Origin of the sequence: Gracilimonas sp. (genome assembly GCF_040218225.1) — a bacterium.
Lineage (GTDB): Bacteria > Bacteroidota > Rhodothermia > Balneolales > Balneolaceae > Gracilimonas.
In genome coordinates, this window is sequence record NZ_JAVJQO010000006.1 from 288,357 (window position 1) to 519,042 (window position 230,686).

Annotated in this window: 216 protein-coding genes, 1 tRNA gene and 2 pseudogenes (2 of these 219 only partly in view); 122 read left to right on the forward strand and 97 right to left on the reverse strand. The window is 40.6% G+C overall.

The genetic code is table 11. From position 1 onward, the window contains the following. Positions 1 to 29 carry the end of an NAD(P)/FAD-dependent oxidoreductase gene (locus tag RIB15_RS08455; protein WP_350201710.1) on the forward strand. 1,249 nt of this gene lie to the left of the window's left edge, so only the last 29 of its 1,278 coding nucleotides appear in the window; the start codon falls outside the window, past its left edge; the stop codon is at positions 27 to 29. Here the strand turns inward: RIB15_RS08455 and RIB15_RS08460 are convergent. Then, complete coding sequence (locus RIB15_RS08460; protein WP_350201711.1) at positions 26 to 931, reverse strand: LysR family transcriptional regulator; 906 nt, start codon at positions 929 to 931, stop codon at positions 26 to 28. The two genes, RIB15_RS08455 and RIB15_RS08460, sit on opposite strands and share 4 nt — an antisense overlap. 100 nt (positions 932 to 1,031) lie before the next feature. On the opposite strand from RIB15_RS08460, the gene RIB15_RS08465 reads away from it, so the two are divergent. From RIB15_RS08465 to RIB15_RS08495, 7 genes and pseudogenes are all read left to right on the forward strand, one after another. Next, positions 1,032 to 1,697, forward strand: coding sequence for a DsbA family oxidoreductase (locus RIB15_RS08465; RefSeq protein ID WP_350201712.1), 666 nt, complete (start codon positions 1,032 to 1,034; stop codon positions 1,695 to 1,697). A gap of 2 nt (positions 1,698 to 1,699) precedes the next feature. Beyond that, entirely contained in the window at positions 1,700 to 2,830 is a 1,131-nt protein-coding gene (locus tag RIB15_RS08470; RefSeq protein WP_350201713.1) for an FAD binding domain-containing protein, read from the forward strand. A gap of 57 nt (positions 2,831 to 2,887) precedes the next feature. Beyond that, on the forward strand, positions 2,888 to 4,465 hold the full coding sequence (locus RIB15_RS08475) for a cation:proton antiporter domain-containing protein (RefSeq protein WP_350201714.1): 1,578 nt from the start codon (positions 2,888 to 2,890) through the stop codon (positions 4,463 to 4,465). Further along, positions 4,462 to 4,989: pseudogene (locus RIB15_RS08480) on the forward strand (DsbA family protein). Before RIB15_RS08475 ends, RIB15_RS08480 begins: the two are co-directional and overlap by 4 nt. 81 nt (positions 4,990 to 5,070) lie before the next feature. Then, a pseudogene (locus tag RIB15_RS08485) lies at positions 5,071 to 5,262 on the forward strand (UBP-type zinc finger domain-containing protein); the annotation flags it as partial. Positions 5,263 to 5,469: 207 nt separating this feature from the next. Further along, a complete protein-coding gene (locus RIB15_RS08490; RefSeq protein ID WP_350201716.1) occupies positions 5,470 to 5,709 on the forward strand; it encodes a hypothetical protein in 240 nt (79 codons plus the stop codon). Between the two features lie 276 nt (positions 5,710 to 5,985). Continuing rightward, entirely contained in the window at positions 5,986 to 7,266 is a 1,281-nt protein-coding gene (locus tag RIB15_RS08495) for a site-specific integrase (protein ID WP_350201717.1), read from the forward strand. A gap of 55 nt (positions 7,267 to 7,321) precedes the next feature. On the opposite strand, the gene RIB15_RS08500 is transcribed toward RIB15_RS08495, so the two are convergent. The 3 genes from RIB15_RS08500 to RIB15_RS08510 are packed head-to-tail and all read right to left on the reverse strand — an operon-like array spanning position 7,322 to position 11,686. Further along, entirely contained in the window at positions 7,322 to 9,184 is a 1,863-nt protein-coding gene (locus RIB15_RS08500) for a UvrD-helicase domain-containing protein (RefSeq protein WP_350201718.1), read from the reverse strand. Beyond that, entirely contained in the window at positions 9,171 to 11,399 is a 2,229-nt protein-coding gene (locus tag RIB15_RS08505; protein WP_350201719.1) for an ATP-dependent endonuclease, read from the reverse strand. The genes RIB15_RS08500 and RIB15_RS08505 overlap by 14 nt, the downstream gene beginning before the upstream one ends. Continuing rightward, positions 11,390 to 11,686, reverse strand: a complete 297-nt coding sequence (locus RIB15_RS08510; RefSeq protein WP_350201720.1) for a helix-turn-helix transcriptional regulator — start codon at positions 11,684 to 11,686, stop codon at positions 11,390 to 11,392. Before RIB15_RS08510 ends, RIB15_RS08505 begins: the two co-directional genes overlap by 10 nt. A gap of 163 nt (positions 11,687 to 11,849) precedes the next feature. Between RIB15_RS08510 and RIB15_RS08515 the strand changes: the two genes are divergently transcribed. From RIB15_RS08515 to RIB15_RS08540, 6 genes are all read left to right on the forward strand, one after another. After that, positions 11,850 to 12,464, forward strand: coding sequence for a LysE family translocator (locus RIB15_RS08515; protein ID WP_350201721.1), 615 nt, complete (start codon positions 11,850 to 11,852; stop codon positions 12,462 to 12,464). Between the two features lie 4 nt (positions 12,465 to 12,468). Continuing rightward, on the forward strand, positions 12,469 to 12,981 hold the full coding sequence (locus tag RIB15_RS08520) for an NUDIX domain-containing protein (RefSeq protein ID WP_350201722.1): 513 nt from the start codon (positions 12,469 to 12,471) through the stop codon (positions 12,979 to 12,981). 2 nt (positions 12,982 to 12,983) lie between these two features. After that, entirely contained in the window at positions 12,984 to 13,910 is a 927-nt protein-coding gene (locus RIB15_RS08525) for an alpha/beta hydrolase (RefSeq protein WP_350201723.1), read from the forward strand. Positions 13,911 to 13,916: 6 nt separating this feature from the next. Beyond that, positions 13,917 to 14,246 (forward strand): hypothetical protein, encoded by a 330-nt coding sequence (locus RIB15_RS08530; protein WP_350201724.1) that lies wholly within the window; start codon positions 13,917 to 13,919, stop codon positions 14,244 to 14,246. A 6-nt stretch (positions 14,247 to 14,252) separates the two neighbouring features. Then, positions 14,253 to 14,555: a hypothetical protein gene (locus RIB15_RS08535; RefSeq protein WP_350201725.1), complete on the forward strand. Its 303-nt coding sequence runs from the start codon at positions 14,253 to 14,255 to the stop codon at positions 14,553 to 14,555. 491 nt (positions 14,556 to 15,046) lie between these two features. Continuing rightward, the gene (locus tag RIB15_RS08540; RefSeq protein WP_350201726.1) at positions 15,047 to 15,388 is read left to right on the forward strand and encodes a helix-turn-helix domain-containing protein; all 342 of its coding nucleotides are present in this window, start codon (positions 15,047 to 15,049) and stop codon (positions 15,386 to 15,388) included. A 168-nt stretch (positions 15,389 to 15,556) separates the two neighbouring features. On the opposite strand, the gene RIB15_RS08545 is transcribed toward RIB15_RS08540, so the two are convergent. Then, positions 15,557 to 16,420 carry an NmrA family NAD(P)-binding protein gene (locus RIB15_RS08545; protein WP_350201727.1) on the reverse strand — a complete coding sequence of 288 codons (864 nt, stop codon included), beginning with the start codon at positions 16,418 to 16,420 and terminating at the stop codon, positions 15,557 to 15,559. A 148-nt stretch (positions 16,421 to 16,568) separates the two neighbouring features. Between RIB15_RS08545 and RIB15_RS08550 the strand changes: the two genes are divergently transcribed. The 3 genes from RIB15_RS08550 (at position 16,569) to RIB15_RS08560 (ending at position 19,540) form a co-directional block, all read left to right on the forward strand. Next, positions 16,569 to 16,889 (forward strand): winged helix-turn-helix transcriptional regulator, encoded by a 321-nt coding sequence (locus tag RIB15_RS08550; RefSeq protein ID WP_350201728.1) that lies wholly within the window; start codon positions 16,569 to 16,571, stop codon positions 16,887 to 16,889. A gap of 75 nt (positions 16,890 to 16,964) precedes the next feature. After that, complete coding sequence (locus tag RIB15_RS08555; protein ID WP_350201729.1) at positions 16,965 to 18,347, forward strand: NAD(P)-binding domain-containing protein; 1,383 nt, start codon at positions 16,965 to 16,967, stop codon at positions 18,345 to 18,347. 35 nt (positions 18,348 to 18,382) lie between these two features. Continuing rightward, positions 18,383 to 19,540: an MFS transporter gene (locus RIB15_RS08560; protein ID WP_350201730.1), complete on the forward strand. Its 1,158-nt coding sequence runs from the start codon at positions 18,383 to 18,385 to the stop codon at positions 19,538 to 19,540. 9 nt (positions 19,541 to 19,549) lie between these two features. Here RIB15_RS08560 and RIB15_RS08565 read toward each other — a convergent pair whose 3' ends face one another. Beyond that, positions 19,550 to 20,107: a sigma-70 family RNA polymerase sigma factor gene (locus tag RIB15_RS08565; RefSeq protein WP_350201731.1), complete on the reverse strand. Its 558-nt coding sequence runs from the start codon at positions 20,105 to 20,107 to the stop codon at positions 19,550 to 19,552. Between the two features lie 200 nt (positions 20,108 to 20,307). On the opposite strand from RIB15_RS08565, the gene RIB15_RS08570 reads away from it, so the two are divergent. The 4 genes from RIB15_RS08570 to RIB15_RS08585 all read left to right on the forward strand — a co-directional run bounded on the left by RIB15_RS08570 (position 20,308) and on the right by RIB15_RS08585 (position 22,353). Next, a complete protein-coding gene (locus RIB15_RS08570; protein WP_350201732.1) occupies positions 20,308 to 20,709 on the forward strand; it encodes a rhodanese-like domain-containing protein in 402 nt (133 codons plus the stop codon). Positions 20,710 to 20,830: 121 nt separating this feature from the next. Continuing rightward, positions 20,831 to 21,181: a cupin domain-containing protein gene (locus RIB15_RS08575; protein ID WP_350201733.1), complete on the forward strand. Its 351-nt coding sequence runs from the start codon at positions 20,831 to 20,833 to the stop codon at positions 21,179 to 21,181. A gap of 5 nt (positions 21,182 to 21,186) precedes the next feature. Then, positions 21,187 to 21,939: an MBL fold metallo-hydrolase gene (locus tag RIB15_RS08580; RefSeq protein ID WP_350201734.1), complete on the forward strand. Its 753-nt coding sequence runs from the start codon at positions 21,187 to 21,189 to the stop codon at positions 21,937 to 21,939. Between the two features lie 6 nt (positions 21,940 to 21,945). Then, positions 21,946 to 22,353 (forward strand): hypothetical protein, encoded by a 408-nt coding sequence (locus RIB15_RS08585; RefSeq protein WP_350201735.1) that lies wholly within the window; start codon positions 21,946 to 21,948, stop codon positions 22,351 to 22,353. Between the two features lie 15 nt (positions 22,354 to 22,368). On the opposite strand, the gene RIB15_RS08590 is transcribed toward RIB15_RS08585, so the two are convergent. From RIB15_RS08590 to RIB15_RS08650, 13 genes are read right to left on the reverse strand one after another with little or no spacing between them, the layout of a single operon-like run. Beyond that, on the reverse strand, positions 22,369 to 23,091 hold the full coding sequence (locus RIB15_RS08590; protein WP_350201736.1) for a carbon-nitrogen hydrolase family protein: 723 nt from the start codon (positions 23,089 to 23,091) through the stop codon (positions 22,369 to 22,371). Between the two features lie 35 nt (positions 23,092 to 23,126). Beyond that, on the reverse strand, positions 23,127 to 23,591 hold the full coding sequence (locus tag RIB15_RS08595) for a GNAT family N-acetyltransferase (RefSeq protein ID WP_350201737.1): 465 nt from the start codon (positions 23,589 to 23,591) through the stop codon (positions 23,127 to 23,129). Continuing rightward, entirely contained in the window at positions 23,569 to 24,468 is a 900-nt protein-coding gene (locus RIB15_RS08600; protein WP_350201738.1) for a LysR family transcriptional regulator, read from the reverse strand. The genes RIB15_RS08595 and RIB15_RS08600 overlap by 23 nt, the downstream gene beginning before the upstream one ends. A gap of 10 nt (positions 24,469 to 24,478) precedes the next feature. Beyond that, a complete protein-coding gene (locus RIB15_RS08605) occupies positions 24,479 to 25,489 on the reverse strand; it encodes a zinc-dependent alcohol dehydrogenase family protein (RefSeq protein WP_350201739.1) in 1,011 nt (336 codons plus the stop codon). Between the two features lie 17 nt (positions 25,490 to 25,506). Next, positions 25,507 to 26,172 carry an RBBP9/YdeN family alpha/beta hydrolase gene (locus RIB15_RS08610; RefSeq protein WP_350201740.1) on the reverse strand — a complete coding sequence of 222 codons (666 nt, stop codon included), beginning with the start codon at positions 26,170 to 26,172 and terminating at the stop codon, positions 25,507 to 25,509. A 1-nt stretch (position 26,173) separates the two neighbouring features. After that, complete coding sequence (locus RIB15_RS08615) at positions 26,174 to 26,683, reverse strand: GNAT family N-acetyltransferase (protein ID WP_350201741.1); 510 nt, start codon at positions 26,681 to 26,683, stop codon at positions 26,174 to 26,176. 44 nt (positions 26,684 to 26,727) lie between these two features. Then, complete coding sequence (locus RIB15_RS08620) at positions 26,728 to 27,591, reverse strand: alpha/beta hydrolase (protein WP_350201742.1); 864 nt, start codon at positions 27,589 to 27,591, stop codon at positions 26,728 to 26,730. After that, positions 27,591 to 30,635: an efflux RND transporter permease subunit gene (locus tag RIB15_RS08625; RefSeq protein ID WP_350201743.1), complete on the reverse strand. Its 3,045-nt coding sequence runs from the start codon at positions 30,633 to 30,635 to the stop codon at positions 27,591 to 27,593. The genes RIB15_RS08620 and RIB15_RS08625 overlap by 1 nt, the downstream gene beginning before the upstream one ends. Before the next feature lies 1 nt (position 30,636). After that, positions 30,637 to 31,695, reverse strand: coding sequence for an efflux RND transporter periplasmic adaptor subunit (locus RIB15_RS08630; RefSeq protein ID WP_350201744.1), 1,059 nt, complete (start codon positions 31,693 to 31,695; stop codon positions 30,637 to 30,639). Between the two features lie 9 nt (positions 31,696 to 31,704). Further along, the gene (locus tag RIB15_RS08635) at positions 31,705 to 33,105 is read right to left on the reverse strand and encodes a TolC family protein (protein ID WP_350201745.1); all 1,401 of its coding nucleotides are present in this window, start codon (positions 33,103 to 33,105) and stop codon (positions 31,705 to 31,707) included. After that, positions 33,086 to 33,685 carry a TetR/AcrR family transcriptional regulator gene (locus tag RIB15_RS08640; RefSeq protein ID WP_350201746.1) on the reverse strand — a complete coding sequence of 200 codons (600 nt, stop codon included), beginning with the start codon at positions 33,683 to 33,685 and terminating at the stop codon, positions 33,086 to 33,088. Before RIB15_RS08640 ends, RIB15_RS08635 begins: the two co-directional genes overlap by 20 nt. A 60-nt stretch (positions 33,686 to 33,745) precedes the next feature. Beyond that, positions 33,746 to 34,717 (reverse strand): threonine ammonia-lyase, encoded by a 972-nt coding sequence (locus RIB15_RS08645; RefSeq protein ID WP_350201747.1) that lies wholly within the window; start codon positions 34,715 to 34,717, stop codon positions 33,746 to 33,748. Positions 34,718 to 34,720: 3 nt separating this feature from the next. Then, positions 34,721 to 35,215, reverse strand: a complete 495-nt coding sequence (locus RIB15_RS08650; RefSeq protein ID WP_350201748.1) for a DinB family protein — start codon at positions 35,213 to 35,215, stop codon at positions 34,721 to 34,723. A gap of 146 nt (positions 35,216 to 35,361) precedes the next feature. Between RIB15_RS08650 and RIB15_RS08655 the strand changes: the two genes are divergently transcribed. The 9 genes from RIB15_RS08655 (at position 35,362) to RIB15_RS08695 (ending at position 42,282) form a co-directional block, all read left to right on the forward strand. Continuing rightward, positions 35,362 to 36,288 carry an AraC family transcriptional regulator gene (locus tag RIB15_RS08655; protein WP_350201749.1) on the forward strand — a complete coding sequence of 309 codons (927 nt, stop codon included), beginning with the start codon at positions 35,362 to 35,364 and terminating at the stop codon, positions 36,286 to 36,288. Positions 36,289 to 36,390: 102 nt separating this feature from the next. Continuing rightward, positions 36,391 to 37,509: an alkene reductase gene (locus tag RIB15_RS08660; protein WP_350202053.1), complete on the forward strand. Its 1,119-nt coding sequence runs from the start codon at positions 36,391 to 36,393 to the stop codon at positions 37,507 to 37,509. A 1-nt stretch (position 37,510) separates the two neighbouring features. Then, complete coding sequence (locus RIB15_RS08665; protein WP_350201750.1) at positions 37,511 to 38,302, forward strand: SDR family NAD(P)-dependent oxidoreductase; 792 nt, start codon at positions 37,511 to 37,513, stop codon at positions 38,300 to 38,302. Between the two features lie 16 nt (positions 38,303 to 38,318). After that, positions 38,319 to 39,635 (forward strand): serine hydrolase domain-containing protein, encoded by a 1,317-nt coding sequence (locus tag RIB15_RS08670; RefSeq protein WP_350201751.1) that lies wholly within the window; start codon positions 38,319 to 38,321, stop codon positions 39,633 to 39,635. Between the two features lie 87 nt (positions 39,636 to 39,722). Next, positions 39,723 to 40,400, forward strand: a complete 678-nt coding sequence (locus RIB15_RS08675; RefSeq protein WP_350201752.1) for an FMN-dependent NADH-azoreductase — start codon at positions 39,723 to 39,725, stop codon at positions 40,398 to 40,400. Continuing rightward, positions 40,400 to 40,822: a nuclear transport factor 2 family protein gene (locus tag RIB15_RS08680; RefSeq protein ID WP_350201753.1), complete on the forward strand. Its 423-nt coding sequence runs from the start codon at positions 40,400 to 40,402 to the stop codon at positions 40,820 to 40,822. The genes RIB15_RS08675 and RIB15_RS08680 overlap by 1 nt, the downstream gene beginning before the upstream one ends. A 90-nt stretch (positions 40,823 to 40,912) precedes the next feature. Then, positions 40,913 to 41,488, forward strand: coding sequence for a GNAT family N-acetyltransferase (locus RIB15_RS08685; protein ID WP_350201754.1), 576 nt, complete (start codon positions 40,913 to 40,915; stop codon positions 41,486 to 41,488). Continuing rightward, entirely contained in the window at positions 41,478 to 41,771 is a 294-nt protein-coding gene (locus tag RIB15_RS08690; protein ID WP_350201755.1) for a hypothetical protein, read from the forward strand. The genes RIB15_RS08685 and RIB15_RS08690 overlap by 11 nt, the downstream gene beginning before the upstream one ends. Further along, positions 41,725 to 42,282 carry a lycopene cyclase domain-containing protein gene (locus RIB15_RS08695; protein ID WP_350201756.1) on the forward strand — a complete coding sequence of 186 codons (558 nt, stop codon included), beginning with the start codon at positions 41,725 to 41,727 and terminating at the stop codon, positions 42,280 to 42,282. Before RIB15_RS08690 ends, RIB15_RS08695 begins: the two co-directional genes overlap by 47 nt. A gap of 181 nt (positions 42,283 to 42,463) precedes the next feature. Here RIB15_RS08695 and RIB15_RS08700 read toward each other — a convergent pair whose 3' ends face one another. The 4 genes from RIB15_RS08700 to RIB15_RS08715 all read right to left on the reverse strand — a co-directional run bounded on the left by RIB15_RS08700 (position 42,464) and on the right by RIB15_RS08715 (position 43,919). Continuing rightward, positions 42,464 to 42,925: a JAB domain-containing protein gene (locus RIB15_RS08700; protein ID WP_350201757.1), complete on the reverse strand. Its 462-nt coding sequence runs from the start codon at positions 42,923 to 42,925 to the stop codon at positions 42,464 to 42,466. 125 nt (positions 42,926 to 43,050) lie between these two features. Next, positions 43,051 to 43,314, reverse strand: a complete 264-nt coding sequence (locus RIB15_RS08705) for a DUF3892 domain-containing protein (protein WP_350201758.1) — start codon at positions 43,312 to 43,314, stop codon at positions 43,051 to 43,053. An 18-nt stretch (positions 43,315 to 43,332) separates the two neighbouring features. Beyond that, positions 43,333 to 43,503, reverse strand: coding sequence for a hypothetical protein (locus RIB15_RS08710; protein WP_350201759.1), 171 nt, complete (start codon positions 43,501 to 43,503; stop codon positions 43,333 to 43,335). 11 nt (positions 43,504 to 43,514) lie between these two features. Then, positions 43,515 to 43,919 carry a lecithin retinol acyltransferase family protein gene (locus tag RIB15_RS08715; RefSeq protein WP_350201760.1) on the reverse strand — a complete coding sequence of 135 codons (405 nt, stop codon included), beginning with the start codon at positions 43,917 to 43,919 and terminating at the stop codon, positions 43,515 to 43,517. 143 nt (positions 43,920 to 44,062) lie between these two features. Between RIB15_RS08715 and RIB15_RS08720 the strand changes: the two genes are divergently transcribed. Next, the gene (locus RIB15_RS08720; protein ID WP_350201761.1) at positions 44,063 to 44,413 is read left to right on the forward strand and encodes a helix-turn-helix domain-containing protein; all 351 of its coding nucleotides are present in this window, start codon (positions 44,063 to 44,065) and stop codon (positions 44,411 to 44,413) included. A 26-nt stretch (positions 44,414 to 44,439) separates the two neighbouring features. Beyond that, positions 44,440 to 45,018, forward strand: coding sequence for an ImmA/IrrE family metallo-endopeptidase (locus RIB15_RS08725; RefSeq protein ID WP_350201762.1), 579 nt, complete (start codon positions 44,440 to 44,442; stop codon positions 45,016 to 45,018). A 297-nt stretch (positions 45,019 to 45,315) separates the two neighbouring features. Here the strand turns inward: RIB15_RS08725 and RIB15_RS08730 are convergent, their stop codons facing one another. The 5 genes from RIB15_RS08730 to RIB15_RS08750 form a co-directional block, all read right to left on the reverse strand. Next, positions 45,316 to 45,822 carry a hypothetical protein gene (locus tag RIB15_RS08730; RefSeq protein ID WP_350201763.1) on the reverse strand — a complete coding sequence of 169 codons (507 nt, stop codon included), beginning with the start codon at positions 45,820 to 45,822 and terminating at the stop codon, positions 45,316 to 45,318. A gap of 9 nt (positions 45,823 to 45,831) precedes the next feature. Beyond that, the gene (locus tag RIB15_RS08735) at positions 45,832 to 46,812 is read right to left on the reverse strand and encodes a toll/interleukin-1 receptor domain-containing protein (RefSeq protein ID WP_350201764.1); all 981 of its coding nucleotides are present in this window, start codon (positions 46,810 to 46,812) and stop codon (positions 45,832 to 45,834) included. Between the two features lie 76 nt (positions 46,813 to 46,888). Beyond that, positions 46,889 to 47,470: a mobile mystery protein B gene (locus RIB15_RS08740; protein ID WP_350201765.1), complete on the reverse strand. Its 582-nt coding sequence runs from the start codon at positions 47,468 to 47,470 to the stop codon at positions 46,889 to 46,891. Positions 47,471 to 47,473: 3 nt separating this feature from the next. Further along, entirely contained in the window at positions 47,474 to 47,935 is a 462-nt protein-coding gene (locus RIB15_RS08745) for a mobile mystery protein A (protein WP_350201766.1), read from the reverse strand. A gap of 300 nt (positions 47,936 to 48,235) precedes the next feature. Further along, positions 48,236 to 48,308, reverse strand: a tRNA-Met gene (locus RIB15_RS08750). A gap of 116 nt (positions 48,309 to 48,424) precedes the next feature. On the opposite strand from RIB15_RS08750, the gene rocD reads away from it, so the two are divergent. After that, positions 48,425 to 49,687, forward strand: coding sequence for an ornithine--oxo-acid transaminase (gene rocD / locus RIB15_RS08755; protein ID WP_350201767.1), 1,263 nt, complete (start codon positions 48,425 to 48,427; stop codon positions 49,685 to 49,687). A 5-nt stretch (positions 49,688 to 49,692) separates the two neighbouring features. Here the strand turns inward: rocD and RIB15_RS08760 are convergent, their stop codons facing one another. Genes RIB15_RS08760 through RIB15_RS08770 form a run of 3 tightly spaced genes read right to left on the reverse strand, consistent with a single transcriptional unit; the run spans position 49,693 to position 52,675 of the window. After that, positions 49,693 to 50,445 (reverse strand): LytR/AlgR family response regulator transcription factor, encoded by a 753-nt coding sequence (locus RIB15_RS08760; protein ID WP_350201768.1) that lies wholly within the window; start codon positions 50,443 to 50,445, stop codon positions 49,693 to 49,695. Further along, on the reverse strand, positions 50,442 to 51,473 hold the full coding sequence (locus tag RIB15_RS08765; RefSeq protein WP_350201769.1) for a sensor histidine kinase: 1,032 nt from the start codon (positions 51,471 to 51,473) through the stop codon (positions 50,442 to 50,444). The genes RIB15_RS08760 and RIB15_RS08765 overlap by 4 nt, the downstream gene beginning before the upstream one ends. Further along, positions 51,473 to 52,675, reverse strand: coding sequence for a hypothetical protein (locus tag RIB15_RS08770; RefSeq protein WP_350201770.1), 1,203 nt, complete (start codon positions 52,673 to 52,675; stop codon positions 51,473 to 51,475). The genes RIB15_RS08765 and RIB15_RS08770 overlap by 1 nt, the downstream gene beginning before the upstream one ends. A gap of 267 nt (positions 52,676 to 52,942) precedes the next feature. Here RIB15_RS08770 and RIB15_RS08775 point away from each other — a divergent pair, with 267 nt between their 5' ends. Next, positions 52,943 to 54,058, forward strand: a complete 1,116-nt coding sequence (locus tag RIB15_RS08775) for an alpha/beta hydrolase (protein ID WP_350201772.1) — start codon at positions 52,943 to 52,945, stop codon at positions 54,056 to 54,058. A 133-nt stretch (positions 54,059 to 54,191) separates the two neighbouring features. Beyond that, positions 54,192 to 55,541, forward strand: a complete 1,350-nt coding sequence (gene lat / locus RIB15_RS08780; protein ID WP_350201773.1) for an L-lysine 6-transaminase — start codon at positions 54,192 to 54,194, stop codon at positions 55,539 to 55,541. On the opposite strand, the gene RIB15_RS08785 is transcribed toward lat, so the two are convergent. The 6 genes from RIB15_RS08785 to RIB15_RS08810 all read right to left on the reverse strand — a co-directional run bounded on the left by RIB15_RS08785 (position 55,538) and on the right by RIB15_RS08810 (position 61,047). Next, on the reverse strand, positions 55,538 to 56,413 hold the full coding sequence (locus tag RIB15_RS08785; RefSeq protein WP_350201774.1) for a hypothetical protein: 876 nt from the start codon (positions 56,411 to 56,413) through the stop codon (positions 55,538 to 55,540). The two genes, lat and RIB15_RS08785, sit on opposite strands and share 4 nt — an antisense overlap. Further along, positions 56,410 to 57,564 carry an alpha/beta hydrolase-fold protein gene (locus RIB15_RS08790; RefSeq protein ID WP_350201775.1) on the reverse strand — a complete coding sequence of 385 codons (1,155 nt, stop codon included), beginning with the start codon at positions 57,562 to 57,564 and terminating at the stop codon, positions 56,410 to 56,412. Before RIB15_RS08790 ends, RIB15_RS08785 begins: the two co-directional genes overlap by 4 nt. Before the next feature lie 415 nt (positions 57,565 to 57,979). Next, a complete protein-coding gene (locus RIB15_RS08795) occupies positions 57,980 to 58,837 on the reverse strand; it encodes a DUF5694 domain-containing protein (RefSeq protein WP_350201776.1) in 858 nt (285 codons plus the stop codon). Positions 58,838 to 58,988: 151 nt separating this feature from the next. Next, a complete protein-coding gene (locus RIB15_RS08800) occupies positions 58,989 to 59,708 on the reverse strand; it encodes an SDR family oxidoreductase (protein ID WP_350201777.1) in 720 nt (239 codons plus the stop codon). Positions 59,709 to 59,773: 65 nt separating this feature from the next. Beyond that, a complete protein-coding gene (locus tag RIB15_RS08805; RefSeq protein WP_350201778.1) occupies positions 59,774 to 60,511 on the reverse strand; it encodes a hypothetical protein in 738 nt (245 codons plus the stop codon). 14 nt (positions 60,512 to 60,525) lie between these two features. After that, the gene (locus RIB15_RS08810) at positions 60,526 to 61,047 is read right to left on the reverse strand and encodes a hypothetical protein (protein WP_350201779.1); all 522 of its coding nucleotides are present in this window, start codon (positions 61,045 to 61,047) and stop codon (positions 60,526 to 60,528) included. A gap of 140 nt (positions 61,048 to 61,187) precedes the next feature. Here RIB15_RS08810 and RIB15_RS08815 point away from each other — a divergent pair, with 140 nt between their 5' ends. After that, positions 61,188 to 62,030 (forward strand): helix-turn-helix domain-containing protein, encoded by an 843-nt coding sequence (locus RIB15_RS08815; RefSeq protein WP_350201780.1) that lies wholly within the window; start codon positions 61,188 to 61,190, stop codon positions 62,028 to 62,030. 9 nt (positions 62,031 to 62,039) lie between these two features. Here RIB15_RS08815 and purL read toward each other — a convergent pair whose 3' ends face one another. Both purL and RIB15_RS08825 read right to left on the reverse strand, forming a co-directional pair. Next, on the reverse strand, positions 62,040 to 64,277 hold the full coding sequence (purL, locus tag RIB15_RS08820; RefSeq protein ID WP_350201781.1) for a phosphoribosylformylglycinamidine synthase subunit PurL: 2,238 nt from the start codon (positions 64,275 to 64,277) through the stop codon (positions 62,040 to 62,042). A gap of 87 nt (positions 64,278 to 64,364) precedes the next feature. Beyond that, the gene (locus tag RIB15_RS08825) at positions 64,365 to 65,639 is read right to left on the reverse strand and encodes an acetyl-CoA hydrolase/transferase family protein (protein ID WP_350201782.1); all 1,275 of its coding nucleotides are present in this window, start codon (positions 65,637 to 65,639) and stop codon (positions 64,365 to 64,367) included. A gap of 184 nt (positions 65,640 to 65,823) precedes the next feature. Here RIB15_RS08825 and RIB15_RS08830 point away from each other — a divergent pair, with 184 nt between their 5' ends. The 9 genes from RIB15_RS08830 to RIB15_RS08870 all read left to right on the forward strand — a co-directional run bounded on the left by RIB15_RS08830 (position 65,824) and on the right by RIB15_RS08870 (position 74,681). Beyond that, complete coding sequence (locus tag RIB15_RS08830; protein ID WP_350201783.1) at positions 65,824 to 66,288, forward strand: RrF2 family transcriptional regulator; 465 nt, start codon at positions 65,824 to 65,826, stop codon at positions 66,286 to 66,288. Beyond that, a complete protein-coding gene (locus RIB15_RS08835) occupies positions 66,288 to 68,750 on the forward strand; it encodes a heavy metal translocating P-type ATPase (protein ID WP_350201784.1) in 2,463 nt (820 codons plus the stop codon). The genes RIB15_RS08830 and RIB15_RS08835 overlap by 1 nt, the downstream gene beginning before the upstream one ends. After that, positions 68,741 to 68,923 carry a cbb3-type cytochrome oxidase assembly protein CcoS gene (gene ccoS / locus RIB15_RS08840; RefSeq protein WP_255132812.1) on the forward strand — a complete coding sequence of 61 codons (183 nt, stop codon included), beginning with the start codon at positions 68,741 to 68,743 and terminating at the stop codon, positions 68,921 to 68,923. The genes RIB15_RS08835 and ccoS overlap by 10 nt, the downstream gene beginning before the upstream one ends. Then, positions 68,923 to 71,121 (forward strand): cytochrome-c oxidase, cbb3-type subunit I, encoded by a 2,199-nt coding sequence (gene ccoN, locus RIB15_RS08845; RefSeq protein ID WP_350201785.1) that lies wholly within the window; start codon positions 68,923 to 68,925, stop codon positions 71,119 to 71,121. The genes ccoS and ccoN overlap by 1 nt, the downstream gene beginning before the upstream one ends. Positions 71,122 to 71,123: 2 nt before the next feature. Further along, the gene (locus tag RIB15_RS08850) at positions 71,124 to 71,312 is read left to right on the forward strand and encodes a cbb3-type cytochrome oxidase subunit 3 (protein ID WP_350201786.1); all 189 of its coding nucleotides are present in this window, start codon (positions 71,124 to 71,126) and stop codon (positions 71,310 to 71,312) included. After that, positions 71,309 to 71,914 carry a cbb3-type cytochrome c oxidase N-terminal domain-containing protein gene (locus RIB15_RS08855; RefSeq protein ID WP_350201787.1) on the forward strand — a complete coding sequence of 202 codons (606 nt, stop codon included), beginning with the start codon at positions 71,309 to 71,311 and terminating at the stop codon, positions 71,912 to 71,914. Before RIB15_RS08850 ends, RIB15_RS08855 begins: the two co-directional genes overlap by 4 nt. Before the next feature lie 164 nt (positions 71,915 to 72,078). Next, positions 72,079 to 73,548 (forward strand): cytochrome c oxidase accessory protein CcoG, encoded by a 1,470-nt coding sequence (ccoG, locus tag RIB15_RS08860; protein WP_350201788.1) that lies wholly within the window; start codon positions 72,079 to 72,081, stop codon positions 73,546 to 73,548. Positions 73,549 to 73,552: 4 nt separating this feature from the next. Further along, a complete protein-coding gene (locus RIB15_RS08865; RefSeq protein WP_350201789.1) occupies positions 73,553 to 74,002 on the forward strand; it encodes a FixH family protein in 450 nt (149 codons plus the stop codon). Positions 74,003 to 74,009: 7 nt separating this feature from the next. Beyond that, positions 74,010 to 74,681: a sulfite exporter TauE/SafE family protein gene (locus RIB15_RS08870; RefSeq protein ID WP_350201790.1), complete on the forward strand. Its 672-nt coding sequence runs from the start codon at positions 74,010 to 74,012 to the stop codon at positions 74,679 to 74,681. Here RIB15_RS08870 and RIB15_RS08875 read toward each other — a convergent pair whose 3' ends face one another. Beyond that, complete coding sequence (locus RIB15_RS08875) at positions 74,682 to 75,383, reverse strand: HAD family hydrolase (protein WP_350201791.1); 702 nt, start codon at positions 75,381 to 75,383, stop codon at positions 74,682 to 74,684. Between the two features lie 91 nt (positions 75,384 to 75,474). Here RIB15_RS08875 and RIB15_RS08880 point away from each other — a divergent pair, with 91 nt between their 5' ends. The 3 genes from RIB15_RS08880 (at position 75,475) to RIB15_RS08890 (ending at position 77,352) form a co-directional block, all read left to right on the forward strand. Continuing rightward, complete coding sequence (locus RIB15_RS08880) at positions 75,475 to 76,065, forward strand: LemA family protein (protein WP_350201792.1); 591 nt, start codon at positions 75,475 to 75,477, stop codon at positions 76,063 to 76,065. Between the two features lie 74 nt (positions 76,066 to 76,139). Further along, positions 76,140 to 76,601: a TPM domain-containing protein gene (locus RIB15_RS08885; RefSeq protein ID WP_350201793.1), complete on the forward strand. Its 462-nt coding sequence runs from the start codon at positions 76,140 to 76,142 to the stop codon at positions 76,599 to 76,601. Further along, positions 76,594 to 77,352 carry a TPM domain-containing protein gene (locus tag RIB15_RS08890; protein ID WP_350201794.1) on the forward strand — a complete coding sequence of 253 codons (759 nt, stop codon included), beginning with the start codon at positions 76,594 to 76,596 and terminating at the stop codon, positions 77,350 to 77,352. The genes RIB15_RS08885 and RIB15_RS08890 overlap by 8 nt, the downstream gene beginning before the upstream one ends. 75 nt (positions 77,353 to 77,427) lie before the next feature. Here RIB15_RS08890 and RIB15_RS08895 read toward each other — a convergent pair whose 3' ends face one another. The 4 genes from RIB15_RS08895 to xrtX all read right to left on the reverse strand — a co-directional run bounded on the left by RIB15_RS08895 (position 77,428) and on the right by xrtX (position 81,175). Continuing rightward, the gene (locus RIB15_RS08895; RefSeq protein WP_350201795.1) at positions 77,428 to 78,654 is read right to left on the reverse strand and encodes a trans-sulfuration enzyme family protein; all 1,227 of its coding nucleotides are present in this window, start codon (positions 78,652 to 78,654) and stop codon (positions 77,428 to 77,430) included. Beyond that, positions 78,638 to 79,123, reverse strand: coding sequence for an Lrp/AsnC family transcriptional regulator (locus tag RIB15_RS08900; RefSeq protein WP_350201796.1), 486 nt, complete (start codon positions 79,121 to 79,123; stop codon positions 78,638 to 78,640). The genes RIB15_RS08895 and RIB15_RS08900 overlap by 17 nt, the downstream gene beginning before the upstream one ends. Positions 79,124 to 79,318: 195 nt before the next feature. Beyond that, the gene (locus RIB15_RS08905) at positions 79,319 to 80,611 is read right to left on the reverse strand and encodes a glycerate kinase type-2 family protein (protein WP_350201797.1); all 1,293 of its coding nucleotides are present in this window, start codon (positions 80,609 to 80,611) and stop codon (positions 79,319 to 79,321) included. Positions 80,612 to 80,656: 45 nt separating this feature from the next. Further along, positions 80,657 to 81,175, reverse strand: coding sequence for an exosortase X (xrtX, locus tag RIB15_RS08910; protein ID WP_350201798.1), 519 nt, complete (start codon positions 81,173 to 81,175; stop codon positions 80,657 to 80,659). 213 nt (positions 81,176 to 81,388) lie between these two features. Here xrtX and RIB15_RS08915 point away from each other — a divergent pair, with 213 nt between their 5' ends. The 7 genes from RIB15_RS08915 (at position 81,389) to RIB15_RS08945 (ending at position 86,993) form a co-directional block, all read left to right on the forward strand. Continuing rightward, positions 81,389 to 82,561, forward strand: coding sequence for an acyl-CoA dehydrogenase family protein (locus RIB15_RS08915; RefSeq protein ID WP_350201799.1), 1,173 nt, complete (start codon positions 81,389 to 81,391; stop codon positions 82,559 to 82,561). 149 nt (positions 82,562 to 82,710) lie between these two features. Further along, positions 82,711 to 83,919 (forward strand): acyl-CoA dehydrogenase, encoded by a 1,209-nt coding sequence (locus tag RIB15_RS08920; RefSeq protein WP_350201800.1) that lies wholly within the window; start codon positions 82,711 to 82,713, stop codon positions 83,917 to 83,919. 2 nt (positions 83,920 to 83,921) lie between these two features. After that, complete coding sequence (locus RIB15_RS08925; protein WP_350201801.1) at positions 83,922 to 84,296, forward strand: YccF domain-containing protein; 375 nt, start codon at positions 83,922 to 83,924, stop codon at positions 84,294 to 84,296. 87 nt (positions 84,297 to 84,383) lie between these two features. Then, positions 84,384 to 84,860: a heme-binding domain-containing protein gene (locus tag RIB15_RS08930; protein WP_350201802.1), complete on the forward strand. Its 477-nt coding sequence runs from the start codon at positions 84,384 to 84,386 to the stop codon at positions 84,858 to 84,860. An 86-nt stretch (positions 84,861 to 84,946) separates the two neighbouring features. Continuing rightward, positions 84,947 to 85,447, forward strand: a complete 501-nt coding sequence (locus RIB15_RS08935) for a DinB family protein (protein ID WP_350201803.1) — start codon at positions 84,947 to 84,949, stop codon at positions 85,445 to 85,447. Beyond that, positions 85,444 to 86,457 (forward strand): alpha/beta hydrolase family protein, encoded by a 1,014-nt coding sequence (locus RIB15_RS08940; RefSeq protein ID WP_350201804.1) that lies wholly within the window; start codon positions 85,444 to 85,446, stop codon positions 86,455 to 86,457. Before RIB15_RS08935 ends, RIB15_RS08940 begins: the two co-directional genes overlap by 4 nt. Positions 86,458 to 86,537: 80 nt before the next feature. Continuing rightward, positions 86,538 to 86,993, forward strand: coding sequence for a hypothetical protein (locus tag RIB15_RS08945; protein ID WP_350201805.1), 456 nt, complete (start codon positions 86,538 to 86,540; stop codon positions 86,991 to 86,993). On the opposite strand, the gene RIB15_RS08950 is transcribed toward RIB15_RS08945, so the two are convergent. After that, positions 86,990 to 89,032: a peptidylprolyl isomerase gene (locus RIB15_RS08950; RefSeq protein ID WP_350201806.1), complete on the reverse strand. Its 2,043-nt coding sequence runs from the start codon at positions 89,030 to 89,032 to the stop codon at positions 86,990 to 86,992. The two genes, RIB15_RS08945 and RIB15_RS08950, sit on opposite strands and share 4 nt — an antisense overlap. 50 nt (positions 89,033 to 89,082) lie before the next feature. Between RIB15_RS08950 and lexA the strand changes: the two genes are divergently transcribed. Next, complete coding sequence (gene lexA / locus RIB15_RS08955; RefSeq protein WP_350201807.1) at positions 89,083 to 89,739, forward strand: transcriptional repressor LexA; 657 nt, start codon at positions 89,083 to 89,085, stop codon at positions 89,737 to 89,739. On the opposite strand, the gene RIB15_RS08960 is transcribed toward lexA, so the two are convergent. Further along, positions 89,736 to 89,972: a hypothetical protein gene (locus RIB15_RS08960; protein WP_350201808.1), complete on the reverse strand. Its 237-nt coding sequence runs from the start codon at positions 89,970 to 89,972 to the stop codon at positions 89,736 to 89,738. The two genes, lexA and RIB15_RS08960, sit on opposite strands and share 4 nt — an antisense overlap. 138 nt (positions 89,973 to 90,110) lie before the next feature. Between RIB15_RS08960 and rplU the strand changes: the two genes are divergently transcribed. The 4 genes from rplU (at position 90,111) to RIB15_RS08980 (ending at position 93,445) form a co-directional block, all read left to right on the forward strand. Next, entirely contained in the window at positions 90,111 to 90,626 is a 516-nt protein-coding gene (rplU, locus tag RIB15_RS08965; RefSeq protein WP_350201809.1) for a 50S ribosomal protein L21, read from the forward strand. A gap of 26 nt (positions 90,627 to 90,652) precedes the next feature. Then, positions 90,653 to 90,910 carry a 50S ribosomal protein L27 gene (gene rpmA, locus RIB15_RS08970; RefSeq protein WP_255132860.1) on the forward strand — a complete coding sequence of 86 codons (258 nt, stop codon included), beginning with the start codon at positions 90,653 to 90,655 and terminating at the stop codon, positions 90,908 to 90,910. A gap of 69 nt (positions 90,911 to 90,979) precedes the next feature. Then, complete coding sequence (locus RIB15_RS08975; RefSeq protein WP_350201810.1) at positions 90,980 to 91,633, forward strand: fumarylacetoacetate hydrolase family protein; 654 nt, start codon at positions 90,980 to 90,982, stop codon at positions 91,631 to 91,633. 3 nt (positions 91,634 to 91,636) lie between these two features. Continuing rightward, on the forward strand, positions 91,637 to 93,445 hold the full coding sequence (locus tag RIB15_RS08980) for a M23 family metallopeptidase (protein WP_350201811.1): 1,809 nt from the start codon (positions 91,637 to 91,639) through the stop codon (positions 93,443 to 93,445). A gap of 29 nt (positions 93,446 to 93,474) precedes the next feature. Here RIB15_RS08980 and RIB15_RS08985 read toward each other — a convergent pair whose 3' ends face one another. Continuing rightward, positions 93,475 to 93,852, reverse strand: coding sequence for a RidA family protein (locus RIB15_RS08985; protein WP_350201812.1), 378 nt, complete (start codon positions 93,850 to 93,852; stop codon positions 93,475 to 93,477). A 139-nt stretch (positions 93,853 to 93,991) separates the two neighbouring features. Between RIB15_RS08985 and RIB15_RS08990 the strand changes: the two genes are divergently transcribed. The 14 genes from RIB15_RS08990 to RIB15_RS09055 all read left to right on the forward strand — a co-directional run bounded on the left by RIB15_RS08990 (position 93,992) and on the right by RIB15_RS09055 (position 116,128). After that, complete coding sequence (locus RIB15_RS08990; RefSeq protein ID WP_350201813.1) at positions 93,992 to 95,305, forward strand: tetratricopeptide repeat protein; 1,314 nt, start codon at positions 93,992 to 93,994, stop codon at positions 95,303 to 95,305. Between the two features lie 23 nt (positions 95,306 to 95,328). After that, a complete protein-coding gene (locus RIB15_RS08995; RefSeq protein WP_350201814.1) occupies positions 95,329 to 96,519 on the forward strand; it encodes a tetratricopeptide repeat protein in 1,191 nt (396 codons plus the stop codon). A 2-nt stretch (positions 96,520 to 96,521) separates the two neighbouring features. After that, positions 96,522 to 97,658, forward strand: a complete 1,137-nt coding sequence (locus RIB15_RS09000) for a cystathionine gamma-synthase (protein ID WP_350201815.1) — start codon at positions 96,522 to 96,524, stop codon at positions 97,656 to 97,658. A gap of 84 nt (positions 97,659 to 97,742) precedes the next feature. After that, positions 97,743 to 98,921: an acetyl-CoA C-acyltransferase gene (locus RIB15_RS09005; RefSeq protein ID WP_350201816.1), complete on the forward strand. Its 1,179-nt coding sequence runs from the start codon at positions 97,743 to 97,745 to the stop codon at positions 98,919 to 98,921. A 269-nt stretch (positions 98,922 to 99,190) separates the two neighbouring features. Further along, positions 99,191 to 103,111, forward strand: a complete 3,921-nt coding sequence (gene porU, locus RIB15_RS09010) for a type IX secretion system sortase PorU (protein WP_350201817.1) — start codon at positions 99,191 to 99,193, stop codon at positions 103,109 to 103,111. A 54-nt stretch (positions 103,112 to 103,165) separates the two neighbouring features. After that, positions 103,166 to 104,323 (forward strand): type IX secretion system outer membrane channel protein PorV, encoded by a 1,158-nt coding sequence (gene porV / locus RIB15_RS09015; protein ID WP_350201818.1) that lies wholly within the window; start codon positions 103,166 to 103,168, stop codon positions 104,321 to 104,323. A 3-nt stretch (positions 104,324 to 104,326) separates the two neighbouring features. Next, on the forward strand, positions 104,327 to 107,521 hold the full coding sequence (locus RIB15_RS09020; RefSeq protein ID WP_502881343.1) for a T9SS-dependent M6-like inactivated metalloprotease: 3,195 nt from the start codon (positions 104,327 to 104,329) through the stop codon (positions 107,519 to 107,521). Continuing rightward, a complete protein-coding gene (locus tag RIB15_RS09025) occupies positions 107,521 to 110,883 on the forward strand; it encodes a hypothetical protein (RefSeq protein ID WP_350201820.1) in 3,363 nt (1,120 codons plus the stop codon). The genes RIB15_RS09020 and RIB15_RS09025 overlap by 1 nt, the downstream gene beginning before the upstream one ends. Beyond that, positions 110,880 to 111,848: a DUF5683 domain-containing protein gene (locus RIB15_RS09030; protein ID WP_350201821.1), complete on the forward strand. Its 969-nt coding sequence runs from the start codon at positions 110,880 to 110,882 to the stop codon at positions 111,846 to 111,848. The genes RIB15_RS09025 and RIB15_RS09030 overlap by 4 nt, the downstream gene beginning before the upstream one ends. A 23-nt stretch (positions 111,849 to 111,871) precedes the next feature. Then, positions 111,872 to 112,729 carry a PASTA domain-containing protein gene (locus RIB15_RS09035; protein ID WP_350201822.1) on the forward strand — a complete coding sequence of 286 codons (858 nt, stop codon included), beginning with the start codon at positions 111,872 to 111,874 and terminating at the stop codon, positions 112,727 to 112,729. After that, entirely contained in the window at positions 112,726 to 113,394 is a 669-nt protein-coding gene (gene rpe / locus RIB15_RS09040; RefSeq protein ID WP_350201823.1) for a ribulose-phosphate 3-epimerase, read from the forward strand. The genes RIB15_RS09035 and rpe overlap by 4 nt, the downstream gene beginning before the upstream one ends. 161 nt (positions 113,395 to 113,555) lie before the next feature. Then, entirely contained in the window at positions 113,556 to 114,515 is a 960-nt protein-coding gene (locus RIB15_RS09045; RefSeq protein WP_350202054.1) for a PhoH family protein, read from the forward strand. Between the two features lie 34 nt (positions 114,516 to 114,549). Beyond that, a complete protein-coding gene (locus RIB15_RS09050) occupies positions 114,550 to 115,350 on the forward strand; it encodes an MBL fold metallo-hydrolase (RefSeq protein WP_350201824.1) in 801 nt (266 codons plus the stop codon). Further along, on the forward strand, positions 115,337 to 116,128 hold the full coding sequence (locus RIB15_RS09055; protein ID WP_350201825.1) for a purine-nucleoside phosphorylase: 792 nt from the start codon (positions 115,337 to 115,339) through the stop codon (positions 116,126 to 116,128). Before RIB15_RS09050 ends, RIB15_RS09055 begins: the two co-directional genes overlap by 14 nt. Before the next feature lie 20 nt (positions 116,129 to 116,148). On the opposite strand, the gene RIB15_RS09060 is transcribed toward RIB15_RS09055, so the two are convergent. From RIB15_RS09060 to RIB15_RS09070, 3 genes are all read right to left on the reverse strand, one after another. Continuing rightward, complete coding sequence (locus tag RIB15_RS09060; RefSeq protein ID WP_350201826.1) at positions 116,149 to 117,018, reverse strand: hypothetical protein; 870 nt, start codon at positions 117,016 to 117,018, stop codon at positions 116,149 to 116,151. A gap of 153 nt (positions 117,019 to 117,171) precedes the next feature. Then, complete coding sequence (locus tag RIB15_RS09065) at positions 117,172 to 118,722, reverse strand: acyl-CoA carboxylase subunit beta (protein ID WP_350201827.1); 1,551 nt, start codon at positions 118,720 to 118,722, stop codon at positions 117,172 to 117,174. Positions 118,723 to 118,736: 14 nt separating this feature from the next. Next, a complete protein-coding gene (locus tag RIB15_RS09070) occupies positions 118,737 to 120,389 on the reverse strand; it encodes a DUF8457 domain-containing protein (RefSeq protein ID WP_350201828.1) in 1,653 nt (550 codons plus the stop codon). A gap of 139 nt (positions 120,390 to 120,528) precedes the next feature. Here RIB15_RS09070 and RIB15_RS09075 point away from each other — a divergent pair, with 139 nt between their 5' ends. The 3 genes from RIB15_RS09075 to RIB15_RS09085 all read left to right on the forward strand — a co-directional run bounded on the left by RIB15_RS09075 (position 120,529) and on the right by RIB15_RS09085 (position 122,795). After that, entirely contained in the window at positions 120,529 to 121,146 is a 618-nt protein-coding gene (locus tag RIB15_RS09075) for an ABC transporter ATP-binding protein (RefSeq protein ID WP_350201829.1), read from the forward strand. A gap of 105 nt (positions 121,147 to 121,251) precedes the next feature. Continuing rightward, positions 121,252 to 122,352 (forward strand): aminopeptidase, encoded by a 1,101-nt coding sequence (locus RIB15_RS09080; protein ID WP_350201830.1) that lies wholly within the window; start codon positions 121,252 to 121,254, stop codon positions 122,350 to 122,352. A gap of 17 nt (positions 122,353 to 122,369) precedes the next feature. Further along, positions 122,370 to 122,795 (forward strand): response regulator transcription factor, encoded by a 426-nt coding sequence (locus tag RIB15_RS09085; RefSeq protein ID WP_350201831.1) that lies wholly within the window; start codon positions 122,370 to 122,372, stop codon positions 122,793 to 122,795. 69 nt (positions 122,796 to 122,864) lie between these two features. On the opposite strand, the gene pckA is transcribed toward RIB15_RS09085, so the two are convergent. After that, positions 122,865 to 124,469, reverse strand: a complete 1,605-nt coding sequence (gene pckA / locus RIB15_RS09090) for a phosphoenolpyruvate carboxykinase (ATP) (protein ID WP_350201832.1) — start codon at positions 124,467 to 124,469, stop codon at positions 122,865 to 122,867. A 241-nt stretch (positions 124,470 to 124,710) separates the two neighbouring features. On the opposite strand from pckA, the gene RIB15_RS09095 reads away from it, so the two are divergent. Genes RIB15_RS09095 through RIB15_RS09110 form a run of 4 tightly spaced genes read left to right on the forward strand, consistent with a single transcriptional unit; the run spans position 124,711 to position 126,551 of the window. Next, complete coding sequence (locus RIB15_RS09095; protein ID WP_350201833.1) at positions 124,711 to 125,271, forward strand: DUF4199 domain-containing protein; 561 nt, start codon at positions 124,711 to 124,713, stop codon at positions 125,269 to 125,271. 17 nt (positions 125,272 to 125,288) lie between these two features. Next, positions 125,289 to 125,744 (forward strand): DUF1801 domain-containing protein, encoded by a 456-nt coding sequence (locus tag RIB15_RS09100; RefSeq protein ID WP_350201834.1) that lies wholly within the window; start codon positions 125,289 to 125,291, stop codon positions 125,742 to 125,744. 15 nt (positions 125,745 to 125,759) lie between these two features. Beyond that, a complete protein-coding gene (locus tag RIB15_RS09105; protein WP_350201835.1) occupies positions 125,760 to 126,110 on the forward strand; it encodes a VOC family protein in 351 nt (116 codons plus the stop codon). A gap of 18 nt (positions 126,111 to 126,128) precedes the next feature. Then, the gene (locus RIB15_RS09110; protein WP_350201836.1) at positions 126,129 to 126,551 is read left to right on the forward strand and encodes a VOC family protein; all 423 of its coding nucleotides are present in this window, start codon (positions 126,129 to 126,131) and stop codon (positions 126,549 to 126,551) included. Positions 126,552 to 126,640: 89 nt separating this feature from the next. Here RIB15_RS09110 and clpB read toward each other — a convergent pair whose 3' ends face one another. The 4 genes from clpB to RIB15_RS09130 all read right to left on the reverse strand — a co-directional run bounded on the left by clpB (position 126,641) and on the right by RIB15_RS09130 (position 133,545). Further along, a complete protein-coding gene (clpB, locus tag RIB15_RS09115; protein ID WP_350201837.1) occupies positions 126,641 to 129,280 on the reverse strand; it encodes an ATP-dependent chaperone ClpB in 2,640 nt (879 codons plus the stop codon). 527 nt (positions 129,281 to 129,807) lie between these two features. After that, complete coding sequence (locus RIB15_RS09120; protein ID WP_350201838.1) at positions 129,808 to 131,292, reverse strand: Do family serine endopeptidase; 1,485 nt, start codon at positions 131,290 to 131,292, stop codon at positions 129,808 to 129,810. A 162-nt stretch (positions 131,293 to 131,454) separates the two neighbouring features. Beyond that, a complete protein-coding gene (locus RIB15_RS09125) occupies positions 131,455 to 131,883 on the reverse strand; it encodes an Hsp20/alpha crystallin family protein (RefSeq protein ID WP_350201839.1) in 429 nt (142 codons plus the stop codon). 303 nt (positions 131,884 to 132,186) lie between these two features. Further along, positions 132,187 to 133,545 (reverse strand): class II 3-deoxy-7-phosphoheptulonate synthase, encoded by a 1,359-nt coding sequence (locus RIB15_RS09130; protein ID WP_350201840.1) that lies wholly within the window; start codon positions 133,543 to 133,545, stop codon positions 132,187 to 132,189. A 119-nt stretch (positions 133,546 to 133,664) separates the two neighbouring features. Between RIB15_RS09130 and RIB15_RS09135 the strand changes: the two genes are divergently transcribed. Then, positions 133,665 to 134,969, forward strand: a complete 1,305-nt coding sequence (locus tag RIB15_RS09135; protein ID WP_350201841.1) for an adenylate/guanylate cyclase domain-containing protein — start codon at positions 133,665 to 133,667, stop codon at positions 134,967 to 134,969. A 1-nt stretch (position 134,970) separates the two neighbouring features. On the opposite strand, the gene RIB15_RS09140 is transcribed toward RIB15_RS09135, so the two are convergent. After that, the gene (locus RIB15_RS09140) at positions 134,971 to 135,312 is read right to left on the reverse strand and encodes a cupin domain-containing protein (RefSeq protein WP_350201842.1); all 342 of its coding nucleotides are present in this window, start codon (positions 135,310 to 135,312) and stop codon (positions 134,971 to 134,973) included. 159 nt (positions 135,313 to 135,471) lie between these two features. Here RIB15_RS09140 and uvrA point away from each other — a divergent pair, with 159 nt between their 5' ends. The 8 genes from uvrA (at position 135,472) to RIB15_RS09180 (ending at position 146,473) form a co-directional block, all read left to right on the forward strand. Further along, the gene (uvrA, locus tag RIB15_RS09145) at positions 135,472 to 138,306 is read left to right on the forward strand and encodes an excinuclease ABC subunit UvrA (RefSeq protein ID WP_350201843.1); all 2,835 of its coding nucleotides are present in this window, start codon (positions 135,472 to 135,474) and stop codon (positions 138,304 to 138,306) included. A 68-nt stretch (positions 138,307 to 138,374) separates the two neighbouring features. Continuing rightward, positions 138,375 to 139,802 carry an SEFIR domain-containing protein gene (locus RIB15_RS09150; protein WP_350201844.1) on the forward strand — a complete coding sequence of 476 codons (1,428 nt, stop codon included), beginning with the start codon at positions 138,375 to 138,377 and terminating at the stop codon, positions 139,800 to 139,802. Further along, the gene (locus RIB15_RS09155; protein ID WP_350201845.1) at positions 139,799 to 141,211 is read left to right on the forward strand and encodes an argonaute/piwi family protein; all 1,413 of its coding nucleotides are present in this window, start codon (positions 139,799 to 139,801) and stop codon (positions 141,209 to 141,211) included. Before RIB15_RS09150 ends, RIB15_RS09155 begins: the two co-directional genes overlap by 4 nt. A 93-nt stretch (positions 141,212 to 141,304) precedes the next feature. Next, positions 141,305 to 141,859, forward strand: a complete 555-nt coding sequence (locus RIB15_RS09160) for a hypothetical protein (RefSeq protein ID WP_350201846.1) — start codon at positions 141,305 to 141,307, stop codon at positions 141,857 to 141,859. Between the two features lie 148 nt (positions 141,860 to 142,007). Then, on the forward strand, positions 142,008 to 143,822 hold the full coding sequence (gene secD / locus RIB15_RS09165; RefSeq protein WP_350201847.1) for a protein translocase subunit SecD: 1,815 nt from the start codon (positions 142,008 to 142,010) through the stop codon (positions 143,820 to 143,822). Between the two features lie 40 nt (positions 143,823 to 143,862). Further along, complete coding sequence (secF, locus tag RIB15_RS09170; RefSeq protein WP_350201848.1) at positions 143,863 to 144,774, forward strand: protein translocase subunit SecF; 912 nt, start codon at positions 143,863 to 143,865, stop codon at positions 144,772 to 144,774. Positions 144,775 to 144,795: 21 nt separating this feature from the next. Next, complete coding sequence (locus RIB15_RS09175; protein ID WP_255132945.1) at positions 144,796 to 145,137, forward strand: STAS domain-containing protein; 342 nt, start codon at positions 144,796 to 144,798, stop codon at positions 145,135 to 145,137. A gap of 61 nt (positions 145,138 to 145,198) precedes the next feature. Then, positions 145,199 to 146,473 (forward strand): adenylosuccinate synthase, encoded by a 1,275-nt coding sequence (locus RIB15_RS09180; protein ID WP_350201849.1) that lies wholly within the window; start codon positions 145,199 to 145,201, stop codon positions 146,471 to 146,473. Positions 146,474 to 146,543: 70 nt separating this feature from the next. Here RIB15_RS09180 and RIB15_RS09185 read toward each other — a convergent pair whose 3' ends face one another. The 11 genes from RIB15_RS09185 to RIB15_RS09235 form a co-directional block, all read right to left on the reverse strand. After that, a complete protein-coding gene (locus tag RIB15_RS09185) occupies positions 146,544 to 147,272 on the reverse strand; it encodes a sulfotransferase-like domain-containing protein (RefSeq protein ID WP_350201850.1) in 729 nt (242 codons plus the stop codon). Positions 147,273 to 147,354: 82 nt separating this feature from the next. Further along, complete coding sequence (locus tag RIB15_RS09190; protein WP_350201851.1) at positions 147,355 to 148,278, reverse strand: aminotransferase class IV; 924 nt, start codon at positions 148,276 to 148,278, stop codon at positions 147,355 to 147,357. Between the two features lie 93 nt (positions 148,279 to 148,371). Next, a complete protein-coding gene (locus RIB15_RS09195) occupies positions 148,372 to 149,670 on the reverse strand; it encodes a pyridoxal phosphate-dependent aminotransferase (RefSeq protein ID WP_350201852.1) in 1,299 nt (432 codons plus the stop codon). Between the two features lie 77 nt (positions 149,671 to 149,747). Next, positions 149,748 to 150,422: an FAD-binding oxidoreductase gene (locus tag RIB15_RS09200; protein ID WP_350201853.1), complete on the reverse strand. Its 675-nt coding sequence runs from the start codon at positions 150,420 to 150,422 to the stop codon at positions 149,748 to 149,750. Between the two features lie 64 nt (positions 150,423 to 150,486). Continuing rightward, on the reverse strand, positions 150,487 to 150,954 hold the full coding sequence (locus RIB15_RS09205; protein WP_350201854.1) for a nuclear transport factor 2 family protein: 468 nt from the start codon (positions 150,952 to 150,954) through the stop codon (positions 150,487 to 150,489). Further along, positions 150,947 to 152,473: a sodium:solute symporter gene (locus tag RIB15_RS09210; RefSeq protein ID WP_350201855.1), complete on the reverse strand. Its 1,527-nt coding sequence runs from the start codon at positions 152,471 to 152,473 to the stop codon at positions 150,947 to 150,949. Before RIB15_RS09210 ends, RIB15_RS09205 begins: the two co-directional genes overlap by 8 nt. 5 nt (positions 152,474 to 152,478) lie before the next feature. Continuing rightward, positions 152,479 to 153,441, reverse strand: a complete 963-nt coding sequence (locus RIB15_RS09215) for an isoaspartyl peptidase/L-asparaginase family protein (RefSeq protein WP_350201856.1) — start codon at positions 153,439 to 153,441, stop codon at positions 152,479 to 152,481. Between the two features lie 67 nt (positions 153,442 to 153,508). Next, positions 153,509 to 154,093, reverse strand: a complete 585-nt coding sequence (gene rdgB / locus RIB15_RS09220; protein ID WP_350201857.1) for an RdgB/HAM1 family non-canonical purine NTP pyrophosphatase — start codon at positions 154,091 to 154,093, stop codon at positions 153,509 to 153,511. Further along, positions 154,090 to 154,350 (reverse strand): PQ-loop domain-containing transporter, encoded by a 261-nt coding sequence (locus tag RIB15_RS09225; protein WP_350201858.1) that lies wholly within the window; start codon positions 154,348 to 154,350, stop codon positions 154,090 to 154,092. Before RIB15_RS09225 ends, rdgB begins: the two co-directional genes overlap by 4 nt. A 12-nt stretch (positions 154,351 to 154,362) precedes the next feature. Beyond that, the gene (locus tag RIB15_RS09230) at positions 154,363 to 155,358 is read right to left on the reverse strand and encodes an adenosine kinase (protein ID WP_350201859.1); all 996 of its coding nucleotides are present in this window, start codon (positions 155,356 to 155,358) and stop codon (positions 154,363 to 154,365) included. Between the two features lie 132 nt (positions 155,359 to 155,490). Then, positions 155,491 to 155,991, reverse strand: coding sequence for a hypothetical protein (locus RIB15_RS09235; RefSeq protein ID WP_350201860.1), 501 nt, complete (start codon positions 155,989 to 155,991; stop codon positions 155,491 to 155,493). Between the two features lie 93 nt (positions 155,992 to 156,084). Between RIB15_RS09235 and RIB15_RS09240 the strand changes: the two genes are divergently transcribed. Then, on the forward strand, positions 156,085 to 156,723 hold the full coding sequence (locus RIB15_RS09240) for an NUDIX hydrolase (RefSeq protein ID WP_350201861.1): 639 nt from the start codon (positions 156,085 to 156,087) through the stop codon (positions 156,721 to 156,723). A gap of 54 nt (positions 156,724 to 156,777) precedes the next feature. Continuing rightward, positions 156,778 to 157,707, forward strand: coding sequence for a 2-hydroxyacid dehydrogenase (locus RIB15_RS09245; RefSeq protein WP_350201862.1), 930 nt, complete (start codon positions 156,778 to 156,780; stop codon positions 157,705 to 157,707). On the opposite strand, the gene crcB is transcribed toward RIB15_RS09245, so the two are convergent. The 3 genes from crcB to ppc form a co-directional block, all read right to left on the reverse strand. Continuing rightward, a complete protein-coding gene (crcB, locus tag RIB15_RS09250) occupies positions 157,704 to 158,093 on the reverse strand; it encodes a fluoride efflux transporter CrcB (RefSeq protein WP_350201863.1) in 390 nt (129 codons plus the stop codon). The genes RIB15_RS09245 and crcB overlap by 4 nt on opposite strands. A 1-nt stretch (position 158,094) precedes the next feature. Continuing rightward, positions 158,095 to 159,186, reverse strand: a complete 1,092-nt coding sequence (locus tag RIB15_RS09255; protein ID WP_350201864.1) for a branched-chain amino acid aminotransferase — start codon at positions 159,184 to 159,186, stop codon at positions 158,095 to 158,097. A 68-nt stretch (positions 159,187 to 159,254) separates the two neighbouring features. Continuing rightward, positions 159,255 to 162,056 (reverse strand): phosphoenolpyruvate carboxylase, encoded by a 2,802-nt coding sequence (gene ppc, locus RIB15_RS09260; RefSeq protein WP_350201865.1) that lies wholly within the window; start codon positions 162,054 to 162,056, stop codon positions 159,255 to 159,257. A gap of 112 nt (positions 162,057 to 162,168) precedes the next feature. Here ppc and RIB15_RS09265 point away from each other — a divergent pair, with 112 nt between their 5' ends. Further along, entirely contained in the window at positions 162,169 to 162,738 is a 570-nt protein-coding gene (locus RIB15_RS09265) for a DNA-3-methyladenine glycosylase I (RefSeq protein WP_350201866.1), read from the forward strand. 96 nt (positions 162,739 to 162,834) lie between these two features. Here the strand turns inward: RIB15_RS09265 and RIB15_RS09270 are convergent, their stop codons facing one another. From RIB15_RS09270 to RIB15_RS09290, 5 genes are read right to left on the reverse strand one after another with little or no spacing between them, the layout of a single operon-like run. Further along, on the reverse strand, positions 162,835 to 163,233 hold the full coding sequence (locus RIB15_RS09270) for a rhodanese-like domain-containing protein (RefSeq protein WP_350201867.1): 399 nt from the start codon (positions 163,231 to 163,233) through the stop codon (positions 162,835 to 162,837). A gap of 18 nt (positions 163,234 to 163,251) precedes the next feature. Next, complete coding sequence (locus RIB15_RS09275) at positions 163,252 to 164,004, reverse strand: sulfite exporter TauE/SafE family protein (RefSeq protein ID WP_350201868.1); 753 nt, start codon at positions 164,002 to 164,004, stop codon at positions 163,252 to 163,254. Then, positions 164,004 to 165,434: a rhodanese-like domain-containing protein gene (locus tag RIB15_RS09280; RefSeq protein WP_350201869.1), complete on the reverse strand. Its 1,431-nt coding sequence runs from the start codon at positions 165,432 to 165,434 to the stop codon at positions 164,004 to 164,006. The genes RIB15_RS09275 and RIB15_RS09280 overlap by 1 nt, the downstream gene beginning before the upstream one ends. A gap of 15 nt (positions 165,435 to 165,449) precedes the next feature. Further along, the gene (locus RIB15_RS09285; protein ID WP_350201870.1) at positions 165,450 to 165,857 is read right to left on the reverse strand and encodes a DUF6691 family protein; all 408 of its coding nucleotides are present in this window, start codon (positions 165,855 to 165,857) and stop codon (positions 165,450 to 165,452) included. Positions 165,858 to 165,867: 10 nt separating this feature from the next. Continuing rightward, on the reverse strand, positions 165,868 to 166,431 hold the full coding sequence (locus tag RIB15_RS09290) for a YeeE/YedE family protein (protein ID WP_350201871.1): 564 nt from the start codon (positions 166,429 to 166,431) through the stop codon (positions 165,868 to 165,870). A 120-nt stretch (positions 166,432 to 166,551) separates the two neighbouring features. On the opposite strand from RIB15_RS09290, the gene RIB15_RS09295 reads away from it, so the two are divergent. From RIB15_RS09295 to RIB15_RS09315, 5 genes are all read left to right on the forward strand, one after another. Next, a complete protein-coding gene (locus RIB15_RS09295) occupies positions 166,552 to 167,337 on the forward strand; it encodes a GntR family transcriptional regulator (RefSeq protein ID WP_350201872.1) in 786 nt (261 codons plus the stop codon). Between the two features lie 96 nt (positions 167,338 to 167,433). Beyond that, entirely contained in the window at positions 167,434 to 168,924 is a 1,491-nt protein-coding gene (locus RIB15_RS09300; RefSeq protein WP_350201873.1) for a M16 family metallopeptidase, read from the forward strand. A 43-nt stretch (positions 168,925 to 168,967) separates the two neighbouring features. Then, positions 168,968 to 171,040 (forward strand): M16 family metallopeptidase, encoded by a 2,073-nt coding sequence (locus tag RIB15_RS09305; protein ID WP_350201874.1) that lies wholly within the window; start codon positions 168,968 to 168,970, stop codon positions 171,038 to 171,040. A 122-nt stretch (positions 171,041 to 171,162) separates the two neighbouring features. Continuing rightward, positions 171,163 to 171,690 carry a DinB family protein gene (locus RIB15_RS09310; protein WP_350201875.1) on the forward strand — a complete coding sequence of 176 codons (528 nt, stop codon included), beginning with the start codon at positions 171,163 to 171,165 and terminating at the stop codon, positions 171,688 to 171,690. A 94-nt stretch (positions 171,691 to 171,784) separates the two neighbouring features. Beyond that, positions 171,785 to 173,065 (forward strand): erythromycin esterase family protein, encoded by a 1,281-nt coding sequence (locus RIB15_RS09315; RefSeq protein ID WP_350201876.1) that lies wholly within the window; start codon positions 171,785 to 171,787, stop codon positions 173,063 to 173,065. A gap of 24 nt (positions 173,066 to 173,089) precedes the next feature. Here RIB15_RS09315 and RIB15_RS09320 read toward each other — a convergent pair whose 3' ends face one another. The 4 genes from RIB15_RS09320 to RIB15_RS09335 all read right to left on the reverse strand — a co-directional run bounded on the left by RIB15_RS09320 (position 173,090) and on the right by RIB15_RS09335 (position 176,646). Then, a complete protein-coding gene (locus RIB15_RS09320; protein WP_350201877.1) occupies positions 173,090 to 174,106 on the reverse strand; it encodes a hypothetical protein in 1,017 nt (338 codons plus the stop codon). Between the two features lie 61 nt (positions 174,107 to 174,167). Next, complete coding sequence (locus tag RIB15_RS09325) at positions 174,168 to 174,608, reverse strand: hypothetical protein (protein WP_350201878.1); 441 nt, start codon at positions 174,606 to 174,608, stop codon at positions 174,168 to 174,170. Positions 174,609 to 174,769: 161 nt separating this feature from the next. Further along, positions 174,770 to 175,834 (reverse strand): glycosyltransferase family protein, encoded by a 1,065-nt coding sequence (locus RIB15_RS09330; RefSeq protein WP_350201879.1) that lies wholly within the window; start codon positions 175,832 to 175,834, stop codon positions 174,770 to 174,772. Beyond that, entirely contained in the window at positions 175,831 to 176,646 is an 816-nt protein-coding gene (locus tag RIB15_RS09335) for a UDP-2,3-diacylglucosamine diphosphatase (protein WP_350201880.1), read from the reverse strand. The genes RIB15_RS09330 and RIB15_RS09335 overlap by 4 nt, the downstream gene beginning before the upstream one ends. A 251-nt stretch (positions 176,647 to 176,897) precedes the next feature. Here RIB15_RS09335 and RIB15_RS09340 point away from each other — a divergent pair, with 251 nt between their 5' ends. Then, positions 176,898 to 177,350, forward strand: a complete 453-nt coding sequence (locus RIB15_RS09340) for an OsmC family protein (RefSeq protein WP_350201881.1) — start codon at positions 176,898 to 176,900, stop codon at positions 177,348 to 177,350. Here the strand turns inward: RIB15_RS09340 and RIB15_RS09345 are convergent. The 3 genes from RIB15_RS09345 to gcvP all read right to left on the reverse strand — a co-directional run bounded on the left by RIB15_RS09345 (position 177,347) and on the right by gcvP (position 182,603). Then, the gene (locus RIB15_RS09345; protein ID WP_350201882.1) at positions 177,347 to 178,747 is read right to left on the reverse strand and encodes a hypothetical protein; all 1,401 of its coding nucleotides are present in this window, start codon (positions 178,745 to 178,747) and stop codon (positions 177,347 to 177,349) included. The two genes, RIB15_RS09340 and RIB15_RS09345, sit on opposite strands and share 4 nt — an antisense overlap. Before the next feature lie 333 nt (positions 178,748 to 179,080). Continuing rightward, entirely contained in the window at positions 179,081 to 179,644 is a 564-nt protein-coding gene (locus RIB15_RS09350; RefSeq protein WP_350201883.1) for a hypothetical protein, read from the reverse strand. 64 nt (positions 179,645 to 179,708) lie between these two features. Continuing rightward, positions 179,709 to 182,603 carry an aminomethyl-transferring glycine dehydrogenase gene (gcvP, locus tag RIB15_RS09355; RefSeq protein ID WP_350201884.1) on the reverse strand — a complete coding sequence of 965 codons (2,895 nt, stop codon included), beginning with the start codon at positions 182,601 to 182,603 and terminating at the stop codon, positions 179,709 to 179,711. Positions 182,604 to 182,820: 217 nt separating this feature from the next. Between gcvP and RIB15_RS09360 the strand changes: the two genes are divergently transcribed. Next, positions 182,821 to 184,809 carry an LVIVD repeat-containing protein gene (locus tag RIB15_RS09360; RefSeq protein WP_350201885.1) on the forward strand — a complete coding sequence of 663 codons (1,989 nt, stop codon included), beginning with the start codon at positions 182,821 to 182,823 and terminating at the stop codon, positions 184,807 to 184,809. 14 nt (positions 184,810 to 184,823) lie between these two features. Beyond that, on the forward strand, positions 184,824 to 185,960 hold the full coding sequence (locus tag RIB15_RS09365) for a YncE family protein (protein WP_350201886.1): 1,137 nt from the start codon (positions 184,824 to 184,826) through the stop codon (positions 185,958 to 185,960). A gap of 54 nt (positions 185,961 to 186,014) precedes the next feature. On the opposite strand, the gene RIB15_RS09370 is transcribed toward RIB15_RS09365, so the two are convergent. Both RIB15_RS09370 and RIB15_RS09375 read right to left on the reverse strand, forming a co-directional pair. Continuing rightward, complete coding sequence (locus RIB15_RS09370; protein ID WP_350201887.1) at positions 186,015 to 186,734, reverse strand: hypothetical protein; 720 nt, start codon at positions 186,732 to 186,734, stop codon at positions 186,015 to 186,017. A 59-nt stretch (positions 186,735 to 186,793) separates the two neighbouring features. After that, positions 186,794 to 188,773 (reverse strand): pectinesterase family protein, encoded by a 1,980-nt coding sequence (locus RIB15_RS09375; protein WP_350201888.1) that lies wholly within the window; start codon positions 188,771 to 188,773, stop codon positions 186,794 to 186,796. 223 nt (positions 188,774 to 188,996) lie between these two features. On the opposite strand from RIB15_RS09375, the gene RIB15_RS09380 reads away from it, so the two are divergent. From RIB15_RS09380 to RIB15_RS09390, 3 genes are all read left to right on the forward strand, one after another. Continuing rightward, positions 188,997 to 189,827, forward strand: coding sequence for a ZIP family metal transporter (locus tag RIB15_RS09380; RefSeq protein ID WP_350201889.1), 831 nt, complete (start codon positions 188,997 to 188,999; stop codon positions 189,825 to 189,827). A 160-nt stretch (positions 189,828 to 189,987) separates the two neighbouring features. Then, positions 189,988 to 191,664: an energy-dependent translational throttle protein EttA gene (gene ettA / locus RIB15_RS09385; protein WP_350202055.1), complete on the forward strand. Its 1,677-nt coding sequence runs from the start codon at positions 189,988 to 189,990 to the stop codon at positions 191,662 to 191,664. A 65-nt stretch (positions 191,665 to 191,729) separates the two neighbouring features. After that, a complete protein-coding gene (locus RIB15_RS09390; RefSeq protein WP_350201890.1) occupies positions 191,730 to 193,478 on the forward strand; it encodes a sensor histidine kinase in 1,749 nt (582 codons plus the stop codon). Here the strand turns inward: RIB15_RS09390 and RIB15_RS09395 are convergent. The 4 genes from RIB15_RS09395 to RIB15_RS09410 form a co-directional block, all read right to left on the reverse strand. Then, positions 193,450 to 194,919: a PH domain-containing protein gene (locus tag RIB15_RS09395; protein ID WP_350201891.1), complete on the reverse strand. Its 1,470-nt coding sequence runs from the start codon at positions 194,917 to 194,919 to the stop codon at positions 193,450 to 193,452. The two genes, RIB15_RS09390 and RIB15_RS09395, sit on opposite strands and share 29 nt — an antisense overlap. Continuing rightward, positions 194,912 to 195,421 (reverse strand): PH domain-containing protein, encoded by a 510-nt coding sequence (locus tag RIB15_RS09400; RefSeq protein ID WP_350201892.1) that lies wholly within the window; start codon positions 195,419 to 195,421, stop codon positions 194,912 to 194,914. The genes RIB15_RS09395 and RIB15_RS09400 overlap by 8 nt, the downstream gene beginning before the upstream one ends. Before the next feature lie 121 nt (positions 195,422 to 195,542). Beyond that, entirely contained in the window at positions 195,543 to 195,719 is a 177-nt protein-coding gene (locus tag RIB15_RS09405; RefSeq protein ID WP_350201893.1) for a BF3379 family histone-like protein, read from the reverse strand. Positions 195,720 to 195,864: 145 nt separating this feature from the next. After that, complete coding sequence (locus RIB15_RS09410) at positions 195,865 to 197,157, reverse strand: MFS transporter (RefSeq protein ID WP_350201894.1); 1,293 nt, start codon at positions 197,155 to 197,157, stop codon at positions 195,865 to 195,867. Positions 197,158 to 197,336: 179 nt separating this feature from the next. Here RIB15_RS09410 and RIB15_RS09415 point away from each other — a divergent pair, with 179 nt between their 5' ends. Then, entirely contained in the window at positions 197,337 to 198,320 is a 984-nt protein-coding gene (locus tag RIB15_RS09415; RefSeq protein WP_350201895.1) for an endonuclease/exonuclease/phosphatase family protein, read from the forward strand. On the opposite strand, the gene hemG is transcribed toward RIB15_RS09415, so the two are convergent. Together hemG and hemH are read right to left on the reverse strand one after the other, a co-directional pair. Then, positions 198,315 to 199,661: a protoporphyrinogen oxidase gene (hemG, locus tag RIB15_RS09420; RefSeq protein ID WP_350201896.1), complete on the reverse strand. Its 1,347-nt coding sequence runs from the start codon at positions 199,659 to 199,661 to the stop codon at positions 198,315 to 198,317. The genes RIB15_RS09415 and hemG overlap by 6 nt on opposite strands. Next, on the reverse strand, positions 199,658 to 200,725 hold the full coding sequence (hemH, locus tag RIB15_RS09425; RefSeq protein ID WP_350201897.1) for a ferrochelatase: 1,068 nt from the start codon (positions 200,723 to 200,725) through the stop codon (positions 199,658 to 199,660). Before hemH ends, hemG begins: the two co-directional genes overlap by 4 nt. A 63-nt stretch (positions 200,726 to 200,788) precedes the next feature. Between hemH and RIB15_RS09430 the strand changes: the two genes are divergently transcribed. Continuing rightward, positions 200,789 to 201,601, forward strand: a complete 813-nt coding sequence (locus RIB15_RS09430; RefSeq protein ID WP_350201898.1) for a Rossmann-fold NAD(P)-binding domain-containing protein — start codon at positions 200,789 to 200,791, stop codon at positions 201,599 to 201,601. A 5-nt stretch (positions 201,602 to 201,606) separates the two neighbouring features. Here the strand turns inward: RIB15_RS09430 and RIB15_RS09435 are convergent, their stop codons facing one another. After that, a complete protein-coding gene (locus tag RIB15_RS09435) occupies positions 201,607 to 201,969 on the reverse strand; it encodes a carboxymuconolactone decarboxylase family protein (RefSeq protein WP_350201899.1) in 363 nt (120 codons plus the stop codon). Between the two features lie 106 nt (positions 201,970 to 202,075). Between RIB15_RS09435 and RIB15_RS09440 the strand changes: the two genes are divergently transcribed. Beyond that, positions 202,076 to 203,581, forward strand: coding sequence for a hypothetical protein (locus RIB15_RS09440; protein WP_350201900.1), 1,506 nt, complete (start codon positions 202,076 to 202,078; stop codon positions 203,579 to 203,581). On the opposite strand, the gene RIB15_RS09445 is transcribed toward RIB15_RS09440, so the two are convergent. Beyond that, on the reverse strand, positions 203,582 to 204,013 hold the full coding sequence (locus RIB15_RS09445; protein WP_350201901.1) for a sll1863 family stress response protein: 432 nt from the start codon (positions 204,011 to 204,013) through the stop codon (positions 203,582 to 203,584). A 181-nt stretch (positions 204,014 to 204,194) separates the two neighbouring features. Here RIB15_RS09445 and RIB15_RS09450 point away from each other — a divergent pair, with 181 nt between their 5' ends. The 15 genes from RIB15_RS09450 to RIB15_RS09525 all read left to right on the forward strand — a co-directional run bounded on the left by RIB15_RS09450 (position 204,195) and on the right by RIB15_RS09525 (position 225,081). Continuing rightward, a complete protein-coding gene (locus RIB15_RS09450) occupies positions 204,195 to 205,412 on the forward strand; it encodes a DUF4856 domain-containing protein (RefSeq protein WP_350201902.1) in 1,218 nt (405 codons plus the stop codon). 73 nt (positions 205,413 to 205,485) lie between these two features. Then, positions 205,486 to 206,598: an imelysin family protein gene (locus RIB15_RS09455; RefSeq protein ID WP_350201903.1), complete on the forward strand. Its 1,113-nt coding sequence runs from the start codon at positions 205,486 to 205,488 to the stop codon at positions 206,596 to 206,598. A 3-nt stretch (positions 206,599 to 206,601) separates the two neighbouring features. Further along, a complete protein-coding gene (locus RIB15_RS09460; protein ID WP_350201904.1) occupies positions 206,602 to 207,975 on the forward strand; it encodes an HTTM domain-containing protein in 1,374 nt (457 codons plus the stop codon). Further along, a complete protein-coding gene (locus RIB15_RS09465; RefSeq protein ID WP_350201905.1) occupies positions 207,953 to 210,439 on the forward strand; it encodes a TonB-dependent receptor domain-containing protein in 2,487 nt (828 codons plus the stop codon). Before RIB15_RS09460 ends, RIB15_RS09465 begins: the two co-directional genes overlap by 23 nt. 336 nt (positions 210,440 to 210,775) lie before the next feature. Then, positions 210,776 to 211,078, forward strand: coding sequence for a hypothetical protein (locus tag RIB15_RS09475; protein ID WP_350202057.1), 303 nt, complete (start codon positions 210,776 to 210,778; stop codon positions 211,076 to 211,078). Positions 211,079 to 211,097: 19 nt separating this feature from the next. Then, the gene (locus RIB15_RS09480) at positions 211,098 to 212,183 is read left to right on the forward strand and encodes a TolB family protein (RefSeq protein WP_350201906.1); all 1,086 of its coding nucleotides are present in this window, start codon (positions 211,098 to 211,100) and stop codon (positions 212,181 to 212,183) included. A 117-nt stretch (positions 212,184 to 212,300) separates the two neighbouring features. Next, positions 212,301 to 212,945 (forward strand): hypothetical protein, encoded by a 645-nt coding sequence (locus RIB15_RS09485; protein ID WP_350201907.1) that lies wholly within the window; start codon positions 212,301 to 212,303, stop codon positions 212,943 to 212,945. Positions 212,946 to 213,020: 75 nt separating this feature from the next. Further along, a complete protein-coding gene (locus tag RIB15_RS09490; RefSeq protein WP_350201908.1) occupies positions 213,021 to 213,911 on the forward strand; it encodes an ABC transporter ATP-binding protein in 891 nt (296 codons plus the stop codon). An 18-nt stretch (positions 213,912 to 213,929) separates the two neighbouring features. Further along, the gene (locus tag RIB15_RS09495; RefSeq protein ID WP_350201909.1) at positions 213,930 to 217,598 is read left to right on the forward strand and encodes an ABC transporter permease/M1 family aminopeptidase; all 3,669 of its coding nucleotides are present in this window, start codon (positions 213,930 to 213,932) and stop codon (positions 217,596 to 217,598) included. A gap of 543 nt (positions 217,599 to 218,141) precedes the next feature. Then, the gene (locus RIB15_RS09500; RefSeq protein WP_350201910.1) at positions 218,142 to 218,621 is read left to right on the forward strand and encodes a TlpA family protein disulfide reductase; all 480 of its coding nucleotides are present in this window, start codon (positions 218,142 to 218,144) and stop codon (positions 218,619 to 218,621) included. Beyond that, the gene (locus tag RIB15_RS09505; protein WP_350201911.1) at positions 218,618 to 220,126 is read left to right on the forward strand and encodes a hypothetical protein; all 1,509 of its coding nucleotides are present in this window, start codon (positions 218,618 to 218,620) and stop codon (positions 220,124 to 220,126) included. The genes RIB15_RS09500 and RIB15_RS09505 overlap by 4 nt, the downstream gene beginning before the upstream one ends. Positions 220,127 to 220,138: 12 nt before the next feature. Continuing rightward, positions 220,139 to 220,951 (forward strand): redoxin family protein, encoded by an 813-nt coding sequence (locus RIB15_RS09510; RefSeq protein ID WP_350201912.1) that lies wholly within the window; start codon positions 220,139 to 220,141, stop codon positions 220,949 to 220,951. Positions 220,952 to 221,732: 781 nt separating this feature from the next. Beyond that, entirely contained in the window at positions 221,733 to 222,545 is an 813-nt protein-coding gene (locus RIB15_RS09515; RefSeq protein WP_350201913.1) for a helix-turn-helix domain-containing protein, read from the forward strand. An 84-nt stretch (positions 222,546 to 222,629) separates the two neighbouring features. Beyond that, the gene (locus RIB15_RS09520) at positions 222,630 to 224,363 is read left to right on the forward strand and encodes an erythromycin esterase family protein (protein WP_350201914.1); all 1,734 of its coding nucleotides are present in this window, start codon (positions 222,630 to 222,632) and stop codon (positions 224,361 to 224,363) included. A 142-nt stretch (positions 224,364 to 224,505) separates the two neighbouring features. Beyond that, on the forward strand, positions 224,506 to 225,081 hold the full coding sequence (locus RIB15_RS09525; protein WP_350201915.1) for a YdeI/OmpD-associated family protein: 576 nt from the start codon (positions 224,506 to 224,508) through the stop codon (positions 225,079 to 225,081). Positions 225,082 to 225,121: 40 nt separating this feature from the next. Here the strand turns inward: RIB15_RS09525 and RIB15_RS09530 are convergent, their stop codons facing one another. From RIB15_RS09530 to RIB15_RS09550, 5 genes are all read right to left on the reverse strand, one after another. After that, the gene (locus tag RIB15_RS09530; RefSeq protein WP_350201916.1) at positions 225,122 to 225,601 is read right to left on the reverse strand and encodes a thioredoxin family protein; all 480 of its coding nucleotides are present in this window, start codon (positions 225,599 to 225,601) and stop codon (positions 225,122 to 225,124) included. Next, positions 225,602 to 227,833, reverse strand: a complete 2,232-nt coding sequence (locus RIB15_RS09535) for a TonB-dependent receptor (RefSeq protein WP_350201917.1) — start codon at positions 227,831 to 227,833, stop codon at positions 225,602 to 225,604. Between the two features lie 417 nt (positions 227,834 to 228,250). Further along, the gene (locus tag RIB15_RS09540; protein WP_350201918.1) at positions 228,251 to 229,480 is read right to left on the reverse strand and encodes a hypothetical protein; all 1,230 of its coding nucleotides are present in this window, start codon (positions 229,478 to 229,480) and stop codon (positions 228,251 to 228,253) included. After that, the gene (locus RIB15_RS09545; protein ID WP_350201919.1) at positions 229,477 to 230,160 is read right to left on the reverse strand and encodes an ABC transporter ATP-binding protein; all 684 of its coding nucleotides are present in this window, start codon (positions 230,158 to 230,160) and stop codon (positions 229,477 to 229,479) included. The genes RIB15_RS09540 and RIB15_RS09545 overlap by 4 nt, the downstream gene beginning before the upstream one ends. A gap of 7 nt (positions 230,161 to 230,167) precedes the next feature. Continuing rightward, on the reverse strand, positions 230,168 to 230,686 hold the final stretch of the coding sequence (locus RIB15_RS09550; RefSeq protein WP_350201920.1) for an ABC transporter permease. It continues 705 nt past the right edge of the window; the window shows 519 of its 1,224 coding nt (coding positions 706–1,224); its start codon lies off the right edge, out of view; the stop codon is at positions 230,168 to 230,170.

Genomic DNA, 230,686 nt, shown 5'->3' on the forward strand with positions numbered 1-230,686 from the left:
TACACAAATATCTTCAAGAAGCTTATTAGTGACCAAATTTTGAAAATAATTCATTTAGGAAATCAAGAAACACTTCAACCTTTTTCAAGCTTTTTCTGTTTTCTAAGTAGACCGCATAAATGCACGAATCTTCACGACCTTTATGAAAAACATGATCCGACATAACTGTTGTTAGTTTCTTTTTTTCTAAACTTGGTTTGATAAGCCAATCTGGTAATAAAGCAATGCCAAGACCATGTTCAGCTGCCTCTAATATGACTTCTGCATTATTTACTTGAAAGGAGCCCTTAATCTCAATTTTATGATTTTTATTTTTTTTCTTGATAAACCACTCTTCACACCCATTTTCACTAGAAAAGATTAAACAGTTATGATTTTGTATGTCTTCCGCAGAATTAGGTGCTGGATGATCTGCAAAATATTTTGGTGATCCAACTAATTGAAATTTCTGTTCTGCAAGTTTAGTGCCTTTTAGATCAGATGTAATGTTCTCATTAATCATAACGACTACATCAGCATTGCTCTTTACCAGATTTACTGGTTCATCTGTAAGTCGGGCTTCTATTTGAATATCTGGGTATTCATCTAGGAAATGGCAAAGTACAGGTGCTATACATAGTCTCCCGATTGCAACTGGCATATATAGTTTTAATTCACCTCTAGGAATAGAATCCAGGTTTTTGACGTGATAATCTGCCTCTATGATCTCTTGCAAAATTCTCTTTGCTTGAGGATAGTAAATTTCTCCTGCAGCTGTTAGTGAAACTTCTCTTGTTGTCCGGTTGAAAAGCGTAACATCTAATTCTTCCTCCAATTGGTTTACTAGTCTTGTAATTGTAGACGTAGCAACCCCTTCCTTTCGTGCAGCCGAAGAGAAGCCAGATGATTCGACAACATTAACAAATGCATGAAGAGCTGAAAGCTTATCCATCTATTGTTGCGTTTTTTGCAATTAAGTATATCATATATTTGGTATTGTTGTAATTTATAAAATAATGTAAGTTTACAGAAACGAACATATAAGGTTTAAAATGAGCCAAGTAACTATTCAAATTACATCCGACTTCATCTGCCCGTGGTGCTTTGTAGCAGAGAGAAGACTTTCTCATATAATAAAAAAACTCACTAAGACTATTTCATTTGAAATAATAGCACAACCATATGAATTAAATCCAACCCTAAGTACAAAAGGTTTAAATAGGAAAATTTATAGAAGCCAAAAATTTGGCAGTTGGGAAAATTCAATACTTTTAGACAAAAAGGTAATATTAGCATCTACTGAAGATGACACAAATTTTAATTTTGAGAAAATTACAGTAACACCCAACACTAACAAAGCACACCGCCTTATTTGGTATATACAACAAGAAAGAAAAGCAGAACAATTAAAAGCTCTTGGTGCAATTTTTTCAGGGTACTTTACGGATGGGCGTGATATTGGCCAAACAGAAGTGCTTGCTGATATAATTTCACCATTAGGATTCAAAAAAGACAAGCTTATTAATTTTCTGAATAGCAATGAGGGAAAAGAAGAGGTAGCTGCACAAGAAAAAAAAGCAAACTCGCTCGGAATAAAAGGCGTGCCTCATATAGAGATCAATGGTCAATCAACCTATGGTGCACAACCGCAAAGAATTTATGAACAACTTATTACAAAAACTGCAAAGAACTCAGAAACGAATAAATTGGTACGATAATAATGGAACAGCCAAAGGGGATTATTATCGGTGGGTCTTTGAGTGGTCTTTTTTTGGGTACACTTCTCAAAAATATTGGATGGGAAATAGAAATCTATGAAAGATCAGAGCATGATTTAGATAGTCGAGGTGGTGGTATTGTACTGCAACCGGATATACTTCAACTATTTCAAAGAGTTGGAATTAAACTAGGATTTGACTTAGGAGTAGATTCTAAAGACCGGATTGTATTTAATCCTGATGGCAGTGTAAGATCTCTCAAACATATACCTCAAACACAAACTTCTTGGAGCCTTATATATTCCAGAATAAAAAAGGCTTTTGGAGAAGAAAACTACTTTAAAGGAAAAAGACTTATTGATTTAAAACAAGATCAAGATTCAGTACAAGCTTTTTTTGAAGATGGAACGATGAAAACTGGACATTTTCTATTTGGGTGTGATGGTTTTCAGTCAACTGTTCGTGAAATAGTCAATCCAGATGTTAAACCTTTATATTCAGGTTATATAGCTTGGCGCGGTTTAATTCGCGAAAAAGAACTGCCAGAGGTAGCGCAAAAGTGGTTAGTCGGACAATTTGGGTTTGCAAATAATAAACATTCCCATGTACTTGGTTATTTAGTTCCTGGTGACAACAATAATGTATCCAAAGGCTCTAGGTACTATAACTGGGTATGGTATCGGGTGGTTGATGAACATGACCAACTCCCCAGTATTATGACTGATAAGAACAACTATCAAAGAAAGTTTTCTTTGCCAGAAGGGTCTATGAAAGATGAGTGGAAGCAGCATATTAATGAAGAGGCTGACCTTTTATTACCCCCACAGTTTAGCGAGACTATAAAAGCAACACAAGAACCATTCGCTCAGGCCATTGTTGATGTAACAGTATCAAAGATGGTTTATAATCGCGTAATACTAGTAGGTGATGCAGCATTTACGCCAAGGCCACACACTGCAGCAAGTACCGCCAAAGCTGCAATAAATGCATTACTTCTTGAAAACTCATTAGTTGAAAATTCAGGTGATATTAGTAGTGCAATAAAAGCTTGGGAATCATCCCAAGTAATTTATGGCCACCGTCTTCACAAGCAAGGAGTTCAGACAGGAAATTATCTTTTATACAATAGGTGAAGGAATATTGCTTGATGACTTCATCAGCTTCAATATTGCTTTAGGTCTGATAACTAAATGGAAATTCTATCGATTGGATTAGCATATATATTAGGGATGGTCGTATCGATTATACGACTTCCTCCTTTAGTCGGCTATTTAGGAGCCGGTTTTCTACTTTCGATTTTGGGTTATAGTGGTGGAGAAACACTTAATGAAATAGGTCACCTTGGCGTGCTATTTCTATTATTTACTGTTGGATTACATTTAAGATTTAAGAACCTCTGGCGAGCTGAGGTTATCGGGGTGGGTGCCCTCCATCTTCTTATATCTAGTTTTGTTTTCTTTATGATTGCATTGGGTTTTAGATATACTTTTACAAGCTCAGTAATTATTGCTGTTTTATTAGGATTTTCAAGCACGGTCATCACGGCAAAATCATTGGAGAGTCGGGGCGAACTCGGAGCTTATCATGGAAGGGTGGCAATTGGAATTCTTATAATGCAAGATATAATTGCAATATCTCTTCTTGCAATAACTGCGGGTAGGACCCCATCGATTTGGGTATTTTCATTAATAGCTCTTCCTTTATTAAGACCTATTCTTATTAAAGCATTACAACTTAGCAAAGTAGATGAGTTATTACTTTTATATGGCCTTTTGCTTGCTATAGGAGGAAGCATAATTTTTGATTTTCTTGGTTTATCGTCAGAACTGGGAGCACTTACGGCTGGTGCATTAATAGCTGGTCACAAGGAAACTGAAGATCTTTCAAAAAAGCTATGGGGTTTGAAGGAAGCATTCTTGGTTGGCTTTTTTTTGGAGGTGGGTTTAGCAGGCTTACCATCAATGAATGAGTTAACCTTTTTTGTTACAGTAATCCTGCTTCTTCCGGTAAAAGCAATTCTATTTTTTGCCTTATTTATTGCGTTCAAATTACGTGCCCGAACAGCATTTATGAGTGCAATATCCTTGTCATCTTATAGTGAGTTTATATTGATAGCAGGAGTAGCAGCTGCTAGTACTGGTTTTATTCCAAACTCCATTGTTGTCTTATTCGCACTTTTGGTGTCAGCTTCATATGCTTTAAATGCACCTATAATTACAAGAGTTGAACAGATTTGGGAAAGATGGGAAAAGAAGCTTTTAAAATTTGAAAGAGATGTTAAACACCCAGATCAACAAGTTATTTCTTTAGGAGGTGCTCAATTTTTGGTAGTAGGCATGGGTAGTGCAGGAAAAGCCGCATACGATTATCTCAAAGAGAAGAATTTACATGCAGTAGGCTTAGATATTGACCCAGGACGTATTGAGGCAAATATTCAAGATGGTCGAAGGGTTGTTTATGGAGATGCTCAAGATCCTGAGCTTTGGAAAAATGTGAATATGCAACCAATAAAAGCTGTAATTCTAACCATAACTAATGCTGATCCTAAAATCTTAGCAACAAAACTGCTGCGTAAATACGGTTATTCTGGGGAAATAAATACACTAACCATGAAGTATGATGAATTTCAATTACTTCAGGGAGCAGGAGCTAATGCTGTATGTTTACCTATTATGCAGGCCGGGCAAAAGCTAGCGGAATTAAGTACAGATAATAATCTTGATATCTCTCATACCTCCATAAGATTAGAGTTCGACGCTCAGATATGAAAGAATTGACAGTGAAAATAGGAGATACAGATTACTCGAAAGGTGAAAAAGGCGCCATACTACAATTAGTGGAATATGGAGATTATGAATGCCCTTTTAGCCAACTTGGATATAGGTTAGCCTTAATATTAATGCGAAATACTAATTTTTCAATACGATTTACCATCAGAAATTTTCCTTTAAAAAAGCATCCTAATGCTCAGTTAAGTGCTGAAGCTGCCTTAGCAGCTGGGTCTCAAGGATTATTTTGGGAAATGCACGATTTGCTATTCGACAATTACCAAAACCTAAACAAATCAAGACTCACTGGACTTGCAAATGATGTAGGCTTAGATATAAAACTTTTCAGTGAGGACTTAGATCAAAGAAAATTTTGAGAGCGTGTCTATAAGCAACTTAAAAGTGGTATAAATCTGGGAGTAAGTGATACACCTACATTCTTCGCAAATGGTAAAAAGTTTAGGGGTAAATTGAGTTATAAAAGGCTAGAAGAATTTCTTAAAAAGTTAAACATCAAATACTAAATGGAAGCTGTCAATCATGATTTGTTCACAAACAAACAAGATAAACATAGAAGAAACTGATATTTCAGTTGTCAAGATTGTCTTGACAAAGGAGATAGTTGGGTTCAGCTTAGATTATGTATGGTTTGTGGTTATGTTGGTTGTTGTAATTCTTCAAAGAACAAACATTCCTTCAAGCATCATCATAGAAGTAAACACCCTTTAGTTAAATCACTTAAATTTAACGAAAACTGGATGTATTGCTACATAGATAACATTTATCTAGATATTTAAAATATCGGGTGGATTATGCAGACTTTTAAATGTTTGACATGAGTAACCATGTAATTCTTTTTTCATGAAATCAGTTTATGCACTTTTTTGCAAAAGCTATCCACTATTACGGTGTATTCTTTTTCTAAATAAAGTTCGCTTTTCCTCTAAATTTGTGCGTAGCACACCTTCGTTTAATTCCATAACATTCCCGAAAATGGAGTAGTTATGGAAGAGTTATGTCTTAAACATATTTATAGATTAGAGCATATCCCCAAGCGATGTGCTCCTATCAGTGATTCAGATGTCACATTAGAATTGGCTGAAAAATGCCAAAAGATAGTTGCGAAGCTAGTTGTAGAAGAAGGCGAAAAATACTTACCACTTTTTGAAAGAGTGAACCACGAATTTGAATCCCTGAAAAAACAAAAAAGTCTTATAAACTTTGCTCACCAAGTAGCTTCTTAAAAAATCAAAAACTGGGTTACAAACTGGGTTACATACTGGGATACAAAAATTTCCAACTTCACAAATAACATAATTATTTCAATGCTTTATAATGCTAAAAATTCCAGTTTCAATCTCGTACGGGGCACCATTAATTTCAAATTTTCACACATCAAAAAGACCGCAAACCATTGAAATAGATAATTTTTATCATTTCAGTGGACACTAGTGGTGCGTTGTGTATACTCTAACTGGGTTACAAAATGGGTTACATTTTGGGTTACAAAGGAGAGTAGAATGCAATACCTGATGAAGCGTGGAAATAGATATTATTATTACAGACGAGTACCGAACGCCGTTTCGGATCTTGTGGATTCTAAGTTTTTCAAACTCTCCCTAAAAACCGACTCCAAGGAATTAGCAAAAAGGAAATGTGTTCAGGTCAATGCTGAAATTGAAAGTTACTGGGAGTCTCTTTTGAGTTCAAAAGAAACACATACTAAATCTAAGTTTGATGAAGCCGTAGATGTAGCAAAAATAATTGGCTTTAACTACCTACCTATTCAACGCCTTTCTTCTGAAGTTTCCAGAAATGAAATATATGAACGTATTCTCTTGGCAGACGAAAATAAAGAGCATCCTATCATTCGGAGTGCCATTTTAGGTACTGTCGAAGCCCCCGAAATAACGGTTTCAAAAGCTTTGGAAACTTTCTGGACGATATCCAAAGATAAACTCATCAATAAATCTGAGAAACAGATTCGTAAGTGGAAGAACCCACGCAAGAAAGCTATCAGGAACTTCATTAACATATGCGATGACTTACCGATTGAGAAAATCGAACGACATCATCTGGTTAAATTTAAAAACTGGTGGGTAGAACGTATAGAAACTGAAGGGCGAAGTCCAAATACTGTTAATAAGGAGATCATCAACCTAAAGAATATCATCCAATCAGTTGCTTTACATTATGACCTCAAGCAAGACTTCCAGAAGCTATTTAGAAAATTAACTTTAAAAGAGAGACAAGAACAGCTCCGCAAACCATTTGATAGTACCTTTATCAAAGAAGAAATTCTTCACCCGAACGCATTTAGTGATTTAAATGACGAAGCAAAGAATATCGTATTTGCTCTTATAAATACCGGAGCAAGACCTTCAGAGATTATTGGACTTTCTGAAGACGATATCAAACTAGATTATGAGATACCTCATGTTTTAATTCGCCCGAATAAGTTTCGTAACCTTAAAACACCACAAAGTACACGTGTAATGCCTTTACTGGGTTGTTCTTTGGAAGCTTTAAAAAAATATCCAACTGGATTTTTACGATACCGAGGAAAACCTGACAGCTTTTCAAGTCTGGTGAACAAATATTTCAGGAATAACGACTTACTCCCATCAAAGAAGCATAGTTTGTATTCACTGAGACATGGCTTTCAGGATCGTTTAACCAGGTCTAATGTTAATGATCGGATGCAAGCAGAACTAATGGGACATAAGTTTAACCGTCCGCTTTATGGAGATGGGCCTACTTTAGAGCAAAAGCAAAAGTGCCTTATAAAAATATCGCTATAGATTTTAATCCTACAACTGGTAAAACTATAGCCCTTTTTTGAAGAAACTAATTTTACTATATCAGAATAACTTCTTCGTCCTCAAACCAACCTTCATTAATAACAAAATCATGAACAGCGTCAGGATTAGCTGTATAAGCTACAACAGCTAAACTTTCCTCAGCTCTACTACAAGTCACATAAAAAAGTCTTCTCGTTCTCTGAATACTGGTCTCCTTTCCTTCTTCACGATTTTTTTTATCTGTTTTTGTCGGCGCTTTAGCTGCGAATAATTTTTCATAGCTGAACAGAAATCCTCTAGATTCTTCATCATCCATGATTACCATAACCCTTGGATATTCTAAACCTTTAACACCTTGATGCGTGCCAAATGTAGCTTCATCATTTATGTATAAATGATATTTCTCAACTTGTGAAAATGGTGCTTCGATTGCTTCCTTGAAAGAAATTATTGTATCAACATTTTCATATTCATCAGCTACATCATTGCTGTCTAAACTCCAATCTAATGACTTTTCTAAAAGATCTGGGATAGTCAGTAATTCTGACTCCTTTAGTTCTTTAAGTATTTCTGCGATTATAGGATCATTATTATTGTCCCATAATCTCAATAATGATTCAGTTTTTTCGTCAACATTTTCCAATAACTCAATTTGCTTATCTTTGTCTTTTAGATTCTCTTTCGACAAAAAGGGTGAATTCCTTGTAATTATTTTTGAAATCGTAAATTCATCACCTTTCCTATAAGCTACAACTATTGGCAATATTACATTGGTTAAGAATCTCATCTCAGGCATTGATCCATCAAGTAAACTCGTTGAAAGTCGGGAGTTCTTATATAATGGCTCGAATAGTTCTAAAAAACCCATTCTACTTGCTGCCATATGATGTTCTAAAATTAATGATTTAACATCTGAACCCTCTCCAAACCACAATTTATCACCCGTTTCTTCGGCCATTCTTTTTCTAATATCTGCTTCTGTCTTTTCCTTATCATCAGTTCCTTTGACTATAAATAATCTTGCATATCCTTCTGGCTTATCATCTCGTGGCTCTTGTTTATGTTCATCATCATAACTTCTGATTTTGTTGATCAATCTGATGACTCTCTTGGGTGATCTATGATTTATAACTTTACTAGGCTTTTCCCAATCCTCCGGTAAGTCTCTTCCTAGGTTTTCTTTACCATCGGCGTAAATTCGTTGCATCATATCTCCAAAAAGCCCTAGAGAAAACTTCTCTTTTTTTTCTTGTTGGACTTCAAATAAGGCGTTTATTAGATGCTTATTGGTATCCTGACTCTCATCAATTAACAGGATTGGAAATTTTTGAACTAAAATTTCCTTCATAGTGTCATTTTCAGATAGAAAATCTGAGCACATTAAAATCACTTCACTATGATTGACTGATTCTCTTGAGTAATTATCTCCATTCGGGTTGTAGGTAAACTTTCTAATATGAGATAAATTTTCCAGTCTTTTACTTTTGGATTCTAATTTCTTGATTCTATTAGCATGTGCTTGAGTACCTGCCCGGCCATTTTTATGCTTCTCTTCAATCTCATGTATTCTTTTTTTTGTATCTGTTTCAAGCCAATCTCGCATATCATCTTGGTAAGGCTTGATTAGCTCCCAAGAAAAGCTGTGAATAGTTCGAACAAAAAATAGATTATCATGTTCAAGACGGGCTATGATTTCATCACAAGCGGCATTTGTATAGGTAATAACCGCTACTCTTTGGCCTCTTAAAGAAAGCTTTTTTTTAGACTCTTCTTTTATCTTTTTTAGGACATTTACTAGCGACCTTGTCTTACCAGACCCAGCACCGGAAAAAAGAAAAAAGCTTTTTGGTGCATTGAGATTCAAAAAACCATATAACTCTTTATCTAACTTTGGAATATCTTCTTTAATCGTTTTCATCGGCCCCATCTGCTATTACTTTGTCAGTCATAAATTTCTGATTATTCAATTCCTCTTCAAGCCACTTCAATCCAACTTTGATGTACTCAGGAACCCTCAGTTCCGATGGGTCTTTCAAAAAAAGCAGATCAAGAGCTAACTTAGCTTTTTGCCCTTTTCGTAAGTCTTTAAACAATTGTGTCGCACATTCTTCCAAATCATCTAACTTAAAAGCTTCTTTAAATTTTGTAATTAGACCAACTCCATCCAGTGAATTGAATAAATCAATATTTTCATAGGCTAAAGCATCTTCGAAAGTATAGGGAACCACTTTTTGAGCATCTTCATTTAATTTGATACTTACAGGTACCTGAAAAGCAGCCATGATTTTTTTATCATCAGATAGTTTAGCTTCTTGTTCAAGTTCAATCAAATCATCAAGTCCTTCTTTTTTTGGCAGCCAATCTTTAATGGTTTTATTACCTGTTATCTGACCGTCACCTACTTTTGGGACAACAGCACTTCCATCTTTAGAGGCATCCAAATCTGTAATAATCAATGTTATTATCCCGAGATTTTCTATAAGAGGTCTCAGTCTGTGGGCATGACTTCCACCAATTTCTAACAATGAAATATAGCTAGTATTCAAGTTTGGGAAATTTTGTTCAATAAAGTGTGGCAGAAGCATTTTCTCAGCAGACCCCTCAACCATTATGACGGCATCCGCAAAAAACAAATCACAATGTGTAGTCTTTAAATACCTAACAGCAAATTTTCTTGTTTCGTCTTCAGTTCCAAATGCCCTTGAAATATCAATTACGACTGAAGTAGGAACTGATTTTTCATCTTTAGCAAGTATTCTTTTAAAATATCTCAGTGCTCCAAAATCACTTTCATGAGCAATATGGTTTGAGTGAGTGCTGACAATTAATTGAGTTGAAAACTGTGTTTTTTTACCCAAATTCTCATCATTTCGGAGCACCTCAAAAGCCTTCCTTATAAAGACTTGCTGAACCTGGGCATGAAGGTGAGCTTCAGGCTCTTCAACTAAGACTAAATGTAATGGTTCATAGGTTATTTCATCTGCAGTATCAAACTCTGTAGTCTCTGCTTTACCGGTTTTCATCCATTCGTCTCTAAAACGTATGAGTTTAAATACCATCGAAATAAGATTCTGGTAACCTAACCCATTGTAGACTTCTGGTAAACTAAGAGGATCATCATCTTGTTCCCCCTCTTTAAGCAAACTAAATTGTACAGCAGAATTATGATCTAAAGAATCAATTGGTTTTATCAGAGTAGATATAGTAATACTTGGGTTCCCGAAACCTGGATAATTTAATCCTTCTAGTTCATCAAGGGATTTGTGAAAGCTAGTTTTAAGAGTTTCATCAAAAACATCTTTAGCTTCTTCAATAGCTTCCAAGGCTTTAAGATCTGATTCTGTTGGTTGATCAGTAGGGTTTAAATGTTTTGAAAAATAATCCCGTAATTGTTTGGAAAGACTCCCATAATTTGCAAAAGTATCATTAGGGTCGGAAAATCCTCTTTGAGCATTGACTATATCAATCTTAATCAAACCATGAAAAGGATTTCCCTCTATTGGTTCCATATCCTCTTGAATTGATTGTAACTGAGCTACTCCTTGATCCGGTTCCTCAATAGCACCAGGATTTAGTTTATAGGCTTTTATGGTAAATAGACTTTCAAATTTTTTCTTTTCCAAAAAATCCCACATTGAATACGGCCATAGTTTCAACTTTTTCTGCGAAGCCTCTTTAGTCTCTTTAGCTTTTAGATAATTAGAACGAAAGTCTTTGAAGAACTTTTCCAGATCTTTTGGCTCATAAATTAATCTAACTCCTAATAGTCCACCTCTCCATTTCAATGTGGGAATCAATTCATTGACATGATGGATTTCATCGTCTTCAACATGTAACCAGATATCCATTTTAGGGAGTAGATTTCGCCATTTATCTATCGATAAATTTGGCTCATCTTCCTCATCTTGTTTTACCCAAGAATTTCCAATTGCATTGATTTCACCCCAATTGCTTAGTGTAATATCTTTCGTTTTAAATCTAGATTTATCTTTTAAAAAAGTTATTAGTGCATCCATAGCTGATGTCTTACCGCTATTATTTGCACCAACAAAAATTGTTTCTTTTTCGGAAAAGCTAATTCTGCACGATTTTAACTTTCTGAAATTCTCAATCTCTAGAAATTCTATTCGCATTTTTTATAAGCCTTATTATCTAGTTTGTCTCTTTTTTTGTATGTAGTTGGGGATTTCAACCACTTAATAATATCCTCTACCCGATAAGCTTTTCTTCTTTCAGAAGACGTTAACTCTACCGGCTCTGGAAATTGCCCCTTTCGTCTTTGACGATATTGAGTCGTCTTATCCAGTGTAGTTATTATCTCAGCATCTTCAATCGATATAAAGCCGTTGATCTGAATCATTAATTCTGCTAGTGGTGATGATTCACTATTACCCAACAATTCAATGTTGTCATCTTCCATGTATTTTCTCCTTTAAATTGCTAAAAGACACATGGATGGTATTAAATACTCAAGCGGTTTGACACGCACAATACTAAATATTTTCTCTTACTTCATGTCGAATTTTTACAAAGCATGACGATACCTATTCTACTATAATTATGCTTCTGCTAGAGATTATTCTATGAACACGATACACTTTTGGGAAACTTTTGTACTATTGATTGGACTGCACTTTAGTGCCGGACCTGCCAATATTTTGATGGCCACTAGCGTCACCCGACAAGGCATTAAAGGCACATTGCCTGTTTTTCTTGGCCTATGGGTTCCCATTATTATATATACCCTGTTGACAGGGTTTGTATTAAAAGAATTCATAAAAGAGTTTATCCTTTATATAAACCTTGTCTCAATTTTGGGGGCTGTTTATATAATTTATCTGAGTTATAAGCTTTTCACTTCACCGATTGAAGGCGATAAAGCAACTAAAAATGAAAACCATTTCACATTCAAAGATGGTTTTATTTTAAATGCACTCAATGGAAAGTTATTTGTCTCTTTGGCTTTGGTATTTTCTGTTGGTCTTACCACAGAATCCTCGTCAACCGGGGTGATAATTATTATTGCAACCTTTATTGTATTAGGACTTTTAGCAAATGCTAGCTGGGGAGTTGGTGGTAAGTTATTATCAACCGTTGCAGGTAATCACCACCAGCAGAAGCTCAACATCATATACAGTCTACTTTTACTTGGTGTTGGACTCTGGATATTATTTGATGTTTTAATGATTATTATTTGATTACATGAACTTTTTTGAAAAAAAACTATTAGCCTCCGGATTTAAGCACATTTCTGTGAATTGCGTAATAGAGTATAATTCCAAGTTATTACTTATAGAAAGGGCTAATAATCCACACAGGGGTAAATTCTGTCCAATTGGAGGAAAGTTAAATGCTTATGAGGCTCCTAGTGAAGGTTTAATACGTGAAGTTAACGAAGAAACAGGCATAAATTTAAAATCTTTCAAGCTATTCGGAATTATGGTCGAAAGTTCCCCTAATGAACACAATTGGGTTAATTTTATATACTATTCGTCTTTTAAAAGCCTACCCGAATTAGAAACCATGAATACAATCGAAGGTAGACTCAATTGGGTAAGTTGGTATGATTTAGAAAATATACCTCTACCAGAAACTGATATTCATATATATAGAAATATAAGAAGGGGCCAACCATTTATTTTTGATGTCAGCTTTGATGCGAACAACAAAATAAAAAAAATGGGAAATGTTCTTATGGAACAAATTGAAGTTTAAATATGGAAGAGATTGACGAAAAATTAAGGTATTTGATAAACACTACGAACAATAATAGTACCGGTTTTGATGTAAATAGTATTCGGCTTTATGATGATCAAATTAAAGAACTTCAAATCCGGCAAAGTGAGATCCCAGATGTTATACAATTTGAAGTGACAATACCTGGCTTTAAACCTTCACTTACTCTATATCGACCAAGCCACATCGCCCCACCACTATCAACTTTGTTGTATATGCCCGGTGGTGGATTTGTTATTGATGCTAAAAACTACGCATCACCGCTTTCATTACTTTCAAAGCAATCAGGATTCCAAATTTGTGTGATTAATTATCCTTTAGCGCCGGAAAATAAATTTCCAACAGCTCATGATCATTGCATTGAAATAACTAAAAAGATACTCGATAATCCGTCCCTTATTGGTGCTTCGGAAACTAAATTATCGATTGCCGGTGATAGCTCGGGTGGCAATATTGTTGCTATTATCCTAAATGAATTAACCTCTGATTATATAGAGAAAATCAACAGTCAGACACTCATTTACCCAATGCTTGATGCTACATTGTCTCATGACTCAATTAGCATTTATGGGAAAGGATTTGGATTTACGAAAGAAAAAATTGAGTGGTATTTTTCTCAATACCTGGAAAAGAATTCTAACTTGAAAGATCCTAAAGTATCGCCTTTTTTTACACCAAAATTACGAAGTGATATGCCGCCAACTTTCATTGCTTCGGCATCCCATGATCCATTAATTGATGAAGCTCTGGCGTATGGTGAAAAATTTAAAGTTAAATCATTACCTGTGGAAACTAAGATTTATCCCGGTGTGATCCATGGCTTTTTCCAGATGACAGCACTTTTGAGCCAGAGTCAAAAGCTTATTGAAGATATTTCAACATTCATAACTACTCATAACTCTAAATAAATAATTATGGCAGAAACACCTACAGTTACGATTAACGAAAGAACTTTTAATGCTTATAAACTTGAAGGAACTACATTTAATAATATTGCTGCCATATATGTAATCATATGTGTCGACAATCAAGGTAAATGGTTTATAGTTGATGTTGGAGAAACCGGTGAACTCGGTGATAGAATAGAAAACCATGATCGAAGAGATTGCTGGGCTAAAAACTGTGACCACACATTATGGGTTTGTGTTTTGAGCACCCCAAGCAAACAATACACTCAAAAAGATCGCTTATTGATAGAGGCTGAAATCCGGGATCAGCACAATCCGCCTTGTGGTCAAAAGTAAATAACTATGATTGACTCTACTGATCTTAAACTTATTGATACAGTAAGGGATGAGATAGGTAAAATCTATGATTTGGAAAATAAGTACTCCCCAGAATTTATTATTCAGAATGAGCCAGGAGAGCATTTAAAACTTCTAGATTCATCTAAGTCAGTTTATAAATCTATTTACTATAAAGATAAGTTTATTGGTTTCATATTGCTCATTAAGGATGGGGATCAAATCAGTGTAGAATTCAGACGGATAGTTATTGATCTACAAAATCAATGTATCGGGAAACTTGTTTTGAGGAGAGTGGATAGAATTTGACAAAAGCAGTTGCAACGGAATCGAATTTAGCTTGATGTTTTCTCTTCCAATACGAGAGCTCAAGCTGTATATGAAGCCAGCAGTTACAAGCGATTCGGCGAATCATCACTAAATGGTCGGTCTCTATTCTTGTACGAGAAACTACTTTAATTTGAGGATTCGCAGGATTTTGTGTCCGATTTTACACAGAATATGACCTTAAAGTCTTAAAACTTCTATTGCACTGCACAAGTGACCTCTTTTCCTTTTAAATCAATGGGTTAATAGTACCTTATTATGACAAATGAATTGCAATTTTTATCCCTAAAAACGCTACAGTTCCCATAAATACTGGACTCGGAGTATATTCCATGTATAATTCTCTCAAATTCTACCAAGTAATGTTATGTAAATACATTAAGGACCTGTACTGAATGTGCGTAGAATAAATTAAGAACAAGTACAAAGGTTGCATTGGGACATCGAGAATTAACTAAACAAGGAGAAGAGAGATGAAAAACCCTGAAGTAGTATATAAAACAAAAACTAGAGATGACTTCCTTATGGATGTTGTAGGTGATTTAATAAAGCTCCGACATAGAAAGGGTATGACACAAGAAGAATTAAATCATAGAATTGGTGTAGCCGATCGCTTGGTAAGTAAGTGGGAGTGTGGAATGAGAACACCAACTTCATTTAATCTTTATTGCTGGGCTGATGCATTAGATGGTAAGCTAATAGTTATACCTAATCTTGATCGACCCTCAAAATCATCTGAGGGACACCAAGGTGTAGTAGATTATGATGATCAGGTGGGAGAATCTGTTGAAAGGTATCTTGCCAAGGCAGCATAACAACCATTATCCAAATTAAAAAAGGTGGGAGCCACGTCACTGGCACCCACCTATTTGGGGTACAATAATGGTTCATGAGTCAAGGTCTAAATTATGAGGGGAATCACCCACTTTGCACAAACCCGTGCGGAAAAGTGGGGATACGTAATTTAGCTTGTATAACCTTGACTACTCTTCTGGTATAAAGTGATTTGAGTTATTTTTGATATATGTGTTGAAATAATGGGGACCTCGACCAAGAATTTTCATGACATGATCGGTATTTATATCGACCTTACCCTCTTTACATTTCTTATTAAACTGCATAAAAACCTCAACCATCCATTCAGGCATACCAGAATCAAGCATAGATTCTTCTGCTACATCTTCCGGAACATCAACGTAAAATATCTCTTTACCTAAGACATTGGTAAATATTGAAGCTATTTCATTTTTTGTGTAGCTATGCCCTGTCAACTGATACATATCTGTATCGAAGGACTTTTTTGTTAAAAGAAAAGATACAACCTCAGCTAAATCTTCGACATCAATTAGGTTTACTTTAGCATTTCCATGGGGTAGATAAAAGGCACCATCGTGGCGGATCGTCTCACCGTAGAAATTTTGAAAATTTTGCATGAAATTGGCCGATCTTAAAAAAAGATGCTCTATACCTGATTCCACGATAAGATCTTCAGAAATACCATGCCATTTCCACAAATTGACCTCACTTTTGGAGTCCGCATTAAGAACGGAAAGCTTTATAATACGTTTCACCCCAACATCTAAGGCTGCTTTCACAAAATTTTCGGTCATTTGTTCCATATCCGGAGATAAAGGAACATTAAAGAAGACCGTATCTACACCCTCTAAAGCCATCTTTAATTTTTGAAGATCTAAGAAATCGGCAGATCTAAAATTGTCCTTCTGAATATTTTCTGGTTTATTTCTACTTATAGCAACAAAAGGCACACCATTGTCATAAAGTCTATTTTGCACTTTTGTTCCAAGAGTGCCGGTTGCAGCTGTAATTGCTATATTTGGGTAATTCATCATGAAGTATTTGAGTTATTAATTCATCTCGAATCTCAAAATTAAATTATTCATTAACAATAACTTACAGTATAGAAAGAAACTTACCATTTGGTTAGAAAAAGGCTTTCAGGAGAGCAAGCCTCTCTTTTACAAAGATTAGAATATTATGGACGGCAAATACAAAGAAGCATCTGAATGCCCGATTACAAAATCAGTTGATATAATTGGGGGAAAGTGGAAGCCCATTATCTTGTGGGTGCTACGTAATGGGGCTTTGAGATATAATGAAATAAATAAAGAGATTGAGGGGGTATCAGAAAAAGTTTTATCTCAACAACTGACTCAATTGGAGAAATCTGGATTTGTACTACGTCAAGTTGAGTATGAAAAACCTCCAAAAGTTACTTACAAGTTATCTGATCTTGGTTCTTCTTTTGTCCCTGTCTTGGAAACAATGGCAGACTGGAGTAGAGAAAAACTTAGCTAGAATTTCGTCTTTTGCATTCACCTATACGTCTTTATAGTAGAAGTCAAAGACAAAACTATAAAGAGGTATTTAAATATGACTGTTGAAGAAAACCTACCCATCGCGATAATTGGCGCAGGCCCAGTAGGCCTAGCAGCTGCATCATATATCATAAAGAGAGGTAAAACACCTATTATCTTAGAAGCCGGGGATGAGGCTGGTTATGCTATTCGTCAATGGGAACATGTGAGATTATTTTCCCCTTGGAAGTATAATATGGATAAGGCAGCAGTTGAACTTTTAAAAGCTTCATCGTGGATCGAGCCAGAACCCGAGAAGCTTCCGACCGGGAAAGAGTTTCTTGAGGACTATATAACACCACTTTCAAAAAATACTGTCCTAAAAGATTTTATAAAGTACGGTAGTAAAGTCACAGCTGTTACACGCCTTAATACTGATAAAATAAGGACGTTTGGCAGAGAAAAACTTCCATATGTATTAAAAATTGACCGTGGGTCAGATACGGAATTCATACAAGCCTCCGCAGTTATTGATACATCCGGAACCTGGTTCACTCCAAACCCAATTGGTTCAGGTGGAATTAAAGCTGCCGGTGAAGAGGAGCATTCAAATAAAATAACATATGGAATTCCCAATGTTCTTAATAAAGATCGGGCGAAATTTGAAGATAAAACAATTGCTGTAGTTGGAAGTGGTCACTCAGCAATGCAGGTCATTATTGATCTTCTTGAATTACAAGAAACATCTCAAACGACAAATATGAAATGGGTGATGAGAAAAACTGATCTTGGTAATGTTTTTGGTGGTGGTAAGGATGATGCTTTACCTGCTAGAGGTGAAATTGGAATGAAAGCTAAAAAAGCGGTTGAATATAACCGTCTTGAATTGGTCACGCCTTTTCTTATAAATAAAGTTTCTATGGAGTCTTCAGGCGATAGCAAATTAAAAGTCCATGGATTTAAAAATGGTCAAAATCATCACATAGAAGTAGATGAGATTATAGCAACAACTGGATTTCGACCTGACCTAGAAATGCTTAGAGAGGTTCGTGTAAACATTGATTCATCTCTTGAATCTGTCGCTGATATCGCTTCGATGATTGATCCTAATATTCATAGTTGTGGTACGGTACCACCTCATGGGGTTGAAGAACTAAAACATGATGACGAGAATTTCTTTATTGCCGGAATGAAAAGCTATGGCCGTGCACCAACTTTCCTAATGGCTACGGGCTATGAACAAGTCAGATCGATTGTAGCCTATCTTGATGGTGATTTGGAAGCTGCTAATAGAATTGAGTTAGATTTACCTGAAACTGGTGTTTGCAGTAGTAATTTATCTCTAAACGGAGCTGAATGTTGTGCGCCTGCTAATTCACAAGAAGATGTATCAAGTTCTTGTTGTACCCCAAACAGGAAAACAACCTTAGTTCAAGCTAGCCCTGCTTGCTGTGGCTAAGTCCTGATGGTAGTTATTTAAGGGTATCTAATTCATTGAAAAAAATACTCACAGTATTGGGTCTGACTCAGCTGGTTGGATGGGGCACACTCTACTACTCATTTAGCATATTTGTAACACCTATTCATGAGAAATTGGGGTGGAGTTATTCAGCTATTAATGCAGCTGTTACAGTCTCTTTGATAACTTGGGCTATATGTGCACCCTTCGTTGGTAATATGCTCCATACGAAGGGTGCAAGATTTGTAATGAGCACAGGATCCCTTATCGCATCCTTTGGCCTTCTAATCTGGGGCTTAACCCCATACTCATACGCTGTATTTTTGACTGCCTGGATGCTCATAGGTATCTCGATGTCAATGGTGCTTTATGAGTCTTCTTTTGCAGTTTTAACAACACAATTTGAGAACTATAAAAAAGGGATTAATCTATTAACCATTGTTGGAGGATTGGCAAGTACGATATTTATACCGATTGTCCAATTCAGTATTGATAAATCAAGCTATGAAGAGACTATCTGGTTACTTTTTCTTCTCAACCTTGCTGTAAATTTTCCTCTTCATTTTATATTTCTGCCCAAATCAAAGGCAAACTTTAAAAAACTTGATTCGTCTCAAAAGCTACACTCCAAAAGAGTGAGAAACCTACTAAAAGATCAATCTTTCTTAGGCTTACTAATCTGGTTTTCCGCTTATGCTTTGTTAACATCTGGCTTTTCATTTCTGTTGTTTCCATTGTTATTAGACTTTGGAGTAGATAAAAACAATGTAATTTATACGATGGCCTTAATTGGAGTAATGCAGGTCGTTGGTAGAGTCGTATTTATTATTTTCGAGACTAAAGAAAACAATAGAGACATTGGAATAGTTATTAATATCTTTTTTTTGCTCTCCATACTAATACTCTTATTTAGTAAAAACTTCTTTGCCCTTTTACTGTTTGCATTTTTATATGGGTCTGCTAAAGGTATTATGTCAATTATAAAGGGAACAGCGGCAGCGGATTTATTTTCTTTAGATTACTATACCCGTATAAATGGATTTTTATCAGGTATTTCAGGTTTTGTTAAAGCTACTTCGCCTCTTTTGTTATCAATATTGTGGACAAATTATCAATCGGGTACGTCTGTATTATTTATTTTGTTAATAGTTCCATTAATTGGGATTGTTGGGGTAAAGCTAATAAGCAACTGATGTGTTAGACTAACAGTTTTCTGATTTACCACTTAACTTCACAGGCTCACAATTAATAATGTTTCCTTCTTTATCATAGATTAATCTGCAGCACTCTTCAACAAACCGGTTAAATATTACTTCCCGTGCTTTTTGGACCCTTGATTTTAGAGTACTATAAGGTATGTCAAGTTTTTCTGCAGCCTCTTTCTGGGAGGTCTCACCTGAAAATATTTCCAATAACAGTTGGTTATCAACTGCATCATATTCTTCAATAAACTCTACTAAACAGTCACTTATTCCGTTAACCAATTGGGTAATTTGGTCAATTTCATTATTTGAGCTCTGAATTTCTTTTTCACCAAGCGAAAGCTCTTTCTTTTTTCTTGTATGATCTATTAACCTGTTCCTTGCAATGGTAAATATCCAACTATCAAGATTTTCAATTTCCTCTAACTTAGAGGAGTTATCCAAGACTTTTATAAAAATATCTTGTGTTAGATCCTTTGCTAGCTCTTCATCTGATACTCTTGCATTAATGTAATTGAGTATTTTATACCGGTATGTATTCCAGATTTGTTCTTCCATAAATGTAGTATAAAGCTTTATTCATATAGGACGATCACTAAATCAAAAAGACGAAATCCTTATACTTTATAATATATCCTTAAGGCCTAAAGAATCATTATCAGAATACTAATCAAGTGCATGAATAAATCTCATTTTATTTAAGCTCTCACGCTCGCTATACTTTTTGTGAGTTAATAACATAATTAGAGGATACGAGCATGAATACACAAATACAGCACTATGAAGACAAACTCTCTTTTGAGATGGACCCTGCAGATCTATATGAATATTTAAACAAAACAGATCATAATCTTGTAGTGATTGATGCAAGAAGTAAAGATGGATATGACATAGAGCATATTCCTAGTGCCATTAGTTTTCCGCACAGGACTATGAATGAGGAAACAACTTCCAAGCTTGATAAATCAAAAACCTACATCACCTATTGTGATGGCATAGGTTGTAATGCCTCTACGAAGGGTGCTTTGAAACTTGCGAAACTTGGTTTTGATGTAAAGGAACTAATTGGTGGCCTAGAATGGTGGAAAAAAGATGGGTATCAGACTGAAGGCGAACTTAACGCTGAAAAAAATAATCCTGTCGTAGGTTGTTATTGTTAAGAGTGTAGAAATAGTACTTAAAACCCAACGAAAGGGTTCTTTAGTTTTCGCCCTACCTATTTGTACCCCGAACGAAAATTATTGAACCCTTTTTTATTTAATTATTAGTGGAATTAGCATCATGAAAAAAATAAACCTTTACAAAACTCTTGATAGTATTGATGAATACTGGTCTCAAAAAGTCTTAGGGAAAGCTAATGGGAGTATGTTTAAAGTTGCTAAAGGTATTGGTGAAATAAATTGGCATAAGCATGAAGATCAGGATGAAGTATTTATTGTTCTAAAGGGTGCTATTACAATCCGGTTTAAAGAAGATTATGATGATGTTTTACTTGAAAAGGGTGATATGTTAGTTGTACCGAAAGGAGTTGAACACAGTCCAGTAGCTGACCAGGACGTTGAACTTCTTGTTGTTGGGAAAAACATTACTTCCAATAAACAAGGTGGAAAACCAGATTGGAGCTATCAATAAATTACATGAGAATAAAAGTTTGGTATATCGGTGTTGCTACGATACTCATAGAAATTGGCTCAATTAAAATTATTACAGATCCCAATCTCGATAAACCAGGAAATTTATACCATCATGGTTTTTTGGCCTTTTCTAAAAAGAACTCAATACCACGATTCGAAGATCAATTAAAACATATAGATCTTGCCCTAATTAGTCATGCCCATCATAAAGATAATTTAGACCGGACTGGACTAAAGCTATTAAACAACGTAAATCAAATAATTACTACTTATCATTCCTCAATAAAACTCAAGCGAGGCATAGGCTTGGATCCTGGGGAGAGTTTTATATATAAAAAGAGAAAAAATGAATTAGAAATTATTGCCATTGAAGCTCAACATGGAGTCTTTCCAGTCCACTACTTTGCAGGACCGGTAATAGGGTTTATCATAAGGAAAACTAATTCTAATAATCTAATCTATATTTCAGGCGATACTATTTATAAGTCTGAGATTGCCAAGCAAGTTAATGACTTAGGAGATACAAAATTGTTTATCCCTCATTTGGGTAAAGCTCAGTTTAAATATCTATCAGGTAATCTAAGATACACTATGAATGAAACTGATTTAAAGCACTTCATAACGGATTTAAGTCCGGAAAGAATTTTTCCAGTTCACAACGAGGGCTGGACTCACTTTAATAAAGTTCAAAATCCTGTAGATGATGATTTTAAGAATAGGTTAATTAAAAAAAATGAATTTGAAACGGACATATAAAAGAGCATGATTGAATTCATCTGCGCAGTTATAACAACAACGTTTATCATTGGTATTGGAAAAGCTAAAATCTTTCGATTTGAAAAGGACCGTAGTTATTTCCCAACGATTCTAATAGTTATAGCACTTGTCTATATACTCTTTGCAGTCATGAGTTCTAATGTAGACGTTATAATTGCAGAAGCAGTAGTAGCTACAATGTTTATTACAGGGGCTTTATATGGCTCTGTAAACTCATTAAGAATGGTAGCCATACTTCTTATAGTACATGGCTTGTATGATTTTATTCATCCACACATCTTTAACTATAATACAGTCCCTTCTTGGTGGCCCATATTTTGTTTATATGTTGATGTAATACTTGGAGTTTGGATTTTTTTCAGATACAACGACAGAAAAGTAAATCACCTTTGAGATAGCTTAGTATCCTTACAAAATCCTGTTTGTCACGATTCCAGTCTCTGTATCAAATATGATAATACCTTCTTTATTTCTTGGCATTTGGAAAATTACCTTTCCTTTTTGCCAAGCAGTAGACTGACCAGCACATTGTAAACCGTCGGCCTCTCCAACAGCATTGGACATTAATACAGTAGAACCAAATTTAAATGAAACGTCTTTCAATCGCTTTAGGGCTTTATTAATATTGTGTCCGAATTTAGCAACGCTTGCCATGTATATCATTTCGTTTTGATTTGCAGCTTCAATGTGTTCATCAATAAAAATCTCATAGCAGATTCCTACCGATATTGGAAATTCTGGTATTATAGGTAATGAATCATCTTTTACGGCAATAAAATAATGCTCTTCGTCCGGGTGTAAGTATCTTTTAGAATAGACCTTTCTTTCGCCATTTGGATAAAATAGCAGAATGGAGATAGTAATTCCTTCTTTTTGACGTAGAGGTAAACCTATGCCTATTGTCATATTTTTTTCTCTACTAGCTGCTCCAAGCTTCATCAAACGCTTATCATTTATTTCAAATGCTAAACTTTCTGCTAATTTTGGTTCATAACCAGTTATTGAAAGTTCTGGAAATAGCAAGAGATCAGAATTTCTAGCAAATTGTTCATTTATAAACCGTAGATGATTTTCCAGATTTAACTCAATATCACCTGGAAATGATTTTAATTGTGCTATTCCAACTTTCATGGTTTAAAATGAGCCATTATTTGTGATTCAAAAATCTAATTTTCCGAAATATTCAAAGTAAATCTAACCTTTTGTTTACCAATCGCTCCCTCTCTATTGTAAAACTTAATTGCACCTTCATTGAATGATGGGGTTTGCCATTGAACTTGACTATAACCATTTGAAGAAGCAAAATTATGTATTTTTTTCATGACTTTTGCACCAATACCTTGCCCTCTATGCCCTTCTTTAATAAATAAACAGTCAAGGTATAGGTAATTTTCGGCATCCCAAGTAGAAAATTGGGGTATTAAAGTTACATAGCCAATAAAATAGTTTGCCTTAGTAATGACCCAGCATTCTATTTTCTTATTCTTCCCAAAAATAGCTTCTTCAAGTTTATTAGCTTTTCCTTCACTGAAATACTCTGCCTTTTCATATTCTGCATGTAATTCACATAGCTTAGTTAGGCGATCAAGCTCATCTCTTCTTATTGTTCTAATCTGGTAATGCTTTTTCATACTGAATATTCTGTTTCATGAAGTTTAAAAATTGTTCTAAAAACGGAGGACGGCTTTGTTTTAAATATGCTGCATAGTGTGTTCTGTGTAGTCCTTTCTTGGTAACTCGGAGTGTTGTAATTGAATCATCTAAATATGGCATTAAAGTCCACGACGGTAGCACAATTACCCCCATATTTGCTTTCACTAGCTGAATTGAGGCTTCTGTTAATGGTAAGACGGTTAAACTCTCCGGTTCAATATTGTTAGGTTTAAGTAAGTTTTCATAAACAATTACACTCTCAAGTGGCCTGGAATGAATAATGAGATTCTCAGACTTAAAATCTTCAGCATCTACATACTTCTTTTCTGCCCATAAATGATCAGTTGATACAACAGCAACCATCTCATCTTCAAATAGAGGCTTATATTCAAGGATATTTTCGTGCTTTTTGGTATTTGTAAAAGCAATTTCTAGTTCACCATCTAACAAGAGTTCTATGGCATGGTGTGTTCCCTCTACTTTAATATCTATTGATACTCTTGGATACTTTTCGTTGAACTTTTTTAAAACCGGTGGTAACCAATAATAACTTGTATAGCATTCTGTACAGACTCTTAATGTACCAGTCACCCCATGATTTAGCTCGTCAATAGTCTTCTTCAGGACATCAACTTTATTCGTAATATCTTTGGCAGATTGATAAACTTTTTTTCCAGCTTCCGTTAAAACAAGTTTTCTGTTTATACGATAGAATAAATCTGTTTCTAATTGAGTTTCAACCTCTTTTAATTGATGGCTCAGTGCAGATTGAGTCAGAAACAGCTTTTCTGATGCTTTCGTTAAACTTCCTTCTTCTACTATTGCCTTTACAAGCTTTAGGTATCGGATTTCCATAGTGTAATGCTTAGAGTTTAATTACAACTTTGCCAATATGACTACCACTTTCTAGATACCTAAATGCACTTTTAACTTCTGAGAAACCAAATATTTTATCGACTTTCGGTTTAATTTCATTTACCTCTATTGCCTGTACCATACTCTCAGAAGAGGCTTTACTACCTGTAGAAATGCCCATTAGTTTTGCCATTCTAAGGTCTAAGTGTTCGACCACATCAATAGTAATCTTTGACCCTGTTATAAAACCTACAGTACCAACTATCCCATTCATTTTAATGGCTTCTAAAGATTTTCGAATGGTTGCATCTCCTGCAATATCTAATGTTATATCTACACCAATTCCATCTGTTAACTCCTTTACACTTTTGGACCAATCAGGGTTTTCTTTGTAATTAATAACCTCATCAGCGCCAAGATTACTGAGAAAGTCCATCTTTTCTTTAGTGGATGTTGTAGCTATAACTTTAGCGCCGGCTGCTTTTGCAAATTGAAGGGCAAAAATTGATACCCCCCCAGTCCCTTGAGTTAATACAGTTTGACCAGCTTGAAGATTGCCTGTTTCAAATAATCCCGACCAGGCTGTTACTCCGGCTATAGGAAGCGTTGAGGCTTCTTCAAAACTTAAATTCTCTGGGGCTTTGACTAATCCATGTTGAGGTACATTCACGAACTCTGATAATATGCCTTGAGTTTGAAGTCCTACACGAATTTTGGATGTTTGTGGAGTAATAGGCCCATTAATCCAATCTCTTACATAATGAATATAGACCTTATCTCCTATGTTCCACTCCTTCACACCTTCCCCAACCTTTGTTACTACTCCTGCTCCATCAGAAAGTGGCACATATGGATTTGGCAGTTCTGGTCCAAATGAACCATTTACAAGTATCAGATCTAGGTAGTTTAGCGAGGCCGCTTTAATGTTTACCTGAACTTCATTTCTAGCTGGATCTGAAACTTCAGTTTCCACTAATTTAAGATCTTCTATATCTCTTATATTTTGCTGCACTTGAATCATGTCATCAACCTTTCATTTCAATTTTTTGTTGTGATTTTTTCCACCTCAGATAGAACTTTCGGGAATTCTCTATACCCATCTGATTTCAAGAAATGCCCCCCGGTTTCAAGCTCAATCATTTTTGCATTTAATCTATGGGCTAAGTTTTCGATATGATCATATGGTACTATTGGATCATTCTTAGCTCCAATTACTACCACTGACTCCGTGATTTTTTGCAGACTATCAGTTTTTATTTCAGGGGTTAAAAAAGTATTCAGTTCAGGAAGCTTAGGAAGTGGTTCTAGAAAACCAGAAACTAAAATCAGCCCGCCCAATTCAATATCATTATTCTCTACTCTCCCCTTTTGTAGATGTTGTAACACTGTTACACAACCAAGGCTATGGGCTATTATGTAGACATTTTTATCATAATTTTTGATCTCTTCGTCAAGAGTTTTCAACCATTCAGCAGGATCTGGATTAGAAGAGTTTGGGAATTCCACTATGCTTGCTTCAAAATTTCTCATACGAAGCTCTTCCTTTAACCATTGGAACCAATGATCATTTGAACTTGCCCCATAACCATGTAGAATAAGTACCTTTGAATTTATTTGACTATTCCCTTCCATATTTTGACCTAGTACATTTAATGATAGACCTGAAATTATTATGAGCAGTATAGCTAGTACTTTAAAATGCATTTTAGACCTTACTAAATAGTTCATCGTACTTAATAGTCCCCTTTAGAATGCTTTTAAAATCTCTGTTTAGGAACTTTATCATGAATACATCGTCTGGAACATCAAATTCAGACTTAACTCCATATTTGGCAGATGACTCAAAGCCAAATTTGGAATAATACTCTTTATGCCCTAGTACAACCACTGCATCAATCTCTTGCTTCTTTAGAAATTTCAAACTTCTTCTAACTAACTTTGATCCTACCCCACTTTTTTGGTATTTCGGTAAAACGGCCATCGGACCTAAACCAAAGATTGAAATATTATTTTCCGGACCGTCAAGATAAACTGGAGTAAATAAAATGTGACCAATAACTTCTCCATCTTTAATAGCTACAAATGAGTAAAAGTTTGTGAGCTTTTCTCTAAGCTTATCAATCAAATTGGCTTCAGCATTACTTGGAAATGCCTTAATAGTTAAACTTGAGATAGTATCAATATGCTCGGGTCTTTCTTGTAACACTTTTATCATATACCAAAGCTCTTATTCGTTCATTTTATAAGTAGACGAATTATTTAGTTCAAAGACGAAGTTTGTGAAGACTCTACCGGAATTTCACACATTAAAAAATTCATGCATGTTTGTATAACATCTTCGTCCCATAGTATTCTGTAGTGACCTTTATTTTTTACACTAAACAGCTCTACATTCTTTGAATTGCCTGCAATTTTTTTTGCTCCTTTATAACTCAAAACTCTATCATCGATATCATGTACGAGCAAAATTCGTTCAATCGAGGTTTTTTTTATCAGATTGCTAATTTCAAGTTCAGAAATGTTTTTCTGGAATTTTTTAGAGATATATTTCATAAAATCGTCTTCCATCTTTTGATCAAAATTCAATAAAGTTGTAAAGCCTTTTAGGACGTCTTCAAATCTATTAGGAGAAGTTACCAGAATCAGGTTCTTAACTTTTAGATGGTCGTTCTGATGAAGTGCATATATCAAAGCAGCACTACCAAAGGAATGAGTAATTATTGTATCAGGTTGATCGAGCTCAATGATTTCTTTTATTACATTTGAAAATTCAATTATGTTAGTCAGCCATCCCTCACTTTTCCCATGTGCAGGCCCATCAAAAGACAGTATTTGGTATCCCCTTTTTAGTAATGGTTCTACAAATCCACCTAGTCCCCCGGCATTTGACTCCCAACCATGTATTAATAATGCATTCTTATCCCCATTACCCCACCAGTAAACCTTAATCAATTTATCATCAAGGCTTACTGATGTGGTATTAGCAGATTCTAGTACTCTTTTTTCTCTGTTTCTAACTGTTTTATTGATTGGATAATTAAAAAGTAAAAATGACGAGTATGTCCCGAACTTTGGTGATAAGGCATATATCATTTTTATTATTCTGCTAATTATTTTAATCATTATATGACCTCTTCTTTTCTCGTAAACCAGGTGTAAAGTATGGGTACTATTACGAGGGTTAATAATGTTGATGAGACCATTCCACCAATAATTGTCCACCCTAATGGTGACCAAAGGCTAGTATTTGATAAAGTGAGGGGAATTAAACCGACGATAGTAGTGGCTGTTGTAAGCACAATAGGTGTAAACCTAGTCTTACACGCTTTAATAAGACCAACATCGAAATCACCGATCTCTTGGATGAGAGTATTAGCATAGTCAACAAGGATGATTGAATTATTTACGACAATACCTACAAGACTTATGAACCCAACAAATGCGAAAAATGAAAAGGACCAATTTGTAATAAATAATGCTATGAAAGAACCAGTCACTGCCAACGGTATTGCAGAGAAGATTATAAGGGGTTGAAGAAATGATTTGAATTGTAGTACCAATACAGCGAAAATCCCAATCAGAGCTATGATTAACAATGATCCTAAATCACCAAAGGACTCTTGCTGTGACTCATACTCTCCGGCAACATAGTAATCATATCCCCTTGGCCAATTTAGCCTATCCAACTCTTCAATTATGGATTCCGTGACTTCAGTCGTTTTATCTGGATTTATAACATTGGCTGTAACAGCTGTCGTTCTTGTTAAGTCGTAATGTAAAAGTTGAGGTATGGACTGCTCAAATTTAAGCCGAATGAGTTGTTTAATAGGAATGGCTTCATTGAGCTTTGAAGTAACAGTAATATTATCGAAATCATCAATTGATGGTGATTGCCCTACAGGTAGACGAACCACAATTGGGTATTCTTCTCCGTCATTAAGTGTAGTTTGATCTATCGTAAGCCCAGATATTCCTGCTTTTACTGCTCTATCAATTGCTCCGATTGACACATTATATAGAGCGGCTTTCTCTTTATTTATCTCAACTTTTAAATCAGTTTTTGATATTGCAAGAGGATTATCTACATCTTTTGTTCCCTCTTGATCCCTTATTACCTTTTCAACATTCTGAGATAATGACTTAAGAGTGTTAAGCTTCTGGCCTCTTATTCGAATTTCTATAGGGGCATTAAAAGGTGCACCATTTTTTAATTCACGAAAGGATATTTGGCCCCCTACATATTCCGAAAAATCTTCTCTTAATTGTTCTAAAGTTGAATAAAACTTTTTCGGATCCCATGTTTTAAAGTTAACTAAAACCTGACCATGGTTAGGCTTATACTTTTCAGGAATTCTATTGTAGTATACTTGAGGGTTTCCATGGCCTGAGTTTGAAATATATTTCTCAACGTAATCTGTAGAATCTAATACTGACTCTATAAATCTTACTGCATGATCGGTTCTGTAAATATTAGATCCTTCAGGTGTATCAACATTTATAAGAAGCATAGGTTTATCTGCAGTCGGAAAAAAACTAACACCAATAGAGGGAAATAATGCTAAAGACCCACCAAATAATATCAAAGCACCAATTACCACATAAATGCTTTTACTCAGCGCAAACTTTAGAATAGGTTCGTAAACTCTATTTATAATTACCATCAGATATTTATCAACTGTTGATGAGTTTTTATCATTGATCTTCTGAATAAAAATATTCGCTACTATTGGTGTTAAGCAAAGTGCCAAGATCAGAGATACAATTAGCGTAATTATCACAGTTATCGGCAATGACCGTAGAAATTCTCCCGGTCCGCTTTGAAGGAAAGCAAGGGGGGCAAATGCCAATACTGTTGTCACAGTAGAGCTAATTATAGCGTAACTAACTTCTGATGTACCCTTTATTGCAGACTCAAGTATTGAATAGCCTTCCTTCTTAAATCTTACGATGTTTTCGATGACTACGATCCCATTATCAACAAGTAGACCAAGTGCAATAACTAGTGATGCAATAGAGATTTGTTGAAGCCCATAACCAATTTGATTAAGCACACCAATCGTTATAATCATCGCTATTGGAATGATGATCATGACGACTGCTGAGGACCTCATTCCTAGGAATAAAAAAATCATAAGGCCTACAAGTAAGACCCCTTGTAAGAGATTAAAAAAGAAACCATTGATTCTATCCTTAACCGCCGGAGCCTGTTCAAAGACAACATCTAACTGAATGTCAGACCTTATATTCTCTTTAATTGAAGTAAGTTTTTGAGATACTTTTTCAGAAATATCAATCAAATTTTCATCAGCACCTCTTTTAACCGCTAAGTAAATAGCCCGATTACCATTGACTCTTGCAAGCCACCTTTCATCTTGGTGATCAATATTTATTTTAGCTACATCGCTTAAACGAATAATTGATCTACCAATACCAATTGGCATGTTTTTTATGTCCTGTAGTGACTCAAAGCTGCCACTTGTTTTAATCGTGAAATACTTATCCTGAACATTTATTGAACCACCGGGTATATTTTGATTTTCATCCCTGATTCCACTTATAAGCTGATCGAGTGATACACCATAATCATTAAGCCTTTCGAAATTTACCTCTACCCTTATTTCTTCTCTGGGTATAGCTACAATTTCTGTAGACTGAACACCTTTTATCTCTTCTAACTGGTCCTGGATATTATCCGCTACATCCTTTAAATCAATGAAGGTCGCCGAGTTCGAAACTAATGCCAACTGCATAATTACAGTTCTATCTTCAGGTTTATACTGCTCAACAGACAACCTTTGTATCCCACTTGGTAATTCTTGACGAATAGCATTTATTTCACTGCTTATGTCATCATATTGTTCGTCATAGTCTATTCCAAATTCACCTTCCACCTGAATGATGGCCAACCCATCAGTTATCTCAGTATAGATTTCTGCAACGTTTTCTATTTTATCTACACCTTCTTCAATAGGATCTACCACTAATTCTTCCATGTCTTCTGGCCCTGTTCCAGGGAGTACGACTGTAATGGTGTAGTTTGGTAAAGAGAGTTCAGGGTCTTCAGAACGAGGCATAGTAAAAAAAGAATAAACCCCGACTAACATGGCTAATAGAACGAGAACAAAAACAAAGCGGTAATTTTCAATAGCAATTCTTGGTAGTTTCATATCACTCCTCTAAGACCTTAACAATATCACCACTTTTCAAAAATTTACTTCCTCTAGTAAATACTTTTTTTAAACCAGTTAACTCTTTTGCATCAACAATCAGTTGATCATTTAAAATATATTTTGGTCTGACATGTCTCTCTTCCACTCTTTCTGACTGATCAGTTATTCCATAAATAATGATATCCTCATCTTTGGGCTCAACGATAGATTCTATAGGAATACTTACATAATTAGCTGCATTAGAAGGGTAAATTACTACCGATCCAAACATCCCTTCCTTTATGGACGTAAAAGGTTGTCTTAACTGAAGTTCTATTTCATATGTCCCTGCATTTGGATTTGGGGTCTCCGCTATTTGGCTTACAATCGCTTTTACCTTTTGACCGGGATATGAGGCTAGCGAAACACTCGCGCTATCACCTAGACTTATTAGGCTAACTTCCTGATCAGTCACGGAAGTCCTAAAAATGAGGTCTTGACTACTACTAATCGAATAAACAGGTATACCAGGTTGAATTAGCTCACCCTCTTCTACGAATTTGCGAGTAATTTTCCCATCTATTGGTGAAGTTATAGTGGATTGGTCATAGTTAAATTTTGCTATTTGAAGCTCATTAGCTGCTATTTCTACTTTAGTTTTTAAGTCTTCAACCTGTGTTAGTGTTGCACTAGAATCACTATATAACGTTTTGACCCTTTCAAAATCACGTTCTGCCTTTTCAAGTGCATATTCAGCCACATTTTTCTTTGCTTCAATCTCTTTTAGATTTATTTCCGCAAGTACCTCACCTTTTTTTATTTGTGACCCAATTTGTTTGTGCAAAATTTTTACAAAACCCGGTGTTTTAAACGATAAGCTCATCGACTTTCCATAAGCGACATTTCCAGTTCTTTTGATTAGAATTGGTTCTTGAGAGTGTATTAACTCAACAGCATAGGCTTGTTTTGTCAACACATTATCCTTTTGCTTGCTTGAATCGTCTGTCTTTGAACTACACCCATAAATGAGGATGAACATCAGAAGTATTGCAAATTTCAAGACTTTAAATCGTTTCATATTTATATCCTATTTAATGTTTTCAACTATTGAATCTAGTCGTGCTATTTCCTTTAACAGATCATATTGCGCTATTAGCTTTTTGAGTTTTGATCTTTGCAAATCCTTTTGCGCTTCCAGATACTCTAGAAAAATTACCTCCCCCTGCTCATATCTATTTTTCACAATATTAAATCGTTCGTATGCACTTTTCTCTCCTAACTTTCTTGTACCTAGCATTGCACGAGCATGACTTACTGCTTCTTTTGAGTTCATGACTTGTAATTCAATCTGGTCTTGAAGTGTTTGAATTTTATTCTCATTCTTTTGTAGCTTAAGACGTGCTTTTTGAATTTCTTTGGTATGTTTCAAAGCATTGAATAGCTCCCATTTAAGACCAAACCTAATCAACATGAATTCTTGATCTGAAAAATTGTAGCCTACCCCTTGATAACCAACATCTGCTGAGACAAATATTTCTGGAAGCCTGCCATATTTTTCTCGCTGAAGAGTATACTCCAAAGCTTGACTGCCTTTTCGCAATGCTTGAAGATCACTTCGGTTTCGTAGAGCTGAATTCACTGAATAATCTTCACCTTCAGCTATAAACATACTCAGGGTTTCTTCTGATTGTATTATATCTGTACCTAATGGGCGATTGAGAAGTATATTGAAATAATATTTAGCTTTAGACTTCTTGTTTTTAAAGCTCAGTATTTCACTTTCTGTATTACTTAGTTCGAGCTCTGTCTGACTTAGGACATCTTTCGTTATTTCACCATTTTTAAATAGTGATTTATTGTACTCTAATACTTCTTCTAATTGGTTCTTTGTGCTTTGGTGTATTTCTACTGCTTTAACCGCACTTAAATAATTGTAATACCCAATTTTGACTTCTTTTATCAGCTCGTTCTTAAAAGCCTCTTTCTTTATATCCTGGACATCTTGTAAAGACCTTTGTGCTTTGTAGGAATAAAAAATATCGGTATTGAAAAGTGGTTGAATCACCCTGAGCTTCGTCTCCTGAAAGTCATCCAATAATATCGGAGTGCTAACATTTTCAAGATTTGTCGGAAAACGATTTTCACCAAGCAGGTCGTTAACAGAGCCATATAAAGGGTTTAATAGATCTCCGACTGGTACATCTATGGTTCGGCCACCTTCAGCTATGTCATATGAGGCTTGTAAAGAAATATTGGGTAGAAAATACGAGCGTGCTATCTCTGAATTCTTATCTGCTATTTTCACATTTAGCTGTTGCTCTATGAGACCTTTATTGTTTTCTAATGCAATGGATATATATCGATCTAATTCACTCGATTGTGCATTGGCCCTGAAAGACAACAAAAGAGTTGCAAGGGTAATAAAAATATACCGATTGGTATATTTTGAGTTAAAAAAAACCACAAGTCTACTTCTTAGAAATTTCATCAATCAAATTCTCTAGTTGTTCAAAAGCATAGTTCATATGCTGGGCATCTTTATACATCTTCATTAACATTATACTACCTTCATAAATAGATACAAATAAAGAGGCAATTTTTTTGGGCTGCACATCTTCATTAATCTCCCCAGCGACAATACCATTCTTAATAATTTCTTCCACTGTCCCAGACCAAATATTTAACGTTTGCTTAACTTTTGGTCGGAGTACCTCATACGAATCATCGCTTTCTGTTGCAGTGTTTAAAATTGGGCATCCACCTTTAAACTGAGGGGTATTCACGTTCTTTTTATAACTATGTATAATAGCTTTTAACTTATCAATACTGCCTTCTGTGCTTCTGACCTGACTTTTTATATTATCAATCAAGATTCTACGATTGTAGTCAAAAGCTGCAACCGCTATGTCATCTTTTGAGTTAAAATGCCCATATATACACCCTTTCGTAAAGCCAGTTGCTTTTTCTATGTCAGACATTGAAGTGGGCGCATATCCTTGAACATTAAAAAGGTGTGCTGATTCCTCAATGATTTTGTTTTTCGTTATGTCTGATTTTTCGTACTTCATTGCGAATAAAATAAACCGATTGGTATATTTTGTCAAATAATATTTATTAAAACAGCTTTCTTAATTCATTATTTGGCCTTTAAACTTGTCTAATGACATATTTTGACCAGATATTACAGTAAAAATATGATTAAACTTTTTGAAGTAATGTCTATTCGCCATAATTGCAGTGAGCCCTACAACCCCACTGGGTTCAGTGTAGACCTTATGCCGATCTAACATCCATAGTAATGTTTGTTTTATATCATTTTCTGAGACGGAAATAAATTCATCAACTAATGAATTAACTATAGGCCACGTAACACAATCTTTTTCAATATAGCCCCCAATTCCTTCCGCTATTGAATAATCAAGCTTATAATCACCTGGATACTTTTGGGTATCGTACCATCTTTTAAGAAAGGCAGCCTTGTTTTGCTGAACCCCAATTATGTGTAAATCAGGATTAATGCTTTTTAGGATGATTGCCATACCTGAGATATACCCTCCTCCCCCCACTCCACAAACCAAACAATCTATATCTGAGAATTCATCCATAGACTCAAAGGCCATTGTGCCAGCACCCTCTATCATATCTAGATCATCATATGCAGAAACGAATATTTTACCTTCTTTCTTTGCTTTCCTTTTTGCAATTATTGAAGCTGCTTCAACGGATTCATGGAAAAATAGTTTAGCACCATTTTCCTTTATATCTCTTATCCTGTCTTTATCAGCAGATTTCGGCATGTGAATTTCAACATCAACCCCTAATACCTTTCCAGCATATGAAAGTCCGACACCGTGTCCACCAGCCGTAGGCGCTACATATGATGGATCTTTAAAACTGTTTCGTGTTTTGAGAATTTTATTAATGCTACCTCTTGGTTTAAAACTCCCAGATACTTGCTGATTCTCTAATTTAAGTTTCACATCTAGGTCATAATCTTTTTTTAAATTTTGAGAATATAATACAGGCGTTTTTACTATATAGTTTGATATACGATTATCCGCCTGAATAATGTCATTAGGGGTAATTTCAAATTGAATCATCTATTAATTTACTTTTCTTAGTTCCTCTTCGGTCATACCGAACATAGGTGGCGTTTCAACCCCAATCATATTCAAGTAAATATAAAGTTGACCTCTATGGTGAACTTCATGCTCAACCATTGCTCTTAACCACTTCCAAATTGTGATCTTTGTTCTTCCAGGGATGAGGCATTTCTTTTTTAAATCTTCATCATTTAAGGATTGAAATACTTCCAATGATTCCTGACGACTGATTTTATAAAACGCCATGACCTCCTCATAACCGTCCGCTAACTTTTTATCACACCCTTTATATCTACTTGGGTTTCCAATGACCGTTTCAGCATACATATATCTTTCAATGGCTGCTATATGACGAATAATATCAGCAATAGTAAATTTACCCTCACTATATGTCCAATCTAAATGTTCAGGCTGAATAACTGAGAGTAACCGATCAGTTCTTTTTCTAATATTGTGGTAGTAGTCAATAAATGATGATACACTATCGATAGTCATTTTTGCTCTTTATTTAAGTTGGTTAAATCTCATATATATTAGCTATGCAATCAATTGAGCATTATTTATGTGTATCATTATATATGCTCAACCAAAATTAGGACAAAATTTCAATATTTTTATTAGTTAAAAAGTGGTTACCGGTCATGATCATAAACAGCACAAAAGAAATTCCTCTTGTTACTCTACCAAAATTCCGTGAAAGATATACTTCACTAAAAAGTACAGGACATTACAAGAATTTTGACTTACTTCATCTTAAAAGTTTCTCCGGGTCACTTCCCTCACATCGAATAGACTTTTACTTGGTAATACTGTTAGAAAAAGGGGAAATGGAATTAGAATTAGGCTCAAGTGAATACAAGCTCGATCAACCCTCTCTTATCTTTATCAATCCACAAATCGTGTATAAGGCTAAAACAATATCAGAGAATTTAATTGGCTATTGCCTCTTATTTTCAGATGATTTCTTTCAATCAGGATTACCAAGTTCTAGAAAACTAAGAACAAGCCCTCTTTTTAAAATCTCCAATCAGCCTATTTTATGTTTAAAGGATGAACATGTTGAATACTTAAATCAACTCATCTCATTGATTGAGGATGAATTGACCTTTCTCAGTTCAACTGATTATAGAGTTATTCAAAGCTTGCTGCATGCGATCATAAACAAATCTGAATCTCTGTATCAGAAGGGACACTGCAAGCTTCACAAACCGGTTGATTCGAGTTCTTTATTAGTTCATCGTTTTCAAGAGCTCTTGTTGAAAGATTTAGAACCTATTAAGGAGCACTATCCTATCACTATGCATACTGTAAAAGAGTATGCTGATGAATTGGATGTATCACAGAATTATTTAAACGACACTATAAAAAAAGTAACAGGTAAAACCGCCGGTCAACTTATATCAGAATATCTCATAGATCATGCTACTATATGTTTGAAACACTCAGATCTTGAAATTTCAGAAATTGCTTTCCGACTTGGCTTTGATGAACCATCATACTTCTCTCGTGTTTTTAAAAAAATAATTGGTTTATCTCCCACCGATTATAGAGATCATACTAATCTGTAGATTCTACTACTGCAGCTGTACTTATTACTAACACCTGCCAAATTAGATGTGATAGATTCTTGAAGAGTTAATAACTGAAAGAAATATCACATGGACTCAGAAATTTTATTTAATGATTTAAAGCTTGGAAATCATCTTTTAAAAAATAGAATTGTTATGCCTCCCATGACCAGATCCAGGGCTGGTCATGGAGATGTGCCAACCTCTTTAATGGCTAAATATTACCAACAAAGAACCAGTGCAGGTTTAATTATTTCAGAGGGTACGCAAATCAGCCAACAAGGAAAAGGTTATGCGTGGACACCAGGTATTCATTCACCGGAACAGGTAAAGGGCTGGAAAGAGGTTACAGATGCAGTTCGCAAAAAGGATGGGGTTATATTTGCCCAATTATGGCATGTTGGTCGCGTATCTCATACATCTCTCCAACCAGCTAATAAGGCTCCTGTTTCATCTTCAGAACTAGTCGCTGATGGAGTTAAAGTTTATATCGATCCAGAAAATAAAGGGCCAGAAAGTGGTGCCGGAGAAATGATTCAACACTCTAAACCGTCTGCCTTAAGTTTTGAAGGTATAAATAACATTATCCATGATTTCAAAAAAGCTGCCAAAAATGCCAAAGAAGCTGGATTTGATGGAGTAGAAATTCATGCAGCGAATGGCTACTTAATCAACCAATTCATCGATTCTCAGGCTAACAATAGAAAAGACAAATATGGAGGTAGTGTTCATAACCGTCTTCGCTTTCTTAAAGAAGTTACCCAAACAGTTTGCAAAGTCTTTGAGCCAGATCATGTCGGTGTTAGATTAGCACCTCTAACTACTCTTCAGGGATGTATTGATGACAACCCACGTGAGACCTATATAGAGGCTGCAAAAATTTTAGAAAGTATTGGTATAGGCTACATCCATATAGCAGAAGCTGACTGGGATGACGCACCGGAGATGACTCTTGAATTTAGAAATGCCTTCAGAAATACTTTTTCAGGAAAGATGATTTATGCAGGTAAATACAACCTAAAAAAAGCAGTTAAAGCAATACATGATGGATGGGCTGACATGATCGGCTTTGGTCGTCCATTTATAGCTAATCCTGATTTACCTACTCGTTTAAAGTATGGAATAGCACTAAATAAAGGCAACCCAGACACATATTTCGGTGGTACTGAAATAGGATATACAGACTACTCAAACGCTAATTTAAAACAGAAAGAGAAATAGGATGGAGTTACAGTTAAAAGGAAAAAAAGCTTTTGTAAGTGGGTCAACGCAAGGCATTGGGTTTTCAATAGCTAAAGTTCTACATGAAGAAGGAGCAGATGTAATAATTAATGGCCGAACCGAGAAAAAGGTCCAGAATTCTGTTCAAAAACTCTCAAAGTTAAAAGGGGGTACAGTTACAGGTATTGCCGCCGATTTTAGTGAACAAAAACAGGTCACATCTATCATTGATCAGTTTGCCGAACTTGACATACTCATCAACAATGTTGGTTTCTTTGAACCAAAAGCTTTCCCTCATATTTCTGATCAAGACTGGTTTGAAATTTTTGAAGTCAATGTCCTAAGTGGCATACGATTATCACGACACTACTTACCCAAAATGCTGGATAATGGTTGGGGAAGAATAATATTCATTTCTAGCGAGTCTGCCATAAATATACCCGAAGAAATGATTCATTATGGTATGACGAAAACAGCACAATTAGCTGTTAGCCGAGGTTTAGCAGAACTCACAAAAGGTTCAAATGTGACCGTTAATTCTGTTCTCCCAGGGCCAACAAGATCAGAAGGTATTGAAGATTTTTTAACTAATCTGGCTGAAGAAGAAAACAAAGCTAAAAACGAAATCGAGCAAGAATTTTTCAATGACGTTCGACCTACTTCATTGATTCAAAGGTTTGCTGAAGTTAATGAAGTTGCCAACTTGGTTGCCTTTCTATCCAGTCCGTTGTCTTCAGCTATTAATGGTACATCACTTCGAGCCGATGGTGGTGTAGTAAAATCAATTTTATAACAAAAAATATCTAATCATGAATTTTTTAAAAACATCACTTTTAATTGTCTCCTTATTATTTATTGTAACTCAAGTTAAAGGTCAAGATCACCAAGTAGATAATCTTGATAATCAAAGAATCCTTAGGATTGATGCCATAATAGAAAAACACATTCAACAAGAGCATATTCCAGGTGCAGTAGCTCTGATTATTAAGGATGGCTCAATCATATATAACAAGGCTTTTGGGCATGCTGATATCGAAGAAAATATTCCAATGAAATCGGATGCGATTTTCAGAATAGCATCTCAATCGAAGGCTCTAACTAGTGTTGGTGCAATGGTTCTTTGGGAGCGTGGAAAATTCCTATTGGATGACCCTGTTTCAAAATATATTCCAGAATTTAAAGATATGAGGGTTCTAGACACTTACAATACCCAACTAGGTTCATATACGACAATTGAAGCAAAACGAGAGATTACCATTAGAGATTTATTACGTCATACCTCTGGAATTGCCTACCCGGCAATATTCAGTGATCCAACAATGTGGAAGATTTATGAACAGGCCGGTATTCCAACAGGCATCGGAACCACTATACCTACTATTGGTGAAAAGATGAAAGATCTTGCTGCACTTCCGTTAATGCACCAGCCTGAAGAACGGTTCACGTATGGTTTAAATATCGATCTGCTTGGCTACCTGATTGAAATGTGGAGCGGCCAGCCACTCAATCAATTCTTAAGAGAAGAACTTTTTGAGCCACTAAATATGAAGGATACCTGGTTTTATCTTTCTAAAGATAAGCACAACAGATTGGTAGAAGTATATGAAATCAACAAAGAAGGACATTTAGTTGAAGTAAACCATCCTATGTATGAAGGAGTTGATAAAGATTTCCCAAAAATGAATGGAACTTATTACTCTGGCGGTGCAGGTTTAAGTTCCACAGCAATTGATTTAGGTAGGTTTTACAGTATGTATTTAAACAAGGGCGTTCTTGATGGAAACAGAATTCTTGCCTCAAGTACTGTAGATTTGTTATTAACTAATCAACTTAGAGATAATGTGAAGATTTCACCTATGCCACCGCAGCCTGTGGATTTTCAATTTTCATTAGGTGGATTCGCCATAGAGACAGAAAAGAATGATTACCTATCCCCTAGAACTATTGGAGCCTTTGGTTGGGGAGGAGCATTCAATACCCATGGTTGGGCTGATCCAGAGAATAAATTAATTGGTATTCTATTGACTCAAGAGTACTTATCGCCCTATTTCTCAATTGGCAAAGAATTTGAAAATGCAGTTTACCAATCTTTAGATGAAATATATCAACATTTACATAATGAGTAACTCTAAACAAATGCATGAAGAGAATTCACTTTCAATAGTTTTCTAAGCATGGGAAGTTTCGATAAAATAATCAAATACTAATATACAATGATCAATCTTTTAAATGTACAGGTTAGCCCAAGACGCGATAAATCACTAAGTAGAAATCTTTCTGAAACATTCATTTCTCATTTAAATGATTTCGACTCGGATTTGGAAATAGTTCATCGTGACCTTTCTAAAGTTCCTCCTCAATTTGTTGATTTGAATTGGATTGCTTCTGCATTCACTGATAGTTCTGAACGCTCGCATGAACAAAGAAAAATACTCCATAAGTCTGACAAGTATATTGATGAGATTAGATGGGCAGAAATTATCGTGATTGGAACTCCAATGTTCAACTATGGTATGCCAGCCGCATTAAAAGCCTGGATAGATCAAATTGCGAGAATTAGTGAGACGTTCAGTTTTGACTTGAATAGAGGAGACTTCCCTATAGAACCTATACTTAAGAATAAAAAATTGGTTGTCTTGACTTCCTCGGGAGAGTTTGGCTTTGATGAAGGTGAGATAAGAGAGACTCAAAATCATTTGATACCACATTTGCGCACGTGTTCCCATTATCTAGGTGTAGATAAGAAGAAGGACCTCTACCATATCGGTATAGAATTTCAGGAGTTCAAAGATGATAGGCATCAAAAGTCTATCAAAAATGCACATCAAAAAGCACAAAGATTGGCTGAAGAAATTTCTTTCTGTGATAAAAATTTAGAGAAAGTTTCATAATGGACCCCAAAAAACAGACTATTCAGGAATACTTCCGGAAAATTGATAGCGGAAACACGGATTACTTAAATCTATTTACACAAGATGTAAATTTCTTCTTTCCAAAATTTGGAACACATCAAGGTGTTGATGCACTTAGAGACTTTCAATCAGTCATGAGCGAATATCTTAATGATATATCTCATGATCTAAAAAATTTCAATTATATATCTCAACATAATACAATAGTAGTTGAGGGTACTGAAAATGGAACTTTAAAAGATGGCACATCATGGCCAAATATTGATATTTCTACTGGGAGATTCTGCAGCGTATTTGAGTTTAGGAGTAACCAGATTAGCAGAATGTTTATTTATGTGGACCCGGATTATGCAAGTTTAGACCAAGAAAGAGTACAGCTTTTAAAGAACCCATCATATTGATAGGTACATTGATTAATGAAAAACGTTAATAAGTTTAGTTAATTCAAATACCAGCTGCAGGGAAATAAACTAATAATAAACTCTTGATACATGATGTATATAGAAAAAGCTACCCCAAGACATGCCAGGGGCATATTAGATATTTACAAACCTGCGCTGGAAAATACAGCAGCAAGTTTTGCTGTAAAAGCTCCTTCAATTGATGAAATAAGGCTTAAAATAGAACACACAATTGTTAGATATCCTTGGCTTGTATATGTAGTCGAATCTCAGGTAGCAGGATATGCTTATGCTAACATTCACAGGTCAAGAGAAGCTTATCAATGGTCAGTTGAACCATCTGTGTACGTTCATCCTAATCATAGAAATAAAGGTATTGGAAAGTCTCTCTATACAACATTATTCAATATCTTGACCTATCAAAACTTCGAAAAAGCTGTAGCTATTATAACGATACCAAATGAAGCAAGCATCGCATTACATAAGTCTTTTGGATTTGAACATGTAGGAGTATTCAAGAAAGCTGGATATAAGCTAGGTAAGTGGCATGATACATCCTGGTGGGAATTAAACCTAAGAAACAATATAAATTCTAAACCTAAGACGATTATACCCTTCAAAGACATCGAAAAGGATCAACTCAACAATTTAATTAATGGATCTTAAAAAGGTCTTACTTTTCTCTTCCGGACTTATAAGTCTCCTGCTTTCAGCATATAATTTTGCCGTAAATGATACCCTGCCAAACTTAATTGTATCTCAGGTAAATAATATTGACAGTATTTCAATTTTTGAGACTAATTCCCTCTACCTTATAGTTCACGGAATAGTACTTGGATCTATATCCCCATTCATTTTTGATAGAAGAGTAAATTTTTACAGGCAATACAAATCTTTATTATTTGCGACAGTTTCAGTGGGTTCTATTTTTATACTTTGGGATAATTAAATCCTACAAGAGTGTTTGGACATTTAATAACTCGTACTATCTTGGAATAGACTTATTTGGGCTTCCGTTAGAAGAGATCTTTTTCTTTATCACTGTCCCTATCGCTTGTCTGTTCATCAAAGAATGTTTGCAATACTTCCAAAAGATCCCATCAATCAAAAATGATGGGATACTTATTTTAATTGGTATAGCCTATTGTACACAGCTATATACATCAACTGTTTGTTTACTAAGTGCCTCAGCCATTGGATGGCACTACGTATTTGGCAAAATTGATACTCGATCTAAAACATACATTACGTTTGGCGTCTCACTAATTCCATTTCTAATCATCAATGGTATTTTAACTGGACTTTTTACCGAAGAACCACTGGTTCAATATAATTCGGGTGAATTTTCCGGTATTAGTATCTGTACTATACCTATAGAAGATGCAATCTACCTATTTCCGCTATTGCTACTGAATATTTCGGTATATGAAATCTTTATTTATGAGTCATCCGCTTCTTAGTTTATTAGCTTAGCAATACAAAGTCGGGTCATCAATACCCAACTTTGTATCAGCAAAAGGATAAACTATAACATTAATGCAAGGCTGATATTCGGTGGGGAATCCCCCGGTCTGCACAAATGATAATGCGGAAGATTGGGGATACCGAATAACACTTTGTATAGCCTTGCGAGAATGTTCTCTAAAATAGCCCCCTATTCCTCAACGATGTGTAGCTACCAGGAGTTAGTATTAAATGGTCATCCACTGGAATACCTAAAATCTTTCCTCCCTCATTCACTCGCTTTGTAAGGCTGATATCGGCACTACTTGGTTTTGTGTTCCCAGACGGATGATTGTGAGCCAATAAAATGCTATTGGCCGCCGATTTGATGGCGTAAGCGAATATCATTTTAGGATCAACAATTGTAGCTGTGGCTCCACCTTTTGAAATTTCAGCTAATCCCTTAACGCCTTTGGCATTATCAAGAAACATGACATAGAAGGACTCTACAAGCTCCATTGTCCCTTCTCGCCAATTCTCACGAAATATTTGATGGGCTAAATCTGGATTTGTTACGACCGGGCGATCAAAATCTCTCCTGTCGGTGATATAGACCAACTCAACCTCAGTGACTTTAAATAAATCTATGCTCTCTGACATAAAACCTCCTTTAATAGATTTGGAGGTTTTTATATCTCTAATCACATAGAATTAGTACGCACAAAAAAGGCCATCTTTCGATGACCCCAAAAAACTTCAACTAATTGCTCTCTTGATAACGAAAACTAGCAATCTGGAATATTATCTAAATTATCGGTGCAAGAGCTATTCGGATCTGTGCGTAGATATTTTCCATTTACGCCGTTTACGACATGGATATCAGCACGTCGACCATACGAATCCTGTACATAATAGGTGTGCGTATTGTTCTCGATCTCATTTATAGCTGAAGATTTACCTTTTGGACTCCAGTATTGACCTGGATTACATAGAGACGTGATGTCACCATCACTATCTTTTCCGGACTTTGTGACTCTTCGGTCTGCCATTATTCTATCCTGTTTAGTTTACTTTTCCCGACGTACGCCTTTGAAAGGCTTATTGTCAGCTTTCTGATCCATAAATTTTCCATCAGGACCTCGTTTAGTCCAGCGTTGATTTTGGGGATTGTAGGTTTGACTTCTATCTCTGACAGCACCTTTACGATGTCCGTCTCCTGTTGGAGGGTTAGTTGCCATGGTATTAGCTCCTATCTTTTTGATGTTAATGTTAAAAGTAATCCAGTTCCTACGATGAAGGCTGTTGACCAACCCGCAAGTTGTGGACTTTGTGGCTTGAGAGAAAAAGCATCTGAAACAAGATGCTCACAATTGTAGGAAAATAAATTATATGGACGCTCTAGTAAGCTGTATGCTTTTTGTACAGCTCTCTGTCCTAGCATGAAATTATCTGGGACTGACACAATTGAAAGCTCTTGGCCGCCAAGAAAATCTTCAAGTGTATGTTCTACGACTTTTCCATACTTGGGTGTATTTGATATTACAGTTGGTTGGCCGTAATGATAATTACCAGTAACGATCCCAACATGCTTTATAAACGTTTTGGGCACTGAAATAACAGTCCCAATCTGAAATTTTGAATTATTTACCGGCATTAAATTCCTCTACATTTTCTTTAGTAATTGTGTGTCAACCATGATATATTACCACAAGTGAAACACGTTTCGTTAATAATACACGATTCGCAACTGTTTCGCAAGTGAAACGTGTTTTATTTTTGAACCAATGGAGATCATCTATGTCTAGCAATGTCGATATTCAAAAATTTTCAGCTATGGTTAAGGATAAGCGTGGGGGTATTGGCTTAAGAGAAACCGCAAAGAAAATTGGGGATGTAAGTCCCTCTACTCTTTCAAGAATTGAAAAAGGAAAAATTCCTGATCTTGATACGTTTGTAAAAATCTGCCAGTGGCTCGATGTGTCTCCTGATGAGTTTGTTCCAGGCTTTAGTGGTAAATCAATAGAAGATCAGATGCAGGGCAAACCGACATCGGAATTGATCGCTTTTCATTTACGAGCCGACCAAGCTATGTCTCCTGATTTAGTCGAGGCTTTAATTACTATGGTTAAAGCCGCTGAAAAACAATAGATTAAGAGGAAAAATGTCCAAGTACCATGAAACATGGCTTCAAGAAAAGAGCAAACCGAATATCAAAAAAGGCCAGACTTAAACTGGGCCTACAAGTAAAAGACTATCTTAATCCAAACGTTTTAGCAGAGGCAATGAAAGCCCAAATTATAGACCCTGCAAATCTAAATATACCTTCAGAATCTTTAGATACTTTACTTAATCATAGAGAGGATGAGTGGTCGGCTCTCGGGGCTCATATTAATGGAAATCCAACGATCTTTATTAACTCATCACATCCCAAAACAAGGATTGAAGCTAGTATCATGCACGAATTAGCTCATTTCATCTTAAAACATGAACCAATGGGTGCTGTTAATTATTTTGGTTTACCATTAACTCGGTTTGATAAAGAGCAAGAAGAGGAAGCTGAATTTTTAGGAGGGTGCTTACAAATTCCAGAAGAGTGTCTGTTCCCTTTATTTGCTTTCGAAAAATATAATCTTCAAAAACTTGCAGAACATTTTCACTGCTCAAAGCAAGTTGCTCGTATGAGATATAATCAAGAAGGAATTCGCTACCGAGTCAATGCCTATAAAAAAAAGTACAAGCAGTCTAAAAATTAGGTTTTTCCATTCCCTTAGAAATTTTCAGCTAGTCCTTTCACGCCTTTGGCATTATTAAGAAACATAACATTAAAGACTCTACTTGCTCCATTATTCCCTGTCGCCAATTCTTATGAAAGATTTGATGGGCTAAATCTGGATTGGTTTCGACCAGACGATCAAAATCTCGCCTATCGGTTATATACACCAACTCAACCTCGGTAACTTTAAATAAATCTATTCTCTCTGACTTGAACCTCCTTTGATAAATTTGGAGGCTTTATAACCATAAGCGCACTTTATAGATACGCACATTTTTTAATTATCAACCAAATGGAACTGATTCGAAATACTTACTTTATGACTCTTGACACCAAATGGAGTAACTAGTGTCATATTCAATTCGATACTTCCATTACAAACTTCAGTATCATTAAACTGCTCCTTAGCTCTTTTTTCACCACTAAATCCAAGGTACTTATTAAAAGAATAGTCCTGACTGTAAGTACCCGATTTCAAGCTTATGAATTTAGTGCTAGGTATAGTGACAAATTTTTTCCTGCCAATGTCGCACTCAATTTGAATAGACAGAATTTCATAATCGTAATAAGGCGAGTAATTACTAGCAGCTAAATCGATTCTAAAATATGTATCGTGACCTCGACAAAAAATTTTTGGAACATCCTTTAGTTCAACTCTTATCAGTTCCAAATCGAGTGGAAAAAACTTTTTCTGGAGATATTTTGAAAACTTAGAAATCACCCAGAGAAAAGATCTTTTTACAACATAAAAAGCAGGTTTAGTAGCTGATATAAGTTCACTCATTTCCTTCTCTCACATTCTTTGGAAAATTTTATACAGCTCATCCAATTTCCTCTCCTTCAGATCTTTCAATGAAGTAATTGGTTTTGCTAAATCCAGCCTTTCATTGGCTATTTTATGAACATCTTTATTCGAAAACCCCATTTGAGTTGCCTTAGTATATATAGATTTATATGTCTGTTTTCTCCAAGCTTCATTATTTGGTCTCCTTAATGTCTTTCTTTTAATACCGATTTGTTGACGAAGCCATTTAATAACATCAGGATATTTTTCCTTCGGTATTGTCTTATAGGAAGTGACTTTGAAAGTGTTATAAAGCTTAGAGTACCACTCGCCATATGAACTACCTTTTCCTGCTTCTTCACTTATTTTAGAAAGAACTCCTACTAATCTTTTAACCTCGAATGCATCTTCTTCAGTAATATGTATCTCCGATGGTATTATCTCCTTTCTGATAACTTTTTTATCCGTCTGAATATAATCTCGACCGACTTGAATGTTCCCATCTCCCTTAGCTATTTGCTTTATATAAGAGTCAGGTTTTTGTTTCATTATTTTTTCAGAAGATTTCAGGTCTGAGGGTTTGCGCTTTTTATTAATAATCGCATCAATATCTGATAAGAGTTTTTTCTTCATTTCCATTGCAGATAAACCTACTAGATCTAAATACACAATCTGTGAGAGCAACCCTTCTAAGCTACATTCTCTTACACGTATGGGTATGAGAAATTGAAACTCACCGGTTGGGTCTTTCGCAAAAGCTGCTGCCCATTCCGGTTGTGTAAATTTTGAAGCAAGATAATCCGGAGATAGAACTGCAATCGTTCGCTTGGCTTTTTTGGCAGCTTCATCCATTTTAAGTACAAAGTTCGATCCAGTGCCAAAGTCCCCTGATTGCATCATGCAAGAATATCCCACCTCCTCTAGCCAACCCTTTAAGCGTTGGGCCATAAAAGAGTCTTGCTTGTTGTAGCTTATAAAAAAATCGACCATATCGAATCTTTTATTTGAGTACTGTTGATATTTTTGAAAATAAAAATAAGATATCTATAGCTAAAATTGGGAATTCTTATTTTCTTACAAAATCTAACAATGATTCATAGTTGTGCACATCAGCAGATCTGAGAGCTTGTATATAAGCTGTCCTTACATCCCCTTCTTCTAACAAACTCCCTGATCCCCAACTAAATGGCCCTTGATCAAGTGCTTTTTCAAGTAAGACATCTGTCATTACTCGTGCATGCCGACCGTTACCATTCGGGAATAAATGAATTTGTACAAGCCTGTGATGAAAACGTGTTGCAATTTCATCTGGTGAATAGGTTTCATGATCTATCCAGTACCGGACATCGTCCAACAATTGTCGAAAATGTATTGGAATTTGCGCCCAATCTACACCGATATTTTTATCCGTTTGGCGATAGTCACCTGCCCAAGCCCAAACCTTACCAAACATCTCTTCATGAAGCTTTCGAATGAACTCTTCACTCAGATAATCTTTTCGCCGTGTACGATCTAACCAACTGTAGGCATCGATAATATTCCTTTGCTCCCATTCATTGAGTTCTTCCCGTGTACTGATATGAGGAATGAGAAGTCCTTCCTTCTCATCCTCATCAATTGGAGTTGCTCCTTCTGGATAATCAAACATCTACTAATCCCAAAAATTCTTAGGTTCTTCGACCAGAATTTTATCCACCAGATCATTCAGAGCTTCCTCCTGCTCCTCATCAGAGACTCCCTGAAGCTCTAACTTCATTGAATGGTCTATCCGATTCAATCGCTTTTTGGCAATTTTCAAGGCCTGTTCACGGACTATTTTCTCAAGGTCTTGTTCTGGCACAAAACCATAGACAAACTTCACCCCTAACCCATCAGCCATTTTCTTCAAGGTTGAGAGTTTTACATCACCATTGACTTCAGCTTGCTCAATCCTGTAAACCCGTGCCCGGTCAAGGTCAACTCGACTACCTAATTCTTCTAATGTCATGCCCAATCCCTCACGAATAGCATTTATCCATCCGCCAGAAGGCACCGCCATTTTCAGGAGAGGTTTAAGCTTCTTCAATTTCTTATCAAGCTGTTTGCGTATAAGCTTTTTATCCCAATAGTTCATAATTGTGCCTTTTCACTGCATTAAACAGCACTTGTTGATATTTATAACAACATAATAGTACCAAACGTTGTCATATATAACAACATAATATACGTTTCGTTGTCATTTTTAACAACATTTTGGAGTATTGAGTTGTCACCTATGACAACATCTGTTCATTTATGGGCATATTTGACAATAAAAAGTATCAGATATGAGCACAGGAATAGCTGAGAGAGTTGAGAGTGGGTAAATGAGAGAAAAGTTTGACCTATGTTGTACCCGAAATAAAAAAGGCCGCTAAAAGCGGCCTTTAAGTAGTGGCGGGGACAGGATTCGAACCTGTGACCTTCGGGTTATGAGCCCGACGAGCTACCAGCTGCTCCACCCCGCGGTGAAGGCTTACAATATACGACTAATGTCCTACCGATATCAAGAGTTTTTTTAGATTTCTCACTAATCTTTCAGTTTATGATTTTGTAATTTCCGAAAAACAGAATAAAAGAAGTTATGATTGACAGTAAGAAAGCTATAGAGCTAGAAAACAAATATGGTGCACACAATTACCATCCCCTTCCGGTAGTACTTTCCAAGGGAAAGGGTGTTCACCTGTGGGATCCTGAAGGCAATCAATACTATGATTTTCTTTCTGCATATTCGGCCGTAAATCAAGGGCACAGCCACCCTGATATTCTTAAGGCCTTAACTGAACAGGCAAATACATTGAGCCTGACCTCAAGGGCGTTTTATAACAATGTGCTTGGTGAGTATGAAAAGTATGTGACTGAATATTTTGGTTTTGACAAGGTGCTCCCAATGAACACTGGTGCGGAAGGCGTTGAGACAGCTATAAAAATATGCCGGAAATGGGCGTATGAAAAAAAGGGAATTCCTGAGGAAGAGGCTCAGATCATAGTTTTAGAAAATAATTTTCATGGGCGTACTACAACAGTAATTTCTTTCTCAAATGATCCGGATGCAAGAAAAAATTTCGGGCCATACACACCAGGGTTTATCAAGATTCCATACAATGATATTGAAGCACTTGAAGAAGCTCTTAAGCAGCCAAATATAGCCGGCTTGCTGGCCGAGCCAATCCAGGGTGAAGCTGGTGTTGTAGTTCCGGATAATGACTACATACCAAAAGCAGCAGCCCTATGTAAAGAAAACAATGTCCTTTTTATAGCCGACGAAATTCAAACAGGTATTGCCCGTACTGGAAGCCTGCTGGCTGTATGCGGCGACTGCACATGTGAGGGTAATTGTGAACGTCAGTCAACCTATACCAAACCGGACATGCTCATCCTTGGAAAAGCATTATCGGGTGGAGCATATCCGGTGTCTGCAGTGTTAGCTGATAATCATATTATGGAGGTTATTAAACCAGGCCAGCATGGATCAACTTATGGCGGAAACCCTCTTGCATGTAAAGTAGCTATTGCCGCCTTGGATGTAGTTCAGAATGAGAAGCTGGCTCAAAATGCCCGCAGCCTGGGAGTACTCTTCCGGGCTGAGATGCAAAAACTTGTGGATGAGTTTGACTTATTTGTAAAGGTTCGCGGAAAAGGACTTCTGAATGCGGTAGTGATCAACGACTCGCCGGATAGCGATACCGCGTGGAGATTTTGCCTTTCTTTAAAAGACAATGGTCTCCTTGCCAAACCTACTCATGGAAATATTATTCGCTTTGCTCCGCCTCTTGTTATGACTGAAGAACAGCTCCTGGATTGTGTTCGCATAATTCGGGAAACGCTTATAAACTTTACGAAATAAATAAACTATACCCCAAGCCAATCTTTTAGTTCGGGGGTTTTATTCCGGCTGATGACGATCTCATCTTCAACCGGAGGGGTTAAATTTACCGTTACCTGCCCTTTAAAATAAGGCTCCAGATCTTTAACTGAATTTATGTGGGTGATAAACTGCCGGTTCAGCCTGAAAAAGACATCCGGATTCAGCATTTCTTCCAGTTCAGTTAATGTGAAGTTAACTATATACTTCTTTTTCTCTTTTGTGACCAACCATACGAGTTTGTCACTGGCCATGAAATAGGCGATTTCATCAATGTGCAATGGAAATAATTTCCTGCCCAATTTGACTAAAAAACGGTCTTTATAATTGGTCTCATGCAGTATCTCTTTAGCAAATTTGAAAGCCAGCCCGTCATCAAATGTCTGTTTCATCTTTTGATACTTCTGAAAACCCCTTGCTATATCATCACGTGAAATGGGCTTAACCAGATAATCTATACTATTCAGCTTAAATGCCTTTAGCGCATATTCATCATAAGCAGTGGTAAATATAATCGGAGTATTAATCTCGATTTTATCCAGGGTTTCAAAACAAGGACCATCAGCCAGCTCTACATCCATGAAAATCAGATCTAAATCGTGCTTTCGTATTACGGATAAGGCTTCCTCACCGGTTTCCACTGCAGCTATAATTTCAGCATCTTCCTGAACTTCTTTTATGTGCTTTGAAATCTGCTTACTTGCAGGAGCCTCATCTTCGCAAACTAGAATCTTCATCATGCAGTCATTTTAATTATAGGTATCTGAACCACAAACTCCAGTTCATTCTTTTTAATATGAACCGGCTTGTCTGTAAAATATTTATACCGGTCAGAAATATTCTTCAAACCTACCTCCGTGCTTTTTATAGAACTCTTTTTAGGCTGAAGATTATTTCTCACCTCAAGCTGCTCATCATCAATAACCTTGATCGAAATATTTAAAGGATGGCGGGATGATATTTCGTTATGCTTAACTGCATTTTCCACCAATATCTGTAAAGTAGCTGAAGGCACCCTGTAATCTCCATGCCCATTTACCGATATGCTGCAAGTGAGTTTTTCATTGAACCGAATTCGAAGCAGAAACAGGTATTTCTTTATGAACTCAATCTCATCCTTTAACAAAACCAGCTCTTCATTTTTTTGATTAAGCACATACCTGTAAATGTCACTCAAAGCATCCAAATATCTCTGCGCTAATTTAGGGTCTTCATCAATAAGAGCATTTAATACATTGAAATTATTAAACAAAAAATGAGGACTTATTTGAGCCTGGAGCACACTTAGACGTGCTTTTGCATTTTCTTTTTCAAGAATCTCGTTCTCCAGTAATGACTTCTTCCAGTCTTTAATTATAACATCAGCATTCACAAAGGCAGCGATGGACAACGAAAAGCTAAGTGCAAAGAGGTTATACTCAATCATACCCGGAAACCATACACTCATATCCCAAAGCGTTTGGTAGAGCAGAACCATTACAGGGGTAACAATGGCTGGAGTAATCATTGCGGTCAACCCAATTTCAACCCACAACCTTTGGGGTACTTTTTGCTTCCATGGCAACACTCCTTCCAGCCACTTGCTTTTAAATGTGTGCATTTCGAATAATGCGATCAGAATCAGAAATACAGCTACCGAGTACTCCAGGTGTGAGTACAAAGTCATATCAGCAAAATCATATCCTCTTATCAAATACAAAAATGTATAGGAAGGCATTGCAAGAATAAGGGAAATAAAGATTCTCTTTTTTAAGGTATTAAACCTCATTAATTCTGCCCGGTTTTTGTAAGCCTGAAAATTTTCAACTTAGGCCATTCATCAAGTTTTGGTTTATTATCATCCCCATAATACCCCCAGGGGCTGTTTCCAATATAGTACAAATCTCCATTTACCCAAGTCCCTAAAGTAGGCTCATTTATATCCTCTCTGGCTTGATCCGGAAATACCAGTGTTTCAGAATTCCCCAGTCCGTTTTCATTAAGGCTTATTTTAGCTACTCGTTTAGGAATGGTCCCATTCTGCAGGATAATTAGCTTCCCTCCCTTTTGATAAATTCCATCTCCTCCTCTAAGCCATTCATTTTCATTGATCAGAGGCTTAATCTCTCCTGTATTAATTTCAATTCTAAAGACTCCGGTAATGTAATCCGATACATATAAAAACCTCTCATCGTCAGACAAAGCCAGCCCCTGCAAATTCCACCACTCATCATGTCTAAAGGCTGCGTTCAATACATCGTTACGATCAATGGTAAATACTTCAGGATTCTGGCTATCTGTAATAAATATTTTTCCTTTCTCAGTAGTAGTTATATCTCCGAACGTATGTTCACCGTCAGTTGTATAGCTTGATAATATCTTTTTGCCTGCTTTACTGATCTTCAAAACTGCTGATTTACCCTTGTCTTCTTCTGTATATCCTGAAAACTGAGGCATAGCAGATGTAGTTACCCATAATACATCTGAGTAAACAGGATCGGCAATTATTCCCATGGCTGACCAAAATCCGAATTCCTTTAAATCCATAAAGGGCTCCAGGTTCCCTTCTGCTTTTTTGAACCTATAAATCAAGCCCTCTCTGATGTCCGTCAAATAAAAATCGCCGGTATGGTGATCGTAAGCTATACCTTCAGGATGCAGGCCCGGCTCTTCGAATTCAAAAGCTACCTTACTCGTTTTTACTATTTTCCGATAATCAAGTACCTCTTCATTCAACTTCTTCCATGCATCTGAGCTTTTCAAAGAGCTAAAATCTGTTGTATCTAATATTTCTGGAGAAGCATAAAAATGTAAAAGAACTTTGAGTGTTTTAAAGGCTTGTTCCGTCTCACTATTCAGCATATAACCTTTTGCCAGGTTGTACATAATTACTGGATGATTAGGACGAGCTGAATCAGCCTTCTCCATATTCATCTTAAAAGATTGAACGTCTCCCTTTTTCAGATCCTCTTGGGCAGTATTATAAAACACAATGTATGATTGTGCTGGTGAATCAACTGTTTGGAGAGTAATTGCAAAGAATATTAAAAGCTTAAGTGATTTTGTCATAAAGTTTTTCAGGATGAAATTGTTACAGGCTGAATTTATAATGCACAAAACTTAAATACGATCTGTTACCTACCTGAGAATAGCGCTTCATCCTTTAATAATATCACTTCATTTTCTTTGATGAGCTCGCATTGAACGTATTCGATATTATCTAAACTGTACACCCACAACTTTTTTAGTACAGCAAGAATGAAGCAAACAATATTTTTCTGGCCCGAGAGATGTTTTCAGTATGTGTTTATCCTCTGCTTTCTTATCGCTTATTCCGGATGTTCCACTCCATTATCAACAGACAAAAAAGAACCGTCAACAACAAATTGGGATAACCGATTTCGGTTAAATAATGGAATGGTAATTGATGTCTTTATTCCAGAAAATTATACACCAGATTCCACCTACTCCCTTTTACTTCTGAATGATGGTGAGAATATGTTTGGGGATTTTTCCTGGAACATGGATCAGATTCTTCAAAACCTGATTTCAAGTGGGGACATCAGGCCCGTTATTGCTGTAGCTATTCACAGTCGGGGGAAAAGAAACAATTGGTATATACCCTACAATGACCCCTGGATTACATCAAACTGGGGACCATACAAACCAAAAGCCCTCAATTATGCGCAAGACATTTTTACCGAGGTGATTCCTTTTATAGACGAAAAGTTCTCCATTGACACCACTGAAGTTGGGATCTTGGGAGCGTCTCTTGGAGGACTGATCTCTACTTGGATGGGGCTTAATTTTCCTGAAAAAATAAAATATTCAGCCGGGCTATCGGGCTCGCTTTGGGTAGCTGATTACAGCATTTTCTCTGAGGTAGATGGACCTTATAATTCCGGGCAAAAATTTTGGTTTGATATAGGTACCAACGAATGGAATTATTACATCCCTTTATATGCTGAATTAGATCGGAGTGGATTGATGCCGGGCGTACAAAATTTTTATTACGAAGTACCAAACGGAGCTCATTTTATAGAAGATTGGATTCAAAGAATCGACCTTCCTTTAAAAGTCTTCTTCAGCACTGATAAAAACCCTGAACCAGTCTCTCTTGAAGTAGTTTTGGAATGTATTCCAAGCCAATCTTCTCCCGGAAAATATTTCAGAAGAATGAATCCCATAATAACACTCTCTAATCAGGTTAAATATTCACTAGCACATACTGCTTCATACACCCTTTTAAGTGGAGATGCAGAACTTGGTTCCGAAGGAAGCTTCATAAATAACCCTGACTCTGAAATTGAAATACTGGTTGAGTATAAGACGTTTTCAAAAACAGTTGAAATACCTGTTGGCTGGTGTAAATAACTGTATGTGGTCTAGCACTGATACCCTATCAAAAAAAGGCAATTCTAACTTTAGTGTATTTAAACGCTATTGAGGCAATTCGCTCTATTTGGTAGCTTCTGCTAATAGTAAATTTTATGTTAGGAGTTAATAAATGCGAGATAGTATGACAATTACCCCCGATCAGGTTCGATCGATATTAAGTAAGCATATGCTTACAGACGGATATGAAATGGTCCTGGACCTCGAAGAAAGTGAAGGTCCTTATTTATACGATTCAAAGTCAGGTAAACGCTATCTGGATTTTTTCACTTTCTTTGCTTCAAACCCTCTGGGTATGAATCATCCCAAGCTAGCGCAGGATGAAGATTTTATAGCTAAACTAGGCCGTGTGGCTATCAATAAACCTTCTAACTCAGATATCTACACACAAGACATGGCTGAGTTTATGGAATCATTCGATCGTGTAGGAATTCCTGATTACATGCCCTATTCTTTTTTCATCTCAGGAGGTGCACTTGCTGTTGAAAACGCCATGAAAGTAGCCTTTGACTGGAAGGTGCAGAAAAACTTTGAGAAGGGTTACAGAGAAGAAAAGGGCCACAAAGTTCTGCATTTTGAAAAAGCTTTTCATGGGCGTTCTGGCTATACCTTATCCGTGACAAATACAGTTCCTAATAAAGTAAAGTACTTCCCGAAATTTGACTGGCCGCGAGTTGTTAGTCCGGCCATGACTTTTCCAGCTACTAAAGAAAATATTCAGGAAACAGCGCAACAGGAAGAATTAGCTATTGCTCAAGCCGAAAGATATTTCGAGCAGTTTAAAGATGACATTGCCTGTATTTTAATTGAACCCATTCAGGGTGAAGGTGGTGACCGACACTTCCGCCTTGAGTTTCATCAGGCACTAAGAGATTTAGCTGATAAACATGAGGCCCTTCTTATTTATGATGAAGTTCAAACCGGAGTAGGAATGACGGGAAAGTTCTGGGCTCATGAACACTATGTTAAACCAGATATTTTAGCCTTTGGAAAAAAAGCTCAGGTTTGTGGTATTTTGGCTGGCAATCGTGTAGACGAGGTTAAAACGAATTGTTTCCATGTTTCATCCCGGATTAACTCAACATGGGGTGGTAATCTGGTTGATATGGTTCGGTTCGGTCGAATTCTGGATATTATTGAAGAAGAAAAACTAGTCGAAAATGCCTCTAAAGTCGGGAATTACCTTCAAACCAGATTGGAGGCTTTAGCCGATAATCACGAATATTTTACCAATCCACGAGGCAAGGGCTTGTTTTGCGCTATTGATTTACCCGATGGGCATTCCCGTGATGCCGTAATTAAAGAATGCGTTAGTAACGGACTGATGATACTCTCTTGTGGGCCAAACACCGTCCGTTTCCGACCACCTCTTACTATTACGGAAGATCAGATTGATGAAGGACTGGATATTCTTGAAAAGGCATATAAAACATCTTTAGATAAATGTCCGGTTGCTGATTAATCTTGACTTATTTCAAAGCCAAGTTCTTCAAAATTTAGACTATAGAAATTGCTTCCGGTATGGCCTAATTCTTTGCTGCTTGCCCACACGATGATTTTTGATTCGTAAATAATCCTTGGATTTAAATCTGATCCAGTTGTATTTATTCTGTCAATATGAACTGGTGAAGACCACATCCCAAATTTATCTTTTTTACTAAAGTATAAATCTCCATATGGAGACAAGCCTTCCGGACGTCCGGAAGACTCAAAAATCATCCAATCTCCCTGTAACGATATTATAAGGTTCCATTCGCCGTGTGGAGAGTTTACTTTTCCCTCCAGCAGCTTTGGCTTTGAGTACCTGCCATCTTTTGTGATCATCGAGACATAGATATCACCTAGTCCCGGGCCTTCTTCCCTGATTGAAGTGAAGTAAACATTCCCATCTCCATCTGTAACGGGACTAGCTTCATAACCATCAGAGTTTATTATATCCAAAGGAGTTGGTTCTCCCCATGAATTTCCATCCTTTTTTACCATCCATATATCTGGATCACGATTACCTTTCTTTCCAGAATATGGGCGATTGCTTACAAAAAATGCTTTTTCCCCGTTCTGAGAAATAAATACATCTGAATCAGACCAGGGGGAATCCTTATCGCTAAAATCTGCATAACCTGAATTAATCCAGTTCTCATCCTTCTTTACATACCGATGAATTTTTGATGGAGGATTTTCCCTGCTTCCCCACTTTCCATCATGACGTACCACATAGGCCACATTTTCATCCGGTGTAAAGGCAATTCCATAGTCTACTTTATCTGTTGATAAAGTACCATCACCAAACAGAGTAATAAGCGATTGCAGAAGTATGACTTTAAAAAACATCATGATCCTGAGTTACTTTTTTGAACTTCAGCTAAGTTCCGCTCGATGACCGTCCGCATTCTTGGTGGCATGTTCCCTACTTCCAGTGCTTTCCGGTAATTTTGTATGGCCAATTCTTTTTGGCCATCCTCAGCAGCCACAGCTCCCAGAAAATAGAACACTTGATAGCTTTCATCATAAACAGAAGCCAGCCATTGCAAAAGTTCTATAGCTTCTTTTGTCTTGCTTTCACCAGCATGAAGGTTATAAGCATAGGTTCTGATGGACTCCTCTGGAAGCCGAAAGCGATATCCATATTCTGAGGTTGAGTGTTCATACCAGGATTGAATTGCCTTTTTGCCTCCTTCATTCCAGGCTGAAATTGATTCCTGCTCAAATTTATCAACCGGAAATAGCTTTTTTAATCCCTCATGCAGCGTAATGGAAACGTTAGTAAAGTGATCTTCTCCTTCATGAATATTCGAATATAATTCGAGGTGATCCGCATTACCGCTTTCTTCCAAAAATGATACGTATTCCTCTATAGCGGTATTGTTCGTACGGTCATTGGTTCCTGCAGTCGCATATACAAAAGGTTTATTGTTCAACTCCTGGAATTCATACTCTCCATACATGAACCGGTCTTTCCACCACACACTCGGACTTACCGCTATGTAAGCTTCAAAAAGCTCAGGCTGAGATTTCAATGTATACAGAGAAAATAATCCTCCAAAACTATGGCCAAACAGAATTCGGTAGTCACTTAAATTATACTCTTGTTCCATTTGAGGTATCAGCTCTTCCTCAACAAATTCTAAAAATTTCTCAGCGCCACCACTCCCAGGATATCGCTGATTATCTTCTGTCGGAGTAAAATCCCTGGTTCGGTTAATGTTATCCAGACTTACCACTGCCATATCAGGAATTCGATTCCACCGAACAAAGTGGCCAACCATCCCGGAAACTAACTCATGATTCCATTCCCCATCTAAAACATATAAAACCGGAAGAGGCTCCTGAACAGTTTCTGGAAGAAATACTTTACCGGACCTGGTTTCATCCAAGACTTCAGATTCTAAAGAAAAGTCATGGTGTATGTAGTTCAATTGCTGCGCATACAGCCCGTTGATCAAAAAAAGGCCAACTGAAAATATCAGAGTTAATTTCCTGCTCATAAGAGATTTTTTGAGGTTAAGAAGTTCTTCATTTTAATGAAATCCAGTCCTTCATTGGAGCTTTTTACTGAAATATAGTGTCAGTTCATTCTGCATTTTGAACATGTGCTTCCTGTATGGAGAATATTTCGAGAAGAAGAAATAAGTGAATGGAAAGAAATGGACCGGATTGAAACCGAAGTAATCGGGAGCAAGATGTTACCTCCTCATGAATTCATGAAAGGGATTCTTGAATTAATAAGGTTAAATAATCACTAAACCGAAGCCTCTTTTACTTTCAGATATAAATTAAAATCCGGCAGACCAGGCATGTTAATGGAAAATTTCTTTGTACGCCCTCAGTTTAAAGATGCTGCAAAAAAATTTCCAGAAGGACTCAACGGTGTTGCCGAGACAAAATAGATTACAAGAGAATTCACAAAAACTTATATGCACTGATAACTTTAAAATCCGGCGTCTTATTCATCAAATCTTCCAGTATCCATTTGTGGTTAGCACCCACAACCACCATAAGCCGGTCACCTGGTTTACTTATTTTCAACAAATGTCCCATCATGCGAATATTCCTTTGATAAATGCGGCCCAACCAGTCCGGCCCCATCCAGTTTTCAGCTATACCCACTCTCATCTCATACATGTGCATACGGTTTGCATTTATTTGTTGGGCTTCCGGCGAATTCTTCAAACGAATATGTTCATATAACGGAAGTGATCTGAGCAAGCTGTCGTTGAAGGCAAAATTTGAGCCAATCTGTTCCATATGCTCTTGAGTGAAAGCAGAATCATGTTGAGCTGCATACTCATTGAAACCGGAAAAGGTGAATCCTTCCAGAGATCCAATAAACTCCGGCTTATTGTCAAAAAGGTAAATGGAATCATGATCCATTCTATGTGCCATTTTAAACCCAAGCTGGAATGTTTCATTAGCAAGGGTGTCAATGGAAAGTGTTCCAGCACGGTATCTTTGATAAACTTCATTGTAACGATCCGTGTATTGGGGCTCTTTTTCAATCACAACTTTAGTTGGCTGAAACTTCTCTAAAGCATTCAGGATTTTATCTATTTCTTTCTGGTTCTCCGGGGAAAGCTCATCGATGTCAGTTTCCTGGGCAAAGTGATAAGAGCCTATAACCATTGTTTGAATCTTTGGCTCAACAGTGAATGGCTTAAGGGCAATATCTTTTGGTACATATGCATTTTGCTTTTCCGGGCTAATACAGGAATCAAAAGACAAGAAAAACAGACAGAATAATGGTAGGTACACTGATTTCATGTTCAATATCACAGTATTTTTTGACTTTACATTAGTCAGAGCTTTTAAGCTATTTAATACCGCTTAACTGTACGAGAAATTTACTAGCTTTTAGTGAATATTCACCTAACAAAATCAGCTTTTCAATTGTATAAACGAGTCGCGACTTTCTTTATACTAACTGATGACTTTCCGGCTGAATCACCATTTCATTCATAACGGAACCTGAAGGTTGGTTAACGGCATAGAACACAGCCTCAGCTACTTCACCCGGAGTAAGCATCATCTCTTTCTTGACACGCATGTTCACTCTTTCGTCATCCCAGAAAGGCGTATCTACCCCACCTAGGTAGAGTAAAGAGAATTTGGTTTTTCCACGTCTTTGTTCTTCAATCAAAGCTTTTGTAAACCCCTGGATGGCAAATTTTGAAGCTGCATATACCGATGCATTCTTCATAACAAACTTACCCATTGTACCGGGAAACATGACCACTGAGGTTGTTTCGTCTTCTTTCATATTTTTCATCACCGTTTGGGTAACCAGAAAAGTTCCGTACACGTTGGTGTCGATAATTTCTTTGGCGTCCTTCGGATCAATTTCCATGAAAGGCTGTATTATACCCTGTCCGAATGCATTCACCAGGACATCAATTTTACCCAGTTGATTCACTATTTCACTAGTCATTTTTTCAACAGAAGACTGATTGGTCGCATCCACTTCTATCGCGAATGCTTCTCCGCCGTTGTCATTAATCTCTTTAGCAACTCTTTCGACATTGGCTTTATTTCGGGATGCCAATACCACCCTCGCTCCCTCTTTGGCAAATCGTTTAGCAGTTGCACTTCCAATTCCACCCGACCCGCCTACAATGAGTACGATTTTATTTTCCATAATCTGATAATTTTTCTTGATAAATAGTCATCAGGAAAAATTAGAAAACAGGGTTTTTCGTTCCTCTAATTTTGAGGAATCTCTTTAACGATAACATCGGTTCCAAGGTATTCTTTTGAATCTTCATGATACCAATGTCTGAATCTAGGAATGATAACCTCTTCGAATGTAAATTCCCCTCCAAAATGAATAAGCTCATCTTCCTGATTAGAATCTTCATGATGATCAAACTTCAACCCAACTAATGAATAGTCTTCTTTAGCAATGTGGAGCACCCAATATTTGCTAATTATTTGTTCAATAAGCTCAACACGAATCGTATATATTTCCATCTCTTCAAATACTCCATCTTCTCCTCTTTGAATTTCCTCAACTACATTTTTATTTAAAGACATTGGAAGTCCATTAAGGATTTGGTAAAATGATTTATACCCACTGTTTCTCCCGGCATTAAGCCTATATTTTTCTCTAATAGCTTCCGAAAAATCATCGCTCCCATTGAGTAATATTTTTGCTTCTCCAGTTGGTGTTATAATTCGCTCTATCACCCCTTCTTCCACTGTTCGGGTTAGCCTGAACTCTCCCGTAGCGTTGTCCAGGTAAAGTATAGAATATCTAGAGGGAGTTTGAGGACGAGGTTCCTGAAGATGAATATGGAGCTTAGCCGATTCCCAATTTGCATTCGGATCGTGTCTTTCCTGACTCAACCTAAGGATCTCCGACGGCGTCTTGTCTTGTGCAACCAGCTTCGGCTGAATACTTACGATCAGCATTAGAGTGGCCAATAAATAAAGGAACCTCATATACTTATGTTTTTCTACTTGCGATTATAGTGAATTTGCCAATTTACAGACCATGTTTCTCCACCATCTATTGAAGACTCCCAATCCCAGGTAAAAGAATTTTTCTCAATATCGTAGAATACCATTCGGTTTATAATGGTGCCTCCCTGAGGACCGGGCCTTTCATCTGTTTGAAAGATTCTCTTATTCCCATCTATCAACCCTTTCAGGTCGATATACCCCCCCTGATTGTCTACCCAGGTTTGATGCCAGGATTCCCTTTGTGGATTATAAACCGATACACTCATGCCTTTATATCCTTCGATTCTTCCTTTTGTAGCTTTAAAATTTTCCTGAATAACGACACCATCAAGTGTTTTTTCAATTAGATTTGTACCTGCACCGGCATTCCCCTGGTTATCGGTCCACGATAATTCCCATTCTCCAACCCAGAAATCGAAGTACGCTTCAGGTTCTAAATCAGAGATGCTTGTTTGAGCATAAGATGTATTGTAAACAGCCAAAGCCATCACCGTTAGAATCATAATTAATTTCATAGCAGAACCATTAGTTGAAAGTTGACCGAATCATACAGAATCTGGCTGATAGTACCCTTGTAAAAAAGACGAATTTCTGATTAACATTCATTAGTATTTTGCGTTGAAGTACACATATAGCAAAGTAAGAATCACATTTTATGGATTACGTTGAATACACGGCTCCGAAACATGTACGTCATCTTGTAGAATCTTATTGGATCAGCACTCTGCATCCGGATGATTTCGAACAGGATTATGACTTCATAATTCCTGACGGCAGCACAGATGTTATCTTTATGCTAAATGGAAATTACCTGAGAGATGATGTGAAGAAGAACAAAAAGCATTTGGTAGAATATTGCAGTCTGGTTCCGGCTTTTAGTAAAGCGGTAAAAGTATATCAAAAACCATACACTAAATGCCTGGGGATGAGATTCAATCCAGGAGCTATTCAACAACTAACCGGAATAAGCCTGCAAGAACTAAATGAAGCAGGTTACCCTCTGGAACAGGTCATGCCAGAACTCGCTGACCTTGCTATGGATGAAGCTCTTAAGAATACTCCTGCCCCAAAAATTATTGAAAAGATTAATGCGTGGCTTTCATCACAGGTTAAAGTACCCAGGCAGAATCATATTATATCTGCTTTCATTTCGGAGGTAGTAAAGAATCAGGGATCTGTGACTGTAAAAACATTCTGTGATTCCTTTGGGATGCATAAATCTACCTTAGAAAAGAATTTTAAGCATGCTACAGGCCTTACCCCAAAGCAGTATGCAAACCTCATACGCTTCAATTACCTGTTGAATAAGTTGATGTTTTCAGGAGAAAGCCTCACCCAAACCGGATATGATCTTGGCTATTTTGACCAAAGTCACATGATCAAAGACTTTAAAAAAGTAATAGGAATTACTCCCAAAGATTTTCTCGAAAAGAAGTTTACCGTACCAAAGCTTGCTGCTTTATCTATTTCAAATAAAAAGCAGCATTTCGGATCATAAAAAAAGATATCAGGCTTCCATCGCTTTGGGGATCGCACTTTCATAGGTTTTTTCAGCAGCAGCAACATTCAGCGAAACCAGGTCTTTGATTTCGAGAGCATCTCCTTTAACCACACCCAATTCAAACATCGGAACATTTGCTTCTTCAAAGTGATGTTTTGCCGTTTGCAGTTCAGCTGCCGGGATAGTGATTACCACCCCTGATTGGGCCTCGCTGAACAGAATTTCATGAGTAGAACCTTTCATCGTTTCCACAGAAACCTCTGCTCCTTTTTTACCAAAAATGGCCATTTCAGCAAGTGTAATAGCCAATCCACCGTCAGAGACATCATGAGCAGCTGTAACCAAACCAGTTTTAATGGCGGTTAACAACGCTTCCTGCAGTTTTACCTCAAAGTTAAGATCTATCTCTGGGGCGTCACCGGTTGTCAGCTCATGGATTGTTTTCAGATACTCACTTCCTCCCAATCCCTTTCGGTCAGCTCCAATGTAAAGAACAACATCGCCCTCTTTTTTGAATCCCGGAGTTGTTACATGCTTCTCTATATCTTCAATAACCCCTAGCATTCCAATAATAGGTGATGGAAAAATAGCTCCATTCGGATTTTCATTATAGAAACTTACATTTCCTCCTGTAACCGGTGTATTTAAAGCCCGGCAGGCATCAGCCATTCCACCCAAAGCTTCTTTAAAAGTCCAGTATACTTCCGGCTTATAAGGATTACCAAAATTCAGGCAGTTGGTGATTGCCATCGGTTTGGCTCCCGAACAAACTACATTTCTGGCTGATTCAGCTACCGCAATTTGCCCGCCTTTACGAGGATTCAGGTATACATAGCGACCGTTGCAGTCAGTTTTCGCTACCAGCCCTTTTTTACTGCCCTTGATTCGAATTACTCCTGAATCGGATGCGCCTGGACCTGTAACGGTGTTGGTACGAACCATGGTATCATATTGTTCGTGCACCCATCGCTTGGACGCGATATTTGGCGACCCAAGCAATCGTGTTACCGTCTCGGAATAATTATCATGATGATCTAATGAATCGATATCAAAACTTTGAACTTCATCAAGATAGGAAGGCTTTTTTGTTTCACGTATATATTGAGGCGCTCCACCTCCGAGTACCAGGTGCTCAGCCGGAATATCGGCTTTGATTTCACCATCTTTCCAATAGGTTACATTCTCAGTATCCACAACTTCGCCGATAACTACTCCGTGCAGATCCCACTTTTCATATACATCAATAATTTCCTGCTCTCTGCCTTTTTCAGCTACAATCAGCATGCGTTCCTGGCTTTCAGAGAGAAGTAATTCGTAAGCAGTCATGCCATCTTCGCGGGCGGGCACTTTATCGAGGTCAATTTTCATTCCCTGTCCGCCTTTGGCTGTCATTTCTGAAGTAGAACAGGCAATCCCGGCTGCCCCCATATCCTGCATACCAATTACAGCGCCGGTTTTTAAAACTTCCAGGCTGGCTTCAAGTAATAGTTTTTCAGTGAATGGATCTCCAACCTGAACACTGGGGCGTTTAGCTTCGCTTTCTTCACTGATTTCTTCGGAAGCAAAAGTTGCCCCGTGAATCCCATCACGTCCTGTACTCGCTCCTACAATAATAACCGGGTTTCCAAGTCCTTTTGAAATCGCAGATGCCGTTTCCCCTTCCTTCACCAATCCAATACTCATGGCATTTACAAGTGGATTGCCTTCATAGCTTTCATCAAAACAAACTTCTCCGGCTATAACAGGTACGCCAAATGAGTTACCATAATCTCCAATACCGCGAACCACTCCATCCAGTAAATAACGAACCCGTGGGTTTTCCATGGAGCCAAATCGAAGCGAATTCAAACTTGCCACCGGCCGTGCGCCCATTGTAAAAATATCGCGGTGAATGCCTCCCACTCCTGTCGCTGCACCCTGATAAGGCTCAATTGCTGATGGATGATTGTGGCTTTCAATTTTAAAAGCGCATCCTAGTCCGTCGCCAAGATCAACCAAACCTGCATTTTCTTCTCCCGCTCCAACCAGCAAATTTTCTCCTTCACTTGGGAGTTTCTTTAGTTCAACAATAGAGTTTTTGTACGAACAGTGTTCACTCCACATTACTGAATAAACCCCCAATTCAGTAAATGTAGGCACCCGACCCAGCCGGGTTTTTATCATTTCAAATTCTTCAGCATTCAGGCCATGTTCTTCGGCCAGCTCTAGGGTAACTTCCGGTTCTTGGATCGTAGTTTGCGACATTCCGATGGAGTGATTGAAGCGTTATAATTTCAGAAAGTCCAAAGGTACGATTATTTAAGAAAAGGCTCTAACTCACTTACCGCCTTTCTATTTTTTATTGAACCGATCGTGTATCGCTTTCTCCAGTTCTTCACGGTGGTCTGGATGCGCAATTCCAGTCAAAGCTTTTGCACGCTGGCATAAATTTTTTCCATACAGATTAGCCACTCCATATTCGGTTACAACATAGTGTACGTGAGCACGGGTTGTTACTACCCCGGCTCCCTGTTTCAGAAAAGGCACAATGCGGCTGATTCCTTTATTGGTAGTTGACGGCAATGCAATAATAGGTTTACCTCCGGGTGAAAGCGATGCACCACGAATAAAGTCCATTTGTCCTCCTACTCCGGAATAATGGTACGTTCCTATCGAGTCGGCACAAACCTGTCCGGTTAAATCTACTTCCACGGCGCTATTTATTGCCGTTACTTTAGGATTTCGGCGAATCACAGCAGTGTCGTTGATGTAGGCAATGTCCAGCATAGCCACGGCCGGGTTGTCATCGATGAAGTCATACGTTTTCCGGGAACCCATAACAAATCCAGATACAATTTTTCCCGGGTGGATTTTTTTCTTCCGTCCGTTGATGACTCCTTTCTCAACCAGCTCTATAACTCCATCTGAAAACATCTCGGTGTGAACACCCAAATCTTTATGATTTGTCAGGCTTTTGAGTACTGCATTTGGAATGGCGCCGATCCCCATCTGCAGAGTTGCCCCATCATCGATCAATTCAGCACAATACTTCCCGATTTTAAGTTCTGCTTCATTGGGTTCAGGAACGATCTGCTCTGGCAATGGATCATTAGCTTCCACTAAAGCATCAATTTTATTTACATGGATAAGACCATCCCCATGCGTTCGCGGCATATTCGGATTTACCTGGGCAATTACATGCTTCGCTGTTTGAACAGCGGCAACGGTTGCATCCACGGAAACACCCAATGAACAATACCCATGATTATCAGGAGGAGAAACGTGCACTAAAGCCACATCAAGCGGAAGAATATTATTCCTGAACAGACTAGGTACTTCGCTCAGAAATACCGGCACGTAATCTCCCCGGCCTTCATTTACTGCTTTTCTAACGTTAGCACCTACAAAAAGTGCGTTCACAAAAAAGCTATCTTTATATTCTGGTTCAGCATAAGGTGCGGGCCCCTCCGTATGAAGATGAACAACTTCCACATCTTTCAATTCCTGATGCCGGTTGGTCATGGCTTCCACCAATTGTACCGGCGTAGCTGAAACCCCGTGAACAAAAACCCGGTCTTCTGATTTAATAGCTTTTACTGCCTCTTGTGCTTTTATATATCCGCTCATAGTTAAATCTGTAAATTTGTTTTGAGGATAATATGCAGCAAGTGTGAATATTATTTAAAGAGATTCCTGTTTTTAGAAAAATTCTAAATAACAAAAAAGCTCTGCCAGATATTGATTGTAATTTAGAATCTCCCTAAAATCTAATATTGATATTAGAATATGATTATTCAATTAATAATTACCTATGAGATTAATTTCACAAGGGGCTCAATATGCCATTTCTGCGATTATAGCAATTTCCAAACATTCTGAAGAAGGTGCTGTGTCTGCTTCCTATTTATCGAAATCCCTGAATTGCCCTACGGCTTACCTCTCTCAGATTCTGGCAAAGCTTAAAGAGCCTGGGATCTTAAAATCCCGGCGGGGATTAAATGGTGGAGTTTACCTGGCCAAACCCGTGAAAGAAATAACCATGATGGATATTATTGCTGCCATCGACGGAACTGAGTTTTTTGATAAATGCTTTATGGGAATTGAGGGATGCGGCCATATTGAACCCTGCCCATTCCATGAATTTTGGTCGGTTGAGAGGAAGAAAATCGAGAAGTGGCTTAATGATACCTCCTTTGATGATGTAGATAAACGTATGTCAAAGAAATGGTTCGACTTGCGTTTGCAATTTTCAAATGGAGTGCCTTCATTCAGATAATGGGGAAGGCCACTGCAACCATATCAACTGATATTTGCTACCATTGCGGTGAGGTATGTCTGGATGCTGTCGTTCATTTTCAGGATAAACCTTTTTGTTGCAACGGCTGCCAAACTGCTTTTCAAATTCTCGATGAAAACGGACTTTGCTCTTATTACGACCTGGAAACTAACCCTGGAATCAACCTTAAGAATACCAAGTCTCGTACCCGCTTCGACTACCTGGAAGATGAAGAAGTGATTTCTCGTATTGCTGACTTTCGTGATCAGCAACAACTTTCGGTTTCTTTATATATCCCCAACATCCATTGTACATCGTGTGTATGGCTGCTGGAAAACCTTCAAAAGCTGGATGCGGGTGTTCTTCAAACTAAAGTCAACTTTCTGAAACGGGAATTAGACCTTCTTATCGATGTTGAGAAGACTTCGCTTAGAAATGTAGTAGAGCAACTCACTACCATTGGCTACGAACCGGAAATTCGCTTAGATAAGCTTGATTCAAAAACTTCGAAATTTCACCAAAACCGATCTTTGTGGCTAAAATTGGGAGTGGCTGGTTTTGCTTTTGGGAACATCATGCTCTTCAGCTTTCCTGATTATCTGGACATGGGGAACAGCGGGCTTGGCGGCCAGTTTCACATTTTCTTTGGCGCACTTAATATCATATTGGCACTACCGGTACTTATCTACAGCAGTAGTGATTATCTGAAATCAGCTTTTGCTGCTCTGAGTCAGCGTGGGGTAAATCTGGACGTTCCCATTTCAATTGGAATTGTGGCTCTATTTGGCAGAAGCGTTTATGAGATTGTTTCCGGAACCGGAACCGGCTATATGGATTCTTTTACCGGACTTATTTTCTTTCTATTGATTGGAAAACTCGTTCAGCAAAAAACCTTTAATCGTCTTTCTTTTGATCGTGATTATAAATCTTATCTGCCAATCGCTGTAAATGTCACAAATGAATACGGCATTGAAAAATCAGTTTCACTTGATAAGCTGATCCCTGGCATGGAGATCAGGCTGAGAAACCAGGAGCTCGTTCCCTGCGAATCTACCCTTCTTTCAGAAAAAGCCTTGGTGGATTACAGTTTTATAACCGGAGAATCGGATCCTGTTGAAGTTACTAAAGGGGATTTAGTTTATGCCGGAGCTAAGCTAAGTGGCACTTCTGCATTGCTCAGAACCGAAGAAGAAGTAGAAAACAGCTACCTGACCAAGCTCTGGAACAATGAGGCGTTCACCAACAACGAGAAAGAGCTCAAACTCACCAGCTTTGCTGATCGAATCAGTCCGTATTTCACGGTGTCTGTTTTAGGGATATCAGCTCTGGCGGGAATGTTCTGGCTTCAGGCGTCAGGAATGGAAATGGCGCTTTCCGTTTTTACAGCTGTTTTGATTATTGCCTGCCCTTGCGCTTTAGCACTTTCTACTCCATTTACTTTGGGTTCCGCTTTGAATGTGCTTTCGATCAATGGGCTTTTTGTCAAAAACCATCTCTTGCTTGAGAATTTATCCAAAGCCACATCTGTAGTATTTGATAAAACCGGGACCCTTACCAATAAAGAAGAAGCAAATATCGAATTTAAAGGTGGAAAGCTTTCTTCAGAAAGAAAAATGCTCCTCTTGTCGGTATGTAAGCAATCGGTTCACCCCATTAGCCGTAAAATTGTGGCATTTTTAGAGGCTGATGTCAATGTCACTAACACGCCGGATAGTTTTTTTGAGGTATCGGGAAAAGGCATTTTCGCTTCTGTGGATGGAAAATTGATCTGTATTGGATCCCGGGAGTTTTTGGCTGAACAAACAGAGGTTGCCGTTACCAAAATCCCAAAAACAAATTTCATTGGTTCGGTCGCTCATGTATCGGTCAATGGGAATTATCTTGGCTATTTTGGAATCAAAGCCGGACTTAGAAGTGGGGTTTCTGAACTTCTGGAAGCGCTGAAAGACCAATTTATGACTTTCCTTATTTCCGGAGATAATGAAACACAAAAAGAAGAATTTGAAGGATACTTTGAACGGCAACAATCACTACTGTTCAATAAATCACCTGAAGAAAAGCTTGAATTCATCAAACAGCTTCAGCAGGAAAATCAAAAAGTAGTAATGATTGGTGACGGGCTTAACGATGCGGGTGCTTTGAAACAAAGTGATTTTGGGATTGCCCTCTCCGACGACATCAGTTCATTTTCTCCGGCTTGTGATGCTATTCTGGAAGGGGATTCACTTAAAAAAATGAAGAACTTCATCAAATTTTCACAGGGAAGCATGAATATCATCATCATGAGTTTTGTGCTTTCACTTTTATATAACACCATTGGGCTGGCCTTTGCCATTACAGGACACCTTTCCCCCTTAGTTGCGGCCATCCTGATGCCATTGAGTTCTATTAGTGTGATGGTATTTACCTTTTTAACCACGCGCTATAAAGCGCAACAACTGGGGCTGGCTATATGGAAGTAATTTATCTGCTTATTGCCTTCAGTTTAATGGTCGCTTTAATCTTCCTGGGATTGTTTTTCTGGGCAGTGAAAAGCGGACAGTTCGACGATCAGTACACACCATCGATGCGTGTACTTTTTGACGATACGAATTCAAACAAAAAAACAACTAACCACAAAAATCGGGATGAGTAATGTCATCATTAGAAACCTTTCATTACGATAACGAAATCGTCCGGAAATTCGGGATAGCCACTATTATCTGGGGCTTAATCGGTTTTATAGTAGGGCTAACCATCGCTCTCAAACTGATCTTTCCTGACTTTCTAGGCTTTATACCGGAACTGTCTTACGGACGACTGCGACCACTGCACACCAATGCTGTGATCTTCGCCTTTGCCGGAAATGCCATATTCTACGGGGTCTATTATTCACTTCCACGGCTTTGTAAGGCCAGTATGTGGAGTGAGAAACTCAGTAATATTCACTTTTGGGGCTGGCAGGCTATTATTGTTTCGGCTGTTTTAACCCTTCCTTTCGGGATTAATACCAGTAAGGAATATGCTGAGCTGGAATGGCCTATTGATATCGCCATCACTCTCATTTGGGTGATCTTCGGTATCAATATGATCATGACCATCATCAAGCGCCGGGAGAAACACCTTTATGTAGCTATTTGGTTCTACATAGCTACGTTCATCACAGTAGCTGTTCTGCATGTGGTTAACTCTTTTGAAATGCCGGCCACCTTACTGAAAAGTTACCCGATTTACGCCGGTGTTCAGGATGCCCTGGTTCAGTGGTGGTATGGTCACAATGCGGTTGCCTTCTTCCTCACCACACCCTTTCTGGGTATTATGTATTACTTCATCCCGAAAGCAGCAAACCGGCCCATATTCTCTTACCGGTTGTCTATCGTTCACTTCTGGTCGCTGATTTTTATTTATATCTGGGCCGGACCTCACCACCTGCTTTATACTGCACTTCCCGGATGGGCTCAGGCTTTGGGTACGGTTTTCAGCTTGATGCTGATTGCACCGAGCTGGGGTGGTATGCTCAACGGTTTACTTACCCTGAGAGGAGCCTGGGATAAGGTTCGAGAAGATCCGGTACTGAAGTTCCTTGTTGTCGGTGTTACCGCTTATGGTATGGTAACTTTTGAAGGCCCAATGCTTTCTATCGCCAACGTGAATGCCATCGCTCACTATTCTGACTATATCATTGGTCACGTACATAACGGTGCGCTATTGTGGAATGGTGGTTTAACCTTCGCGATGCTGTATTACATCACACCGAAGATCTACAAAACTAAGCTCTATTCCGTGAAGCTGGCCAACGTTCACTTCTGGTTTGCTACCATGGGAGCCATTTTCTATGTGATCCCAATGTACTGGGGCGGAATTACTCAAAGTTTAATGTGGAAACAATTCACTGCTGATGGTCTTCTTCAGTATCCAAACTTCCTGGAAACCGTGACTCAGATCATCCCAATGTATGCGCTGCGTGCGGTAGGCGGAACCTTGTTCATTATCGGTGCAGCAATAGGTAGTTATAATATCTTTAAGACTGCCCGACAAGGTTCTCTTGAGAAATCTGAAGTTGATGAAGCTCAGGCAATTATCAACCCTGCAGAAGGACATAAAGAAAGCTGGCATCGTCGACTGGAATCGCGCCCTATACAAATGACTGTATTGGTATTGGTTGTAATTTTGATTGGGGGTGTTGTGGAATACGTACCTACTGCCCTCGTTAAATCGAATGTGCCTACCATTGAAAGCGTGAAACCGTACACACCGCTGGAAATTGAAGGACGCGATATTTACATCGAGGAAGGCTGTAATAACTGTCACTCACAAATGATTCGTCCATTCCGTTCTGAAACTGAGCGCTATGGAGAATATTCTAAAGCCGGTGAGTTCGTTTACGATCACCCATTCCTTTGGGGATCAAAACGGACAGGACCTGACCTTCACCGCATCGGAGGTAAATATCCTGATTCGTGGCACGTTCGCCACATGTACGATCCAACTTCGACTTCTCCCGGTTCTATTATGCCGGCGTATCCATGGCTATTTACTCAAGACATGGACAAGGAAACCATTCCAAATCGTATCAACGCGCTGAGAAGTGTGGGTGTACCTTATGTGGAAGGATATGAAGACATAGCTATTCGTGATCTGGAAGCACAAGCAGAAGCAATCACTCAAGGCCTGAAAGATAACGGATTTGATCAGATTGACGGAATACAAATCACTTCCGATAAAGAGATCATTGCCATTATTGCTTACATGCAACGACTGGGAATCGATATTAGAGGAGAAGAAAACCCCTGGGAAGCACTTCCGTCCAGTGACCGAATTCAAGCGAATTTCAAACCACAGCAGGAGGAGTAATCATGTATAAGAATGTATTACGTGCCATTGAAGATATTGGGATATATCCAAGCATTTCCCTGATTCTGTTTTTCACTTTTTTCGTGATTATGATCATTTATCTGATCAAAAAAGGAAAGCATCACTGGGATGATGCGGCACGCCTCCCCCTCGAAGATGATAAGATGAACTATAACCAATCAGAGCAATGAAAATATTAGACGACGAAAAAGATCTGCTACTCGATCATGAGTATGATGGCATCCGCGAACTCGACAATCATATGCCTGTTTGGTGGTTGTGGTTGTTCTATTTCACCATTGCGTGGGGTGTTGGCTACATGGTATATTACTATATGCTCGGTGGTCCTTCTCAGGAAGAACTCTACGAAATGGAAATGGCAGCAGCCGAAGAGCAATACAATCTGGATAGTAGCGGTGATGTTGACCCTCAGGGAGGAAGTGATTTTACCTGGGCATACCTGGAAGACGAAGCTCGCATCACTGAAGGAAAAGAGATCTTCATGAGTAACGGTAACCTTTGCTACACCTGCCACGGGAGCAATGGTGAAGGGCTTGTTGGCCCTAACCTTACCGATGACCTCTGGATTCACGGCTGTTCTGCCGAGGAAATGGCTGCAAGTATTATCGAAGGCTTTCCCGACAAAGGTATGATCGCATACGGAAGTGGTGCGCCTATGTCTAATGATAAAGTGCAAAGCCTGATCAGTTACATAGCATCTATTCAGGGAACGGAACCTGCCGGAGCCAAAGCGCCGGATATGAGTCGGGCCCAACCCTGTACTATTGAGTGATTTCAGTGATGAAGTGATAATGATAAGTGATGAGTAAGGCATTTGATCAACAAAAACCTACTTATCACTTCATCACCCAATCACTTTATCACATTCATAAAATCATCACAAAAGAAAAATACATTAGGGCATTATTTGAGGTCGAATAAACGAGAGCGAAAAAAATGGCATCGTTAGAAGAAAAAAGAAGAATTGACAAGAAACAGTTTCGCGACCACCTTGCTACTGTAAGTGAGGAAGGCAAGCGCAACTGGATTTATCCCAAAAAACCAGATGGCCGCCATTACAATGCCCGTAATGTAGTTGCCGTGCTCCTATTGGCTTTTTTCTTTTCAGGACCGTTCATCACCATTAATGGCAATCCCTTATTGTTACTGAACATTCTCGAACGAAAGTTTGTGATTTTTGGCGTGGCTTTCTGGCCACAAGATTTACATCTGCTCGTCTTTGGAATGTTGTCATTCATTTTGTTCGTAGTGTTGTTTACTACCATTTTCGGGCGATTATGGTGCGGATGGGCTTGCCCTCAGACCATTTTTATGGAAATGGTTTTTCGCAGAATTGAATACTGGATTGAAGGTGATGCAGGAGATCAAATCAGACTCAACAATAAACCCTGGAACTTCGAGAAAATCTGGAAAAAGACGACCAAGCACGGAGTCTTTTTTGGCATAGCCTTCCTGATTTCAAATATGTTCCTGGCTTATATCATTGGACCTGACCAACTCTTCGAAATCATCACCGACCCACCATCTGAACACCTTGCCGGACTGAGCTCCATGATTATTTTCAGCGGTGTCTTTTATGGGGTTTTTGCTTTCATGCGTGAACAAGTTTGCCATTTTGTATGTCCTTACGGCAGAATGCAATCGGTAATGCTGGATAACAACTCTATCAATGTGATGTATGATTACAAGCGGGGAGAAACCCGTGCTAGTGTTAAAGACCGCTTCCAGCTTGAAAACCGTAAAGCAACCCTGGAAGACCTTGGCTTCAGTGCTAACGAAACTTTTGGCGATTGTATTGATTGTTACCAGTGCGTGAAGGTTTGCCCGATGGGAATTGATATCCGAAATGGCACCCAGCTTGAATGTGTACACTGTACAGCCTGCATAGATGCCTGTGATTCAGTGATGGAGAAAATTGATAAACCACGTGGACTCATTCGCTATTCATCGGAGAATGCCATTCGGGAAGGAAAGCAAAAAGTACTCACTCCACGCGTAGCCGGATATTCGGGTATTTTGCTCATTCTCTTAACCACTTTCGTTACGTTACTAACATTACGCCCCGATACGGAAACTTCTATTTTGCGTGAACCGGGAACCTTATATCAAGAGCTCCCAAATGATATGTACAGCAACATTTACAACCTTAAAGTGCTGAATAAAACATTTGAAGAACTCGATTTCGAATTACGATTGGAAAGTCCTCAAGGTGAAATTATATCTCTTGGAGCAGTAGAATCTGTTCCTTCACAAAACTCTGCCGAAGGCCGGTTTTTAGTAAAAATACCTGAGTCACAACTAACCGGCTTACAGACAGAGTTAACTTTTGGCATCTACTCAAACGGTAAAAAACTAGAAACGGTAACATCCGGATTTTTAGGTCCGGCCAATATCAGTAATAAATAATCCTATGAAAAAATTTAACTGGGGAACCGGTATCGTGTTGGCGGTTACGGTTTTTGTCGTCGCTACCTTAAGTGTGGTAAGCTATATGATTTCTTTAGATTTCTACCTCGTCTCAAACGACCATTACGAGGAAGGAGTTGAATACCAGCAAACCATCGACAAAAAAAAGCGTGCCGAAAACCTGAAAAACCCGGTGGTGGTTTTGTTTGATGAGCCCACAGTTTCCATAAAGTTAATCTTCCCTAAAGAAATTATGTCTGACTCACTTTCTGGTAACGTCACTTTCTATCGTCCTAACAACCCTGAACTGGACAAGAAATACAGATTAAACCTTGACACAGAAGGACTTCAAACCATCCCTGTAAGTGAATTTGAAAAAGGTCGCTGGAAACTAACCGTTGAATGGCAAACCGACTCGCTTTCTTACATCGAGGAGAAAAACATTTTTATTTAAACAATTTATGGAACTGTGGACAGGATTTACCTTAGGCCTATTAGGCAGTTTCCACTGCATTGGTATGTGTGGACCTATTGCCTTAGCCATCCCCGGGGAAAACCGGTCCACTAGTTCCATGTTTTTTCGGGGATTGCTTTACAACTTTGGACGCATTCTCACCTACGCTTTTATAGGATTTGTATTTGGAATATTGGGATTGGGCGCCACTATTGCCGGATATCAGAATGTGCTTTCTATAGTTCTTGGAATACTTGTAATTATCTTTGCTCTTTTTCCTCACATTAAACTACCCGCAAAAGCTAATGCTCTTTACTCTGGCCTTACTTCAAAAATCACCAAACATATTTCGAAACTTTATAAAAGTAGCTCTCGGTTTTCTTCCCTTTTTATCGGCTTATTGAATGGCTTTCTGCCCTGCGGGTTTGTAGTCACAGCTTTGGCAGCAGCCCTCATTACCTCCACTACCTTTCATAGTGCAATTTATATGGCACTGTTTGGGCTGGGAACCCTACCCGTAATGCTAATGATGAATATGGCGCCGGGTTTTATTAGTCCAGGATTACGCTCAAAGTTACGCCCCTTCTCTTCGTACTTTGCTATCATCATTGGGTTACTGCTAATTTGGAGAGGGTATTCAATGATGGCAGGCGAACCAATGCACATGATGCATAACTAATCAAACATCCAAAGCTTTCAACAGCTGTTCAAAATCATCAAAAATTAAATCAGCAAGCTTATATCCTTGCTCAATAGGTGTTTTTGTAAACCAGGCCACTTTCCAACTGGCTTTAGAGCCACCTACAACATCGGAGGTAAAGGAATCTCCTACATACAGAATATCCTCCCGGTTTACTCCGGCTAACTCTGTAGAGTGATCAAAGATTTTCGGATCGGGTTTCATCACCCCCACATCTTCAGAAATGACAATATGTCTGGCAGAATCTTTGAAATTAAACTGATCAATTTTCAAACGCTGGGTCTCAGCAAATCCATTGGTTATGATACCTACCTCATATTTACCAGCCACTTTATCATAGGCTTCTTTAGCTCCTTCAATCCATTCCCAATGATTGCGGTAGTAATTCATATATACTTTCCCGGCTTTATCATACATTGACTCGTCCAGTCCAAGCTCACGAAAAGTCTCCTGAAACCGACGACGGTGCAATTCATGGCGATCAATTTCTCCCCGTCCATACTCTTCCCATAAGCCTTTGTTGATATGATGATACGTATCCAAAAGGTTGTCTTCAGAAACGCCATTAAACATATCAAAGTGCTGATGTACATCCAGAAGACCAGCTTGTTCTGCCTTTTTGTGATCTAAGAGAGTGTCATCTAAGTCAAAATAAACGAATTTGGGATTCAATTGTGACAATGGAACAGTTTTTGATTATTGTTGATATGTTTGAACCTAATTGAATTACGGCTCGTAACAGGGCGATAAATAAACAACTAAATCTCTACTCATGAAAGCTAAATTTTGGATTATTCTCGGAGTCATTGCACTCTTCGTTTTTTATGGAATCAGTGTTAACAACAGCCTCATTTCTCAGGAAGAAAATGTAAATAGCGCCTGGGCTCAGGTTGAAAATCAGTATCAGCGCCGGGCCGATCTTATTCCTAATTTGGTGAACACTGTTCGGGGTGCTGCCGATTTCGAATCAGAAACGCTAACCGAAGTTATTGAAGCCAGAAGTCGTGCAACTTCAGTAAACATTAATGCCAGTGATCTTAACAACCCTCAGGCTTTTCAACAATTTCAGGAGGCTCAAAGTCAGCTAAGCGGCGCACTTTCCCGATTATTAGTTACGGTTGAACGTTATCCTGAACTTAAGGCCAATCAAAATTTTCGAGACTTGCAGGCTCAACTTGAAGGGACCGAAAACCGTATTTCAACTGAGCGAATGAGATTTAATGAGACAGCGCAGGAATACAATACCAAAGTTCGCAGATTCCCTGCCAGCCTGGTAGCCTCCATAGCCGGATTTGAACAGAAGGAATACTTCCAGGCCGATGAAGGTTCACAGGAAGCTCCAACCGTTGATTTCAACAATTAAATTTAATGACGAAAGACCAATGACCATTGATGACAACTTCCGGTCGTTGGTCCCACGTCCATAGTCATAAGACAATGGCCAAATTTCTTACCGAAGAACAGGAAAAATCAATTGTTGAATCCATAAAGGAGGCTGAAAAGGAAACCTCCGGGGAAATCAGGGTTCACATCGAGAAAAAATGTAAAGCGGAATCTCCCCTTCTAAGAGCGCAGCAAGTTTTTGCAGAACTAAAGATGCACGAAACAGAACTACGGAACGGAGTAATTGTATATGTGGCGTGGAAAGATCATAAAGTAGCAATATGGGGAGATCAGGGAATTCATGAAAAAGTGGGGCAAGAATTCTGGGAAGATGAAATAAAACTGATACTCGACTACTTCAAAAAAGAAGACTATGAAACCGGATTAAGTGAAGTGATTCTTCAGATTGGTCAAAAACTCAAAGAGAACTTCCCTTACCAAAAAGATGACGTAAATGAGCTTTCCAATCAGATTAGTTACAACAAAGAAGAGAAACAAAACGAGACTGATGCGTAAAATTTTAAGTCTGTTCATATTTCTAAGCGTCACAATTAGTGCTTTTGGTCAGGATTTTTTACCAGACCGTCCAACCGGTATGGTTAACGACTTTGCCGATATGCTCACTTCTTCTGAAGAGCAGCGGCTAGAAAATAAACTTCGAAGCTATCGCGATACCACCACTAATGCTTTTGTAATTGCTACCATCGAAAGCCTTCAAAATTACCCGATCGAGGACATTGCCCTCCAGCTCCACAATTCCTGGAATATTCAATATGAAGACCGGGGCAATGGAGTGTTAATATTGATTTCTGAACAAGACCGTGCCATGCGAATCGAAGTGGGATATGGGCTGGAAGGTGCCATCCCTGATATCATGGCTAATCGGATTATTAATGATGTAATGACTCCAAGTTTCCGTGCCGGAGATTTTTATGGAGGACTGAATCAGGCTACGGATATTTTAATTGATTTAGCTGCCGGTGAATTTGAAGGATTTCCCAAGCGCCAATCTTCTTCCGGTGATGATGGAATACCAATTGATCTTATTATCCTGTTTGTCATTCTCATCTTCTTCCTCATTTCAAAAGGAAAAGGAGGAAAAGGCGGACGACGACACTCGCTTGGTTCTAATGGAGTTATCTTCTTTGGTGGAGGATTTGGCAGCGGAGGCGGAGGAAGCTCCTTCGGTGGTGGAGGTGGTTTCGGAGGCTTTGGCGGAGGTGGTGGCTTCAGCTCAGGAGGCGGCGGAGCAAGCGGCGGCTGGTAATTTTTACTATCCGGAATTAAGAATTCAAAATGAAAAATTTAAAATTGACTTGACTCAATTTTAAATTTCCAATTCCTAATTTTGAATTTCTAACGCTTGCTCGAGGTCGGCGATGATGTCTTCTGCACCTTCGATTCCTACAGAAATACGGACCAGTCCGTCGGTGATACCGGCCTGCTTTTTTAAGTCCTCATCCACAATGGAATGCGTCATAGAAGCCGGATGCTGAATCAGGGTATCAACTGCGCCAAGGCTAACCGCCAACGTACACAACTTTACATTGTTCATCAGGGATACACCTGACTCATACCCACCTATAAGTTCAAAAGCGATCATTCCTCCATATCCATTTTTCATTATGGAAGAAGCTAGTGCATGCTGAGGATGAGATCCCAGTCCTGGATAGAACACATGATCTACCTTGGGGTGGCTTTCGAGGTATTGAGCCACTTTCATTCCATTTTCGGCATGTTTTTTCATTCGCAGTGGCAATGTTTTCACACCGTTCAGAGTTAGCCAGGCATCCATCGGTCCGGCTATACCTCCAAGGTTTTTCCGGAAAATTGCAGCTTCTGATTCCTCAAGTAATTCTTTTTTAGCAACCATCACCCCGCCAATGACGGTACCGTGTCCGCCTATATACTTTGTAGTTGAATGAACTACAATATCTGCACCTAATTCAAACGGTTGAATATGAAAAGGGGTAGCGAAGGTATTATCAACCATAAGGAGAGTTCCATGGGCTTCGGCAAGTTGAGCTATAGCCCGGATGTCTGCCACTGTCATAGTCGGATTAGCAATACTTTCGAGATAAACCAGTTTGGTTTCAGGATTCTTTTTAAGCTCCATTTCAACCAGAAATAAGTCTGACATATCCACGAATGATGTTGAGATTCCCAGCGCCGGGGCCTCTTCTTTCAAAAACTGACTGGTACAGCCATACAACGCATCCTGAGCTACAACATGACCACCTTTAGCCATTGCGAGTATTCCGGTTGAGATTGCAGCCATTCCACTGCCAAAAGCATATGCACCATAATCTTCAGGACGATCAAGGCCATAACATTCCAGTTCGCAAACGGCTCGCTCCAATTCCTCAACGGTAGGATTACCCAGCCTGGAATAAACATGACTCGCCCCTCCCTCTTCATGCCGAAAAGCCTTGGCACCGACTTCCACATCATCAAAAACAAAGGTAGAAGTTTGATAAATAGGTGTAGTATGAGATCCAAACTGATCTTTATTTCTTTTCCCGGCATGAACCGCTACCGATTCGATAGTTGGCTTAGTTTTGATCTTCATGATAAACAGGAATTGGGGATTGATCTTTAATCGTATTCAAGACAATGCTGGTGTGTAGGCGCTCCACATCCGGAAGCGTGGTTAGCTTATTACGCATAAGCTGTTCATAGTCTTTGGTATCCTTAGCTACCACTTGTAAAAGGAAGTCTCCGTCACCGGTAGTATGATAGCATGCAAGGATCTCTGGAATCTCTTTAACTGCAGATGTAAACTCTTCCAGCAAATTCAATTGATGTACACTCAGTGTAACTTTCACAAAGGCTGTAAAACCACGGCCAATCGACTCTTTATCAATTCTGGCACTGTAGCCTTCAATGATTCCCTCTCGTTCCAGCCTTCTGACCCTTTCTAAGGTAGGAGTAGTAGTCAGCCCGATCTTCTCGGCCAAATCCTTGTTTGCTATTCTTCCCTCTTGCTGAAGAATGGCTATAATTTTTTTATCAACACTGTCCAATTTTTGAAAATTCATAGCAGAATATTTGACTGAATTACATGCAAAATATAATCAAATATGCTGTATTTATCTATATTCAAAGACTAATATGTCTATTATACTAGTATTATAGCATAATATGCTAATAAACAATGAGACGTAGAATAAAGTTCTTTCAGCCTGCCAGATATGGCCAAGTTGCTTAGATAAAATTCTATCCTTTTTAGATATTCAGTCTACCAAAGCAACCTGAAGATCCATCAAGTTATTTCCTGTCGGTCCTGTTTTGAGCAGTGTATCCATCGCTTTATGAAAGTGATAGGAGTCGTTTCTCTGTAAATAGTTCTCGGGCTCTAATTTCTTTTTACGGGCTTTTAAGGTCGTCTCAGAATCAATAATGGCTCCCGAAGCATCGGTGGGACCATCAACTCCATCAGTAGCAAAGCTCAGCAAAGAAATTGTATGCTGTCCTTCTATAGAGACAGCTGCGTTTAGGGCCAGCTCCTGATTTCGCCCTCCTTTTCCATCTCCCTTCACATTAACGGTGCTTTCTCCGTAATAAATAAGAGCTGCTGGTTTTTTGATGTTCGACTTTCTACTCAAAACCGAAATAGCATCACTGCATATTCTCTTTGAAATTTCTTTCACATCAGAGTCATAAGCCGATTCATCCACCCGCACATTAAAGCCTTCCTCATTCAGATAAGCACCAACATTCTCAGCTAATATACCTGCTCCTGAAATTACCTCAACATCATGTTTCTCCCATTTAGAAGTTTCCGGTTTTGGGGTTTCCGGGCTGTCTCCATGCATTCCTTTAGATATCTGAATTCGAACTGAATGAGGAATAGCTTCCCAAAGCTTGTACTGTTTTAGAATCTGAAAAGCTTGCTTAAAGGTTGATGAATCGGGCACTGTAGGGCCACTTCCGATAAACTCAGGATTATCCCCGGGCACATCAGAAAGGATAACAGAAATAAGTCTGTTTTCACAAAAAAGCTGTCCAAGTCTGCCGCCTGCTGTTTCTGAAAGGTGTTTGCGAACAATATTAACTTCGTGTATAGAAGCACCTGAATTTAATAGCAGTTCGCAGGTTTTGTAGTACTCATCAATTTCAATGCCCGGGGCAGGAATACAAAATAAAGACGAAGCCCCTCCCGATAAAAGAAATATAATAGTGTCCTCTTTGGGAATTTGCTTAGCCAACTCCCAAAGCTCGTAGGATGAAGAAACCGAGTCAGAATCTGGATAAGGGTGGGAGCCTTTAAAAACCTGAACCGTATTTAAATCCCTTGAGCTTTGTGGGGCTATTACCATTCCATCTGCTATCTCTGAACCAAAAAAAATTTCAGCCTGTTTTGCCATCTCAAAAGAAGCTTTGCCGGCACCTAAAACCCAAACTTTTCCTTCTATCTGTAATGATGAAAAAATATCTGAAAGATTCAGATCAAAGAAGTGTCCCTCTACTATTTTTCTAACTAATTCCTGTAATGTTGAGCGATGTTTAACTGATTTTTCACTCATTATATATTTATATATCCTGTATGCTGTTTTTAAAAAATTACCTGATTACGCAAAAGCTTTTTGTTTCTGAGAATCAAATGAATCTGCAAAATTCACCCAAACCATCCATAGTATAAATATTACGATATAGAAAATTGCTGTGGTTGAATAGTCATGTGTGAAATCAAAGAATTCAGGCCAGTTTGCCTGAGTGATTGTTAAGGTGATTACCCTCAGAATGTTTACAATGTATATAATCCCTATACCCACAAAACAGAAGCTGGCTTTATTTTTCCAGTCTCCGGGATAAGCCAGAATGAAACCTAAAAACAGCCCCATTGCTGCAATCCCATTACACCCATCTACAATTTCAATCCCGGGATACTCACCAATTCCAATAATGCGATTCACGGTAAAAACATCATACCCAAAAAAATCTATAATGCCGGCACTCACACCAATGATGTTCAAAGACAACCAGTAATCAAGACTCCCATCGGGTAGCAGCCATAGTTCATAAAGCATATACCAAATAACAAAAATAAACAGGGCCTTCGCTATGAATTTAAATATTGGAGAGTTCATTTTTTCTGATTAAAACAATGGATTAAAATAAATTCTTAGAAATATAAAGTGTTGAAGATCAACTTATTTAAACTTTTACTTTTTTATCGATTTTAATTTTGCTGTGTACCACAAAAACAATTTTTACACATTCCGAACGATATTAATTATACAATCCGTTATCTTGGAAGCGGTTCCAATCAAGAAATTTAAATAGATAGTAGTACAAAAATTATGGATGCTGTTTTAGACCGAGAGTTATCATTTGAACTTACCGAAGATCAGAAAATGATCCGGGATAGTATTAAAGAATTTGTAGAACGAACTGTAGCTCCATCGGTGATGGAAAGAGATAACAGTAAAAAATTTCCTCATGACATTGTTAAACAATTGGGAGAGTTGGGCATGCTGGGCATCTACCATGAAGAACAATATGGCGGTGCCGGTTTTGACGTTGTTAGTTTTTGCCTGGCCCTCGAAGAAATAGCCCGTTGGGATGCCTCTCTTGCTTTAACTGTAGCTTCTCACACCTCTTTGGGAACAGGCCACATTGCTATAGCAGGAAATCATGATCAGAAACTGAAGTACATGCCCGCTCTCACCAAGGGACAAAAGCTGGCGGCCTGGTGTTTAACAGAACCTGGCTCAGGTAGTGATGCTTCCGGGATGAAATCAACAGCTATCAAAGAAGGCGATAAATATATCCTTAATGGCTCCAAGATTTTTATCACTCAGGGTTCTGTGGGAGATGTGTATGTGGTGCTTGCAAAAACAGATCCTTCCAAAGGTGTAAAAGGGATTTCTGCCTTTATTGTAGAACGTGAATGGGATGGCGTAAAGCCCGGAGAAGGCATGCATAAATTAGGCATGAATTCTTCTGATACAACCGAAGTGGTATTCGAAAATGTGGAAGTACCTGCCGAAAATTTACTTGGTGAAGAAGGACAAGGTTTTATTGATACCATGAAAGTACTGGATGGCGGCCGTGTTGGAATTGCGGCTCTATCTGTAGGCATTGCCCGGGGAGCTTTAGAAGAATCTCTCAAATATTCAATGGAGAGAAAGCAGTTTGGTCAAGCCATAGGTAATTTCCAATATATGGAAGGTAAAATGGTTGACATGGCTACAGAAATTGATGCAGCGCGCTTACTAGTTCATCGTGCAGCATGGCTTAAAGATCAAGGAAAGCCCTACACCAAAGAAGCCTCCATGGCCAAATTATTTGCTTCAGAATTATCTGTACGCGCTGCTGATGAAGCCATTCAAATTCATGGTGGCTATGGCTACACCAAAGAATACCATGTGGAGCGATTTATGCGGGATGCCAAGCTCATGACCATTGGCGAAGGAACTTCTGAAGTTCAGCGACTTATCATTGCCCGTGAGCTTAAAAAAGAGCTTGTATAAATAATAACCTATTGTTGTTGGAATAAAAGCCTGTAGTTCATCATGAGCTGCAGGCTTTTTTTGTTATATCTGCTGATAATCTCTTTCGGGCTAAGACATATTTTTCTTACTATTCATGAATCCAACATCAAGACAAAAACGCTTAAACCATGCCAAAGAATTTATTCAATATCGACGACGCTTTTCTTTTTGAATCGGAACTTAACGAAGAAGACCGGCTCATCATGGAAACGGCTCGTGATTACGCCCAAAGCAAACTTGAGCCTCGTGCCCTGAAGGGAAATACCGAGGAGTATTTTGATCAGGATATCGCAAAAGAAATGGGCGAAATGGGTCTGCTCGGCGTTACGGTTCCTGAAGCATATGGTGGCTCTGATGCCAGCTACACGGCCTATGGTTTAATAGCCCGCGAAGTTGAACGGGTTGATTCAGGCTATCGGTCTTTTATGAGCGTACAGTCATCATTGGTGATGTATCCAATTTCAGAGTTTGGAACCGAAGAACAAAAGCAGAAATTCCTCCCAAAATTGGCTACTGGCGAAATGATAGGATGCTTTGGACTCACCGAACCAGATCATGGTTCTGATCCCGGCTCTATGGTGACAACCGCTGTGAAAACTGATGGGGGCTGGATTATGAATGGCGCCAAAATGTGGATCACCAACTCCCCTATTGCAGATGTAGCTGTTGTCTGGGCAAAGGCAAAAGAGAATAAAGAGGACGAAGGTGTAATCCGTGGGTTTTTAGTTGAAAAAGGAATGGATGGGTTTTCTGCTCCCCACACCAAATATAAAATGAGTTTACGTGCATCAGAGACCGGAGAGTTGGTTTTTGATGATGTCTTTATCCCCGACGAAAATGTCTTCCCGGATATAAAAGGACTGAAGGGGCCGTTTATGTGCCTCAATTCAGCACGATATGGAATTGCATGGGGAACGGTTGGAGCTGCAGAATTTTGCTATCAGCGGGCGCGTGATTATGTTTTGGATCGCAAGCAGTTTGGGAAACCGCTGGCAGCCAATCAGCTTATCCAAACCAAGCTGGCAAATATGATGACCGACATCACGTCTATGCAGATGCTTGCCTACCGATTAGGAAAGCTAAAAGACGAAGGCCGTGATCATCCTTCCATGACTTCCCTCGCCAAGCGAAACAATTGTGGAAAGGCCCTCGAAATTGCCCGTATCTCCCGCGACATGCATGGCGGGAATGGCATTGTGGGTGATTATCGGGTTATCCATCATGTAATGAATCTGGAGTCCGTTAATACCTATGAGGGTACTTATGATATTCATGGGCTCATTCTTGGCCGTGAAATTACCGGCATTCAGGCATTCACTCCTAAAGGGAATGACTAACCATGAACATCCTTGGCAATATCATCTGGTTTATTTTCGGCGGAATATTTGTAGCAATAGAATATGCTATTTCAAGTCTGCTTTTATGTCTGACTATCATTGGAATTCCATTCGGACTTCAGACTTTTAAACTGGCCAGGCTGGCTCTGTTTCCTTTTGGTAAGAAAACAGTGGTGAATGAAAAATCAGATGGTTGCCTTTCTCTTGCTATGAATATTCTCTGGATTTTAGTCGGCGGAATATGGATCAGCATTACTCACATTGTGTTTGGAGCTATTCTGTTTATAACCATCATCGGAATCCCTTTTGCCAAACAACATTTTAAATTGGCATCAGTAGCCTTACTACCCTTTGGCAGAGTCATCGTTAAGGATTAATTTAGTCTTGTTCCAAATTTCGCCTTTATAACTATTTACAAGACCTTAGTTCTACTTTGTTATACATTCCAAAAAAAGGAGGAGACCATGAAATCAATGAGTTTAAAAATATTTGCCGGACTTTTTTTGATGCTTATAATTCTGCAATTTTTTGGGCCGGATACTTCTTCGCCGGCTACTGATCCTTCCAAAGATTTCATCACAAACGCACAACCCCCTGAGCAAGTGAGCAGTATCCTCAAAAGTGCTTGTTATGATTGCCATTCTTATCAAACCAAATACCCCTGGTATTCAAATATAGAACCTGTTTCGTGGTGGCTTCAGGATCATATTGACGAAGGAAGAGATGAATTCAATATGTCATTGTGGGCTGATTACTCCACCCGTCGCGCTGATCACAAGCTTGAAGAAGCTATAGAGCTTGTTGAGGAAGAAGAAATGCCGCTGCCTTCATATACCTGGATTCACGGAGATGCCAGACTTACCTCAGAACAAAGACAGACACTAATTGAATGGTTCACCACGCTCAGAACCGAAATTTCTGCAGATTCCCTGGATAATTAGATTCATTTTTTAAAAAACTAAACCATAAGATTAAAGGTTTTTTTCAATTCATTGATTTACTTTAAGCCACAATCTAAAAAACGGATATGACGCTTAAAGAGCAGCTTTTAAACAATACAGACGTTTTCATCAATAAGATCAACGAGTTCTCAGAAACTCAATTCAATGTTAAGCCCAATACGGATTCATGGTCCGCTGCAGAAGTGCTGGAACATGTATATCGTTCTGAATTTGGAGTTCCTCGCCTTTTTATCGGTGAAACCAGAAAAGTAATGGACAGGAAACCCGATGCACTTGTGGCCAAAATGAAAGCTCGCTTTTTAGAGTCTGACAAAAAAATGAAAGCTTCCGGAGTTATCCTTCCTACAGAAGGAAAGAAATCAAAAAAAGAACTGATTGAAAAATTCCGTATCAACCGTCAGAAAATTGCCGATCTGATCGACGAACTACCTCCTGACGAACTTTGCCTGAAATTTGAGCACCCTGTATTTGGACTTTTAACCCGTATGGAATGGGTTCACTTTAATATGATTCATAGTCAGCGACATATGAAACAGCTTGAACGCATTCAATCAGGACTTCAATGATATTTACCCAAAATCATTTGCAACAAAAAGGACTATCTTACACCATGAGAGCTGCTTTAACGACTTTTGTACTGCTCATTTTTTCTTTTTCTTTTGACAGTTATGCACAGAATAACCAGCTGCCCGGTGGCGAAGAAGTGGTATTTAAAAGTGGTGACCTTGTTCTCAATGGAAGGTTGATTTTACCGGATAGTGCTGAGAATGTGCCCGTCCTTATCTTTATGGGTGGAATGTATGAATGGGGAGATTTTCATCCTCAGCGAGAGGTTTTTATTCGTGAAAATCTGGAAGCGGTTTTCCCTCCGGCCGGTGTTGGCATTCTATATTATGATCCGCGGGGAACAGGAGAATCTGATGGACGTTGGGGACGAGCCTCACTAACTGACTTTGCAGACGATGCCAAAGCAGCTATTCATTATTTAGAACAACGCAAAGAAGTAGATCCCAGCCGAATTGGTATTATAGGGCTCGGTGAAGATGGCTGGGTAGCTCAGGTTGTAGCAGCCACGGCACCGGAACGCGTCAAATTAATGGGCTCACTTGCAGGGCCAACTTTTGATCCAAACAGACAGCTCGTTAATGAATATCATAGCGGGTATGTCTGTAACGGTCAGGATAGTGCCAGTGCCCATAAAAAGGCAGTTCAGAAAGCCCAATCTCATCAAAACTGGGTTTCCGTGCTTCCGCTTACAAAGCGCTGGCGTCATATGAATATGAAGATTGGATTTGAGCCAGCCACGTATATCAATACCATTAGTATTCCCGCCCTGTTTGTTTTTGCTGAGAATGACGGACAAGTTTATCCTGACTGGGCAATGGAAAGCCTTCGAAATATATATCCTGACTCCCTTCCCTCAAATTTCACCGTACAAACAATTGCCGGGGCCAATCACTTCTTCCACGTTGTACCAAAGTGCTACGACTACCTGGAAGAGAGCCAAAGTGTAGAAAAAAACTTTTCATTCCGTTTTAAAGAGGTTTTTCAGGATTGGGTATTCGAAAACCTATAGAGCAACTTTGAAATTTAGTTGCATTTCCGTTGATTAAGGAACTCGCCTAACTTCTTTAAATAACGTATCGGAGTAGTGCTATGAAAACATTTCTAAAATTTCTGGGCCTTGTATTTATTCTCAATATTGTACGCTACCTGATTGGCGGCCCTATTGAAGCCATTGTTTTGATGGAGCCCATGCATGCTGTACTCCCTCAGTATCCCCAGGTTTTTGATACGGATTTTTCCACGACAGATTTTACCATCTCTTTATTCTACAATTTTATGATGTGGCTGACAGCAACGTGGGTTTTCTATATTTCTCATCCACAGCTGAAAGGAAACTACATTATCAAAAGCCTCAAAGTTTTTGCTCTTATGGGACTTTTCTTCATCAGCCTGGCTGCGGTTTATATGAATCACTACACCGCTGATGTCAAGGTTTTTTACTTATACAGCATGCTTGATGCAGTAATTCTCTTCCCCCTGGTAGGTGTGGCAAATGGATTTTTATTTCCCAGGATTTTCAAAAAGGAATTATCGGAAGCCGGTTAATCTCCATTCTGCCAATAAGCTTTCAGCACTTTATCTCCTACCATAATCCGGTCTACCACCTCCATTCCTTCAACCACTTCACCAATGATGGTGTATCGGCCATTCAGGTGCGGAGCCCAATCATGCATCACAAAATATTGACTACCCTCTGTATCAGTCCCGGCGCTGGCAATTCCCACCATTCCTCTGTAGTACTCTTTTCCTGACGACTCAGTAGGTACAACATAGTCAGGTCCGCCAAAACCATCTCCGGTTTCTACATCTCCTCCCTGTATCACAAAGTTTGGTACTACCCGGTGAAAGGCTATAGAATCATAGGCACCTGCCCGGGTCAAACTATCTATTCCGGAAATTGTAGCCGGAGCAGAGAGTACATCCATGGCAATTTTGATGATGCCCTCCTGGGTTTCTAAAACCCATACAGGTTCGTAGTCCAGAGCTGCCAATCTTTCCCAGTTTGGTCTTCGGAAAACCGGCGGTTCTGCTTCAGTATCAGGTACATCCCAACCCTGACTTGCGAGTGTGGAATTCAATGCAGGATTTCCTTTTGCTGCCAAAGAATCAATTAGAGGCTGAGCCTCACTTTGAAAACGCTCATACAAAAAACCTGCCATCGATTGGTATACCTCAATGTCTTCAGGCAACTGATAGTTAGTCAGTAAATCCTCAATACGGCTAAAGTCTTCATCCAAAATCAGGTCAGATGACTCCAGGAGTGAAGCTATCACATAAGTAATAGATCGATCTCCTCTTTCAAGAAAACCAAGTGCTATCTCCCTTACATTTTCTTTTCGGGATGAGGTTTGCTGAGCTTTATCAATTGAACCCCACCAACCTGATAGCGCCTGCGCAGCAAACAGAGCTTCCATCCTGTTGGCACTACCTGCGTACTCCTGCAGCTTAGCAATGTAAGAATCTGCTTCCAGTGCCTTCTGATAAATATTCAGCTTTTTAATAAGAAGATACTCCTGATCCCCAGATAAAGACTCCGTTATATCGAGATAATCTTCCACATTGCTTAATGCCATAATCCCTGACAAGCGTACTGAAGCCTCTTTATCTTCATTCTCAATGATTTTAGCGACAACTACTTCATCAAAAGTGCTTGGCTTTTCTGCATGACCAGCTAACCGATTCAGTGCGACTTCATTCACCACAGGATTTGAATGGTTAAGCAGCAGAGAATACGCTTCCTCAAGCTTTTCGCTCCATCCTACATTTGAAATCTGATTAGCCAGCTCAACAGCAAGCTGAACATTCATTTCTGATACATCATCTAAAGGAAGTCGCTCAAAAGTCCATTCAGCGTCACTCTTAAAAGATATTCTTAAGGCATACTGCCGGATATATGGACTTTCCACCCATTCATATGCTTCCCAGATATTCTTTCGAATCTGCTCATCTTCAATTACCTGCTCTCCTCTGAATAGTCCATAGAAATAAGCCCGGTATAAATCTACATCCTCCAATACTGCAGCATATCGTAAAATACTTCTCCGGGAAGACTCCGGGATTTTATAATTCATCATAAGCCGCCCCATAGCCAATGCTGAACTATATTCGTAGTCAGAATCAGGCCCAATGATTTCATCAAAATTCTGAGTCAACAGATCTAATGATTCCTGATTACCCTGCTGGCCTAGTACCATGCTAATTCCATTTCTCATTGAAGCCCTGCGATTCCAGAGACTATGAAGCCTCGTTAATTGCTCATCTGTAAGTTCATGTGCGCTTAAAGCCATCCATCCCAAATCAGAGTTTGCATACTGTGCTTTAGTTATGAAATCATTCATGTTTTTTACCGGGGTACTAACAAGCGCCCGCCATGCCTGGTCTCTGATATAGGAATCCGGATGTTCTGTATATCCCAAGAGAGAATCAGCATTTCGATCAAAGACATGCCTGTATAGCTCAGGGTATTCATCCGTTAGAAGCTCTGAATATGCACTTTCCTGCATGCATGATGCTGCAAAAAGTCCTGTGATACACAGCACCAAAAACATACACATACTTTTTACACATTTGTTATTGAACTTCATATTCAAACTCCGTTTATTACACATGTTTCTTACATTAAATTACAGACGCCATGGATAATGCACATTTGACTCGTAAACAGCACGAATTTTTCACCTTCATTGTCGACTACAAAAAAGAAAATGAAGTGTGGCCAACATATCGTGAGATCGCGGACCACTTTGGTTATGCATCTCCCAATAGCGTGACCCAAAATATACAGGCACTACTCAAGAAAGGCTATTTAGTTAAAAGGAATGATGAAGAATATGATCTGCCTTCCGATAAAAAGAGTCTATTGGGTGAGACCGAGGAACAAGAGGGAATTCCAATTCGTGGACTGATTGCAGCCGGATCCCTTCAGGAAGCGGTAGAAGCTAACCTGGGAAGTATTACACTTGATACGCTCTTTCCAAACCTTGACGACTTATTCGCTCTTCGTGTGACCGGCTTCAGTATGAAAGATGTAGGTATTTATGATGGAGATTTTGTACTGCTGATGGATACTGATGTGAAAAATGGCGACATCGGAGCAGTTCTGTACGACGGAGAAACCAGCTTAAAGAAAATTTATTGGGATGATAACGGCTTACGGCTTGAACCTGCCAACGAAGATTATGACGACATATTTATTGAACCCGATGTATTTGAAGAAGTCCGCATTATTGGAAAATATATCGGTCATGTGAATCGGCAAGGGTTTCAGCGAGCTATTCCTCTGGTTGCTTAAGGCAACGGAGAATCTTCATTCAGGTGAGTCGGAAGATCTTTATCATCAAGAATAGTTGTCTTCTTGTTCGGCACTTTGAGTTCTTTAGCTATAGTAAGAAATCGACCGTTTGCGTCTTTCCGCGCTTCATGTAGCTGTGAATCTTTAATCCAGGCCCGTCCGCCATCTCTCTGCAGCCGTTTTGTATTTTTATACTTAAATGCTTGTTCGTGAAGCGATGGTAGTTTTTTCATTATTTTTGATTGAATTTCATTTTTCTAAATTTAAGTGAAGTTTCTGAATTTATCAGTATAGATTTGCTTTGTTTTGTCTGATCTAAGCCTTATCTTTTCAAGCTCTGAATTAAACGCAAAGAAAGAAATTAATCGATTATGTACGCTATTGTTGAAATCGGCGGACACCAATACAAAGTAGCTGAAAACGACGTGCTGTTTGTGGATAAGCAAAACGCCGACGGTAAGACGCTTACATTTGATAAAGTGTTGCTGATTAAAGATGACAACGGAAATGTAAACATTGGAACTCCTGTTGTTGAAGGAGCTGAAATTTCCGCTACGATCCTGGATACGGTTAAAGCTGATAAAGTATTAGTGTTCAAGAAAAAACGCCGTAAAGGATACCAGAAACTTAATGGACACCGACAGGTAATGTCTCAGATTCAAATTGAGAGCATTTCTGCATCCGGTTCTACTTCAAAAAAGAAAGCCGCTAAGAAAGAAGAAGCTCCTGCTCCTAAAGCAGAAGCCAAAAAGTCAGCTCCCAAAAAAGAAAAATCCGTTGATTTAGAATCAATGACAGTAGCTGAACTTAAAGACTTAGCAAAAGAAAAAGGCCTGACAGGATACTCAAGTATGAGAAAGGCCGAACTGATTGAAGCATTATCATAAATTTTCATTACTAAACCCTTACTGTTATGGCACATAAGAAAGGTCAAGGTTCAACAAAGAACGGTCGTGATTCAAACCCAAAAATGTTGGGTGTTAAAAAATTCGGTGGCGAGTTTGTACGTGCCGGAGGAATTATCGTGCGTCAGCGCGGAACCAAATTTCACCCAGGTGAAAATGTAAAACGAGGTGGCGACGATACTCTTTTCGCAACTTCTGATGGTACCGTTAATTTTGCTGTTCGTTCAGGTGGACGTAAGCACGTTAATGTAGATCCTATCAACTGATTTACAGTTATAAGAAATTTAAAGCCTCGTACATATTTTTGTACGAGGCTTTTTTTATATCTTATCGTTATGAAAAACCCTGAAATACCCGGTCTTGATATCCCTGTAAATAACATCTACTGCATTGGCAGAAATTATGCTCAACATGCAAAAGAATTAGGCAATTCTGTTCCTAAAATTCCCATTGTATTCATTAAACCATTAGGCACAATCTGCTACAGCGATACCACCATTGAACTGCCTGTCCAAAGTAATGATGTCCATTTTGAGGCTGAGATTGTAGTCGCTATTTCAAAAGAAGGCAAGAGCATTTCTCAAGGTTCTGCCCTTAATTATGTTGCAGGTTATGGTGCCGGCATCGACTTTACAGCCCGGGATATTCAGTCCATTTCCAAGAAGCAGGGACAGCCATGGACCATAGCAAAAGGTTTCGATAATTTTGCCCCCATCAGCACCTTTGTTCCATCTTCCCAAATTGAAAACCCAAATGACCTTGATATAAAGCTTTTTCACAACGGATTTGTAAAGCAACATGGAAATTCCTCAGAAATGGTTTTTCCTATAGCCAACTTAATATCCTTTCTTTCCAGCATTTTCACCCTTCATCCTGGAGACCTCATCTTTACAGGCACACCTGAAGGTGTTGGTCCGGTTGAATCAGGAGATAAACTGGAAGTGCTGTTAAATAATGGAGCTACAACATTAACGGTGAATATCGGATAGGCTTTGCGGTTTTTTATCATTTTTATTTTTTCTCTCCTTTTATCCGTAACTGAAGTTCAGGCCCAGGAGTACCTATGGCCTTCAAGTTCTGGTAATTATTTAAGCTCTACTTTTGGAGAAACCCGTTCTGCACATTTCCACGCCGGACTGGATATTAAAACCTGGGGCAGGGAAGGATATAAAGTTTTTGCAGCTCAGGATGGTAAACTCTATCGGCTACTGGTTACGGAAAGGGGCTACGGAAATGCCATTTATCTGAAGCATCCAGATGGAAGGTTCACGGTTTATGCGCACCTTCAACGATTCAACGAAAAATTTCAGTCTATCGCCGACTCAATCAGATTACAGGACTATTCTTTCGAGATGGATGCTTTCGTAGAAGTATTATCTGTAGATGTAAAGAAAGGAGAAGTAATTGGATATACTGGCTCCACCGGAATTGGCCCTCCACACCTTCACTTTGAAATCAGAGACTCACTGGACACCCCTGTCAACGCTTTAACTACCAACCTTTCTGTCAAAGACAACATCCCTCCTGTATTCTCATCACTGATTGTAGAACCTTTGACCAAAAACTCAAGGGTTAATGGAAAACCGGTATCTGATTTTATTCGTGTTAACAGTAATAACGGTACTTACCACTTTGGAGAAATAAAACTGACGGGGAAAGCAGGGTTGGCTGTAAATGTCTACGATCAGGCAGATGATGTTTACAATGCTTATGCAGTCTACTCACTTACTTTGGTCCAAAATGACGACACGCTTTTTCATCAGCAATTAAACAGGTTTAATTATGATGAAAGCAGCGAAATGTTTCTTGACCGGATAGCTCCTTTCGGATCTGCGCGACGTGGTCACCAACGGCTTTTCAGGAAAGACGGCAGTAACAACCCCTTTTATTTAATCACCAAGAAAAGTGCCGAGATAGAAATTCCGGATTCATCTAAGACCTACACGATCATAGCCTCAGACTACTTTGGTAACACTTCAAAAGCGAAGGTTACTTTTGTTAAAGACAGTAGCATTATACCTTCTCAGCCTTTGATTAATGCCAATACCGACCAATGGTATTGGACGGAAAACTGGGCCTCACCTGACTTGCAAAAGACGCTCGACTTAACTCGGGGTAACCTTGGATTTCCATGGAATGAATCTCAACAACTTTTGCATGTCGATTCTACGAACCACCTGCAACTCGTACGTATTACTCCTGAAAAACCTCAAAAAGTTGTTACTCCTGACCGCCAATTAACCTTAAGATTTGGCGAACAGGCTTTTTTTGACACACTAAGTATTGCAACTTACCATACAACAGACAGCAACAGGGTCAAAATATCGGTTCAACCTGAAATGCTGCCTACAAAATCTGATTTTGGATTGGAGTTTTTTTTGGGTGACTTCTATGAACCTGAAAACAATTATAGATTATTTCGGGTAGATGCTTCTGATGGTGAACTCGATTATGTGCCATCGAAGTTAATTGGCAGAACTATTCATGCAAGATTATCTTCAATGGGAGAATTCACTGTTAAAGCTGATAATAATCCGCCCGAATTTTCGAATTTTCGAATTTATAAAACCGATTATGGCAAGTGGCTGGCCTCCGTTCGGGTTACTGATGAACTTACAGGTATAGAATCTTCATCAGCCGAATTTTTTATTAATGATAAGAGAGGTATCGCTGAATATGATTATGAAGAGGAGCTATTAATTTACTACCTGCCGGACTTTACACCTCAATCTAATAATACCGCTATTGTCAAGATAAAAGATAAAGCCGGAAATACAGCCTCAAAGGTTTTTGAAAATTAAATTCCCGGCTCCAACGCCTTTAGCTATCGTTAAAGATGAGCTATACAGCTAATTTCAACCAGCACATTTTTAGGTAATGTCTTAACAGCAACAGTTTCTCTGGCCGGAGGGTTTGATGAAAAACGGGCTCCATATACTTCATTCACTGCACCAAAATCATCCATACTTGCCAGAAATATGGTACATTTTAGTACATGTGAGAAATCAACACCGGCTTCAGTCAAAACCGCTTCAAGGTTATTCATAACTTGAGCAGCTTGTTCAGCGGCTGTTTCTCCAACTAATTCCATAGTTTCCGGATTTAATGGAATTTGTCCGGAACAGTAAAGTGTTCCGTTATAAGAAGTTGCCTGGCTGTATGGCCCAATTGCGACTGGTGCTTTATCTGTAGCGTGTATTTTTTTCATGGATATATTCCTTAATAATTATGATGATACAAAAATCTTAAGCATGTGCGCTAATAAATTGCAGAAAGCAGCACATATGACTATTTTCGATAACATATACATTTGACCCGATTTCAACCAAATTCAATTTTATAATAAAATGAAAAAGCTACTTAGAAACTTACTTTCAGCGGTTCTTTTTGTAGGGATCCTTGCTAGTTGCGAAACAACAGATCCTTTGATCGAAGAGGCTCAGAAAAACATTTTCACTCAGAACTATGATTCTGCACTTGCAGTTCTAGACCGTTCGATCCAACAAAACCCTGAAAGCGGTCTTCCTTATTACTACAAAGCTACAACTTATAAAGAGATAGCATTAACAATTTCTCAGATAAGTGAACGAAAAGAAACGTATCAAAACTTTAGAGACGCGGCTGTAACTGCCCGTGAAAAATTTGCTACGATGGAAGAAACTCCTTCTGAGGCAGATGAAGTAAACAATCTTATTCTCAGCACCTGGGGTTATGAGCATAACAAAGCCATTGAACTCGTAAATAGTGACAGCTTAAAAGCTACCGTTGAAGAACCACTAAAAGTTGCGGTTGCACATCTTGAAAATGCAGTAATAATAAACCCGGACAGTACCCTTTCATGGGATATTCTTGCTCAGGTTCAAAGCATTGACGGTAATTACCCCGGAGCAATTGAAGCTTTGAATACTTCAATGGAGATGAAAAGCACCCCTCCCTCTGATGATTACCTCAGATTAGGAGCTTATTACCGTGACAATGAGCAGCCGGAAGAAGCAATTGATGTACTAGAAACTGGTGTTGAATCTTATCCGGATAGTGTACAATTGGTACAGGTTCTTGCAGATGTTTACATGCAAGCTGGTCAGCGAGATAAATCAATTCAAACAATCGAAGCTTTGATTGAACGTGATCCAAATAATGCTCAATACCATTTAGCATTAGGAACTCAGTTACTTCAGGCAACAACTGAAATCTCTGAAAATATCACTGGCAACTACGACAAAATTTATGATCTAGACACTGAGCTCAGAAATAACAGAAACAAATCTGCGGCTATCAAAGCATCAATTGATTCATTAGTGTCTGTAAATGAGGAGTTAACTGCTGAAATGAATCAGTTAAGCGACCAGGCTGAGTCTGAATTGATCAGAGTTACTGAATTACGCCCAAATAGTGCTCAGGCTTTTCAGTATCTTGGGATTTATTTCACAAATAAGGCAGCAGCTTTATACGAGAAAAGAAACTTTACTCAAGACAATGAGCTAGCCAATCAGCTTGATCAGCAAGCTAAGGAAGAGCTCAAAGAAGCAATGAAGTACTACGAGAGAGCTGTTGAAATTGAACCGGACAACACTGGCTACTGGCAGTCACTTTCCCGAATTTATGTACAGCTCGACATGCAGGAAAAAGCTTCCGAAGCTATGGATAAAGCGGGCATGTAATTTTACATATCAAAAAATTTAATATGACTATTTCAAATTTTACCCGGCTGACAGGCTTACTACTGGTAGCCGGGTTTTTTATTTCTTGCAGTTCATCCAGAGTTAACATTGATGAATTGCTTGCAGATAACAAGTATCAGGAAGCCATTAACGAAATCGACATACGGCTTGCTGAAAACCCAGATCAGCCTTCACTTTATATCCAGAAGGCTAAAATTAATGCCGATCTTGCCCATCAGGCAGACCCTGAATTAAGGGCTGAATTTTACAGTAATACGACTGATAATTTCGGATTAGCTGTTGAATACGGAGCCGATGAGGCACAGATATCTGTTATTGATAGTTTACGGCAGCAATACTGGAAAAAAGAGCATAATGCAGGTCTCCGAATTTCAGAGAATGACGATATTTCTGAACGTTACCAGCGAGCAGCCATACATTTTCAGAATGCTCTGATCCTGCAAGAAGATGCCGTTAGTTCTTACAAAAACCTTTCTATAGCCCAATTCAATCTGGGCAGTATAGATGAAGCTATTGGTACCCTGGAGACGGCTTTGGAATTCGCAGAAGAAAATCCAGAAGAAATTTATGAGAACCTGGGTTACTTACATCTTGAAAAGGGCGACCCAGAACAGGCCTCTTATTATTACGAACAAGCAAATACCAATATTCAGGAAGACCTTAATCTGGCCTTTGGTCTGATCAACGCATACATATCCAATGGAAGTAGCGAAAAGGCCTCTAATATGCTTGAAGGTTTAGTGGCCGAATATCCAAATAATGCTAACCTAAGAAATGTATTCGGAACCCAGCTCTATCAAATAACCTCGGGTATTCTGGAAGATCTTAAAACGGCCTACTCAAATAATGACACGGTATTGGTAGAGCAAATCAAGTTTGAAGCTGAGGGAATGGGTGATGAAGCAGAAACGCAACTAATCGAAGCCTTCAAGAGAGATACGTCGAATACAGAATACATTGAAAGTCTGGCTGTTTTCTACAATAACTTATCAGCTCAGTATTTATCGATTTTACCGGTAGCTTTTGAGAACGACAGAGCAAAACTGGAATCCAAGGCATATACTTTAATTAACTTCGCGATTGATTATTACGAAAAATTGGTTGTCATTGATCCAAATAACGAAGAGTACACTCAAAAGCTCGGCGTTCTAAAAACTCTAGAAAATCGCAGAACTGCATCAGCAGAAAACTAACTATGAAATTTAATACCAAGACTATTCATGCCGGCCAGAAACCTGAAGAGACTTCTGGTGCGGTTATGCCTCCTATTTTTCAAACTTCAACTTATGCTCAGGAAGCACCAAATCAGCATAAAGGGTACGACTATGCCCGCGTAGGAAATCCTACAAGAACAGCTCTTGAGAACATGATAGCCGGACTGGAAGGAGCAGATGAAGCAGCTTGTTTTTCCAGTGGTGTGGCAGCTATGGATGCTCTGATGAAAATGTTCCGGCCCGGCGACCATGTGGTCACTACCAATGATTTATATGGTGGTTCCTATCGGTTATTTACCAAAGTGTTCGAACCTTATGGTATTGATTTTACTTTTGTGGATATGACAGACCTCGAAAAGGTCAGAGAGGCCATCACCCCACAAACAAAACTAATGTGGATTGAAACTCCAACCAATCCCCTGCTTCGTATTGTAGACATTAAAGCATTGGTTGATATTGCCAAACCCAAAAATATTCTTACTGTGGTAGACAATACTTTTGCCTCACCATATCTGCAAAGACCTTTAGAATTCGGAGCCGATGCGGTCTTGCACTCGGCAACCAAGTATCTTGCAGGACATTCAGACGTAATACACGGTGCCGTGGCAAGTTCCCATAAAGAGATCATGGACAACCTTCGGTTTCAAACCAAAACGTCCGGGGCTGTACCTGGTCCTATGGATTGCTATCTGACACTAAGAGGTATCAAAACCTTAAGTGTGCGTGTTCAACGTTCTGTTGATAATGCCAAGCAAATTGCCTCCTTTTTAGAAAATCACAGTGAAATTCAATCTGTTTTATACCCGGGTTTATCCTCCCATCCTCAACATGATTTAGCCAGCAAGCAAATGGATGATTTTGGAGCTATGCTTTCATTTACGCTAAAGAACGACTCTATTGAAGCAGCAACAAAATTTATGAGCAATACGAACATTTTCACTCTTGCTGAAAGTTTGGGTGGTGTGGAGTCACTAATCAGTCACCCGGCTTCTATGACTCATGGCTCTATCCCAAAAGATGTTCGGGAAAAAGCGGGTTTACAAGATTCTTTAATTCGTATTTCCGTTGGAATTGAAGATGCCGATGATCTTATCGAAGACCTTAAACAGGCATTTTGATATACCATCATTGGTGAGCCTTTAGTATCTTCCATGCGCTGGAAAAGCGCTTACAGAATATCTAATCTAAAATCTATTTCGATCATGCGAGACGTTGTAATTGTATCTGCAAAAAGAACCCCCATGGGTGCCTTTGGTGGCAGCCTGTCTTCTTTCTCAGCTCCGGAACTTGGAGCTTCTGCCATCCTTGAGGCAGTTAAAGCAGGAGGCATTAAACCTGATGATGTACAAGAAGTAGTTATGGGGAATGTGCTTTCAGCTGGTATAGGGCAGGCTCCGGCTCGTCAAGCAGCCATGAAAGCTGGCTTACACCAACGAACACCTGCTACTACAGTCAACAAAGTATGTGCTTCAGGTATGAAGTCGATCATGATTGCAGCAGACCAAATTCGTTTAGGTCAAGCTGACATTATTGTAGCAGGCGGAATGGAAAGCATGAGTAATGTTCCATACTACCTTCCCAAACAACGATTTGGTGCAAAATATGGGCATGTTGAAGCTGAAGACGGTATCGTAAAAGACGGCTTATGGGACGTATACAATAAATACCTGATGGGTAATGCCGGAGACTTATGCGCCCGTGAATGCAATATTAGCCGTGAAGAGCAGGATGAGTATGCAATTAATTCATATAAAAGAGCGATTGATGCAACTGAAAAAGGCTACTTCAAAGACGAAGTAATTAAAATTAAGGTCAAAGACCGCAAGGGAAATGTCACCGAAGTAGAAAAGGATGAAGAGCTGGATAAAGTCCGGTTTGAAAAAATCCCCGAACTTCGACCTGTTTTTGACAAAGAGGGCACAGTAACTGCTGCCAATGCTTCCAGTATTAATGATGGTGCTGCAGCAGTTCTCGTTATGAGTGCTGAAAAAGCCAAAGAACTTGGACTCAAACCTTTGGCAAAAATCTTAAGTCATGCAAGTGCCGCTAAAGCACCCGAATGGTTTACAACGGCTCCAGCCGATGCAATTCCTATTGCACTCAAAAGAGCTGGGCTTACCAAGAATGATATTGATCTCTTTGAAATCAATGAAGCTTTTTCTGTAGTCGCATTAGCTAACAACCAGATTTTAGAACTTGATCCTGAAAAAGTAAACATTCATGGCGGAGCCGTAAGTATTGGCCATCCACTGGGATGTTCAGGAGCACGTATCATTGTCACGCTCATTCATGCCTTACGCAGAACACAGGGTAAATATGGTTGTGCCGGTATCTGCAACGGCGGAGGCGGTGCTTCTTCTCTTGTTCTAGAAATGCTTTAGTAAGTTTAGCCCACTCTATTTTCGAGTGGGCTATTTTTTTATTGACATTATTATTTCACAAACCTATTATACAGCTGACCTGAAACAAAACGACTCTACTTTATAGAATAAAGCTACTATTCAATTATCGTTAACTAAACATCAGCGCAGAGAATAACTCTTATCTTACAGGTCAACTTAAACTCGAAGTACTATATATATTATAGAATAAACTGCTACTAAACCTTAAGCGTCTACGAACGCTCAACCAGTAAACTATTAGTTCATTTATGCTTAACAAGCTGCTTTTTATCAGTGGTTTGCTTTGCTTATTTATTGCTGAACCTATTATAGCGCAGCAACTAAAAGTAGTAGCAGAAACAGATTCATTTACGGATTACGAGTTTTTGAATGAAGACCTGAAAGTCATGTCTCCCTATGGGATTATGGCTCCGGTTTCTGGGAATGCCCCTCGCTATCAAATCCTTGAACAAGCTGTTTCAACAAAAAGTGGTAAGGTTTCAGTTGAAAAAGCAGCCGTGCTGGCCCTTTCTGATGATTCAAAACCTATAATCGAAGTTTCCGATCCGGGTATTTACCGTGGACAAAAAGTAAGTTCGCTAAGTATAAACATTGCCCGGTATGGTGAAAACAGTACAAAAATACTCAGGAAACTAAGAATCCGGGTTTACAAAGACGGTGATACCAGATTACCTGAATTAAAAGCAACGAAGCAAGTTAACAGTTCTTCATTTGAGAATGGTACCTGGTATAAAATCCCCATTAGTAAAAACGGTATTTATGAACTTGATTCAGAATATCTCGAAGAGATGGGTATCGATCTCAGTTCCGCTGACCCCCGTAATTTCCAGCTTTGGGGAACCGGTGGTTACCAGCTTCCAGAGGCAAATAGTCAGCCACGTCCTTCATTAATACAAATTCCTATCATTGTTGAAGGCCAGAATGATGGCGTCTTTAACAATAATGACCGCATTCTTTTTTATGGAAACTCCCCGCATCAGGTACTGAGGGATAGTATTAACTTTGAACACCGCCTCCACCCTTACAGCAATCAGTCTTTTGTTTTCTTAACGGTTTCGGATTCTCCGGGAGATCGGCTATCTGCGGTTAATAATAACATTTCCACGCCCTCTACCTCCCGCACAGTAGATTCATTTCTGGATTTCATTTGGAAAGATGAAGAGCTCAATAAAACTGAAGAAAGTATTAAATCAGGAAGATACTGGTTTGGGCGACGTTTTGAAGCCTCAAGCAATGGAACTTCTATTCCCATCTTCTCAGATACCCTTGCCGGTATAATTCAGGGAGAGCCAATAACTGTTGAGGCTCAGTTTGTAAGCAGGTCTACACGTAGTGCAAATTTTGAAATAACAGTGAACGGGCAGCAGGTTCGTACTGTAAATATTCGTGGCCTGTCATGCCGTAGCTGCGGAAACTGCTACAATTGCAGCGAAGGTGATTCAGGGGTTGAAGGCGCTTTTAAAACCAGCCTTATTCCAACTATTCAAAATGGAATTATTGAAGCCGAGGCCACTTATAACCATACTGAATCCAGTTCAAGAGGCTTTTTAGACTGGTTTCGAGTAGTGGTTCAACGTGAGCTACAGGCCCAGGAAAACCGTCTTTACTTCTATTCCCCTGCTAATGGTTCCTCAAACGAACTTGCGCAATATCAGCTTTCAGGTTTTGACAGCCAGCCCGTCATCCTCGATGTGAGTGATGTAACAAATCCAAAATTACTGAGTTCTTCAGGATCTAACGGCAATTACAACTTCAATTACTATTCGGGTAATGATTTACGTTTCATCGCCCAATCTACTTTTGATCAGCCTGCGATGGGTTCATTAGTTCAGCCTCAGAATCTGAAAGGAATTACAGATTATCCAGATTACATTATTGTTACTTCTGAAACTTTTCTGGAGTACGCCGAGGACCTTGCTTCTTATCGAGCTCAAAATGACGGATTGAACCCCGTAATTGTAACCCAGCAACAAATTCTAAATGAATTTTCAGGGGGTGTTGTCGACCCTTCCGCCATTCGTGATTATGCCAAATTCCTTTATGACCGCGCACTGAACGACGGACAAGAACCCCCAAAATACTTGCTGCTTTTTGGTGACACCACCTTCGACTATAAAAACGTAATAACAAATAGTTTTCAGAATTATATCGTCACTTATCAAAGCAGTGAGTCTCTGGAAAGAATCCGTTCTTTTGCCACTGATGATTTCTTCGGCTTTCTTGATGACTCGGAAGGTGATTTTGGAACCGGCAATACCAGTAACTCTCATTACATGGATATTGGGCTGGGCCGCATATCAGCCCAAACAAGGGCTGAAGCCGCCATTGCTGTACAGAAAATAAAAACCTATGAAGACCCTGCGAATACCGGCAACTGGCAAAATCTTTTGACCTTTGCTGCAGACGATGATTTCCCCTCTGCTACTGATAGAGATATTCATGTTATTAATGCAGACGAAACCGCAGAACGCATGAATTATATTGAACCTGGTTTAAGAGTTAAAAAGATCTATGAGTTTGACTACCCGGCAGAAATAACCGGTTCAGGAAGACAAATACCCGGGGCCACTGAAGAATTCATAAGCACCCTCAACGAAGGAACGCTGGTGATGAATTACTCAGGACATGGCAATGAACAAACACTTTCAGACGAAGAACTCTTCTTAACCAATTACATACCCAATCTCTCAAACAGGGATCAATTAGCCTTATTTGTAACCGCTACATGCCAGTTTGGTAGATACGATGACATTGATGCCCAATCTGGTGCAGAACAATTATTATTTGCCGAAAATGGCGGAATCGTGGGTGCTTTTACTACTACCCGGGTTGTCTTCACAGGTGGTAGTCCTTCTGCAGGAAATAATTTTGGACTAAATATCGCATTATCTCAGCGAATGGTTGAGCGTAATACAGATGGCACGCCTTTAAGGCTGGGTGACATTTTTATGCGGACTAAGAATTCAAGTATTGGAGGAACAACGGTAGTTTCTACGATAAACAGTAAGAAATTCATTTTAATCGGTGATCCGGCAACTAAATTCCGGCTACCTGAGCAAAACGCAGAATTAACATCTCTCAACGACTATTCGGAGAACGGAACCGATACAACCCTGACCATTCAAGCACTGGATCAGGTCAATCTTTCAGGACAAATAAAAGATCTTCAGGGGAATATCCTTTCAGACTATAATGGGGAAGCAGTTGTAACAGTACTTGATGCCCCCCGAGATGTTCCCCTCCCATCAGATCGTTCATGGGTCGCATCCGGTAACTGTAATTTAACCGATTGTAACTACACAGCCGAGAATGATATTCTTTTCAGAGGTAAAGCGGCTATCACAAATGGTGAATTTAATTCTTCATTTATAGTACCGAAGGATATTAGCTTTTCAGATAATAATGGCCGCATTATTTTCTTTGCCAATAATAATGGACAAACAGCTGGCGGTTCGTTTACAAAAGTTCGTTTTAACGGAGTAAATGAAGATGCTATAGATGATGGCTCTGGCCCTCAAATGGATGTATTTCTGAATGATGAACGCTTTGTTAACGGAAACCTGGTGAATAGTTCACCAAAACTAATTATTGAACTTGAAGACCAATCTGGCATAAACACTACAGGAACAGGAGTAGGACATGAAATAATTGCTACAATCGATACAGAACCACAACAATCGTTCGTCCTCAACGAGTTTTATGAGGGCAGTTTAAATGATTTCACGCGGGGGCGTATCGAGTACCCTCTGGATCAACTTCCGGAGGGTAGTTATACCCTTAAAGTTCGAGCGTGGGATGTGCACAATAATCCTTCTGAAGAAGAAGTTTTCTTTGAAGTAGCATCGAGTGAGGAGTTAAGCGTCAGAAACGTATACAACTTCCCAAACCCGATGAATGATGCCACCCGTTTCAGCTTCGAACATAATCAACCCGGTAACCCACTCGACGTTTCAGTTCGTGTTTACACACTGAGTGGCAAACCGGTTCAGCAAATTGAACAGTCACTCATAACTACAAGTTCTTATGCCAGTATTTCATGGGATGGCCGTGACCGGGATTATGATCGCCTGGGTAACGGTACTTATATTTATGTGCTTCGGGTTACAGCAAATACCCCAAAAGGAAGACAAACAACAGAGCAAGTCGAAAAGCTCGTAATTATACGATAACATCGTAACTTAACCCTGAATCTCTTATATTCAATTATCTTAAATTCGTTTTTTATGAAAAGGACAGTATCCATAATAGCGGCAGCATTATTCTTAATGCCTGCCATCACATATGCACAGGTTGCCATTACAGCGGTGCCCTTTCTTCAAATTGAACCGGATTCGCGCGGTGCCGGAATGGGTAACACCGGAGTGGCAATCGCAGACAACGCATCTGCGCTATTTTGGAACCCGGCTGGTCTGGCCTTCCAGAAAAGCAATAAAAGAGGATCCAATCAAGCCAGTATTACCCACTCTAATTGGCTAGCCAACTTTAATGTAAGTGATCTATTTTACGATTATGTAGTAGGTAAATATTATGTTGAAGGTATAGGCACCTTTGGAGCACATCTAACTTACTTAAATCTGGGGGAACAGGTAGAAACGGATGAAACAAGCCCAGAACCTATTTCAAGATTTAATAGTTATGAAGTAGCTCTTGGTGGTTCTTATGGTTACCAGGTCAGTAAAAACTTTGGTGTCGGAACCAGCCTCAGGCTTATCTACTCCAGTTTAGCAAGTGGTACTTCCATTGCAGCCCAAAAGGTAAACCCGGGTAGCAGTGTGGCAGTCGATCTCTCTTTCTTATACAAAACAGACATTTTTGCACTTGGTGGAAGAGATGCCCGGTTTAGTTTTGGATCAAACCTGTCTAATCTGGGGCCTGGTATTCAATACACCGATAACGCCCAGAAGGATCCTCTTCCAACCGTACTACGTTTTGGCTGGTCCTTTGATCTCGATCTCGATGATGAAGGTATTAACCGAATTACCGTAGCTAACGATATCTCCAAGATTATGGCCCGGACTGATAAGTTTGAGGTTCAAAGCGGAGACTCTACCGTTATCGAGACAAGAGCAGTTGGCCCTATTGAGGCACTGTATAAATCATGGAACAGCTTCGAGCGCTTCGATGGTCAAAACACCGTAGAAGTTGGACTTATGCAACAGTTTATGATTGGAGCCGGAATTGAATATTGGTATGCTGATCAATTCGCTCTGCGAGGTGGTTATTATTTTGAAGATCCACAAAACGGTGACCGTGAATACATCACCTTTGGTGCCGGTATCCGTTATAGCTTTCTGGGTGTTGACTTCAGTTATATAAAAACGCTTGAAGAAGATCACCCACTTGCCAACACGTTACGTTTCAGTTTGCTTATTGACTTTTAATACATGCAGCATTTGAAGTTTTTCATGAAGAGCATGTTAGTCATTAGCATGCTCTTTCTATTTTGGACCAACGACTCCCACGCACAGCAGATTTCTGTTCAGCGTTCTCATGCTATTTCTGAGCCACAACCTATAGTTAGTGAGAACCTCAATGCTACAGGAACTCTGAATGTAGTCGCCATCATGGTTGAATTTCAACCAGATAGTAATCGTCTGACCTCCGGAACCGGTATTTTTGGCCCCGATGGAATGGATGGACTACCCTATCTTTCCAATGCCGAAGATTTTCGGGTTGAACCACTTCCGCATGACCAAGGGTATTTTGAAGCCCATCTCGAGTTTGCCAAAAACTATTATGAGCAATCATCAGACGGAGACCTGACTATTGAATACCAGGTACTCCCAACTATCTATCGCCTTCCAAAAAAAATGGAAGAGTACTCCCCAACCGGCGAAACTTTCACCAACGAAAAAGTAGCTGAGCTTGCACGAGATGCCTGGCAAAAAGTAGAAGCTGAAGGTGGTTTCAATGAGATTAGCGATGTTCCCGAAGAAACAGCCTTTATCATTTTTCATGCAGGCGTTGGCCGGGATATTGAACTCACCGGCACCAACCTCGACATCACTCCTTTTGATATTCCCTCCCTTTATCTTCGTAAAGAAAATCTTGGGAATCTTCTTGGAGATCCTTCCTTCATTGGCTTTCCCGTTAAAAATGGCGCTTTTCGTGTAACCAACTCAATGATTATACCCCGCACTCAAACCCGTCGCGGACTAGATATACAGGAAAATGAATTTGCCTTTCCACTTTCAATTAATGGATTGTTATGTGCTTCTATTGGAAGTCATTTAGGTTTACCAGATTTATTCAATACTGAAACCGGAGATCCCGCAATTGGTCGTTTTGGCCTAATGGATGGAGCTGGGTTCTTCTCGTATAATGGGCTTCTTCCTCCCGAACCCTCAGCCTGGGAGAAAATGTATTTGGGATGGGAAACCCCTTTTGAAATTGATGTAAACACCGCGGGCGATATACAATTACCTGCCAGCTCGCTGGATCAGCCCAATTCCATCGCTAAATATAGCCTGTCTGATTCTGAATACTTCCTCATCGAAAACCGTCATCGGGACCCCGATGGTACCGGAATTACGTTAACCATTCGTCAGCCTGATGGAACTGAAGTCCAACAGACATTCACCAATCAGGATGAAGCTTTTGTATTCCAGGAATCTGACTTTGACACCTTGTTGCAAGCCGGAACTTTTGTTAACGCTTCCAATTTTGACTTCAGCCTTCCCGGAGGTTTGGATGTTGGTGAAGATGAAGATAATCCAGCTGATGACCGGGAGCTTAACGGAGGAGTCCTGATCTGGCATATTGATGAAGCTATGATAAATATGCAGCTTCAGAGTGAACGGGTAAATGCAGATGAGAAACGGCGAGGAGTTGACTTAGAAGAAGCAGACGGAGCCCAGGATATTGGCCCCGGAGTACCTGGCGCGCTCGATAACAGCGCAGCCTTTGGCTCAGCATATGACTATTGGTGGAGTGAAAATGACTATCGGGTAATTTTGCAAACTGGTCAGGAGATTAGCTTTTATCAAAACAGGTTTGGAGCCGACACTCGGCCTAATAACCGAAGTAACTCAGGAGCCCCTTCCTTTTTTGAGCTATACGATTTCTCTGATAATCTGCCTACGGCTTCTTTTAAGATACGTGCTGATGAACCTAACTCAGACTTATATACATCGCGATTTTCTGTACAACTGGATTCATCACAGAGCTATTTTACCAGTGATGATCCTTACTATAATTATTTCCCACTCTCTCTGTCTATTTTCGAAACCGCCTCCGATACTTTCTTGATAGTTCCATCACAGGAGTCAGTAACAGCCCTTTCTATTTCTGATCCTGCCAACATGCAATACCAGATTTCAGATGCAGCCATTCAACAACCTTTCATAGGGAATGAATTGGTTATTGCTGAAAAGCCGGAAGAAGGTTCCCCTGATATTGCTGTAGCTTCTGTTTCATGGAATGAAAATACACAGCTGTTCGATACTACCTGGACTGCCACACTCCCTTCAAACAAGGGATTTCTGAGTTCCCAAACCGGAGCTAATATAGTGGCTGATTTCACTGATGCTGGCTTAACTGCCGATAATGGAAGTCCGACATCTGAGGGAGCTTCACCCTTTCAACGCTCTGAAGTAATTGATAGTGAATTTTCAGAAGCCGACGACTCCGGGGTTTCATTTTCATCATTAAGCGGGTTTACATTTTCTCCTGTTTCAGGTGAAAACCGGCTTTACACCGGAACTGTACTCCTCGGAAATCGTGTCGTTTTCTATGTGTTTGAAGACAATCGTTTTCTATTTATTGACCCCGAATCGGACCAAAGAGAATTCCCTGTTTTTGAAGAAGAAGCTGCAGAATGGCCGGCTATTTTAGATGATGCTTCTATCCTGAGGGTTGATAAGAGCAATAATCAGCTTGTTGCAAAAAACCAACTTGGAACCACCGAAAATTATTATCCTGTTGACGCACCGGAAGGCGTGCAATTTATAGGAACCCCACTTTATGCTGATTTAATTGCTTCCGGCTCGGAATATGCAACATTGGTAACAGGACAGGATAGCCTTTCCCTGAATATTTATGCATATAATAATGAGGGGATGCCAATTAGTGGATTCCCATTGTACGTTGGACAAGCCACATCTGCTCAAAATCAACCTATTCACCCTATTATATATAATGGAGCATTGTATGCTGTCAGCCACGATGGTACGGTAAAATCGTGGAATTTAACCCAGGTTACTGATGCCAAATGGGCTTCGCGTTATGGATCTGCTCCTTTTAACAAAGTGTCTGCCCGTGTTGAAAGTAGTCAAGACAATCCTTCTTCAGATTTTGGAATACTCAACGAAGTTGAAACTTACAATTGGCCTAATCCGGCAACAGATCACACCAATATTCGTTTTGAACTTGCTGAACCCGGTGGTACCGTCCAGATCACGGTAATTACCATGAGCGGACGCATTATCTTCGAGCAATCCGTTACCTCGTCTGGAGGATTTCCACAGGAAGTACAGGTGCAAACAAGCAACTGGGGAAGTGGCGGATACGTTGCACGTGTGAAGGCAACTGTCGATGGCAAAACAGAAACCAAACTCATTAAAATTGGAGTTGTGCACTAATGAGAAGTCTTAAACTAATTTCGGTTTTCTGTCTGCTTTTTGGATTCCTTCCATTGGCCTCTCAAGCCCAAACAGATGTTCAGTTTTATGACTATCCCATGAACCATCTGGATTGGTACACTATTGAAAGCGAACATTTTTTAGTGCATTTCCAGGAGGGGAATAGCCGGTCTGCTCAAGTTGTATCCCGCATCGCAGAAGAAATTCACCCCCCCATTACCGGCCTCTATCAATATACTCCGGATGAGAAGGTAAGTATTGTACTCAAAGATCGGGAAGATTATTCAAATGGAGCTGCTTATTTCTTTGATAACAAAATTGATATCTGGTTACCAGCTCTAAATACCCCTCTTCGCGGAACCCATAATTGGCTGCGAAATGTAATTACGCATGAATACGTGCATATCATTCAGATTCAAAAAGGAATGAAGCGCAGCCGTAAGATACCAGCTTTCTATTTCCAGTGGTTATCTTATGAAGATGTTCGAAGACCAGATGTTCTATACGGATTTCCAAATGGCATCATCACCATGCCTTTTGCAACAGTAAATATTCCAGCCTGGCTGGCTGAAGGAACGGCTCAATATCAAACCGCCGGACTTTTATATGAAACCTGGGACAGTCACCGGGATATGATCTTGCGTACCCGTATCCTCACTGACACCTACTTCTCGCTTCAACAAATGGGGACTTTCTCATCCAAAACCAGCCTCGAACGTGAAACGGTTTACAATCAGGGCTATGCCTTTGTTATTTACCTTGCCAATCGTTTTGGGGATGATATACTCAGAGAAATCACCTCCGCTCTGGGAGAAAAAGGAGTATACACGGTTGAAGAAGCTATAGGAATTGCTACTGATATTCCCGGCAAAGAGGTCTTCCAAAACTGGATTGACGAACGTAAAGAGTTTTATGCAAAAGCTACAGATAACATCACACCAACCATTTCAGATACCGTTGAAAAATATGGATTCTTTAATTTTTACCCGCAACTATCCCCCGACGGTTCCCGGCTAGCCTACCTTTCAAATAAGGGCGTTGATTTCGGGTTGCTTTCTTTATACCTGAAGGATGCAAACGGTGATGAAAAAGAAGTGGCTGTAATTGACAACTTTGATTTTCATCAGCATAAGGACCATGTAAGTGCGGTAGAACCTATACTCACGTTTCTTGAAACGTCATTTTCATTTTCACCGGATGGTAAAAAAATTACTTATGCCATCAACAAGAAGAATAAGTATGGTGAACATTACCGCGATATTTTTATTTATGATATCGAAACCGAAAAAAATAAGCGACTAACTCACAGCGCTCGTATAGAATCACCAGCCTGGAATAAAGACAGTGACAAAATTATAGCCGTTCAATATTCACAGGGCACTCAAAATCTGGTTCTGCTTCATCCCGAACATCCGGATTCAGTAACTCAGCTAACAAACTACAAAAACGGCGAAACGATTTTTACTCCAAAATGGGGGCCTACAGAATCAAAAATCTATTTTGCTAAAGCCAGCTCAGGAAACCGTGATATCTATATTCTAGATATTGAATCCGGTGTTATTCTCCCCTATCTGGCTGACAAGTATACCGATTACCGTGACCCACATATTGGTCCTGATGGCAACTACTTGTACTATTCTGCAAACCCTGAGGGTATTTTCAATATCTTTCGTGTTCCCCTGTCCAGCGGGGAATCACAACAGCTTACCAGTGTAATCGGTGGTGCATTTATGCCTTACATTGGAAAAGATGGAACGCTGTACTACTCTGAGTATCACGCTGATGGATATAAGATTAAATCATCCGGAGAAAACAAATTACTTGCACAGCCTCAATTTGGGTTTTATGAACCTCCCTTTCCCGACGGAGTGATGGAGCTTGGTGGTGATTTTGAGTACATCAACAAGCTTAATGATTTTGATGACACCGATATCCGTCCTTTTGACGAGCAAGCGCAAGCCATAGCCGACACTGGAAGCTATAACTTTGAAATGTCGACTATTGACGATGAAGGCAGTCGTACTTACCGGGAATATGAAGACACCTATTCCGGATTTAGCTTTTTCCCCGTTCTAAGATTTGATAACTATTCACAGGTTAATGGCAACAACGGTTCCTTGATAAAAAATGGGGAATTTGGACAATTTGGAGAGAACCTCCTTCGGGATGCCAAACCCGGCGTATATTTTTCTTCGCGCGACGTAATTGACAAGCTCAGTTTGTTCGGTGGATTAATGGTAGGAGTAGCTTCACAGCCTGCCGAGAGCATTGGTGGCTTTTTCCGTCCCGACAGGCTATTTGGATTAGACCGGGATGCATTTCTTATTGCAGAACATAGGGGACTTCCATTTATCGAACGCAGCTGGTCGCCTACTGTGGCTCTCGAGATTTACAATCTCAGACGTAATGTATCGGATGGATTATCAATTGAGGAGTTCCGATGCACATCCTGCGGGCAACCCGATACCTTGTCAGTCGACATAGCTTATGATATCTGGGAAGCTGGTTTGTATTTCAGAAGTAAACTAAGCCGCCGCAGCTTACTTGAGCTGGGCATCATTTACAGCCCTTATCGAGTCTCTACAGACGACTTCTATTCCCGCGAACTCAAAGCCCAGGTTAGTGGATCTTCTTCACAATACTTCCGTGGAACTACCTTATCAGCCGCCTATACTTTTGACTATTACATGTATTCAAACGATGCTGACATTGCCCCGCTTGGTTTAAAGGGATATGCGCGCTACCAATTTCAGCCCTCCAAATTATTGGAAGAATATGAAATCAAGGATGGCTCTCTGTCACCGATATTCAAGACCTCCAACAACCATTCTACAGAAATCCACATGCGCTATGGATTCAAAACATTCGGCGATCAGGCTTTCCAGGCTCGTGTTCGCGGATTTCACTACTTCAACAACCCCAGAGATTCCTTTTATGCAGATTATGTAGGTGGGTTCATGGGAATGAGAAGCTATCCCTATTTTGCACTTGGTGGAACTACAACCGGCTTCGCCAGTCTCTCCTGGTTTGCTCCTATTTTTAGAAACATCAATAAACAGGCCGGACCATATATACTGGATAAAGTTTTTGCGCGTTTCTTTTTTGAAACCGGCAACGGGTGGCAAAGTCCATATGATACCGGAAGCAACCTGAAATCAGGTGTGGGTGCAGAGTTAAGAATGGCATTGAACGGATATTACTTATTTCCTTTGAAGTTTTTTATAAGCGGCTCTTATGGATTCAACGAGTTTACACTGACCTTGCCCGAAGACTTTATAACAAATTCTCAAAGTAACAAGGTTACTTATGGGCGTGAATTACTTATTCATTTCGGTATAACCTTTGATTTTGAACTGTTATGAGACAGATAACTTTAATACTAGCCCTCCTACTCTCCATTCCAGCTGGCAGTATTGCTCAAACGCTGAACAGTTTCAGTAATGAGATATTTAAGCAGAAGAAGACGAAAGAAAAGCGTAATCAGGAAATAGATATTTCCGATTTCACTTACCAAAATACCTTTTCAAACAGTAATTCATCCTTTTTGGAACTCCCCCGCACCAATCCTGCAATTGCATTTGCTGCATCAGCTATAATTCCCGGATCAGGGCAAGCAGCCAATGGTAAATGGGTTCGAGCCGGAATTTACTTTGCTGTAGAAGCAGTAGGAATCATCTATCACCTCGACCGTAATGCAACTGCCCGCAGACAAGAAAAAGCTTATGAAGAGTTTACCCATCAAAACTGGAGCGTACTTGCCTATGCCGAATGGCTGGTAAATTACTCCATGCAAAATAACCTGGATAATGGCTGGGAAAATCTTCAGGCTCATATTGATGGAAAAAACCCTGACTTTAGTAATACCACCAACGATTGGTCTAAAGTAAACATTGGGCTCTTGCATGAGGTTGAACAAGAAACACCCTTTGTTTTTGAAAACAGATATGGCAGTGAGTTTTCGCATTTATTACCTGACTATGGATCGCAGCAATACTATGAACTGATCAGTAAGTACTATCAATATCAGCCGGGCTGGCAAGATTGGTATGGACAGGTTACGACAGCCAATAATCAAAACCCTGACTTGTACAGATATATGTGGAATGGGCGGGATGAGCCTTTTACTCTTTTCTACCAGGGGCGCGATCGTGCACAGGAATTCAACGACAACTACCGAGCCGCAGGGAACATCCTTAAGCTGTTGGTAGTAAACCATGTTGTCTCCGCCTTCGACGCATTGTTCACGGTTCAGCTTAAAAACAGCCGAATTGAGACTAATACAAATCTCATGAAGATGGAGCAATTTTCTGTAACCTGGCACTTTTAACACGTCTATAGTTCCTGTATTTTATGCACATGCTCAAGCAGATTCTTACCAACAAGTATTTTTATATTGGCATTTTTTCGCTGATGCTATTCGGTGCAACTTTTCTTTATGTAGCCGACAACATCATCATGCCATCTTATACCAATTACAATGAAGGAGTTACGGTACCGGATGTAACCCGCATTTCTTTGGACGAAGCAGAAGCCTTGTTAACCAATTACGGCCTTCGGTTTGAAGTGGCTGACCGAAGAGCGAATTCGGCTTATCCGGCTAATTATGTAATTGATCAAAGCCCGGGCGCTGATAACATCGTAAAACCAAATCGAAAGATATACCTTACGGTAAACAATGAGGTAAAACCTCAGGTCGTGGTCCCAAAAGTTGTAGATCTGTCGCTAAGAAATGCCGAAATCCAGCTTCAGAATTATGGACTTCAGGTAGGAAGTCGCAGTTACGAATCATCCCGGTTTAAAACCATCATCAGACAATCTATAGCAGGTGGCACCACCGTTGAAAAAGGTACGGTAATCGATCTTGTAGTTGGAGATGGGTTTGGCAGCCGTATCATCACTGTTCCGGAGATTATAGGATTAAGACTTCCCGAAGCACAGCTAAAATTACGTGAAGCCGGCTTCAGAGTAGGTGAGGTTCAATTCCGCCCAACCAAAGATGTTGTACCAAATACAGTACTCGATTTCTCTCCAAAAGCTGAAGAACTCAGGGAAGGTGAAAGCCTGACGCTTGTTATTTCAGAACGTTTTGAAGTCATAGAACAAAGCGAAGGTGGAGCTGTCATCATCGACTCTACGGATAATAACTCCGGTGTAAATCCTGATTCCCTTAACAATCAACAAAACCAACCTAATAATCCTGATCAATGAATTTTGAACTCCCTATCATCGCACCATCAATTTTAGCAGCTAATTTCGCACGCTTGGGACAAGATATTGATGACGCGGTTCAAGGGGGGGCAAGCTGGATTCATTGTGATATCATGGATGGTCATTTTGTACCAAATATCAGCTATGGCCCCGGTGTAGTTAAGGCAGCAAAATCCGCTGCACCCGGAGCCTTTATTGATGTTCATCTGATGATTGAAAATCCCGATGACTATGTTGAGCCATTTGTACAGGCTGGTGCCGATTTGATATCCGTTCATTATGAAACTTGTCCGCATCTTCACAGGACCATTCAGAACATCAAAAAATATGGAATCATGACGGGAGTAGTTGTAAACCCGGCAACCTCACTTCACAATATCGAACCTGTTTTGAATGATGTTGATTTAGTCTTGATAATGAGCGTAAACCCAGGTTTTGGCGGGCAAAGTTTTATTGATCATAGTTATGAAAGGCTAAAGCAACTGGCTCAAATCCGTGAAGAAAAAGAGTTGAGCTTTCTTATCCAGGTTGATGGTGGGGTGAACCTTAAAAATGCCAAAAAAATTGCTAAAGCAGGAGCCGACATCCTGGTGGCAGGCAGCAGCGTCTTTAGTGCCGAAAATATCACAGCCCGTTTTGAAGAATTGACTGAGAAATTAAGATAATTCCCTTTCAATCATACCCGTTTAATCAATTCAGAAAACTACCTTTCCGAGCAGTAGTACATCATTTCTTCTGTTAAATTCTTATCTTAGGTTTATTCTGTCACTCAAAAATTTATACTGCTATAGAAGACGAGAAAACACTTTCAGAACAAGTCATAGAAATCAAAGGTGCCGATCCTGTTGCCTTATTTGGACTGCATGATCATAACATCATTGCTTTGGACAAAGCTTTTCCAGAAACCAAATTTAATGCCCGGGGCGACCGTGTTAAACTCACAGGTCCCCGTGAAGAAGTAGATACAGCCGCCAAAGTTATTGAAGGAATGATTGAGCTGCTTGATCGAAAAAGTAAGGTAGCCGAAGATGATGTAAAGACACTGGTGGCGCTCAAAAGTGGGGAAACCACGGCAAACAGGCCCCAAATACGTACGTTGGATGAAACAGGCGACACCATCATTCATACCCATAACGGGGAAGCTGTAACGGCCAAAACTCCTGGTCAGCGAAGAATCGTGAGTTCTTCCGCAGAACATGATATTGTCTTTGCGATCGGACCGGCCGGTACAGGGAAAACCTATACTTCTGTAGCCCTAGCTGTGCAAGCACTAAAAAACCGTAAAGTCCGGAAAATTATTTTAGCACGTCCCGCCGTTGAAGCCGGCGAAAATCTCGGTTTTCTTCCAGGTGACCTAAAAGAGAAAATTGATCCCTACCTGCGCCCTTTGTATGACGCGCTTGAGGACATGATTGACCGCGATCGTCTGGAACTTCACCTGACTAAAAATGTGATTGAAATTGCCCCGCTGGCTTATATGCGAGGCCGTACACTCAATAACGCATTTGTAATTCTGGATGAAGCACAGAACGCTACCAATACGCAAATGAAAATGTTTCTGACTCGAATTGGTTTTAATAGCCGTGCCATCATTACCGGAGATATAACCCAAACAGACCTTCCCCATCGCCAGCAATCAGGACTAATTTCCATACAAAATATCCTGCAGGATATTGATGGCATTGACTTCGTGTACCTGGGTGAAGAAGACGTAGTGCGCCACAAGCTGGTTCGCGATATCATTAAAGCCTACGATAAGTTTGAGGATAATAAGAAAAAGAAGTAACTGAGTTACTCAGTTGCAAAGAGATAGAGAAGACATGCAAACCTACGCTGCCACGCTGTATGAAGGCACATTTTCCGTTGGATTAGATAAGAAATTTGTTAGAATAGATCGGAATGACCCTCCGGCTAAAGGCGCTTTAAAATTATCCCTGAACCCCGTACTCATCCATACACCTGAACGAAATTATTTATTCGATTGTGGGATTGGTGAATTCGGGGAAGACACTGGTCCGGAAACTATCCGTCAAAATCTGGATGAACATGGGCTCACTGAATTTGATATCACCGATATCTTTCTGAGCCACCTGCACTATGACCATATTGGCGGACTCGCTCATCGTGAAAATGGCTACTGGGAGCTTACATTTCCTGATGCTAAACTCTGGGTATCCAAAAAAGGCTGGGAGAAGGTAATGGCTAAAGAAGAGTACTACGATGAAGAGAAAACAGCCTTTGTCTCATTCATCGATGCCAAAGCTGATCTTCATTTTCTGGATGAAGAAGAGCAGCCTTATCCTGACTTGAAGGTTAAAAAAATTGGCGGGCATACTGAATTCCACCAGGTTCTGCTCTTTGATGATGGCGAACATAAATACCTGCAGGCCGGTGATGTAATTGGAACCAAAGGAGCCATCAACCGGAAATATGCTGCCAAATATGACTTCGAACCTAAAGTGAGTCAGCAAAAACGTGAAGAATTAGCGAAACTGGCTTTTGATGAGGGATATACTATTTTAGCTTATCATGAAGATCAGCATCCTCTGTTCAAACTGACGGATTATAACGAGAAAACCGGGTACAGTACCAAAAACATTGAGTCTTATGTCCCTGCCTGATTACATCACCAGCATCAAAAAATTTCTGACTGATAATGACTTTCCGGAGCAAATTGATTCGGCGGTTATTTTGGGCTCCGGACTAGGAACTTTCGGGGAACACATTCACGATGCACTCACTATTGAATATTCCGAGATACCCGGTTTCCCACAATCTACCGTCGTCGGTCATTCCGGCTCTCTGATTTGTGGAGACGTGGAAGGAAAGTCTGTACTGGCTTTCTCTGGCCGTTTTCACCATTACGAAGGACACGCTTTTGCCAAAACCGTACTTCCTGTTCAGCTTGCTAAGGCTTTTGATGTAGATAAACTCATTATTTCGAATGCAGCTGGTGGTATAAACCTTCGTTACCAGGTTGGGGATTTGATGATCATCGATAGCATCATTAAGCAATATATGATGGTATCAGAGCCAGCCGTAAATACCTGGGGTTCAAAGTTTGAAGAGTATGCCCGGGAAGTAAAAGCCATTGCCCGCGATCTGAACATTGAAACCCAGACAGGAACCTATCTCTACGTAAAAGGACCAAACTATGAGAGTAAAGCAGAGATTCGTGCATTCCGCAAAATGGGCGGGGATGCTGTAGGTATGAGTACCGCACCGGAATTGATTGAAGCGGCAAAGCTGGGCGTCAAAACAGCAGCTGTTTCCCTGATCACCAATGCCGCTGCCGGAGTTACCAACCAAAAGTTAGATCACGCCGAAGTGAAAGAAGCGGCGGATCAGAAAAAGGAAGTGTTTGCAGGGTTGGTAAAAGGGTTGATTCGAGAGTTTTAGGAAAATAGCTGTCAGTTTAACTAGTCAAAATTACTGCAACCGGGTTGATAGTACTCTTCATTAAAGTCAGGATAAGAAGAGATTAATTCTTCGTCTTCCCATATAGAGGCTATGCTCAATTCCCGGTTTTCATCAACATAAACGAACTGTCCCGACTCGTTAATCCAGCTGCTTGCGGTAGAGACAAACAAACATGGGTCAGGGAAATTATCTCTTTGGCCAACCACCGATTCACCTTCTGTAGGATGGATTAGATAAAACTTCTCAGAACAAAATTCTTCACATACACTCACTAATAATCGCTCCCCGCCTATCCATGCTGCCCCATCAAAATCATTACCGGGCACATCAAAAATGGTTTGCTGGGTCCATTGCCCGTTTCCTTCTTCCCAAAAAGCAATATCAATGGTGCAGTCAGACCGTGTCTCAAGTACTGCTAACCGGTCTCCATTAATGGAGGGAATCACATTGATCGTTTGAAAGTCACCAATTTTATCTCCGCATATATCAGTATCAGCAGGTGAAAAAGTCTGGAGTAACTCACCATCAGAAGTATTAATCACATGGTATTGTTCCGAAAAGCTTCCAGAGACGATATAACCAGCCTCTTTCATATAAAACAGATCTTCACCCAGGCCTTCGAAGTTATCCGTTAACTCGAAATCACTGTCAAATTCTTCATCCGTCAAAAAGATAGAATACTGCTTATTTTTTATATCTCCACCTGTGGGTTGATTTCTTCTATATTCATATCTGTTCAGGATAAAAGCAATTTCTGAGTCATCATCACTCCATACGGGCCCAGCAATTCGTTCTTTCTGTTTCCAATCCGCACAAGACGCGAGAAGAATTGCCGAGAGAGTATAAATCAAGATAGATGGAATTTTCATATCAGGATACCCACAAGACTATTTACCGTAAACTTGAAGTCATTCGTTGTAAGCTAGCCATTCCAATGTAGTTGAAAATACTCTTATTTGGAAAGGCTATAGTATTTTTTCTGCAAACTTATTCCAAAACTGCTACTCTCTCAACTTTTAATACTATAGAGGCAGATTATCATGCTTCTTCTTGGGAACGGTGTCTACCTTATTGTGAGAAACTTCCAGTGCTTTGATCAGTTTATCACGGGTTTCTGAAGGCAGAATTACATCATCTATATAACCGCGCTCGGCTGCCTTATACGGATGTGCAAAGTTCTCGCTATACTCGTCTTCCAGTTCCTTCTGCTTGGCTTCCGGATCATCTGCTTTGGCAATTTCTTTACGGAAGATAATTTCTACTGCACCCTTGGTTCCCATCACCGCAATTTCAGCTGTGGGCCAGGCTACGTTGTAGTCTGCCCGGATATGCTTGGAATTCATCACGTCATACGCACCACCGTATGCTTTACGGGTGATAACAGTCATTTTTGGCACCGTAGCTTCGCAAAAAGCATAAAGCAGCTTAGCACCGTGTTTAATAATACCATTCCATTCCTGATCGGTTCCGGGAAGGAAGCCTGGCACATCTTCAAACACAACCAGTGGTATGTTAAAGGCATCGCAGAAACGAACAAAACGAGCTCCTTTCAGGGAAGCATCAATATCTAAAACGCCGGCCAGAGAAAGCGGTTGATTGGCTACAACACCAACACTTCGCCCGCCAAGTCTGGCAAAACCGACCACTATGTTATCCGCATAATTCTTGTGAACCTCAAAGAAGGAATCTTTATCCATAATCCCATCGATCACATCGTGAATATCGTAGGGCTTATTGGGATTAAGCGGAACCAGGTCTTCAAGCGCTTTTGCTTTGGCTGAATCAGGTTCTTTGGATTCAATCATCGGGACTTTTTCCTCACAATTCTGAGGAACATATTTCATTAATTCCCGGATATCATTCAGGCAAACAGCGTCATTCGGGCTTGAAAAATGTGAAACACCTGATTTCGTGCTGTGTGTAGAAGCACCTCCCAGTTCTTCGGAAGTCACCTCTTCGTGAGTTACCGTTTTTACCACATTAGGTCCGGTTACAAACATATAACTGGAATTCTCCACCATAAAAATAAAGTCGGTAAGCGCCGGGCTGTAAACCGCTCCACCAGCACAAGGTCCCATCACGGCTGAAATCTGTGGCACCACGCCAGAAGCCATACTATTTCTCCAAAAAACCTCCGCATAACCACCCAGCGAAGATACTCCCTCTTGAATTCGGGCGCCTCCGGAGTCGTTCAACCCAATAATAGGAACACCATTTTTCATGGCCAGGTCCATAATCTTACAAATTTTCTCCGCATGGGTTTCTGAAAGAGAACCGCCAAATACGGTGAAATCCTGGCTAAAAATATATACAGGCCGGCCGTGAATTTTGGCATGACCGGTAACAACCCCGTCTCCCAGAATCTGCTTTTTATCCAGTCCAAAAGCTGTGCTTCGGTGCGTCACAAACTTATCGATCTCTTCAAAAGAACCTTTATCAACCAGTAAATCAATACGTTCACGGGCAGTAAGTTTACCTTTGTCATGTTGCTTTTCGATACGAGCTTCACCCCCGCCTTTAAGTGCTTCTTCCCGGAGTTTCTGTAGTCGTTCTACTTTTGGATTGGATGCCATAATTAACGTATTGATTAGGATTTATATTCGTCAAAATAAGTTTGCAGCCGATCGGTAAAATCAATCGCTACTTCAGATGTCATGTCAACCTTATTGGTCGAAAATACATTCTTTTCGATGAACTCTGTAGCCTCATCCCAGTTGCCAAGCTCCTGAATTTTTCCCAGAGCCTTTTCATATTTCTTATCAGATCCTTTAAAAATTTCTTCTACAAAAAACCCTTCGTTGTTTATCAAAAACTCTTTCAGGTCGGGAGTCACATCATTTTCTTCATCTTGTTCATCTACAAGATCATCAACCAGGGTTTCTTCATCGATGAGCATGTCGTCACTATCCGAACCTTTGCTCCCCATTAACATATCCATTTGATCAGGACGTATAAACTGCTGCCACATCGGTTGCTCTTCATTGTCATCAGCCTCTTCCTGTACTAAAGAATCGTCGGACTCATCTTCCCCCACCAACGAATCCAGCACATCCTCTTCTTCCTCTGCTGGTGTTGGCTCTTCCTGCTTTTCTTCTTTCTTTGGTGCTTTCTTTTTCTTCTTTTTTGATTTCTTCTCTTCCTTTTCTTCTTCCGTAAGATTTTTAAAGGAATGAGCTGCCTGATCAAGCACGGTTACCAGGTTTTCACGAAATTTTTTGATTTCATCGGTTTGGTCACCGCTTTTCAACGACTTTGATATCTTCTCAGCATCCGGAACTTCCTCAAACTCTTCAAAGATTGATTTGTCTTTCTGTTCCGATTTAAAAAGTGCATTAAACGACTCTTCGTCTGTCATTTGCGGACCTTCTTCGCTGTAATCACCAAAGAAGCTATCCAGCAGTCGCTGTTCTTTCTCGTCGATTTGCTCAATTTCTTCCTCATCAGGATCATCAAAACGATTTTTCTGGGCTATTAGCTCTTCGCGGAACTGATCTCTGAATTTCTCCTGTAGCTTCACATCCAGTAAATCCGGATAGGATAGAATTTCAATAAACCGCTCTTTGGTGATTTGCTCATCCAGTTCGTTGAATGCTTTGGCTGTCAGGTACAAACCTTTGTCTTCAAAAAAGAACTGAATCAGTTTAGAATCGATTTCTCCTCCAAAAAGGGTAAACAATAACTCAAGTACCTGAGCCCATTCTTTAGCAGTATAAGAAGCGACGAGATTTGCATCCAGATTATGAATTAGCAGTTTACAGCGCTTTTTCTCGAGCGTTTTCAGCTTTCGCTTCTTCATGTAAAGAGGAATGGCCTTCCCAAAGTGCTTATAAATGGTCAGCTTATCGGTGCGACGGACTAATTCCTCATATTCCAGTTCTTCCTCGCCTTTATAAATATAATCGGCCATGTGTTGGCGGGGCTCAAGATATACCTTCACGATTTCCGTCATAACCCGGCTTGTAACTACATAGAACTTATCTTTGGGAATACGTGAATTCGCAAATAACGCTTGCTGGAAATCTTTCCAGGCATCTTTTACCAGCTCCTGATCTATATTTGCCCATTCTGTGTCTTCCAAAACAAACTCTTTCTTCAGCTTTTCATTGATCTCGATACGAATTCGTTCAACGATAAAGGAAGGAAAGCCTGCTGAAAGACAGTCTTTCAGGGTATAATAGGGCTTATCGGATTTAACCGAGCCAATCAGCCGATCGATGATATTTTCTACTGCCTGATGCATAAATCGTTTTGGTATTTCACTGAAAATAAAGCCTGCCGGCTCGCAATACAATTAAGGATTTAGATATTCTGTTATAGTTTTCAAATTTTATGAACTGAAAGCTTATTCTTATTAATCACAAACTTGCTACCTTTAGGGCATGATTTCACTCCAGGTAGAAAAACTAACTAAAAAATTTAACCGTCATACCATTTTTTCGGATCTCAGCTTTGAGCATATCGGAGGAATTCTGGGTATATCCGGAGCAAATGGAAGCGGAAAGTCTACCTTAATGAAATGCCTGGCATATCTTCTTCGCCCCAATTCCGGCTCTATAATCTGGAAACAACATGAAGAAGCTATGAACCAAAAGCAGGTAAAAGCTCAAATTGGCTATGCTGCTCCGTACATCAATCTTTATTCCGAGTTATCCGTTATCGAGAATTTAAGGTTTTTAGTTGAAGCCGGTGGGCACAATATCAAAAAACCGCAGCTATTAGAGCTTCTGGAAAATGTTCAAATCCCACATCTGAGCGATCAGCTTTTTGGCAGTCTTTCAACCGGACAGCAACAGCGAGCTAAACTGGCAGCTGCTCTTGTTCGAAATCCTCAGGTATTAATGCTGGATGAACCAGGCTCTAACCTTGATGAAAAAGGCCACACTCTTGTTGCAAAGATCGTCAGTGATGCAGCCGAATCCGGAAAGCTTGTCTTTCTGGCCTCCAACGACCCGGCCGAAATTGCCTTGTGCAATAATATTTTGAGCGTTGATGCTTAAAAAGGAAATCACTTTAAGAACTTTATAACTCTCAACTGTCTGCGAATTCTCTTAACTTTCGCATTATTAAATCAATATTCATCATTTCTAATTCAATTCTGCAATATGATCTCACAAAATGATCAGAAACTGGCAACCCTTATTCTTGAGCACAGTACCGAAGTTCAGAAAGGCCAAAACGTGATGGTTCAGCTCATTGGTTTAAACGGAATTGATTTACTTCGGGCTTTGGTCGAACAAATCCGGGAGAAGGGAGCATATCCTTTTATTGAGATAGAGGATGCCGACACCCAGCGAATTTTGATTGAAAATGGTGATGAAGAATTCTGGAAAAATCAGGCTTCTGTAGATCAGCTGCCTCTGATGAAGCAGATGGATGCTTTTATTGGAATTCGGGCTTCACAAAATATCTATGAAAACTCCCGAGCCAGTAAAGCAGCCAATAAGGCATACTCTGAGCATTTCCTGAAACCGGTTCACTTCGATGAGCGTGTTAACAACACAAACTGGTGTATTATGCGCTACCCTTCAGCTGCTTTTGCCATGAACGCCAAAATGCCAACACGTGCTTTCGCTGATTTTTATTACGATGCTTGCCTGGTTGATTACGCCCAGCTTGAAGAAGCCATGAAACCGCTGGAAAAAAGACTCCGGGCTACCGATGAAATTCACCTTAAAGGAGAAGGAACCGACATCAAATTCTCTGTAAAAGGGCAAAACTGGGTTCCTTGCTTTGGTAAACGCAATATTCCTGATGGGGAACTTTTTACTTCTCCCGTACTGGATTCTGTTAACGGATTTATTTCTTACGCCCCTTCTGTATACCACGGCAAACCATTTGAGTTTGTAAAACTAGAAGTAAAAGATGGGGTAGTTGTCGATTTTAATTCATCCAATAACGAAGCACTTAAAGACATCCTTGATACGGATGAAGGAGCACGACGATTTGGTGAGTTTAGCTTTGGACTGAACCCTGTTATCGAAAGTCCGATGTATGACATTCTTTTTGATGAGAAGATTTATGGCTCGAATCACCTAACCTTAGGTAAAGACTATGAAGTAGCTCCAAACGGCAACTCCAGTAATATTCACTGGGACTTAGTTTGTATTGGAGCAGATGTTTATCTGGATGGAGAGTTGGTTCGAAAGGGCCGTAAGTTTGTAGCAGATGACCTGAAAGGATTGAACCCTGAAGAATTACTGTAGAATCGCGAGTTGTTGGAATGAATAAAACAATACTTATTTACGGTGCGATCCTGGGATTAGGGGTTATCAGCATTGAAGCGATCGAATATTTTTATGTGGTTGAGATCATTCCAACGCCTGTCTATATCGGGCTTATTGCTATTCTTTTTACTGTTCTGGGTATTTGGCTTGGTAAAAAATTAACGGCTAAAACCCCGCAAGAACCTGAAAAACCTTCCTTTAAACGGAATACAAAAGCTATAAAATCGCTTGGTATCAGTGAGCGGGAACTTGATGTTCTGGAACACCTTGGAAAAGGTCATTCTAATCAGGAAATAGCAAATAAGCTTTTTATTTCCATCAATACTGTAAAAACCCACCTTTCCAGTCTCTACCAAAAGCTGGAGGTCAGTCGCAGGAGCATGGCCGTAAAGAAAGCCCGTTCTCTGAAGCTTATCCCTTAAAAAATAATCCGCCAACCTTTTCAGACCAGCGGATTTATGTTAGAAGTTTGATAGTTTATCGAACTCTGATTAAACCTCAGCACCTACTTTTGGTCCAGCCTGTATGATTTCTTTACTGCTTTCAGCTTTGTATTTATCAAAGTTTTTCTGGAATAGTTTACCAAGTTTTTCTGCCTGAGCATCATACTCACCTGCATTACTCCATGAGTTGCGTGGCTGAAGAATCTCAGAAGGAACTTCCGGGCAGGAAGTTGGAATCTGGAAACCAAATACTTCGTCTTCCACTGTATCTACATCATTCAGCTTACCTTCATGAATGGCGTTGATGATGGCGCGGGTATTCTTCAGGTTAATACGCTCGCCACCCTTACCATAGGCTCCGCCGGTGATTCCGGTATTTACCAGCCAGGCTTTTGCATTATGAGTTCGCATTTTCTCAGCGAGCATTTCTGCATATTTAGCAGGTGGCCACACCAAGAAAGCCGCCCCAAAGCAAGCAGAGAAAGTTGCTTCCGGTTCAGTAATACCTACTTCGGTACCTGCAACTTTCGCTGTATACCCACTGATGAAGTGATACATTGCCTGTTCCGGCGACAGCTTACTTACCGGAGGTAATACTCCAAAAGCATCATAAGTCAGGAAGATGATGTTCTTTGGGTGCCCGGCTGTGCAAGGGATTTTGGAATTTGAAATAAATTCAATTGGATAAGATGCCCGGGTATTTTGAGTAATCGATACATCATCATAGTCTACCTTTCGGGTGTCTGAATCGTAGCCCACATTCTCAAGTACGGTGCCAAATTTTATGGCATTATAGATCTCGGGTTCTTTCTCTTCAGACAAATTGATGGTTTTTGCATAGCAACCACCTTCAATATTAAATACACCGTCTTCACTCCAGCAGTGCTCATCATCTCCAATTAATTGTCTGCTATGATCTGCAGAAAGTGTGGTCTTACCGGTTCCTGAAAGCCCAAAGAAAAGAGCAACATCTTCAGGGTCTTCCCCTTCATTGGCAGAACAGTGCATGGAAAGCACATTCTTTTTAGGCATCAGATAATGCATTACAGTGAAAATTCCTTTTTTCATCTCCCCGGCATATTCTGTTCCAAGAATCACCATCTCCCCTCTTTTGAAATTGACATCCACACTGGCATCGGAGGTCATACCTTCGGTAAACCGGTTAGCAGGGAATTTTCCGGCATTATAGACTACAAAATCTGGTTCGCCAAAGTTTTCCAGCTCTTCGGCTGTAGGCCGAATTAACATATTGTGCATGAAAAGTCCATGATAAGGACGCTCGGCTATAATTCTAACTTTGAGTCGATAATTAGGATCCCATCCTGCAAATCCATCAATCACATACAGACGTTCCCGTGTATTCAGATAATCGGTAGCTCTTTGATGATTGATATCGAATGTATGCTCATCCAATGCTATGTTTACATTACCCCACCATACATCTTTTTCAATTTCAGGAGTATTAACAACCCGCTTGTCGGCCGGACTTCTCCCTGTTCTTTTACCTGAACGAACGACCAACGCACCGGTATCGGTAATAGCTGAACCTGGATCGTATTTTATGGCATCTTCATAAAACCGGGCTGGCGACGGGTTTCTGATTATATTTTCTACTGATATTTTCTGTTTCGACAAATCCACTTTATTTCCCATGACGTTGAGGCTTAAGAGTTCTTCGATTGAGTAAGTAATGGTAATTACGAACCAATCATGAATATTTTATTAACAAACAGCGAATAGTTTTCAATTTCTCTGACAAATCTCGACAATAACTTCCTTTTATTTCGATAATAGCTTTAAAATAACAAAAAAAGCCAAAATCATACTTTCGGGTGATGTATTCTTCTTCAAGAATTCCGTATTTGTTGGCACCAATCAATCTAAAACAGATAACATGAAAAAGATTGTAGCCGTTTTCGGAATTCTTGCCGGTCTTATAAATGCAGCAATTGCTATGCTCCTTACAACTTTAGCTGGCGATGACATGATCCATGCCAATTCAGAGTGGGTTGGATATCTTGTTATGATCATTGCTTTATCCATGATATTTGTAGGCGTAAAACAATATCGCGACAAGCACCTTGGTGGTGTCATTAAGTTTGGGAAAGCCTTTCTTGTTGGTCTCTACATCGCTTTGGTTGCTAGTGCTTTATATGTTGGAAGTTGGGAAGTCTATCTCCAAACATCAGATGTAGATTTCATTGAAACCTATTCAACCTCTATAATTGAAAATATGAAAGCGGAAGGTGAACCTGAAGCCGAGATACAAGCTATGCAGGAACAGCTGCAATTCTATGCTGATATATACGAAAATACTTTTTTCAGAATACTTATGACTCTCTCAGAAATATTACCGGTAGGTTTAATTATTGCCTTGATCAGTGCTGCATTACTAAGAAAAAGTTCTTTTATGCCTGATGAAGAAAACATTAATACCCAAGCAACCGCCACTTAAATCAGACAAAGTCTGCCATGAAAATCGAAGCCAGTACCCCAGAGGAATACCTGGAAAAAATACCAGAAGAACGAAAAGATGCCATGACCAAACTTCGATCTGTCATTCTTGAAAACCTGCCAGAGGGATTTAAAGAAACTATTATTTATAACATGATCGGGTACGTGGTACCACATTCTCTTTATCCTGGTGGTTACCATGTTACACCAGAATTGCCTTTGCCCTTTATAAATATCGCTTCTCAAAAAAATCATATTGCCGTTTACCATTCCGGCATTTATGCAGACGACACATTAATGAAGTGGTTCAAAACTGAATACCCCAAGCATGTAAAAACAAAACTCGATATGGGAAAAAGTTGTATCCGGTTCCGCAATCCCGATCATATCCCATATGAATTGATCGGCAAGCTTGCAGGAAAAATGACTCCTGAGGAATGGATTGAACTATATGAAAAGAATATAAAAAGTTAACTAAATCACATTACCATGAACCCGAATAACCATTCTCTATCTCTTGCAGTAAAAGATATCCACGCTTCCAAGGCTTTCTATGAGAAACTGGGCTTTGAACCCGTTGAAGGCACCGGACCTATCGAAAACAACTGGATTATTATGCAAAAAGGAAATTCCCTGATCGGTTTATTCCAGGATATGTTTGAGGAGAACATTATTACATTCAACCCAACCGATGCAAGAAGTGTGTATCAGGACCTCAAAGAAAAGGATGTAAAGTTCTTGATGGAATCAGAATCGATTCATGATAAAAAAGGACCTTGCCATTTTTGTATTGAAGACCCTGATGGAAATCAGATTTTATTTGATCAGCATAACGATTAATCAACATATAGAAAAAATATGAAAAAACGAGTTAAAGGAATTGGAGGAGTATTTTTAAAGGCGAAAGACCCCAAGGCTACCCGCGATTGGTATAAAGAACATTTAGGTATCGAGAGTGGAAAATACGGAGGTACTTTTGAATGGCGCCATGCCGATAACGCCTCAAAGAAAGGATACACTACCTGGAGTATGTTTGACGAAAACACTGAATACACCAATCCCAGCAAAAAAGACGCGATGATTAACTACCGGGTAGAAAACCTTGAAGAACTACTCAAAGTTCTGGAAGAAGAAGGCGTGGAAATTGTTGGTGAAATGGAAGTCTTCGAATACGGAAAATTCGGTTGGATCATGGATCCCAATGGTTACAAAATTGAGCTTTGGGAACCGAATGATGAAGAATATGACAAGATTAAGGGCGAGACTAATTTGTCCAGCTAAGCTGGAATTCAAAATTAAGAATGTAAAATTAAAAAATTAGGTGAGACGTTTGGCATCAAACCCAATTTTTAATCCGTAATTTTGAATTTTTAATTTTCTTCCGCCCAGGCTTCTACATCGTCTAAAACTTCAGCAAAGTCGATGCCATCTTTGGCTTTATTAATGGTGGCTTCGTAATGAACCGAGCCTTCTTCTTCCCGGCTGATTAACTTAGTGGCCAGCTTATTGGTTATGTTTTGCTGAATTACCCTTTTCAGTGGTCGTGCACCATATACAGGGTCGTATCCACGAACGGCCAGCCAGTCTTTCACATTATCAGAAACATCCAGCTTCACATTATTCCTTGCTAGCATCTCATCTACCCGTCGTAGTTGTATATCTACAATGGAACGTATGTGTTCTTGTCCAAGCGGATGGAACACAATAGTGTCATCCACGCGGTTCAGAAACTCCGGACGTATGGTTTGCTTCAGCTGTTCAATCAGCTTGTTCTGCAATGCTTCATACTTTTCATCGGTCATTTTTCCACCGGATTTCTCAATTTCATTCGAGATCAGGTGTGAACCAATATTAGAGGTCATAATGATAATGGTATTCTTGAAGTCTACCGTCACGCCTTTGTTATCAGTGAGACGGCCTTCATCCAACACTTGCAACAAAATATTAAATACATCCGGGTGGGCCTTCTCGATCTCATCGAGCAATATCACCGAGTACGGATGTCGCCGGGCGGCTTCGGTAAGCTGTCCGCCTTCATCATAGCCCACGTATCCGGGAGGAGCACCAACTAAACGGCTGACGCTGTGCTTCTCCATGTACTCACTCATATCGATGCGAATCATGGCGTTTTCATCATTGAATAAGAAATCGGCCAGTGAACGGGCAAGTTCTGTTTTACCCACACCAGTTGATCCCAGAAAGAAAAATGAGCCGATGGGCTTTTGTTCATCCTGTAGTCCGGCACGAGAACGGCGTACTGCATTCGAGACAGCTTCAATCGCCTTATCCTGTCCAATCACTCTTTTATGGAGTTCTTCTTCTAATAAGAGCAATTTTTTACGCTCGCTTTGAAGCATCTTACGAACCGGGATTCCAGTCCAGCGTGCAACAATATCGGCAATGTCTTCAGCATCTACTTCCTCTTTCAGCAGAGATTGATTTTCCTGCATTTCGTCCAGTTTATTCTTGGATTCTTCGAGGTCATTTTCCAGCTGAGCAATAGTCCCGTAGCGCAATTCTGCAACTTTCTCGTAATTACCTTGTCGTTCAGCTTTATCTGCTTCGTTGCGGGAAGTATCTATGGCTTGTTTCAGCTCTCTTACCCTTTGAATGAGTTCGCGTTCCTGCTCCCACTGTACCCGCATGGATTTTCGCTGCTCTTCCAGATCAGCCAGTTCTTTCTCAATCCCTTTCATTTTGGATTGATCTTTTTCCCTCTTCAAAGCTTCTCGTTCAATTTCCAGCTGACGGATTTGTCGTTCCAGCGCATCCAGTTCTTCCGGAAGGGAATCAATCTGAAGTCTTAACCGTGAAGCCGCTTCATCAATCAGGTCAATAGCTTTATCAGGCAAGAACCGGTCTCCGATGTATCGGTGTGAAAGCTCGGCAGCTGCGACCACAGCAGAGTCGGTTATCCGAACCCCGTGATGCACCTCATAACGCTCTTGCAATCCACGGAGAATAGAAACGGTATCTTCTACAGAAGGCTCGCCTACAAGCACTGTCTGAAGTCGGCGCTCCAATGCCTTGTCTTTCTCAATGTACTTGCGGTATTCATCCAGGGTTGTTGCACCAATAGCATGCAGTTCACCACGGGCAAGTGCTGGCTTCAGTATATTTGCTGCATCCATCGCTCCTTCTGTGGCGCCCGCACCTACAAGGGTGTGTATTTCATCAATAAACAGAATGATTTCACCATCAGAATCAGACACATCTTTTACGACTGCTTTGAGGCGTTCCTCAAATTCGCCCCGGAACTTGGTTCCTGCTACCAGCGAGCCCATATCAAGTGCAACAATGCGTTTTGTCTTCAGGCCTTCCGGTACATCTCCGCGAACAATCCGCAGGGCCATGCCTTCAGCAATAGCGGTTTTACCTACTCCTGGTTCACCAATTAATACCGGATTGTTTTTGGTTCGACGGGTCAGGATTTGCATTACCCGCCTGATTTCCTGATCGCGCCCAATTACAGGATCCAGTTTATTTTTCTCGGCAAGTTCATTGAGATCACGGGCATACTTTTTCAGAGCTCCATACCTGCTTTCTGCATTTGGGTCATCCACGGTTTGGTTGCCCCGAACATCCTTCAGTACCTTCAGAATATTCTCTTTGGTCACGCCCTGATCTTTGAGTAAGGTCGCAATCTCTCCTTTCACGGCCGTCATTCCAATAAGGATATGCTCTGAACTGATGTACTCATCTCCGAGCTTATTACCCTCTTTTTGAGCTACATCAAACAACTCTTTACTGGTGTTGGACAAATACTGTCCGGATACGGAAGCTCCCTGCACTTTTGGAAGTCGTTCAAGGGTTGAATCCACTACTTTCTCTATAGCAGCCGGATTTGCGCCCAATTTATTTAATAGCGTATTAACAATACTCTCCTGATCGGTCAGAAATGCTTTTAATATATGCGCCGGTTCCATCGCCTGGTTGTTACCGCTCTGTGCTAACTCAAGAGCTTTTTGTACGGCCTCCTGCGCTTTAAGTGTAAATTTGTTCAGATTCATTTCAATCTCCTTGTTTTATTTATTCTACAGAGATAAAAACCAAAATCGTGCCTATGAAATTTTATTGACAGAATTGCAGGACCGAAATCTCTTTCAGGAATTTAGTCATACAATTCGATACAAATATTTTACCAATCGAAGTTTTTTGAGGTGAGCTTGATTGTATAAACTGAATAGCAGAAACATTAAGTCTTTGTACTTTAATTAAATTCTGAGCATCAGCTAAAGTCGGCTTTATGGAAGCCAATAATCTTATTGACAAGGTGCTAAGCTCTTGAAATAACTTAATATAAAAAACCCTGAACTGTATCAGAGTTCAGGGTTTGGGTTTTTCGGGGTACAAATTCTTTTCTAAATCCTTGTTCTACAAGATACAAAATGTTATAAAAGTATCCGTGTAATTTTTAGTAAATGGATAACAGATACTCATCCTGATTTAGTTCCTTATTTTGAATAAAAACCCTGATCCGTATCAGGGATCAAGGTTTGGGTTTTCGGGGTACAAAAAATCAATGTTTTGAACCTATTTATATTTCAAAAGCTATGTATTGTTCCAAATCATTTCTTTTAACTGTCAGAAGAACGACACTACTTTCTGTTTCTTCGAGTTGTTCATAAAAATCTGAGGTCGATTCTATCGGTGTTTTTCCAACTTCTGTAATAATATCTCTGGACCTCAGTCCTCGTTCGTAAGCATTGCTGCTTTCTCTTACTTCAAGAACAATTACTCCTTCTGTTTCGTTTTCAATATCGAGTTGCTGTCGAATATCTGAATTCAGATCCCGCACCGTAAAGCCAAGTCGCCTGTCCATCTCTTCTTTATTCTGAGGAGCAACAGATGCCGTTTGTTCCTGAGGACGTTTTCCTAACGTTACGTCAAGAGTCATATTATCCTGATCTCGTATGATTCCCAGGGAAATTTCATCACCTGGTTTAAAAGCAGCAATTCTTGTTCTAAAGCTTGCCCAATCTTTTACTTTATCGCCATTCAGAGATACAATAATATCTTTCTCTTTTAATCCGGCTGTTTCTGCAGGGCCATCCTTTTCAACACGACCAACCATAATTCCCCGGATATCGCCTAATCCCAGACCTTTTGCCATTGTTTGATCAACCTCTCCGGCCATATACATTCCCAGATAACCGCGGGTAACTTCTCCATCTTCAACAAGGTCATTCATAATTCGCTTTGCCAGATTGATGGGGATCGTAAATCCAATTCCATCATTCCCGCCTGAACGAGATGCAATTGCAGAGTTAATACCAACAAGCTCTCCATTTATATCGATAAGAGCACCACCAGAATTACCAGGATTGATGGCCGCATCGGTCTGGATGAAATCTTCATATCCAACCCACTGTTCCTGGCGATTTTGAATCAATCCAATATTCCGGCCTTTAGCGGATACAATTCCAAATGAAACGGTATGAGCCAGTTCTTCTCTGAGAGGGCTTCCTATTGCCAATACAAATGATCCTACTTTTAGTTCATCACTGTTACCCATTTGTACAGCAGGAGGATTTTCAACTTCAATTTTCAATACCGCAATATCTGTCTGAGGATCGGTACCTATTAGTTCGGCATCTACCTGGTTACCATCAAACAAACGTACCTGAATTTCATCAGCTTGTTCAATAACATGATTGTTGGTAAGGATATAGCCTTCCTCCGAGACAATAACTCCTGATCCCAAACCACGCTGAATACGTTCTTGCGTTCCTCCTTCATCACGGGGATTTCCAAAAAACTGTGAAAACGGGTTAATGACCCTTACTTCCTGAACCCTTTTAGTTGTAATCGTTACTACGGATGGGTTTGTTTTTTCAGCAATATCTACAATAGCATCATTGAAATCTTTCAGTGAAGCAACCGGCTTACTTTCAGCTGACTCTATTTTTTTTGCTTCAGAATCTGGTAGTGTTCTAGAATTATCGTTGGTAGCCAGATTAAAACCCAGCAGCACAATAATTGCTGCCGCCACTCCAAATATATTCTTTACTGTGGTACTCATATTTATTTCTGATTTAATTGTTATTAATCGATTGCGGTATTTACAACGCATCAACTTTTGAAAATTGTGCGCGTCCACAAACCTTTACAATTCAATAGCTATAAATAAGAAACCGAAGCTCCACTCAAGGAACTTCGGCTCCCTTAACCTAATGGATCAGATTTATGAAATCTTGATCTGTTTTTTAACTTTTTCTTCGCTTTTAGCAATGGTAATACTGAGCATACCATTCTCATATTTAGCAGAAATGCTTTCTTCATCTATGCTATCAGGTAATTGGAAAGAACGGCTGAAAGAACCGAAACTTGATTCTACCCGATGATAGTTTTTACCACTTTCTTCTTTTTCGAGTTTGCGTTCACCACTTATGGTAAGGTGACCGTTATCGAGATCAACGTTAATATCTTCTTTGCTCATACCTGGCAGAGAAACTGATACTTCAAATTGATTTTCTGTTTCAGAAATATCTACAGAAGGCATGAATGAATCTTTTCGGTAATTCAGTGAATCATTGAAAAACTCATCTAAGATGTCACTAAATCTTTTTGAATGAAGATCAACATTGGGTCGGGTATAATTAATAAGTGCCATAATTAACCTCGCATTTAAGTTTTGTTTGTATCGTTAATTCATTCTTAAATATGCAAGGCATATGCCAATGAAGATCACAAATAAATATTCTGACAGACGGGCAAACACTACTGATGAAATTTCAGGCGATATCTAAAAAATGGAAAGGTTGACAGATGAACCGTTTGAACCATGACAGAATTCAGACAAAATTGACAGCCAGAACAGATGTCAGGTTTAATTAGTTATTCAGAGCGTAACAATGAATCGTCCGCAGAGTGGCCTGCACAAAACTAAAAACCCAAATCTTTTCCATTCTTCCTCTTAGGAATAACTCTTCTTCCATTCACGAGCAACGAGAAAGGCCATCTCAAGACTTTGCTCGTAATTGAGGCGCGGGTCACAAAATGTTTCGTAATTACGCTGAAGCTCTTTTTCACCCAGACCTTTGGCTCCGCCTACACATTCCGTGACATTATCACCGGTAAGCTCCAGGTGAACCCCACCCAGATAGCTTCCTTCCGATCTGTGAATAGCAAAAGCCGATTGTACTTCACTCAAGATATCATCAAAGTTTCGGGTCTTAATTCCGCCATCTGTGCTGAACGTATTACCGTGCATAGGATCTGAGCTCCAAACAACAGGAAAGCCTTCACGGCGAACAGCCTGAATTAATTTTGGCAGCTCTTTTTCAACAATCTCTTTTCCAAAGCGTGTGATGAGTACGATTTTACCAGCTTCATGCGTAGGGTTGAGAGTTTCGATCAGCTTTAACGTATCATCAATTTCGTAAGGAGGTCCAACCTTAATACCTACCGGATTATTAATTCCCTTGAAATACTCAACATGAGCTCCATCCAGATCACGGGTTCTGTTCCCTAACCAAACCATATGTGCACTCAGGTTGAAATATCCATTTTTACGAGGAACTGGCCGGGTTTGAGCTGAATCATAATATAAATTCAATGCTTCGTGTGAAGTATAGAAGTCAACTTTTTGAAGAGTTGAAAAAGTATCCGGAGCGATAGATTCAACAAACCGTACTGCTTTGGTTATTGACTTCACCATGTCCTCGTACTCTGCGTAATACTCGTTATTCTGCATGAAATCGAGCTCCCACTGCTCTGGATGATGAAGATCAGCAAAACCCTCGTCGGCCAGGGCACGTAAAAAATTCAGCGTTAATCCAGCTTTATGGTAACCTTCCAGCAAACGTTGTGGGTCCGGCGTACGAATACCCGATTCTGACTCATAACCATTAATCAGGTCTCCGCGATAATTATGAATCTCTTCCCCGTTCACCATCTCAAAATCATTAGACCGTGGCTTTGCATACTGCCCGGCAATACGCCCAACTCTTAAAACAGGAACTCCCATTTCATGAATCAAAATGAAACTGGTTTGCAACAGCACCTTAACCATATTTACAATCTTAGGCGCTTTGGTCGCATTAAAGCTTTCAGCACAATCTCCGCCTTGCAATAAAAAAGCTTTTCCTGCAGCTACATTTGCCAGCTTATCTTTCAGAGCTTCAATTTCCCAGGAAGTTACCAGTGGCGGAAGCGACTTTAATGTTTCAAAACTTTTTTCCAGCCTTTCCTGATCAGGATATTCCGGAAGTTGTTTAACTGGTTTATCTTTCCACGATGTTGGCGACCAATTTTTATGTGCTACTTCTTGCATGGGTACAATTTTGTTGAGTGAACAGGTAAACTATCGGTTTTTTGACGTTAATGCTTAAAATTCTTACACATTGTTTTGCTCAATGAAATATATTAAGAGCGAATTCTAAAAAACATATTATGTTAGAAACAAAACCGCGGGTTCTTGTGGTTGATGACCATCCCGCCCTTGTAACGCTTACAAGACATAAATTAATTCAAAAAGGATACGAAGTATTAACGGCTCAAAATGGGGAAGATGCCTTAGAACTAACGCGCACAGAGTACCCTGATCTCATTCTCAGTGATGTTGATATGCCCGTGATGGATGGCTTTGAACTCTGCGAGCATATAAAAAAAGATTCCCGGCTTAATAAAATTCCGATTATCCTCGTCACCTCTATGGTAACTACAGAGCATATCATGAAGGGAATTGAGGCTGGTGCTGACAATTATCTGACCAAGCCTTTTGACGATGAAACTTTGTACAGCAAAATTGATGAGCTGCTGCTGAACCCTCCTCCACCGGCTACAGAAAATGATACTGTTAAAGTGGAAATTGAAGGGAAGGAGTATGATATCAAAGCTGATTATTCCCACCTTGTGAACTTACTGATATCCACTTATAAGAATACGCTTGCTCAGAATAATCAGCTCAGTAAAATGCAAAGTGGACTGAATGCAGCTAACAAAGAGCTGGAACTGACTAAGAAAGAACATGAAGAGCTGATACATAATATCTTTCCGGAAAAAATTGCAGAAAACCTCCTGGCTTATGGAACTGTAACTCCAGAGCGCTACCAGGATGCCACAATCATGTTCACCGATTTTGAAGGCTTTACCAGGGTTGTACCTGACTTGAGTCCGGAAAAGCTGATTGAGAGTCTCTCTTTCTATTTCGACCGGTTCGATGAATACACCAGTCAGCATAACCTTATCAAAATCAAAACAATTGGTGACAGCTATATGGCTGCTGGCGGCATCCCTGACAGAAATCATTCCCATCCCATTGATTCAATACTGGCTGCTTTAAAAATCAGAGACTTTGTTCAAACATTTGGTGAAAAAAATCACTCTGACACTCCTTACCTGCCCATTCGGGTAGGCATCCATACCGGAAAAGCAGTAGTAGGTGTGATTGGGAAAACCCGTTTTGCTTATGACATTTGGGGTGAAACGGTAAATATCGCAGCCCGGCTTGAGGAGCATTCCAGGGAAAATGCCATCAATATTTCTCAATCCACGTATGAAAGGGTTAAAGATTTCTTTGAATGTGAGTCCCGCGGAGAAGTGAGCACTAAGTATATTGGCGATCTGCAGATGTATTTTGTGAAGAGAATAAAACCAGAATTGTCAGAGGATGATGAAGGATTATTCCCGAACAGACTTTTTATAAGGGAATATAACAGCATGTTGCGTGTTAATGGAGATAATGGAGACGAATAATCTACCTTTCTCCCCCTTTTGGGCCATAGAAAAATACCCAGGTAGCAAAGTCTTCCGTAAAATCTTCAAACCGATGGATTACCCCGGCTGGTACAAATAACACCTGACCGGGTTTAAATGGATGTCGGGTTTCGCCATTCACGAAGAAACCCGTTCCTGAAATCACCACGTAAACTTCATCCCGCTCATGCGGTTGTTGCTCATCCACTATTTCAGGTTTATAGTACTCCACTTCAAGACTCCCGTGTTCGAAAAGCTTGATAAACTTCTTGTCCGACTTTTTCAGAAGCTCTGCGGCATTATCGGGAGTAATCTTTGAACTTGGTGGTTTTGGTTCTTTCATGATTCTTAGGTTTTGATCAATTAGCAAAATTCATTCATCAAATTCCATTTCTGTGTCAGGTCTTACTTTCCGGGCAAATCTTTCTAAAAAAGGAATGAAGGAATTCCGGCCTCTGTTTTGTATTTTTCAAAGTTCTGAAATCTAAAAACACGAGAGACTTTGCAACATAACATTGTAGTACGCGGTGCCCGCGAACACAACCTGAAAAATATTGATATCGACATCCCCCGCGACCAGCTGGTTGTAATTACCGGTCTTTCCGGTTCGGGAAAATCATCTCTGGCTTTTGATACCATTTATGCAGAAGGTCAGCGAAGATTTTTGGAATCTCTTTCTGCTTATGCCCGCCAGTTTTTAGGGATGATGGAACGCCCCGCCGTAGATTTTATCGATGGTCTCTCCCCGGTTATCTCCATCGATCAGAAAACAACCAACCGGAATCCCCGCTCTACGGTTGGTACGGTTACTGAGATTTATGATTTTCTGCGCCTGCTTTATGCCCGTGTCGGCATTCCTTATTCTTACAAAACCGGCAACGAGATGAAAAAACAGTCAGCCGACCAGGTAGTTCAGGCTGTGATGGATATGCCGGAAGGAACCAAAGCCTATTGTCTGGCTCCGGTGGTTCGCGGACGAAAAGGTCACTATAGAGAACTGTTTGAACAGACGATTAAGCAAGGTTTTGTGCAGGCCCGCATCGATGGTGAGTTCAAAGATCTGGAAGACGACATGAAACTGGATCGTTATAAAACCCATAACATCGAAGTTGTGGTTGATCGGTTTGTAATTTCTGAGAAAAGTGAAAAACGTATTGCAGACAGTATCCGACTGGCTCTCGAAATGGCCGACGGGAATGTTATCCTGGCAATCAAAGACGGTGAAGAAACTAAAGACAGACTGTTCTCCCAAAAGCTGTTCGATCCTGAAAGTGGACTGGCTTATGAAGATCCCGCACCGAACTTGTTCTCATTCAACTCTCCCTATGGAAATTGTAAAGAGTGCGAAGGACTGGGTTACACCTATGATGTAAGCTGGGATTTACTTGTTCCCAATAAAGAACAAAGCATAGCTAATGGCGGAATACGGTTTCTTGGAGCACCCCGAGATATCTTCGTATTTAAACAACTGAAAGCCATTCTGGATGAATTTGGAGTCGATTTCGAAACGCCCATCAAAGACTTTTCTGAGGATCTCGTTGATCTTATCATGAATGGAAGCGGAGATAAAAAATTCTCTGTTAGTTATGATTTCAAAGACAATTCGGTGACTTACAAACATAAGTTTGAAGGACTCCGAAACACCATTATCGACCAATATCATAACAGTAAGTCTAACAAGCAGCGTGATAAAGCCAAGGCCTTCATGGATAAGGTAACCTGTCCTGAGTGTGATGGCGGCCGGCTCAACAAGGAGGCTCTCTCCTATAAAATTGATGGGCATACTATTCACGACCTCGTTCAAAAAGATATTCAGGAACTGCGCGATACACTTTATGGAATCAATCTGAATGAGCGACAGCAGATTATTGGAAATCAGGTTTTAAAAGAAATCCGCGACCGCCTCGATTTCCTGCTAAATGTAGGCTTGAATTACCTGAGCCTTGACAGGGAAGCACAGACCCTGAGTGGTGGTGAAGCTCAGCGCATCAGGCTGGCAACCCAGATTGGAACCCAACTTGTGGGTGTGCTCTATATTCTGGATGAACCTAGTATCGGGCTTCACCAACGGGATAACATCAAGTTGATTAAATCTCTCGAAACTCTTCGTGATCTTGGCAACAGCGTGATTGTGGTTGAACACGACCGGGAAACTATTGAGCATGCTGATTTTGTGGCCGACCTGGGTCCGGGTGCAGGAGTCAACGGCGGGCATATTGTAACAGCGGGCAAACCAAACGAGCTGGATCCGGAATCAAGTACCGCAAAATTCCTGAATGATGAGGAAGTTATTGAGATGCCAGAAAGCCGCAGAGAAGGAAATGACAAATCTATCAAAATCACCAATGCACGTGGGCATAATCTAAAAAATCAGGACCTGGAAGTACCACTTGGTAAATTTATTTGCGTTACCGGCGTGAGTGGAAGTGGCAAAAGTTCACTGATCAACCAAACGCTGGTTCCCATTCTTTCCAACTACTTCTACAAATCTAAAACAGTGCCTTTGACTTATGACGGAATTGAAGGCATAGATAATGTTGACAAAATCATCTCCATTGATCAGAGTCCGATTGGACGAACTCCACGATCAAACCCGGGAACTTACACCAAGGTATTTGATTATATCCGTCGGTTATTTGCAGAACTTCCTGAATCTAAAATCAGGGGCTACGACCAGGGACGTTTTTCCTTTAATGTGAAGGGTGGCCGGTGTGAAGAATGTGGCGGAGATGGTGTCCGCAAAATCGAAATGAACTTCCTGCCTGATGTGTATGTAACCTGCGAAACTTGCAATGGAAAACGCTACAACCGGGAAACGCTCGAAATCTATTACAAGGGTAAAAACATATCTGATGTGCTAAAAATGCCTATTCGGGATGCTGCCGAATTCTTTGATGCCCAGCCTGCCATAAGCCGAAAACTGGAAACACTGGTTGACGTTGGACTTGGCTATCTCACGCTGGGTCAATCTTCCACCACCCTTTCCGGTGGAGAGGCACAGCGCATTAAGCTGGCGCGGGAGCTCTCCAAAGTGGGAACCGGAGATACGCTTTACGTGATGGATGAACCTACAACAGGGCTTCATTTTCAGGATGTTCGGATGTTGGTAAATGTAGTGCAGCAGCTTGTAGAAAAAGGAAATACCGTCATGGTGATTGAGCACAATCTGGATCTTATAAAAGCCGCCGACTGGATCATAGACCTGGGCCCGGAAGGTGGAGCCGGCGGTGGAGAGATTATTGCAACTGGTACCCCGGAAGAAGTTGCTGAAGTTGAGAAATCCTACACAGGAAAATTCCTAAAGCAGGAATTTGAACGACTACATGTGATTAATTGATAGAAGAAACAATCACATAACCAAGAAAAAATGAGAAAAAATCATTACGTTTTCTCTTGGTGATCTATATGAATAAACTCAACCATCTTACAGTTTTTATTGCTTACTCACATGATGATGAACTGCATAAGAAGCAAGCTCTAAAATTATCCAATCAATTACGTACTGATGGCATAAACTGTACTATTGATCAATATGTTACAGACCCAATAGAAGGGTGGCCGAGATGGATGATCAATAATATCAGAAATTCTGACCATGTGCTCCTAATTTGCACCAAAAAATACTATAAAAAGGTATTTGATGATAATGCCGGCAAGGGTGCTAAATGGGAAAGTCAATTAATTTATGGAGAGCTTTATCAAAAAATTGAAGGAACAAAAAAATTTAAACCAATAATATTTCGAGATGAAGATTCACAGTGGATTCCCGAAATTTTAGATCAAAAAACACATTACCAATTCCCTAGAGACTATGAAAAGCTTTATCGTGAACTAACCGACCAACCTATTATAAAAAAGCCAAAGCTAGGTTCTTTAAAAGAATTCGACGACAAACAAGATAAAATTGAACCTAAAGCAGCTGTTTCTGATGGCCTCCCAAAAAACATTGACGAGAATGACTACCAATTCTTTTTAGAGTTGAGCAGTGACTTTCAACCTCCAGATAAGAAAGAAACAGTAATTTCAAATTTACTACAAATAAAAAACTTTCCTCAGACTTTCTATTTAGCAGATACCAATATTAGAAGCTTGAATCATCTTTGGAAAGAACTGGAAAAGATTAATTCAAAAAGTAGCCAAGTTTTTTTATTAAAAGATAAGAAGATATACAGCTTTAATGATTTAAGAGATACTCCATGGGATAAATTATGTGACCCAGGAACATGCGATAGAATTTATACAAATAATTGGTTGTTCGGAGAAAACTCAGATAACAGAAATAAACTATTTGAACTTTTCTATTTGGCTCTTAAAGAGCAATTATATACGAATTATAGAATCAAATATGATGCGTATTTAGACCTCTATTATTTCAATTCGATTCCAAATAAGGATGAACGTATAATAAAGTATAACAGCCTAAAGGGAAAAGACACTCCTGTGACTGTTGTTAATAAGCTAAAAGAGAAAGACGGGCAAAAGTACTTGCGGCACCATGCTTTTGAAACAAAATTCATAAAATACATCGATAAGTTTTTTTTAGAAATAAACCCAACTTACTATTTCAGTATTGATGGCAAAAAAACTGATAAGTTTCATGAAGACAAGCTAAAGAAGATAAAAGAAATTGATAAACACGTTGCTGTAAGAAACCAATTATTATTATGGGAAGATGTCTTAAATAGAACTGTAATAAAAAAAGAAAAAGATTTCTTTAGTTTTGGAAACTTAAATCGCTACAAAACTAATAAAGGAATTGTCGATAAAATTTGGAGAAAGACAAAACCAAAATCGAATATCCCCTCTGAACAGATAGATATTTTTTCTCCATGAATAAACTAACAGTAATCAGGGAGCCCTTACTCGAGTTTCATGAGAATAAACATGTCGATATAAAATTTGGATTATCTAAATTTGGTCCTTTTGACAAATCATATAGCCAAAACAAGATTATAAAAGTTGGTATTGTTGGAACAAGCCATACTATAGACAACATGAGAAAATGGCTTGAAAAACTTAATTCTAAAATCCCATCTAAAAAAGATAACAAGATACTGCACCCCCCTTTTCCTGGTTTAGAAACAAACCCAGAATTAAATACCAAAATTTCAATTAATTCTAAATATGAAAAAGTTTTAAATCCAGTCGAGCTACAAAAAGCATTAAATCATAATAATCATGACATAGTAGCTAAGGATACAGCAACACTATTTAAGAAAACTATCGAAAGTTTATTAGCTAAAACATCAGTTGATTTAATAATTTGCTGTCCTTCTGAAGAAGTTTATAAAAAGCTTAGAATTGAGAACCCAAAAAACCTAAAGCAAGAAACTTTAGCTGTAGATTTTCACGATCTTTTAAAAGCGAAGTCATTAGAATTCAATATTCCCACACAATTAATGTGGCCTTGGACTTATACAGAGAGCTTAAGTCCTCCATCTAAAAGTTCCATAAGTTTACAATCAGAATCGACGAGAGCTTGGAATTTCTATATAGCAACCTATTACAAAACATCAGGTATTCCGTGGAGAATGACCCGTGATCCCGAAGTACCAACAACTTGTTATGTTGGTATTAGTTTTTTCCACAATATTAAAAAAACTAAAGTCTCATCGAGTATCGCTCAAGTTTTCAATGAAAAAGGAGAAGGTATAATAATGAGAGGAGAGCCAGTCAAAATAAATAAAAATGACAAGCAGGTTAATCTCTCTGAAAAAGATGCCTTTAAACTTCTTGATAATGCATTAACTACTTATAAGGATGAGCATTTTAATTTTCCTGCAAGAGTTGTACTACATAAAAGTAGTGCCTTTAATGAAAATGAATTAAAAGGATTTAAGAGAGTTTTAAAAAAATACTATATAGAATTCTACGATTTCCTAAGCATTAGAAGAAGTTCAACTAAATTATTCCGTGAAGGTTATTACGTGCCATTGCGTGGGTCATTTTTACAATTGGACAACAAAAACATGATCCTCTACACAAGAGGTAGCATAAACCTATACCAAGAATATCCCGGTATGTATATTCCAAAGCCTCTTCATATTCAGTTATTTGAAACACAGAACTCACCTCTATCATTAGCTACTGAAATACTTGAATTATCAAAGATGAACTATAATAATTCTCAATTTAGTGAATCAATGCCTATTACATTAAGAACTTCTAGAAATGTTGGGGCTATCATAAAGTATATAACTAAAGGTGGGTATTTACCTCCCAGTTATAGATTTTATATGTAAAACAAAAAGCACGTTGAAATCTTTTTAGCGAAATCTCTTTTTCAACTTTTACTTTCACAATGGGGTATTTGTTGATTATATTTTAAGTCTGGAATGAATTTCTTCAGAACACATATCACACGAACGCTTAGCGTTGGCCTGTTGCTTGCCGGAATGGTTTTCTATTTCATGAAGCCGGTAAGTGATAATGCCGACCATGATGCGTTCACTTCTTGGCTGCAATCGAATTTAAAGTCTAATGGCAATACTTCGGTTGTAGATCAGCTTAAAGAACTTTCTGCCAGTCCTGATGAACTCGAATCTGTTATTCGTCAGGCCTCTGCTTTAGTGAAAGCACATGCTGATGATTTTGAATTACCGGTTGATGCGCAATCCAAAGACGAAAGTGAAGTATTTCAGGTTTTACTCAAAGAATGGAATGCATATCAGAATTCGTCTTCAGGGATGGGTAAAGCTGTTCTTATTAAACAAGCCCAACCTCACTCTGTTTTACCTGTTGATGGATTAGCCTTTTATGGAAAGGCTGATGCAACACAACAAACATTTATAATTTCTTCTTCGGGGAAAAGTTTTGAACATCAGTCTGTCACATTACACAACTTTCACATTTCTCCCCTTTCCGGTGGTACCGCCATTGGTGCGCCATAGACTCTCTTATCCTTTTTACATAAACACTTTCCAAACTTACAGATAGTTGAAGGTTGGCAGGATGATGGTTGGTAATTTTGTATCAATCACTCTGTCAACTATCAATATCTCATCTTTCAATTTTTCAAACTTCTAAATAACAAATAACATGCAAGGAAACGGATTTAAAATCGGTTGTATCGTGGCTTTTCTGGCCCTTACAATTTATTACCTCTACCCAACAGTAGTCTGGTCGTTAGAACAAAATTATATGGAAGAGCTCAGTCCTTCTGAACGGGCTCAATATCAGGAAGAAGAACAGCAAAAGCTGGAAGATCTTCGCACAAGAACCCTTTCTCTGGGTCTTGACCTTCAGGGTGGTATGCACGTAACTCTTGAAGTTGGTGTCCCCCAATTGATCAGAGAGCTAGCTGGCGAAAACGCCGATCAGCTTCTGAACGACGTTATTGATGTGGCTGCTGAAAGGTCGCTCGAAAACGACTCAGACTTTATCAATGAGATGGTTGCAGAATTCGAATCTCGAGATCCGGATGCCCGACTTAGCAGATATTACCGAAATGATGCGATGGATATCACACGCCGTTCTTCTAATGAAGAAATCGCAACTTTTTTAAAAACACAGCGGCAGTCAGCTCTTGACCGGGCCATCGAAATTATTCGTACCCGTGTTGACCGTTATGGTGTAACTGAGCCTTCTATTGTGAAGCAGGGAAATAACCGAATCGTAGTTGAGCTTCCGGGTGTGGAAGACAAAGAACGAGTTCGTAGTCTTCTGAAAGGAACTGCACGACTTGAATTCCGTCTGGCTGCAGATGCCCAGGAGTTCCGTGCTTTTGTAAACTCAGTTTATGAATATTATGACAACTACAGCCAAAGTGCCGACACAGCCGATACCGCTGCTGCCAACCAGTTCAATCCGTTGGAAGAAGTCTTGGTACCAGCTCAAAGTCCTTATTTGGTTGGTTACGCAACTCCGGATGATACCTCCCGGGTTATGGATCTTCTCACAACCGAAGAAGTACAGCGCATACTGCCCAGAAGCACCACAATGATGTGGAGCGCTAATCCTTTTCAGGGACAAGGCGGTTCTGAGCTTTATCAACTGATTGGTGTTCGTACACAAATCGAGCTTACCGGCGATGTGATTGAAGCCGCAACGGTTCAATTTGACCCCGCTACCAACGTACCGGAAGTTTCTATGACCATGAATAGTGAAGGTGCCCGTAAATGGGGCAGAATTACTGGTGCAAACATTGGTAAACCAGTAGCTATCGTATTGGATGGGTTTGTATTCTCTTATCCAAACGTGCAGACTAAAATCTCAAACGGTCGTTCATCCATCACCGGATTAGATGGAGTTGAAGAAGCCGAGGATTTGGTCAACATTTTGCTTTCAGGTGCCCTTCCTGCGCCACTTGAAATCCTTGAGGAACGTACCGTAGGTGCAACCCTTGGGGCAGAATCTATTCAGGCCGGTTTAAATTCAATCCTGTTTGGATTAGGTGTAGTAGCCATTTTCATGATTATCTATTACCGAACCGGTGGTGGAATTGCTGATCTGGCACTTCTGCTTAACATCATTTTCATCCTGGGTATCCTGGCTGCTTTCAAAGCCACGCTCACACTGCCTGGTATCGCAGGTATTGTATTAACGATTGGTATGGCGGTAGATGCCAACGTACTGATTTTTGACCGTATCCGTGAAGAACAGCGAACCGGTAAAACGCTCAAGGCCTCCATTGAAGCAGGTTATGCGAATGCGATGAGTGCGATTGTTGATGCAAACGTAACCACCTTCTTCGTGGCTATCATTCTCTTCAGTTTTGGAGTTGGCCCGATCAAAGGTTTCGCGGTTACACTGATGGCCGGTATTGTAGCATCACTGTTTAGTGCTATTGTAATTACACGGGTAGTTGTTGATTACCTGACACAAGCCAAGAAAGCTAGTGTAAGCTTCGGTTAATCAGTAAAAAGAAATTTAAAACGATAAAAGGAATAATATTATGAGATGGTTTGAAACCCCTAATTTTGACTTCAACGGAGCACGGAAGATGGCTTACATCTTCTCAGCTATCCTGTTTTTGGTTTCGGTTGGAGCAATTCTAACAAAAGGACTCCAGTACGGTATCGACTTTAAAGGCGGTAAGGAGTTTGTGCTGGATTTTGAAAATCCGGTAAGTGTAGTAGATATGAGATCTGATCTCTCTGAACCCCTCGGGGCTACACCTGAACTGAAACTATTCGGTTCTGAAAGTGAAATCCTGATTCGTACCGACAATGAGCGGCCCATCAATGAGGTACAACAAATTATCACCTCTTCGATGACTGAGCTGTACCCAGATAATCCATTTACGGTGATCAAAACCGACGTGGTAGGCCCGAGATTTGCCGAAGACCTTAAGTCAGGTGCATTGCAGGCTATCATTTACGCTATCGTGATTATCTTTATCTATATTCTCATTCGGTTTCGAAACTGGACGTTTTCGGCCGGGGCTGTAGCTGCATTGATACACGATGTGGTAATTGTACTGGGTATTTTTACCCTGCTGGCAGATTTAGTCCCATTCAGCCTTCAGGTTGATCAGGCAATTATTGCCGCCTTCCTCACCATTGTGGGTTATTCACTGAACGATACGGTAGTAGTATTTGACCGTATCCGTGAAAACTCCAACGTGCATAAAGGAATGGATTTTATGCCGATGGTAAACAAAAGCCTGAACGATACCCTTAGCCGTACCGTGATAACTTCTATTACCACCTTGTTTGTGGTGACTGTGCTGTTTATTTTCGGCGGTGAGGTGTTGAAAGGCTTTTCTTTTGCCCTCTTAATCGGTATTGTACTTGGTACATACAGTTCGCTATTTGTTGCCAGCTCTTTGGTGGTTGAACTCGAAGCACGTACAAAAAAATCTTAAAACAAAAACAACAGGAAATCTATGAGCTTTAATACATCAGAACGCTACAACAGCGTTGTTATCGAATTCAAAGGAAACGTTATGGGTGGCCCTGATGCGGTTAGTCTGAATGAAAAATTACATGAACTCATCGACAATGATAAAACCAATATCGTTGTTGATCTTGGTAAAGTTAAGTTCATGAATTCATCCGGGCTAGGCATGTTGATTGGAGCTCTGACTACCATGCGTAAAGCCGGTGGTGATCTTAGAATTGCGAACGCTACCGATAAGATCGAAAGCCTGTTGATTGTCACGAAACTGATCACAGTCTTCAAACACTACAAGTCAGTAGAAGAAGCCGCTGAATCTTTTGAAGAGTGATATCCTAAATTTAAATTGAATACAGAGGGGTGTTCCGCACCCCTTTTTTATTGAACTGATTATGAGCACAAGAGTTGTTATTGGAGCACAATGGGGTGATGAAGGCAAAGGTAAAATCGTTGACCTGCTCAGCGATAAAGCCGATTATGTTGTTCGTTTCCAGGGAGGAGCGAATGCCGGACACACCCTTAAATTTGACGATAAAAAAGTAGTCCTTCACCTTATACCATCCGGAATTTTTAACGGCAATGCCGATTGTGTTATCGGAAATGGTGTAGTAATAGACCCTGTTGCTTTGGTTGAAGAAATCAAAGGTGTACAAGAGATGGGCTTTAGCCTGGAAGGGCGCTTCTTTATCAGCCAAACGGCTCATGTAATCCTGCCTTATCATAAACTGCTTGATCAGCTTAAAGAAAAACGCCGTGGTGGTGACGCCATCGGAACGACCGGCCGGGGAATTGGCCCTGCTTATGTAAGCAAGGTTTCCCGTGTAGGTATCCGCATGGTGGATTTACTGGATCGTGAAGTTCTGAAAGAAAAAATTGATCAGAACCTGAAAGACATCAACTTTGCACTGGAAAACCTGTACGAAGAACCCACATTAAAAACCGAAGAGTTGATGGCCGAACTGGAAGATTCCATCAAAACGCTTGAGCCCTTTATCTGCAACACAACTAATTTGCTGCATGAAGGCATCAAGAATAGTAAGTCAATTTTGCTTGAGGGAGCACAGGGAACTATGCTCGATGTAGATCATGGAACCTATCCGTATGTCACCTCTTCTTCACCAACATCGGGCGGAGCTTGTACCGGATCAGGAATTCCACCGACAGCACTCAACAAAGTAATGGGTATCACCAAAGCCTATTGCACGCGTGTTGGAAACGGCCCCTTCCCCACCGAACTGCTCGACGAAACAGGTGAAGAACTGCGCAAGAAAGGAGCTGAATTCGGTGCTACCACCGGACGACCAAGACGTTGCGGCTGGCTCGATTTAGTGGCATTGAAATATGTTGTTCAGCTGAATGGTATCAATGAACTGACGCTTACCAAGATGGATGTGATGGACGGCTTTGAAGAAATCAAAGTATGTACCAGCTACAAACTTAACGGAAAAGAAACGGATGTATTCCCGCTCTGCCTGGACGAGATTCGCGATGTGGAACCGGTATATACGGCGCTTCCGGGCTGGAAAAATTCCATTGAAGGAATAACCGACTGGGGAGATCTTCCTGCTACCGCTCAGTCATACATCCACTTTATAGAAGAGTATTTAGACGTGAAGTTTACCATCATTTCTACCGGACCGAAGCGTTCGGAAACGATTGTGCTTTAGAAACTGACTATTAGAGATCGCGGGTTTCAGCCCGTGATGACTCTATTCTCTACTCTAATAAATTACTGGATCAACTACCGGCATATTCCAGCAGCTCATCATACGCTTCCTGACATTCTTCCAACAGGTCTTCCAGTTCTTCCGGGAACGGCTCATTCTTGGATTTATATGCTCTGAAACCCGTTGAACGGTGAACGTTATGGTACCAGTATTTAGCCCATACTCCATCTTCTTTCCTGGGTCCGGCTGGCCATTTCAGCATAGCTTCATCAAAAGGAATACCAAGTGTGCCACATAACTCTCTGAGACGTGATTGCGGATATTGCAGAATATCTTTCGAATCTACAATCAGAGGCTTCTGCCCAATATTTTTCAAATATTTAACCACTTCCAGATGTTTTGCATAACCTACATCCTGCATCGTTGGATTTTTCACCTGCTTGGCATACGATGGCAGCATATCTTTTGGCGGACGGGTAAGTATGACATTCGTCGTTTTTTCCAGAAAACTCCAGTCTAAATTGACTAAGTGATGAGTCATATTCTTGAAAAAAGCGATTGGGGTATCATAATCGCCCAGGATAATTTCATCAACTACTTTCTGTCCGTCGTTCTCCTGGCTTTTCAGAACTTCATCAGCACCGGGATGGTAATTTTTGGCATCTGTATTAGCCAAATAATGAGCATAAAGCGGCTCATCAAAAACCGTGGAATCTTCGCGCTGGGCGAAAGAGTACATAAGTGCTGTTGAGATATTACGTGGACCACTCCACAAACAAATTCGTTTTGTCTTTAACATTTCTCCGTTTTTTACTTTAACGGTCAATCCGATCCTTCACAAATTATCCTACTCTGCGGACGACCTGTATCTTTATTAAAAATTATACCTTAACTTCATTCACTCCTTCCTCAATCGCCCTCTCATATAGCTTCTGAAGCCGCTGAGTCATACTTCCGGGAACAGATTCAGAAATAATTCGTCCATCTATTTCAGTGACGGGAGTGAGCCCGCCAAAGCTTCCGGTTACGAAAGCTTCATCTGCACCATATACATCAAACAATGAAAAGTTCTTTTGATAACAGGAAATTCCTGACTTTTCACAAACCTCAATTACTTTACCTCGTGTTATCCCGTTCATGCAGTATTGCCCGGTAGATGTCCACACTTCCCCGTCTTTCACCATAAAAAAGTTGGTAGCATTACAGGTAGAAACAAATCCATTGATATCCAGCATCAATGCCTCATCGGCGCCGGCTTCCAAAGCCTGAACCAATGCCTGTACTTCATGAATTTTGCTGTGGCAGTTCAAACGAGGATCCAGGTAATCGGGTGAACCTCGGCGAATAGTGCTGGTAAAAAGTTTAACACCCTGATCTCTGCTTTCCGGATCGGCTTTTTTATACTCGGCTATAATCACCAGATTTGGACCAGAAATCGTCAACCTTGGATCCTGAGACGGTGTTTTTTTAATGCCCCGGGTAAACATCAGCCGCACATGAACCCCGTCTTTCATATCGTTGGCATCCAGCGTTTTCCAAATAGCCTTTGTGATTTCATCCCGGCTCATGCCTAAATCCATGCCTACCGTTTTGGCGCCCTGAAAAAGACGATCATAATGCTCTTTCAGGAACACCAGCACTCCTTTGTGCAGCCGAAATCCTTCCCATACGCCATCACCTACCAAATATCCGCTGTCGAAAACAGATATTTTTGCTTCGTTACGAGGAAACAGCTCTCCGTTCACATATATAAGTACATCTTCATTTCGCGGATCATAAACCGCGTTATGTGTGCCGTGCGTCATGTTTTTATTGAATGATGATTGCTCCCAAATAAAAGAAATATAAAGCTCGGTTGCGAATTTCGATTTTAGCGGGCTTCTGAGGCGTTTTATCTCTTACGAATCGAGGTATTCCCGAATAGAATCACGGATTTGCGTGAATGTTTTTTTTAGAAGTTCTTCATCTTCTTCCAGCAGGGTTACCCTAAATCCAAGTAAATCTGAGCAAAATGAGGATATCGGAACTACGCAAATACCCGTAGCTCCCAATAAATAATAGACAAACCGAAAGTCCAGCGGTACATCTTCTACCCATTCTTCAACCCTGACTTTCGCCTGTGGATTAGTGATCTCCAGGGATTGATCATCCCGAAGTACACCCTCTTTAAAAACAATGGTATTATAAAAAGCGCCATACGTTTTGTTGATAATAAGCTCCGGAACCTCTGACAGAGTATCAGCAATGAAGGTACTTCGCCAGCCGGTTTCTTCATTCAGTTTTTCCCGGTATTCATAAAACCGTGGATCACCCAGAATTTCAGGAATAGCCATTTGGGGGAGCGTGGTTGAACAGACTTCAATCATTTTGGCATCATCCAGTGCATTACAAAGCTGATCAAACTCCAAACTTTTATCCCTGTTGTAGCATTCAATCCATCCACAGCGGGCACCCGGCCAGGGCATTTCTTTTGAAATCCCTTTCATGGCAATACCCGGCACATCACCAATCACTTCTGAAAGCGCATAAGCCCGTGCTCCGTTGTAGGTAATGTGATGATAGATTTCATCCGAAATCAGCATTAGATCGAATTCCCTCGCAAGCTGCACAATCTGATCAAGGATTTCTTTGGGATATACCATACCCGTCGGATTATCCGGGTTGATGAGCAAAATCGCCACCACATTTGGATTGAACTCTACTTTATTCCGTAAATCCTGCATATCCGGATACCAATTATTTTTGGGATCCAGCTTGTATGTGAGTGGTTGATGATTGGCATGAGCCGCCTCGGCCGAAGAATGAGTAGAATAAGCCGGTGAAGGACCGATTACCCGTGAGGTCGCATCCAGGTAGTGATATAAAGTGGAAATAGCATCACCCAAACCGTTGAAAAACAGAATATCATCAGCGGTTATTTGTGCTCCGCCATGTTGATTGTTTTTCTGAGCCAGAAACTTGCGGGTTTTGAACACCCCTTTAGAGTCGCAGTAGCCATATGAATTATTATCTGCAGCTAATCGCTGAATGATATCTTTAATCCATTCAGGTACTTGTGCGTGTTTTTGAATAGGATCACCAATATTCTCCCATGTTATGTCCACACCTTCCTTCTGAAGAATATTAGCTTTCTTTACGATCTCCCGAATTTCATAGGAGAGTTCTTTGGCGCCTTCACTTAACAGCTTCTGTCGCATTTGGATTAAAGTATTTGAGTGAGAGTGAGTCTCACAAATAAAAGCATTTAAAAGCAGGTTTGCATCTGCTTTATAGCTTATTCTTCAAATACCAAGGCCTCTGGATTTGCTCCCAGTTCTTTCAGGTATCCCATAATGGCTTCATTAAAAGGCATTGGCCCGCATACATAGAACGGCTGGTTAAAGTCATCGATCTGAGATTCCAGAAATTCCTTATCTATAAAACCATCCAGAAAGATATGATCTCCGGCAGGTTCTTCATCCGTAATTACATTTACGAAGTTATCTCCAAGAATTTCCTCAAATTCATTTTTCAGAATGATGTCTTTTTCTGTCTTATTTGAGAAAATAAGTTTGTTATCGCCAACCTTTCCTTTCTTATGCAAATCTCTGAGAATGGCAATAAAAGGAGTTACACCTGCACCACCAGCCAGGAAAACACCTTCACCGTTATATTGAATGGTTCCCCAGGCGTCATCCACTATCAGCGAATCTCCTGTTTTCAGCTTCCCTATTTGCTCGGTCACTCCATTGTGATCAGGGTAAATTTTAATAGTGAATTCAAGATCAGAATCTTCATTCAGGGAGGTAAAAGTGAAGGGTCTTTTTTCATCTCTCCATCCATCCTTGTCAATAGCTACTTCTGTAGCCTGACCCGGTTCAAACTCATAGCCATCGGGTTTTTCAAGGATGATTTTTTTGACGTCGTGTGTTACGTTTTGAATGTCTTTGATTTTCAATGTATGTGCCATAATTCTATCTTTTTTTATCTTCGATAGTAATTACAATTATGCCCGTGAAAACATTCGCTATATTTTACTGGCGGTTCATGAATACTCTCAGGTTTTTCATGGCTTCTTTTTGAACTTTTCTTTGCAGGAATGAAGTCCAGCCAAGTAAATACCCCGGCAATCCCAGAGCATATCTGCTCCATCTCCAGAAGTTAAAGGTATCTTTATGCTCGATAATCAATCCGTCCTTAAATCGGATATTCGCATCAATTTTGTTGTGCACTTTTCGGCCGGTTGACGAAAATAAGTACCTGGCTTCTATATGTGCTGAGCCAGTTGATTCATCGGCCTGGACGAAGTCAAAAGTCAGTTCAAATTCTTTTGCCCGGCTACAGAGCATGGTCCACATTCCGTCAATTTCTTTTTTGGAATGAAGTTGAAAAACCGGGTCCTGAAAGGTGGCTTCCTCATGATAACAGCTGAGCATCATTTCAGCATCCAGATTTTTAAGACCTGTATAAAGCCGTGTAATAATTTCCTCATGTTTATTCATTTCCTGTACCCCTTATTATTGCTGACAATGACCCTATAAGTACTACAACTAAAGAACCCACTAATGTATACAACGGCCAGGCAATAGCAAGCCCATCGCCTGGTAAGATATCCTGAATAGGCCCCTGAACCATAAATAGCAAAGTAATTAAGCCAGAGAAAAACCCAATCATGGCATCTGTCTTATCAGGTCTTTTGAAAAACATCCCCAACAGAAATGCACCCAATAATCCACCATAAGTATAAGACGCAATACCCAAGCCGAGTTCTACAATGGCCGGGCGTTCCCCGCCCTGAAGCTGCAGAATGGCAAAGAAAATAGCAGATGCCGTTAGAATTACACCCCAGCCCATAGTGATCTTTCGGGACATGGATAGATCTTCGGCTTCCGTATTACCCTTCCCGAAATAAGGTTTGTACAAATCGTAGGTGGTTGATGAAGCTAAAGAGTTCAGAGAAGAGCTCAGGCTGCTCATAGCCGCCGCAAACAGAGCAGCGACAATAAGCCCCGATACACCCACCGGTAGCTGTTCTACAATGAATTTGGCAAATACTTCATCGGTAGTAGCCAAACCCATCTCTGCAGCCGACATCCCTTCGTAGAATACAAAAAGCAAGAGCCCAATCCCCATAAAAAGAGTAAATTGAAGCATAGCTAAAATGCCACTCCAAATCATTGCTTTTTGTCCGGACTTGAGATTTCGTGTTGCCAGCACACGCTGCACCAACAACTGGTCGGTTCCATGAGAAGCCAGTGAGAAAACGGCCCCTCCCACGATAGCTGTAATCAGAGTGTAAGGCTGAGCGATAAACTCTTTAAAGCTCATGTCAAAACCAAGATCAATCAGTTGTAGCTTTTCATTGGGCAGTTCAAATCCTGCAGGCAGGTTTCCAAGTAACACTCCCAAGGCAATAAAAGCACCACCGATGTATACGATCATTTGTACAAAATCCATCCACACCACTGCTTTGATACCTCCAAAGAATGTGTAAACCAGCGTAATTGCGGTAATCACACAAATAGAAAGAATGTATAGCTCAAGATCTCCCCAGCCAGCGAAGGCTCCGCCCAGCCGCAGTATGATTGCCAGTGGTATAGCGGTCGCAAATAAGCGGACTCCATCTGCAAGCAAACGCGTAATCATGAAGGTGGAGCTGGCAGCATTTCTCATTCCGGCTCCAAATCTGTTCTCCAGAAAGGTATAAGCTGTAAAAAGTTCACCTTCGTAATACTTTGGCAGAAAAAACAGTGCTACTCCAATCCTTCCTATTACATACCCAACCGTAATTTGCAGAAAAGTGAGGTTTCCTCCATAAGCTACTGCCGGAATACTAATAAATGTAAGCGTGCTGGTTTCGGTAGCAACGATAGAGAATAACACAGCCCACCAAGGAATCCCATCACCGCCCAGAAAATAGTCTTTATTGGATGTTTGTTTACCCGACGACTTGAGCCCAAGAACTGCAACCCCAATCAGGTAAATGACAATTACGATATAATCGATTATGGAGAATTCCATAGATATCAGATCAGATGGGTTATAGCTTCTACCCTGTTTCCATCTTCATTGCAGACAGAAATATCAAAGCCTTTAACAATACTATACCCACCAAATACTCCTTCGTTATTTAAAGCGATATAACCAACCTGTGTATCTTTATTATTCGATGAATTCCTTTCTATAATACGTTCAATAGCGACTTTACATGCAGCTTCAGGAGAGTGACCAGCCCTCATCATTTCTACAATCAGGTGGCTTCCAGCTGTTTTAATTACTTCTTCACCGGCCCCGGTGGCAACAGCTCCACCCACTTTGGGATCAATAAATAATCCCGCGCCAATGATCGGGGAATCACCAACACGTCCCTGCATTTTATATGCAGCTCCACTGGTTGTACACGCGCCACAAAGCCGTCCATTTTGGTCCAGCGCAAGCATCCCGATGGTATCATGATTTTCAATGTTCACTTCAAGCTTGTACTCGGAAGTCTCAAGCCATTTCTTCCAGTCTTCCTCGGACTTTTGTGTTAGTAAATTTTCTTCCTCGAACCCATGAGCCAGAGCAAATTTTTTGGCTCCACTTCCTACAAGCATAGCATGGGGAGTCTCGGTCATTACTTTACGAGCTACTGATACGGGGTGCTTGATGTTCTCTAAGAAAGCGACTGAGCCGCACTCCCCTTTTTCATTCATCACGCAGGCATCAAGAGTTACGTTGCCATCCCGATCGGGTCGCCCCCCATAACCAACCGTGTTATTTTTAGGATTTGCTTCTTCTACTTTTACGCCGGCTTCAACTGCATCTAGCGCATAACCCCCTTTTGCTAAAACTTCCCACGCAGCGTTATTGGCATTTATACCGGTTTTCCAGGTTGAAATAACCACAGGTTTTTTCCCGATTTGAACTGATCTTTGACCTGGCTTTAAAAAATTTACCGGTAACAAGCTCAGAGCTGTCGCCTTTATAAATTCTTTTCTATTTAACATGATTTCAAAATTAAGTGGTGTTTAATCAGCTCACATGAATACTACCCCTGCATATTCGCTATTTCTTTCATCTCTTCAAAAAATCTACAAACTTTTGAACCGCCTTACCTCTGTGAGATATATCGTTTTTTATGCTGCTGTCAAGTTCAGCAAAGGTTTGGTCAAACCCTTCAGGCTGAAAAATAGGATCATAGCCAAAACCTTTTTCTCCCTTTTCTTCGGTTGTGATATGTCCGGGACAAATACCTTCAAATGCGTTCTCTTCTTCGCCATTAATCAGAGCTACTACTGTTCTGAACTGCGCTTTTCGGTTCGAAATGCCTTCGAGTTCCTTCAATAGCTTATCCACGTTATTCTGATAGCTGGCATGCTCTCCCGCATACCTTGCCGAATAAACTCCCGGCTTTCCGTTCAAAGCGTCTACTTCAAGACCTGTATCATCTGAAAGTGCCGGTAATCGTGTTTTTTTTGCCACATAACGGGCTTTTTTAAGCGCGTTTCCCTGTAGCGTTGATTGGTCTTCAACGACTTCTTCAAGTTCTGGAAAATCTTTAGTTGAAAGTACCTGTATTCCGAGTGGCCTCAGAATTTGCTGCATTTCATCAATCTTATGCGGGTTTTGGGATGCAATAACAAGCTTATTTAGCTTCACTCTATGTTCCTCGGAAAGATTTTAAAATACATATTGATTCCGCTTCCCAGCGTTAACAGTCCATTGAGTGCTGTAAAAACCGTGTCATCAATCAGCACTGAGTAAATAGTAAGCATCAGGCTTGATGTGAAATACATAATGATAAACGCAAGATTCATTGAGGTACTTCCCGCTTTGATGGTATCCCAGGTTTGCGGAATCCAGGCTGCGACTAAAATTCCAAATCCGGCCCATCCTAAAAATTCTATTCCCGTCATATCTTTTAAATCCTATTTAAGCTTATGCAAAATTTCCTGAACTTCATGCCATTTAAGCCTGGGCCCATATTGAGATACAATTTTTGAGCCAGCTAAACTTGCCAGTTTTCCTGAGTTCGCAAATCCCAGGTTATTTGTAATGCCATACAAAAATGCTCCGGCAAACATATCTCCGGCACCGTTGCTGTCCACAGCGCTTACCTCATAAGGCTCAATATCAATAAAAGTATCCCCGTCAAAAATCATCGCTCCGTTCTTACCCTGAGTAATGACAAATCTTTTAGCCTCTTGTTTCAGGTCTTCCCGGGCTTCCAAAAGGTTATCTTTGCCCGTGAATGTTTTGGCTTCATCTTCATTACAGAATAATAAATCAACAGATGCTCCAATTACTTCTTTGAACTTGCCTTTAAAAGCATGAACAATAGAAGGGTCGGAAAGTGTAATAGCTGTTTTCACCTGATGGTCTTCGGCAATTTTCTTTGTGTGCTTCATGGCTGCAAGTCCGTCTTCAGCAGCAACCAAATACCCTTCCAGATATACATATTCTGAATCTTTTATTGCCTGTTCATCCACTTCATTGGTAGAAAGCCCGGATGAAATCCCCAGAAACGTATTCATAGTACGATCGGCATCTTCGGTTATCATGACGAGGCATTTCCCGGTGATTCCATTTTCCCGTTCCTGTCGGTCAAAATTTGTTGGAATGCCTGCGTCTTCCATATCCCTGAGATAAAAGTCGCCGAATTCATCGGATGCTACTTTGCAAGAATAGAACGCATTTCCACCAAACTGACTTACAGCAATCACGGTGTTTGCTGCTGACCCTCCCGATTTCCGTTCTGTTTTCTGATGATCTATTGCACCGATCAGGCGGTGTTGCGTTTCTTCATCCACCAGGGTCATCAGGCCTTTTTGAACTTCATGTTCCTGAAGAAATTGCGGGGTAACTTTAAACTCTAAATCGACTAAGGCATTTCCAATGCCATATACATTATATTTTTTACTCATGGATTATTTTGTGACTCAATAACAAATTTTTCAGAACCCTAAAAGTACGGACATGAGATAAGCTTTGAAAACGAACTATTCCAAAATGACTACTTTAGCAGCAAGCACTATTAAGAAGATTGATGTGCAAGTTTAGAAACTGGCACCGAAAGAAATACCTCCCAAAAAACTAAGAAACTCATCCCTGTCAGTCACAGCAAAAACCGGAGTTAATGTAATTCTGAAATATCCACCACCTTCAATTAGATCTTGCTCTCTAAACCCTGCTAAAGGCCCCAGTCCAAATATCAGGTCGCTATCAAAAGCAAATGTACTCCCAAGGCCGAGCTCAATATGGGAATCTTTATCTGTTGAAATTAAGTAGGATGAAGTAACAGGAATGGAAACACGATGCCCTACCAGAAAACCATCATCAGGGAGATAACTTAATCCTGCTCTGAGAGATAATTTATTTTCAAAAACCCGTTCGTAATTGAATGAGTAAATCCCTGCACTACCCAAAAACTCAAAAAAGACGGCATTTTTAGCCAAAATCTTATTCTCTGGCTCCAATGAATCTACTTTAAGCTGACTATACCCAATTTGGGAGAGATATAGGAAAATCAACGATGTAAGCAGTATCTTTTTCATCATTTTTCATTATATAAAAATTCATTCAAAGCTACAGTGACTATTTCTTTGAAATGCTAATCTGCTCTATTATGTTAGGCACTTAAAATTATATTCATGTCAGCATTTCAACACTTTCTAAATAGGCGATTAACAAATAAGCTCCCGGGCCGTGATGCCCAAAAAATAATGGCTCCTTATCCTAAAAATGGGAGGGCAAATAAAACACACTATGAACCAGCGAATGATGATTTTAGAAACAGCAGCGTATTAGTCCCTTTTATTGGCTGGAAAGATGAACTGGAAGTTTTACTAACCCTTAGAACAGAATCTATTAATCATGGCGGTCAGTTAAGTTTTCCCGGAGGTGGTAAAGAGGGAGATGAAACCATCGAAGAAACCGCTCTCCGTGAAGCGCAGGAAGAAATTGGGCTCCATACGCAGCATGTTGAAATTTCAGGACGACTCACACCTCTTTATGTCGGGCATTCTGATAACATGGTTACCCCGGTCATTGCTTTTCTAAAGGAAGAGCAAACATTTACTCCAAACCCCAATGAAGTCGACGAGATTATTACTGTTTCGTTTTCTGATCTGGTTGCTGAGCATAATCTTATTGAGGAAGAATGGAGCCTTCGCGGAACACCCTATCATGTTCCTTTCTGGAATATTTACCGCGTTCCACTCTGGGGTGCCACAGCAATGATGATGAGTGAATTGGTTGAGCTGTACAAAGAGTTTTTAGATCAAAAGTAACTTATCCTTGTCCTTCCTAATCCCTATCTTAAAAGATGAAAAGTTTAGGAGATTATGTCTTTATTATTAATAGCTAAAAACCGGGATTTATCTTCCCTGAAAAAAGCCCTCTTGGAAAAAGATCCCAACCTGGATGTTGAAATCTGGCCGCGGGTAGAAAATAAAGAACGGGTTAATTTTGCCGTTTGCTGGAATCATCCAAAACATGTATTAGACAGTTACCCAAACCTCAGAGCCGTATCCTCGCTGGGAGCCGGAGTCAATCACTTACTAGATGATGAAGCTCTTCCGGAAAATGCCAAAATCTGCAGGCTGATTACAGGTTCACTTAAGGATCAAATGGCCGAATACATACTGAATGCTATTACCAATTATCGGCTACATATATCGAAATACACAGATCAAAAGAGAACAGGAAAATGGGAGCCTCACAGCTCTATACCTAAAAAGCATGCCCCAATAGGTATAATGGGTTTAGGCGAGATGGGCACCTCTGTTGCAACATTATTGTTACAACATGGATATAAAGTAAATAGCTGGTCCAGATCCAGAAAGAGCATAGATGGACTACAGTCATTTGCCGGAAAAGAGGAACTAAGTGATTTTCTCCAAGAAACTAAGATCTTAATTAACCTGCTTCCACTAACAGATGAAACCGATGGAATTCTTGATCTCGAACTATTCAAACAGCTAAAGAATCCGGGTTACCTGATTAATGTCGGAAGAGGGACCCATCTGGTAGAAGAAGACCTGATTTATGCGTTGGACACTGAACAATTAGAAGGAGCTTGTCTGGATGTTTTTGTAACAGAGCCCCTGCCCGAAAACCATCCTTTTTGGAATCGGGAAAATATTATGATCACCCCTCATATCGCAGCCATAACTCCGGCAAGGGAAGCTGCCGAAGTAATTGTTGAGAATTATAAAAGGGCCTTATCTGGAATGGAGTTGATGTTCGAAGTAGATCGAGAGAAGGGGTATTAGAAAAATCTGATTAGCTGATACCCCAACCATACAAAAAACAGACCTAACACTACCTGCAGCCCCAGATTTAAAAAGCTCAACAGTAATTTGCCATTTCCCCACAGCAAGAATGTTTCATGGGAGAATGTGGAGAAAGTTGTAAATCCGCCTAATATCCCTACAAATATGAAGAGTCTGAATTCAGGGTTTGCCCAGGATTTTAATTCAAACAGACCCGCTAAGAATCCTATAGCCAAACATCCTAAGAGATTTACCAGAACTGTGCCATACGGGAATTTACTTTCCGGAAACTGAGACTGAGCTAATAAGGAAAGAAAATAGCGGCCTGATGCTCCAATAAATCCACCGGAGCCGACCGCTAAAATTTTAAGCCAGTCGATATTCATTTTAAATACTTACCGGATGCACCCAGCCGAACTTATCTTCTTTACGGCCATATTGAATATCGGTAATCTCATCAAAGCATTTTTGTGCAAATGCACCGGGCTTTTCTCTATCCAGTTCTATAGTTTTACCATTGTGTTCAATTAATCCAACCGGAGACACAACCGCTGCCGTACCGGATCCAAAAATTTCTTTCAGGCTTCCATCTTCGTTGGCAGCAAAAACTTCTTCAAGAGAAATCTTGCGCTCTTCGACATTAAGCCCCCATTCTCTTGCCAGGGCAATAACCGAACGACGGGTAACGCCCGGTAAAATTGATCCGTTGAGTGCAGGAGTAATCAAAGTATCACCAATCAGGAAATGGATATTCATCGTCCCCACTTCCTCAATGTACTTTTGCTCCTTAGCATCTAACCAAAGCACCTGAGTGTACCCTTGCTCTTTCGCTTTTTTTGCGGGGAGGAAACTGGCTGCATAATTACCAGCGGTTTTAACATTTCCGGTCCCCCCAACAACAGCGCGTACATACTTTTCAGATGTAGTGAGCGATACGGGGTTGAATCCTTCTGCGTAATAAGCTCCTACCGGTGAGGTAATAATCTGATAAGTGAACTTATCGGATGAGCGTGCTGCCAGAAGATTATCGGATGCAAAGATAAACGGACGAATATAAAGTGAGGTACCGTTCTTCTTTGGAATCCACTGATGATCTAAACGAATAAGGGTTTCAAGCGCATCGATGAACGTTTCATAACTGGTCTCAGGTATGCACATTCTGCGGCAAGAATGATTAAACCGCTCATGATGGGTTTCAGGACGATAAATGTTTACCGTATTTTCATCCACGTAGAAAGCTTTCATCCCTTCAAAAACAGCTTGCCCGTAATGAAACACATTGGTGGCAGGTGTAACTTCAAAAGTACCAAAGGGTTTAATCACCGGTTCGTGCCATTTATCCTCTGAAAAATGCATTTCGAACATGTGATCAGAGAACTTTCGACCAAACACAAGGTTATTAAAATCAACCTCATGAATACGGCTTTGTTCCGTTGGTTTTACTGTGATATTTGTGCTTGAAATTATCTCGTTCATCATGGTTTTAAAATAACACGTTTCGAGTTAAATAACAGAGCGCCGGACGTTAATTAATATTTCAGTAATCTCTAACCGGTACTCTGCATGGCAGCGGCAATTCCATTTATATTCAGGAATAAAACTTCTGTCAGTGCCTCTTTTTGTTCTTGTCCGTCCGCTTTTTTCCATCTTGATAACAGATCTGCCTGTATAATATTGAGCGGATATGTAAATGGATTTCTAAATAATATTGAATTCTGAATCACTTTATTATGGTCAAGGATATTATCATAACCGGTTATAGAAGTAATCCAATCTTCTGCTCTTTCGAAATTTTTGATCAAAAGTTCATGAAATTTCGATGGTTCATTATTGTATAAATCCGAAGTTGGCAAATGTGTTCGTGCCATTTCCCGCTGCGAATTATTCAGCACGGTTCTGAAAAAGGTCCATTCTTTATTCCACTTCTTCAGGATTTCCAGAGCGTCATCATTATTCTTTTTAGCAGCTTCCAATCCTTCTCCGATTCCATACCAGCCCGGGGTGTTATAGCGAACCTGTGTCCACGCGAATACCCATGGAATAGCTCTCAAGGTATCAAAAGTCATAGAATCTGAAGATCCCCGTGAAACCGGACGGGAGGCAATGGGTAATTTCCCAATATGCTCAATTGGAGTGATGCCTGAATACCAGTCCCAGAATTCGGAATCATCAATAAGATCCCGGTATGCTTTCATGGAAGTTTCAGCAAGTGTTTCTATGATTTCACGTTCTTCATCCTTACCAGATAAGTAACCGGGCGACTCAGAGTATTGAGCCATGGTTACTTTTGTCATTGCATTAACAATCTGCTCAAGGTGGCGATGTGTGATGGAGGAAAGCATGTATCTAAAGGATATCACTTCTCCCTGTTCAGTAAATCGGATTCGCCCGTTGTTGGCAACAGCTGGCATGGCTACGATCGCTTGATTTGACTGACCTCCTCCACGGCCTACCGTTCCGCCACGGCCATGGAACAGACGAAAATCAATGTCATATTTTCGACACACCGTTCCCAGTTCGTATTGGGCTTTATTCAACGCCCAGTTGGCCATCCAGTAACCTCCATCTTTGTTACTATCGGAATAGCCAAGCATTATTTCCTGGAAGTTATCACGTGATTTTAAATGCTTTGAAAACAAGTCATGCTCATACATCTGCCCCATAAGGTCTGCACTTTTCTCCAGATCTTCTATGGTTTCAAAAAGAGGAACAACGTCCAGTTTGCTATCCACTTCTCCTTTTGTGAGGGTCCATAACCCTACCTCTTTAGCAATCAGCATCACCTCCATCATGTCACTGATTCCATGAGTCATACTAATGATGTAGCTGCCAAAAGTGTCCGGATTCAGAGCAAGCATATCGCTGATTTCCTCGAAAACGGTCATTACCCTACTTGCCACTTCAGATCGTGAGCTTTTAACAGGACTCAGCGGACGAGGATTCGATAATTCCTGAACCAGCGTTTCAATCTTTTGATCTTCGCTAAGCTCCCCATAATTATCCAGCACGTTTGCCTGTGAAAGCAATTCCGTTACTGTCTCTTCATGCAAACCGCTATGCTGACGAATATCCAGTGCGCTTAAATGAAATCCGAATGTTTTGGCACGGATAATCATATCCTGCAATTTGCCCTGTTGTGAGAGTCCGGGCAACCCGTTCTCAACCAAACTTTCTTTGATCAATTCCAGGTCAGCAATAAATTCGGGTGCCGTATATTTCTGAGATTTCTCCAGAATATCTTTTTTATCACCGGATAAGGCATCCAGCAGATACTGAACCTTCTCCATAATATGAACCACCTTACGGCGATACAACTCATGGGTATATCGTCTTTTAATCCGTTCAGAAATTGGAAATTCTTTCTCGTCTTCCTTGAGCGATTTCTTTAGTGCATCCGAAACCTTCCCCTGCTTATTCGACACACTCAAATATCTTCTCAATTCATTCAGATCTTTCAGATACATGCTCAATACCGTTCGCCGCTGCTGAATCACCGTTTCCCAGGTTACGCTGGACGTTACATTTGGATTTCCATCGCGATCGCTTCCAATCCAGGAACGGTATTTCAGTACAATAGGCACTTCCGGTCGCTTATTGTAATAAGTATCAAAAGCCTGACGAATATCGCGGTATAGCACCGGAATAGAATCCCAGATAGAATGAGTAAAATAGAACAGACCGTTTTCAACCTCATCCTCAACTGATAAACGCTCCGAGCGTACTTCATCCGTCAACAACAATAGATTCAGCACATTCAGAATCTCACGTCGCAGATCAATTTTTTCGTCTGGTGTAATATCACTATCGCCTAGTCGCGAAATCATAGAAGCCAGCTCTTGCTGCTTCAGTAACACGCTTCTTCTGCGCGCTTCCGTAGGATGGGCGGTAATGGTTGGCTGAATATCCATTTGATGAAATACATCCAGCGCTTCTTCATAACTATAGCCCGCTTCTTTCATCCGGTAAACCGATTCGGCAATACTTTCTTTTCGGGGCGACTCTGGTGTTTCTTCAAACTCCCGGCTTCGGTTCACTCTGCTTATTTCATACTGTTCCAACGAATTTACCAAGTGGAAGAAAGTCGTGTACATTCGCAGAATCTCTTTGATTTCATCCAGCGATAATCCACTTACTTCTTTTTGAAGAGATTTGAGCGCCTCTTCATCACCCTTATCCAGTGCTTTCGCACTTTCAAGAGGAAGTTTACCAAGCTGTTTTACAAAATCTTCGCCGTGTTGTCCGGCAGCAATTTCCTCCAGTATTTCCGTAAGGTTAATAACTCTTTTCGAAAGGCTTTGGCTGATCCCGCTGCTTTCAGCAAGATTACTGACAGTTTCTTTCCAGAACATGAATAAATTTTAGTTTGAAATGAGTGTGTGAGTGATTAAATAGTTAAGGTAGAAATAAATAAAGTCTTTATATAATTTCTAAAAACTTAACTGAACACTAAATATACATCGAATGAGTGTAAAACGCTGTGAATGGGCTGAAGAACAATTTGAAGAGTACAAAAAATATCATGATGAGGAATGGGGCGTTCCGGTACATGATGATAAAACACACTTTGAGTTTTTGATTCTGGAAGGTGCACAAGCCGGCTTAAGCTGGTCAACCATCTTGAAAAGACGCGATGGCTACCGTAAAGCCTTTGCTGGTTTTGATGTTGAGAAAGTAGCTCGCTTTGACGAAAAGAAAATACAGGAATTGCTCCAATTTGAGGGCATTATCCGAAATAAGCTTAAAGTTCAATCTGCGGTAACCAATGCTCAGAAGTTCCTTGAAATTCAAAAAGAATTCGGCTGTTTTGATGAGTATATCTGGAATTTTGTGGGTGGTAAACCGATCATCAATCACTGGAAAAACCTGAAAGAAGCACCAGCCACCACTAAAGAGTCAGATGCCCTGGCCAAGGATCTTAAAAAGCGTGGATTCAAATTCACCGGAAGCACCATTATGTATGCGCATATGCAGGCTTGTGGGCTGGTCATGGATCATACAACAGATTGCTTCAGGTATAAAGAATTGAGTTAGCCTGAGTTTTGATATCATCCCTGCCTGCGCAGGGGTGACCCCAAAACTTTTAGACATTTTTCTCACCCTTTATGAATCGAGCTAAGTTTGAGTTAGCTATTCCACTTCCAATCCGGAATTTGCCAGAGAACCGAAACCACCAATGTTAAACACGTTTTCGAAACCCTGTTCTTTCATGAGCTTGGTAGCTTGTCCGCTTCGGTTACCTGACCGGCAGTACAAGTAATAGGTTTTACTTTTATCCAAACTATCCAGCTTAGATTGAAATTCTCCGTTTAGCACATCAAAGTTATGGGTTGCTAATGCAAGGTGACCGCTGTTGAACTCATCTTTTGTTCGAACATCAATAACCACTCCGGGAGTTTCCTGATGCTTTTGCTTGAAAGATTCAGGGTTCAGGGTCGAACTTGCTGAACCACCTTTTTTTGAATTGAAGGCAAAGAAAAGTACTGATGCAAGAGCCAATACTGCGATAATTGTGATAATAGTTTTCATAAATTATTTAAATATAGATTAAAAGCTCGAGTAAATAATGTAAGCACCCATCACCATCAGAAAATACCCAAAACCTGTTTTAAGCTGCTTCTGAGGAACTTTCTGGCTGATCTTGTTTCCTACAAAACTACCGGCTATTCCAATCAGACTGAATACACCTATCAGATGCCAGTTCATCTCAAATCCTTCCAGTCTTAAAACGTCGATGTACTTATAAAACCCAAGGATGCTTTTCAGGGTGATAATCAGCAAACTTGTTCCAACGGCAACTCTCATCGAAAGCCCGCCAATAAGTACAAGAGCGGGTATAATCAAAAAGCCGCCGCCAACACCAACCAAGCCTGTCAAAACCCCGACAACCAGTCCTTCGATCATCAAAATCCATTTTGGAATCGAAGGGGTTTTCTGAGTAGGGTTTTTGGCTTTTTCCCGAACCATCATATAGGCAGCAATGATCATTACTGCAGCAAAAATCATTAGCTGGGTGTTGCCTGAGATATACTGGGAAAGAGAAGCTCCGCCATAGGTGCCGATCATACCGGGAATTCCAAAGAAAACCAGGCTAATCCAGTGAACTTCCTTTTTAATAACATACGGCAATGAGCCCACAAAACTGATTGCGGCGACAATGCCCAGCGATTCAGCTATAGCCAGCTTCTCGGGTTCACCAACCAGATAAATTAATACCGGTACCGTGAGAATAGAGCCTCCCGAACCGAGCAAGCCCAATGAGATTCCAATAAGTAAAGCCCCGCACCAGGCTAACCACATTATTTAACCTCTGCAGTTGTCCAGTTATTATTCTCTAACCAAGGCTCAACCATATCATCGATGTATTTCACGGCAAAGTCTGCCCGCTCCAGCATAGCTGATGCAGCCGATGCTCTTGCTCCCGATTTACAATGAACCATTATAGGTTTGTCTTTGGGAACTTCTTCAAGACGATCTAACAGTCGGGTATGTGCAATATTCATCGCTTCAGGATGATGCCCTTCATCGTATTCTGATTTCTTCCGAACATCCAGCAGGTTTGCCGCTCCGGCAGCCAGATACTCTTCCGCTTTCTCAAAGTCGATAGTCTCTGTGGTAAAAAGCTCGCCGCCTTTTTCAGCAAATTCCTGAAGCTGTTCCGGCGTAGCATATCCTTTTATGTTATCAAGGCCTATTCGAACCAGATCCTTAACAGCTTCTTCAACCTTATCCTGTTCAATGATCAGGTAGATATCTTCATCCTCATTCACATAAGAACCTGCAATAGTGTTGAACTGCTTGTTCATTGGGGATAGCAAGGCTCCCTGAATGTGCCTGTTCATAAACTGTGTTCGGTTGCGGGTATCTACAATGACCGCATTACTCAAACGAACGTCTCCAATCATTTTCTCAATAGAAATGTGCTCGGGATGAGGGATTTCTCCCAGCACTTTCGGGCCTTTTTTATTATCCCTTTTCATTCGTGCGAAGTATAAGGGTGGCTCCGGCTGACCTTCCAGAATGTAGTCCAGAAACTCCTGCTCACTTATAGCTGCGCGGATTGAACCATTAAAGCGCTGCTCATATCCCACAGTTGATTCCGGTACGGCCCCCAATGCTTTTCCGCAAGCACTTCCGGCACCATGTCCCGGCCAAAGCTGCAAATACTCCGGCATCTCTTTAAACTTTTGTAAGGATTGATAAAGAACCTTTGCCGAGCTTTTCATGGCTCCTTTCTGACCTGCAGCTGATTCCAGTAAATCAGGCCGGCCAACATCACCTACAAAAACAAAGTCGCCAGACAGAATTCCCATAGGCTCGTCCGTAGCCGCTCCATCAGTAACTAAATAGCTTACATGCTCAGGGGTATGTCCTGGACTGTAAACTGTAGTGAATTTGATATTTCCAATGGAAAACTCATCACCGTCCTTGAGTAACTGATAATCATAATCACTTCCGGCCAGCCACTCATATTTCCAGTCTTTATCTCCCTCATCAGAGGCATAAACTTTGAGGCCCTGCTCCGCAAGTTCCCTTAAACCGGATAAATAGTCGGCATGAATATGCGTTTCTGCTGCGGCTACTAATTTCAAATTGTTTTTGATAGCCAGTTCCTTGTAGCGATCCACATCACGCATGGGATCAATAACAATGGCTTCGCCTGTAGCCTGGCACCCAATCAGGTAGGCGTATTGTGCTAATTTCTCTTCAAATATTTGCTGAAAAAACATAAAGCTTAGTATTAGTTAGTGAGGCAGATTTGGTTTCAGGTATCCGTACGCTAATGCGCCAAAGATAGCACTTAAGGTTGGGATCAGAAATATTAAATATCCGCTCCCTATCAAAGCATACATAGGGCCCGGACAAGCACCGGTGAGCCCCCAGCCAAGGCCAAATATCGTTCCGCCTATGATGTAGTTTTTAGTTTTAGAATTATCTTTTTCTTTGATGGTTATCGGATCTCCGTTTACATCCTTCACGTTCCATTTCTTAATCATTAAGGTGGCAATCATTCCAACAACCACAGCCAAGCCGATAATGCCGTACATGTGAATGGAATCGAAACGAAACATTTCCTGAATTCTGAACCAGGAAACTACTTCCGATTTCACCAAAATAAACCCAAATACAATTCCTGATAAAATAAATCTCATAATTACCTGCTTAATTTAAAATGAGTGGCAGAATGGCATAGGTAGTGATCAACCCGCCTACAAAAAATCCGATTACGGCAATCAGAGAAGCTTTCTGCAGGGTAGCCAATCCGGTAATTGCATGTCCCGATGTGCAACCTCCGGCGTACCGGGCTCCAAAACCTACCATGAATCCGCCCAGAATCATGAGTACAAAACCAGCCGGACTTATAATATTTGACCAGTTAAAAACCTCAAGGGGTATCAGGCTGGTGAAGTTACTTATTCCCAATTCCGTCAACTCTGATTTTGTTGCTTCTGAAATCTGAACTGCATAATCCGGAGCATTCGTGAATCCTGCAATTACACCTCCAATTAAAACTCCTGCCACTAACTTCAGATTCCACGATCCTTCTTTGATCCAGTCGTAGTTGAAATACTCTACTTTTGAGGGAACCATAGAGGCACAGGCATGCCTGAAGCTGGAAGAAATTCCAAAGGTTTTATTTCCAATAACCCATAGCAGCGGAAGCATTAACCCAATGAGCGGACCAGCCACATACCATGGTATAGGTTGAGTGATGAATTCTGTCATTAAAATATGTTTTGATGAATGTCTTTTTGATTCGTGTCAATGATAGGAAGCATATTGTATTTGTTACAACATGTTATAACAAGTATATTTCTTCCCTCATTTGTAACTCATGAATACATTATGTCCGATTTTAATTCAAAGCATGAAAAAGTAGCTGCCAAGCTCAGGAATGAAATTACCGGAACGGAGTATGAACCGGGTGATCAGCTTCCCTCTGAAAAAAGACTATGTGATTATTTCAAAGTAAGTCGTGTTACCGTTCGGCATGCGTTGCAAACCCTGGAAAATGAGCGGTTGATATATCGTAAGCAGGGGCTTGGCGCTTTTGTTGCTGATACCACATTGAATAGCGGGCTGGTTCAGCTAACCGATTTTTCTGAGGATATGAAGAAAGCCGGATTGAAAAGCAGTTCCGGTCTTATTTCTCTTGATAAAGTAGAGCCGATCAAAGAAGTAAATGAAATCCTGCAATTACGCCCTGATATGAAGCTCATCAGGATTGACCGAATTCGGTTCGCCAACGGGAACCCGGTAGCTTTTGATATAACCTGGTTGCCGCCGGGTTATGGCCAGCTTTTATTTGATGAAGATTTAACAACCCAAACCATTTATGATGTGCTGGAAGATAAATATGAAATCCCCATACAAGGGGGCAGCTACAGAATCACAGCAAAAAATGCAGATGATTATATCGCCAAACATCTTGGTATTGCTCCGGAGTCTGCTGTCCTCGAAATAGACCGCTGTTCCAGAACCACGGGAAATAAGAAAGTCTATTTTCAGAAAAGATATTACAATCCTTCCCATGTCTCGTATGTACTAGAGCTTTCCCGAAACGATAATGAAAGCATGTCATCTAAAGATGGTTTACCTCTAAAAGAATTCTCTCCTTCATTTGCTAAATAGTAGTTAAAACATCATCTTTTGGATATCTAATCACTATTCACTAATTGTTTTGGTCTAATGAAAATAACAGAGAAAACTATAGCAACCTCTATACTGATGCTCGTCCTCGCCTTTTCGTTTTCGGGTGTACAGGCACAGTATCTTGAGGAGTTTGAAGAAAAGGTAACAGAATTTACTCTCGATAACGGACTTACGTTTGTTGTTGTAGAGCGGCCGGTTGCACCCGTTGTCAGCTTTGCTACTTATGTAAATGTTGGGGGTGTAGATAATCCACTTGGACAATCGGGACTTGCTCATGTTTTTGAGCATATGGCTTTTAAAGGCACTCATTACGTAGGCACCAACAACTGGAAAAAAGAAAAGAAAGTACTCCAGGAGCTGGACGCCACTTATCAGAAATGGCTGGAAGAAAAATATTCCACTGCTCCTGATTCAGCCAAACTGAACAAATTATGGTCTGAATTTGAATCCCTCCAGGAAGAAGCCGCTCAGTATGTGGTAAACAATGAGTTTTCGGAAATAGTAAACCGCAATGGAGGAACTGGAATGAACGCTACAACCAGTGCCGACCGAACCAATTATTATTACAGTTTACCGGAAAATCGGATAGAGCTTTGGTTCAGCCTCGAATCTGATCGTTTCCTGAATCCTGTATTCCGTGAATTCTACAAAGAGAAAGAAGTTGTCCGGGAAGAACGCCGGTCAAGCTATGAGTCAAGTCCTGTTGGGAAACTGTATGAGGCGTTTCTGACCACCGCTTATAAAGCTCACCCTTATGGCACTCCCAATATTGGATGGCATTCCGACATCACTGCAACGACCATGGAAGATGCCCGAAAGTTTTATGAGACTTATTACGTGCCCAACAATATTACCATAGCTATTGCAGGTGATGTTGATCCGGATGAAGTGAGAGATCTTGCTGAAACTTATTTTGGACGACTAAAGAAGGGACCTACCCCTCCGCCCATCTATACGGAAGAACCTGAACAAATTGCTGAAAAAAGGTTCTCCATTGAGCAACAGTCTCAGCCTTTTCTGCTATTGGGATATCATACGGTTAATGACCAGCACCCTGATCATAATGCACTCAATCTGCTGAGCAATATCTTAGTGGGTGGTCGTACTTCCAAGCTATACAAACGACTGGTCGAAAAAGAACAGGTAGCGCTTGGTTTTCAAAACCTGAATGGCGTTCCCGGAACCAAATATGAGTCCATGTTTGCATTACTTGCGGTTCCGAACCGAGGCTACGATACCGATACTTTAGAAACAGCAATTTATGAAGAACTGGGTAAGATCAAGAATGGAGAAATTAGCCAGGAAGAACTTGACCGTGTTCGAACAAACGCACGAGCAGGTTTGATTCGTGGCCTTGATTCCAATTCTGGCCTTGCTGTTAGACTTGGTCAGGCCCAATCATTACAAGGTGACTGGAGAAAAGTATTTACCAACCTCGAAGACCTTGAAGCAGTGACAGTTGAAGATATTCAGCGCGTAGCCAAGAAATATTTAGTTAAAGAAAACCGAACGGTGGGTTCCATTGTGAATGCTCCGGCCAAGGAGGTTGCAGATGCGAATCAATAATCGAATTTCAAAAAGAATGTATCCTGGAAAAATGATGACAACGATGAAAAGAATAAGCCTTTTGTGCCTGGCTTTGATGCTAACAAGCTCAGCGCTTTACGCACAAAAGAAGTACGACAAGATAAAATACCCGGAACTGAACAGTTTTCAGGTTCCTGAGGTAGAAACCTACACTGCCGATAATGGAATCACCTATTATTTACTGGAAGACACCGAGCTTCCGCTCATTGAACTGCGCGTGAACATAAAAGCCGGTGGCGTTTTAGTACCTGCCGACAAAGAAGGCCTGGCTTCCATTACCGGGACCGTAATCCGTTCGGGTGGAACTGAATCAATTTCAGCTGATTCCTTAAACGTTCTGCTTGAGAATAAAGCCGCGAGTATTGAAACCGGAATCGGGTTTACTTCTGGCAGCGCCTGGATGAACGTACTTAAAGAAGACTTTGAGGGAATGCTTCCTATTTTTATAGATCTTCTTACCAATCCTGCTTTTCCTGATGACAAGATTGAACTTGCAAAAACGCAGACCAAGAGTAGTATATCCCGGCGAAACGATAACTCACAAAGCGTGGGCGTTCGGGAATTCCAAAAGCTGATTTACGGACCTGAGTCTGTCTACGCCCGCACTACCGAATATGAGACCATCAATAACATTACCCGGGAAGACATCATCAACTTTCATAAAAACCATTTTGTAGCCGAAAACATGATGGTCGGAGTTGTAGGTGATTTTGATGCTTCAGAGATGAAGCAAAAACTGGAAGAAGCATTTAGCAATATTCCCTCCGGAGAAGAAACCTCACTTGACTTCCCGGCTGTGAATTACGAACCCCAAAGCACCATCAACTTTGCAAACAAATCGGATGTGAACCAAAGCTTTATACTGATGGGACACTTGGGTGGGATGCGTGAAAACCCAGATTATCCTCAAATCCAGGTAATGAACCGTGTACTTAGCGGTGGTTTTTCAGGCCGATTGATGCAGGTAATCCGAACCGAAATGGGACTCGCTTATTCTGCTTTTGGACAATATAGTATGAACTCTTTCTATCCCGGCTTTTTCTTCGCAGGGGTATCCACAAAAAGCTCTACAACCGCTGAAGCAATCGCTGCTGTTATTGAGCAAATTGAACGACTTCAGAACGAACCCATCACCCAGAAAGAGTTGCAGGATACCAAAGATCAGATATTGAATTCATCTGTTTTTGAATACGACAGCTATGAGGAAGTACTTAGCCAACAAATGTCTTATGATTATCAGGGACTCCCCAGCAATGCTTTTGATGCCTACATCGAAGGGGTTAAAAACACAACCATCGAAGATGTTCAGCGTGTAGCTAAGGAATATCTAAACCCAGATTATCTTCAAATTATGGTAGTTGGAAACAAAGAAGAAATTGGAGATCAGCTACAGCAATTCGGTAATGTTAATGAGATAGACATCTCTATTCCGGAACCGGGTTCAAGTGAACCTGTTGTTGACGGAGATGCGGCCAAAGGACAAGAATGGCTTGATAAAATGGCTGCTGCCCTCATTGAATCAGGCAGCGATGTTGTTTCTGTTCAGGAAAAATCTGTGATCACACAAAAAACCCCAATGGGTGATATGGACATACAAAACTCTTCCACTACCAACTTTGCGGATTACTCTACCGAGAGAAACCTGAATACCCCACAAGGGCAAATGACCATGACATTCAAGGATGGCAGCGGCTCTATGCAGATGGCAGGTCAACAGCGCCAGCTTCCGCCACAAATGGCTAAGCCCATGCTAAATGAAATGAAGCGTAATTATTTGTCTATCGCTATCAACCATGAAGACATTCAGGCTGAATACCTTGGTGACGAAACTGTGGACGGAGAAGATTATGCGGTTGTAAGAATGACCAATGACCAGGTGAAAGTAACCTTCCTTCTGGATCAGGAAACCGGTCTTCCCTATATGAGCCGTTATTCAGAAATGAATCCTCAGACCGGCCAGCGTCAGGAAGCTAAAAGCATATACTCCGACTGGACAAAAGCCGGGGGAGTTACTTATGCTTACTCAGTTGTGACCTACGTTGATGATCAGGTAGCCGCTGAGCTTACTGTTGAAAGTCATTCTATTCCGGAATAATTATCTGGTTTGAAAAATTATTAATCCCGCATTTCCTAATGGAGATGCGGGATTTTTTTTAGGCATTTATTTCTCCTTTTGCTATATATGAACATTGGTTAACAATATGAGGAGATATAATTATGTCAGTTTGGGATAAGGAATACCCTTCAAGTTCAGAATTTGCGCATTACTATGCCGGCTACGTTTCGAATGTGCCCAAAGGAAACATCATAGAAACGCTGAACACCCAGATGCACGAGATGTACACCTTCATCAATGCCATTCCCGGCGACAAAGCATTCCACGCTTATAAAGAAGGTAAATGGACGGTAAAGCAGATCATTGGCCACATCATTGAAACCGAACGTGTGTTTGCCTATCGCGGGCTCTCCTTCTCTCGCCGCGACCCCAATCCCCTCCCGTCTATGGAGCAGGATAATTATGTGAAATATTCCAACTATAACAGCCGCACTATTCACAATTTAGCCAACGAATATTTAGCAGTTCGTATCTCAACCATCCACCTCTTCCAGAATATGACCAAAGAAATGATTTCACTAAAAGGGACCGCCAGCGGCGTGGAGTTTACCGTACGATCCATTCCGTTTATCATTGCCGGACATGAGTTGCATCATAAAGAGATTATCAGAGAAAAGTATTTGCAGTAACTACCTGAAATTTCAATCCTATAAAACTGGTTTGAATCTTATTGTTATTACTTCGTATAAGCGCGGTGTTTCTTATTAATAAACTGAAAAATCAATGATTATCAGATATTTAATACTGGCTGTACTATGTGCAATTTCTTTAGGATGTGACTCCTCTTCTACCACTCCCACCGAAGAAGAAATTCAAATTGATTATCTAATCAATAACTCCTCATACGTTTCAGTTAACACCGAAAATAAAGACTTCAGTGATCTTGAAATTCTTGGTAATTCGATTGGTGATGCCCGGATTGTAGCCCTGGGAGAAGCTACCCATGGCGAAGGAAATGTATTTCAGGCTAAAGCGAGAATAATAGAATATCTCATCCAGGAAAAAGGGTTTGAAGTCATTGTCTTCGAATCTCCTTTATATGATTTACACCGTGCCATGCTGAACATACAACAGGGTGGAAATATTAAAGACAATCTGAATAATTCAATTTATACTATTTGGACTAATACCAGCCAATTTACTCCATTGATTGATTTGCTGGACGAAAAAATTCCAACTCATGGTTTGTTTGTAGAAGGAATGGATTCCGATTTCTTTTCTCTGGCACCGGTTTCATTAGTTGACGATCTAAAATCCGTACTGGGTAACAGTTCAATAGATTTAGAAAGTAATGATTGGCAAACTTTTGAATCGCTTCTGCAGGACTTAGTGACAAATAAATGGCAACAAATCACCATCAGCGAAGCAGAGAAGAATACTTTTGATGAAGTGATAGGCGACATTAAATCCGAAAATATGGATCTGTTTTGGAATCAAATGATTCTGAGCATTGAAAAGGAAGCTGAACGGAGATGGATTGCTAAAAATGGCGGGCCCTCCAATTCATCCGGAGGCCTCAGGGATATACAAATGGGTGAGAACCTGATTTGGATTGCGGAAGAATTACACCCGTCAAAAAAAATCATTGTGTGGGGGGCAAATGTCCACCTTGCACGAGATATGAGCGGCATTACCGCGCCGGAAGATCCGGACTTCTCTTTTGCCAATTTTGAAACTGCCGGAAAAGTAGCTGCCCAGCACTTTGAAGAAGAATTGTATACCATAAATTTCACCGGCTTAACTGGAAGCTGGGGACGCTGGTTTGACGCTAACTCTACACCTGTTTCTTCTTCATCAACAGGAAGTATAGAATACCTTCTCGGAAAAACCGATCAGGTAAATACATTCATAAACCTAAGGAACCTCCCCAATGAAGGAGCCTGGCTTAACGAGCGTCTGCTGGCCAAGCCATTTGGCTATATTGAACTTGAAGCTAACTGGCCTGAAGTAACTGATGGGATTTTCTTTATAACCTCTATTAACCCAACCTCCCGTGCTGAATGAGAAGGTTGGTTTAGATATAATTTTTCATTCCTTACATCCCCACGCAGAATGATGTTCAAGTCCTGCTTCTCTTCCAAAAGCTGTTGAACTGAAGTATATCTTTGCTCCCTTTTCCGGGATTCTTTGGCCTTCGAAGATCTCCAGCGTGTTGCAATCAGCGTTATCTGTAAAAAGTGATTTTTGCTGAACGGAACCCAAATAGTTAGCATAACTATCCGCATACGGACCCATGTATTCTTCAACTACGTCCATTTCATAAACACCTACCGTAACCATGGTCTGAAGCTGTTCAGATAATCTCTCAAGGGAATGACGGGCAATGGAATCAGCTAATGATTTCGTGGAAACATCCGAGAGTGTTTCCAACAGATTTAAAGAGTGAGTATCCAAATAGGATAAATGAAGATTGCGGGGAGAAGCCACCAGATACTCAGTCTTGCCAGTTAATCTTTCTACGGTCAGAGGGTTTCCGTTATTGCAGGTCGAAAGTACCATCAGATCAAACTTATCTTCGAAACCTGAAATATCATTTGCGAAAACTTCGGTGTTGAAGGTATGTTCTGGCTGGGAATGATGGTATGCAAAAGAAGCCTTTGACGGCATTTCATGCCCAAAGTAAAAGAACAATTTTCTACCTGTGTTACTATTACCGGTCATTTGGCGATATAAATCCGCTTCTTTGCTAAAACCGCCTCCTGTTGGTGAATATTGCCCTTTACCAACTAACTCACCCCCTTTATAATGATACCATACCCGATCTTTTCCGGGAAAAAATAAGAACCTTTTCCGTTCAGGTTGTTGATGGAAAATGAATACTTCTCCACTCCTGGCCGACTCTCCAACAGCCTTAGCCTCACTGAGTATTTCCTGATCCGCTTGATACCTTTTTCCATTCATATGGAACGTATAGTTCGCATCAGCGTGGATGATATAAACAGCCGTATAGTCCGGATTTGATTGATGATCCATTTTGGTAACCACTTCGGAAGCTGAACATCCTGTGAGGAAAACCAACAAAAAAAGAGAAAGTACTTTGTGCATCTTTTGAACATAAAAAAAGCGTGGATAAAACCACGCTTTAATTAAACTGTTGACCTCAGGATTAAAGCAACAGCAGAATAATAACGATTAACAAAGCGGTTGTAGCACTGATGGTTAGCACTGTATCCGCTTGCTCGATATCCTGCTGAATAAAATTTGCATAGTCATTCAGCTGGCCATTCGAAACGCGCTTAAAACCATCGGTACCATTCAGCTCATTTCTTCGGTCCGTCAACATCTTCTTGAACTCACCCAAATTCTTTTTATCTGAGTTTGAAACCGATGGCTTGCTGTTAATCTTATCTACTGCCGTCATCATATCTTCCAATGACTCATTTAAAATCACTCTTTTCTGCTCCGCAGTTTCAGCCGATTCCACTTCTTCAACAACTGAATTAACGTGCTTTTTCAGCGCTTCATGACCATCAGTTAGCTGTGCCTTAAGTGGATTTACAAAACCAGCTAAACCAATAGCCGTTAAAAATAGTAGTACTTTTTTCATTTACCTGTATTATTTATTCGTATTCACTATTTATTACTGCTTTAAAACCGCTGTGTTCCGAAATACACGAAAAGCTGAAAATGAACTTCGATTTTATTCTTTTGGATTGGTTGCACTTTGGTTTCCCACATAGAGTTGCACAACTGGAGTCCAGTAGCCAATTACAACGAAACAGAATGAGCAACCGACCTCTGCAAAACCCCCGCCTTTTCCCTTTGGCCTTCTTTACTTGCAGTTCCACACATTCCAGCCGAAATGATTTTCTGCACCAGATCTTCTTCGTCTGAAATTTCGGGAAGGGTTAGCACGGCCCCTTCATCAATCCAGTCAGACAAGGTTTGCTGAAAGTGCTGGTCGATTTGATACACGACTTTTCCACCCAGCTCTGTTAAGGCTGCCGCATTACAGAGCTGCTCATATTGGTTTTTGATGGGAATAGTGAGCAGCTTCTTGCCCAGGAACATGGCTTCAGATGTGGTTTCAAATCCTGTAGCGGAGACAATCCCCAAACAGCTTTCAATACTTTCCAGGAAGGTCTCTTTCCCAACCGGATGTACTTTTACGTTTCCCTTGGTATACGCATCTTCGCAATTGGGTGAAAAGATATGCCATTCTACTTTTTGTACCTGCTGGAAGATGGAACACAACGTTTCATGATCAAAAGCAGGCAGGTACACGGTGATGTGATCGCCCAATGCTGGATTCAGATTTCTGATCTGCCGGCGTATGATGGGCGGTTCTATAAAATCATCATACCGCAGATAGTGGGAGCCTACGGCAGCGGTACAGGGTGCAAAATGCTTCATAACCTGCTCGGCCACCAGTGATTTTTTTGCCGGACGCGGAGCCTTATCCGACAAAAACGAAGCCTGATGACTGATGGCCACACACGGCATTCCAGCTCCATTTGCCGCCCAGGCCGTTACCGGTTCGAAGTCATTTACAACAAAATCATAATCGTCAATGGGAATGGCCTGAACATCCTGTATAAACTTAATGGGATGCAGGTTCAGTGCTGTTTCCAGCATATCCACACTGCCATTGTTGTCGTAGGCCAGGCTGATTCCGCGGACTTTGTAGGCAATTTCTCCATCAATATTCATTTTAAAATTGTAGCCACTTACCAGCACATCTACTTCTGCATATTCCCTCAACTTAGGCAAAACTACCCGGGCCCTGCTGATATGTCCGTGTCCAGTGCCCTGAATACCATACAGTATTTTCATCCGATCATCAGTTTTTTATCAAAAGTATGGCTCTTCATAAGCTGGTTAATCCGGGGATTCTCCTGCAAAACCGCATCTTCCGAATAGCGATACAGGCTCCATTCGTCCCCGTCATATTCCAGGCAAGTCAGATTTTCTACCCAGTCTCCTGAGTTGAGGTAAATCACCGAGCCTTTTTCATTTTCATACCCGCGTATTTTGGGTTGATGGATATGTCCGCATACCACATAATCGTAGCCTTCATCAATGGCCAGTTCCATTGCTGTAACTTCAAAGTCATCAATAAAATTGACGGCAGTCTTTACCCCATCTTTGATTTTTTTGGACAGAGAGAATTTTCCATACCCCATTTTCTGAGACACCCAGTTCATCCAGCGGTTTAACAGAATCAGCATTTCATAACCCTGTCCGCCCAGTTTGGCAATCCATTTACTGTGCTTCATGGTTAAATCAAAAATATCGCCGTGGAAGAACCAGACTTTTTCCCCATTTAGTTCAAGCACCAGTTTATCCCGAATGAAAAGTGGCCCGAGCTGCAGGCTGGATACTTTCCGTAAGGTTTCGTCATGATTCCCCGTCAGGTAATAGATATCCACCCCGTTGGTCATCATCGTGATCAGCGTGCGGATGACATGCATATGGGCTTCCGGCCAGTAGTATTTGCGGAAATTCCACATATCCACAAAGTCACCATTTAGAATAACTCGCTTGGGATCGATGGAATTCAGATATTGAACAAGTTCAACGGCATGGCAGCCAATGGTTCCGAGATGCACATCGGAAATAACAACGGTATCTAGGGATCTTTTCATAGCCTGAGGATGATGATTGATGAAAAAGATCGCCATCGCATGTTACCATGGCTTATCCCAGGTGTTATGAATTGATTACGGGTTTGTTACCAAATCTTTGATTTGGCATTAAAAATTCAAGATTAAAAATATGTATAGTAACCCAGTTCAAATATTTAGTCTTGCCCCATTTAACCTGATTCAGCAGAATAAAAAGCACCATGCCCGACCATATTTAATCTTTAATTTTTAATCTTTAATCCTTAACCCCCATGAGTGAAGAAAACGCACAAAAAATTGTACACGTCTACCTCCCGGAAAATGAAAAATTCAAAACTACCCTTACAGCCGGGCGGCATGAACTCATTGCTGATGAACCAGAGCATGTGGATGGCGGAAAAGATCAGGGACCTGATCCCTACGATTATCTCTTGATGGGACTAGGCTCTTGCACCCTGATGACGGTTAAAATGTATGCCGAACGGAAAGGCTGGCCTGTAGAAGATATGTACCTGGAAATGCGGCATAATAAACGTCATGACGAAGACTGCATGAATTGCGAAGATCCGCAGAGTAAAATTGATGTTATCGAAAAGGAGCTGATTGTTAAAGGTGATCTGAGTCAGGAACAGCTGGACAAACTTCTGGATATTTCTAAAAAATGTCCGGTTCATCGTACACTGGAAAGCGATATCCGTATTGTCAGCTCATTAGACAAGAATTAAAACTTGTATAAGTATCCGATAGATATACTGATACCCACTTTCAGCTTAGATCTTGTAATATTTACAGGTTCAATCGTCGTTGTATTGTTTATTGAATGAGCGTTACTTAGTTCATTAACCATTCCAGCGACGGCCATGATATTTGCGGTAATCATGTCTTTAGGCCCAAAACGAATTCCTCCCCCGGCTAACAATCGGAGTCGATCTAAATCATTTAAAGGAAAAGCAGTACCAATAGTAAAATGAAGATTGTTGTTGGGCTCACCAGCACTAAAATGAACCATTGAGGCTACTCCTATCTCAAATTGATCGTTATCTTCTTCAATAATACGGTACTCCGTCGTATTACTATCAATGGGAGAAGAACTAACAGCATATTCTGAATTGTACATATTAGTCCAGTAAAAACCCGCCCCAACTCCTACAAATGGAGAGGGCTTTGAACTAAATGAGAAATTTGTATTGAAAGATGGAAGACCTGATTCAATGCTTTTTGGCTCTATATAAACTTTTACTGTATTGTTACCCTGTTTAATCTCGTAGGGTAACGACAAATAACAGTTAGCTTTATTATTCTCCCGATGCATGATTCTGGTTTTCAGTTCAGTTATTTTATCTATACTTATTATCTTAGAAATAGTATCGCTATAAGACTTCAGCTTAGAAAAATTATCACTCAGTTCTTGATATGAATTACCCATCTCATCTTTATAAATACTGAGGTAGCTTAAAATTTCTGCCAGACGGTTAATATCTATTTTGACTTGATTTAATGTCCGCCTCAACTCATCTAACTTTTTAAATGATTCCTCAAAATCAAAACCTGAAGTCAGGTAAGTATACGTGCCGGTAGTTTGATCCTGGACCTGATAAGAAACATATTGATTGGAGATTTCAATAAGTGTTTCTTCTGCATCGGCAAGGATACCAGTTAATTTTTGTTGTACGTTCGTATATAGTTCTATAGCTTCAGTAATATTTTGATTTTTTTCGAGGTTTTTAGCTTGAAACATTTCTTCAGCTAATTCTTTGGAGATATCCGGCAGTGGCAGAACAGTAATGAGGTTTGGTAATTGAATTTTCTTAAGCAGACTATCGATACCTAGACTCAATAGCTTTCCAGAAGATGTTGAAGAAGTGTCTTTATTATTTATGTTCACCTTATAAAGGTTCATGTTAATGTCACTCACCAAAATCCTATAAAATGATCCTGCTTCCATGCCTTTCAGGCTTTCTCTTCCATTAATTATGCGGTCATTAAAATTAAGCTTTACAGTCTTTGGGTTGCCATTTGTTATCTGATTATCACAATTTAGCTGTGCCTTTGCATATGAAAAATTAAACAACACAAATACAATCATTAATATCGTACATGAAATTTTTAATCGATTTTCCATAATTCACTTTACCCCTATTTATTGTTGACCATCTAGAAAAGTAAAACTCACTTTCTTTTCACGATTATAAAGTATTGCATATTGGAGTGATTTTAACCACACAGTTATGTGGTCTTTTTTTAGTAACAGTCCTTATTTTCTTAAAAACTTTATGATATTCCAGTGAACGCTGAAGCACACTGAGTGAGTAAGTTATTTCAATAAGACCTAAGTCATTCCTGCAGAAGCTGGAATCTTGTTGTTTGCAGAAAATGAACTGCTAAACCTTATCAACCCATTAGATTTCGGGCATTCGCCGCGAAATGACTGTCCTTTAGTTCCGAACTGTATTCACTAATCTGCCCATCCCCAGGGCGCTTCGGGGATATCAACTTCATCCTTTAAGTGAAAGCGAATGCTGAAATAACGATCGGTACCAATGCGGCGAAGGTTATAGGTAAAATATTGACCAGGCACTATTTCAATCCACCAGATATTACTTGCGGCGGCAGGAATCAGGGCAGCTGTATGCTGATCGGCGGGAAATGTTTGGAGCGTTGACAAACCTGTATTGGCTGATGTCCCGCCGTACATAGTGACTTCATCTTCACTTCCATCCTTATGGCGATGATCGTGCTTTAATTGTATACGTTCATTCATTCTGGTCAGCACCCATGTACGTGAACGATCATCACCTACAAAAAAGGGTATTTTGATCTCATTCTCTTCGCAGGAGCGGACATGCATTACTAATGATTGTGTACGGAATTCATCATCTGCAGGAGCTTCCAGAACCTCCCCTGAATAAGCCTTATTACAGAGTTCAAGCAAATTCTGCCAGAAGACATTTGAAGCAGACTCTTGAGCAAATATCTCACATGGAAGAATTAAAACTACTGCTAACACTAAATATCGCATACTACCCTCATTTTTTTAATGAGGATATCCTAAATAAATATTAAATGCGATCAGATTTTTTGCTCTATACCGCTTCGATGCCTTCTTCATAAGCCGACATCGGGATACAGGAGCAAACCAGGTTACGGTCGCCATAGGCATCATCAACTCTGGAAACAGAAGGCCAGAACTTGTCATACTTGAGTTCTTCAAGCGGAAAAGCTCCTTTTTCACGGGAGTAGCTTCGATTCCAGTCATCAGCCATAATCACGCGCTGTGTGTGAGGAGCGTGTTTCAGCACATTGTCTTCTTTGTCTGCAATGCCATCTTCGATTTCCTGAATTTCTTTACGGATGGAAATCATGGCATCACAGAAACGATCGAGCTCTTCGACAGATTCACTTTCGGTTGGCTCAATCATCAGTGTACCCGGAACCGGGAAACTCATGGTTGGTGCATGGAAGCCGTAATCCATAAGACGCTTTGCCACATCCACGGATTCAACTCCGGCGGATTGTTTAAACGGACGAAGGTCTACAATAAACTCATGAGCTGAACGGCCCGTTTTACCTGTATATAGAATCTCATAATGATCCTTGAGCCGATCCTTTAGATAGTTGGCATTCAGGATAGCAAACTTGGTTGCGTCTGTCAGCCCTTGCGCTCCCATCATGCGAATGTACGCGTAAGAAATGGTAAGAATACTGGCACTCCCCCATGGAGCTGCAGAGATTACATTCACTCCTTTTTCACCACCGGTTTTAATTACTGAGTGAGAGGGCAAAAATGGGGTCAGGTGCCCGGCAACACCAATAGGTCCCATTCCAGGGCCACCGCCGCCGTGCGGAATACAAAATGTTTTATGCAGATTCAGGTGACAAACATCAGCTCCAATTTCACCCGGACTCGTCAATCCAACCTGAGCATTCATATTAGCTCCATCCATGTAAACCTGTCCACCATGTTTGTGAATGATTTCACAGAAGTCTTTCACTTTGTGTTCGAACACTCCATGTGTAGATGGATATGTAATCATCAATGCAGCCAGACGATCGCTGTATTTCTCGGCTTTGGCTTCAAGGTCTTCACTTGAGATATTTCCGTGGGTATCAGTGTCAACAACCACTACATCCATACCAGCCATTACTGCACTGGCGGGATTTGTACCGTGAGCAGATGATGGAATCAGGGCTACATTACGGTGGTCATCCCCATTGGCTCTATGGTAAGCACGGATCGTCATCAAACCAGCATATTCACCCTGTGCGCCGGAATTAGGCTGCAGCGACATTCCCGCAAAACCGGTAATTTCGCACAGCCACTCATTTAGTTCATTAAATAATTGAGTATATCCTTCGGCTTGTTCTCTTGGAGCAAATGGATGAATCTGTCCAAACTCAGGCCAGGTGACCGGAATCATCTCGGCAGTAGCATTCAGCTTCATGGTGCAAGAGCCAAGCGAAATCATGGAATGAACCAAAGAAAGGTCTTTATTTTCCAAACGCTTCATGTAGCGAAGCATTTCGTGCTCCGAATGATACAGGTTGAATACTGGATGATCGAGATATTCGGTTTGTCGAGCCAGATTTTCCGGATAATCGACTTTCACTTTTTTCGACTCAGACTGAAAATCAAAACTGTTTTCTTTGCCAAGAGCTTCTGCAAAAATATTGAGAACCAGCTCTGCATCTTCCAGGTTTTTGGCTTCATCAAAAGAAAGACCAATGGTACTTTCGTCTGCATATCTGAAGTTGACTTCATGCTTTTCAGCAACCGCTTTTATTTTCGATACATCCGCTTTCACGGTTATAGTGTCAAAGAAGGTTTCGGTTTTAACCTCTACTCCCATCTTCTCTAATCCAGCTTTGATAAGCTTGGTTAAGCCATGAATCTTGGACGCGATTTTCTTCAAGCCTTTCGGTCCATGATAGACAGCATACATTCCGGCCATCACCCCCAACAACACCTGTGCAGTACAAATATTGGAAGTAGCTTTCTCCCGGCGAATGTGCTGTTCACGGGTTTGAAGAGCCATTCGATAAGCCGGTTTACCTTCGGCATCTTGTGTCACCCCAATGATGCGTCCCGGAATCTTGCGCTGGAAATCTTCTTTGGTAGCAAAAAAGGCTGCATGTGGACCGCCATATCCCATTGGGACTCCAAAGCGCTGTGAAGAACCAACGACCACATCTGCTCCCATTTCGCCCGGAGCTTTTAATAAAGTGAGGCTCAGCAAATCTGCTGCAACAACAGCATATACATCATTTTCATGAGCTGCTGCGATTATATTCGTGTAGTCTTCAACCGTTCCATCTGTTGCCGGATACTGAAGCAGAACGCCAAACAATTTCGGGTCGGTAACATCTAATTCGTGATGATCACCGATCTTCACTTCCACCCCAATAGGTTCGGCTCTTGTTTGCAGAACTTCAATAGTTTGCGGGTGGCACAATTCAGAAACAAAAAACACGTCGGCTTCTTTACGTTTCTTCCCTTTTCGCTGGCCATAAAGCATACTCATAGCTTCGGCCGCCGCCGTTCCTTCGTCCAGCAGAGATGCGTTTGCCAACTCCATCCCCGTCAAATCGCTTACTGTTGTCTGAAAATTAATCAGCGCCTCCAGTCGGCCCTGTGCAATTTCCGCCTGATAAGGAGTGTAAGCTGTATACCAACCCGGGTTTTCGAGAATATTTCTCTTGATGACATTAGGAACCAGCGTATCGTAGTAACCCATCCCAATGAATGACTTATATATTTTATTTTTACCAGCCAGTTTTTTGAACTCTGTAAGAAAATCGTTCTCACTCAATGCTTCCGGTAAATTCATTTGTTTTGAGAGGCGAATGCCTTCAGGGATGGTTTCATCAATCAGCTTATCAACCGAATCGGCTTTGATGACCTCCAGCATTTTCCGGGTTGATTCCTGAGTAGGTCCGTTATGTCGGCGGGCAAATACTTCTTTCTCGAAATTAATGTCCATCTAAGTAAGAAAAAATGAGTTGGTTTTGGTTGGTAGGAACAACGAGTAGCAAGGATAAAATTCCTCAGCTACATCGAAAAACTGGATTCTGTAAAATAAGGAAAAATGAGTTTAAATAGGCAGTTTTTCAGAATTCGAATAGTTCATTTCTCACTTTTTTTTGATTTATTATAGGTCTTAACAAAAATCACTTATCTATTAACAAATTTTACCTGTCATGGCAAAATCACTAAAAATTTTAGCCGCCGTCCTGCTTATTGGTACCACTCATCTTTTTGCGCAGGATGCGGGTTCTTTAAAAATTGTAATCGAACCAGATCCGGTTGAGGTTAAAGTCGGGGATGAACTTCAACTAAAGGCAACATTAACAACTGAAGCCGGAGAAGCTTTGCCTGATACACTTCTATTCTATTCCAGAAATGGACGAGATTTAGAAGTATCCAGAAGCGGCCTTGTAAAAGCCCACAAACCGGGAACATACACAGCTATTGTATTGCGTTCAGGTCCACGGGATCAGCGCGTGGTAAAACAGTTCGAGATTAACGTACCCTACCCTCCTATTGCTAAGGTAGAATTTGCGGATGTACCGGAAAACATCTATTCCAAAACCACCATCGATCTGAATGTACATGTTATTGATGCAATGGACCTGATTCGCGAAAATCCGGATCTGACAATCTCCAGCGACAATCAGGCGGTAGCGATGGTAAGCCATGGCAAACTGATTGCACAGAAACCCGGTAAAGCTAAAATCACTGCTGAATCAGAAGGCAAAAAAGCCTCACTGAATGTAACCGTGAAGCAAAATCCTACAGCCTCTATCACTATTGGTAATACTGAAACCGAAGTTCGAACAGGGGATGTAATCACTTTTAATGCGAAAGCATTAGGTAATAATGGGAAGGAAGTAACTGTTCCCATAACCTATTCTTATACCGCCCAGCCGGATGATAATTTAGGACAGGGAGCTGAAGGACAAGTTTCTCAAAACGGAAAATTTGTTGCTAACAAGCCAGGAATTTTCACCCTTACTGCCCGCTCAGGTGATGTATTTGAAGAACAAATTATCCGCGTGAAAGACCGAAATGTTCAGCAGGACATTGAATTGGTTGGACATGGTGAAGTTCTGGATGTTCACACTTCTGACCTTTGGGTTTGGGAAGGTGTAGACGGCCGGGATTACGCTATAACCGGAACCTGGGGAGCAAGCGGTGATGCTTACTTCTGGGATGTAACTGATCCTTCCAATATCACCCCAATTGATACGGTTCGTGTGGATGCCCGTACAGTCAACGATGTAAAAATCTCTGAAGATGGTACTATTGGAGTAATTACCCGCGAGGGAGCATCGGATCGTAAAAATGGCATGGTTGTTCTGGATGTAAGTAATCCAAGGGATGTGAAAATTCTGTCTGAGTATAATGAAGGACTGACTGGCGGTGTTCACAATGCTTTTATCTACGAAGATCATGTATACGCTGTGAATAATGGCCGCCGATATGACATCATCAATATTGAAGATCCAGAGAATCCCCAAACCGTTGGGCGATTTGAGCTTGATACTCCCGGTCATTCTATCCATGATGTTTGGATTGAAGACGGTATCGCCTACTCCTCTAACTGGAGTGATGGTGTTGTAGCTGTTGATATCGGTGCTCAGGAAGGAGAAATGGGAACAGCCGGAGGATCTCCGGAAAATCCTGTTCAGTTGGGTAGTTACTCTTATCCAAGTGGATGGAATCACGCTGCTTTCCCATTCAAGAGTAAGTCGACTGGCGACTTCTATGTAATCGCCGGGGATGAAGCTTTCCCAAATGGACTTCCTACAAGAAGTAATCCTGTAGCTGCAGCGGGATGGATTCACTTCGTAAAATTTGACGGATGGGATAATCCTAAGGAAGTAGCCAGATATCAGGTACCTGAAGCCGGAACACATAACTTCTGGGTAGTTGACGATCTTCTGTTCGTTGCCTATTACAATGCAGGTCTTCGTATCGTCGATATTTCTGGTGAACTGATGGGTAACCTGTACGATCAGGGACGTGAAATAGCCAAGTTTGAGCCAACCCATCCTGATGCCATTGTTCCAAATGCACCATTTACATGGGGGCCTCAGCCTTACAAAGGCCATATTTTTATCTCTGACTGGAACTCAGGCTTATGGGCTATTAAGTTAGTTGACAAGCCACAACAGGGAACCAACTAAAAATTCTAAAGACTATGAGTTTTAAGAGAGCTTTTTATGCAATGATGATTGGAGGGTTCCTTTTTATGGGAACCTCCAATTCTTTTGCCCAAGACTATTACCTATACGTTGCTGCTGAATCCGATGATGAAGTTCATTTGGTTCACTTCAATGCCGAAACTCAAAAAGGTGAAATTTCAGAAACGATCCGCGTGGGAACCTGGCCCCAGGAAAATGAAGGGCCACATGGACTCACTATTTCACCGGATGGGAGCCACTGGTTTGTGAGCATAGCACACGGTATGCCCTATGGCAAACTCTGGAAGTTTGAAACCGGAACCAACGAATTTGTTGGTGAAGTTGAATTAGGCATGTTTCCGGCAAGTATGGATATCTCTGCAAGCACAGGGTTATTGTATGTAGTGAATTTCAATCTGCATGGCGATATGGAACCAAGTACCGTTTCTGTTGTTGAGCCCGAATCCATGATACGTCTTGGAGACATTAAAACCGGAATTATGCCCCACGGTTCACGTATAAATAGTTCAGGAACCCGGCAGTATCATGTTTCCATGATGACTGACGAACTGATGGAAATCAATACGGAAACGCTGGAAGTTCAAAGACGGCTCAAGTTATCGGAAAAAGATATGAGCAAAGAAATGTCAGCCAGTACTGATCATTCGGGTATGGATCATTCCGGAATGAACCATGGTGAGATGAAGCATAAACCAGTTGAAAAACCAACCTGGGCCGATCCTCATCCTTCAAAACCTTTGGTTTATGTTGCTGCCAATGGCTCCAACGAAGTGTTGGAAATAGACACTAAAAATTGGAAAGTAACCAAGCGATGGGAAACCGGGAAAGCACCGTACAATCTTGAAGTGAGCCATGATGGTAAGCTGTTGGTTGTAACTTACAAAGGGGAAGGCGCTACGGGTATTTGGGATCTGGATTCAGGAAAAGAATTAGCCAAAATCAAAAATAGCCGGAAAGTAAGTCACGGCGTGGCCATTTCAGCCGATAGTAAGTATGCTTTCATCTCGGTTGAAGGAATAGGCGGAGAACCCGGTTCGGTTGATATCATTAACCTTGAATCTTTGAAACGAGTTGATGTCGTTGAAACCAGCAAGCAAGCTGGCGGTATTATTTTCTGGAAACAGGAAGGTTAGTCACTAAAAATTGATGCAATCCAAAGCCCGGTAACTTATCAGAGCCGGGCTTTTTTATTTCAAGGAAATGGAATGACTTACGCTTCTTCCTTTATCCCCTTCACGGGCAATCACTTCTTTGTCAAGAGCTTTAACACTATAACCAAGTTTATCAGCCATACCTATAAGCATAGGCTCAAGATTTCCCTTTTCTGTGTTGAACTTTACCAAAGCTTCTTGGGTACGCATATCAATTTTCCCAATAGCACGCCCGAGCATATCGGCACATTTAAGAATTTCAGCTCCGGAGTATACATTCTTCTCAGAAACCGGAGGTGGTGTAAATTTCTTTTTAAATGTGCTCAACGATTTTATCTCACCTGACTTCACGTCTGGTTGCAACCACTCAATGTTGTGTTCTACATTTCGGATATAATAGGCAACATATCGTGGCTTATCACTTTCTATAAAAAAGCTAAACTCAGAAAGCCACACTTCTTTAACGTTGTCCATTTTCATGTCGAACCATATGCCACCCTCAGGCAAGTTCCAAACCAATTTATCATCTTTCGATTTTCGTTTGTTCAGTTCAAGAGGGTAGCTATCCAAAAAGACATCCGTAATATCCTTTAAATCAGCTTCTGGAGTTACTGTTAGAAGAGGACGGTCTTCAATAGGATTAACAAAGTCAGGCGCATCATTTTCAACTTCACATTCTATATCGCCAATTCGTAATAATATCCGAATTAACCCATCTTTGATTGGCTGTTGAAAAGCAGTAAGGTGTTCACTCATAAATACTTCCGTTTCAATTACCTGAATTTAGGCAAAATCACAGGAAGTAAACATTGCATTTATTTAATCAAAATCATCTTGTTTGTCTCGGAAGCTCCGCCTGCCTCAAGTCGATATAAATAGACCCCGCTTGCCAGGCTTGAGGCATTGAATTTAATGATATGATCTCCGGCTTTTTTAGGCTGGTTGACTAAGATACCAACCTGCTTCCCCAACATATTATATACAGTGATTTTTACGTGAGCCAGCTTTGGAAGTGAATAAGCAATGTTAGTTGATGGATTGAATGGATTTGGATAATTCTGTTTGAGCTTAAAACTCTGAGGAATCTCTTTTGAAGGCTCATTAATACTCACAACACTTAATTCTGATGTTGGCATCCAGTCCCGACCAAAGTTTGGATTACTTTCCCTGAAAAAAATATTCTCAAGTGTATACTTTTCGGCTTCCTCCTCAGAAAGCTGCGTAGCAAAGTCTGGCCGGCTTTCAAAGTCGCCGCATCCCGGACCTGAACAGTTATACTCTCCATACAAAGCTGGTTCTACATTCCAGGAAAGCCAGCCTTCCGGATCAAGAGATTCAGGATAATACGTGTTCAGGAACACAGTGCGTGGAGCCTGTTGCCAGGGCCGCCCCAGATGAAAACTGGTAATAGGGTCCCCATCAAAACCAATAGAATCTGCTGATATCACATTATCCCGAAATACAAACCCAAACTTAGACTCTGACTCCGTCGCAGCAGCCGTAAGCGTTCCTCCATTTCTGTTAATGTGAATTTCAGTGCTGTCAAAAACCACGATATTCCTTCCAAATATGAAGTCAACAGACCCCTCGATATAGCTATTCTTAAAATAGACTCTTCCCGTTCCGTTTGAACCTCTGGCATAGTATGTATCCTGATATCCCAAAATATTTACATTGAAATATGCCTGCCTGTCTCCGTTGGTAACCAAAGCCACAGCCTGCTGATCGCTAAAGGATTTGTCATTAGGAACTGTATTCTGAAAGGTGATATTCTCTGCTACAAAATCATCCGCGTTGATGGCAACACTATACGACTGACTGGTTCCACCAGAAATACCTGCATAATCATCATAAGTAAGAATAGTACTATCGCGATCTTCACCAATTAATTTCACGTTCACTTTTTCTTCGCTCAGCGACAGTTTTTCGTAATATTCTCCCTTCTTCACATAAACAGTATGCACACCTGTATAGTTATTTGGGATGTCATCAAAAGCATCTTGAACGGATGAATAATCACCACTGCCATCTTTTGCAACTACAAAAGTAACGTCAGGAGCCAGAACCTGCGTTTTGAAAATCCGGGTATTCCCGTATCCCGTTCCCTTTCCATTTGTAGCAAATGCTCTAACATAATACCGGGTATCCGAATTCAAGGGGTATAATGTAGCAACAAATTCACCAAGCCCCTTTCCTGATTCAATTTTAAAGTCATCTATGGTGGGAGTGCCTGTTGTATTCCAAACAATTCCCCTAACAGTCACACTATCGCCGCCCCAACCGGTAATGTCACCACTTGTTGAAGCCGAAACTGCCATAACCTCAGTAACATCACCCGTGCTTACTTCTGGAGGAGTTATCTCTTCCAGAGTTTTGAAGTAGACTTCCCGTCCATATGCTGTACCTGATTCATTCGTTGCAAAAGCCCGGAAATAGTATTCTGTTCCCGCTTCAAGACCAGTCATTTTTATTTTGAATGACCCGAGCCCTCCCTCCGAAGTTTCTTTATGATCTTCTACCGTAGGATTTTCAGAAGTACTCCAAACCAAACCCCGCTCAGAAATTTCAGAACCTCCATCATCCGTTACATTTCCACCCGCCGTTGCAAAAGTAGTCGAAACTGACTCCGGATTATAAGTTGCTATACCTGGTACATCAGCATTTGAAAAACCTGAAGCAGCAGACTGTTCACCAGTATATAAAGTCTGAGTCGCTATTGCCGGGTCCTGAGCATTTGCAAACTGAAAGAAATGGAGTACTAATATGAAAACAAATAATGCTGAATTTTTAAACATAAAGCAGACTGGCCTTTAATAGGTTGGACGTATAATTTACTTAACCGATTACTTTAATAATGGAAAAATTTTACTTAAAAGAAATCCAAAAAGCCCAACTTGCCTTAAATGAAAAACAATCAATAACTTGTTTTAGTTACTTTAAAAAATTGAAATTCTATTATTAGCTCTCCCTAATTTTTTATTAAGTCATAGCAAATCCCTATATTCAAAACAAAAATTTATGGAATTCTTACCGAACTGGTTTTACGAACTTAACCCTATCGTCCAAGCTTTAATGGGTGGTTTATTTACCTGGGCAGTAACCTCGCTTGGGGCAGCTATTGTTTTTTTCACAAAAGAAGTCAATTACAAATTATTGGATGGCATGATGGGTTTCGCTGCCGGAGTAATGATTGCTGCCAGTGTTTGGTCCCTTATCATACCAGGTATTGAGCTGGCTGAAGCCCAGGGCATGATTGGATGGATTCCCGCTGCCGTTGGTTTTCTTCTTGGGGGTATCTTCCTGAGAATTTGTGATGCATATATTCCTCATTTACATATCGGACTGCCCCGTGATGAGGCTGAGGGTGTTGATACAAAATGGAAGCGAGCCACACTACTTGTTTTGGCCATTACCTTGCACAATATCCCGGAAGGTTTAGCTATCGGAGTACTTTTTGGTGCGGCAAGCCTCGGAATGGATATGGTGGGAGGAGCTACAGTTGCTGGTGCTATAACATTGGCCATTGGTATTGGAATTCAGAATTTCCCTGAAGGGATTGCCATTTCCATGCCTCTTCGCCGGGACGGGGTAAGCAGGCTAAAAAGCTTCAATTATGGTCAGCTCTCGGGTATTGTTGAGCCTGTTTCTGCAGTAGTCGGAGCTGCTGCGGTGATATTTATCACTCCCATCCTTCCTTATGCCCTTGCATTTGCTGCCGGTGCCATGATTTACGTAGTTGTTGAGGAATTAATTCCCGAAAGCCAGCTTCATGGAAATGCGGACTTAGCCACACTGGGAGTTATGGTTGGCTTTGTGGTAATGATGGTTTTGGATGTAGCCCTTGGATAAGTTTGCTAAAGTATTTTGAAGAAGCATCGATAATACAAGTCGATGCTTTTTTATTTTCAGCATATTTTCTAGGCTACAAATAAACTTTATTTTTTTAGGGGTTCAAAAAATCAAAACTCATTTCGTACCTTTAACTTCTTATTAATTCTAATAAATACGTATTTCCTTGAGCGACAATAAGATTATTTTTTCGATGGTTGGGGTAAGCAAAACATACAAACCCAACAAAACGGTACTTAAAGATATTTACCTCTCCTTCTTTTATGGAGCCAAAATTGGTGTGCTTGGATTAAACGGAGCCGGTAAATCTACGCTTTTGAGAATCATAGCTGGAGAAGACCAGAATTACCAGGGTGATATCAGTATTCAGAAGGGAATTACTTTTGGATATTTATCTCAGGAACCCAAGCTTGATCCTTCTAAAACAGTTAAAGAGATTGTGGAAGAAGGTGTGCAGGATACGATGGACCTTCTTAAAGAATATGAAGAAGTGAATGCTGCTTTCAGCGATCCTGATGCTGATTTCGAGAAGCTGATCGAAAAGCAATCCAAGTTGCAGGAAAAGATTGACCAGGTTGAAGCCTGGGATATAGACAGCAAGCTGGAACAAGCTATGGATGCCCTTCGCTGCCCTCCGGGTGATACTTCGGTAGAAGTACTTTCAGGTGGGGAAGCCCGGCGTGTGGCGCTTTGCCGCTTATTGCTCAAAAAACCCGATGTATTATTATTAGATGAGCCAACCAACCACCTTGACGCTGAATCAGTGGGCTGGCTTGAACAACACCTCGCCCGATATGAAGGAACCGTGATTGCCGTTACTCACGATCGCTACTTCCTGGACAATGTAGCCGGCTGGATTCTTGAACTGGATCGTGGCGAAGGAATTCCGTTTGAAGGCAACTACAGTTCGTGGCTTGAACAAAAGTCCAAGCGACTATCTCAAGAAGAAAAAGAAGAATCCAAACGACAAAAGACACTTAAGCAAGAGCTTGACTGGATTCGTCAAAACCCGAAAGGACGCAGAGCAAAAAGCAAAGCTCGTATTAATAAGTATGAAGAGTTGCTTTCTGAAGAGCATGACAAACGCCGTGATGATATGGAAATTTTTATCCCGGCCGGTCCTCGTCTTGGTGATAAGGTAATTGTGGCTGATCACGTGACAAAAGGGTTTGAAGAACGCTTGCTGATTGAAGATATGAATTTTCAGCTCCCTCCCGGCGGTATTGTTGGAGTAATTGGACCAAATGGTGCCGGTAAAACAACGTTATTCAAAATGATTACTGGTCAGGAAGAGCCCGATAGCGGAAAACTGGTTACCGGCGATACTGTTGAGTTGGGATATATCGATCAAAAAAGACCCTTGGATCCTTCCAAAACAATCTGGGAAGAGATATCAGGAGGTCATGATCTTATTCAGTTAGGAAATCGAGAAGTCAATTCCCGTGCTTATGTAGCCCGTTTCAATTTCAGCGGAGGTGATCAGCAGAAAAAGGTAACAGAGCTTTCAGGAGGAGAACGGAACCGGGTTCACCTTGCAAAAATGTTGAAAGAGGGTGCAAACGTACTATTACTTGATGAGCCCACAAATGACCTGGATGTGAATACTCTTCGCGCTCTTGAAGAAGCTTTATTAGAGTTTGCCGGCTGTGCTGTTGTAATTTCTCACGATAGGTGGTTTCTTGACCGTATTGCAACACACATCTTAGCTTTTGAAGGAAACAGCCAGGTGTACTGGTTTGAAGGAAACTATGAGGAATACGAGGAAAATCGTAAACAAAGACTCGGTATCACCGATGATCAACCACATCGCATTAAATACAAAAAACTAATGCGTTAAAGTTAACATATTTGCTTTTGCCTCGGGGTATAGGCATTTATTTATAACTGTAAAATTCAGCCGATATGACTACGGAAAATGGTAAAGAGCGTCTGGATGTAAATAAGAAAGTGATCGCGCTTTTTGCGTTTGGCATTGTCTGTGCTCTATTGCTGATTCTTATTGTTAATATCTCTATAAATACCGCCTCAGGTATCAGGGCCTATGTTGGTGGAGAGGGCATGTGGACCAAGGCCCAAAAGGAATCGGTTATACATCTTGCCAATTACATCCTCACCGAGAATGAAGAAGAATTTAGCCATTTCAAAAGCGTACTTCGGGTAAACCTGGGTGACCGAATGGGAAGAGAAGAATTATTGAAGGATGAGTATGACTACCAGACCATTTACGATGGTTTTCTGATGGGAAGAAATCACCCCGAAGATATTCCACATATGATCAATGTGTTCAGGCGATTCCAATGGACACCAGAGGTTCAGGAAGCCATTGATGTATGGACCCAGGCTGATTATAAAATTGAAGAACTCATTGATTTTGCAGATTCCATAAAGTCCCAAATTGAATCTGATGAAGTGAGCATGGAACAAAAGGCTACCTGGATAACCGAGCTTGAGGAATTAGATCATGAGCTTACAGATCTTGAAGTTCGGTTCTCAGCAGCAATGGGTAACATGGCACGGCTTGTTAATTCCATATTACGCTGGACTGTAATATTACTTGGGCTGTTGCTTATTGGTATAGGCATATGGCTGATATACCGCTTCCTCAATAGCACCAGAGTATGGATGGAAACCCTCAGAGAAAGTGAAGAGCGATTTAAGCACGTACTTTCGAACTCAAAGGATGTGCTCTATAAAATGAATCTGGATACCAAAGAATATGAATATGTAAGTCCTGCTTTAAAAAGCATGCTTGGTTATGAGCCAGAGGAGTTCCTGAATGGCGGTGTATCTTTTATTCTCTCAAAAATGCATCCGAAAGACCTGGAGCGAATGCAAAAAGTAGTAGAAAAGTATGACTCCATTGAAGACAGCGAATTTCTACCGATTGTTGAGTTTCGGCTTAAAGACTCTAATGGAGATTGGAAATGGGTTAGCAACGTCAGATCATTGGTTCGCGATTCACAGGGGAAACCAGAAGCTATCATCGGTAGTGTGCGAAATATTTCAACCCGAAAAAAGCAGGATAAGCAAATCAAGGAGTCGTTAAAGGAAAAAGAAGTGCTGCTTCAGGAAATTCATCACAGGGTGAAAAATAACCTGGCTATTATTTCAAGCCTGCTTGAACTTCAGAAAGATAATGTAAGTGAAGAAGTAGAGGCTTTGCTTTCTTCCAGTCAGTCCCGAATTAAATCTATTGCCAAAGTACACGAAAAATTATACGAGTCTCCCACACTTTCAAATATTCCGCTTGATACCTATATCCGCGAATTAGCTGAGGAAATCAAAAAAGCTTACACCAGCAACAAGAAAGATATTGAACTCCAACTGAATGTCTCCCCTTATGAAATTGATTTGGATGATGCCATTCCTATCGGCCTTATCCTTAATGAGCTAATCAACAATGCTTTTAAGCATGCTTTTAAGGAACTTGATAAGGGGACACTAATGATTTCTCTTCAGAGCAAAGACAAAGGCATGGAACTGGTTGTGGCTAATGATGGTAATGCAATAGCAAAAGACTTTGACCCTTCTGAAAGCGACTCTCTGGGCATGACGCTGATTCAGGTTCTGATTAAACGCATTAACGGGACACTACACATTGAAAGTGGAGACTGGACTAAATTTAAGATTCAATTTGAGCTGAAGCACTAGCTTCCCCTTCTTCTTCATGATATGGTTCATTCATCAACCATTTTAACACTTTAAAGGTGTCATTCAGGCTTATATCAGCTGCTTCAAAGCCCATGCCGCCGGCCCCTGAAGCAGCGGTCACTGTCATGTTTTGAATGTCTTTATTATCCTGAAATGGATTTTGGCTGGTCGCGATATTTTGGATTCGATTCTTCTTCACGATAGCCGTGGTCCGGGATACCACGCGGTATCTCATCCTGAGAATTTTCTCTCCCAAACCCAATGCAGCATCCTGATATCTCAGCCAGCCTAAATACCCCAAAATGGGAATCAGCATTAACGAGAGCCAGCCATATTCCAACAAATACCATATTACCGGAATGAGAGGTAACACAAAATAATTGGGCCGCCTGATGTATCTCCACAGAGTCTTTTTCGGAGGCCTGATTTGATATTCGGGTTCTTTGTATTCTTCAAGAAACTCACTTAAAAATGTACTCACCTTTTCTGACGCAATGAATGGAACAAGCACAATAGAACGCCCTTTTTGTGTTTGATCAAACCCAGCACTTTCCACATAAATCATCCCATACCCAAACGGCTGGCGGATAATACCCTCTACGAACCGAACTGCCTGAATACGGTTGAATGGTACGGTAATGTGCTTTCTCTCAACCAATCCACTGGTGATAATGAGCTCTTTGGATGTTTTTTCGAGCTGGAAATCCGAGTATTTGAAGATAACACCCAGGAAAGAAAGCGCCCATGAAATCACAATAATGGCGATAACAATACCTATAATGAGGGTCACATCACTATAACCGGGGAGCGCTTCATATACATATTCGATGGTTTCCTCATTAATAAACTCATCCATTTGCCCTGATACAGCACCCAGAATAGATGCAATAAGACCAAAGTTTCCGGAGGTAAAAGCAGCAAAAACCAAGTCTTTGGTCGATAACTTCCATTGACCAAGTATTTCATCCTCTTCTTCTTCAGCTACCTTTTCAGTGCCTTCTCCATTCATTCTCTTTTTACGCAATTCTGTTCGAAGAGCCTCTGCATCTCCCCTTGATATCGCGCTTATTGTAGCCGTTTCGGTTCCCCCGCCGGCTGTTTTAACCTCCACTTTTACCAATCCAAACATACGCTGTAACAATCCCTCAGTGATATCAATCACCTGGATACGATCTTTAGAGAGGTACATATTACTTTTTACAAGAACCCCTTTCTTTATTTGCAGTTCATCTTCATGAACACGATATCTGAACACAACCCAGCTCAATACTCCACTAATGAGAGTAATCGCAATACCTCCCAGCAGCAGATAAATGAAATACCCCTCGGTGTTGGAGCTTCCAATGAAAAGCAGAATAATGATCGTGATAAAGTTCTGCTTGATACTTTCTATCACTCGTGTGACCGCAGCAATTGGATGTTGCCGTTTAAACTCAGACATCATCTTTCACCTTACGTACAAGAGTCGAGATGGTGGTGCGAAGCTCGTCGGCGGTATCATCGTCCAGAGCAGGAATTTCATGCGTGGTTGCAGCCGTAGAAATAGTAACGGAAGACAGTCCAAATTTTCGATAGATCGGACCTTGTTTGGTATCAACATGCTGAACGCGATTTATAGGAACAAGGGTTCTTTTCTTGATGATAATACCGCGAAGCATATCTATTTCTTTTTCTGAAACATCATACTTCCACCTTTTCCAGCGTAAATTGGGAAACAGAATTCCTGTACATAGATAAAATATTACAGAGGCTACAAATAGTGCAGAAAATAACAGCCAGTCTATTCCGTGATACCAGGCTGTTGCTGCATCCAGATTATGATTAATAGCCAAAGCCAGATATATGATAACCGGGGCAAACCAAAGTAATCCAAATAACAAGGCATTTACAGTCCAGGCTTTGATTGCATCTTTATGTATTCGGGTATTAGGCTCTTGATTCATGCACTTTTTTAGATTGAAGCATTTATTTCAGCCTGATAATAAAAAAGATAAATGGATAAATGTTCCTGAAAATAAAAAAAGCCACACAAGGTGGCTTTTCTTTAATATTTGATAGAAGAAATTACATAGCGTTTTTCTTCGCTTGAATTTCCTGCCGGATTTCGTGAGAAAGTTTCTTAAGAGTCATCAGGTGCTTGCGGGCACGTGTTCCGGCAGCTTTATTTCCTTTCTCATAAAATTTCTTCATGTCAACTTGCAGTTCTTCTACTACGTTGTTGATATCGTCCATTCTACTCATGTGTTGTACTCCTTATAATTTTGTTTCGGTTAAAGGTGTTTTTAGAACTGAATAAACACCTGCTTTTTTAATAGTACTGTCTTGATTAATACAGTATAAAATCTGCGTTAATTTAATAAATAAGCAGATAAATACATTGTTTTCTTTAATTTTGGATTATAGGCACTTCTTCCCGGGTTGTTCCCTTAATCTCATCCACTCCAAACATTAACGCCAATCCCACAACCAAAAGCAACAAAATAGCACTCATTCCCCACCTTTGGCTATCCATAAACAAGGTAATCCAACCCACCATAATAGGTCCCGCAAATGTGGTCACTTTTCCTGATAAGGCAAATAGCCCATACATTTGATTTCGTTTATCTTGGGGCGCCAATCTCCCCATGAATGTCCGGCTCGAGGCCTGTACCGGTCCCACGAAAATTCCAAGCAGTAATCCCCATATCCAAAACCATATCTCCGCTTCTACAAAAAGAACCGCCACAACCGGGATAATCAGCCCCGTTAACGACCACACTATCGTGTTCTTACTACCCGTGATATCATCCAGCCATGAAAACCCGAAAGCCCCTAACCCAGCAGTCACATTGAGAGCGATACCAAACATAAAGATCTGGCCCGTATCAAAACCGAAAGTTCCGGCAGCATAAACACCACCCATTGCAAAAATAGTTGCAAGTCCGTCGTTGTAGAACAATCGTGCGAGTAAAAACTTCCAGATGTTCGGCTCATCCTTCAGCATGGCAAGGCTTTTCTTCAGCCCTTTCATCCCATCCTTAACTGCAACAGAAATACTCTTATTTTTTGAAGGAGTATCAGCGGTTTTAAAGAAAAGAGGCAAACTAAAAAGCGCATACCAAAGGCCTGTAAAAAGGAACGTAATGCGCACATTCTGAAGTGAACTTTCATCTAAACCGAATACATCCGCACCATATTCAACAAATCCAAAATAACCGATAATCAGGCAGATTAAACCACCTGCATATCCCATTGCCCAGCCCCAGCCCGACCATTTGCCAATGGTTAAACTGGTGGTTAAATCAGGCAGCATGGCGTTGTAAAAGATAAATGACAGCTCTGCTCCCAGCGTAGCTATAAAAGCCATTATCAAGGCAAACCAGATAAAATCAGAACTCGGTTCAGCAAACCATAACATACTACAGCCGAACACACACATTAAGGTAAAAAAGCCGATCCAGGGCTTTCGCCTTCCGCCTTCATCTGCAATGGAGCCAAGGAATGGAGCAGACAAAGCAATAACAAATCCCGCAAGTCCTATCATATTTCCCCATAACGCCGTACCTGAAGTTTCATTTTCAGCGATAGATTGTGCGAAATAGGCAGCAAAAACAAAGGTTTGTATCATTACGAAATAAGCTGAATTAGCCCAGTCGTACATGGCCCACGCAAAGAGCCCTTTCGAGGATTTGTCAGACATAAAATGATTTTGAGTGGATAGTGTGTCCGAATATCGGTTTTGGAGGGGGGAATGCAAAATTAAATAACCATACATTACCGATACCTGAGTTTTATCTCAGATGCTGATCCTCACAATTCCATCACAAACTTTAAAAGTTCCATAACATTAAAACCCCTACTATCTTATCAAAAAAAGATATGCGCCTGCTTTTACCGATTCTCGTTCTTTTTACTTCAGCTTGTACCATTCAACAGCAAAAAGAAAAGCCCTCCTCTAACTCATTTTCTCAAGCAATAACCACACCGGCCTGGTATCAGGCTTCTGATTTTGATACGGTAAAAGTATTGTCCTGGAATGTGGAGCATTTTGTGGATAGCTACGATAATCCTTATATAGATAACGGACGGGAAAACACTCCACCCGAAAACATGCAGGAACGGCGGAAACTATTCGTGGAAATCATCAAAGAAGCGAATGCAGATCTTGTAGTACTTCAGGAGTTTGAAAGCGACAGTTATGCACAGCAACTAGCTGAGGAGTATTTTCCGGAATTAGGATATAAGGTTTTTGCAGGGCACGAAAGTAATGACTGGTACATGAATGTGGTTGTTATGAGCCGCATACCGCTTGGGCTCTTTCACAGTTATGCAACTTCCAATACCCCAATTATCGGGCAAACTGACGATGACGGCAATCCTGCTTCACAAGAATTTACCAACAATCGGATGTGGACTACAGAGGTGATTGTAAACCCAGATTACAGCTTTTCTTTAACCGGAGTGCACTTGAAGGCGGGACGTGGAGAGCGCAATGAAAATTGGAGACTGGGACAAATCAACTTGTTAAGAGCACATTATAAGCAGCTGCTCGCTCTTAATCCCAACCAGAATATATTAACGGTTGGTGATTTTAACAGCACTCCCGACAGTGATGAGTTTAAAGCATTTTTAGGTGCTGGCACAGAAGTGGAGTTCATTGATCCTCTGGCAGGTACGGATGTGTTTTCACACCCGGCAGATTCAGCCTTTTGGCGTATTGATCATATCCTTCCAAACAGGAATATGCATGCAGAAATTGTGAATGATACAGTGATTGTTAATTATTTCTTTTCGCTTGATTCTATGGAAATGGCGGCTGATCACCTGCCAATGAGCGTAGAAATTATCTCCCGGGATTTATAACCCGGCAGCTAATTCTTCAGCCAGCCCTTCGGCTCCCTGAATACAATCCGGCACAGAAACACCCCATTGGTAATTTCCGCCGAAATACAGACCCGGATTTCCGCCTTCAAACCGATCCAGTTTTGCTTTTTGTTGTTCATAACCAACTTCAAATTGGGGAATAGCTTTTTTCCAGAGCCTTGATCTAATTACGGAAGGTCTTGCATCAAATTGCATCAGCCTGCAAAACTCCCGAATGCCCTCTTGCTCTACCTGTTCTTTTGGTTCTGTCAGTATTCCACGGTCATGAGCTCCTCCTATCATCAGCGTGAATTGATGCTGATCTTTATTAGTAAGCTCCGGAAATATACTTGACTTCCAAATGGCACCAAGCAGTCTGATTCTTTCCTTACGGGGTACTAAAAAGCCAAAACCTTCTGTAATAAAATCTATTTCAGCTTTATTAAAGGTAAGCTGGACCGAAAGCATCGGGGCATAATCAATATTCATCAGCTCCGCCGAAAGCTCCGGTTCAAAGCCCTCCAGAATTCTTCCCAAATTATAAGCCGGAATACATGAAATCACATTTAGTGAATGATATGTTGCTTCTTCGGTTGCTACTTCAAAGCCTGAATCACTCTTTTTTAAACTGAGCACTTCATCGTAAGTAATGTGGTCTGAAATCTTCTCTGTAATAGCATCCGTTAACTGCTGGATACCTTTTTTAAATGAAAGCACCATTGGCTTAACTTCTCTCTTCTCTTTTTTGGAACGAATGGCACCCCAGGAAACAGACCCATAATCCTGTTCAAACTCAGCTAATTTTGGCAATACCGATTTTTTGCTCATCCGGTAAATATCCCCTGCATAAATCCCTGAAAATATCGGGTCTGCTAAATAGTCTACCGCTTCTTTACCAATCCTTCGTTCAAGAAATTCCCCAATGCTTTCATCTTCACCGGATCCTGCCTCAATAAAAGGCTCTTTCAACAACCTAATCTTCCCGCTGGCAGACAGAACCTTCGTTGAAATCAGTGAAGAAATATTTGGTGACAGAGACTGAAGCTTTCCGTCTCTGACAATATATCTGGTTTTGAAAGCCTCAGATATTCCGATCAGGTCATCAGATATTCCGAGATCTTTAGCGATTTTTCTGATCTGTCCGTTTCGATCACGTAGGGAATTGGGTCCAAAATCCATAACAGACCCCTCAATATATTCGGAAGCTATAACTCCCCCCGTTTCACTTTGCTTTTCGAATAACTTAAATGAAATCCCTTTTTGGCGGAGAAACCAAGCTGTGGATAGTCCTGAAATTCCACCGCCCAAAATAATAACTTCGTGTGAAGTTAAGTTGCTCAAGTTGCCTCAACCTTTTTTTCAGTAAGCTTTTCAGCACACCATTTTTCGAGCGTATCAATCCACAGATCACTGTCATTAACACAGGGTATCAGCACCAGGTCTTCCCCACCTGCTTCTACAAAATCTTCTTTGCCACGGATGCCAATCTCTTCGAGTGTTTCAATACAATCTGAGATAAAAGCCGGACAGCAAACGGCTATTTTCTTCACCCCTTCTTCTTCAGCCAGCCGCACTAATTCAGCATCTGTTGCCGGAGTAAGCCAGGGATCGATACCTAATTTTGACTGGAAAGCAGTACTATAGCTGAACTCCCGGTTATCCAAATCAAGATATTTGGCAACGTTCTTAGTAGTCATTAAATCCTGATGGCGGTAACAAAAGGTGTGTGCCGGTGAATTCACGTTGCAGCAATCTTCACACTTCAGGCAGTGATCTCCTGTAATATCTCTTTTTTTAATTTGTCGCTCCGGCACCCCATGATAGGAAAACAGCAGATGATCGATGTCGTGTTCTTCAATATACGGTTTGATGCTTTCACTCAACGCTTTCACATAATCCGGATCATCGTAAAATGGCTCTTTAAACTCCACTTCAAGGTGAGAATATTTACTCAGCCATACTTGCTTGGCTTTTTCGATCACCGTTTCGGTAGTTGCCATAGCATATTGAGGATAAAGCGGAATCAGGAAAACGCGTTCCAGATTCGGATTTTTCTCCATCAGTTCATCAAAACCCGCTTCAATAGATGGATTTCCATACCTCATACCCATAGAAACAGGCACATCTTTTCCTAAACGCTGTTGAAGCTTATCAATAACCTGCTGTGTAATTACAATCAGCGGAGAGCCTTCATCCCACCAAATTAACTCGTAGGCTTCACCAGATTCTTTTGGTCGGAATGGTAAAATAAATGCCTCTACAATAGTCTTACGAATAGGAGCCGGAAGATCAATCACCCTTTTATCAGTTAAAAACTCCCTTAGATAAACTTTCAAATCCGCGGGTTCATAACTATCTGGTGATCCAAGGTTAACCAATAAAATTCCCGTGTTAGATTGTGCCATGCCTGAAATTAATCTATGTTTAGTGTACAGTTAAGCAATAACTTTATTTAATATGAAGAAAGTATGAATTCCGATAAAAACAGTGCTGTATTAATTATTGGCTGCGGTTGGGTTGGTAAAAAGTTGGGCGAAAAACTTCTCAGCGAAGGTTTCACCGTTTATGGGACTACCCGTTCTTCATCAAATTTCTCCGAATTAAATGAAATTGGCATTAAGCCAGTCAAACTAGAGCTTCCTGTTAAGTCGCTTTCTGAAGTACGTCTTCCCAAGGTGGATTCAGTACTTATCTCTATTTCTCCCGGAAGAGGCTCTAGCCGCGATAACTACCCAACACAAATCGGACAACTTTCTAAAGTTCTGGCTGAAAGAAACGTACAGATTATCATGTATAGTTCCACATCAGCCTATGGAAATTCTACAAATGAAGTTTCTGAATCTGACGTTAAACCTGACATCAAGAGTGACAATATAATAGTTGCAGCTGAAGGAGCTTTACTTGAGCATTCACCTGATGCCATCATCCTGAGATTATGTGGGTTATATGGAGAAGACCGACATCCTGCAAAATACATGGCTGGAAGAAAAGACATCTCTGACGGTGATGCTCCGGTAAACCTGGTACACCGGGATGATGTAATTCAAATCACCAAGAAAGTGATTCAAGACAACATACGCGGAGAAATTTTCAATGTGTGTTCCGGATCCCATCCCAGCCGCGAAGAAATTTATACCGTTATTGCCAGCCGTTTAGGTCTTAAAAAACCTACTTTTATTGAAGGCGGGGCCGATGGAAAAACCGTTTCTTCCAAAAAGCTGCACGAGCAGCTCGACATCAAGTTCCTGCACCCCGACCCTGAAGAGTACTTAGCTGATTAGCTAGCTTACTTAAGTGTTCCTTCCTCTTCCAGAAACTCCAGTGTTTCGGTTGCATGACGTAAATGAGGAATAACGATACTGCCACCTACAATTAACGCTACATTCAAAGCGTCTACTATTTCTGCTTTTGTTGAACCGGATTTTGCACACTGTTCCAGGTGATAATCTATGCAGTCGTTGCAGCGTAAAACAGCTGAGGCAACCAGCCCAAGAAGCTCTTTGGTTTGAGTGGGAAGGGCTCCATCACGATACGTATTGGTATCCATATTGAAAAAACGTTTGATACCCAGATGGTCCAAATCCATTACTTTCTCATTCTGTTCCGCTCTTTTTTCTCTGAATAATTCCAGCCGGTTTTTTTCTGACATAATCCTTTTATTTTTTGCTACTCAGTCTCGAAAACACAAAATAGAAAGAGAATCTCTCTTATACTTATTTATATTTTCACAGACTGATTAAGATCAAAACAACAACATGTTCTGGAATAAAAAAGAAGCAGCTCATAAACTGGTAGTTATCGGGGACAGCCTTTCACAAGGGTTTAATAACGGGGGTATTTATCGGACCGATGTCAATTTTCCTTCTTTTATACATCGCTGTATGGATCCTAAACCAGATTTTGATCAGCCCAGCTTTACCGCCCAGGCTGGTATACCTTTAAATCTTGAAGTCTTGGTGAGAGGTATGTCAGAAGAATTTGGGGATGAGATTACCTGGAATGAGTATTTGCCCGCTGCTACTCACATGCTAAAAACACTGAAACGTATCAAAAAATATTGGGAAGGTGGACTTAAGGATTTAGCTGTTGAACGAAATGAGCCTTATCACAATCAATCGGTATGGGGTTTTAATATCAGTGACTCCTGGGTGGTTAATGAGCAAAACAGCCGGCATCATATTCAAACCAATCCGGAGAGATTTACGGTTTTTGATATGCTCCCCGAGCATGCCAAGTTCACTACTGCACGGCTTGTACTTAACCCTTCCCTAAAACCAGACCCTGAACTGGAAACCCGGACCCAATTCGATAATGCGAAAGTTCTGGCTGATAATGGCGGCATCGAAAACCTGATTGTTTGCCTCGGCCACAATAATATGATTGCTGCCATTACAGACCTGAAGGTTATCTGGACCGAAGATGATAACCTGGAAGTATTTCCAGGAAAGCGAACACATACCGTGTACCGCCCCGAACATTTTGAAGATCAATACCGAAAGCTGGCCGAAAAGGTGTCAGGCCTGGGAGCCAAAAGAGTATTCGTTCCCACTCTGCCTTACGTGACCATTCCACCAGTTTGCCGGGGAGTGAATTCCGACCTCTCCAGCAAGCGGCTTGGGTATTTTGATTACTACACCCGCTTCTGGATTTGGGATGAAGATTTTGATCCGGAAAAGCATCCTCATTTAACAAAAGATCAGGCCATTCAGCTCGACCTAACCATGGATGAATACAACAATATTATACGAAAAGTGGCCGGTGAGTATGGATGGTCGGTTGTGCCTATGGCTAAAAATGTAGCCGGTCTGGCACGTCGTCGTTTAGGAGGGGAACTTGTTCGCGATTTACCAAAAGGGCTGGCTGATGCTCTTTTAAAACAGGAAAGCACAGCACACCTGGTAGACGAAGATGGCGATATAAAACTCTCTACAGATTTCATTCGCCTCGACAAAAACGGCCAACTCTATAAAGGGGGGATTTTTAGCCTGGATGGCCTGCACCCAACTACTATCGGTTATGGGTTAATGGCAAATGTATATTTAAAAACCATGGCTAAAGCCGGAGTTAAATTTCAGCACTCCATCAATTGGGATGAAGTTGTCCGCGAAGACACCCTGATAAGCAACCCCCCAAAATTATTGGGAGAATTGCGGTACGTACTTCGCTTTCTTGCAATGGGAAATCAGGAACGATTTCTCAACTTCAGCAAAAATATTCTCGGCCAGGCCATGGATTTGGTCTCTCCTCGTCAAAATGAATAATTAGCCAATTTCGAGGTCTTCAAGCAACTGGTTGTATTTATCTTTCAGAGAATCCAGTCCATCCTGCATTTCGTCTTTTACATCTTGCCATTTATCCTGACCGGATTCTTTAAGTTCAGCCAAATCTTCCTTAAATGTATCTCGTTCACCTTTCAGCTCTTCGATTTTTTCTTCAGCTTTTTCTCGTGCTTCTTCTGATTTTTCTTTCAGCTTTTCTTCGGCTTCAGAAATATCTTCATTCATATTTTCCAATGTTTCTTCAGCATCAGCGATAAACTCTTCTTTAGTTTGCTGAATATCATTCTTAGCCGATTCTACTGTGTTTTCAACCTGCTCTCCAACATTTTCTGCATTCTTGTTAGTCTTTTCTGAACAAGCTGTAAACATTAGCATTGCAGCGGTGATTAAAAGAATTAATCTATTTGTTAACATGACTTTCTAATATTTGATTATGGTTATCTACCTTAACTAAGCTGAATTAACCATACTTGTTCCGGGTTCTAATCTTCATGGGAAATTAATTTAGATTTATTCTACATAAGCTTTGATTTGGTTTAAAACTCTCCTTAACTTAGAATCGATCTAAATTAACATAAAGCCTATTCTTCAAGTAATGATTCGACTTAAATCTTTTTTAACACTATTCTTAATTTCAGCAATACTCGTCTCCTGCGACACTAATGATGGCACAAAAATCGAAGTCCCCTCTTCCTATGAGTTTACCCGAAACGGAGAAACCACGGTTTCATTCAGCGGACAAACTACCCGAATTCAAATGGGACACGAACTTCTTCCGGCCATGTTGGATTTTGACAATTCTACCAAAGAACTCCTGCTCCAAATGTATCGAAATCAAACAGAAAGTGGTGGAGACGTAGATCCTTTTGAGAGTGCTGAATTAAATGCGGCTACCAAAAACATCAAAGGTAAAGTAGCTGCCTCAGTTGATTACTTTTCAAACAACACAGCCGTAAGTGCTGTAATCAAAAATCAATTTGAGACCTGGATTTCAGGTCAGATAGAGGAAGTATTTCCAAATAGAAATACCCTTGCTGCAGAAGGTCAACCCGGACAAATTGCTGACGGTTCTTCTACCCGCTACGTAAATGGAAAAGGCTTTGAATACAATCAGCTGGTTGGTAAAAGCCTGATTGGAGCACTGATGACAGATCAAATGCTCAACAATTACGTAAGTGTTTCTGTATTGGATGCTGGCACAAACCGTGAAGACAACAATGATGGCACACTGGCTGAAAGCTCTAACTACACAAATATGGAACATAAATGGGATGAAGCTTACGGATACCTTTTTGGTACATCCGCTAATCCTGCAAATCCGCTGGCCACCCTTGGGGATGACGATGACTTCCTCAACAAATATTTAGCCCGTGTGGATAATGATGAAGATTTTGCTGGAATCGCACAGGAAACATTTGATGCTTTTGCCTTAGGCCGGGCAGCAATTGTTGAAGGACAATATGATGTTCGGGATAAACAAGCAGACATTATCCGCGAAAACATTTCTACAGTCATTGCAGTGCGTGCCGTTTACTATCTCCAATCCGGTAAAAATGCAATAGACCAGACCACACCTGATTACGGTGCCGCTTTCCATGATCTTTCAGAAGCGTATGGATTTATTTACAGCCTGCAGTTCACGCGAGTGCCAGGTTCCGACAGCCCATATCTCACGAAAACAGATGTTGAAGGTTTCCTTGCTGAGCTCGAAGAAGGCAATGGATTATGGGATGTAACTCCCGAAACGCTTGACAACATGTCGGCTGAAATCGCCGCACAGTTCAACTTCACCGTAGAAGAAGCGGCAAACTAAGACTCGAAATTTATTTTTCATGCTGGCACCTTGAATGGGTGCCAGCTTTTTTTGCTTTAAAAGGATGTACATCATGAAGAAATTTTCGTTTTTATTACTTACAGTTTTAATAATATGGAGCTGTACCGATAACGGGCCATCCGGTCCCGATGCGGACGATTTTGACCGGGAAGCCATTTTGGTAAACTGGGCTGATAATATCATTATCCCGTCTTATACTAATTTTTCTGAAGCTACTGAACAGCTGCATACCGATGCTGCTACCTTTTCAGAATTTCCTACCGCGAGCAACCTTCTCACACTTCGGACTTCCTGGGAATCAGCTTACCTCGCTTTCCAAACTGTTTCCGTTTTTGAGATCGGTAAACCCATGGAATTGCGCTACCGTGATAACCTGAATATATACCCAACCGATACCACGGAAATTGAAAACAGCATTCAATCCGGATCATACAATCTGCAATTACCCTCATTAAACAACAGTCAGGGATTCCCCGCTTTGGACTATCTATTAAATGGCTTGGGTGAAGATGATGCTGAGATATTGACATTTTACACCTCTGACCCTGATGCTGAAAACTACCGCCGATACCTGACTGACCTGACCTCCCGCATCGACTCTCTTACCAGTGAGGTATTGGCCGATTGGACATCCGGCTATCGTGATGAATTTGTGAGTAATTCCGGAAACGGGTCCAATTCCTCTCTCGATATGATGGTAAATGATTACATCTACTATTACGAAAAACACCTTCGGGCCGGCAAAATCGGCATTCCTGCAGGGGTCTTTTCAGGTTCACCACTAAGCACACATGTGGAAGCCTATTATAGTAATGACTTCTCTAAAGAGCTTTTTAATACCTCTCTGGACGCCACTCAGAACTTCTTCAATGGTGTTCATATAAATCAACCCTCTGAAAGTGGAGAGAGCCTGAGCAGCTACCTCGATTACCTTAATACCATGAAGGATGGCTCTGATCTTGTAACCCTTATCAACAATCAATTTGATGCAGCAAGAGAACAAGCGGCCTTACTGGATAATGATTTTTCAGCTCAGGTCGAATCGAATAATACGGCCATGCTATCAACTTATGATGAGCTACAAATGAATGTAGTTTACATGAAAGTAGATATGTTGCAAGCCCTGAATATTAACGTGGATTATGTTGACGCCGATGGTGATTAAAAGGTGAAAGCACATTCGATCCGATCATACCTGACTGCCACTACCAATGCTGCTCCGCTGGCTATATTCCGAATTTTTTTCGGTCTGCTCATGCTGATTAGTATTGTTCGGTTTGCAGCTAATGGCTGGATTCAAAAGCTATATATAGAGCCGCAGTTCTTCTTTTCTTACTATGGATTTGAATGGGTTCAGCCTCTGGGAGACTGGACCTATCTTATATTTATCCTCTGTGGCTTGTCTTCTATTTTTGTTGCCTTGGGATATAAATACAGGATTTCGATTCTCGTGTTTTTCCTCAGCTTTACCTACATCGAGCTGATGGATAAAACCACCTACCTCAATCATTATTACTTTATCAGCATACTCAGCTTTTTAATGATGTTTCTTCCCGCACATGCCTACTACTCTCTGGATGCGTGGAATGACAAAAAACTGAGATCACAAGAAGTCCCCAAATGGTCTGTCGACTCCATCAAACTCCTGCTTTTCATTGTATACTTTTATGCAGGCTTAGCAAAACTCAATTCCGACTGGTTGTTCGAAGCCATGCCTCTCCAAATTTGGCTGCCTTCAAAGTATTCACTCCCGTTACTGGGGGATCTGCTTCAGCAAACCTGGACGCACTATGCCTTTGCCTGGGCAGGAGCTATCTACGACCTCAGCATTCCCTTTCTATTATTGATCAGGAAAACCCGGATTTTTGCTTTTATCCTTGTGGTCATTTTTCACATTCTTACCCGGGTGCTATTTCCCATTGGGATGTTTCCATATATCATGATTGTAAGCACGCTCATATTCTTTGACGCCGGACTGCACAACCAAATATTGGATTACATCTCCAAATGGTTCAGTATCACAAAATCTTTTTTTGATAACGGTAACATCTATTCATTCCCGCAAACGTGGGTTCGTAAAGCCTCATTGGGAATTGTTTGCACCTTCTTTGTTCTGCAGCTTCTCATTCCCTTTCGATACCTGCTTTATCCGGGTGAATTGTTCTGGACGGAGGAAGGCTACCGATTTTCATGGCGGGTTATGCTTATGGAAAAAGTTGGGTATGCAAATTTCAAAGTTGTAAACCCTGATTCCGGCCAAAGCTTTTATGTTGACAACACTGAGTTTCTTACCCGTTTTCAGGAAAAACAAATGTCATTTCAGCCTGATTTTATTCTCGAGTACGCTCATTTTTTAGAAGATTATTATAAAAAGGAAGCGGGTATTCAAGACCCTGAAATTTTTGTAGACAGTTATGTGGCACTCAATGGAAGAAGAAGCAAGCGCTATGTAAATCCTGACATTGATCTTACCGAAATTAAACCCTCACTGAAACACCGAACCTGGTTACTCCCTTTTGATGATGAGATTAAAGGACTTTAGCCTTTTTGTTTTATTTCTGTTTATTGCATTACCCGCAACTGCTCAAATCACCTTTTCAGGTTATGTCGTTGAAGAAGAAACCGGAGCTCCTATTGAAGGCGTCGATATCTATAATAATGATGCTGGTAAATCCTTCATCACAGATGAAAATGGTTATTTCGAAATCAATGATCTGCCTTATGGAAATCTGAACCTTTTCTTCTTTAAGCTTGGATACAAAATCATCAACCGGACTTTTGTGCCAGATGCTAATAATTCGTCCATTACCATTGAACTTGCTAAGCTTTCAGAAGAAATGTCAGAAATCGCTGTAATTGATCAGCGGGATAAAGTTTTTGCCGTTAAAAGACTTCGTGAAGTTGAGGGAACTTCTATATACGCTGGTAAGAAAAATGAAGTAATCTCACTGGACCAAATGGTAGCTAATACTTCGGCCAACAATGCCCGGCAAATTTATGGACAGATATCCGGGCTCAATATCTTTGAATCTAATGACGCTGGACTTCAGTTGAATATTGGAGGACGGGGGCTAGACCCCAACCGTTCGTCTAACTTTAATATCCGCCAAAACGGTTATGATATCAGTGCCGATGTACTTGGTTATCCCGAAAGTTATTATACACCTCCAGCCGAAGGTTTGCAGGAAATTCAGGTAATCCGCGGAGCTGCCTCCCTTCAGTATGGAACCCAGTTCGGTGGGTTGGTAAATTTCAAAATGAAGAAGCCCGCTAATGACAAACGGGTTGAAGTCACCTCGCGGCAATCGGTTGGTTCCAATGCATTATTTACTTCATTCAACAGTGTGAGCGGAACCACTGGGAATATCGGTTACTACGGCTATTACAACTACAAAAAGGGAGATGGTTTTCGGCCTAACTCAAGTTTTGAATCCAGCAATTTCTATTTTTACTCAGATGTTCAAATCTCAGATCGAACCAATATTGCACTCGACTTTACTTATTTGAACTACCTGGCTCAACAGCCGGGTGGACTTACCGATGATCAGTTTTACCAAGACCCAACCCTTAGCAACCGTACCCGAAACTGGTTTGAGGTGGACTGGAAGCTGGCGTCATTAAATTTAGAACACGAGTTTTCCTACAAAACCAAGCTAAGTTTTCTATTGTACGGACTGGACGCCTCACGAAAATCGGTAGGGTTTCGCACTAATCGTGTTTCCCAGGAAGATGACCTTAATGCTCCCCGTGATCTAATTCTGGGTGATTTCAATAACTGGGGTACAGAAGTTCGTTTATTGAACAGATATTTGATTGGGGATAAAAATGCCGTTTTCCTGATCGGTACCAAATTGTATCAATCCAATAACACCTCTGTTCAGGGGCCTGGAACAGCTAGTCCCAAAGCTGATTTTATCTTAGCGGATGAGCAATTTCCAAACTACCCAAATCAATCCGACTTTACCTTTCCCAATAAAAACCTGGCTATTTTCGGAGAGAATATTTTTTACCTGCAGGATAACCTTTCCATCACTCCGGGGTTCAGGCTTGAATACATCCAAACACAAAGCCGGGGCACTTTCAAAAGAATAAACTTTGATCTGGCCGGAAACCCCATTCAAAATCAAACCTTTGAAGATGACCGTACTTTTGAGCGTTCTTTTGTATTACTGGGAGCCGGCATTAGTTTTCTGCCTAACAGTCAGACAGAAATTTACGGCAACTTTTCCCAGAACTACCGGTCAGTAACTTTCAATGACATCCGAATTGTAAACCCGACTTTCCAGGTAGATCCAGACATTACCGATGAAAGTGGATTTACCTCAGACTTTGGGATAAGAGGACGAATTGGAGAAAGTATATCTTATGACATTGGTGGTTTTGGCTTGTTGTATGATAACCGGATTGGAGAGGTGTTACGGGCAGAAACCAGAATCAATGCTGATGGAGATAAAGAAGAAACAGGCCGTGTGGTTCGCTACAGGGGCAATATTGGGCAGGCATTCATGTATGGTTTTGAAAGTCTGGTTGAAGTGAATGTATTGCCGCTTTTGGGACATGAAAGTCGAGACCTGAAATTCAGTCTTTTTGCAAATACTGCCTTAACCAAATCAGATTACTTAAATTCAGAAATCCCCGGTGTTGAAGGTAATGAGGTTGAATTTGTGCCTTTATTGAATATGAAAACAGGGTTGAATTTTGGCTATCAAAACCTGGTTGGCTCTATCCAATACACCTATGTATCAGAGCAGTACACCGATGCCTCCAATGCAGAGCAAAACATCCGCGATAACCAAAGCGGAATCCGGGGAGCAATTCCTGCTTATGATGTTCTTGACCTTTCATTGTCATGGACCTACAAGAATTTCACTGTTGAGTCTGGCATTAACAATCTGCTCAACTCATGGTATTTTACCAGACGTGCGACAGGCTATCCCGGCCCCGGGATCATTCCATCACCCCCAAGAACCTTCTATGCTACCCTTCAGCTTCAAATCGGGAAATAAATCATAGCACATTCTTAGAATCTTTCTCCCAGTTCAGTGGGTTATACCCGATGTATTGCCGGATTCGATTCAGGGATCTGTAATTTCGGATTATATGATCATGAAACCTGGATTGCCAACAGAATTCATAACCTTTTCTGTTACACCATCTGGTTATTGCGGATTTATAAGATCTAATGATTGTCGACAAAGACCCGGGTTTGGGGGAGATTTCTGACATTCTATTTCGTTTATTGATCTGTAGGGACGTTGCTGGCAACGTCCCTACAGATGGCACTCCTTTTTCATTTGGTAAAATCTGGATGATTCCATGAACATGATTAGGCATTACTACGAATGCATCTAATTGTACATTGTCAGAATGGGCGGGAATCTGTTTCCAAAAATACCAGGCTGCACACCCTTGAACAGATAGCCCCATTTTTCCATCACGAATATCTCCGAAATAATGCTTTTGGTCTTTTGTACAGATGGTCACGAAATAAAAAGCTGACCTCCGGTAATCCCAGCTTTGCAATCGTATCGATTTTCGATATGTGTATTTTGAACTCATCAACAGTAAGAGCCAATTCATCAGAAAACCTTACAAATTTATTTTATGAGCCCCTTTCGCTTTTTCCTTATCTTCACGCTGCTTAAAAAATTCAAATAACTATTCATGAAATTATTCCCTGTATTGGCGATAGCTATCGCAGCTGTATCTTGTACTTCAACCCCGGAGAAAAAACCCTATAATCCTGAGGCTGATACCCTGAAATATGCTCAGGAAGTTCACCTTCGTAATGTTCAGCAGCTTACTTTTGGCGGTGATAACGCCGAAGCTTACTGGAGCTACGATAATGAAAAACTAATTTTTCAATCCAATAACCCGGAATGGGGCGTAGATTGCGATCAGATTTTTTACATGGATATTTCCGAAAAAGAACCCGGCTTTGAGCCACCGATGGTCAGCACCGGAAAGGGACGTACCACCTGCTCTTACTTTCTTCCCGGGGACTCAACTTTTGTTTATTCCTCAACACATGCAGATAATGTTGAATGTCCTGCTGCTCCGGAACGTGGGGCAGGCGGAGCTTATGTATGGCCCATTTACGAAGGTTACGACATTTATAAAGCTGATTTAAATGGCAACATCATTGCCAAACTTACTGATGAGCCGGGTTATGACGCCGAACCCACCGTTTCTCCAAAGGGCGACAAAATCGTATTCACTTCCACCCGAACCGGTGACCTGGAATTATTCATCATGGACACCGATGGTTCAAATGTAATACAGATTACTGATGAACTGGGTTATGACGGAGGTGCTTTCTTCTCCCCTGATGGAAGTCAACTCATATTTCGTGCTTCCCGGCCGGAGACTGAAGAAGAAATCACGAAGTATAAATCACTTCTGAATGAAGGACTGGTTGAGCCTACAAATATGGAGCTTTTTATTGTTAATGTGGATGGAACCGGACTCCGCCAAATTACCGACCTTGGCAACGCCAACTGGGCACCGTACTTCCATCCTTCCGGCGAAAAAATCGTATTCTCCTCCAACCATCAATCCCAACGTGGATTTCCATTCAACATATTCATGATTAACGTGGATGGAACCGGACTGGAGCAAGTTACCTTTGATGAAGCTTTCGATTCCTTCCCCATGTTTTCACCGGATGGAAAGAAGATCGTATTCTCATCTAACCGTAATAATGGCGGGGACCGGTCAACAAACGTTTTTATTGCTGACTGGGTAGATTAGAAAATCACCAATCAAAAGCACTTTAAAGCTCGATTTAAAATGTAAATCGAGCTTTTTTCTTTGAATCAATGGCCTAATTGGTTACTATTTAGCATCCCCTAATAGTCCGAGGGTGTTATGATCTTCAAAGCAAAATTATCTTTCCTTCTTTTAACCGGGCTGCTTTTTCTCGGATGCTCTTCTACTAAAGATTTACCCACCCGCACCGATTTCGCCTTCACATTTGACGATGAACCTTTTGAAATTATAAGTATTTCAGCTCCTTCTGGTGAGGGGTATAATTACCTGATCAAAAAAGAAGAAGGTAAATCAGTATTCCGATCTATGGACACTAACCAGGATGGTATCATTGATCTGGTGCAGTATGGTCCTTTTTCTATTGATCAGGCAAATAGTATCTACACCTATGGTATTCAGCAGGCAATAGATCAACATAAATTCAAAGCCCGTAATACCCAGCGGATATTAACCATTACTGAAAATGATACGGTGTATACCATTCAAACATTCGGGTATTACAGAGACCTGCTGTACAACCAGTTTACGATTAATTCCCTTGTTACCGATTCCAGCGAGATTTACTTAGATATGAATGCTGACGGGGAACTGGATAATATTGAAAAAAGTGAGCGTTCACTTGAAGAGGTACAGAAAACTTATCAAAGAATAATCCAGAACGGGGTAGAAAATAAACTCATCGAGTTTCGATTTGAAAAATTTATAGTCCTTATATCACCCAAAGAACAAGCCTCCTGGCTTTAAAAAAATTTTTATTCGGTGAATCCTTACTGATTTACTTATACTCCCACCTATTACTTTTATTCAACTAAGCAACATATGAAGCTATCACTTTCCAATATTTCGAAAACATATAAAAACGGGGTTAAGGCACTCGACGATGTGTCTATAGAAATTGAATCAGGGATGTTCGGACTTCTTGGTCCTAATGGCGCCGGGAAATCAACGCTGATGCGAACCATCGCCACTTTGCAGGCCCCTGATACCGGTTCTGCATTCCTGGACGATATTGATATCCTGAACGACAAAAACAGCCTGCGAAAAGTGCTGGGATATTTACCACAATCATTTGGGGTGTATCCAAAGATGTCGGCCGAAGACCTGCTTCATTATTTTGCCCGGCTCAAAGGTATTGCTGATAAAAACCAGCGTACCCAAATGGTAAATACCGCACTTGAAGTTACCAACCTGCTTGAGGTAAGACGTAAAAGCGTAGCCGGTTACTCCGGGGGTATGAAGCAACGGTTCGGCATTGCTCAACTGCTGCTTAACGACCCAAAACTCATTATTGTAGATGAGCCAACAGCCGGACTCGATCCTTCCGAGCGCCACCGGTTCCTGAATGTACTGCGTGAGATCGGAACCAATCACATTGTGATTTTCTCCACACACATTGTGGATGATGTAAAAGAGCTCTGCACCGATATGTCGATCATGAACGGCGGTAAGATTCTGAGTCACCACACGCCTAAACAAGCTGTCGCTGCTCTGGAAGGTCAAATGTGGACTAAGAATATTGAACGCGATGCCCTGGAAGAGCACGAAGCTAAGTTTAATGTAATTTCGTCCAGCTTCAATCAGGATAACACCCTGAATATTCGTGTTCATGGATCCCAAAAACCTGATGAAAGTTTCGAAGCTAAAAGTCCTGAATTGGAAGACGTTTATTTCGTCACGCTCAGGGAAGAAAAAGAAGTCGTAGCCGCATAAGCCAAAATACCTCCTATCATGTTCTATACCATTTTCTCTTTTGAACTGCGGTACTGGCTGCGCAAGCCTTCTTTTTATGTGTATTCCGGCATCCTGTTTCTGTTGTCATTATTTACCATGGCCACAGCCTCGGGATTGTTTGAAAGCATCACCGTCAGTATTAATTCTATTACCATCGTAAACTCAGCGTCTGCTATCAATGGATTGCTGAACGAGATGGCCATTATCGTGTACTTCCTGCTTCCAGCCATCATTGGCGGAACGATCTACAAGGACTATAAACACGAAATGCATTCGGTGATGTATTCCTACCCCTTTACAAAATGGGAATATCTGCTGGCCAAATTTTTAGCCGGAATTTGCATTGCTACACTGGTTGTGGTTGCCGCTGCTTTGGGGGTATTCCTTGGAAGTATTTTCCCGGGGACAAATCCTGACCTCCTGGGGCCGTTCAAGCTGATTAATTATACACAGCCTTTTATCTATTACATTATTCCCAACCTGATTTTCTTTGGGGCCATTGTTTTTGCGGTGGTAACCTTCACCCGAAATATTAACGTTGGGTTTATTACCATTCTGGCTCTCTTCCTTATCCAGATTTTTGCCAGTAACCTCACACAAGACCTTGACAACAAAATGCTGGCCGCATTATTGGATCCATACGGATTTCAGGCAAATGCATACTATACCGAATACTGGACTATTTACGAGCGGAACCAAAACCCACTGCCCTGGGGCGAAGTAATTTTATATAATCGCTTGCTCTGGTCCGGACTGGGAGTTGCTATTTTCGCGCTGGTTTACAGAGCCTTCAGTTTTAGCCAGGAAGCATTTTCGTTCAGCTTATTCGGAAGCAAAAAGAGCGAACGTGTTACCAAGAAAAATTTCGGAAGTATCCTAACCGTATCTCTTCCAAAAGTAAACTTTGATTTTTCCTGGGCCCAAAACCTTAAGCTGGCCTGGAACCTTTCTGACATTGACCTTAAATACATTGTTAAAGGCTGGGCTTTTATAATCATATCCCTGGTGGGGTTACTTATATCCTTAAGCGTGATTTTGCTTGGGGCTGAGATTTTTGGAACCGATACCCTGCCGGTTACCTGGCAGATGCTTCAGCTTCCCGGCACCTTCTTCAACCTGTTCATCAACATTTTGACCTTTTTGTATGCAGGAATGCTGATTCACCGAAGCCGAATTTCCGATATGGACCAACTGGTACATGTAACACCAACACCTAACTGGACCATTCTGCTGTCCAAGTTCATTGCTTTGGTCAAAATGCAGGTCATACTGCTTTCTATCATTATGATTGCCGGAATTGGTGTTCAGCTTTTCAATGGGTATTACAACTTTGAAATCGGACTTTACCTATTTGATTTATATGCCATATCCCTCGTTCATGTTTTGATTTGGGGATTGCTCGCCATCCTTTTCCACTCCTTTTTCAAGAACTACTATGTTGGATTTATCCTGCTGTTGTTGATTTCTATCGGGATTTCCTTCCTCGGTTCTATTGGCATTGAACAGGATATCTTTAAGTACAATCAGGGTCCCGGAACCCAATATTCGGACATGAATGGATATGGTTCTTCCCTCGCCGAGTATTACGTTTATAAGAGTTACTGGCTGCTTTTAGGCATCGCATTTTATGTGCTTTCCATCATTCTTTTTCGCCGTGGATTGCCCGGAAGCATTAAAGAGCGATTGCAAAATGCCAGCCGGGAATTTACTCCGGTACTTAAGGCCGTATTCACTCTTTCATTGGTTGGGTTCGTGTCGATTGGAAGCTGGATTTACTACGTCGATAACATCAAGTACGAGCGGCTTTCATCCAAAGAAAGAGAACAGCAAGCGGCACAGTGGGAGAAAAACTATGGGAAGTATAAAGGCATTCCCCAGCCCCGCATTACTTCTTCTACTATAAACCTTGATCTGTTTCCGGAAACCCGGGACTTCAAGGCAGCCGGAACCTATGTTTTAAAGAATAAAACGAATGTCCCGATTGATTCTATCCACATCGATCATAACAATTTCATCAGCTCATTTAGTTTTAACCAGCCTTACGAATTGGTTATGGAAGATGATTCCATGAATTATGACATCTATCAGCTGGAGGACGCGCTGATGCCGGGCGATACCCTGCTTTTTTCTTTCGCCATTTCAAACAAACCCAATGAAATCCTGAGAAGTAATTCTCCCGTCCGAAAGAATGGTACGTTCGTCAACAATTCAATTTTTCCAAGACTGGGATATCAGGAATCGATGGAGCTGTCCGGAACGGATGCCCGCGAACGCTATAACCTTCCCCCTAAAGACCGCATGGCACCGCCCACCGACAGTGCTGCACGGATGAATAACTACATCTCTGGCGATGCTGATTGGATTGAGTTCGAAACCACGATCAGTACTTCACCTGAACAGATTGCCATTGCACCCGGTTATCTTCAGAACGAATGGGAGGAAAATGGACGTCGCTATTTCCATTACAAAATGGACAGCACCATGGTTAATTTTTACTCTTTTATTTCTGCTGAATTTGAAGTCGTAAAAGACACCTGGAATGATGTTGCCCTGGAAATCTACTATCACAAAGGGCACGATTATAACCTGGACTACATGATGAACGGCATGAAAAAGTCTCTGGATTATTACACTTCCGAATATAGCCCTTATCAGCACCAGCAAGTGCGTATTATCGAGTTTCCACGAACCGGAGGTAGTTTCGCTCAGTCATTTGCCAACACCATTCCCTACTCAGAAGCCATTGGATTTATCGCAGAAGTGGATACGACCAATGAAGAAGGCGTCAACTATCCATTCAGTATAACCGCGCATGAGGTTGCTCACCAGTGGTGGGCACATCAGGTGATTGGCGCTAATGTGCAGGGTGCCACCATGCTTTCCGAAAGCCTTTCTGAATACAGCTCGCTTAAAGTGCTGGAAAAGGAACACGGAGAGAATCAGATGCGCATTTTCCTGAAAGACGCTTTGGATAGTTACCTGACAGGCCGGACGTTAGAATCTCAAAAAGAGCTACCGCTCATTTATAATGAAAACCAGCAATACATTCACTACAACAAAGGCTCACTGGTATTCTATGCACTCAGCGATTATATCGGCGATGACAAGCTGAATGCTGCTCTTAGCGACTACATCGACGAAGTAGCATTTCAGGAGCCACCCTACACCACTTCTTTAGAGTTGCTTGAGCACCTGAAAGAGGCCACTCCTGATTCCCTGCAGTATCTCATCAAGGATATGTTTGAAACCATTACGCTATATGATAACAGAGTGGAAGATGCCACTTACACGGAAGTGGACAGCAGCACGTATGAAGTGAATCTGACCCTTCAGGTTTCCAAATATCGTACGGGCGACACCGGGAAACGCATTTATAAAAATGAAGCAGGTGATAGTTTGGCTATTGAAATCGAAGATCGCCGGCTTCCGGTTAAATCACTTCCGCTACAGGATTGGGTAGATGTGGGGGTTTTCGGAACCGACTCTCTTGGACAGGAAACCGTGCTGTATTTCAAAAAACATAAGTTTACTGAAATCCTCAACGATTTAACAATCACAGTGAATGAAGAACCTACTTCAGCCGGCATCGATCCTTACAACAAGCTGATTGATACCATTTCAAATGATAACCGACGGCCGCCATCAAGGGAAGAGTCAGAAGATTAGATTATCCGAAAATATATAATCCTTTAAAACTTTGACCTCCTTTGTATCTCCTCCTTCTCAAGGAGGAGAGTTATTCATATTGAATTAATACTCCGTTTTATAATCTAAGCTTTGAACGTATAGACACGTCTTTCTTCTTGTTAAGGAAGCCTGTGCTGAACTTATTTCAGTAAAAACAAAAGAGGTCAAGAGCTGACCTTAGAGAAAATGCATTAAGAAGTTCAATGCAAAATGAACAATAAATTGGTTTCGAATTCCTGTTTTTTTCTAAAGCTACACCGTCCAAGCGGACGCTTGAACTAGGTGATGAATTAACACTCCGTTTTCTAATCTCAGTTTTGTGCGTAAGTAGTCATTTCGCGGCGCATGCCCGAAATCTAATTGTTTGACAGGTATGAAAGCTTCTTCTATGGCAATATTTAGATTCCCGTCTGCACGGGAATGACTTTAGTTACTTTAATATCCAAGACAGTTTACTTAGGCCTTACAGCAATTAAGTAAGATTTTCCGTTTCATGGTTGTCTATCCCTTTAAACGTCAGCCATGAAACTTCTCTTATCGCTTTTACTGTTTGTTACGGCCTCTGTGATCAGCGGACCGAAAGTCCATAATTTCAAGCTGAAGAATCTGGACAACCGTACGGTTTCCTATGAAGACTTAAAGGGAGAAAAGCTTACCGTCATCGATTTTTGGGCCACCTGGTGTAAACCCTGCATCAAGTCTATACCCAAGTTTGTAGAGATGAATGAAAGGCTGGAATCACAAGGTGTTCAGTTTATTGGCATTAGTGTGGATGGCCCCCGAAACCTGTCTAAAGTCAAGCCTTTTGCCAAATCCCTTGGTGTGGATTATCCGGTATTGCTGGATACGGATAACAACGTGATGTCCCGGCTCCGCGTGCAGGCCGTTCCCACCCTTCTCATCGTAAACAGTGATGACGAAGTCGTCTACTTTCATGAAGGATATACGCCCGGTGAAGAGAAAATGATTGAGGCTGAAATCCATAAACTCCTTCAAGAGTGATTAAAAAGTGTCTGATCATATCACTTGGGACGCTATTTCTGGGTTCTGCTCCTGTTCTGGCTCAGCTTTATGGGACCAATACCTTTGAGTTTCAGTACGGGAATCTTCCCTATGAAGAGAATACCGACCTTGCCACTTCCTATGATCAGCTGAATCTGTTTTATGATCAGGAAAAAATTAGTGTCTACGGGCGGTTTGAACATTTTCTCACCCCTTTTAACGACCGTAATTATTTTGCGCTCACACAAAAACGCCTTCAATATGAAGATGACCATTTCAAAGTCAGGGTAGGAAATTTCTATAAAACCATTGGGCGTGGATTACTGCTTCGCAGCTATGATATTCCGGGCTCTGTTTATGAAGATTCTTTTTACCGCACCCGTTACGCTTTTAATCGCGATCAGGAAGGAGTGGATATCAGCTACAAAAATGACTGGATTGAAGCTTCTGTTATCCATGCCCGCCCCTTATTCAATCCACTTCCTCCCAATTTTAAACCGGACAGCGCCCGACGTCCTGATTTAGTTGAGGCTATAGAATCCAGCTTTTATCTCACCCAGGATCTCAGCATCGGCGGTGCTTTTATGCGAAGCCGTTCTGACGGCCAGGATGAATACCGGGAACTGGCTTCACTGATGTACAATTACAATCTCCCTTTCAACGTGCAGATTTACGGAGAATATGCTTTCGATACCGACATCGCTCTTTTCCAATTTGAGGAAGAAGATTCATATGCCCTGTATTCCGGACTTAATTATTTCTATGAATCATTCGGGCTTAGTTTTGAATACAAAAACTACAACCAGTTTAGACTGGGTTCAGGTTTTAACGATCCGCCTTCCCTCATCAAAGAGCACACCTACCCGGTGCTGAACCGAAGCACGCATGTGCTGAGTACGGCTAACGAGTCCGGCTTTCAGTTTGAGGCCTTTTATAACTTTGAAGACGGTCATTCCATTACGGCCAACCTCACCACGGCCAAAAATGAGATTTTCCGAACCAATGAGTACCGGGAATATTTTCTGGAAGGATATTACCAGGCATCCGATTTCCTGTCTTTTAAAACCTTTCTGGATTATGCCATTGATGAGCAAAAGGGAGAAGAGAATCGTATTTCGGTCGGATTGATTACGGATAAAAGCTTCAATTATGAATGGAATCTGGCTTTGGATCTTCAGTTTCAGACCTATTACAAAACGGCTTTTTCACAGAATGTCGAAAATTATTACGCCTCCATCGCCTATTCCACGGTACCTGACCTGACCGTAAGCCTGGTCTTTGAAGCTACCGATGATCTGCTATTGACCGACGACCCCCGCACGTTTGACGTTGAAGACAAAGTCCAGACCTGGCTGGGTGGAAATGTCCGATATAAGATCAACCAAACTCACACGTTGGATGTATTCGCAGGCAAGCGACGCGGAGGACCTGCCTGCACATCCGGAATCTGCTACGAGATCCTGGATTTTGAAGGAGTAGAAGTACGATTTACCACCCGGTTCTAAAGAGGAAATACTATGAAAAACCTATTACTGTTTTTATTCGCCGTTCTTTTTTCAACTTCGGTCATGGCACAGGTAAATACCGGGGATGAAGCTCCGGGCTTCACCTACACCTCGCTGGAGAATGAGGAAGTCTCCCTTTCAGATTTTGATGGCAAAGTCGTTTACATCTTCTTTTATGGAGCCGGCTGTCCGCATTGCCTTGATAATGGTCCAATTACTGAAGAAGACATTTACCAGCCCTTCATGGAAAACACCAACTTCGTGGCACTTGGACTTGATACCTGGAATGATCCTACAAGTGCAAATCAGAATTTCAGGTCAGAAACAGGAATTACCTATACGTTATTGTTAAATGCCCGGCAAAGCCTGATCGATTATTATGGAAATGCCTCTGCTTATGACCGCTCGGTCGTCATTTCGGCAGATGGTACCGTGGCTTACAAGGGAACCGGTTTTGTGGACACTGATACCGATCAGGTGGTTGCGGCTATAGAATCGGAATTATCCAAGATAAGTACCTCCCAGGAACCTGGAGATGATTTACCTAAAGGAATTACTTTAGCACAGAACTACCCGAACCCATTCAATCCAAGCACCACCCTCTCCTACACGCTGAACGAAGCTTCTCAGGTTTCCCTGAAAGTGTACAATATGCTGGGAGCCGAAATAGCAACCCTGGTAAATGAACGTCAACCTGCCGGACAAAAAACCGTTAGCTGGAATGCACTTACTTCGTCAGGTGGTGCCCTTCCCTCCGGAATGTACATCTACCAGCTAAAAGCCGGGAACCAGGTACTCACCAAAAAGATGACGCTGATTAAGTAAACATCTGTTCAATTTATAGCACGTCATTGCGAGTCCCGAAAGTCGGGATGCGACCGAAGGGTGCAAATACAGTGGCAATCTCCCGAATAAATATTTGAGCTTAGTTATGGAGATCGCTTCGTCGTAAGAAAACAAAACCTACTAAAACAAGTGAGTTCCTCGCGATGACGGGCTGTTTTGGTCAGATCCATGTCAAAGATGGCAGTGTCTCCCCCTCTTGCAAAATTACACAAAGCTATTATCTTTACCTCGTTCCGTAGGTCACCTGCGGAACGCCCCCCCCCCCCGGAAGCTCTGCTTCCTTAAGTCTACACACCAACTTCTATACATTAAAACTATCGCATTCTGAGGCAGAACGAGGGATGAATAACATTTTAGTATCATGCCAAAGCCGCAAAAAGTTTTTAAGAACCCCATTACTCTTTGTGATGCTTTGTGACTTCGTGCCTTCGTGGCCTTCTTCTCTCTCGCCACCAAGACACAAGGGCACTAAGATTCACTAAGTTTTTTTTTGCCTCCATCCCCTTTGTGGCCTCCTCTTTTCTCGCCACCAGGACACAAGGACACTAAGGTTCACCAAGTTTTTGTGCTCATTACGGTGCTCTGCTTCCTAAAATCTTCTCACAAGCTTGTGTGATATAAAACTATTCAGTTACTTCAATTAAAACCGAACACCTGCGCTCGTTAAACGCGGGGGAGTTATTGGGCTTTGAGTTACCTTAACTAATCCAGGTAAAGTTCGTAAGGCAAAACCTCATTAATAATTCTCTGGCAAATATCTGTGATAGATTCCGGCAAGTATATTTTAGGTAAAGGGCAATCCCTTGCTCCTGACTCTACAACTTATCTTCTCAAGGATTTTGTAATTGGTATAACGGAATATCCTGAACCGACTGAAACGGGGCAATGGCATGCACATAAGAATCCACTGATTAGTTTTGTATTGAAAGGCGGGAATATTGAAAACAGAAAAAGTAAACAGATAGAAAGAGTTTGCGGTAGTATTAACTATTATCATGCCTACGAGCCTCACCAAAATATCTATCAGGTATTTCCTTCAAAACATTTAAGTATTGAAATAGATAATGCGTTTCTGCAGAAATACGAACTTCAGGAATATCAGATCAATGCAGCCATTGAAAATCATCCTTTTAGTAAATTCATTTTCTTAAATATTCTAAAAGAAGTTCTCTTCAAAGATTCTTTTACTCAGGAGGCAGTCAAAATGCTTTTCCTTGAAATGGTTAATCATGCCTCTTTTTTAAATAATAGTAATGCTTGCCCTGACTGGGTACCTGTGCTGAGAGAAATCCTCAACGACAATTGGAACCAGCAACTATCTCTCCAGAAGCTATCGAATGAAGTTGGGGTTCACCCGGTTACCATTTCCGGAAATTTTCGAAAATACTTTTCAACAACATTTGGTGAATATATGAGGAAAATCAAAATTGAGCGGTCTTTAAAGATGATCAAAGAGTCGAATCACTCACTTACTCAGGTAGCCTATGCCTGTGGTTTTGCAGATCAGAGCCATTTTACCAGAACATTTAAAAATCAGATCGGCTTTTTACCCAAACAATATCAGGATTTATAATATCTACCGGGCTAAAATCATTCTATTTTTGTCAAAAAAGCACTGTTACATTGGGGGCGAATTTGAATTTTTTGATTAGTAGATATGAATAAACGATCTCAGAAACTCTGCAAACCCGCATTTCTCTTTTTGATCCTGTTTTGGGGTGGACTGGAATCAGTACAAGCTCAATATTTCTGGAATACTGATTTTGAATATGGAGTCTATAAATCACAACCGCGAAAATGGGCGATTGAAGGCGAAGGAGAAAAGTTTACGGCTTACCTGGACAGTGCGGTTAGCAAGTCTGGAAATAAAAGTCTCTTTATGTCTTTGACAAATGCTGAGACCTATACAATTTTGACTATTCCGGGTGAACTGATTTCGGGTAAAACATTTTCTATCCGGGGATCTATAAAAGCTCAACAAGCAGATTCGCTTCAATTGCAGCTGATTATTTTCGATCCGGCAGAAGGAAATGTACTTGCTTCAGCGAATCAGGAGGTAATTCCGAATAACTGGCAAGTTGCTTCTCTTAAGACATCATTGAAAGAGGGTTATAAAACAGATAATGTTCTAATAGCTTTAGTAGCGAGTGGAAGTGGAAGCTTTTGGTTTGATTCAGTGCAGATTAAGATCGGTGGGAAAGTTTTTGGAGAGGATAGCCCCGATTTCAGGGAACCTACCGAAGATGAGATAGCCCTTCTCAATGAGAGAGCCATTCCTTTTGCAATGAATAATCAAGAACAACAAAAAAGAAGTGAATTAGTGGGGCTTTCTGAAATAGTAGAAGGTGCCCGGTTGGTTGCATTGGGAGAAAACTCCCACGGCTCGTCTTCCATTTATAAATTGAAGCTTAGAATGCTCCAGTATCTCGTGGAAAAAGAAGGATTCTCTGTGTTCGCCTTAGAAATGCCTGCCATTGAGGCCGAATACATAAATGATTATGTGCAAAATGGGCGGGGTGATATCGATCAAGTTTTAACTAAACTGACCTATCCAAGCTGGCAAACTCAGGAGATGATAGATATCGTTGAATGGATGAAGCATTATAATGAACAGCATAATAATAGCGTTGAGTTTAGAGGCTATGACATGCAAAACGGGTGGTCGGCATTGGGGGCCGTCAAAGAGTTCGCTGCTTCTCATGACTCTGTGGCATTAGCTGAGTTGGAAGTGATAAGTGACCTTTATGAGAAATCACTGGAAATGAGACAGATTAAAGATTCACTTGTTGAAAAATCAGAAGCAATGCTGCGCTATTTATCGCAGAAAAGTTTTGATGGTGTTTCTCTTGATCGTGTGGAAACCATAAACCATTACATGAATATATTTATGCAAAGTCTGGCTTTTCATTTCCAGTTAGAACAAGCAAAAAGCCGGGATGAATATATGGCTGAAAATATCCGGTGGATCGTGGAAAACACCCCTGAAACAAGCAGAATGATTATATCGGCAGATAACACACATATTACCAAGACCGGTGGAAAGACAGGAGCTTTCCTCAACCGCTGGTATGGTAAAGATTATGTTAGTTTCGGTTTTACCTACAAAACGGGAACTTATTCCGCCTATGGTCCAAAATCATTCTACGAAGTACACCCCCCATATATAGGTACTTATGAGTATTTCTTTTCAAAAAGTAAACATGAAAACTTTTTGCTAGACTTAAGACAAGTAAAGAACATTCCGCTCCTGAACCAAAGAGCAGGGTTTCGTTCAATTGGCTCCAGACCCCAAGAAGTAACACAATTCTATGAAATTGATATTAAAAAACATTTTGATGTGGTCGTATATCTGGAAACATCCAGCCATACTTCTTATCTCAAAGAAAATTAACCTTTATGCTCGTTACGATGCTCTGCTTCCTTAAATCTTCTCACAAGCTTGTGTGCAATAAAACTATTCAGTTACTTCAACAAAAACAGAGAAACTGCGCCTTTTAAACATCAGGCCGCTATATCGAAAAGAGTCCAGTTTCATGCCTGAACCTGATCCAACAAAAATCTTGCCTTTTGCATCGCCAAAAGATCTCGGCCGATGGCTAAAACTGAATCACGCCACTGAGGATGAACTGTGGGTGAAAATATTCAAGAAGAAGACCGAAATTCCGAGCGTGACCTGGAATGATGTGGTGATTGAGGTGCTTTGCTGGGGCTGGATCGACGGCATCAGGAAGTCATTGGATGACCAGGCTTATCTCCAACGGATCACTCCCAGGAGAGCCGGAAGCAATTGGTCAAAAAGAAACAGGGAGCATGCCGAGCGCTTGATCAAAGAGGGCCGGATGATGGAGTCTGGCCTCGAGCATGTTCGTGCAGCCCAATCGGATGGCCGATGGGAGAAGGCATATGTGGCAAGTGAACTGGAAGTGCCGGCAGATTTCCTGGAAGCACTCCATAGCAAGCCAAAAGCAAAACAGTTCTTTGAAACGCTCAACAAGGCGAGTCGCTATCATATCGCCTACGGATTGACATCAGCGAAGAGGCCCGAAACCAGGCAGAGGCGATTTACAAAATTCATGGATATGCTGGCCCGTGAAGAAAAACCAGCTTGATCACGCTCTGACGCTCGGCGTAAAGAATGAGGGAAGAATCCTATCTTAGCAGATTTTCCGTTTGGCCCTCAACCACATATCCTAAAACCTCTTCCAGCTTGTCGGCTTCCATAAATCCCGAGACATGAAACAGGTATTCCCCTTCCGGAGAGAGTAGAACCACAGCCGGTACGTTCTGCACATTGAACTTTTGAGCTAGTCTTAAAGGAGTGATGGAAAACTGCTGATATTGTTTACGACTCTCGTTGTCATCCCGGTTCAAACGGGTGAGTATGAAGTTTTCATTCAGGGTAACCGCAAGCTTGGGGTAGACATCCTTCTGCATTTTCTTACACCAGCCACACCACGGTGCCCACACATCCACCAAAATTGGTTTACCCTGTTCTTTAGCCAGCTCCACGGCTTCTTCAAAAGATGTCCAGTTCAGATCTTTTTCCTGGGCAAAAGCATCACTCCCCGTAAAGGTCACCAGCAGGACAAGTGTAATTGCCAAAAATGATATGTTTTTGAGCTTGTTCATTTATCTCAGGTTTAAACGTGCACCTATGGAAAACGTGCGGCCGATAATAGGTCCCCATGTGTAGATGGTATCGAAGTTTGGGCCGAAGGGATTGCCGGCATCCACCAGCGGACTTCCCTGTGTGTAATTGAAAATATTTTCTGCAGACAGATAAGCCTCAAACCCAACCCCATTTTCACTGTTCACGTTGGTAAATTCTTTGGTAATCTTGAGATCATGAGTGGAATACGCCGGCGATTTGGGAGAGCGACCAAACTCTTCTGCATAGTTATCAGGCATGCGTTTCGGCCCCATTAAGTTCCCATTGTATCCCAGCGAAAGATCCAGCGAGTGGATATCATATGTAGCCCCAAACACGCCGGTATATTCTGGGGCATAAGCCAGTGCCTGTTGCTGACCGTTCTCTTCGGTGTACACATCCATGATCGTCACGCTGGCATTATAGGTTATGGGAAGTGACGTAAAGTTCTGTTCCAGTCCGACCGAAAACCCTCGAGTAACTGAAAATCCATCCAGGTTTTCATACACAATCAGGTTGGGGTCCTGATCATAATCCGGAATAATTTTATTGGAGAAGTGGGTGTAAAACCCATCCAGACTTACCGTCATCGGATTCGTACCAAAAGGAATAATCTGTTCCAGACTGGCGGTAATACTTTTGGATTCTTCAGGCTCCAGATCTTCATTAAAAACTACTTCCCGTGAACCCGTCAGCGCAGCATGGTCTTCGGTAAATACATTTACTACCCGAAATCCGGTTCCAGCACTGATTCTGAATGTGGTCATATCTGTTGGGCTGAACTTGGTTGATAGTCTCGGAGCCGTAACGTAGCCGTGTTCAGAATGATGGTCAACCCGAAGTCCGCCTAAAAAAGTAAAATCTCCGGCTTTCAATTCTCCCTGTGAAAAGATACCCGGTATCCATCTCCGGTCGGTTCCCTCTGAAGTAGCCGGGGTATTGTCATTGTAGGTTTCGTACCGAAGGGTGGTGCCGGCCAATAGCTGAAAGTTATCGCCGATAGGCTGATCCCAGGTGGCCTGACCAAACACAATTCCCTGCTGCGCATCGTACCAATCGGTTCCGTAATAACTGTCCTGATTGTGATAGGTGACGGCACCGCTGATCCTGAGTTGTTCATTCAATCCGGCCGGGCGGTATTCGGTCATCAACTCAAAGCGATTGGTATAAATGGATTCCCCATAAATTTGGTCAGAGCCACGAAGGTTATCAGAGAATTGCTCCAGTCCGCCCGTACGGTTTTCGGTGTAGAACTTGGTAGCGAAGTTGAGTCGTTGTTCCATATTCTTTCCCAGGAAAGTTCCTTTTCCAAACAATGAAATCCGTGACTGCTTAACCAGGTCGTTAAAGTTATCTCCGTTCTCATCAAAATAATTTTCGAGACGCAGAATGTTTCCGCTTATAAAACCTTCAAACCGGTCAAATTTTGGTGAGTAGGCTACATTGATATTTCCCTCTTCGGTACTCTTGGCGTATACATCCGCAGAAAGTGTTGGTGTTAGCGCCGGGTTTTTGGTGATGATATTGACCACTCCCCCCAAAGCCTGTGTTCCATATAAAGTAGATTGAGGACCCTTGATCACTTCTACCTGATCGATGATGGACGGGCTGATGCCATTCAACCCATATACCGAAGCCAGCGCTCCCATAATCGGCATTCCGTCGATCAATACGGCTGTGTTTGGCCCCTCCACTCCATTAATCCGGATAGCGTTGGTTCCACAAACTCCGCAATTCAATTGGGTCGAAAGTCCGTTTACACTACTGATCAGATCCATGATATTGGAACTGGTTTTTCCCTGCTGCAGCTGTTCAGCCTTTACCACATTTACTTTGACCGGCGATTCTTTTACATACGTCTTACGCATGGTCCCCGTAACCACCATTTGGTCCAGCTCCAGAAGCGATGCTTTCATCTTGATATCAATGGTTCTAGTCTGGCCGGACTCAACGGTTACCTGTCGCACTATTTTATCAAAACCAACGGCTGATATTTGTAGCTCGTATTTCCCCGCCGGAACATTCTTAATTTCATATTCTCCATGTATATCTGTCGGGCTGCCCTTTTGTAATTCAAGGATTCCAACATTTGCTCCTGCAATAGGCTCTCCTTCAGAAGTTACCTTTCCGGCAATGGTTCCGGTACTATTCTGGGCAAGAGCGGTAAAACTATAACAGAAAAGTATGGCTAAAGTCAGCGCTACCTTTTTCATATCTTATTTAAGACTATTTTATTTTTTAGCTTTGACTAAAAATAGAAAAAGTCAGGCTCCAATATCAATAATTATTTTCTTCAGATAATAAAATTTTTAGCTATGACTAATTTTTGAAGCGAGTTTCGGTTCTATATACTATATGAACCTTGATTCGGGATAGCATCAGATAGCAATAGCTTAATTTCCTTCCCAAAAGTCATCCCTGCGCAGGCAGGGATCTGGTTATTGTTATAATGCCAAATATTGATGCTTAAAAAGGAATAAGATTCCGGGCATACGCCGCGGAATGACTACTGAACGCATTGATACGACTACTCTTATTCGAACTCACGTTATTTTACTTAAAGCGTTCCTCTCTTTGTTTGCATGGAGAGGACAGGTGAGGGTCTTTTAACTAAGGACAAGCAACCTTAATCAATACGACCATTTTAGTCTGAAGAAAAACACATTGGGAGTTTCCACAGAATTGGAAAAAACCTTTCCTTTCAGGAGTTGGGAAACCAGAAGCAGGTCAAGGTTTTCATCCAGGGAATAACTCACCTGAGGAAAAAGGATTAGCATTTTTTGGGTGAAGCTCCCCATGACTCCAAGATTTACATTCAGCAGAGGATTTACCGGATAGGAACCATTTAAGAGATAGCCGGTTTCCGATATGAAGAGATTATCCGCTCGGGGCGGTTGAGTTAACGTAGCCAGCGAAGCATTCCGGTTTTGATATCCTCCGTTATATAAAAACTCAGCCTGGGCATAAATTGAGTTATCAAACATGTAATCAAAACCAAAGGTAGTTGTTAAACTTCCCGTTTCGCTGAAGAAGTTTTCTTCGGGATGAAAGTACGTGGCTTCCCCCTTAAATCCGGCATCTTTAAGATATCCGGCCCATCCCAGTCCTAAAGCAACTTTATCTTCATAATGCCCAACAATTACCTGCAGATCGTACGTGTTATAGTTGATCCGATACATTCCGGCAATCACCATTTCATCGAAGGAATCTGCCAGCTTAACCCCCATTTCGATGCTGGAAGCGAAGTCCAGGTTGTATACAGCGGAAACGGCATCCACCCCCGGACGTTCCTCATAATCGAAATCCAAAAATGCATAATTATTGAAAAGATCATTCGGATTCCACGCTGTGGTCTTACCCCAGTTTATCCGGTGTCGGCCAACATATAACTCAAGTGGGCCATTAAAGTAGCTGAGATGAAGCCGATCTATCTGGGAATGCAGGAGCGCATTATCTGAATCAATCCACACCCACGACAAATCCATAAGATTTGGATCATTTTCATAGAACTGTGCAAGCCCCGAAGCATTTTGAACCGTATATCCATTCAGCAATCGAGTCCGTAAATCTGCATTCAGCTCCAGGTTATCTGAAAACGACCATTCGGTTTCAAAACGATGATGCAGGATATTATCGTAGCGAAGTTCTGAAAAATCATTACTTGCCGAAAACTGTCCAAGCTCTTTCACATACCCGCTGATATCTACAATTTCACTCAGCTGGGCTTTAATGGTTATTGGAATGAATAGAATTAGTATCAAACAAACCAAACTATTGGCTACTCTTCGACCTCCTCTGTCTCCTCCTTCGCAAGGTGGAGAACTCTTTGAAACCACACCTTTTTGATTCAAATAACTCATCGTTGTTCATCAGAGTCTATTTTACCGTCTACTAAGGTAACCACTCTGCGTGCCCGGTCAATTACCCGTTGATCGTGGGTTGAAAAGACAAAGGTCATCTCTTCCCGCTCGTTCAGTTCCAGCATCATATCCAAAAGTTCGGCCGTTGAAACTGAATCCAGGTTAGCCGTCGGTTCATCGGCAAGTACAAAATCAGGTTTGGAAGCCAATGCTCTAGCTACCGCCACCCGCTGCTGTTGCCCTCCCGAAAGCTCGGAAGGACGTTTATCAATCTTATCTTCCAGTCCTACTTCTTTCAAAAGTGCTATACTTTTCTCACGACACTCCGCTGAAGGCCTGCCCTGCATTTGCATTACAAACGACACGTTTTCGATGGCTGTCAAAACCGGAATCAGGTTATAGGCCTGGAATACAAATCCGATGTGATTCAACCTGAATTTAATCAAGTCGCTGTCAGACAATGTGGTTAAATCTGTACCCTTAATAAATGCTTTACCTTCGGTCGGTTCATCAAGTCCACCAATAATATTCAGCAAGGTGGTTTTACCGGAACCGGAAGGTCCTACGATGGCTGTAAATTCTCCTTTCTCAATCGTTAAATCTACACCATTCAATGCATGAACCGGTACTTTATCCGGGTTGTACACTTTCGTTACGTTTTGAGTAGTTATGACTGGCATAGTTTTCTTAGTTGAATTTTCTGATAGCCTGAACCGGGTTTAATTTTAGTGTTCTGATTGCCGGATAAATGGCTGAAAGAAGTGCTGCAATAGCAATCATAAGAGTGATGTTCATGTAATAGGCAAACGAGAGCTCCGGATAGATAATCGTGCTAAAGCCATACTCACCTAAACCTTCTGAAAAAGCACTCAAATCAATTCCGGAGTGCGCAAAATAGGTAATGGTGAGCCAGCTAAGGAGTAGCCCGATCGGAGTTCCTGCCATTGTAAGGAAGAAAGTTTCGAACATAATCATGCTGAATGTCCGACCCTTATCCATTCCAATAGCACGCAACATTCCAAGCTCCCTGGTTCGCTCTAATACTGCCATCAGCATGGTATTTATGATGCTGAAAATCAGCCCAATGGTTATGATAATCATCACCATATAAAGCGACACATCCATCATGTCAAAAATATAGCGCAGCTCAGGAGAGATATCTCTCCATGTCTTGACTTCTACTTCCGGAAACTGCCGGCGTATTCG

What these genes read in the sequence shown, in the direction of transcription:
- RIB15_RS08545 (WP_350201727.1), bottom strand. Translation starts at nt 16,420, where the DNA reads ATGAATTACCCAAATATAGCAATTACAGCTGCAACCGGCACTCTTGGA.
- RIB15_RS09440 (WP_350201900.1), top strand. Translation starts at nt 202,076, where the DNA reads ATGTTCTGGAATAAAAAAGAAGCAGCTCATAAACTGGTAGTTATCGGG.
- RIB15_RS09180 (WP_350201849.1), top strand. Translation starts at nt 145,199, where the DNA reads ATGAGCACAAGAGTTGTTATTGGAGCACAATGGGGTGATGAAGGCAAA.
- RIB15_RS08990 (WP_350201813.1), top strand. Translation starts at nt 93,992, where the DNA reads ATGAAAAAGCTACTTAGAAACTTACTTTCAGCGGTTCTTTTTGTAGGG.
- RIB15_RS08880 (WP_350201792.1), top strand. Translation starts at nt 75,475, where the DNA reads ATGAAAGCTAAATTTTGGATTATTCTCGGAGTCATTGCACTCTTCGTT.
- RIB15_RS08570 (WP_350201732.1), top strand. Translation starts at nt 20,308, where the DNA reads ATGAATACACAAATACAGCACTATGAAGACAAACTCTCTTTTGAGATG.
- RIB15_RS09490 (WP_350201908.1), top strand. Translation starts at nt 213,021, where the DNA reads ATGAAGCTATCACTTTCCAATATTTCGAAAACATATAAAAACGGGGTT.
- RIB15_RS09485 (WP_350201907.1), top strand. Translation starts at nt 212,301, where the DNA reads ATGATCTTCAAAGCAAAATTATCTTTCCTTCTTTTAACCGGGCTGCTT.
- RIB15_RS09120 (WP_350201838.1), bottom strand. Translation starts at nt 131,292, where the DNA reads ATGAGTACCACAGTAAAGAATATATTTGGAGTGGCGGCAGCAATTATT.
- RIB15_RS09270 (WP_350201867.1), bottom strand. Translation starts at nt 163,233, where the DNA reads ATGAAAACTATTATCACAATTATCGCAGTATTGGCTCTTGCATCAGTA.
- RIB15_RS09405 (WP_350201893.1), bottom strand. Translation starts at nt 195,719, where the DNA reads ATGAGTAGAATGGACGATATCAACAACGTAGTAGAAGAACTGCAAGTT.
- purL (WP_350201781.1), bottom strand. Translation starts at nt 64,277, where the DNA reads ATGTCGCAAACTACGATCCAAGAACCGGAAGTTACCCTAGAGCTGGCC.
- RIB15_RS09185 (WP_350201850.1), bottom strand. Translation starts at nt 147,272, where the DNA reads ATGTTAAAGACAAAACGAATTTGTTTGTGGAGTGGTCCACGTAATATC.
- RIB15_RS09290 (WP_350201871.1), bottom strand. Translation starts at nt 166,431, where the DNA reads ATGACAGAATTCATCACTCAACCTATACCATGGTATGTGGCTGGTCCG.
- RIB15_RS09545 (WP_350201919.1), bottom strand. Translation starts at nt 230,160, where the DNA reads ATGCCAGTCATAACTACTCAAAACGTAACGAAAGTGTACAACCCGGAT.
- RIB15_RS08935 (WP_350201803.1), top strand. Translation starts at nt 84,947, where the DNA reads ATGACGCTTAAAGAGCAGCTTTTAAACAATACAGACGTTTTCATCAAT.
- RIB15_RS09285 (WP_350201870.1), bottom strand. Translation starts at nt 165,857, where the DNA reads ATGAGATTTATTTTATCAGGAATTGTATTTGGGTTTATTTTGGTGAAA.
- secD (WP_350201847.1), top strand. Translation starts at nt 142,008, where the DNA reads ATGCAAGGAAACGGATTTAAAATCGGTTGTATCGTGGCTTTTCTGGCC.
- RIB15_RS09320 (WP_350201877.1), bottom strand. Translation starts at nt 174,106, where the DNA reads ATGCACAAAGTACTTTCTCTTTTTTTGTTGGTTTTCCTCACAGGATGT.
- RIB15_RS08705 (WP_350201758.1), bottom strand. Translation starts at nt 43,314, where the DNA reads ATGGCAGACCGAAGAGTCACAAAGTCCGGAAAAGATAGTGATGGTGAC.
- RIB15_RS08765 (WP_350201769.1), bottom strand. Translation starts at nt 51,473, where the DNA reads ATGAGGTTTAATACCTTAAAAAAGAGAATCTTTATTTCCCTTATTCTT.
- RIB15_RS08995 (WP_350201814.1), top strand. Translation starts at nt 95,329, where the DNA reads ATGACTATTTCAAATTTTACCCGGCTGACAGGCTTACTACTGGTAGCC.
- xrtX (WP_350201798.1), bottom strand. Translation starts at nt 81,175, where the DNA reads ATGAACTCTCCAATATTTAAATTCATAGCGAAGGCCCTGTTTATTTTT.
- RIB15_RS09280 (WP_350201869.1), bottom strand. Translation starts at nt 165,434, where the DNA reads ATGTTTTTTCAGCAAATATTTGAAGAGAAATTAGCACAATACGCCTAC.
- RIB15_RS08805 (WP_350201778.1), bottom strand. Translation starts at nt 60,511, where the DNA reads ATGAGGTTCCTTTATTTATTGGCCACTCTAATGCTGATCGTAAGTATT.
- RIB15_RS08575 (WP_350201733.1), top strand. Translation starts at nt 20,831, where the DNA reads ATGAAAAAAATAAACCTTTACAAAACTCTTGATAGTATTGATGAATAC.
- RIB15_RS09125 (WP_350201839.1), bottom strand. Translation starts at nt 131,883, where the DNA reads ATGGCACTTATTAATTATACCCGACCCAATGTTGATCTTCATTCAAAA.
- RIB15_RS09540 (WP_350201918.1), bottom strand. Translation starts at nt 229,480, where the DNA reads ATGAGTTATTTGAATCAAAAAGGTGTGGTTTCAAAGAGTTCTCCACCT.
- RIB15_RS08835 (WP_350201784.1), top strand. Translation starts at nt 66,288, where the DNA reads ATGGGGAAGGCCACTGCAACCATATCAACTGATATTTGCTACCATTGC.
- RIB15_RS08535 (WP_350201725.1), top strand. Translation starts at nt 14,253, where the DNA reads ATGATTGACTCTACTGATCTTAAACTTATTGATACAGTAAGGGATGAG.
- RIB15_RS08515 (WP_350201721.1), top strand. Translation starts at nt 11,850, where the DNA reads ATGAACACGATACACTTTTGGGAAACTTTTGTACTATTGATTGGACTG.
- RIB15_RS08595 (WP_350201737.1), bottom strand. Translation starts at nt 23,591, where the DNA reads ATGAAAAAGCATTACCAGATTAGAACAATAAGAAGAGATGAGCTTGAT.
- rplU (WP_350201809.1), top strand. Translation starts at nt 90,111, where the DNA reads ATGTACGCTATTGTTGAAATCGGCGGACACCAATACAAAGTAGCTGAA.
- RIB15_RS08620 (WP_350201742.1), bottom strand. Translation starts at nt 27,591, where the DNA reads ATGATTAAAATAATTAGCAGAATAATAAAAATGATATATGCCTTATCA.
- RIB15_RS09035 (WP_350201822.1), top strand. Translation starts at nt 111,872, where the DNA reads ATGCACATGCTCAAGCAGATTCTTACCAACAAGTATTTTTATATTGGC.
- RIB15_RS09190 (WP_350201851.1), bottom strand. Translation starts at nt 148,278, where the DNA reads ATGACGCACGGCACACATAACGCGGTTTATGATCCGCGAAATGAAGAT.
- RIB15_RS09345 (WP_350201882.1), bottom strand. Translation starts at nt 178,747, where the DNA reads ATGGAAAATCGATTAAAAATTTCATGTACGATATTAATGATTGTATTT.
- RIB15_RS09085 (WP_350201831.1), top strand. Translation starts at nt 122,370, where the DNA reads ATGAATAAAACAATACTTATTTACGGTGCGATCCTGGGATTAGGGGTT.
- lat (WP_350201773.1), top strand. Translation starts at nt 54,192, where the DNA reads ATGCGAGATAGTATGACAATTACCCCCGATCAGGTTCGATCGATATTA.
- RIB15_RS09175 (WP_255132945.1), top strand. Translation starts at nt 144,796, where the DNA reads ATGAGCTTTAATACATCAGAACGCTACAACAGCGTTGTTATCGAATTC.
- RIB15_RS08690 (WP_350201755.1), top strand. Translation starts at nt 41,478, where the DNA reads ATGGATCTTAAAAAGGTCTTACTTTTCTCTTCCGGACTTATAAGTCTC.
- RIB15_RS08745 (WP_350201766.1), bottom strand. Translation starts at nt 47,935, where the DNA reads ATGAACTATTGGGATAAAAAGCTTATACGCAAACAGCTTGATAAGAAA.
- RIB15_RS09410 (WP_350201894.1), bottom strand. Translation starts at nt 197,157, where the DNA reads ATGTCTGACAAATCCTCGAAAGGGCTCTTTGCGTGGGCCATGTACGAC.
- RIB15_RS08520 (WP_350201722.1), top strand. Translation starts at nt 12,469, where the DNA reads ATGAACTTTTTTGAAAAAAAACTATTAGCCTCCGGATTTAAGCACATT.
- RIB15_RS09065 (WP_350201827.1), bottom strand. Translation starts at nt 118,722, where the DNA reads ATGGCATCCAATCCAAAAGTAGAACGACTACAGAAACTCCGGGAAGAA.
- RIB15_RS08985 (WP_350201812.1), bottom strand. Translation starts at nt 93,852, where the DNA reads ATGAAAAAAATACACGCTACAGATAAAGCACCAGTCGCAATTGGGCCA.
- RIB15_RS09140 (WP_350201842.1), bottom strand. Translation starts at nt 135,312, where the DNA reads ATGAAAGAACCAAAACCACCAAGTTCAAAGATTACTCCCGATAATGCC.
- RIB15_RS08790 (WP_350201775.1), bottom strand. Translation starts at nt 57,564, where the DNA reads ATGAGCAGGAAATTAACTCTGATATTTTCAGTTGGCCTTTTTTTGATC.
- RIB15_RS09475 (WP_350202057.1), top strand. Translation starts at nt 210,776, where the DNA reads ATGCATCTAATTGTACATTGTCAGAATGGGCGGGAATCTGTTTCCAAA.
- ccoN (WP_350201785.1), top strand. Translation starts at nt 68,923, where the DNA reads ATGTCATCATTAGAAACCTTTCATTACGATAACGAAATCGTCCGGAAA.
- RIB15_RS09020 (WP_502881343.1), top strand. Translation starts at nt 104,327, where the DNA reads ATGCAGCATTTGAAGTTTTTCATGAAGAGCATGTTAGTCATTAGCATG.
- RIB15_RS09025 (WP_350201820.1), top strand. Translation starts at nt 107,521, where the DNA reads ATGAGAAGTCTTAAACTAATTTCGGTTTTCTGTCTGCTTTTTGGATTC.
- RIB15_RS08670 (WP_350201751.1), top strand. Translation starts at nt 38,319, where the DNA reads ATGAATTTTTTAAAAACATCACTTTTAATTGTCTCCTTATTATTTATT.
- RIB15_RS09375 (WP_350201888.1), bottom strand. Translation starts at nt 188,773, where the DNA reads ATGTTTAAAAATTCAGCATTATTTGTTTTCATATTAGTACTCCATTTC.
- RIB15_RS08700 (WP_350201757.1), bottom strand. Translation starts at nt 42,925, where the DNA reads ATGTCAGAGAGCATAGATTTATTTAAAGTCACTGAGGTTGAGTTGGTC.
- RIB15_RS09235 (WP_350201860.1), bottom strand. Translation starts at nt 155,991, where the DNA reads ATGATGAAAAAGATACTGCTTACATCGTTGATTTTCCTATATCTCTCC.
- RIB15_RS09075 (WP_350201829.1), top strand. Translation starts at nt 120,529, where the DNA reads ATGATTTCACTCCAGGTAGAAAAACTAACTAAAAAATTTAACCGTCAT.
- RIB15_RS09245 (WP_350201862.1), top strand. Translation starts at nt 156,778, where the DNA reads ATGTCTTTATTATTAATAGCTAAAAACCGGGATTTATCTTCCCTGAAA.
- RIB15_RS08605 (WP_350201739.1), bottom strand. Translation starts at nt 25,489, where the DNA reads ATGATTCAAGTGCAGCAAAATATAAGAGATATAGAAGATCTTAAATTA.
- RIB15_RS09350 (WP_350201883.1), bottom strand. Translation starts at nt 179,644, where the DNA reads ATGCGATATTTAGTGTTAGCAGTAGTTTTAATTCTTCCATGTGAGATA.
- RIB15_RS08475 (WP_350201714.1), top strand. Translation starts at nt 2,888, where the DNA reads ATGGAAATTCTATCGATTGGATTAGCATATATATTAGGGATGGTCGTA.
- RIB15_RS09500 (WP_350201910.1), top strand. Translation starts at nt 218,142, where the DNA reads ATGAAACTTCTCTTATCGCTTTTACTGTTTGTTACGGCCTCTGTGATC.
- RIB15_RS08665 (WP_350201750.1), top strand. Translation starts at nt 37,511, where the DNA reads ATGGAGTTACAGTTAAAAGGAAAAAAAGCTTTTGTAAGTGGGTCAACG.
- RIB15_RS08800 (WP_350201777.1), bottom strand. Translation starts at nt 59,708, where the DNA reads ATGGAAAATAAAATCGTACTCATTGTAGGCGGGTCGGGTGGAATTGGA.
- RIB15_RS09390 (WP_350201890.1), top strand. Translation starts at nt 191,730, where the DNA reads ATGACTACGGAAAATGGTAAAGAGCGTCTGGATGTAAATAAGAAAGTG.
- RIB15_RS09365 (WP_350201886.1), top strand. Translation starts at nt 184,824, where the DNA reads ATGAGTTTTAAGAGAGCTTTTTATGCAATGATGATTGGAGGGTTCCTT.
- RIB15_RS08760 (WP_350201768.1), bottom strand. Translation starts at nt 50,445, where the DNA reads ATGATGAAGATTCTAGTTTGCGAAGATGAGGCTCCTGCAAGTAAGCAG.
- RIB15_RS09415 (WP_350201895.1), top strand. Translation starts at nt 197,337, where the DNA reads ATGCGCCTGCTTTTACCGATTCTCGTTCTTTTTACTTCAGCTTGTACC.
- RIB15_RS08905 (WP_350201797.1), bottom strand. Translation starts at nt 80,611, where the DNA reads ATGAGTGAAAAATCAGTTAAACATCGCTCAACATTACAGGAATTAGTT.
- RIB15_RS09275 (WP_350201868.1), bottom strand. Translation starts at nt 164,004, where the DNA reads ATGTGGTTAGCCTGGTGCGGGGCTTTACTTATTGGAATCTCATTGGGC.
- RIB15_RS08490 (WP_350201716.1), top strand. Translation starts at nt 5,470, where the DNA reads ATGGAAGAGTTATGTCTTAAACATATTTATAGATTAGAGCATATCCCC.
- RIB15_RS08960 (WP_350201808.1), bottom strand. Translation starts at nt 89,972, where the DNA reads ATGAAAAAACTACCATCGCTTCACGAACAAGCATTTAAGTATAAAAAT.
- RIB15_RS09325 (WP_350201878.1), bottom strand. Translation starts at nt 174,608, where the DNA reads ATGAAAAAAGTACTACTATTTTTAACGGCTATTGGTTTAGCTGGTTTT.
- RIB15_RS08600 (WP_350201738.1), bottom strand. Translation starts at nt 24,468, where the DNA reads ATGGAAATCCGATACCTAAAGCTTGTAAAGGCAATAGTAGAAGAAGGA.
- RIB15_RS09300 (WP_350201873.1), top strand. Translation starts at nt 167,434, where the DNA reads ATGCTCGTCCTCGCCTTTTCGTTTTCGGGTGTACAGGCACAGTATCTT.
- RIB15_RS09050 (WP_350201824.1), top strand. Translation starts at nt 114,550, where the DNA reads ATGCAAACCTACGCTGCCACGCTGTATGAAGGCACATTTTCCGTTGGA.
- crcB (WP_350201863.1), bottom strand. Translation starts at nt 158,093, where the DNA reads ATGAATATCGACTGGCTTAAAATTTTAGCGGTCGGCTCCGGTGGATTT.
- rpmA (WP_255132860.1), top strand. Translation starts at nt 90,653, where the DNA reads ATGGCACATAAGAAAGGTCAAGGTTCAACAAAGAACGGTCGTGATTCA.
- RIB15_RS08625 (WP_350201743.1), bottom strand. Translation starts at nt 30,635, where the DNA reads ATGAAACTACCAAGAATTGCTATTGAAAATTACCGCTTTGTTTTTGTT.
- RIB15_RS08830 (WP_350201783.1), top strand. Translation starts at nt 65,824, where the DNA reads ATGAGATTAATTTCACAAGGGGCTCAATATGCCATTTCTGCGATTATA.
- RIB15_RS09080 (WP_350201830.1), top strand. Translation starts at nt 121,252, where the DNA reads ATGATCTCACAAAATGATCAGAAACTGGCAACCCTTATTCTTGAGCAC.
- clpB (WP_350201837.1), bottom strand. Translation starts at nt 129,280, where the DNA reads ATGAATCTGAACAAATTTACACTTAAAGCGCAGGAGGCCGTACAAAAA.
- RIB15_RS08855 (WP_350201787.1), top strand. Translation starts at nt 71,309, where the DNA reads ATGAAAATATTAGACGACGAAAAAGATCTGCTACTCGATCATGAGTAT.
- secF (WP_350201848.1), top strand. Translation starts at nt 143,863, where the DNA reads ATGAGATGGTTTGAAACCCCTAATTTTGACTTCAACGGAGCACGGAAG.
- RIB15_RS09360 (WP_350201885.1), top strand. Translation starts at nt 182,821, where the DNA reads ATGGCAAAATCACTAAAAATTTTAGCCGCCGTCCTGCTTATTGGTACC.
- RIB15_RS08640 (WP_350201746.1), bottom strand. Translation starts at nt 33,685, where the DNA reads ATGAAGTACGAAAAATCAGACATAACGAAAAACAAAATCATTGAGGAA.
- RIB15_RS08685 (WP_350201754.1), top strand. Translation starts at nt 40,913, where the DNA reads ATGATGTATATAGAAAAAGCTACCCCAAGACATGCCAGGGGCATATTA.
- RIB15_RS09255 (WP_350201864.1), bottom strand. Translation starts at nt 159,186, where the DNA reads ATGATGAACGAGATAATTTCAAGCACAAATATCACAGTAAAACCAACG.
- RIB15_RS08580 (WP_350201734.1), top strand. Translation starts at nt 21,187, where the DNA reads ATGAGAATAAAAGTTTGGTATATCGGTGTTGCTACGATACTCATAGAA.
- RIB15_RS09310 (WP_350201875.1), top strand. Translation starts at nt 171,163, where the DNA reads ATGTCAGTTTGGGATAAGGAATACCCTTCAAGTTCAGAATTTGCGCAT.
- RIB15_RS08795 (WP_350201776.1), bottom strand. Translation starts at nt 58,837, where the DNA reads ATGAAATCAGTGTACCTACCATTATTCTGTCTGTTTTTCTTGTCTTTT.
- ccoS (WP_255132812.1), top strand. Translation starts at nt 68,741, where the DNA reads ATGGAAGTAATTTATCTGCTTATTGCCTTCAGTTTAATGGTCGCTTTA.
- RIB15_RS08940 (WP_350201804.1), top strand. Translation starts at nt 85,444, where the DNA reads ATGATATTTACCCAAAATCATTTGCAACAAAAAGGACTATCTTACACC.
- RIB15_RS08630 (WP_350201744.1), bottom strand. Translation starts at nt 31,695, where the DNA reads ATGAAACGATTTAAAGTCTTGAAATTTGCAATACTTCTGATGTTCATC.
- RIB15_RS08510 (WP_350201720.1), bottom strand. Translation starts at nt 11,686, where the DNA reads ATGGAAGATGACAACATTGAATTGTTGGGTAATAGTGAATCATCACCA.
- RIB15_RS09240 (WP_350201861.1), top strand. Translation starts at nt 156,085, where the DNA reads ATGTCAGCATTTCAACACTTTCTAAATAGGCGATTAACAAATAAGCTC.
- RIB15_RS09105 (WP_350201835.1), top strand. Translation starts at nt 125,760, where the DNA reads ATGAACCCGAATAACCATTCTCTATCTCTTGCAGTAAAAGATATCCAC.
- RIB15_RS09100 (WP_350201834.1), top strand. Translation starts at nt 125,289, where the DNA reads ATGAAAATCGAAGCCAGTACCCCAGAGGAATACCTGGAAAAAATACCA.
- RIB15_RS09150 (WP_350201844.1), top strand. Translation starts at nt 138,375, where the DNA reads ATGAATAAACTCAACCATCTTACAGTTTTTATTGCTTACTCACATGAT.
- RIB15_RS08785 (WP_350201774.1), bottom strand. Translation starts at nt 56,413, where the DNA reads ATGATGTTTTTTAAAGTCATACTTCTGCAATCGCTTATTACTCTGTTT.
- RIB15_RS08925 (WP_350201801.1), top strand. Translation starts at nt 83,922, where the DNA reads ATGAACATCCTTGGCAATATCATCTGGTTTATTTTCGGCGGAATATTT.
- RIB15_RS09155 (WP_350201845.1), top strand. Translation starts at nt 139,799, where the DNA reads ATGAATAAACTAACAGTAATCAGGGAGCCCTTACTCGAGTTTCATGAG.
- RIB15_RS08610 (WP_350201740.1), bottom strand. Translation starts at nt 26,172, where the DNA reads ATGCATTTTAAAGTACTAGCTATACTGCTCATAATAATTTCAGGTCTA.
- RIB15_RS08460 (WP_350201711.1), bottom strand. Translation starts at nt 931, where the DNA reads ATGGATAAGCTTTCAGCTCTTCATGCATTTGTTAATGTTGTCGAATCA.
- RIB15_RS09200 (WP_350201853.1), bottom strand. Translation starts at nt 150,422, where the DNA reads ATGGCACATACATTGAAAATCAAAGACATTCAAAACGTAACACACGAC.
- RIB15_RS08495 (WP_350201717.1), top strand. Translation starts at nt 5,986, where the DNA reads ATGCAATACCTGATGAAGCGTGGAAATAGATATTATTATTACAGACGA.
- RIB15_RS09450 (WP_350201902.1), top strand. Translation starts at nt 204,195, where the DNA reads ATGATTCGACTTAAATCTTTTTTAACACTATTCTTAATTTCAGCAATA.
- RIB15_RS09520 (WP_350201914.1), top strand. Translation starts at nt 222,630, where the DNA reads ATGAATAAACGATCTCAGAAACTCTGCAAACCCGCATTTCTCTTTTTG.
- RIB15_RS08465 (WP_350201712.1), top strand. Translation starts at nt 1,032, where the DNA reads ATGAGCCAAGTAACTATTCAAATTACATCCGACTTCATCTGCCCGTGG.
- RIB15_RS08680 (WP_350201753.1), top strand. Translation starts at nt 40,400, where the DNA reads ATGGACCCCAAAAAACAGACTATTCAGGAATACTTCCGGAAAATTGAT.
- rocD (WP_350201767.1), top strand. Translation starts at nt 48,425, where the DNA reads ATGATTGACAGTAAGAAAGCTATAGAGCTAGAAAACAAATATGGTGCA.
- RIB15_RS09435 (WP_350201899.1), bottom strand. Translation starts at nt 201,969, where the DNA reads ATGTCAGAAAAAAACCGGCTGGAATTATTCAGAGAAAAAAGAGCGGAA.
- RIB15_RS09370 (WP_350201887.1), bottom strand. Translation starts at nt 186,734, where the DNA reads ATGAGTGAACACCTTACTGCTTTTCAACAGCCAATCAAAGATGGGTTA.
- RIB15_RS08915 (WP_350201799.1), top strand. Translation starts at nt 81,389, where the DNA reads ATGGATGCTGTTTTAGACCGAGAGTTATCATTTGAACTTACCGAAGAT.
- RIB15_RS08470 (WP_350201713.1), top strand. Translation starts at nt 1,700, where the DNA reads ATGGAACAGCCAAAGGGGATTATTATCGGTGGGTCTTTGAGTGGTCTT.
- RIB15_RS09005 (WP_350201816.1), top strand. Translation starts at nt 97,743, where the DNA reads ATGCGAGACGTTGTAATTGTATCTGCAAAAAGAACCCCCATGGGTGCC.
- RIB15_RS09205 (WP_350201854.1), bottom strand. Translation starts at nt 150,954, where the DNA reads ATGAATAAACATGAGGAAATTATTACACGGCTTTATACAGGTCTTAAA.
- porU (WP_350201817.1), top strand. Translation starts at nt 99,191, where the DNA reads ATGCTTAACAAGCTGCTTTTTATCAGTGGTTTGCTTTGCTTATTTATT.
- RIB15_RS08635 (WP_350201745.1), bottom strand. Translation starts at nt 33,105, where the DNA reads ATGAAATTTCTAAGAAGTAGACTTGTGGTTTTTTTTAACTCAAAATAT.
- RIB15_RS08810 (WP_350201779.1), bottom strand. Translation starts at nt 61,047, where the DNA reads ATGAAATTAATTATGATTCTAACGGTGATGGCTTTGGCTGTTTACAAT.
- RIB15_RS09480 (WP_350201906.1), top strand. Translation starts at nt 211,098, where the DNA reads ATGAAATTATTCCCTGTATTGGCGATAGCTATCGCAGCTGTATCTTGT.
- RIB15_RS09030 (WP_350201821.1), top strand. Translation starts at nt 110,880, where the DNA reads ATGAGACAGATAACTTTAATACTAGCCCTCCTACTCTCCATTCCAGCT.
- RIB15_RS09110 (WP_350201836.1), top strand. Translation starts at nt 126,129, where the DNA reads ATGAAAAAACGAGTTAAAGGAATTGGAGGAGTATTTTTAAAGGCGAAA.
- RIB15_RS09330 (WP_350201879.1), bottom strand. Translation starts at nt 175,834, where the DNA reads ATGAAAATACTGTATGGTATTCAGGGCACTGGACACGGACATATCAGC.
- RIB15_RS09525 (WP_350201915.1), top strand. Translation starts at nt 224,506, where the DNA reads ATGCCTGAACCTGATCCAACAAAAATCTTGCCTTTTGCATCGCCAAAA.
- RIB15_RS08650 (WP_350201748.1), bottom strand. Translation starts at nt 35,215, where the DNA reads ATGACTATCGATAGTGTATCATCATTTATTGACTACTACCACAATATT.
- RIB15_RS08825 (WP_350201782.1), bottom strand. Translation starts at nt 65,639, where the DNA reads ATGAGCGGATATATAAAAGCACAAGAGGCAGTAAAAGCTATTAAATCA.
- RIB15_RS08735 (WP_350201764.1), bottom strand. Translation starts at nt 46,812, where the DNA reads ATGGTCGATTTTTTTATAAGCTACAACAAGCAAGACTCTTTTATGGCC.
- RIB15_RS08540 (WP_350201726.1), top strand. Translation starts at nt 15,047, where the DNA reads ATGAAAAACCCTGAAGTAGTATATAAAACAAAAACTAGAGATGACTTC.
- RIB15_RS08895 (WP_350201795.1), bottom strand. Translation starts at nt 78,654, where the DNA reads ATGAAGATCAAAACTAAGCCAACTATCGAATCGGTAGCGGTTCATGCC.
- RIB15_RS09060 (WP_350201826.1), bottom strand. Translation starts at nt 117,018, where the DNA reads ATGAAAATTCCATCTATCTTGATTTATACTCTCTCGGCAATTCTTCTC.
- RIB15_RS08530 (WP_350201724.1), top strand. Translation starts at nt 13,917, where the DNA reads ATGGCAGAAACACCTACAGTTACGATTAACGAAAGAACTTTTAATGCT.
- RIB15_RS09510 (WP_350201912.1), top strand. Translation starts at nt 220,139, where the DNA reads ATGAAAAACCTATTACTGTTTTTATTCGCCGTTCTTTTTTCAACTTCG.
- RIB15_RS08585 (WP_350201735.1), top strand. Translation starts at nt 21,946, where the DNA reads ATGATTGAATTCATCTGCGCAGTTATAACAACAACGTTTATCATTGGT.
- RIB15_RS09215 (WP_350201856.1), bottom strand. Translation starts at nt 153,441, where the DNA reads ATGTTAAATAGAAAAGAATTTATAAAGGCGACAGCTCTGAGCTTGTTA.
- RIB15_RS09130 (WP_350201840.1), bottom strand. Translation starts at nt 133,545, where the DNA reads ATGCAAGAAGTAGCACATAAAAATTGGTCGCCAACATCGTGGAAAGAT.
- RIB15_RS09265 (WP_350201866.1), top strand. Translation starts at nt 162,169, where the DNA reads ATGAGTGTAAAACGCTGTGAATGGGCTGAAGAACAATTTGAAGAGTAC.
- RIB15_RS09225 (WP_350201858.1), bottom strand. Translation starts at nt 154,350, where the DNA reads ATGACGGGAATAGAATTTTTAGGATGGGCCGGATTTGGAATTTTAGTC.
- RIB15_RS08885 (WP_350201793.1), top strand. Translation starts at nt 76,140, where the DNA reads ATGGCCAAATTTCTTACCGAAGAACAGGAAAAATCAATTGTTGAATCC.
- RIB15_RS08615 (WP_350201741.1), bottom strand. Translation starts at nt 26,683, where the DNA reads ATGATAAAAGTGTTACAAGAAAGACCCGAGCATATTGATACTATCTCA.
- RIB15_RS09530 (WP_350201916.1), bottom strand. Translation starts at nt 225,601, where the DNA reads ATGAACAAGCTCAAAAACATATCATTTTTGGCAATTACACTTGTCCTG.
- RIB15_RS09210 (WP_350201855.1), bottom strand. Translation starts at nt 152,473, where the DNA reads ATGGAATTCTCCATAATCGATTATATCGTAATTGTCATTTACCTGATT.
- RIB15_RS09295 (WP_350201872.1), top strand. Translation starts at nt 166,552, where the DNA reads ATGTCCGATTTTAATTCAAAGCATGAAAAAGTAGCTGCCAAGCTCAGG.
- RIB15_RS08725 (WP_350201762.1), top strand. Translation starts at nt 44,440, where the DNA reads ATGAAACATGGCTTCAAGAAAAGAGCAAACCGAATATCAAAAAAGGCC.
- RIB15_RS09160 (WP_350201846.1), top strand. Translation starts at nt 141,305, where the DNA reads ATGAATTTCTTCAGAACACATATCACACGAACGCTTAGCGTTGGCCTG.
- RIB15_RS09135 (WP_350201841.1), top strand. Translation starts at nt 133,665, where the DNA reads ATGTTAGAAACAAAACCGCGGGTTCTTGTGGTTGATGACCATCCCGCC.
- RIB15_RS08920 (WP_350201800.1), top strand. Translation starts at nt 82,711, where the DNA reads ATGCCAAAGAATTTATTCAATATCGACGACGCTTTTCTTTTTGAATCG.
- RIB15_RS08740 (WP_350201765.1), bottom strand. Translation starts at nt 47,470, where the DNA reads ATGTTTGATTATCCAGAAGGAGCAACTCCAATTGATGAGGATGAGAAG.
- RIB15_RS08720 (WP_350201761.1), top strand. Translation starts at nt 44,063, where the DNA reads ATGTCTAGCAATGTCGATATTCAAAAATTTTCAGCTATGGTTAAGGAT.
- RIB15_RS09000 (WP_350201815.1), top strand. Translation starts at nt 96,522, where the DNA reads ATGAAATTTAATACCAAGACTATTCATGCCGGCCAGAAACCTGAAGAG.
- RIB15_RS08555 (WP_350201729.1), top strand. Translation starts at nt 16,965, where the DNA reads ATGACTGTTGAAGAAAACCTACCCATCGCGATAATTGGCGCAGGCCCA.
- RIB15_RS08500 (WP_350201718.1), bottom strand. Translation starts at nt 9,184, where the DNA reads ATGAAAACGATTAAAGAAGATATTCCAAAGTTAGATAAAGAGTTATAT.
- RIB15_RS09395 (WP_350201891.1), bottom strand. Translation starts at nt 194,919, where the DNA reads ATGTCTGAGTTTAAACGGCAACATCCAATTGCTGCGGTCACACGAGTG.
- rpe (WP_350201823.1), top strand. Translation starts at nt 112,726, where the DNA reads ATGAATTTTGAACTCCCTATCATCGCACCATCAATTTTAGCAGCTAAT.
- RIB15_RS09340 (WP_350201881.1), top strand. Translation starts at nt 176,898, where the DNA reads ATGAGTGAAGAAAACGCACAAAAAATTGTACACGTCTACCTCCCGGAA.
- RIB15_RS09195 (WP_350201852.1), bottom strand. Translation starts at nt 149,670, where the DNA reads ATGCGACAGAAGCTGTTAAGTGAAGGCGCCAAAGAACTCTCCTATGAA.
- RIB15_RS08870 (WP_350201790.1), top strand. Translation starts at nt 74,010, where the DNA reads ATGGAACTGTGGACAGGATTTACCTTAGGCCTATTAGGCAGTTTCCAC.
- RIB15_RS09315 (WP_350201876.1), top strand. Translation starts at nt 171,785, where the DNA reads ATGATTATCAGATATTTAATACTGGCTGTACTATGTGCAATTTCTTTA.
- RIB15_RS08710 (WP_350201759.1), bottom strand. Translation starts at nt 43,503, where the DNA reads ATGGCAACTAACCCTCCAACAGGAGACGGACATCGTAAAGGTGCTGTC.
- porV (WP_350201818.1), top strand. Translation starts at nt 103,166, where the DNA reads ATGAAAAGGACAGTATCCATAATAGCGGCAGCATTATTCTTAATGCCT.
- RIB15_RS09335 (WP_350201880.1), bottom strand. Translation starts at nt 176,646, where the DNA reads ATGAAAAGATCCCTAGATACCGTTGTTATTTCCGATGTGCATCTCGGA.
- RIB15_RS08865 (WP_350201789.1), top strand. Translation starts at nt 73,553, where the DNA reads ATGAAAAAATTTAACTGGGGAACCGGTATCGTGTTGGCGGTTACGGTT.
- RIB15_RS08775 (WP_350201772.1), top strand. Translation starts at nt 52,943, where the DNA reads ATGAAGCAAACAATATTTTTCTGGCCCGAGAGATGTTTTCAGTATGTG.
- RIB15_RS09455 (WP_350201903.1), top strand. Translation starts at nt 205,486, where the DNA reads ATGAAGAAATTTTCGTTTTTATTACTTACAGTTTTAATAATATGGAGC.
- RIB15_RS09380 (WP_350201889.1), top strand. Translation starts at nt 188,997, where the DNA reads ATGGAATTCTTACCGAACTGGTTTTACGAACTTAACCCTATCGTCCAA.
- RIB15_RS08950 (WP_350201806.1), bottom strand. Translation starts at nt 89,032, where the DNA reads ATGAAGTTCAATAACAAATGTGTAAAAAGTATGTGTATGTTTTTGGTG.
- RIB15_RS09095 (WP_350201833.1), top strand. Translation starts at nt 124,711, where the DNA reads ATGAAAAAGATTGTAGCCGTTTTCGGAATTCTTGCCGGTCTTATAAAT.
- RIB15_RS08850 (WP_350201786.1), top strand. Translation starts at nt 71,124, where the DNA reads ATGTATAAGAATGTATTACGTGCCATTGAAGATATTGGGATATATCCA.
- RIB15_RS08655 (WP_350201749.1), top strand. Translation starts at nt 35,362, where the DNA reads ATGATCATAAACAGCACAAAAGAAATTCCTCTTGTTACTCTACCAAAA.
- lexA (WP_350201807.1), top strand. Translation starts at nt 89,083, where the DNA reads ATGGATAATGCACATTTGACTCGTAAACAGCACGAATTTTTCACCTTC.
- RIB15_RS08730 (WP_350201763.1), bottom strand. Translation starts at nt 45,822, where the DNA reads ATGAGTGAACTTATATCAGCTACTAAACCTGCTTTTTATGTTGTAAAA.
- RIB15_RS08900 (WP_350201796.1), bottom strand. Translation starts at nt 79,123, where the DNA reads ATGAATTTTCAAAAATTGGACAGTGTTGATAAAAAAATTATAGCCATT.
- RIB15_RS08590 (WP_350201736.1), bottom strand. Translation starts at nt 23,091, where the DNA reads ATGAAAGTTGGAATAGCACAATTAAAATCATTTCCAGGTGATATTGAG.
- RIB15_RS09305 (WP_350201874.1), top strand. Translation starts at nt 168,968, where the DNA reads ATGAAAAGAATAAGCCTTTTGTGCCTGGCTTTGATGCTAACAAGCTCA.
- RIB15_RS08930 (WP_350201802.1), top strand. Translation starts at nt 84,384, where the DNA reads ATGAAATCAATGAGTTTAAAAATATTTGCCGGACTTTTTTTGATGCTT.
- RIB15_RS08565 (WP_350201731.1), bottom strand. Translation starts at nt 20,107, where the DNA reads ATGGAAGAACAAATCTGGAATACATACCGGTATAAAATACTCAATTAC.
- RIB15_RS09400 (WP_350201892.1), bottom strand. Translation starts at nt 195,421, where the DNA reads ATGAATCAAGAGCCTAATACCCGAATACATAAAGATGCAATCAAAGCC.
- gcvP (WP_350201884.1), bottom strand. Translation starts at nt 182,603, where the DNA reads ATGGACATTAATTTCGAGAAAGAAGTATTTGCCCGCCGACATAACGGA.
- RIB15_RS09070 (WP_350201828.1), bottom strand. Translation starts at nt 120,389, where the DNA reads ATGCATCAGGCAGTAGAAAATATCATCGATCGGCTGATTGGCTCGGTT.
- pckA (WP_350201832.1), bottom strand. Translation starts at nt 124,469, where the DNA reads ATGGGAAATAAAGTGGATTTGTCGAAACAGAAAATATCAGTAGAAAAT.
- RIB15_RS08945 (WP_350201805.1), top strand. Translation starts at nt 86,538, where the DNA reads ATGAAAACATTTCTAAAATTTCTGGGCCTTGTATTTATTCTCAATATT.
- RIB15_RS09055 (WP_350201825.1), top strand. Translation starts at nt 115,337, where the DNA reads ATGTCCCTGCCTGATTACATCACCAGCATCAAAAAATTTCTGACTGAT.
- RIB15_RS09495 (WP_350201909.1), top strand. Translation starts at nt 213,930, where the DNA reads ATGTTCTATACCATTTTCTCTTTTGAACTGCGGTACTGGCTGCGCAAG.
- RIB15_RS08815 (WP_350201780.1), top strand. Translation starts at nt 61,188, where the DNA reads ATGGATTACGTTGAATACACGGCTCCGAAACATGTACGTCATCTTGTA.
- ccoG (WP_350201788.1), top strand. Translation starts at nt 72,079, where the DNA reads ATGGCATCGTTAGAAGAAAAAAGAAGAATTGACAAGAAACAGTTTCGC.
- RIB15_RS09230 (WP_350201859.1), bottom strand. Translation starts at nt 155,358, where the DNA reads ATGAGTAAAAAATATAATGTATATGGCATTGGAAATGCCTTAGTCGAT.
- RIB15_RS08550 (WP_350201728.1), top strand. Translation starts at nt 16,569, where the DNA reads ATGGACGGCAAATACAAAGAAGCATCTGAATGCCCGATTACAAAATCA.
- RIB15_RS08645 (WP_350201747.1), bottom strand. Translation starts at nt 34,717, where the DNA reads ATGATTCAATTTGAAATTACCCCTAATGACATTATTCAGGCGGATAAT.
- RIB15_RS08890 (WP_350201794.1), top strand. Translation starts at nt 76,594, where the DNA reads ATGCGTAAAATTTTAAGTCTGTTCATATTTCTAAGCGTCACAATTAGT.
- RIB15_RS09430 (WP_350201898.1), top strand. Translation starts at nt 200,789, where the DNA reads ATGAATTCCGATAAAAACAGTGCTGTATTAATTATTGGCTGCGGTTGG.
- RIB15_RS08525 (WP_350201723.1), top strand. Translation starts at nt 12,984, where the DNA reads ATGGAAGAGATTGACGAAAAATTAAGGTATTTGATAAACACTACGAAC.
- RIB15_RS09445 (WP_350201901.1), bottom strand. Translation starts at nt 204,013, where the DNA reads ATGTTAACAAATAGATTAATTCTTTTAATCACCGCTGCAATGCTAATG.
- ppc (WP_350201865.1), bottom strand. Translation starts at nt 162,056, where the DNA reads ATGTTCTGGAAAGAAACTGTCAGTAATCTTGCTGAAAGCAGCGGGATC.
- RIB15_RS09535 (WP_350201917.1), bottom strand. Translation starts at nt 227,833, where the DNA reads ATGAAAAAGGTAGCGCTGACTTTAGCCATACTTTTCTGTTATAGTTTT.
- RIB15_RS08715 (WP_350201760.1), bottom strand. Translation starts at nt 43,919, where the DNA reads ATGCCGGTAAATAATTCAAAATTTCAGATTGGGACTGTTATTTCAGTG.
- hemH (WP_350201897.1), bottom strand. Translation starts at nt 200,725, where the DNA reads ATGGCACAATCTAACACGGGAATTTTATTGGTTAACCTTGGATCACCA.
- RIB15_RS08505 (WP_350201719.1), bottom strand. Translation starts at nt 11,399, where the DNA reads ATGCGAATAGAATTTCTAGAGATTGAGAATTTCAGAAAGTTAAAATCG.
- RIB15_RS08975 (WP_350201810.1), top strand. Translation starts at nt 90,980, where the DNA reads ATGAAAAACCCTGAAATACCCGGTCTTGATATCCCTGTAAATAACATC.
- RIB15_RS08675 (WP_350201752.1), top strand. Translation starts at nt 39,723, where the DNA reads ATGATCAATCTTTTAAATGTACAGGTTAGCCCAAGACGCGATAAATCA.
- RIB15_RS09465 (WP_350201905.1), top strand. Translation starts at nt 207,953, where the DNA reads ATGATGAGATTAAAGGACTTTAGCCTTTTTGTTTTATTTCTGTTTATT.